Below are 223,687 nucleotides of genomic sequence, written 5' to 3' on the forward strand. Positions count from 1 at the left end.
CAACCAAACCTCGGGGCGGTTCGCACCGAGGGAACAGGTAGGTTGCAAACCGTAATATCCCAACGTTCGGGAATCCTCGCCCTTTAGGGCGGGGAGGATGTCAAACGCTGAACAGGCACAATCCCACGCCCGTTAGGACGCGGATACGCGCCGTCAATAGAGTGGTCCCGTTCGGCACCTCCCTGCGGAGTCCTCGGCTCCCCAGCCGCTGGCCCGAGGGCACTCGAGCGCGACTGTGTTCTTTCGACCGCTAGTAAGGCAGGACTAATATAGGTCGACTACATAGGTTTCGATCGATGGCCGTGGCAGACGAGCGACGTGAAGGGTGTGACGGGTGTGGACGCGTCGTCTCACTCGAGGACCTGACGACGGTCTCCATGCCCGACGGCGACTCGCTGGCGTGTTGTCCAGCCTGTGAGCCACACGCTCGGAAGGCCGCGAAGAAGTTAGCCTCGCTCGAGCGCCACACCGAACCCTGCGACGGCTGTACCGACGAGTTCCCCCAGTCGGAACTCGAGGACGTCGTCCTCACCGACGGGACGGTGATTACGTGCTGTCGGACGTGTTTGCGCGACGTGCCAGGATACAGCGACGGCGAGACCGACACGTCGGTCACCGCATCCTCGAGCGACGACGAGACGACGGAGCTGGCGACGCCGCGGAACCTCTGCAGTCAGTGTCACGAGTGGACCGACGTCGAACTGTTTCACGTGACGACGATCGACGGGCGGACCGAGGAGATGTGTCCCGACTGTAAGGACCTCGCCGAACAGAAGGGTGTCGTCACCGACGTCAAGATGCGCAAGGCCGAAGCCTGGGAGATTCTGGGTCTCGAGGCAGGAGCCGCCGACGCCGAGATCAGGAAGGCGTTTCTCCAGCAGATCAAGCGCGCTCACCCCGACCGCAAGAGCGGCAGTCGCTCGGCGTTCAAACTCGTCAAAGAGGCCTACGACCGACTCAAGTGAGCGGGGCTGTCGTCGCCCGGTGGCCGCTCGAGCGAGCGTCCCGACCACCGGCTGACCTGTCGTAACGATCCGTACGAGCTAGCCGTCTTCTCGGCGGACGAACCCGATCGTCGCCGGGTCGAAGTAGTACGTCGACCGACAGACCTCACAGGCGGCTTCGAGCAGCTGGCCGTGCTGGTGGCGCTTCCACAGCTTCGTCTGGCCCTCCTCGAGTTCGAGCGTCACCGGGTGGCCACAGTCGGGGATCGTACACGGGAAGCGAATGTACCAGTTGGGGACCGAGAGCGCACCCAGCGGGGCGAGCTCCGCCCGCAGGCGACACAGCAGGTTGAACACGGTGAAGACGAGGTTGTCGCGGTCGAGCGTGACGCCCTCGACGTCGCTGATGAACCCACCCCGGAGCGACTCGTGTTCGTACATCGGGAGGACGGGTATGCCCTTCGCGAGCGCGTAGCCGATCTCCTGGTTGATCCAGCGGTTCGACGCCGCCCGTTCGGTCAACACGGCGACGACGACGTCGCTGTTGGCGAGCCTGCCCTCGAGTCGCTTGCGCCTGCGTCCCGACTCGACCTCCTCGAGGGCGATGTGGACGCCGAAGGGGAAGTTCTTGACCGTCGAGAACAGTTCCTGGACGAGTTCGAGGTCCTCGGGTGCGTGTGAGACGAACACCTGTTCTCCGGTCATAAGGGTATCCTACAGAAGCTGAGTGGGTAAATCATAATCAATGTACCTAATGATCTCCCCGATTGCCGCTACCCGGCCGTCGACTGCTCGGCCGACTCGAGCGTCCGGAGGTCGTGGTCGAACACGTCTCAGAGACCCTCGACGAGTCCCTCGAGCGCCGCCCGTGGGTCGTCGGCCTTCGCGACGCCGCTGGCGAGTAAGACTCCCTCAGACCCGAGTTCGCGTGCTGAGCGCACGTCCTCGCCGGTCGAGATGCCGGCACCACAGAGCACGCCGACATCGGGGTCGACTGCGCCTGCAGCGTCGACGGCGTCCTCGACGATGTAGGGATCGGCCTGACTCACGGGCGTCCCGCTACCGATCAGGGCGGGCGGCTCGACGGCGACGGCGTCGGGACCGAGCGCGGCGGCCGCACCCACCTGCGCGGGATTGTTCGCACAGACGATCGTCTCGAGACCGGCACGGGTCGCCGCCTCGAGCGAGCCGTCGATGTCTGCCAGACGCAGGCGTCGCTCGGAGTGGTTGATGAGTGTGCCGACCGCGCCGGCGTCGGCGACGGACTCGGCGAGGGTGTGGCCGGTGTTGCTCCCGTACTCGATCGGGTCGACGTGCTGGGCCCACGTCTCGACGCCGGTTTCGGCGACCGCCTCCAGGTGTACCGCCTGGGCGGCGACGGCGATTCGAGCGTCGGTCTCCTCGTCGACCGCTGCGGCCGCTTCGGCGACCGCGACGGGATCACAGGGGTACGTCTTCAGGTTGACCAGGACGAACATCAGTCGATACGCCCGCACCACGTTTGAAATATGTTTCGAGTCACGTCACCGCTTCCCGGCCGCTTCTGTTCACAACGAAAGATACAGAACGGTCCGAATCGACGTGGTACCAAGTGACAACTGGTGCAGGTCAGCTACATCCACGCGAATCCACGAACGGGTCACGAGTCGTACCTGTTGAAGTTCGCGGACGACGTCTCGGGACAGACGGCCTGCTTCTTGGTCGATTCGGGCGACGGCGTCGACGTCGACGACCTCCTCGGAGAAGACGAGTATCTCGCCGCCGTCTTGCTCACTCACGCTCACCTCGACCACTACCGGACGCTCGGCGCGAACGTCAGAGACGGCGCGCCGGTGTACACCTCACCGGCGACCGCCCGCCTCCTCGAGACCGTCGTCGGCGAGAACGCCGAGCGCTACGACCTCGCCGCCCCCTCGCGCGCGCTCGAGGCGCTCGAACCGATCGACGGCTGGGTCGACGTGGTCCCCGACGTCGAGGTCCGTCCCGTCCCGGCCGGCCACACCCCCGGTGGTGTCGGCTTCGTGATCCGGTTTCAGGACGGCACTGATACCCACCACGTACTCGCGAGCGGCGACATCTCGCTCCACCGGGCGGGGGGCTATCCGGCGTTCACGACGACGCTTCCCTGTACGGTCGACGCGATGTTTCTCAACGTGGCGACGGCCGACGAGTACGTGACCGAACTGACCGACTCCGTCGCGACGATTCTCTCGCGCGCCCACGCTGGCTCGACCGTGCTGGTGACGGTCAGCGGCCTGACCGGTCTCGAGTACACAGAGATCCTCGCTGCACTCGGTGCGGAGTACCCCGACGTCGAACCGATCACGCTGGTCGGCCACGTCGCGAAGCTCTACGACGACCTCGAGTACGACCACGACGCCGTCGAGACGGTTCCGGTGTTCGACGACCCCGCCGAGGTCGTCGACCGCGGCGGCGTCATCCTCGCCGGTCCCGAGGTTCCCGTCGACGGCAGTTCGAAACAGCTGTTCGAACAGCTCCGTGACGACCCGGGTGCGACGCTTGTCCAGGTGACCGGCGGGGCGAGTTCGCCGGTCGACCGGGCGACGTGTACGGTCTATCAGTACGCACCCGTCGACCATCCGACCCGGGCCGAACTCGAGCGCGTCATCGACGAACTCGCACCGATACAGCTCGTCATCGAACACCAACAGCCCGGCAGTACCTCGTTCCGGAGCAACGAGAACAGCTTCGTCTGGGAACACAGCGATCAGGTCGAGTACGTCATCTACGACGGGGACTGGCGACGCCCGCCGTGGATGACCGACGAGGGCGAACGCCTCGTCACCCAGCACAACCCACGGGCCGCCTACGGCCCGCTCACCAGCGGCGAGTACGACGAGGACGCCATGCCCGCCATCGGCCGGACGGCGTCGGCCGACGTCGAAGCCGAAGGAATCTCACTCGAGCGACTCGAAGAGCGTCTCGGGTCGATTTCCGGCGGCGACAGGCCGTCGACACCGGACGAGAGCCAGCCAGAACCCGACACCCCTCCGGTTGCCACTGGTGGAGACGCCGACGACGCCGTCGAGCCAGCCGCGAACGCGACGCTCACGGACGTCTGTGAACGCCTCGAGGCACTCGAGACCCGTCTCGGCGGGCCGACGCTCCGCGCACGGGTCGTCGACGCGGGCGACGGCGTGGCGCTCTTACGCCTCGTCGAACCCGACGCGCTCGAGACCCTGGCGCTCGAGCACGGGGAGACGGTGTCGGTATCGCTTGCCTCCGGGACCGGTGCCGGCCGCTCGACAGCGTCCGATCGTGACGACGAGAACACCGACGACAGCTGACGATCCGCACAACGGGGAGCCGGAACCGACGAGAAGGGCGGTTCGCTCAGTCTTTCCGCTTGACGACGTCGCCGAGCGTGTAACTGCCGGTCGACGCCCCGCCGCTCCACTCGGTGTCCTCTGGATTCCCACCCTCGCCGGTGAGCGAGATGTCGAGGTACCGCTCGAGTTTCGACTGGACACGGTCGCTCGGGAGCGTCTCGCCGCGTTCGAGTTTGCGGATCAGACTCGCCTTCTCGTTGAGTTCGTTCGCCAGTTCCGACTGGCTGAGTCCCTCCTGTTCGCGGGCGCGTCGGATCCGGTCGTCGTAGTCGGTGACGATTTCGTCCATATCGTCGAACATATCCCGACGCCGGGAGCTACTCCCACCCGCCGACGAGCTACTCGCCGTGGGTGTGTTCGAACTCGAGCCACCCGACGACCCGGAACTCGAGGTCGAGTACTTCGTGGACGTGCTCGAACTCGCCGACGGTGATCGTATCTCGGTGCCGAAGTCGGTACAGTTCGAACAGACATCCAACTTCGCGCCCTCGACCTTGATGGTCTTTGGGGACGACGTCTCGGCGCCACACATCTCGCACTGAACCATGCGCGAACGTATAGCGCGGCGCGTGATAAAGGATGCGGCGAGGGCTTCACTCGAGCGCGCGCCAGGCGTAATAAAACCGCTGGAGTGCGGTGAGGTGGCCGACGACGGCGAGGAAGACGAGCAGCCAGCCGACGAGACCGAAGCCGGCGAACTCGCCCCCGACGGGGTAGGCCAGGAAGCCGACGACGCCGATGATCGCCAGGCGGTCGGCACGGCCGACGAGACCGCCGTAGACCCGGTCGAGACCGACCGCCTGCGCCTGTGTGCCGAGGTAGGAGGTCATCACGACGCCGGTGACGGCGGCGAACCCGAGGAGGTAGTGGTCGATGCCGGCGGCGAGACCCGCGATGACGACGATGTCGGCGTAGCGGTCGAGGACGTGGTCGAGGAGGTCGCCGCCGGGTGAGGCGACGCCTTGTTCGCGCGCGAGCGCGCCGTCGACGATGTCGAGCCAGCCGTTCAGGAAGACGAGCGCCGCTGCGGCGACGTACCAGAGTTGGTCCTCGACGCCGCCGAGGTAGAACGCGACGGCGGCCGCGATAGCCATCCCGAACGCGAGGACGCTGACGGCGTTCGGCCCGAGTCCCGCCTTATCGAATCCCTTCACGAACGGGCGGAGGAAGCCCGAGACGTAGGGCCTGAGGGCGTCGAGCGTCACGCCAGGTACCCCACGTAGTCGACGGTTCCCGCGCTCGGGTCGCGTTCGCCCCGACAGATCGCCGCCAGTTCGTCGGCGACGCTCTCGGGCGAGCGCTCGGTCGTCTCGAGTTCGTACACCGACTCGCGGCCGTGGCGCTCGAGCGCCTCGACGAGGATTACGTCGAGCGCCTCGCTCTCTGCGTTCTCGCGCGCTTTCGTCGCCGACTCACCGCGCTCGCGTAGCCGGGACTCGAGCGTCTCCGGCGCACAGCGCAGGACGGCCACCCGGTCGACCGCGAGGTGGTGAGCGAGGTGGGAGTCGAACAGCGCGTCGTCGACCCCCTCGAGTCGGTCGGCGAGCGCGTCGAGGTCGGCGACGACGCTGTCGCGTTCCTCGTCGACGGCGGTGTACAGGTCTTCGTCGGCGATCAGGTCGTTACAGTGGACCACCTCGAGGTCGAACGGGTGGTCGTCGTCGGCCGCGCGGGCGGCGAGGAGGCGCGTCGCGGTGGTCTTTCCCGCACCCGGTGTGCCGGTGACGGCCACGCGCACTACTCGGTCACCTCGCGCGGTGTCCGCCCGTCGGCGGTGTGGTCCTCGAGGACGGCGTTGAGCGTCTCGACGGCGCGTTCGGTCTCGGCGTCGGTGCCGCAGGTGATCCGAATGCACTCGGGGAGACCGAAACTCGTACAGTCTCTGACGATGACGCCGCGTTCTTGCATCTCTTCGGCGACCGCACTCGCCTCGCCGACCTCGAGGAGCACGAAGTTCCCCTCGCTGGGCCAGCCGTGCGCCTCGGCGTGTTCGGTGATGTACTCGCGGGCGGCCGTCGTCGTCTCGACGGTCCGCTCGACGTGTTCGGTGTCCTCGAGTGCGGCCAGACCGGCACGGCAGGTGAGTTCGCCCGCCGCGAACGGGGTGTTCACGCGGGTGTAGGCACTGGCCCACGCGCTCGGGACCACGGCGTAGCCGAGTCGCAAGCCCGCGAGACCGTACGCCTTCGAGAACGTGCGCAACACCGCCACGTCCTCGCGTGGGTCGTCACCCTCGAGCAGCGCCAGCGCGCTGTCGACGCTCGCGAACTCGCCGTAGGCTTCGTCGACGACGACGAGCGTCTCCTCGTCGGTTTTGGCGGCCAGGCGTTCGATCTCGGAGAGCGCCATCGTCGACCCCGAAGGGTTGTGCGGACTGGTCACCCAGACGATTCGCTCGCCGTCGTAGCTCTCGAGGATCGCGTCGGCGTGCTGGGCGAAGTCGTCGCCCTTCGAGAGGTCGTAGGTGGCGACGTCGCCGTGGTGAAAGCGCGCGCTCATCCCGTAGTAGGCGAATCCCGGCGTCGGGACCAGGACACTGTCACCCGGTTCGAGCATCGCCCGGTGGAGGTAATCGATCGCCCCGTCGCCGCCGTTGGCGAGCCAGACCTGGTCGGGGGTTACGTTCCAGCGGTCTGCGAGCGCGTCCGTCAGGTCCGCGTGCGCGGCCTTCGGGTAGGAACTGACTCCGGCGGCCCCCTCGCGGATGGCGACGATAGCGGCGGGTGCCGGGCCGTGGGGATTCTCGTTCGACGCGAGTTTGACGAACTCGTCGGGGTCGCGCTCGAGTTCGCGCGCGACTTCCTCGATTCCCCGACCCGCCTCGTATGCGACGTGGTCGGACAGGTCGCGTGGGTTCATACGCCAACGGTTCTCCCGACGGGTCTTAAGGATACGCACCTCGAGACCGGTGCGCTCGCCCGCACGCGAGGGCGGCCGCCGGCCGACATCGCCTACGGCGCACCGACGCAGCCTTCGCCACACTCGTCAAGAATAGTATGCGAATCTCCATAAAGTTTACACGGGTGGTTCGTGCAGATAGTATATCCGAGGCGGCCGGGTGCGGCCGAGGAGGTTACCATGAGCAACCAGGAACCACTGGAGGCGATCCGAGACGGGCTACGGAGTGACGACATCGAAAAACGGCGCGGGACTCTCCGCGCACTCTACCGAGAGGCGTCGAAAGCCGACGAGTTCGAGGCGTTCGAGCCGTTCGTCGACGACGTAATCGCGTTGCTCGAGGACGACCCCTCGATCCAGCAGGGAGCGATCTACACCCTGCACCGACTCGAGCGGCTCGAACCCGAGCACGTCACCACCTACAGCGAATCGATCGAAGCGAGCGACGAAGACGTCACCCCGGGTGTCATCGACGTCTTCTACGCAATCTCCGAGGACGAGCCAGAACTCGTCGCCCCGGCGACCCCGTCGCTGGTCGACTTTCTGCTCACCGAGCACACGCTGAAGGACGACGAGGTCGAGATCGACGACGACGACGAGCGGGCGGAGACCAAACGCGCCATCGTCGAACACGAGTCCCGGGAGGCGCTGCAGTTTCACTTAGAGCGTCGGTACAAGGCGGTCACGGCACTGAAACACATCTCCGGGACCAGCGGCGACGCCATCCTGCCCGTCGCCGACGACCTCGTCGAGGTCGGCAAACGCGACCTGCGGGTGCGAAACAACGTCCTCGAGATCCTCACCGCCCTCGCGGAAGACTACCCCGACGAGTGTACCGAGGCGATCGACCTCTCGGTCGCCGTGTTAGCGACGACGACCGATCCCAAACTGCGGACGAACGCCGTGTTTCTGCTGGCGATGATCGCCGACGCCCACCTCGAGCGGGTGGCCGACGCGGTCGACCCTCACCACGAGACGCTCTTCGAGATGCTCGACTCCGAGCACAAGCTGGAACAGAACGCAGCGGTCGGTCTCCTCTCGTACGTCGCCGAGTTCGACCCGTCGGCCGTCGAGCCGGCGACCGAGACGCTCATCGATCTCCTCGAGCACCCGCTCGAGAGCATCCGTGGAAACGCTATCTGGACGCTCGAGTACGTCGGTGACGAGGCGGCTGCCGGTCCCATCGAGACGGTGGCCGAAGAGGACCCCGACGAGGGCGTCAGACAGCTCGCGGCGGAGGCGAGCGCGTCGTTCTCGCAGTCGTCCTGACGATTATCTCGCGCGCGTTCACCCATAAAGTTTACACCGCCGCTTCACTCATCTGGTGACACTCAATGAGACGTGAGCACACACTGGAGGGATACCGATGAGCGAGAGTGTATCGTTCGACTCGATCAGAGAGGGACTGCGCAGTGACGACTTCGACGACCAGCAGGAAGCGCTCTACGAGCTGTTCGAGGCGGCGACGGAGGCGGAAGACTGGAGCCAGTTCGAGCCGCTGGTCGAGGACCTCGAGAGCGTCCTCGACGCCGACCCGTACGTACGAGAGGGGGCGATCAACGCGCTGTACCGCCTCGACGTCCTCTCCGTCGACCACGTCCAGCGCCTCGACGAGATCGTCCAGGGCGACGACTCACGGCTCGGCTTTCGCACCGTCGACGTACTCTTCGAGCGTTCGAAACAGGAGCCCGAAGCGGTCGTCCCTATCGCCTCGTCGATGATCGACTTCCTGGTCATCCGCGACTGGCTGGCCGAAGACGCCAGCGACGAGACGCCGGGGTCGGAACTGCGCGAGGAAGACGGCGTCGAGATCGTCGAACACAGTTCGCCGCGCGGGAAGCAACTCCACGCCGCCCGCCGGTTCAAAGCCGACACGCTGCTCTCGACGGTCGCCGAACGCGAGCCAGCCGCACTCGTCCCGAAGATCGACGAGTTCGTCGCTACCGCCGGCCGTGACGACTACGACGACCTCCGGTCGCGCATCCTCGAGACAGCGACACTCGTCGCGGAGACACACGCCGAGGAGTGTGAAGCCGCCATAGAGCCTGCGGCTGACGTCGTCGCCACCACGGAGAACGCGAAGATCCGAACCAAGGCGACCTACCTCCTCGCGATGGTCGCCGAGGCCCACCTCGAGACCGTCGCCGAGACCGTCGAACCCCACCTCGAGACGCTCTTCGAGATGCTCGAGTCGGTCTACTCCGACGAGCAGAACGCCGCGATCAGCCTCCTCTCGTACGTCGCCGAAGTGCGCCCCGAGGAGGTCGACGCCGCCAGAGACCAGATCGTCACCTTACTCGACCACCACATCGAAGGGGTCCGCGGGAGTGCGATCTGGACGCTCGAGTACATCGGTGACGAGTCGGTCGTCGCCGATCTGGATGCCGTCGCCGAGAGCGACCCGAACGAGGACATTCGCGACCTCGCGGCGGAGGCGAGCGCCTCGCTCACTGCCGACTGACCGCCGACTACGAGGCGTCGAACAGGCGCTCGAGACGCTCGAGGCAGTCACTATCTTCCGGATCCTTGTCGCTCCGCACGCCGACGAACCGTGGGAACCTGAGCGCGTATCCGGAGGTGTACGTCGGTGAGACCTGAATCTCTTCGTAGCCGACTTCGAAGACGACCGCCGGCTCGAGCGTCACCGTCTGCCCGTCCTGGGCCCGTACGTGTGGCTCGAGCAGGTCCGTGAGATCGGCGAGCGTCTCGTCTGTGATGCCGGTCGCGACCTTGCCGACCGTCTCGTAGCCGTCGTCGGTGCGCACCGAGAGTTCGAACGTGCCGAGGAACGTCGCCCGCCGCCCTTCGCCCCACTCCGCCCCGGTGACGACGAGGTCGAGCGTCTCGACGTCGGGTTTGTGTTTTCGCCAGTGTCTCCCGCGCCGCCCCGGCGAGTACGTCGAGTTCGGATCTTTCAGCATGATGCCCTCGTGGCCCGCCTCGAGTGCGGCGGCATCGATCGACTCGATTTCGTCGGGGTCGTCGCTCAGGACGAGCGCCGAGACCCCCTCGGGCGGCTGGTCCTCGTGGTCGCGAAGGAGCGACTCGAGTCGTGCGTGGCGCTCGGTGAGCGGCGCTTCGAGGAGGTCCTCGCCGTCGGCGTGCAGACAGTCGAAGAAGACCGGCGAGACGGGGACCGCTGTGCGCGCCGCCTCGACGTCGTGCTTGCGCCGGAACCGACGCAACACCGCCTGGAACGGGAGCGGATCGCCCGCCTCGTCGACGGCGACCACCTCGCCGTCGAGGATCGCCGGCCGCTCGAGGTGTGCCTCGGCGAACTCGACGACTTCGGGGAGGGCAGCCGTCACGTCCTCCATGTTCCGCGAGAACACCCACGCCCGCTCGCCGTCGTAGTGGAGCGCGATTCTGGCCCCGTCGTACTTCCACTCGACGGCCGTACGCTCCCAGTCTGTGAGCGCGTCGGTGACGGTGCCCGTCTGGGCGAGCATCGCCTGTACCGGCCGGCCGACCGAGAGCGTCATCGACTCGAGACCCTCGAGACCCGACTCGCGGGAGACGGCGGCGACGCGCCCGTAGTCGTTCGAGACCTGTAGCGCGCGCTCGACCTCGTCGGTGGGTACGTCGAACGCCTCACCGATGGCGTCTCTGACGGTTCCCTCGCCGACGCCGATGCGCATCTCAGAGAGGACGAGTCGGGCCAGATAGCGCGCCTCGTCGCTCGAACAGCGGTTGAACAGCGAGAACAGCAGGTCGATTTTTCGGTCCTGGCTGCCGTCGCCGTCGGTCTCGGCCAGGTCGGCCAGCGTCTCGGAGACCGCACTGACGGTCAACTCGTCGGGTCCGCCGCCGGTGAACGCGCCGAGTCCCTGCTGGCCGCCGAACTCGTAGCCCGCGGCGACGGCACCGATCTCGCCGACGCTCGCCAGCGTCTCTTCGACGTCGGCCGCGCTCACGTTCTGGCCCGCCGCCCGCGCGATCGCTTCGTAACACGTCCGCGGACCCACGTCGAGCGTGGTCGACTCCCAGGCCGGAAACACCCGCCCCTGGACGAACCGGGCGAGGACTTCGAGGTCGTCGCCGCCCTCGCGAAACAGGTCGGTGACGAGCGCCGTCACCTCGAGGTCTGCGCTCTCGGCTTCGATCTCCTTCGCGCGCGTTGCGAACTCGGCGAACTCCATCGGCCTGGGGTAGGCGGCCGCCGGTGGTTAAGCGTGTGGACTCTCGCCGCTGATGGTCGCCACGTCGTTCTCGATCTCGTCGACGCCGAGGGTCGTGATCCGGTAGTAGGTGATCCGGCCGTCCGCGCCGTCGGGCGTCGGCGCTTTCGCGAGCAGGTTCGCCTCGAGCAGCGCCCGCAGGTGGTGGTGGAGACCGTTCGCGTCGAGACCGGTCGCCGAGACGAGTTGCGTCCGTGGCAGACGCTCGCGTTCGTAGAGGAGGTAGAGAATACTGTAGCGAACCGGGTCCGCGAGCGCTTTCTTCCGCTGGACGTGTGCCTCGAGCGAGTCGACCGTCTCACCGAAGAGCCGTTGGTCGACGTAGCGCTCGAGCGCGCCGTCCTCGGCGTCCGACGGGATCGTGGGTGGGGTTTCTGCGGCCATCTCGAGTCGAGGTTCGCGCGCCAGCCACATTAGCGTAGTGGTTCTTAACTTAATTCGCGTACCACTCACGCGACCAGCGGAACACGTATGTATCGGCTGTGAATCACTGAATACAATGACCGATCGCCGCTTCGGACTCGAGTACAACGGCCGCCCCATCTTCGAGTACGTCGAAGCGAACGCCCCCTCGCCACCCGCGCTGTCGGCGACCGACGACGTTTTCGTCTACGTGATGGGACCGTACACGGCGTTCGACGCGAGTTACGCCTACGAGGATGCCGACGAACTCGACTCGCCCTTTTTCGCCGATCCGTTGTTCGACCCGGACCGGCACGTCACCGAGGATGGCCGGGGTGACTACCGGCTGGCGCTCGAGGAGTTCTGCGCCGACCTCCGGGCGGCACTCGGCGTTCGGGCGTTCGTCGCGACCGACGTCGGGATTCCCACGAAGCGCCAGGTCGACCGGGAGGGACTCGACGAACCGGGGATGACGCCGCTCGACCAGTCCGTCGAGTTCGCGGCGGTCAGCGACGCCGTCCTGTTCGTCTTCACCGCTGCTGGGCTGACCACCGGCGTCGGCAGCGAAGTCGGCGCGGTCCTCGGCGAGTTCAACCTCCGGTGGAACGACCCGGCGGACGAGCGCAAACCGCGCGAACGGCTTCGACTGTTCGTCGGCCCGAGTTTCTCGAGCGCCAGCATCGGTGAGATTACGCCCGCCTACGGCGTCGACTGCATCGAGTTCGACTCCCGCACAGACCTACACAGAAAGAGTCAGCAGTTTCTCGTCAACGTCGAACGCGGGACGCGGCGCCACGGCTGGCCGGTCTACGATCCGCCAGAAGGGTGACTTCCGCTTCAGTTCAGCACCGACGAGAGCAGCAGGTAGGCGACGTAGAGGAGGATCCCGAGGACGAGGACGCCGACGATCATCTGGAGCATCCAGGTGACGATGCCGAAGACGATGGCGACCACCTCGAGGATCACCCAGAGTGCAACGAGTGCGAGCACGGCCAGTCCCCCGAGTCGGACGAGTGAGTCCATACGTCGTCTTGACCTCTCGAGCTATTGAAGGTTTTCCTTCTCCGGTCCTCGCTCGAGACGGCCACCTGCGAGCGGGCGACTCAGTCGCTCGGCATCGCCGGCCGGGCGCTCGAGGCGACGATCCGAGAGACGTAGGGCCGCAACGCGCCGTAGCGCTCGCCGGTGTCGACCAGGTTACGCTCGACGTCGTGAGTGAGCGCACCTGCGTCGGCGAGTTTTGGGATGTGGATGTGGTAGAGCCGACAGTAGGTGTCGACGACGGCGTCGTCTGGTAGTTCGGTGATCGGACGGCCGTGCGCTCGAGTGGCGACGCCTTTGCTCAGATCGTTCAGCGTCATCGGCCGCTCGTCGTCCAGCAGGATCGAGAGGACGAGTCGGCGGTGGTGGTCACGACACAACTCGAACGCGACGGTTTGCAACGACTCCTCGCTCATTGTACTCGTACTGAGGCGCTTCGCCCGCATAGCGCCGGGCCATGTATGTACAGTACTTTATAAGCACCTCGGACATCCGACCGGGTTACGGCCGGCGGTCGTCGGTCTCCGGCGAAGTGACCACGAGTGTGTGCGCGATCAACGAGTGAAAGCCCCGCTGGAGGCGCTGAGAGAGCGACTGCTGGCTAATCCCTAGCTCGGACGCGACGTCCGTCAGCGAGACCGACGGTGAGGTGAAGTACTCGCGTTTCCAGGCGGTGACCAGCGCGTCGTGTTGCTTGGGTGTGAGACCGTACTGGCTCCCCGTCTGCGGCCGTGCGAGTTCGTGAAACTGCGTCAGTCGGAACGGGATGTCGTTGTCCGCACAGTAGGTCCGGAACGCGTCGAAACGCTCGCGGTCGTCGAAGCGCATCTTCAGCTCCCACCAGTCGGACTGGCCGCTCGCCTCGAGAATCGTCGCCCCGACCTCCGCGTAGGCGTAGACGATGGTCTCGATGTTCTCGGTCCAGCTCGCCCGGTAGAGCGTCGCCTGCTCGAAGTCGTCGAGTCGGCGGCAGTCGCTGATCGATGGATCGTCTCTCGCCGCGGTCTCGAACGCTCGCTGGTCTTCCCCCGCAACCCAGAAGTACGGCGTCAACACCTCGTCGGTGGCGACGACGCGCTCGATTTCGACCGTCGTCTCCGGTACCTGTTGGAGCGTCTCGTACAGCGCGAACACCTCCGCTGGTACCTGAAACTCCCCGTAGAGGCTCATGAGGTCCCGAAGCGAGCGGAGGTCAAAAGCGCCGCGGAACACCTGTGACCGTCCGACACACTCCCTCTCTGCCGATCGATGTGGCGGTGGCCCGCGACGGCTACGAGTGTCGGGGGTCTAAGTCCGTCCGCCGGTCACTGGCGGGTAGACAGATGACTGGCGCGGACCTGAGCGACAGAATCGGAGCCGTCCTCGCGGTCGACACCGAGGCGAACAGACGACGCGTCGCCGCCGATGCCGAGATCATCGAGCGCGAACTCGAGTCGGGCACCTTCGACAACCCGCAGGCGATCGTCGGCCTGGAGTACGAGTTCTACGCGGTCGACACCGAGACTGCAGCCCTCCAGCGCGTCCCTCGTCGGCTCCTCGAGTTGATCGGCTTCGAGAAGGAACTCGGCCTGCACAACGCCGAGATGACGACCAGTCCACAGCCGTTGAACGAACACGGCCTGCGTGCCCAGGAGGCGGAGGTCTGTGCCCGCTTGCAGGCGGCGCTCGAGGTCACCCGCATCGAGGGGATGCGCCTCGTCAGCGACGGCGCGTTCACTATCCCACCCGCCGGCGAGACGGCCACGCGCTACCTCACCGACAGCGTCGAGCGAACCGTCCCCGTCGACGGCGACGAGCGCCCGGTCAGGCTCGCGACGAACATGAGCGACGCCGCGCGCTACCACGCGATGGCGAACACCGACACTGGCGTCGGGGCGAGGCTCGAAATCGACGCGCCGAACGTCTCGCTCGCGGCCGACACCGTCATGCCCGAGAGCCTCATCACCTCGATTCAGCCCCACTACCAGGTCCCCCACGCAGAGGACCTCCCCGCCTACTTCACCTACGCGCTACGGGTCGCCGGACCGCTGCTCGCACTCGGCGTCAACGCTCCGTTCTTCCCACCGGACCTCTACGACGAGGGAGTCAGTGCCGACGAGGTCCTGGGGGAGGCGTGGATGGACCACCGAATCAGCATCTTCGAGGGCGTGCTCAACGCCTCCGGCGACGGCGACGGCAAAGTCCGCTTCCCGCGCGACCTCGAGTCGGTGAGCGAGGCAGTCGAGCGTATCGCCACCGACGACGACCTCGTCCCGATGCCCGCCGACTCCGGCGGCCGGTTCGACGACGAGTTCGCTCACTTCCGGCGGAAACACGGCACCTACTGGCGCTGGGTTCGACCGGTCTTCGACGGTGCGACCCGCTCGGCGGCCAACGCCCGGATCGAGTTCCGCCCGCTCTCGGCCCAGCCAACCGTCCGCGATACCGTCGCCTTCCAGGCCGCACTCGCCGGACTCCTCGAGAGTCTGCCTCGCCTCTCACACCCCGTCGCCGACCTCCCGTGGGAGCGCGCCCGCGAGAACTTCTACGCAGCCGCCCGCGACGGTCTCGCGGCCGACCTCGCCTGGATCACGGGCGACGGCGCGGAGACGGACGACACCGACGCGCTCTACGACGACCTCCTCACCCACGCCGCCGAGGGTCTCTCGAGTCGCGGTTTCGGCGACGACGCGGTCGCGCGCTACCTCTACCCGCTCCGGCGACGGGTCAGACAGCGGACCACGCCAGCACGGTGGAAACACGGCCGGGCCACCGCCGCCCTCGACGAGGGGGCGACACTCGCGGACGCGATCACCGAGACCCAGCGCGCCTACGTCTCGCGGCAGGCCGAGACGCTGCTCGAGGGCAGTTTCGCCGACTGGCTCGAGACCGACGAGCCGGTGTGATGGGGCGTCGTCCCGCTGGACCGGCACGACGCGTGACCCGAATAGACCCTGCTACCGCAGGTCGCGCGCCTCGTTCTGGCTGAGATAACAGCCACAGGAGGCTTTAATCGTGAACGGACCGGTGGCGGTCATCCCGACCACCACGCTCTCACAGTGGGGACAGCGCGGCGGATTCCACTCCTCGCCACCCCACTGGCCGACGTCCTCGCTCATCGGTGTTCCTCCAGAGACGTCGCTCGAGTGACGGCGTTACCACTCCGTGAATCGTCGTTTCGCGGGCTGTACAGCGTGTTTGCGAGCCTTTTAAGGTCGCGTGGTTGGTACTGAGTCATGGCTGCTTAACCCTCTCGGGTTGGAAGCCACGCCTCGGGTGCTGGTATCACCCGGGGCACGTTCTTCGAGCGTGCCCCAACCGGTGTGCGGCGGGCGCAGCTTCCACGGGTGAGTTTCACGAAGAGATACATATAATTTCTGGAAATGGGTGCTGGCAATGTGGCCGAACGCGAGTTCGACACGGAACCCGATCGAAAAACCGCCGGGTGCGGAGTTCGAACCGGCTGAACCACGGGTCGACGGTCGACTGGCCACCCCAGTACTCCGCTACGCGGCGGCCGATATCCCGAGGCAGTTCACACGAATGCAAGGAGGAAGCCCACGAGTTCACTCGTGGGAGGAATCCGACTGTTGTTCCCAGCCTGGTCTGGGGGACCCTGGAAGCTCGTCCGTCGAGTCGAGTAACTCCTCCTCAGTTGTCCAGGGATAACACCGGCCGTGGAGTTCGAAGAGGCGAAAGTCGTTCAAGTGAACCCAGCTGTACGACGGAACGTCGATTTGTTGGTCCGCTAGTTCGCTAATCACAGCGTCGACAGTGATATCGATACCAGCGTGTTCTGCACGGTCGACGAGCGCCTCGAGCGCGACAGTTTTCGTCTCCTCGTCGATGTCTGTGGCAGCGATGATCTGTGCTCCTGCAGCGAGCACGTCACGCTCAGTAGTGAGATTCCCCTCTCTCTCCCAGTGGTAGGCACGAGGGAAGGCGTACGCTTTCTCGAAGTACTCAGTTTCACCGAGTTTGCCGAGTTCGTTGACCTCGCCGCCTGCATCCTGTTCGAAGATGGCGGCGACGTAATCACAGAGGGTTGCCATGATGTGGAATTTTACGCGGAATTCGGGGAGGCGCGAAATGTTGATGTCGGCGAGATCGCCGATGAGAAACGCGTACGTTCCATAGCGGCGGTTTAATCGATCGCTGACCGCCCGTACGCGTCGGAGATACGGATCACGATAGCTTCCGAGGACGAGATAGGCAGTCTGGTCGCGGTCGTAGATTGCTGGCGTCTCACTGTTTGCCCACGACAGAATCTGGGTCGCTTCGGTGGATCCGACATCGAGACCGCGTAACGCCCGCTGCACGGTAGCCATGATCTCGCCTGCGTTTGGCGGAACGGATGGGCCACTCATACCGTCGTACACAATTGACCTGGTGATAGGTACTTCCAATTGACTCAGTCAAATAGCGATTTTATTGACCTAGTTAACCCAAACCATTATGCAGCTGAGAAGGCTGTGTTGAACTATGAGCTACACATCTCCGGGGGGATTCGATGATCCGTTTGCAGAGCAGCGAAGAGTGCGTGAGCTGCTTTCGCAGGAGACTAGACATCTCATCATCCAGTTGGTTCTCGGCCATCCGGCTCACCTCGTGTCGCTGGCCGAACTCGACTACATGATCCCGAAGAACGAGGCCGCCATCCTCGACCAGCTCGAGAAGCTACAGGAAGCGGGTGTCCTCGATGTCTACGTTCACGAACCGAATGCGTCGACGCGGAACCTTCCCTCGAAATTCTGGGGACCGACTGAACACGGTATCGAGATCCTCTACGAACACAACTTCCTTCGGGGCGTCCCGATAGCACGCGCAGTCTACGAGGAGACGCAAAAATCTGAGCGAGTGGTGCGCCACGAGGGTGCACCGCGGCCGGACCTTCCTGAGGCCGTCACTGAAGCCCTCGAGTTCGATGAGCCCGAGTCCGAGACCTGACGCTCTGTGACATCCTCCCCGCGCTGACGCGCGAGATTTTGCGCCTATCTTGGCATGGGTCTCGAACCACCGGCGGCCTACCGGCTGCTCGGACCCGGACAGTACGACTTCACGATCACGTACCTCCACGTCGAGCTGTACCCGGAGTACTTCGATACGAACGCCGACATCCCCGGCTACGAGTACGACTTCGTGCCGGGCACCGACGCCCTCGCGAACGCACCCGACTCACTCGAGCGAACCGAGACGACGGCGTCGGTCTACGGCCGCGTCCGTGACGCCCGCTGTCGGCGCTGACGAACTCCCGGCGGTGTTCGACCGAAACCGACAGACGCAGGCCGCAAGTGATTAAGTGCCCCCGGTGAGAGGGTGAAGACATGGTAACGTTTCTCTCCGGAGGCACCGGCACGCCGAAGTTGCTGGACGGTGCCGCCGTCGCGTTCTCACCGGAGGAGACGACGGTCGTCGCGAATACGGGAGACGACGTCGAACTCGGGGGGTTGTTCGTCTCGCCGGACATCGACACGCTCCTCTTTCAGGGTGGGGACGTCCTCGACAGAGAGCGCTGGTGGGGGATCAACAACGACACCCACCGCACGAACGAGGCGCTGATGGACGTCGCCGAGGCGGCCGGACTCGAGACCGGCCCGCAGTACCTCGCGGACGACGCCCAGACGAGCGGCCGGTGGCTCTCGCGCTGGCGGCGCTTCTCTGGCGTCGCCGAGTTCATGACCATCGGCGACCGCGACCGCGCCGTCCACATCACCCGGACGAGCCTCCTCGACGGGGGCGGGACGCTCTCGGAGGTGACCGCGACGCTCGCGCGCGCGTTCGGTCTCGAGTACGAACTCCTCCCGATGAGCGACGACCCGGTCGCGACGCTGGTCCACACCGACGAGGGGGTGATGCACTTCCAGGAGTTCTGGATCGACCGCCGCGCCGAACCCGCCGTCGAGACCGTCGAGTTCCGTGGCTCGACGGGTGCCCAGCCCGCGCCGGGCGTGCTCGAGGCGCTCGAGGACGTGGTCGTCGTCGGTCCCTCGAACCCGGTGACGAGCATCGGCCCGATTCTCTCGCTGCCGGGGGTCGCAGACGCCCTCGCCGAGACGACCGTCGTCGTGGTCTCGCCCTTTATCGGTGACGAGACCTTCTCGGGACCCGCGGCGAAACTCATGGACGTCGTCGGGGCCGAGGCGAGTTCGGCGGGTCTCGTCACCGCGTTCCCCTTCGCCGACGCCTTCGTCATCGACAAGGGAGACGACGTGACGTTCTCCCAGCCGACGGTGCGGACCGACATCACCATCGACTCGCCCGAGGACGCAGAACGGGTCGTCCGCGCCGTCGAGATGGCCATCGAGAAGGTCACCTGATGTTCTCGCCACCGCTCGTCCTCGCGAGTCTCAGCGGCAACTCGGACGCCGCGTGGGCCCGCGCCGGGAGCGCCTCCGCGGGTGGTGCCATCCTCGGGGGCGTCGCCCTCGACGCACCCGCCAGAGACGCCGCCCGTGACCTCGTCGCCCGCGGGCGCGAGGAGTTTCTCCCCGCCGATCCGCTCGCGTTCCTCGAGCGAGAACTCGCCGTACTCGAGGATTGCCCGATCAGCGCGGGCGTCAACGTCCGCTCGAGTACGGTCGGTCCGGTCGTCGAGGCGGCGCGGCTCTGTCGTGACCGGGAGACTCTCCTCGAGATCAACGCCCACTGTCGCCAGCCCGAACTCCGTGCCGTCGGCTGTGGAGAGACGCTGCTGAGCGATGAGGCGCGTCTCTCCGAGTACGTCGAGCGGGCCGCAGCCACCGGCGCGACCGTCGGCGTCAAGGTACGCGCGGAGGTCCCCGGTGTCGACCTCCCGGCGCTCGCGGGCACGCTCGCGGCAGCGGGGGCGACGTACATTCACGTCGACGCGATGGACAGCGAGGCGGTCGTCGGCGAGGTCGCCGCCGCGAGCGATCTGTACCTGATCGCCAACAACGGCGTGCGCGACGAGGCGACGATCCGCGAGTACCTCGATTACGGTGCCGACGCCGTCAGTGTCGGTCGTCCGAGCGAGGACCCGGCGGCACTCGCGCGAATTCGCCGAGCGCTCGAGTCAGTCCTCGACTCCTCGGCCGCTGCCCGCGAACCTCAACGCTAAGGTGTCGGCCGAAGCATCTCGAGACACATGCGAACCCCCGCTCAGAACGCGGAACTGGCGCTCTTACTCGAGGTGTGTGGGACGCCGAAGCCGGGCAACGTCGACAGGGACAGAGACCTCGACGACCTCCGGTTCGAACACTTCCTCGCCGGTGCCGTCGGTGCACAGAACGGTCTCCGGCTGGCTGAGAACGGTGCGGCGGTCGGAACCGCCTTCGAGCGCGCCGTCGCAGGTATGGCTCGCCAGCGCGGCGGAAACACCCAGTTCGGCGCGCTCTTGCTCCTGACGCCGCTGGTCTGTGCCTCGCGGACGGACCTCTCACAGCCGGTCGTCGAGTCGGTCGTCGAAGAGACGACCGTCGCCGACGCCGCCGACTTCTACCGCGCGTTCGACCACGTCGAGGTCTTCGTCTCCGAGCCACCGGCGGACCTCGACGCACTCGACGTCCGCCGGGGCAGCGACGCGATTCCCGCCCTCGAGTCGCGCGGGCTGACGCTACTCGAGGTGCTCGCCGGCGGGGTGCCGGGCGACGACGTGGCCCGCGAGTGGGTCACCGGCTTCGAACGCTCGTTTCGCGCCGCTGAACGGCTCGCTACGAGCGAGGGACCGGTCCAGCGCCGGGCCGCGGAGACGTTCCTCTCGCTGCTGGCGGAACGACCCGACACGCTCGTCGCCAAACGCCACGGCGAAGCCGTCGCCGCCGAGGTGACCGAGCGCGCGGCCGCACTCGAGGACGCGCTCGCCGACGACCCGGCCGCCGTCGACGCCTTCGCCGACGAACTCGTCTCCCAGGGGATCAACCCGGGGACGACGGCGGACGTGACGGCCGCCGGACTCTACATCGCCCTCGAGCGGGAGGCGCTCGAGGTATGAGCGACGGGACGGAGGCGTGGCCCGTCGACCTCTGTGGCGTCACCGAGACGGTGGTGGCGACGCGCGGGCCGACCGGCCGCTGGAACCTCGCGGCGCTGGGGCTGTTCGCCGAGGACGCGGCGGACGAACCGGCGAACGGTCCCGCCGTCACCGCGACGACCTGGGGCCGGACCCGCACCCGGGGGAATTTCGAGCGCGAGGGCGAGGGCTACGTCCAGTTCACCGCCGACCCGCTCGCGTTCGTCGAGACCGCGCTCACGGTCTGGGAACTCGAGTGCGAGACCGACGAACGGCCACTGATCGACTCGGCGACCGCCTGGGTCCGTGTCCGCGCCGAGCGGGCCGACACCGGAACGGACGACGGCACCGAGTGGGTCCGCTGGCGGCTCGCCCCGCTCGAGTCGGGCGTCCTCGAGCGGACGGTGCCGACGCTCACCCGCGCCAGCGGTGCCGTCGTCGAGGCGAGCGTGGCCGCCTCGCGGCTGGGTGTCGCCGGGTTCGACGACCGCGACCTCGAGCGTCGCCTCGAGTGGTGTCGCGAGGTCGTCGAGCGGACGGGCTGTGAACGAGAGCGGGCGGCGCTCGAACGGGTGCTCACAGCAGCGGCGGAGCGGCGGTCGGAGCGGTAGATGCTCGCTGGCTGGTCGGCTGTGGGACGGACGCAGGAGAGCCGGGATCAGACGAATCGGAACAGCCCCGAGAAGACGAGGACGAGAAACAGGACGGGCATCACCCTGAGCGCGACGTTCCGCATCGGGAGCAAGCGCGCTTTGTTCGACCAGTTGACGAACGAACTGCCGACCTGGACCGGGGCGAAGACGTCGCGTCGGCGCAGCGGCGCGGAGGTCTCGACGAGGTGTTCGGCCCACTCGAGAAACGGCTTCAGGTCGGGGTGGTCGACGGTCTCGCGGCGCATCTCGAGACCGAGTTCGACGTTGTACTCGAAGGCGACCTGGGTGATGTTCGCCGAGCCGATGATACACAGCGGCTCGGGACCGTCGCGGAGGTAGAGCTTCGCGTGTAGACCGCGTGGCTGTTTGTAGATGCGGACCTGGTCGCCCGCGTCGAGCGCCCAGAGGTCGTAGGCGATGCGCGAGGAGAACTGATCGGAGGCGGGCCCGACGACGACCCGAAGCTGGTTCTCCGGCGAGCGCTCGAGAAACGAGACGACGTCGTCACGGATCGACCGGTAGCCCTGGTAGGTGAAGTAGCCGCTGACGAGATAGATCGTGCCGTCGCCGGCGAAGAGGTCGGCGAGTGAGTCGAGGACGCGGCGCTCACCGTCGTTCGTACCGAGCAGGTCGACGGTCTGTACCGCCTCGAGATCGGTCATCGTGGCTTCTCTGGTGGGGGAGCTATTGAACGCCCCTGTTCGCTCGTTTGCCACCGTCTCTCACCCGGTCTCGAGGACGATCGGCCGGTGATCTGAGAGCTGTACGTCGAGGACGTCACAGCGCTCGACGGGCAGCTCCGGCGAACAGAAGAAGAGGTCGAGCGTCCGCGAGGAGACGAGCAAGTCGTCGAGCGGCCGTGACGGAATGGTCTCGCCGGGGACCTGGGCCTCGAGACCCGCCGTCTCCGCGAAGCCGCCGACGCCGTCGCTCCCGTCGAAGCTGTTGAAGTCACCGGTGACGATGACCTCCCGTCCGTCGGCACGCGTCTCGACCAGTTCGGCGAGTTCGCGAAGCTGTCGACGCCTGCTCCGGGCACCGAGCGAGAGGTGGACGACGAACAGTACCGTCTCGCTCGTCAACTCGACCTCGAGCACCAGGCGCTTCCGTCCGGCCGAGAGGTAGTGCGTTCGCGTCGTTCGATCCGACCGGTACAACACCGCGTTTCCGAGGTGGCCGAAGAACGGGAGCGAGGGGACGACACCCGCCTCGCCGTACTTGTTGGCGACGCGCCCGCCGTAGGCCAGTCCGCGCTCGGTGAGCCGTTCACGCAGCGTCTCGAACTGGCCGTCGGTGACCGTCCGGTGTGAACCCTGGTCGACCTCGAGCAGCGAGACCACGTCCGGGCGTTCGCGCTCGATGAGGGCACAGAGGCGCTCGAGCGAGCGGCGTTCGACGGCGGTGTCTCCGAGAACGGAGCCGACCGGTGGCGGGACGTATCCCCAGAGCACGTTCTCGTAGCCGAGCAGGTAGCCGGCGTTACAGGTGAGCAGTTTCATGGCAACGGCGGACGCGTCCGCTTCGTTCAGGTGAGCAGGAACTCCCGAGAGATAACGATGTTGCTCGAGACTGTCACCAGTTCACACGGCTCCGTCCCGTCCAGCGTCGTCGCCAGCGAGCGTCGGAGCCTCTCCAGTTCGAGTTCAGTCGGCCGGATCCGGCGTCTCGGGTGTGTGGCCGGCGTCCGACTGTTCCTCGCTGATCGGCTCGTCGTTCTCGGCTTTCGCCATGAGTTCGGAGAACTTCTCGGAGTTCTCCTCGAGCCACGCCATCGTCTCGCTGTCCGGCGTCTCGTCACGCTGTTCGATGAGGAAGGTCGTGACGACGACGGTTTTGACCCACGGTTTGACGACGCCCGTGTGAACGACGGCGACCATGCCGGCGACGAACACCCACGAGATGATCTGGAGCGATCCGGGGAGGAAGTCGATCGCGACGGCGACGGGCGCGAGCATCGAGAGCAGGACGAACGAGAGTACGTACATCCCCAGCACGATCAGGAGGGTCGACCCGAGAACCATCTTCCAGGTCTTCCCGTAGAGCACGAGTCCGTCGCGGGCCGACCGCCAGCGGTTCTCGTTTCGGTCGACGAACATGTACGCCAGGATCGCGTTGTCGAGGTACCGCGCTGCGAGCACGATGGACTTCTGGACGATCGTGATCAACGTCTGCAGCTGCTGGGGGATCGGCAGCGGAATCATCGCCTCGACTCGAGCGACCGAGTTGTTGAACTGCTTGATCACCGCGTCGACGAGCATACTGACCGCCCACAGCCCGGTGGCCGACACGAAGTAGTCTCCGACCTGTTTCATCCCGTACTTGATCTGGTTGTCGGGCACCTCACCCTTGTCGACGATGTGTGCAATCACGGCGATGTGGCCCGTCTTCACCATGTACAGGAAGTGTTGCTGTATCAGTCGCCAGACGTACGCGAAGGAGGCGAGTCCGAAGAGCATCACTCCCGCGACGATGAGCAGTCCGAGTCCTCCACCACCCATGAAGAACGTGATCCCCAGCCACGTGATGAGGCTGAGGTACACGACGCCGATCAGTGCGAACGCGACTCCGATTCCGAACTGCAAGAGCACGTACGGCATCGTCTGCCGGTACACACTCGTCGCCTCTCTGAAGTGTAAGACCATCGTTTCGGATTGCTAACCACTCCTATTTAAATGTGGCTTTTCCAATTCTTATTTTCACCACTAACTCGGTGCAATAGTGGCGGTTCTCCCGTTCGACCGGTCGTGAACCCGACGTGTGGGCGATCTGAGCGGGGACACCGCCGTACTGACGACGACCCATCTCGTCCGGCAGGCCGAACGCCGTGAAGGGGTATTCGATGGGATGTGTCCGAAGCAAGCGGGCTTTCCCGTCCACCGGTGAAAATGGTGTGTTATAAGAGTCTCTAGAAAGAACCCGCCCCTATGGCAATCAAACCCGCCTACGTCAAGAAGACCGGGAACCTCCTGTTAGAGCAGTACCCGGACGCGTTCACGACCGACTTCGAACAGAACAAAGACAGCGTTACGAAGCTGACCAACATCGAGTCGAAGGGCGTCCGCAACCGCATCGCAGGTTACGTCACCCACAAGAAAGGCTCGCAGGTTCCGGCGTAAGACCGATATTTTGCTCTCGGAGCGACCCGCTCGAGCGGTCGCGCCGGCTGACAGCCGTCACCACACCGTCGCAACCCGACTGCCGTCTCCACTTCCCACTTCGCACACCGGCAACCCCGTCGGCGACCTGAACCCATAGAAGGCTCGCCGCGAAGGGATGGGTATGGATACGCGACCACTGGGGACGACCGGCTGGAACGTGACGGAAATCGGTCTCGGCACCTGGAACGTCGGCTCCGACTGGGGCGAGGTGAGCGAGGCAGAGGGCAAGGCCGCGATTCGCGCCGCACTCGAGGCGGGCATCGACTTCCTCGACACGGCCGACGTCTACGGCGACGGCCGGAGCGAGCGTCTGATCGCCGAGGTACTCGCCGAGAGCGAGGCCGACCCGGTCGTCGCGACGAAGGCGGGCCGCCGTCTCGACCCGCACACGACCGCGGGCTACAGCCGGGAGAACCTCGAGCGCTTCGTCGACCGCAGCCGTGAGAACCTCCAGACCGAGACGCTCGACCTCCTCCAGCTCCACTGTCCGCCGACGGACGCCTACTACCGGCCGTCGGTGTTCGAGGCGCTCGAGGGGCTGGTCGACGACGGCAAGATCGCCCACTACGGCGTCAGCGTCGAGCGCGCCGAGGAGGGGCTGAAAGCCATCGAGTATCCCGGCGTCGAGACGGTCCAGATCATCGCCAACCCGTTCCGCCAGCGGCCCACGGAGCTGTTCTTCGAGGAGGCCGCCCGCCGCGATATCGGCGTCATCGTCCGCGTGCCGCTCGCCTCCGGACTCCTGACCGGCGCGCTCGACGCGGAGACGACCTTCCCCGAGGACGACCACCGCAACTACAACCGCGACGGCGACGCCTTCGACGTCGGCGAGACCTTCGCGGGCGTCCCCTTCGAGGTCGGACTCGAGGCGGTCGACGCGCTCGAGCGGGCCGTCCCCGACGAGTGGTCGCTGGCGCAGTTCACCCTCCGGTGGATTCTCGACCACGACGCTGTCTCGACGGTGATCCCCGGCTCGACGAACCCCGAACACGTCGCGGCGAACGTCGAGGCGTCGTCGCTCCGTTCGCTGACCGACCAGGAGCGCGCGGCGGTCCGGGACGTCTACGACGAGTACGTCCGCGAGCACGTCCACCACCGCTGGTGAGGCTCACGCACTCACGCCGTGGCTGAGTCCTGCGTCCTCGCCCGACGTTCGTGTCCCAGAGCGGCCAGCACGTCAAACGTTCCTGATAGACAATGTGAAACAAAACCCAAACGCCTTTGCGCCACCGATGCTGAGTCCTCGCCAATGACTGTACGAGTCGGTATACTCGGTGCGACCGGTGCCGTCGGACAGCGACTGATTCAGCTCCTCGAGCCACACCCGGACTTCGAAATCGCCGCGCTCACGGCGAGCGACGCCAGTGCGGGCGAAGCCTACCGCGACGTCGCGAAGTGGCGCGTCGATACGCCCATCCCGGACGCCGTCGCCGAGATGACCGTCGGCGCGACCGAACCCGACGCGGTTCCGAACGACGTCGATCTGCTCTTCTCCTCGCTGCCCTCGAGCGTCGGCGCGGCGGTCGAACCCGACTTCTGTGAGGCGGGCTACGTCGTCTCTTCGAACTCCTCGAACTCGCGGATGGCCGCTGACGTGCCGCTGATCATCCCCGAAGTGAACGCCGACCACCTCGACGTACTCGAGGTCCAGCGCGACGACCGGGGCTGGGACGGCGCGCTCGTGAAGAACCCGAACTGCTCGACGATCACGTTCGTGCCGACGCTCGCCGCCCTCACCGAGTACGGTCTCGAGCGCGTCCACGTCGCGACGCTCCAGGCCGTCTCCGGGGCGGGCTACGACGGCGTCACCTCGATGGAGATCATCGACAACGCCATCCCCCACATCGGGGGCGAAGAGGACAAACTCGAGACCGAGTCGAAACGCCTCCTCGGGACGTTCGACGGCGCGGAGATCACCCAGCACGAGATGGAGGTCGCAGCCTCCTGTAACCGCATCGCGACGCTCGACGGCCACCTCGAGAACGTCTGGGTCGAGACCGACGAGGACCTCTCACCCGAGGCGGCGAAGGCAGCGATGGCTGACTATCCCGCGCTCGACCTGCGCTCCTCGCCCGACCCGCTCATCCACGTCTTCGACGACCTCGACCGCCCACAGCCGCGTCTCGACCGCACCCTCGGCGACGGCATGGCGGTCTCCGCTGGCGGCCACCGCGAGTCGACGTTCGGTCTCCAGTACAACTGCCTCTCGCACAACACCATCCGTGGCGCGGCGGGCGCGAGCGTCCTCAACGGCGAACTGCTGCTCGAGAACGGCTACCTCTAGACCCTCGAGTACACGGCCGACGGTTTTTCGACGGACATCCCCCGAGAGAGGTCCGCCCTCGAGACCGCAGGCGACGGTCTCCCGACGGGCGGAGCCTGGATGGGATCAGTCGGCCGCGACCGCTTCGGGGCGGTACGACCGGCTAACCACCTTCCAGCGGCCGCTCGAGAACCGGGCGTAGACGACGGCGGCGGGAACGAGCGTCTCGAGGACGAGCGCGACGTAGAGCGCGCCGATTCCGAGGGCGGGAATCGGTCCCACGAGTGGGAGGGTGAGTGCCGTCGTGCCGAGGTAAGCGACCGGGAGCGCGAAGCCGTAGAGGCCGACGACGCGCGCGTAGAACGGCCACCGGGTGTCGCCGCTGGCGTTGAGCGGGCCCGAGGCACCGCCGTTGATCCCGTTGAAGATCACGCTGAGCGTCGCGACCTGGACGAAGACGGTCGTGAGCGCGAGTGCCTCCCCCGGTTCGACGAAGACGCCCGCGATGGGTTCGGCGAAGACGAACACGAAAGCGGCGATCACGAGGTAACACGCCAGCGTGATCCGGAGGACGTCGTCGCCGTAGGCTTCGGCTTCGCGTTCGTCCCCGCGGCCGAGTTCCTGGCCGACGAGGCTGCTCGAGGCGAGGCTGAGCCCCCAGTTGGGAGTGTCCATCATGCCGCGGATCCGCTGGGCGACGACGAAGGCGGCGACGACCTCGGGACCGAAGACGGCGATGACGGCGAGCAGCGGGAACTGGGCGGTCGACCAGGTGAGGTGAGTGAAGACGATGGGGGTCGAAATCTCGAGGAGGTCGCGCGTGAGCCGACGGTCGAGGTAGGGTCCCGAGAGCGAGATCGTGACCGGGAAGCGGCCGACGACGGGGAGGCTGCCACCGAGGAAGCCGTAGGCGAACAGGCCGGTGACGAGAACGTTCGCGAGCACGGAGCCGACCGCCGCGCCGGTGACACCCCAGCCGAGACCGAAGATGAAGACGGCGTTGAAGCCGATGTTGGCGACGGCACCGCTCGCGCGGACGACCATCGCGGTGTAGGAGTCGTCGACGCCGACGAGGGTACGGCTCCCGATCAGGTTGAGACCGATGAAGACCGTCGCGACGCTCATCACCTGGAGGTAGGTCCCCCCGTGGGTGCGCATCTCGGGGTCACTCGTGACGAGACCGATCAGTTCGTGCGGAAAGAGCAAGAAGACGACCGTCAGCGGGAGCGTCACCAGGGTAGTGACCCAGACGCTCTGTTTGATAACGAGGTCGAGTTCGTCGTAGCGCTCAGCACCGAAGCGCTGTGAGACGAGTGCAATCGTCCCGCCGGCGATACCGCCACCGAGCGTGCCCGCGAGCAGCGCGAACGGCGTCGCGATACCGACGCCCGCCACCGCGCCCGAGCCGAGGACCACCCCGACCATCGCCAGGTCCGCGACCTCCTTCGAGTTCGCCGCGATGCCGGTGACGATCCGTGGCCAGGCGAGCCTCGTCGTCCGCTCGGCGCGTCCCGCGTCGACCAGTCCGAGGCGAGCGAGGGCCGACCCGACCAGCCACAGTATCCCTTCGACGGGGTTTTTGAGGAGTCGGGCGAGCGAGCGGCGGGCGTATGGAGGTACTTTCATCGAGGGAGGTCGTCACGTCCGTGAGTACCACTCCACAGCCGCGGCCGCGATAGCTATTTCGATTCGAAACCACATTCGGCTGAAAGAGAACGTCACGCGAGACCGACCGGATCAGGCAGTTTAAGAGGGGTCACTGTGACCCAACGGAGTATGAGCAGCGAACGCGTTGACGTTGCGGTCGTCGGCGGTGGTCCCGCAGGCGCGTGTGCGGCCGAGCAGGCGGCCGCCCACGGCGCAGACGTGGTGTGTTTCGAGCAGGGGGTTCCCCGCGAAGACCGCGACGGTCTCGGGCCGGACTCGACCGACGCGGCGGGGATGCTCGACTACTGGATCGACATCATGGACTTCGAGTACGAGGAGATTCCCGACGAGGTCGTCCTCCAGGAACTCGAGACCGTCGACTTCGTGGGTCCGGAGTCGAAGACCGAACTCACCTCGACCGGAATCGAGGCGCGCTATCCCAAACTCGGCTACACGTTCCACCGCGCGCGCATGGACGACTGGCTCTACGAGCGAGCGCGCGACGCCGGCGCGGAGATCCGCGTCGGCACTAGCGTCCGTGACCTCGAGAGTGACCTCTCCGGATCGGCGCCGACGCACACGCTCTCCCTCTCGAGCGGCGACGAGGTCACCGCCCGCTACGTGATCCTCGCCGACGGGCCACAGCGTCGAGTCACCCTCGACGCGCTCGATCAGTTCATGCCCGCCGGAGAGAGCGTCTCCGAGTACCTCTCGCCGCCGACGGCGAACCACATCGCCTACCAGGAGTACCGCGAGTTCCCCGAGGAACTGTTCGAGACCGACCGGCTCACGTTCTGGTGGGGCTACATGCCCGGCGAGACCGCCTACCCGTGGGTGTTTCCCAACGACGGCACCGTCGCCCGCGTCGGACTCACGATGCCCATCGGGATGACGCTCGAGGACGTCGCCCACCCCGAGTCGTACAAACTGCTCAAGCCGAGCGACGACCGGATTCCCTCCGGTGGCGAGTACATCCGCCGACTGCTCGAACTCGAGTACGGCGACGAGTACGACGTCGAGACGGACTTCCCGCTGGTCGAAGACCGCGGGAAGTCGAGCGGCACCGAGACCTACCCCATCTCGTCGACGCGGCCGATCGAGTCGCCCGTACGCGCCGGGATCGCCGTCGCTGGCGGGGCGATGGGGACGACCTCCGCGTTCCACGAGGGCGGCTACCACGTCGCCGTCCGCACCGGAAAGATCGCTGGCCGACTCGCCGCCACCGACGGTCTCGACCACTACAACGAGGTCTGGAAGCGCGCGATCGGTGACGAGATCCTGCGTAACGTCACCTTCGCCGACTTAGTCGCCGACTACGAACCCGACGACTGGGACCGCGTCTTCGGGACGATCTCGAGTATCACCGGCTCCGGCTCTGCGAGCGCGCTCTTCGGGCAGAAGTACGCCTCCGGACTCAAGGCGACGAAGATCCTCACCGCCTACCAGCGCCGGAAGTTCTCCTACCGCGACGGCCGCTACGTCCAGTTGCGCGAGGACGAGTACGCGATCTGATCGGGGTCGGCGACGAGAAAGCGTTTTGAGGCTCGAGCACCGATTCCGGGTGCGTGCCTTTAGTCCCCGTCCGAGTCTACCCACACGGGTGCGATGACCACACGGCGAACCCGGGCGCGCGACATAAAAGCCGGAGTTCACCCGAACTTCGCAACGCCCGGCACGAGGGTTAGCCGACCGACGCGGCACGCCGCCACGGGATGAGGTCGGACGTTAGTGTTCCGGGTGACAGCGACACATTCTGAGACGCGTCTCGAGTTCGATACCGACGCGGTCGATGAACTCGTCTACTGCTTCCCTGCCACGCGACGGGTCTTCGCGGGTGTCGCCCCCCGCACAGCGTGGTCACTGCGCGACGATCATCCGATACCGCAACACCAGGTAGACGATCACGAGACCGAACACCCCCGCATAGAGCGTCGCCCCGCCGGACAGCGCGTAGGCGAGTGCGAGGACGTTGAAGCCGATGCCGAACAGGTAGACGAAGCGGAGCGGACTCGAGCCTCCGGCTGACTCCGCCTCGCTCACTTCGTCCCCTGCGCGCTCGTCGCTACGCTCGTTCATCCGTGAGTCGCGCCCGGACGGTCGTGGTCGCGGGCCGCGGTAGGCGTACTCGAGGCGGGACGACTGTATCGCACAGACATACTAGCCCTCGCCGGCCGGGGCGAATACGTATTGTGGTTCGCTCGAAGACGCGAGCGTGTCCACGGCGGGGGTTTAGGTCGGTCGCCGTCGTCCGTCCACTCGATGCATCGCCTCTGGAGTGCCCCGCAAACGCCTACTCGAGATGTCTGAGAAAGTCCTGTTCGGGCTGTTGCTCGCCCTCCTCGTCGTCCTGATGTTCCTCACCGGCATCGCGCTCATCGCCACGTGACCGACGCCGGTACCACCACGCGCGTCGCTCGCGTCAGGTGACGGCCGCGTAGGTGAGGACGAATCCGAAGTAGACCACGACGATGACACAGAGCGCGTAGAGTTTGTACCGGCGGAGTGCCTGCGCGTCCGCGGCGACGGCGACCTCGTAAGCTTCCCACTCGCCTGCACCGAGACGCTCGGGGTGTTCGAGTCCGCGGTGGAGCGCCAGATACCGCTCGTCGCTGAACGGACGCCCGCAGTAGCGACAGGTGCAGTTCGCGCGTTCCCGGGTCGTCGAGTAGTCCGTCGTGGATGGCTCGAGCGGGCCGCTCGCGGCTGGCTGTCCACCGTCGGTGCGGTCGGTCGAGGCGGGCCGGTTGCGCTCGCTCATCGGTCCGAATCGGTCGCCTGGAACGCGAGGGCGGTGACGTAGGTGACGGCGAACAGGAGTGCCGCGAGCGTCACGAGGAGTCCGTAGACGACGGCCAGTGCGAAGAGGTCCCAGCCCCAGGGGCGGTCGATGGCGAACCAGAGCGCGAAGAACACCAGGATGGCGAGCGGAACGAGGTTCCCCGAGATGTCGCGTACCGACCGCCGGGAGAGTCCGAGCGAGACCATCGCTCGGAGTCCACCACGGGCGCCGGCATAATGGTATCACGTGGCAGGTCCGCTTCGACGGGCGACCGGACGGCGAGAGGGGTTGCGGCAATCCGTGCAATTGCGGAGATATTATAAAAATATTTATGTGATACAGTGGTGCACACAGGTATGAAACGACGCGCCGTGCTCGCTGCTGTTGGAGCGCTTCCGGTCGCTGTTTCCGGCTGTCTGAGTGGGGACACACCCGAGAACGACTCCTCGAGTGGTGCCGGCGACGAGCCGTCGTCCAGACGCGAATACGACACCTGTGAGGCCGTCGCCGTCGAGTACGACGAACTCCCGGACCCCATCACGGCGGAGGTCGACGCGGCTTTCGACGACGGTTCGTACGAGACCAGCGAGTCACTGCTGTACGAGGAGGCCGTCGACAACGGCATGCCGCTGTGGCGGGAGGGGACGCCGTATCACCATCGCGTCGACCGCGACGGCGAGACGGCCGAACTGTCGTTCACCGAGTGGAGCGCCTACGCCTCGAGCGAGACGCTCGAGTTACACAACGAGGGCGGCGACACGGTGTCTGCGTCGGTGACTGTGACGAACGAAGCCACGGAGACGATCCTCGAGACGGGCGGCATCTCGCTCAGTCCCGGCGATGTACACACCGAACCGGTCACGAGCGAGTTCGGCCGTTACGAGGTCGATATCGCGGCCGAAAACGGTACCGAGGCGAGCGACGTGTGGGTGATCGAACCCGACCCGTCGGGCGCTCGAGAGACGCTCGAGGTGACAATTACGGGTCAAGCGGTCGACTTCGAACTGGTCGAAGAGCCACCGGAGAACGACGCGCCGTCCTGTGCCGAGCAGTGGAATGGCAGCGCCTGAGCCGGGCTGGCAGCTGAAACGGAGGTGACCCGTCGACGGATCGTATCAGAATTTTTGAGTGGGTCACCGCGGATCTGTATCAGTAGGATTTATCCCTTCGTTACCAAATGAGTGCCAATGCGTGAGTACCTGGACCTCGTCGACGCCGTCCTCTCGAGCGGCGTCTACAAGCCCAACCGAACCGGTGTCGACACGATTGCGGCCTTCAGCGAACACTACGAGGTCGACCTCGCGGACGGCTATCCACTGCTGACGACCAAGCGGATGGACGGCTTTCGCTGGAACTCGATGATCCACGAACTGTGCTGGTACCTCTCCGGCGCGGAACACATCCGCGAGTTGCGCGAGGAGACGAAAATCTGGAACGCCTGGGCCGACGAGGAGGGCCACCTCGACACCGCCTACGGCCGGTTCTGGCGGCGCTACCCGGTTCCGACCGCCGAGTCACGGCTACCGGGTGAGTCCTGGCCGGACGCGGATAGCCGGTGGGTGAACGAGGAGGCTGACGGCCGGCTGACGTTCGACCAACTCGAGTACGTGATCGAGACGCTCACCGACGATCCCCACTCGCGTCGCCTCGTCGTCAACGCCTGGCACCCGGCGAACGCCACCTGCTCGACGCTCCCGCCGTGTCACTTCTCGTTCGTCTTCTCCGTCCAGGGCGGGCGTCTCCACTGTCACCTGACCCAGCGATCCGGTGACGTAGCGCTCGGCATTCCGTTCAACATCGCCGCCTACGCGCTGCTCACGACCGTCATCGCTCAGCAGGTCGGTCTCGAGCCAGGACGGTTCGCCCACACCGTCGTCGACGCCCACGTCTACTGCGGGCGCGGCGAGCGCGGCGCGTGGTACGCGGAGCACCTCGAGCCGCTCCAAGAGCGTCTCGCGGCGGTCGAGACGCCCGCGGAGTATCTCGCGGTGCGCGAGTGGCTCGAGACCGAAGCCCCGCCGGAAGCCGAGGGCGAAGACGGGTTCGACCACGTGCCGAACCTCCTCGAGCAGTGTTCGCGCGAGCCACTCGAGCGCCCAACGCTCGCGGTGGCCGACGTCCCCATCGACGAGTTGCGCTACGACGACGTCGAACTGGTGGGCTACGAGTCACACGGCGGCCTGCGCTTCTCGGTGGCCGAATGAGCGCGAGCGACCTCGAGACGACCCTCGAACTGGTCGCCATCGCCGCCGTCGCGCGAAACGGGATCATCGGCGCGGATGGCGAGATGCCCTGGCACATCCCCGCGGACCTGCGTCACTTCATGCGCGAGACGACCGGCCACCCCGTGGTGATAGGACGGATCACCTACGAGAGCATCGTCGCGGGACTCGGCGAACCGCTTCCCGAGCGGACCTCCATCGTGCTCACGGGGCAGGATCCGGCCGCCCTCCCGCAGGCCGACGCGTCGCGCGTCGTCGTCGTATCCGGACTCGAGGACGCGCTCCGGGCGGCCGAGCGCGCCGCAGACGAGCGCCACGACGGCACCGGCCGGGCGTTCGTCGCGGGCGGGGCGACGGTGTACGAGCAGTTCCTGCCAGCCACGGATCGGCTCCTCCTGACGGAAGTCGACGCGACACCCGAGGGCGACACCACCTTTCCGGCCTGGGAGCGCGACGAGTGGCGCGAGGTCAGCCGTGACGACCGCGACGGCTTCGCGTTTCTCGAGTACGTCCGTCGGTGACGGGCCACCCCGGCGGGGCTTTTTATCGCGACGCCCGTAGTGGTTCATATGGAACCTCCAACTCAGCGCAATCGGCTCGCTGACGAGCACAGTCCGTATCTGCGCCAGCACGCCGACAACCCGGTCAACTGGCAGCCGTGGGACGAGGCGGCGCTCGAGACCGCCCGCGAGCGCGACGTGCCCATCTTCCTCTCGATCGGTTACTCGGCGTGTCACTGGTGTCACGTCATGGAAGAAGAGAGCTTCGACGACGAGGAGGTCGCCGCGCTGTTGAACGAGCACTTCGTCCCGATCAAGGTCGACCGCGAGGAGCGCCCCGACGTCGACAGCATCTACATGACCGTCTGTCAGCTCGTCACCGGCGGTGGCGGCTGGCCGCTCTCTGCGTGGCTCACCCCCGAGGGGAAGCCCTTCTACGTCGGCACCTACTTCCCGAAGCGACCGATGCGCGGCGCACCGGGCTTTCTCGACCTGCTCGAGAACATCCGGGACTCCTGGGAGAACGACCGTGAGGAGATGGAAAACCGCGCCGACCAGTGGACGGACGCCGCACGAAGTCAGCTCGAGGAGACACCGGACACCGGCCAACCGATCCGGCTGGAGTCGGGACCTGCGGTCCCGGAGCCGCCGGGCAGCGACCTCGTCGAGTCGGCCGCCAGCTACGCCCTGCGGGGGGCCGACCGCGAGTACGGCGGCTTCGGCTCCGACGGCCCGAAGTTCCCCCAGCCAGCGCGTCTCGACGCACTGTTTCGCGCCTTCGACCGGACCGGCCGGGAGACCTACCTCGAGGTCGCCTGCGAGGCGCTCGACGCGATGGCGGCCGGTGGTCTCTACGACCACGTCGGCGGCGGCTTCCACCGCTACTGCGTCGACCGAAGCTGGACGGTACCACACTTCGAGAAGATGGCCTACGACAACGCCGAGATTCCGCGCGCCTTCCTCGCGGGCTACCAGCTGACTGGCGAGGAGCGCTACGCGACCGTCGTCCGCGAGACGCTCACCTTCCTCGAGCGAGAACTGACGCACCCCGACGGCGGCTTCTACAGCACCCTCGACGCCGAGAGCGAGACCGAGGCTGGCGAGCGCGAAGAGGGGGCGTTCTACACCTGGACGCCCGCGCAGGTCGCAGACGCACTCGCAGACGAGACCGATGCGGACCTCTTCTGTCGGCGCTACGGCGTCACCGAGGCGGGCAACTTCGAGGGAGCGACCGTGTTGACCCTGTGCGAGTCGCTCGAGGACCTCGCCGACGCCGTCGACGAAGAACCCGAGGCGGTCGACGCACGGCTCGAGTCGGCCCGCCAGACGCTCTTTCTCGAGCGCGAGAACCGCCCTCGCCCGCCGCGCGACGAGAAGGTCCTCGCGGGCTGGAACGGCCTGCTGATCGCGACGTTCGCCGAGGCGGGCATCGTCCTCGACGCTCCCGAGTACACCGAGCGCGCCGTCGACGCCCTCGCGTTCGTCCGTGAACAGTGCTGGGACGACGAGACCGAGCGGCTCTCGAGGCGGTACAAAGACGACGAGAGCGGTGAGACCGCGGTCGGCATCGACGGCTACCTCGAGGACTACGCCTTCCTCGCGCGCGGCGCGCTGACCTGCTACGAGGCGACCGGCGACCTCGCTCACCTCGAGTTCGCCCTCGACCTGGCGCGGACCATCGAGACCGAGTTCTGGGACGAGACGCGCGGGACGCTCTACTTCACGCCCGAGAGCGGCGAGTCGCTCGTCACGCGCCCGCAGGAACTCACCGACCGCTCGACGCCCTCCGCTGCGGGCGTCGCCGTCGAGGTGTTGCTCGCGCTCGACCACCTCGCGACGGACGACTTCGAATCGATCGCCGCGACCGTCCTCGAGACGCACGCGAACCGCCTCGAGGCGAACCCGCTCGAGCACGTCACGCTCTGTCTCGCCGCCGACCGCCTGGCGACGGGCGCACTCGAGGTAACCGTCGCCGCAGACGAGGTGCCACCAGCGTGGCTCACACACCTCGGCGAGCGCTACCTCCCGGATCGGCTCATCAGCCGCCGGCCGCCCACCGAGGCTGGTCTCGACGCCTGGCTCGAGCGACTGGACCTCGAGAAAGCGCCAGCGATCTGGGCCGACCGCGAGGCGCGCGACGGCGAGCCGACGGCGTACGTCTGTCGCTCGTTCACCTGTTCACCGCCGGTTCACGACGTCGAGGACGCACTCGAGTGGCTCGCATCGGAGCCGGCGGAGAATCTGTAGAGGGGAAGTCTACTCGAGTTCGCGCTCGAGCTGGTCTGCGAGCCAGACGGCAGGCGGCAGCGCCTCTTTCTCGACGAATCGGGTGACCTCGTCGCCGTCTCGCTCGACGACGATGGTCGGGATGTACTCGATACCGTACTCCTCGACACCGGGTCCCTGTTTCTCCTCGTCCAGTGCGATCTCCTCGATGCGTTCGTCGGGGATGTCGGCGGCCGCGAGCGCCGCGCCGAAGTCGGGTAAGAGCGCGCGACAGTCCTTACACCAGTCGCCTGCCCACACCTTGTAGGTCAGGTCGTCGTGTGCGGCGAGCGTGTCGACGGTGTCCTCGTAGGAGGCTTCGTCCCAGGTCGGCGTCGGCCGCATCGTCTCGAGACTCATAGCCGGGCGTTGGCTCCCGCGTGGCTTAATCGCCTCGTTTGTGCGAGCGATCCGGCACGACCTGCACGCTCCAGTAGGCGTTTACGTTTCGGCTGCCAACACCTCACCAATGAGAGGAAGCATCCTGGAGACGATCGGCTCACCGCTCGTCCAGGTGAACTCGCCGGAGGGTGCGACCGTCGCCGCCAAACTCGAGTCGTTCAACCCCGGCGGCTCGGCGAAGGACCGGCCGGCGCTGGCGATGGTCCTCGCCGCCGAGCGCGAGGGCGTACTCGAGCCTGGCGACCGGATCGTCGAACCGACGAGCGGGAACACGGGGATCGGCCTGGCGCTCGTCTGTGCGGCGCGCGGCTACGACCTGACGGTGGTCATGCCCGCCTCGAAGTCGAGAGAGCGCCGACAGCTGATGGCTGCCTACGGCGCAGAGATCGACCTCGTCGAGGGGAACATGGAGGCGGCGCGCGAGCGCGCCGACGAGATCGAAGCCGAGGGTGGCGTTCAGCTGGGTCAGTTCGAGAACCCGGCGAATCCGGACGCCCACTACCACACCACCGGCGAGGAGATCGTCGAACAGGTCGGCGAGCGAACCGTCGACGCCTTCGTCGCGGGCGTCGGTACCGGCGGGACGCTCACCGGCGTCGGCCGCAGGCTCCGCGAGGAGTTCCCCGACCTCGAGATCGTCGCGGTCGAACCCGCGCGCAATCCGGTGCTCTCGACGGGCGAACCCGGCGAAGACGAGTTCCAGGGGATGGGACCGGGCTTCGTCAGTGACAACCTGGATACTGACCTGATCGACCGCGTCGAGACGGTCAGACTCGAGGACGCAGAGACCGAGTGTCGCCGGCTCGCGCGCGAGGAGGGCGTCCTCGTCGGCCAGTCGAGTGGCGCGACGAGTCTGGTCTCCCAGCAGGTCGCTCGAGCGATCGCAACTCCCGACCGTGAGTGCCCAGAGGTGCCGCCACACGTCACCGGCGCGCTCGGTGGCGGCGACGTCCAGACCGAGACCGACGGCGGAAGCGTCGAGGACTGCCCGCTCGTCGTCACGGTCTTCTGGGACAGCGGCGAGCGCTACCTCTCGACGGGACTGTTCGACTAATCCGCCTCGAGAAACGCGTTGAACACCGACGAGAACCGCTCTGGACACTCCCGCGGCGGCCAGTGGCCGCAGTCGTCGATGATCTCGAGCCGTGCGTTCGCCAGTCGCTCGGCGGCGCGTTCCGACCAGCGAGCCGGGAACAGGCGGTCGTCCCGGCCGTGGACCAGCAGGGTGGGTGTCTCGAGTGCTTCGAGGTCGTCGCTGTAGTCGGTCAGCGCCGAGCCGTCGGCGGCGAGTTCGTTGCGCTGGAACGCCTCGAAGGCGCGACCGGCACCGGGACGGCGGGCGCGTTCGTAGACGTCGTCGACGAAGCTACTCGAGAGTGCGTCGACGTTGGCGACGACGTTCCCGAGACCGATCCGGGTCGCCTCTCGTGAGGTGCCGAGGGTCGCCCAGCCGAGGGCGTTCGCGCCGGGAACGTGTGCGAGCGTCCGCCAGAGCGACCCGGCGGGAATCTCGCTCCCGAGACCGTAGCTGTCGACGAGTGCGAGTTTCGAGACGCGGTCTGGCTGCTCGAGCGCGAAGCCGAGCGCCGCCGCCCCACCCATCGAGATGCCCGCGACCGTGAGTCCATTGGCACGTTCGTTCAACCCGACCGCGTCGAGAAAGCGCTCGAGCGTCCGGACGTGGCTCGCACTCGCGTGGGTGTAGCCGCGGTCGTCGCTGTCGCCGTAGCCGGGCCAGTCGAGCGCGTAGACGCGGTGGTCGTCGGCGAGGTCGGCGAGGACGTAGCGCCAGGAGAGCGTCGCGTCGTCGACACCGCCGCCGTGGAGTAAGACGACGGGCGGGCCGTCGGTTCCGGCGCGTCGGTAGGAGAGCCGTCGGCCATCGACCGTCACCGCACCGGTGCCACCGACGCTCACGGCGAGAACTCACCCGGGGTGAGCCTGACGACGAGCGTCTCCTCGACGTCTCGCAGGTCGTACTCGGGAACCTCGCCGTCGACCCGGCGGACGTAGAGCGGTTCGACGAGTCGCGGCGGTCTCGTGACCGCCGGCGCGGATGCGGGTGGGTCGTCGGAGACCTCGCTCGCGTCGCCGTCGTCTCCAACGGTGGCCGGCGGGGGTCCGTCGTCGTCGCTCGCCGACTCGAGTCCGTAGATTTTGAGGTGCTCGCCGGTGTCTGCGGGTTCACAGTCGCCGTTTCGGAGCGCGGTAGCGAGGTCGCGAGAGAGCCACTCCTCGTCGCTGACGCTCGGCTCCTGGACCAGCGCCTCGTCGACGAACCGGACCAGGTACCACTGGAGGTCGTTGAGAAACGAGACCGCCCCACCGATGCTGACGGTTCTGACCGCCAGCGCGTTCTCGAAGGGACGCTCTAAGTCGTAGGTCGCCAGCGCGTCTCGAGAGGTCTCTCTCGAGAGCAGTTCGTAGCCGAGGTCGACCTCCGGCGACCCGAGGAGACAGACGCGTGTCACTGCCCCTACGTGGGAGCGTCTGTGTAATGTGGGTTTCGCCTCCGTCTCAGGGCTCGACGAGCGTCGCGTTCGCCGCGGCGGTCTCGGCGCGTGCGAAGAGGTCGTCGGGTTCGACCTCGAGGAGACGCTCGAGTTGGCCGTTGGTCTCGGCGCGGTCGGGGGCGACGCGGTTACAGCCTGCGTTGATCGTCGAGTCGGCGTAGGTGCCGATTTCGCGGGCGCGGGCAACGATGTCCTGTTTGTCCCAGGCCAGCAGCGGGCGGTGGATGGGGAGGGTGGTGGCGCGAGAGGTGACGGCGAAGTTCTGGCCGGTCTGGCTCGACTTCTGGCCGATGGCCTCGCCGGTGACGATGCCGGAGGCGCCGGTGTGGGTCGCGATGTGTTCGGCGATCCGATAGAAGAAACGCCGCAGCGAGAGCATCCGCCCTTCCTCCATCGTCTCGGCCAAGAGTGAGACGGTGTCACCGCCGGGAACGCGGTAGACGCGCATGTCTTCGCCGGGGGCGTAGCGCGTCAGCGACGAGACGGTCTCCATCGCGCGCGCCTCGTGGTCGGGACCGCCGTAGTCGCCGAGGTCGACGTAGACGGGGATGACGCGACTGCCCCGGCGCATCAGTTCGTAGGCAGCGACGGGCGAGTCGATGCCGCCGCTGACCAGCGCGACCATCGGAGCCTGAGACGTGAGCGGGAGACCGCCGGGACCCGACTGCGACTCGAGGTAGACGAACGCCTCTTCGGCGTGGACCTCGACGCCGAAGGTGTAGTCCGGGTCGTCCAGGTCGACTGCGGGTTCGAACGACGTCTCGACGGTCTCCCAGATGGCCGTCCCGCCCTCGCGGGCGAGGTCGTGGCTGGTGAACGGGAGTTGTTTGTGCGCCCGGCGGGCGTCGACGGCGAAGGTGCCGCCGTCGTAGTGGGCGCGGGCACTCTCCTCGAGCGCCTCGAGAATCGTCTCGAGCGTCGGGTCGACGGTCAGAGAAGCGCTCGCGGAGACGACGCCGAAGGCGTCTGCGGCGGCGGCCGTCGCGGCGTCGACGTGTTCGGATTCCGTGTGGACGAGCGGCCGGTTCCAGCGTTGCTCGACGCTTCCGGGAATCGATCGGTCCTCGAGGAGGGCTTCGAGGTTCTCACAGAGGATGCCCTCCATGTACCGTTTGACGGTGGGACTCTTCGTGTTCACGTCACCGTGACGGACGAGGACGGTGTCGGCTCCCGGCGGGTGCATGGGGTCGGTAGTCGGTTACTGCTATAAGGGGGTTACGAGCGTGGCGTCGGACCGGGCGGCGAGTGTAACCACTCGCGTATCGGAAACCGAATCGGAAGAAGCCACCTCGAGAACCGGAAGAGACAGACCCACCGGGTCAGAAGACGTACTCGTCGTCGTGGCCCATCAGACCGTCGTCTTCGAACCCCGGCGTGTCGTCCTGCATCGGTCCGCTGGTCTTGTAGGCCTTGATTCCCGTCGAGAGGAGGTCTTCGACCGCCTCCTCGCGGTTGACGAACTCGCCGCGCTCGACCATCTGCGCAATCTGCATCTCGAGGTGCTCGGGGATATTGATCTCTATTTTCGGCATCTGACTCGGGTTTCGGTGAGGGGGTATTTAACTTTGACGGGGATTCTGACGTGATGGAAAAGAAAAGTTACACGTGATGAAAAAGGATTTGTCGAACAGCCGCGGTCGACGCGGCGCTCGCGGCCGCTGGCTCACACCGAGACGGACGTTCACGGCGAGAGCCGTTCGAGAGCCGAGACGGACGGGGTGTCGTCGCGGCGGGCATCGACTGGTTGGCCCGACGCGCTATCGGTTCCCCATGACGCTCTCGAAGGCGTCTTTGATCGTCGTGCCCGGCTGCGTGAACGAATCGAGCTTCTGTCGGATCTTTCGCTGGTTGAAGTAGCTGGCGAACGCGAGGATCGTCGGGGGCCAGAGACCGACGAATAGCCCTCGCTGGCGGTCGCCGCGAACGAAGAAGTAGTACCACGAGAGACCGACCGACGCCGCAGCGGCGAGAAACGCCGGGCCGAGTGCCTGTTCTGTGATCTCTTCTGCGGACTGTCCGGTGAGTTCCCGTTCTTCCATCTGTTGTCTGGTCGCCATGCATTGGGTCGCTCACCGACCGTCCACTTCGTTATACCGGCGGTATCGAGCGGTATCGAACAGTTGGATCCAGACACGCACTGTTTCATACCGTTACGGACGGTTTCTCCCTGCCTCCCGTCCCCCGAATGTCTCGTTTCTCACCCAGCGTTTCACTCGTGGTGATGGTGTGGCGCAGCGGACACTCTCGGGTGCTTTTCTGCGGTCTCCACCGTACCTCGTCGGCGCTCGAGCCACGGTCGCGACGCTCGGTTCGTCGGCTTCGATCGCTTCGAGAGTGAGATAGTTAGGCTGAAGGGGACCGGGACCTGAGTCGGCGTCAATGGACCGAGCGTCGGGTGAGGGGTGGCTGACCGGCGGTGTTTCGCAACGACAGGACGCACTGGTCGGTCGGAGCCGCGAACTCGAGGGGGAAACCGCCGGGGACGTCGACCCGACGCCGGCGTCGCGAACACAGTGGGCCTCTCCCGACGGTCTCGAACTCGTCGGCTACGGCGTCGCAGCCGCGTTCACCGCGAACGGGGTGGGTCGTCTCGCCCGCGTCCGCGACGACGCGACGGCGTACTTCGACGCGCTCGACTACGAGGGACCGGATGACGGGCGGCCACGGGCGATCGGCGGTCTCTCGTTTCACGACGAGTACGAGCCATCGCCACCGTGGGACGGCTTCGCTGGCGCGTCGTTCGTCGTCCCTCGCGTACAGGTCACCCGGACGGACGGCGGGACGTGGCTGACGGCCGTCGGAACGGACGAGACCGATGTCACGGCAACGCTCGAGCACTGGCGTGAGCGGCTGACGAGGGCGACGCCGGTCTCGGCCGACGGACCGCGCCCCGGCGTCCGCCTGACGCAGCAGCCGACGTCGAAGTCGGCGTGGACCGAACAGATCACCACCGCCCTCGAACGTATCGCCGCTGGCCATCTCGAGAAGGTCGTCCTGGCACAGACGCTCGAGGTAGCCCTCGAGACCGACCTCGACGTGGCCGCGACGCTCGCCCGACTCCGCGAGCGGTATCCGAACTGTTATCGCTTCTCGATCGAACGCGGTGACGATCCGTGCGTATTCTTCGGCGCACCGCCGGAGCGACTCGTCTCCGTAGACGGGACCGCCGTCACGACCGAGGCGCTCGCCGGATCGCTGCCCAGAGGCGAGACGGCGGCGGCGGACGACGCGCTGGTCGAGCGGATGCGCGAGAGCGACCGACTCAGCGAAGAACACGGACTCGTCGCCGACGCCATCCTCGAGCGACTCGACTCGCTCGCCGCCTCGATCACCGTCGGTGAGCGCGACGTACGCCGACTGGCGACGATCCAACACCTCGAGACACCGATCTACGCCCGTCTGGACGAAGACCGGCACGTCCTCGAACTCGTCGACGCGTTGCACCCGACGCCGGCGGTCGGTGGTCTGCCGAAACCGGCGGCGAGAGAAACGATCGACGCGCTCGAGCGCTTCGACCGGGGCTGGTACGCCGCGCCGGTCGGCTGGTTCGACGCCAACGGCGACGGGGAGTTCGCCGTCGGTATCCGGTCCGGACTCGTCGACGGGCGGACCGTGACGCTGTTCTCCGGCAACGGCATCGTCGCCGACAGCGACCCGGCCGACGAGTGGGACGAGATTCAGCTCAAGTTCCGGCCGATCCTCGACGAACTGAGGTGAGTCGGATGGCAGAGCCACCCGCCGTTCCGAACCGGAACACCCTGTGGGGGACGGTCCTCGCCGCCGAACTCGCCGCAGGCGGACTCGAGTCCGTCTGTATCGCACCGGGGAGCCGGTCGACGCCGCTGACGGTCGCGTTCGACGCCCACCCCGACGTCACGGTGTTCTCCCACCTCGACGAACGGTCGGCGGCGTACTTCGCGCTCGGGCGTGCGCGTCGCACCGGTGAGCCGACGGCGCTCGTCTGCACGTCGGGAACGGCCGTCGCGAACTTCCACCCGGCCGTCATCGAAGCCGACGAGGCACGCGTCCCGCTGCTCGTGTTGAGCGCCGACCGCCCCGCAGAGTTGCGAGACAGCGGGGCGAACCAGACGGTCGACCAGGTCGACCTCTTCGGCTCGAGCGTTCGCTGGCACGCAGACCTCCCGCTGCCGGAACCCGACGAGCGTACGCTCAGGATGGTACGGACGGCTGCCGCCAGGGCGCTGGCGGCCGCACGTGGCTCGACCGGCGCACCCGGGCCGGTCCACCTCAACTGCCCGTTCAGAAAGCCCCTCGAGCCGGTTCCGGTCCCCGGAGACGTCCCCGACGACCTCCTCGAGACACTCGCCGGACGTGGACGTGATGGCCCGTTCGTCGAGACCCGTCTCGGACGGCGTCGGCTCGAGGAGACGGCGGTGAGCGCGGTGGCGAACGCACTCGCCGACGCCGACCGGCCGCTGCTCGTCGCCGGCCCGGCCACTCCTGGCTGTGTCGACGCCGTGACACTCACCGCGCTCGCGAACACGCTCGCGGCACCGCTCCTCGCCGACCCGCTCTCGGGGCTGCGCTTCGGACCCCACCTCACCGACGCCTCCATTTTTGGTGGCTACGACGCATACCTCGAGGGCGAGGCGTTCGAACCCGACGTGGTACTCCGCGTCGGGGCAGCCCCCACCTCGGCGCGGCTGATCGAGCACCTGCGCGACGCCGACTGCGAGCAGGTGCTCGTCGACCCGGCCGGTGGCTGGCGTGAGGCGACGTTCACCGCGACCGACCTCGTCGTGGCCGATCCCTCCGCGCTGGCCGACGCACTGGTGGCCGAACTCGAGGGACGGACCACCGGGAGCGAGGCGGGGTGGCTCGAGCGCTTCGAGCGTGCCGAAGCCCACCACTGGTCGGTACTCGAGGCGGCACGGACGGACGAGCGCCTCGCGAACGACCCGTTCGAGGGGGCGATGCTCGCCTCGGTGCTCGCCGAGGCTCCCGACCCGGCGGCCGTCTTCGTCTCGAACAGCATGCCGATCCGGGACGCCGACCGCTTCGGGGAGCCACGCGAAGCGGCGCTGACCGTCCTCGCGAACCGGGGGGCGAGCGGTATCGACGGCGTGGTGAGTACCGCCCTCGGCGCGGGCAGCGCGAGCGCGGACCCACTCGTCTTCGTCACCGGTGACCTCGCGTTCTACCACGATTCGAACGGCCTGCTCGCGCTCGAGCGCTGTGGCGTCGACGCGACGGTCGTCCTCCTCGACAACGACGGCGGCGGCATCTTCCACATGCTCCCGATCGAGGACTACGACCCGCCGTTTACGGGACAGTTCAAGACCCCACACGGACTCGACTTCGGGGCGTTCGAGGACCTCTACGACCTCACGTTCGAACGCGTCACACCCGAGACGTTCGACGACGCCTACCGGCGCTCACTCGAGTCCACTGGGACGCAGGTCCTCCACGTCGAATTCGACGCCGCCGCGAGCCACCGACGCCGGGAGGAACTCGAGACCGAGAGTCGCCGCTGGCACTCGGCGTGAGCCGTCGTCGGAGTCTATCGACCGGTTCCGCGTTCGACCGTCAGCGACGCATCGCCGCCCAGAGACCGAGCGCGAACCCGAACGGCACCCAGAAGGCGGCGATTGCGAGCAGGCCGACGAACGAGAGCGGTTCGAGTGTCGTGACTCGAGGGAGCGCCAGCGGGACGAGGAGGCTCCAGGACCCGAAGGCCGCGCTCGCCGCCCGCGGCATCGTCAGCAGGTAGCCGACGAGTACGAGCGTACAGCCTGCTACCACGACGTTGACCGGCAACCAGAACTGTGGCGTGACGCTCGCGTACACTAACACCGGGTAGACGAGCGCCACACAGCAGACCAATACGAGCGCCGACCGCTCGAGCGGGCGAAACGGGGAGCCGACGTCGACCTCGTCGTCCCACTGGTGGACGGCGTAGCGAAACCCGCCGTCGGTCGAGGTGGTCCCACCGTCGCCAGCAGGCTCGCGTTCGCCTCCACCGTCGACGTCCGCCTCGAACCACGACGCCCGCTGCGTCCGGCTCCCCGCCCACGTCGCCCGCTCCCGGCGCTCGCGGTGTCGCGCGTGGTGGCTCGGGCCGCCGTCGGGGTCGCTCGCGGACCGACTGCCGGTCGCCGCCCGACTCCAGGCACCGTCGCTCGAGTCGGTGGCAGCCGTGCCGTCGCTCGAGTCGGTGGACGGCTCGGGTGAATCGTCCGGTGTCGACGACCAGCCGTCGCGCAGCCGGCAGTACGACCGGTGGCCGAGGCGGTCGTAGCGCGCCCGCTCGGTCTCGTCACCGAGGACCGCCTCCGCGCTCGTCACCCGTTTGAACTGCTCTGTAGCGTCCGGGTCGTCGTTCCGGTCGGGGTGGGTCTCGAGGACGCGCTCGCGGTAGGCGGTCGTAATCTCCTCGGGAGTCGCGTCGGTGTCGACGTCGAGGATCTCGTAGTACGTCTCCCCCATCGCTCGAGCGTCGCTACGGCGGGGAGGCTATAAATCGTTCTGGGCGCGTGACTGTCTGTCGAGGCGTCGGACGCGGCTTACTGGTGGAGCGGGCGCTCGGTCATCTCCGCTCTGAGTTCGTCTAAGTGCGCTCGAGAGACGCCCTCTTCGAAGCGCTGGAGGACGGCGAACACCTCCGCTCGCGAAATCTTGACCTCACCCTCGCGGACGACGTCTTCGGGCCGCTCACGGAGTTCGCGGAGCGTCCCGACCGCCAGCAGGTAGGGAATCGCCCACGCCGAGAGGGTGTTCCCCTCGTGTTCGGGGACGACCTCGAGGTAGCGGTGGGCGCCGTCGAGGTAGCCCTCGGCACGTTTGGTGACGCGCTCGATGACGGTCGTCACCCCGTGGTGGTTGTCCTCGTCGGTGACGCTGTCGGCGTCGACGTTCTCCTCTTCGAGCCACTCGGCGGGGAGGTAGACGTTGTTCTCCTCGCGGTAGTCGGTCTGGACGTCCTTCGCGATGTTGACCAGCTGTAACAGCAGGGCGAACGAGCGGGCGTTCGCACGGAGTTCGTCGGCGTGGTCGGGCGAGACACTCCGGGAGACGAGTCCCGTGATGAGCGTGCCGACGGTCCCGGCGGCGTACCAGCAGTACTCCTCGAGTTCTTCGAGCGTCTGGAGTCTGAGACCGCCCTCGTCGGCGTAGCGGTCGGTGAACATCGCCATCCCGCCGACGAGTTCGCGAACCGGCTCGCGCATGATCTCGCGGGGTTCGTCCTCGAGCGACTCGAACGTCCGCATGACGCGCGGCGTCTCGGCGACGACCTGCCAGTCTTCGCTGCGTTCGTCGGCCGGCGGAAGCCAGGGCTCGACGTCGGTGACGAACGCGTCGACGGGGAGGTCGTCGTCGGGGTCGAGCAACCGGTCGTACGTCTCGAGGAGGCGGGTCTGTTCCGCTGGAGGGATGTGGCCGGCGTCCTCGATCGTATCGGCGATACGACAGAGGAGGTAGCCGAGGCAGATGTGTCTCGCCATCGGCTCTTCGAGTCGGTCGATCGTGATCGAGAAGGTCCGCGAAACACCGTGTACAGCCTCGTAGCACCACTCGAGGTCAGCGTCGGTTGTGGGTGTGGAGTGGCCCGTAGTCATCTACTTGTCGTCCCCCTTCGTTGGCATCCCGGAAAAACACCCCGGTCGCGGCGGGGTTCGTCCGTTCGGCCGTGTGCACGATCCGCACGCACCGCCGTGAGAAACAGTGATGGACTGGCGCGTGCGTGTGAGTGCATGGACTTCGAGCCGACACCCGAACAGGAAGGTGTCCGCGAGATGGTCGCCTCGTTCGTCGACAACGAGGTTGTCCCCCTCGCGAGCCAGATCGACGAGACCGACGAGTTCCCCCGCGAACTGGTCGCGGAGATGGCCGACCTCGGACTCATGGGTATGCCGTTTCCGGAGACCGACGGCGGCGCCGGTCTCGACCCGCACGCCTACGTCGTGGCGCTCGAGGAGATCACCCGTGGCTCCGGTGGTCTCGCGACGGTCGTCGCCGCCCACGTCTCACTCGCCGGTGCGATGATCGACGAGTTCGGCGACGAGACGCAGCGAGAGACCTACCTGCGGCCGCTCGCCGAAGGCGAAGACATCGGCGCGTTCGCCCTCTCGGAGGCCGGCGCGGGCAGCGACATCGCCGCGATGGAGACGACGGCGACGCTCGAGGGTGAGACCTACGTCCTCGACGGCGGAAAGCTCTGGACCTCGAACGGGTCGGTCGCCGACACGGTGATCGTCTTCGCGACGACCGACCCGGACGCCGGGCGGCGGGGGCTCTCCTCGTTCGTCGTCAGACCCGGCGAGGACGACGGCTTCGTCGTCGAAGGAACCGAGGAGAAACTCGGCGACAAGGGCTGTCCAACGGCGGAACTACGCTTCGACGACCTCCGAATTCCACGCGACCGCCGCCTCGGCGAGGAGGGCGAGGGCTTCCGACAGGCGCTCGAGACGCTCAACGGCGGCCGGATCACCATCGCCGCCCGTGGGGTCGGCATCGCTCAGGCGGCGTTCGACGCGGCGCGGACCTACGCGAGCGAGCGCGAACAGTTCGGCCGCCCGATCGGCGAGTTCCAGGCGATCACGCACAAACTCGCGGACATGGAGACGAAGATCCAGGCGGCGAGGCTGCTCACCCACCGGGCGGCCGACAAGAAACGTCGCGGCGAGCCGTTCGTCACCGCGGCCGCACAGGCGAAACTCTTCGCGAGCGAGGTCTCTCGAGAGGTCGCCAACGAGGGCATCCAGATCCACGGCGGCTACGGCTACCTAATTCAGCGAGAGAGTCCCGTCGTTTACGGCGTCCTCAGAACGCAAGCGTTCTGATGGGCATCGCAAACCTTCGGTTTGCTCAACGGGCGTGAATCGCGTAAGAATCGTTCCGCAACCGGCGTCAGTTGCCGTCCGGGGTCTCAACGGATGCGAAACCGGCGGCAATCAGTTCTTCATACGCCTCGGACAAATCAAGGTCGTTCGCCTCCGCGTAATCCTTCACGTCTCCATGCGTTCCGTGGGAAATGTCTATTGCTGGTCTCATACGTCTCAGAAGACTTATTTGACGCAAGGACGTATAGATGTTGTGGCGATGAAGCGCACCAACACCTTCGAAGTCGTGCCTCGGTCCGAACAGGACGAGGAGTTACTTCGCCGGCTGTTGGACGCTTCAGCCGCTCTCTGGAACGAAATCAACTACGAGCGCCGCCAACACTACGCCGACCCAGACGGCGATGTCTGGGAGATCAGCGAGTACCGCGGACGATACGGCGGCACACTCGGCGCTTCGACGGTTCAGCAAATCGAACGTAAGAACCGCGAAGCGTGGCGGTCGTTCTTCGCACTCCAAAAGAAGGGCGAAGCCAACGGCACGCCCGGATTCTGGGGCAACGAACGCGAAGGGCGCGACCTTCGGACGTACATCCGAAACACGTCGTATTCGGTCGAATGGGGCGAATACTCACGCCTCGAACTCCTCGTCGGCAGCGACTTGAAAGAGGAGTACGGTCTCGGGGCGCGGGAACGGCTTCGCCTCGAAGTTCGGGGCGACCCGAACTGGAAAGAGTACGACAAACAAGGACGGTTGGAACTGTACTACGACGAGACCGCACAGACGTTCAGGGCCTTTCAGCCAGTCACAATCGACAATTCTCGACTGGCACAACCACTGGCTTCGGAAGAAGCCGCTCTGGACATCGGTGCGAACAACCTCGTCGCGTGCAGTACGACGACCGGCCAGCAGTATCTGTACGAAGGGCGCGGCCTGTTCGACCGCTTCCGCGAAACGACTCGCCGAATCGCCGAACTTCAATCGAAGCTTCGGGACGGCCGGTACAGCAGCAAGCAGATCCGAAGTCTGTACCGACGCCGAACGCGCCGCCGCGACCACGCACAGGACACGCTTTGCCGCGACCTCACCGAGCGCCTGTACGACGAGGGCGTTTCGACGGTGTACGTCGGGGACTTAACCGACGTGCTCGAAACGTCGTGGTCCGTTCGAGCGAACGCGAAAACGCACAACTTCTGGGCGTTCCGGGCGTTCATCAATCGCCTCGCGTGTACCGCCGAGGAGTACGGTATGACGGTCGAAGTTCGGTCGGAAGCGTGGACTTCCCAAGAGTGTCCGAACTGCGGTTCGACCGACCGAACCACGCGCCACCGCGACTCGCTCACCTGCGCGTGCGGCTTCGACGGGCACGCGGACTTAACGGCGAGCGAGACGTTCCTGAGACGGCACAGCAGCGTAGTACGGCCGATGGCACGGCCCGTGCGCCTCAAGTGGGACGACCACGAATGATCAGCGTCACCACACGCTTGTTCCAACGAGGAGCGCACAAACCCGCAAGTTGCCTCCGTGGGATCGGCATAGCCGAGACCCCCAGCGTGAGGAACCCCCGGCGTTCACGCCGGGGAGGATGTCATACGACGGACTTCCCCGCCGAACGCTTCTACCGCGACGCGAAACTCAACGAGATCTACGAGGGAACGAGCGAGGTGCTGCGCAACACCATCGGACACCGGCTGCTCGAGTGATCGGACATCCCCGACTGCTCCGAGCGGCTGGACGACGACGGCCGGAGCCGTCAGTAGCTGCTCGAACCGTGGCACGCCACGCCCCTCCTCGTGCTACCGCATCTCGAATGCACCTGAATGTAAACATATTTTTAGCCCCGGTGAAACCGTCCGACCGCATGCTGAATACGACCCACTTCAGTCGACGTGGAAGTGACACTGCAATCGCCGACGTTGCCCGCGAGCGCGGCCGCTCGCTCGAGGAACTGGTCCTCGACCTGCTCGAAGGGGAGTTCTCGGGCGTGATTCGCTCGCACAGCCGGGGTGAGGTGTATGGAGGACGCTGAGCCGACGGCGCTGCACGCCGACGAGGTTCGCGAAGTCACCGACGAGGAGTACGTCACCGTCACCGACGACACCTTCGTGGGCATGGCCGTCGACCAGTTCCGTGCCTACGCCCCGAAAGACGGCGAGACGACCGTCTACTACCTCTACATCGTCGACGACGAGGACCGACTCGTCGGCGTCATGTCGCTGCGTGAGTTGCTGAACGCTCCCGAGGACACGCTGGTCTCTGAGCACATGGCGACGGACCTCATCACCCTGCGTGCGGGTGCGGACCCGGAGGTCGCCGCCAGCGAGATGAGCGACCTCGACTTCCCGGCGCTCCCCGTCGTCGACGGCGAGGGCCGCCTCGTCGGTATCGTCCGCACCGAGGACATGCTCGACGTCGTCGAGGAGGAGGCGACCGAAGACATCATGAAGAGTGCGGGGTTCACCCTGATGGACGTCGAGGAGTCGCGCAGTTCGACCATCCTCGAGTCCTCGATTCCGCGCATCCTCCGCCTGCGCATGCCGTGGCTGCTCGTCGCGCTCGCGGGCGGTCTCCTCGCCGGGAGCGTCATCGAAGTCTACGAGGACACGCTCGAGGCGGTCGTCGCGCTCGCCTTCTTCGTCCCGGTCATCATGGACATGGGTGGCAACGTCGGGACGCAGGCGTCGACCATCTTCGTCCGTGGTCTCGCCCTCGGGCACATCGACGACAAGAACGCGATGCGCTACTTCGCTCGAGAGGGACTGATCGGCCTGCTCATCGGCTTACTCATCGGTGCCGTCGGTGCGAGCGCGGCCTACCTCTGGCAGCGAAACGAGCCGTACGCGACCGAACTCGCGATGGTCGTCTTCATCGCGCTCGTCTCGGTCTGTGTCGTCGCCTCCGTCTTCGGCTACGTCATCCCGTGGGTGATGCACAAACTCGGCTTCGACCCGGCCGCCGCCTCCGACCCGCTGATCACCACCGTCAAAGACGTCTCGGCGCTGGTGATCTACTTCGGACTGGCTGCCATCCTGTTGGCTGAACTGCTCTAGAACACCCCAGTTTTCGTTTCGCTCACTCCTCGAGTCGGTCGTTCATCCACCTCGCGTGCTCGCGTACGCGCTCTTCACCTGCGTCCGTCAGCGAGTAGACGTCGTAGATTCCCTCCGTACGTTTCTCGACGAACCCGGCGTCGACCAGCGCCGAGAGCGACCCGTAGAACGATTTGGGGTCGATTCGCTCGTCGTAGTGGGTCTCGAGCCGTGACTTCAACTGCTGGCCGTGACACTCACCCATCGCCGCGAGCAGCACACACAGGTCCCGTCGACGGCCGCTCTGGAGCCACTTGGTCATGGTGCGGTGTACGCCCCGCCCGTTCTCGAGCGTTGCGATCGGTGTGCCCGTCACGAATCCCGCAGGACTCGAGCGAGAGCGGCGAGGAGACCGCCACCGGTCGCCAGCGCGAGCAACAGCGGCGCACCGACTTCGATATGTGCGCCGGGACCGTTCGCGTCGAGTTCGTGGCGGAAGAGAAACCAGAAGCTCCCGGGGTCGCCGATGACGACGGTTCCTGCGCCGAAGACGAGGGCGTTGGCCAACAGCGCGAACAGACCGAGCGAGACGGCGACGAGCGTGAGCGCCCCACCGGTGACGAACGCACTCGCGAGACTCGCGAGTGCGGGTCGCCGACGCTCCGCCCGCGACCCGTAGATGGCGAAGCCCGCCTCGCTGCCCGCCGCATCTCTCGCCGGAATCTCACCGACGCGGACGCTCGAGGGGTAGGCGAGGAGGCGGGCGGCCATCCAGCAGTCGCCGACCGATCCGGCGGCGTTCGCCGCGAGGGGAACGATCCACAGCGGCGAGGGGACGAGCGCCATGAGGGCGACGCCGACGGCCGAGATGACGACCAGTGGGGCGAGCAGGACGACGAGCAACTCGTTGCGTGCGTAGTCGGCGTCGCTGCGCGCGTAGGCGTACGGGAGGACGAAGTAACTCACACCGACGCCGTAGCTCGGACGGCCGCCGTAGTGGGCCATCGCGACCCCGTGGAGCAACTCGTGGGGGATCACGACGCAGCCGACTAAGACGAGGAGGACCGCCACGCCGAGAAACGCCTCGAGCGGCGACACAACGGAGAAGGTGATCGGCTCGAGTGGGTCACCGACGATCACGGCGTAGATCAGCCCGAAGAGGTAGGCCGCGAGGAAGAAGCCGACGGTGGAAACGACGACCCAGGCGGCCGCGACCGGTCGCGTGAGCGTGAACACCTCGAGTAGCTCCGCGTGCTCACCCGGGTGGCCGTCGGTTCGCGTCACGACACCCACTCGAGAAGCCGCTCGCTTAGTGATATCGGTCCGTCGGTCGTGTCACGGATCCAACCTGGGCCTCGAATCACTCCCGCTGCGCCGAACCGACACCTTGGCTTTCCTCGCCGCGAAAGGGTCGCCCATGACCGACACCAGCGGGACCGACCGCCGCGAAGCCGACGGGATCACCGCCACCTACGCCGAGACCGACCGCGAGCGCGTCCTCGCGTTCGAGCGTGAGGGGACGGCCGTCGAGGTCGCCCAGAACCGCGACGGCTACGCGATGGTCGCCGTTCGCGACGCCGTCGAGGGCGAACTCGAGCGCTACTACGGGCTCGACATGGCGCTCGACCACGTGGGCGAACTCCTCGGCGTCTCGCCCTCGTCGCTGCCGGTGCCCGACGCCGCGCGCGACATGGGGATGTAACAGTACCCGGACTCGCTGCCCGAACAGTTTTACTGGCGTCCCGGCCCTAGACGAGTATGGACTCTTTCGATGGCTACCGCCGTCCGGACGGCCGCGTCGGCGTCAGGAACACCGTCGCAGTCGTGCCGCTCTCGGTCGCCGTCAGCGCCATCGCGACACAGATCGCACACACGGGACCGGACCGTGTCCACGCGACGCCACACCAGCTCTCGGCGGACGCTCCCGACCGCTCGCTCGAGCAGACGCGGCGGGTGCTCGAGGGCGTCGCGACGAACCCGAACGTCGCGGCGACGCTCGTCGTCGAACTCGGCACCGAGACGCTCGAGACCGACGCGCTCGCCGACGCCGTCGCCGCGACCGGCCGCCCGGTCGAGACGCTCTCGGTTCGCGAAGCCGGTGGCACACGGGCGGCACTCGAGCGCGGTGTCGACCTCGCGACGGACCTCGCAGACGAGACAGCCGACGCCCGCCGGGAGTCGGCCGACGTCGCCGAACTCGTCCTCGGCGTCGAGTGTGGCGGGAGTGACGCGACGAGCGGGCTGGCATCCAATCCGGCGGTGGGCCACGCCTGCGACCGACTCGTCGAGGCGGGCGGGACGGCGAGTTTCAGCGAGACCCCCGAGTTCATCGGGGCCGAACACATTCTCGCCGAGCGCTGTGCCGACGAGGCGGTCAGAGACCGCTTACTCGCCTACGTCGACCGGCGCGAGGCGACGGCCGAACTGATGGGCGCGGACCTCCGTGGGGCTCAGCCGACGCCGGGCAACCAGGAGGGCGGGCTGACCACTATCGAGGAGAAGAGCCTCGGTGCCATCTCGAAAGGCGGCACGACGCCGATCCGCGGCGTCGTCGGCTACGGCGAGCGCCTCCCCGTCGGCGGCGGACTCGTCCTGATGGACACCCCCGGCTACGACGTCGAGAGCGTCACCGGCAAGGTCGCCGGCGGCGCACAGGTGATCGTCTTCACCACCGGCCGTGGCAGCACCACCGGCAACCCCATCTCGCCCGTCGTCAAGGTCTGTGGCAACCCCCAGACCTGGGCGCGCATGGCCGCGAACATGGACGTCAACGCCAGCACCATCGTCGAGGGCGACTCGCTCGAGCGCGTCGGCGACCGGCTGTTCGAGACGATCCTCGAGACGGCGAGCGGCCAGCCAACCGCCGCCGAGATGCGCGGGCTCGAGGAGTTCGCGATCAACGAACTCCAGTCGAACGAACTGGGCTACTTCGAGGGGGAGCTATCGTGACCGACAGGGACGCGGAGCCGGACCCCGGCGAACCCGAGGCGGCGGAGGGGGACGCAGCCACGCGGGCGGCGATCAGCCTCGACCCGACCGACACCGTCGTGACGCTGCTCGAGGACGTGAGCGCTGGCGAGTGGCTCACACTCGAGGACGGCGAGGGCCGGCTCGAACTCCGAGAGGACGTTCCCTTCGGTCACAAGGTCGCTGTCGTCGGCCACGATTCCGGCGACGCGGTTCGGAAGTACGGCGAACCGATCGGTGTCGCGACGGACCCGATTCCGGCGGGCGCGTGGGTGCACACGCACAACTGCGATAGCGTCCGCGGGAAGGCGACCGCGACGGAGGCAGAGGCGGAGGCGGAGGCCGAGGGGGATTCGAAATGAGTCGCCGTAATCCGGACGGGCCGCTCGAGAGCCGAGCGCCGTTCGATCGAGCGGCGACACCCCTCGCGGTTCGAAACCACGTCCTCGTCCTGCCGTCGGTCATCTGCTCGCACGCGGTCGCCGACCGCATCGCCGAAGCGGTCGAGGGCTGTGTCGCGACGCCACACGACCACGGCTGTGCACAGATCGGCCGGGACAACGACCGTACCGAGCGGACGCTCGTCGCGATGGGTGCCCACCCGAACGTCGCTGGCTGCGTCGTCGTCGGTCTCGGCTGTGAACACGTCCAGAGCAGCGCCGTCGCCGCCGCGCTCGAGGGGACCGTCCCGGTTCGCGAGCTCTCGATTCAGGGTGTCGGCGGGACGGACGCCTGTCTCGAGCGCGGCCGCGAGTACGCTGCCGAACTCAGAGCCGCCGCCGACGGGCGCGAGCCAGCCGCTGAGCCATCGCTCGGAGAGCTCACGGTCGGCGTCGTGAGCACCGACCTGACCGAGGCGACGCTCGAGACCGCCGAACCGCTCGTCGGCGCGTTCGTCGAGCGCGTCCTCGACGCCGGTGGCCGGGTCGTCCTCGCCGGAACGGAACGCCTCGCGGCCCACCCCGAGAGCGCCCGCGAGTGGACGGCGAGCGCCGACGGTGGCTCGCTCGACCTCGAGACCGTCCTCGAGCGCGAGCGGAGCGGACCGCCGAGAGCGCCCCGGATTCGCCACCGGGCGGATGGTCTCACCCCCGACGGCCTCGCGACCCTCTGGGGGTCGGCACCGATCGACGAGTTACTCGAGTACGGCACCCAGCCTGCCCCGGCGTCGCGTCTCGCGTTCGTCGACACCGCCTCGCGGTTCGAGGAGGCTACGACGGGTCTCGTCGCCGCTGGCTGTCACCTCGTCGTCCACGTTACCGGCGACGGGATTCCGACCGGCCACCCGCTCGCACCCGTGGTGAAAGTCTGTGCGACCCCGGAGACGCTCGCGGCCGTCTCCGACGACATCGACGTCGACGCGCGGACGGCGACGGCCGACGACCTCACAGCGCGGGTGCTCGCCGTCGCGTCGGGAACACCCTCGCGGGCAGAAGTACACGGTGTGACGTCGTTCGCCATCGAGCGCGCTGGCCCGTCGCTCTGAGGTTACGGCGCGCGAACGTCGTGCTCGAGGACGCCGACACCCTCGACTTCGACCTCGACCGTATCGCCGTCGGCGAGGGGGCCGACGCCTGCCGGGGTGCCGGTCGAGATGAGGTCGCCCGGCTCGAGCGTCATGTAGGTCGTGATCTCCTCGATCAGTTCCTCGAGCGAGAAGATCCACTCGCTACGCGAGGAGGACTGGCGGGTCTCGCCGTTGACGCGGAGTTCCACAGCGGCGTCTGCGGGTACCTCGTCGGGTGTCGCGAGGACGGGACCGACCGGGGCGGCGTTGTCGAAGGCCTTTCCGCGCACCCAGTTCTGCTCGACGCGCTGGTCGTCGCGGTTCGAGATGTCGTTCAGGCAGGTAAAGCCCGCGACGACCGACTCGGCGTTCTCGGCGGCGACGTTTCGACACTGCTCGCCGATGACGATGGCGATCTCGGCTTCGAACTCGACGCGTTCTTTCCCGGCCGGGAGGGTGACGGTGTCGCCGTGGCCCGCCAGCGTGTTCGGTGGCTTCAGAAAGAGCAGCGGGCGGTCTGGGACCTCCATCCCCGACTCCTCGGCGTGGTCTGCGTAGTTCAGGCCGACGCAGACGATCTTACTCGGCTCGGTCGGCGGGAGCACGTCGACCGCGTCGGGGTCGTAGCTCTCTCCGGCGAAGCTGAGTCCGTCGTCGGTCCACTCGCCGTGGCGAACTGTCCCTGCGGGGTCACGGAATCGAACGCGGCGCATACTCGCTCCGTTACCCGCCGCCGTCAAAACGCTTGTCGTTGGGGCAGTCTCGACTTCCACGGCCCTCGAAACCCCACGCCGTTATCCGCCGAGGGGAGCTTTATCCCTCCGCATTCGGTTGTCGTGGTATGGCTCCGACGATCACCCGCATCGAGAGCCGGGAGTTTCGCTACCCGCTCGAGGACGTTGGCACCGACGGTAACGGCTTCAACCTCGTCTACGACCCCGGCGAGACGACCTGGCGGAAGCTGTTCGCCCTCTCGATTCACACCGACGCGGGCGTCACCGGCGAGTACGTCGGCGGCAACTCACCCGCTGCCGCCCAGATCAACACCTTCGCCGACTACCTGGTCGGGACGAACCCACTCGAGCGCGAGCGCCACTGGAGCGAGATCAAACGCGCCCTCAGAAAGTACGACCGCATGGGCATGGGTCCGATCGACATCGCACTCTGGGACCTCGCCGGGAAGTACTACGACGCGCCGATTCACGAACTGCTCGGCACCTACCGGACGGCACTCCCCGCCTACGCCTCTACCTACCACGCCGACGACAACGGCGGTCTCGACTCGCCCGAGGCGTTCGCCGATTTCGCCGAGGCGTGTCTCGACCTGGGCTACCCCGGCTACAAGATCCACGGCTGGGGTGGGAGCGACGCCGCTCGAGACATCGGCCGCGAGGTCGAAACCGCGCGCGCCGTCGGCGAGCGCGTCGGCGACGAGATGGACCTCATGTACGATCCGGCCTGCGAGTACGAGACGTTCGCCGACGCGCTGAAAGTCGGCCGGGAACTCGACGAGCAGGGCTTTCTCTGGTACGAAGACCCCTACCGCGACGGCGGCATCTCCCAGCACGGCCACCGCAGACTCGCCTCGCTGCTCGAGACGCCGATCCTCCAGACCGAACACGTCCGCGGACTCGAGGCGCACGCGGACTTCGTCGCCGCCGAGGCGACCGACTTCGTCCGGGCCGACCCGGAGTACGACGCGGGGATCACCGGCGCGATGAAGATCGCACGGATGGCCGAGGCGTTCGGTCTCGACGTCGAGTTCCACGCACCGGGACCCGCCCAGCGCCACTGTATCGCGGCGACGCGCAACGCGAACTACTACGAACTCGCGCTGGTCCACCCCGACTGCGAGAACACCTCGCCGCCGGTCTACGCGGGTGGCTACTCGGATGCGATCGACGCGGTCGACGCGAACGGCCGTGTGCCCGTCCCCGACGGGCCGGGTCTCGGCGTCGAGTACGACTGGGAGTACATCGAGGCGAACGCGACCGGGTCGCTGCACGTCTACGAGTGAGGTGAACACATGACCTACCGAGCAGGAATCATCGGCACCGGCGGCATCGCAGGCATGGGCATCCTCGGCATGCACGACGAGTCCGAGATCGGACGCTCGAAGATCGAGGCGAGTCACGCGGGCGGCTACCACGCCACCGACGGCATCGAGTTGGTGGCGGTCGCCGACGTCGACGAAGACACACTCGAGCGCTTCGGCGAGGCGTGGGAGATTCCACCGGATCGGCGCTACCTCGGCCACGAGGCGATGCTCGAGACCGAAGACCTGGACGTGGTGTCGGTCTGTACGCCGTCGTTTCTCCACCACGAACACGTGATCGACGCGGCGCGCTCTCCGGCGAGTCCGGACCTCATCTGGTGTGAGAAACCGATCGCCTCGCAGGTCAGCGCCGCGATGGAGATGGTCGCCGTCTGTGAGGAGACCGACACCGAACTGCTGGTCAACCACTCGTTTCGGTTCACCGAGAAGCTCAGACGCCTCCGCACGCTGATCCAGGACGAAGACATCCTCGGGGAGGTCCGCTCGGTGAGCACTCAGTTCCGCATGGAACTCCTGCGCAATTCGACACACCTCCTCGATACGCTGGTCTACCTCCTCGACGCTCGAGCGGCGACCGTCTCCGGCTACATCACCGGCGAGAACGAGGCGGTCGAGACGCTCGAGGCGGGCCAGCAGGTCGACGACGCTGGCGGCGGCGGCTTCGTCGTGATGGACGACGGCACGTTCGTAACCATCGACTGCACCCTCCCGCGAGCCATCTCCTCGATGGCGCTCACCTTCGTCGGGACGAAGGGCAAACTCTACACGAACAACGACGACGGCGAGTGGCGCTACTGGCGACTCGTCGACGGCGAGCACGTCGAAGAACCCCTCCCCGGCATCGAGGGCGCGTGGACCTGGGAGGACGACTACCAGCGGGCGTTCGCCGCCGCCGCGGGCCACGTTGTCGACGTCCTCGAAGGTGAGGCAGAGAACGCCTCGAGCGGACGCGAGGCGACGCGCTCGCTCGAGATCATCGTCGGTCTCTACCTCTCTCACCACACCGGCGGCCAGGTCGAGATTCCGATGGCGCGCCCGCTGCGCGACGTGACAGTGACGTCTTGGTGACGGCGCGGCCGGCGACCGACACCCCACATCGACAGCACTACCAGGTTCTCTCGAGATGGATGGCTCATGTCCTCGACACACCTCCTCCGGATCAGGCGAACGATCGTCGGGCTTCCCGTCATCGCCCTCGTCCTCGGCTTCGTCCTCGCGTTCGCCCTCGACGACAGCAGTGTCGTCTGGCTCGCGTTCTGGGTCGGTATCGCGATTACGGTCCTCGCCGTTCTCTGGCTGTTGGCCTCGATGGTCGACGCGCTCGAGTCCGCTCCCTGAGACCTTACTCGAGCGACCCGCCACCACCCACCTGCCGCGAGCGGTGTGATTATCGCTCCCGACTCCGTGGGTGGCCACATGTCGACCGACACACTCCACGTCGCGCTGGTTCTCGGCGGCCACCCCATCGACGTCCCGGCCACGCTCGAGGCGTTCGATTCGATGGATGGAATCCGTGCGTACCCGCAGGATCTCCCCTCGTTCGTGGCGAACGACGGCGACGCCTGCGAGCGCTACGACGCCGCGGTGTTCTACAACTACCACGGCCACGGCTACTGCGTCGACCTCACCGAGGAGTTCGCACGGAAGGCTCGAGAGACGGTGTGCGAGATCACCGCCGGCGGTCTCGGCATCGTCGCCTTACACCACGGCGTGCTCGCCTTCCCCGAGATGGACGAGTGGACCGCCGTCTGCGGTCTCCCCGGCGACTCGAACAGCGACTACCACTTCGACCAGCGCGTGCGGGTCGACCTGGCGAGTCCGGACCACCCCATCACGGCGGGACTCCCCTCGTTCGAGTACGTCGACGAGACCTACGAGATGGACGAACCCGACGCCGACAGCACGCTCCTGCTCACCACCGACCACGAGCGGAGCGCGGACGCCATCGCGTGGACGCGCCAGTATCGCGACTCACGCGTGTTCTGTTACCAGTCAGGCCACGGCCGGTCGGCGCTCGAGCACGGCCAGGTCCGGACGGTCCTCGCCCGCGGCATCCGCTGGGCCGCCGGGGCCGATGGCGACGCCGTCACTGGAACGTGAGTCTGTTGTTAGCTAGGTGGTCGACGTACCGGACTCGCATCTGGCACCGGACTCGCGTCACGCCACTGTTCTCGCGTCCCCTCGGGCCCACAGATCGGGGGCGTGCCAGCCAGTCGCGCTCAGTCACGAAAACCGAAAGCGGGAACCCTAAGTACGCCCGCTCGAACCCTCACCTAGATACCGTGTCGTCGGAATTTCCGCGTCCGATCCGGACGCAGACGCGCTTTTCAGCGCTGCTGACAGCCACCGCCGTCGGCGTCTACGTGCTGTTGATCGTCGGCGCCACGACCTCACTCACCGACGCCGCCGCGGCGTGCTCGACCTGGCCGACCTGTCACACACCGACGGCGCTCAGCCAGACCGAACTCGCCATCGCCTGGGGCCACCGTCTCGCGGCCGTGGTCGTCGGCGCACTCGTCCTCGTCTCGGCCGCCGCCGCTCTCTTCGGCTCGACGACGCGCCGCGTCCGCCTCGCCCTCCTCGCCTCGCTCGCCCTCTACGCCGTCCAGGTCGCCGTCGGCGCGCTCACCGCCACGGTCGGTCCCGCCGCGCTCGTCCCCGGTCTCCACCTCGCGCTCGGTCTCGTCATCTTCACCGGCGTCGTCGCCGCCCTCGCCTGGGACCTCGAGATTGCGACTGGGAGCGACGACGACCGACTCGAGCGGACGCCGGAACCGCTCTCGGCCGAGGAGTCGCCGGAGCCACGGGTGATTCCAACAGCCCGCCTCGCCAGGGCGCGCCTGACCGCCTTCGCCTACTTCAAGATGATGAAGCCGCGGCTGATGTGGCTGCTCTGTCTCGTCGCCGCCGCCGGGATGGCGCTCGCCGCCGGCTCTGACCTCCGCGCCGAGACCATCGTCGCCACCCTCGGCGGCGGCGTCCTCGCTATCGGTGCCTCCGGAACCTTCAACCACGTCCTCGAGCGCGACGTCGACCAGCGAATGTCTCGCACCGCGGACCGCCCGCTCGCGACGGAGCTGGTCCCCGTCAGGAACGCGCTGATCTTCGGGCTGTTTCTGACCGCCGCCTCGATGACGGCGTTCCTGACGATCAACGCACTCGCCGCCGCGCTCGGTCTCGCGGCGATTCTCTTCTACAGCGTCGTCTACACGCTGTTGCTCAAACCACACACCGTACAGAACACGGTTCTCGGCGGGGCTGCAGGTGCGCTGCCCGCGCTCATCGGCTGGGCGGCCGTCACCAACGAGATCGGTCTCCCCGCGCTCGCACTCGCCGGCGTCATCTTCCTCTGGACGCCCGCCCACTTCTACAACCTCGCACTCGCCTACCAGGACGACTACGCCCGCGGTGGCTTCCCGATGCTTCCGGTGGTGCGCGGGGAGACGGTGACGCGAAAACACATCGTCTACTACATCGGCGCGACGCTCGTCGGCACGATCGGTCTCGCCTGGATCACCGACCTCGGCGCGCTCTACGCCGCGACGGTCGCCCTCTTCGGCGGTCTCTTCCTCTGGGCGGCCGTGACGCTCCACTTCGAGCAGACCGAACGCGCCGCCTTCCGCTCGTTTCACGCCTCGAACGCCTTCCTCGGCGCGATCCTGATCGCCGTCCTGGTCGACGCGCTCGTCCTCTAACGGACCTCTTTGAACGACACTGTTTCACCAGGTCATCGATTCCACACCGACGGGCCGCTCCGACCGGCGCGTGCCAGTGGTTCGAAAGCTGCCCCTGATTCTGCTCGCGATTGTACCCGAGAATCCGCCCCTCGAGTGAACTCCCTCGTTACTCGTCGGGGTGGCGCGCCGCTTCGATGCGGTCGAACTGCTCGTCGCTCAACTCGAGACCGACCGCGCCGACGTTCTCCTCGAGCTGGGCGGGCGTCCGGGCGCCGATAATCGGGATGCAGGTGAACGCCGACTGCTCCATCAGCCAGCGCAGCGAGACCTGCGCGGGCGAGGCGTCGAGTTCGTCGGCGACGGCGTCGACGGCTTCGAGGACTGCCCACTCGCGCTCGCCGACCGACAGGCCGCTCAGGCTGCCCCGGGAGCCATCGGGCGCGATGACCTCACTCGGATCGTTGCCCGCGCGCTCGTACTTGCCGGTGAGGAAGCCACCCTCGAGCGGCGAGTACGGACAGACGGCGAGGTCCTGGTCGGCACAGACTGCCAGATACTCGCTCACCTCCCCATAGTAGGCGGCGTTGACCCGCGGCTGGGTGACATCGAAACGCGCCAGCCCCTCGACGTCGCTGGTCCAGAGCGCCTTGGTGAGCTGCCAGGCGGCCATGCTCGAGGCTCCGAGGTAGTTGACTTTCCCCTCGTCGACGAGACCGGTGAGGGTCTCGAGGGTCTCGCGGATGGGGGTGTCGTCGTCCCAGCGGTGGATGTAGTAGAGGTCGAGGTAGTCGGTGCCGAGGCGCTCTAAGGTGCCCTCGATCTGTGCGCGGATGTGCTTTCGTCCCAGGCCGGAGTCGTTCGGTCCGGGTTCGCCCCAGCCGTCGAAGGGGAAGTAGACCTTCGAGGCGATGACGAAGTCCTCGCGGTCGTAGTCTGCGAGCCACTCGCCGATGTACTCCTCGCTGGTTCCGTCCGGATCGCCGTAGACGTTGGCGGTGTCGATGAAGTTGATGCCGTGGTCCCAGCAGGCATCGAGAATCTCGTGGGCTTCCTCGCGATTCGTCTCGACGACGTCGCCGGTCTGCTTGCCGAATCGCCAGGTTCCGTAACAGAGTCTCGAGACGGTCGTGCCCGTGTTTCCGAGGGTGACGTACTCCATACCACCCGTTCATCGACGGAGCGTAAAAACGAACTGGGAAGCGGCGATTCACCCCCACGAGGGTTCGTCTGAAACTCTAATCGATCTGTTAAATAATGGCGATAATGTCCCGCTTCAACCCCACAAGGGTTCGTCTGAAACACGCGTACGCGTATGTGGGATAGTACCCCGACGGGTGCTTCAACCCCACAAGGGTTCGTCTGAAACTGGAAGCGAGATACTCCGACGGTGTAACAACATGCTTCAACCCCACAAGGGTTCGTCTGAAACGATGTCAACGGCGTTGCCACACTCGTCCTCCTCGATCGGCTTCAACCCCACAAGGGTTCGTCTGAAACTGGCGCACTAAGCGCCGCAACCGGCCGTGAGGATGGCTTCAACCCCACAAGGGTTCGTCTGAAACGTGGACGCTTCGGACGCACGAATCCTACGCCGAGCTTCAACCCCACAAGGGTTCGTCTGAAACCCCGGCCGGATACCAGTCACCGAGAGGCTGGTGGCTTCAACCCCACAAGGGTTCGTCTGAAACAACAGTACGGCGCATCCGACCTTTTACTCGCAGGACTGCTTCAACCCCACAAGGGTTCGTCTGAAACGGTGAACGCGATCCATCGCGTCACCGAACCCGCGGCGGCTTCAACCCCACAAGGGTTCGTCTGAAACCGGCCACGATCCGAAGTCCGTCGCTCCCCTCGTACGGGCTTCAACCCCACAAGGGTTCGTCTGAAACTCCCGATCTGGGTCGTATTCTCCTTCGATCGACGCTTCAACCCCACAAGGGTTCGTCTGAAACGATAACTCCTCCCCAGAGTCGATACCGACCACACAGAGCTTCAACCCCACAAGGGTTCGTCTGAAACTCCCGCATCGAGTGCGTCGTAGACGTCCTGGACGCTTCAACCCCACAAGGGTTCGTCTGAAACGCGAGGCCTACGACTTCTTCGAGGCGAACTCCCAGGCTTCAACCCCACAAGGGTTCGTCTGAAACGCCGAATCATCGGCCACGATTGGTCCAAGAGGGTCGGCTTCAACCCCACAAGGGTTCGTCTGAAACCGCCGTACGGGGTGACGGACTGAGCCGATGGTGCGAGCTTCAACCCCACAAGGGTTCGTCTGAAACGCGGCCGAGTTGGCCGCACACGCCCCGCCCCGGATTCGCTTCAACCCCACAAGGGTTCGTCTGAAACCCTCATGTCGAACCCCGCCCGCAGCGGAGAGACGCAGGCTTCAACCCCACAAGGGTTCGTCTGAAACCTAGAGCCTTGGCACAGCGCGAGGTCCGCGTCCGATGCTTCAACCCCACAAGGGTTCGTCTGAAACAACCAGGCCGCGATGCAGGCAGCGGCTCAGATTTGGCTTCAACCCCACAAGGGTTCGTCTGAAACTCTACCGTGGTGAATCAGACACCAGTACCGTAGAACGCGCTTCAACCCCACAAGGGTTCGTCTGAAACTGTTTGCGACCGAGGACGCATCAGTTAAGTGGTTGGTGCTTCAACCCCACAAGGGTTCGTCTGAAACGATGGACGTTGCTCCGTGGTCGAGTGCATTCCAGCTTCAACCCCACAAGGGTTCGTCTGAAACGGCCGTGATTCCGGGATTCGTCGAACTCGTTGCCCGCTTCAACCCCACAAGGGTTCGTCTGAAACCGGCTGGTGTCATCAAAGCGGCCGTGAAACAGCTCGCTTCAACCCCACAAGGGTTCGTCTGAAACTCTCTTGGACGTGCGCGCCACGTGGTAGAGCTTCGCTTCAACCCCACAAGGGTTCGTCTGAAACCGCTCGGTCTCGGGCTGCGTCATCGAGTTGTGCGCTTCAACCCCACAAGGGTTCGTCTGAAACACGGACCCAACACGCTCGAGTCCCTCGAGCCAGTGGCTTCAACCCCACAAGGGTTCGTCTGAAACTCCATCGAAGCGGGCATACACGTCGTCGTAAACCCGCTTCAACCCCACAAGGGTTCGTCTGAAACGACGCTCGTCGACGACCTCGATCTCGAGGTCTGGCGCTTCAACCCCACAAGGGTTCGTCTGAAACGCTTCGACGGTCGCTAACTCCTGTTGGATTTTGTCTTGGCTTCAACCCCACAAGGGTTCGTCTGAAACCAGGCGAGAGAGCGTGCCCGTGTGGAGATAGAGGTACGCTTCAACCCCACAAGGGTTCGTCTGAAACAGCCGCGCATCCTCGAGACGGGCGAGCGTCGGCGGCTTCAACCCCACAAGGGTTCGTCTGAAACGGTCAGCGGGACCGTATCCGTCCGGGTCCGTGTGGTGCTTCAACCCCACAAGGGTTCGTCTGAAACAGAGCAAAGGCTACCGGACAAGACCGCGCCGAAGAAGCTTCAACCCCACAAGGGTTCGTCTGAAACTAGCATTTCCCGTCTTCGGCTATTGCTCAACAAGTGGCTTCAACCCCACAAGGGTTCGTCTGAAACGAGTCTTAGGCCGTTCCCACCAACCCGGCGAAAGTTGCTTCAACCCCACAAGGGTTCGTCTGAAACGAGAGAGATAGACAAGCCCGTGGATCAACTGACGGGGCTTCAACCCCACAAGGGTTCGTCTGAAACAAGTTGCTATAGCACTCCTATTGAGCTATGGAATGTGCTTCAACCCCACAAGGGTTCGTCTGAAACACTGTTGCTTGTGAGTTTAAACCATGAGCGAGACAGCTTCAACCCCACAAGGGTTCGTCTGAAACTGGAACATAAATCACTTCTCGGCCATCGTTGTCCGCGCTTCAACCCCACAAGGGTTCGTCTGAAACCGGTTTAACGGGCTAATGCTGGCAGCCCTTGACGACGCTTCAACCCCACAAGGGTTCGTCTGAAACGATAGTACCAAGATTGCCGACCGTTTGAGTCACGAGCTTCAACCCCACAAGGGTTCGTCTGAAACAACGGCAAAGGATTACCGATTCCTTGCACACAACCCGCTTCAACCCCACAAGGGTTCGTCTGAAACTAGACTTAGACAGCACCGCTGGACAGTACGCAGACGCTTCAACCCCACAAGGGTTCGTCTGAAACAGCCGCGCATCCTCGAGACGGGCGAGCGTCGGCGGCTTCAACCCCACAAGGGTTCGTCTGAAACCATCATGGATTCGGGGATTGGAGACGAAACAACGCTTCAACCCCACAAGGGTTCGTCTGAAACGATACGCCTTAGCAGAGACAAATGCGTATCAGTTGCTTCAACCCCACAAGGGTTCGTCTGAAACAGATGAGGAGAAACACAATGCACACCGACACTGAACTCGCTTCAACCCCACAAGGGTTCGTCTGAAACGATCGCTCCGGCCACGATCGCGAACGTCAGCACGGGCTTCAACCCCACAAGGGTTCGTCTGAAACGCGCGACGCCCTCCACACGCTTGAGGGGCAACTCGACGCTTCAACCCCACAAGGGTTCGTCTGAAACAAGAACATCCAGGCAGGGATGACCGCGACGATCCCGCTTCAACCCCACAAGGGTTCGTCTGAAACTCGCCTCGAGTGCCTGTGTCTCGAGGGCGTCGCCGCGCTTCAACCCCACAAGGGTTCGTCTGAAACCGTTTCGTCTGGGGTGTCACGGTGTGTTTCCGGCTGCTTCAACCCCACAAGGGTTCGTCTGAAACTCTGCCACGACGCCGTGTAGCCAAGGTCCTCGAGCGTTCGCTTCAACCCCACAAGGGTTCGTCTGAAACGATTTCGAACTCCCACGAGACGGTACTCGCAGGACCGCTTCAACCCCACAAGGGTTCGTCTGAAACCCGAACTACTGGTTCGATCTTGACACCATTCGAGCTTCAACCCCACAAGGGTTCGTCTGAAACGACTACAACGCAACCGCATGAAACTGTTACGACCGGAGCTTCAACCCCACAAGGGTTCGTCTGAAACCCCGAAAAACTCAGTCTATATCTGATTCCATTGGGTTGCTTCAACCCCACAAGGGTTCGTCTGAAACTGCCCCAACGCACAAAAATCCGCCGTCAAACGTACAGCTTCAACCCCACAAGGGTTCGTCTGAAACCCGCCGACCGTCTCGGCGCCCCACTTCGCCGCCTTGCTTCAACCCCACAAGGGTTCGTCTGAAACCGAGGAGGACGTCGAGGAGGTGCGGTGATGTTGACGCTTCAACCCCACAAGGGTTCGTCTGAAACGATTGTGACGTTCATGTTATCTGGTGTCCTCCATTGCGCTTCAACCCCACAAGGGTTCGTCTGAAACTGTAATCACTGGCCTTACCCACTCGGAAATAGTCAGCTTCAACCCCACAAGGGTTCGTCTGAAACGATGTTATAACGGGAAACCCCACTATCACGCAGTAAGGCTTCAACCCCACAAGGGTTCGTCTGAAACGTCGTCGAGAACGTATTCCAGCTCGTCGTTGATGCTTCAACCCCACAAGGGTTCGTCTGAAACTCGATGATCTTCGAATCGTATTGGTACACTGAAGATGCTTCAACCCCACAAGGGTTCGTCTGAAACAACCTCACATCACTGTGAGTAGTTGTCGTATGATTCAGCTTCAACCCCACAAGGGTTCGTCTGAAACGACGTCGAACTCGAGACCAAAGCCGACCTTCGCCAGGCTTCAACCCCACAAGGGTTCGTCTGAAACGGGCAAAACAGCGACTGCACAGGTAACCATGACAGAGAGCTTCAACCCCACAAGGGTTCGTCTGAAACTAGGGGGGTTGTCCATTTATATATATCGTATGCGTAGCTTCAACCCCACAAGGGTTCGTCTGAAACCATCACTATGAGTGAGGTTCGAGCATCGGACGTGATGCTTCAACCCCACAAGGGTTCGTCTGAAACGACGGAGGTCCGTTTCGTGACTCGACCGAAGAACGGCTTCAACCCCACAAGGGTTCGTCTGAAACTCGGAGGGCGATAATGTCCCGGATCAGACTCGCTCAGGCTTCAACCCCACAAGGGTTCGTCTGAAACTCCCCCAGAGGGTCGCCCTGTCGGGTGGCCTTCTGGCTTCAACCCCACAAGGGTTCGTCTGAAACTTGTCGTATTCCTCACCGTTTTCCCACGGATCGCTTCAACCCCACAAGGGTTCGTCTGAAACGGGTTGCCTCGCTGCGTCCCCGGAACTCGATGGCTTCGCTTCAACCCCACAAGGGTTCGTCTGAAACTGGGGAGACGACGACGCTACTTCCATCAGACTCAAACGCTTCAACCCCACAAGGGTTCGTCTGAAACCACGCTCCCCGATTCTCTGACCGCGTAACGGCTCGAGCTTCAACCCCACAAGGGTTCGTCTGAAACACCACTCCCCGGCCGTCGAGCCGTCCGACTTGCCCGCTTCAACCCCACAAGGGTTCGTCTGAAACCGTGCCCGATTCGGGCACCTCGAGCGCTGGTACACACGCTGGGCACAAAACGATTCCGTCGACCGTCAGTAGCCGTTCCACCCCGGGGGGTCGACGGAGGGTTACTCCAGGAGGTCGAGTTCGACGAGTTCGAGCGAGCGCTCGAGGTGGCAGACGTCGTGTGGAGGGTCGCCGAGGATGGCGGCGATGCGGTACTCGCGGTCGAAGGTGACGCCGTCGGGTTCGCAGTACTCGTGGCTGGGACACTCGATGTAGGGGCAGGGTCCCTGGAGGCGGGCTTTGCTCCCGGCGAACGCGCCTTTGGTGGGGACGGCGGCGCGCGCGGAGACGGGTTCGACCTCGACGGCGCGGACGCCCTCGTCGTGCATGGCACACTCGAGCGTCTGGGCGTTCTCGCGGACCTCGGTGACGCGGTAGCGGGTGCCCGTCGTGAGGTTGAGACACTGGCTGCGGTAGGGACAGCCGGCGCAGCCGTCGGCTTCACCGTGGTAGACGAACTCGGTGCCGGGGTCGGCCAGACGCGTGCCGATCAGGGTGACAGTCGACATAGGGGTGGGTGATCGGTGGAACGTACTCCGCGCGGGCGGTTAAGCGTCACGTCCGCGGCCGGTGAGGTCGTCGAGTCGGTCGAGGTAGCGCTCGCGCGGGACCTGGTAGGCGCTGCGGTAGTCGATGTCGCCGGCGTCGAACCGGCGGGCGAGCGAGTGAAACTGCTCGAGGGCGTCCGCTCGCGTCGAAAAGCGGGTGTCTTCGTCCCGGAGGTAGACGTCGGGCTCGAGGTAGAGGGTGACGTACCAGTCGTCGTCGACGGTGCGGTCGTTGGGGTTCGCGCCGGGGGGACGGGAGCGCGTCCCGCTGGTGAGGTAGAGTGTGGGGAGACAGGGGGCGGGAAACTCGTCGGCGTCGAAGACGTCAGGGCGGTAGGTGAGAATGCAGCGGCCGTCGTCTTCGGCGTTCCAGACGGTCCAGGCGTCGGGAATCGACTCGAGGTCGGGGAGCGCTCGGTCGGCGTCGGGGGCGGTCATGGTAGGTCGAACGCGCGCGAGGGCTAAATTCCCGTCGGAGGGGGCGCGCACCCCTCGAGCAGGCGTTTGCAGGGACATTGCTTATATACGGATCGCGTTGTATGCGTGCACGAGTCACGGTACCAGGGGAGGATAATGCCAAATATGGCCTGTAATCTCTTCCTGATAAATATCTTTTGGGGTTATCCTTAAGTAGTTGGATTACGCACTCATTAAACACTATCGGTATCCGTCCGACGGACCGATCCACTCCGCGTCAGTCCCCGACGCGATGTCGTCGCACGCTGTTGACCCGGTCGCTCGTCCAGAGAGTGGTGCTGGTTCACACATGACACGACAACTCATCGCCGCCCGCCGTGATCTGTACTCCCTGGGGCGTCTACTCGCCAGGAGCAACGGCTCTCCGTGCCGGCCGCCCGAGAGTGGGGTCGATTCGATGAACTCGCGTGTCGCGACGACGGACCGACCTGACCGACACCGTTCTCGATCGGCGCTCGATCGGACGACGGCGACGGTGGGGTGCCAGCGGGGGGACCAACAGACAACAACCAAACCATGACCGGTGACATCGAGACGCTCGAGAATCTGAGTAACGCATACCAGGAGTCGATGCCCGCGGACCTGCGGGAGACCAAGTCGTTCGACTGGTACCTCAAAGAGACCTACGAGGACCCGAAGGTCGCCCGCAACGCCCACCAGCGGGTCGCGGACATGTTCGACTACTACGGGACCTCCTACGACGAGACCGAGGGGGTCGTCGAGTACCGTCTCGCCTCCGAGGACCCGCTGGGTGAGGGTGAGAACACCTTCTACGGGAAGGTGATCCACCAGTCGATCCACGAGTTCGTCAACAAGGTGAAGTCGGGCGCCCGCAGGCTGGGTCCCGAACGCCGGATCAAACTCCTCCTCGGGCCGGTCGGCTCCGGGAAGTCTCACTTCGACAAGCAGGTCCGGAAGTACTTCGAGGACTACACGCTCCGCGAGGAGGGACGGATGTACACCTTCCGCTGGATCAACCTCGGTGACGTGATCCACGACCAGGACCCCGCCGACGACACCGTCCGCTCGCCGATGAACCAGGACCCGCTCGTGCTCCTCCCGCTCGAGCAGCGCCAGTCGGTGATCGACGACCTGAACGAGCGTCTCGACGCCCCCTACACGATCCGCAACGAACAGAGCCTCGACCCCGAGAGCGAGTTCTACATGGACCGCTTGCTCGCCCACTACGAGGACGACCTCCAGTCGGTCCTCGAGAACCACGTCGAGGTGATCCGCCTCGTCGCCGACGAGAACAAGCGCCAGTGTCTCGAGACGTTCGAACCCAAGGACAAGAAGAACCAGGACGAGACCGAGCTGACGGGCGACGTCAACTACTCGAAGATCGCCGTCTACGGCGAGAGCGACCCGCGAGCGTTCGACTACTCGGGGGCGTTCTGTAACGCCAACCGGGGCATCTTCAGCGGAGAAGAACTCCTGAAACTCCAGCGGGAGTTCCTCTACGACTTCCTCCACGCCACCCAGGAGATGACGATCAAGCCGAAGAACAACCCGCGGATCGACATCGACCAGGTGATCGTCGGCCGGACGAACATGCCCGAGTACAAGGACAAGAAGGGCGACGAGAAGATGGAGGCGTTCAACGACCGCACGAAGCGCATCGACTTCCCGTACGTCCTCAGCTACGAACAGGAAGCACGCATCTACCAGAAGATGCTCAACAACGCCGACGTGCCCGACATCGACGTCGAGCCGCACACGCTCGAGATGGCCGGACTGTTCGGCGTCCTGACCCGGATCGAAGAGCCGGATACCGAGACGGTCGACTTACTCTCGAAAGCCAAAGCGTACAACGGCGAGATCGACGAGGGCGACGACATCGACGTGAAGAAACTCCGTGAGGAGGCCGCCGCGAAGGCCGTCATCGGCGAGGGGATGGTCGGCGTCTCCCCCCGGTTCATCGGCGACGAAATCGCGGAGGCCATCATGGACAGCAAACACCGCCAGCGTGGCTTCCTCTCGCCGCTGACGGTGTTCAACTTCTTCGAGGAGAACTTAGAGCACCACGGCTCGATCCCCGAGGAGAACTTCGAGCGCTACTACCGCTACTTAGAGACCGTCCGCGAGGAGTACAGAGAGCGCGCCATCGAAGACGTCCGTCACGCCCTCGCCTACGACATCGACGAGATCCAGCGCCAGGGCGAGAAGTACATGGACCACGTGATGGCCTACATCGACGACGGCACCGTCGAAGACGAGCTGACCGGCCGCGAGCAGGAACCCGACGAGACCTTCCTGCGGAGCGTCGAGGAGAAACTCGACGTGCCCGAAGACCGGAAGAACGACTTCCGACAGGAGGTCAGCAACTGGGTCTCCCGACGCGCACGCGAAGGGACCACGTTCAACCCACAGGACAACGAACGTCTCCGTCGCGCCTTAGAGCGGAAACTCTGGGAGGATAAGAAACACAACATCAACTTCTCCGCACTGGTGAGCGCCAACGAGTTCGACGACGACGAGCGCAGTTCCTGGATCGACGCGCTGATCGAACAGGGCTACTCCGAAGACGGCGCGAAGGAAGTGCTCGAGTTCGCCGGCGCGGAGGTCGCGAAAGCAGAGATCGAAGACTAACATGACGAGAGGAACCGAGTACGTCCGCGACGCCGACCGGGAACTCGAGGAGACGTACGAAGAGCCGATGAGCCTCGCGTCGTACGTCGACCGCGTCTTCGAGGCGCCGAACATCGCCTCGCACGCGGCGAAGTACGTCCTCGAGGCGATCGAAGCGGCTGGAACGCGAACCGTCGTCGAGGAGGGCGAGGAGAAACGGCGCTATCGCTTCTTCGACGACCCACACAACGACGGCGAACACGCGGTGCTCGGCAACACGGAGGTACTGAACGGATTCGTCGACGACCTGCGTTCGATCGCTTCGGGACGGGGTAAAGACGAGAAGATCATCTGGTTCGAGGGACCGACGGCGACCGGCAAGTCCGAACTGAAGCGGTGTCTGGTCAACGGTCTGCGCGAGTACTCGAAGACGCCTGCGGGGCGTCGCTACACCGTCGAGTGGAACATCCAGTCGGCGAGCAGCGACGACCGCGGCCTGAGTTACGGTGTCGATCCGACGACGGGTGACGACGAGCACTGGTACGAGAGTCCCGTCCAGGCCCACCCGCTCTCGGTCTTCCCCGAGGAGGTCCGCGAGGACCTCGTCGCGTCGGTCAACGCCGAACTCGACGACCACGTCCCGCTCCGGGTCGACACCCGTCTCGACCCCTTCTCGCGGGAGGCCTACGACTATCTCGAGGAACACTACCGACGCCAGGGCGAGGAGGGACTGTTCTCGGCGATCACCGCCGAGAACCACCTCCGTGTGAAGAACTACGTCGTCGACGTGGGCCAGGGTGTCGGCGTCCTCCACTCCGAAGACGACGGACGGCCGAAAGAGCGTCTGGTGGGTTCGTGGATGCACGGGATGCTCCAGGAACTCGACTCGAGAGGGCGGAAGAATCCCCAGGCGTTCAGCTACGACGGCGTGCTCAGCCAGGGCAACGGCGTGCTCACTATCGTCGAGGACGCCGCCCAGCACGCCGACTTACTCCAGAAGCTGTTGAACGTTCCCGACGAGCAGTCGGTGAAGCTCGATAAGGGGATCGGGATGGACATCGACACCCAGATGCTGATCATCTCGAATCCGGACCTCGAGGCCCAGCTCAACCAGCACGCCGACCGGAACGGGATGGACCCGCTGAAGGCACTCAAGCGCCGCCTCGACAAACACGAGTTCGGCTACCTGACGAACCTCTCGCTCGAGACGGAGCTCATCCGGCGTGAACTCACGGGCGAGACGGCCGTCTGGGAGGCCGACCGCTACGACCAGCTCGCCGAGAAGATCGGCGAGTCCGTACAGGTGACGCTTCGCGACCGGACCGGGCAGACGCGGACACTCGAGTTCGCTCCGCACGCCATCGAGGCGGCGGCGCTGTACGCGGTCGTCACGCGCCTCGACGAGGAGGACCTGCCCGCGGGACTGGACCTGGTCGATAAGGCGTTGATCTTCGACCAGGGCTACTTACAGGAGGGTGACGCCCGCCGGGAGAAAGACGACTTCGACTTCGTCGACGGCGCGCACAACGGCGAACACGGCATTCCGGTGACGTTCACGCGCGACGTCCTCGCGGACCTGCTGCAGGTCGAACGCGACCGCCACCACCCCGACCTCGCCGTCGAGGACGTGATCATGCCCCGGGACGTGTTGAACGCGATGGCCGACGGTCTCGCCGACGCGCCGGTGTTCTCGACGGGCGAGCGTACCGAGTTCGAAAACCGGGTGGTGCCGGTGAAAAACCACGTCTTCGACCAGCAAGAGCGTGACGTCGTCGGCGCGATCATGCACACCAAGCGCGTCGACGAGGAGACGGTCTCGGCGTACGTCGAACAGGTCTACGCCTGGGAGACCGGCGAACCGCTCTACAACGACCGGGGCGAGGAGGTCGATCCCGATCCGCTGAAGATGAAGGTGTTCGAGGTCGAACACCTCGGGCGCTTCTCGGAGGCGGCCTACGAGAACAACCTCCCGCGCGAGAGCGTCCGGAACTTCCGCCGCGAGAAGGTGATCACGGCGCTCAACCGCCACGCCTGGGAACACCGCGACGAGGACTTCACCGTCGACGACGTCGACCTGACGGCGATTCCCGTCATCAAGGCGGTCCTCGAGAGCCACGACTGGGACGACGTCCGCCGGACCTACGAGGACTTCGACCCCCGCCACTGGGAGGACCCGCCGAGCGGGACCGAGACGGCCGCGGTCAAGGAGTCGACGCTCGAGGCGATGACCGATGTCTTCGGCTACTCGCGGGCGTCGGCGGAGCTGACGAGCCGACACGTCATGGGACAGGTGAGCTACCGATGGGACTGAGAGAAGACATCGAACGGTTTCGAGAGGTGGGCGAAGAGCGCCGCGAGGACTTAGCGGAGTTCATCCAGTACGGCGATCTGGGGAGCGGCCGCCCGGACGACATCCAGATTCCGGTCAAGATCGTCTCCCTGCCGGGATTCGAGTACGACCGCCGGGACCAGGGTGGCGTCGGACAGGGCCAGGGTGGCACGCCCGACGTCGGCCAGCCGGTGGGTCGCCCCCAGCCACAGCCGGGTGACGAGGACGGCGACGGCGAGGAAGCCGGTGAGGACGGCGGCGAACACGAGTACTACCAGATGGACCCCGAGGAGTTCGCCCAGGAACTCGACGACGCGCTCGGTCTCGAGCTCGAGCCGAAGGGAAAGCGCGTCATCGAGGAGAAGGAAGGTCCCTACACGGATCTGACCCGGTCGGGTCCGGACAGCACGCTCGACTTCGAGCGGATGTTCAAGGAGGGGCTGAAGCGCAAACTCACGATGGACTTCGACGAGGAGTTCCTGCGCGAACTGTGTAAGGTCGACGGGATCACCGCGCGCGAAGCGTTCGAGTACGCCCGTGGCCAGAACCTCCCGGTCTCGATGGCCTGGATCGAGGAGACCCACCGCGAGGTGGCCGACGAACGCGGCGCGTGGCCCTCGATCGAGGCGGTCGAGGAGAGCGTCGAGCGCGAGACGGTCCAGCAGAAGATCCGTCGCGAGGGACTGAAACACGTCCCGTTCCGCCGCGAGGACGAACGCTACCGCTACCCCGAGATCATCGAAGAGAGAGAGAAGAACGTCGTCGTCGTCAACATCCGCGACGTCTCGGGGTCGATGCGCGAGAAGAAGCGCGAACTCGTCGAGCGGACGTTCACGCCGCTCGACTGGTATCTGACCGGGAAGTACGACAACGCCGAGTTCGTCTACATCGCCCACGACGCCGACGCCTGGCAGGTCGAGCGCGAGGACTTCTTCGGCATCCGCTCGGGCGGCGGCACGAAGATCTCGAGCGCGTACGAACTCGCCGCGGAGTTGCTCGAGGAGTATCCCTGGAGCGACTGGAACCGCTACGTCTTCGCGGCGGGCGACTCCGAGAACTCGAGTAACGACACCGAAGAGCGCGTCATCCCGCTGATGGAGGAGATCGACGCGAACCTCCACGCCTACGTCGAGACCCAGCCGAGCGGGAACGCGATCAACGCGACCCACGCCGAGGAGCTCGAGCGCTACTTCGGGACGGACGCAGACGACGTGGCGATCGCCTACGTCAACAGTGAGGACGATGTGACCGACGCGATCTACGAGATCCTCAGCACAGAAGGTGAGACGAATGAGTGACGATAGACGTCCCGTCTATCGGACGCACGAAACCAGGTGGTTGTCATGAGTGAATCAGACAGGTTCAAAAAGCAGGCGATAGCGGCCGACCTCGAGGAGCCGGTTTCGGAGGCGCGTAACCTCGCGGAGAAACTCGGTCTCGAGCCCTACGCGGTGAACTACTGGATCGTCGACTACGACGAGATGAACGAACTCATCGCCTACGGGGGGTTCCAGAACCGGTACCCACACTGGCGGTGGGGGATGGCCTACGACCGCCAGCAGAAACAGGGCCAGTACAGCGGCGGGAAGGCCTTCGAGATCGTCAACAACGACAACCCCTCACACGCCTTCCTCCAGGAGTCGAACACGGTCGCCGACCAGAAGGCCGTCATCACCCACGTCGAGGCACACGCCGACTTCTTCGCGAACAACGAGTGGTTCGGTCTCTTCACGCAAGGGCGCTCTGACGAGCAGGTCGACGCGGCCGCGATGCTCGAGCGCCACGCTCGTGCCATCGGTGAGTACATGGCGGACCCCGAGATCGACCGCGCCGAGGTCGAGAAGTGGATCGACCACGCGCTGTGTCTCGAGGACAACATCGACCAGCACCGGGTGTTTACGCGCCGGCTCGAGACCGACTCGAGCGACCGCGACCTCGACGAGGACCTCTCGGCGAAACTCGACGAACTCGGTCTCTCCGAAGAGGTCAAAGCCGAGGTGTTCGACGACGAGTGGCTCGAGCAGATGGACGAAGACGACGCGCCCGCGAGTTTCCCCGACGAACCCGAACGCGACCTGCTGGCATTCGTGCGCGAACACGGCAAGCGCTACGACGAGGCGGCGGGGAAGGCCGTCGAGATGGAACCCTGGCAGCGCGACGTCCTCGACATGATGCGCGCGGAGGCGTACTACTTCGCCGCCCAGAAGATGACGAAGGTGATGAACGAGGGCTGGGCGGCCTACTGGGAGTCGGCGATGATGGCCGACGAGGGCTTCGCCGGACGCGACGAGTACCTCGACTACGCAGACCACATGGCGAAGGTGCTCGCCTCGCCCGGTCTCAACCCCTACAGCCTCGGCAAACAGCTCTGGGAGTACATCGAGAACACGGTGAACCGACGCGAGGTCATCGAGCACCTCCTGCGGATCGAGGGTGTCTCCTGGCGCAACCTCACCGATGTCGTCGACTTCGAGGAGGTCCTCGGCCACCTCGAGTCACCTGCAGCGGTCGATGCGATCACCTCGGAGACGCTCGACGCGCTCGAGGAGGTCCCCGAGGAGTGGGTCGATCGCGAGGCGCTCGAGGCGGCCCACGCGGGCGAGGTGGACGTCGACCGCTACCCCTGGAAAGTGCTCACCTACGAGGGGCTGGCGCGTCGTCACTACTCGCTGGCCAAGCGCCAGAATCGCGGGTTCCTCTCGCGGGTGAGCCAGAACGAACTCGAGCGTATCGGCCGCTACCTCTTCGACGACGCGCGCTACTCGTCGATCGAGGAGGCGCTCGCCGACGTCGACTTCACCGCCGGGTGGACGCGGATGTACGACGTGCGCGAGAGTCACAACGACGTGACGTTCCTCGACGGCTTCCTCACCCAGGAGTTCATCACGGAGAACGACTACTTCACCTACGAGTACTCCCAGGCGTCGGGGCAGTTCCACGTCTCGAGCGTCGAGGCAGCGGACGTGAAGAAGAAGCTCTTACTCCAGTTCACCAACTTCGGGAAGCCCACCATCGTCGTCACCGACGGCAACTACGACAACGCCAACGAACTGCTGCTCGCCCACCAGTACAACGGCGTCATGCTGGACCTGCGGAAAGCCGGCGAGACGCTCGAGCGCGTCTTCGAACTCTGGGGGCGGCCGGTGAACCTGTTGACGATCGTCAAGGAACTCGACGAACACGATATCGAGGTCGCCAGACGCCGCAACCGCGAACCGGAACCCGAAGAGCGCGGGAAGCTGATCCGCTACGACGGCGAGGAGCTGACCATCGAAGACGTTCCCTGGGAGGCGGTCGAACACCTCGCCGCCGACGACGTCGACTACGACACGAAACCCGAGGAGTGGCTGGCCTGAGTTTCGCCCGCAGCCGCTGTTCTCTCCCGACTGTCGGTTGCCGCCGGCGATTCTCTACACCCATCACCGACATATATCAACAAATCCGAAATTCTTTTATAATCTATTACGAACCTACGGCACGTATGCGAAGTGGTGCTCCCGGTGAGGGCGATCGTGATAGTGGTCCCTCGAGCGACGAGTTCGACGTTCTCGCCGCGTTGACCGGTCTCGACGCCGACGATGCCGAGACGCGGGCGGAGGCACTCACCGCCGTGAGGGCGGCCGTCGACGACGTGCCGGAGCGCTGTGCCCCGACGGTGCCGAAACTCCGCAGCCTGCTCGAGGATCCGTCGTTCGACGGATCTGCCGACGTGCTCTACTGTCTCGCGGAACTCGCCGTTGCGGTCCCGACCGACGTCGCGCCGTCGACGGATTCGATCGTCGCGTTCACGGCCGCACACCATCCGTCGGCCGGCTCCGCCGACGGCTTCCGGTGTCTCGCGAACGTCGCCAGAGAGCGCCCCGACGCCGTCGCGGGCCACGTCGACGAACTCGTCACCAGCCTCGAGACCGAACTCGACGAGTGGGGACTGACGCTCCTCGCTCGCCTCTCCGCGGAAGAGCCGGCCGCGGTCGCGCCCGCTGCGTCGGTGCTGGTCGACGCACTCGAGGAAACACCGGATCGGTACGCGTCCGACGCCTGTGTCGCGCTCGCAAACCTCTCGCGGGCGGACGATACCGCACTCGAGGACGCCGCTGCACTCGCACGTACGGTCGACACCTCGCGCTGTGTCGACGCCCTCGACGAATCCGATGGAGCGGTACTCCGTCCCGACGCGCTCGAGGGGGTTCCCTCGGTCGTCGAAGAGTCCAGGTGACGCTCACCCGCTACTCGAGTGGCCGGTCAGCGGAGATGCAGTCGACGCCGCGCCAGGTGAGGAGTCTCGCGCCGAGCCGACCGGGAACCGCCCACGCGTGAACCTCGAGACCGACGCGTTTCGCCCGGGGGACGAGTCGGGTGAACAGACACCGGCGCGCGTGCGCGCCGATCACGTCACACTCGAGTTCGACCGCGCGCGTCACCGGCCGGCGTACGTCTCTGCTCACGAGAACGCCCGTCGGCTGATTCCGGTCGAGTTCGCGCACCCGGCGCAGTGCCGTCGGGAGAAACGAGGTGACGACCACGCGGTTCGGCACGTCCTCGAGTGCGCGCAGGACGTCGCCAGCGATTCCCTGGGTCTTGAGTTCGAGGTTGACGTCGACGGCCGGTGGCAGCGCCTCGAGGACGGTCTCGAGCGTCGGGATGCGTTCGTCCGTCCCGAGCACCCGTTCTGACTGGAGTTGCTCGAGTGAGAGGTCAGCGACGGTTCCCGATCCGTCGGTGACCCGGTCGATCGTCTCGTCGTGGATGACGACGAGTTCGCCCGAGCCACACCGGCGAACGTCGAACTCGACGATATCCGCGCGTTCGGCCGCCGCACGGAGCGCACCGACCGTGTTCTCCGGAGCGACCGCGGCGAAGCCACGGTGGGCGATGAGCCGCATTCGTCCGCCTCTTGGGCGACAGCGGCCTTGAACGCACCGGCGACGTAACCTCGTTCCCCAGCCACAGCGTCCGTGACTGGTCTCGTCTCCCGACGGTGAGAAGTAACGTTTTTGCGAGCGCCCGACTGAAGGCGGGTATGGACTGGCCACACGATCCCGACGGCGAGGAGGGCAGCGAGGGGATGCGCAAGTTCGACATGGCGATCATCGCGAAGAAAGTCGACGAGGAGGGCGACTTCCCACTCGAGCGCGACGCCTTCGTCGCCGACCACGGCGACGACCCGATCCGGGTCAACTACGGGAAGGTCGTCGCGATGCGCGAGATCTTCGAGTACGTCGAGGAGGAGTCGTTCGAGACGATACTCGACATGCACAAGGCGGTCGGCCGGGCCATGCGCGCCGGTGGATTCTGGGACTACCACCCCGTCGGCCCGAACCCGGAGAAGAAGTCCGCGTAAACGAACACCCCCTGCCGCGCTGAGGTTCTCTGCCGGCCGAGCGTCGGTGTTCGAGACGCTCGAGTGACCGGTTCGCCGGTCCCCATCACGAATGTGGATTACGTATCGCTTATACGACGGCGCTCGTAACGGTCAGATACTGTGACGAACACGCAGGTTACGCTCGTTCAAATCGACAACTACGGCCCGTGGACGGTCACGCCGGAGCCGCGACGCGAAGCCGATCTGCAGACCCTCCAGTCGAGGCTGTACGCCGACATCTCGCAGTTCGTCGGCGCCCGGGACGGCTACGTCTTCTTCACGCGCTTCGACAACATGATCGCCGTCACGAACGGTCTCGACCGGGCCGCTCACGCGCTCTTACAGGAGTCGATCGGAAACCGCTACCCGGTGACGCTCAGCCTCGGTATCGCCGTCGACGAGTCTCCGATCGATGCGCTCGCGACGGCGACCGCCGTCGTCCAGAACGAAGGCAGCGCACAGGACGAACGGCGCACGGAGGTCCTCGGGGGGAACGTCCTCGAGGAGGCGGACCGAACCGACGAGGACGTCCAGATCGCTCACTTCGACGTCAACGACGCCACCGGCGTCTACACCGACGAACTCAACGCCTTCGACAGCTTCATCGAGATCGAACAGGGCTACGCCGAACTCATGCGCTACATGCGAACCGCCCACGACGGTCTCTCGTTTTTCGTCGGCGGAGACAACATCATCGCCGTCTGTCCCGACCTCGAGCGCGCCGACTACGAGGATGCCATCGACCACGTCGCGACGACCGTCGACGTCGCGCTCAAAGTCGGCGTCGGCCGCGCCGCCGACCCACAGCGGGCCGGGATGGCCGCGAAACACGCACTCGAGGTGTGCCGCGAGGACGGCTCTCACGTCGAGTTCGGCTGGTGAACCGCCAGTGTGCGTGGCTGTGAGCGCCACTCGAGAGACCAGTCAGCTACGCCAGGCGATTTCATAAGTGTACCGGGGGTAGCTTTTAGCCCGTCTGTGCTATACGTTCGCACATGGAATCGGATCTCTCGGTCCGGGATATTCTGACCAACGACTACGTCGCCGTCAGCGAGTCGGACACCGTCCTCGACGCCGTTCGGCTCATGCGTGAAGAGCGGGTCGGGTACGTCCTCGTCGTTCGTGGAGCGGATCCGGTCGGAATACTGACGGAGTGGGACGTGCTCGGTCTCGTCGCCGCAGAGGAGTCACCGAAGACCACGCTGCTCGAGACGGCGATGTCTGCACCCGTCCTCACGGTCGAGGCGAGCCTCCCACTGAGTGATGCCGCGACGAAGATGACGACCGACAACATCCGCCACCTGGTCGTCACCGACGAAGAGGACGTACTCGGCGTGCTCACCCAGCGCGACGTCATCGCAGCGGCCGGGTCGTTCCGGGCGACGACTGTCTCTCCCGGTCTCGTCTCGAACTCGGCCGGACCTGACGAAGAGACCGAACGACCGCTCGTCTCGAACGGTGGCGAGGAGTACACGACGCAGGGCGTCTGTGAGGCGTGTGGGGCGCTCGCTGCGTCGCTCAGGGAGGCGAACGGCCGACTCGTCTGTCTCGACTGTCGGAACATCTAGGTGATCTGGCTCTCCGTTCAGACGCTCTTTTCCGAAGACCTATCCTTCCCACCGGTGAGGGTGCGTGTGTCTACGACGCGTGTTCCTATGATCGACGAAGACAACCGGCCCGACATCCCTGCCACCGAACGCCTCGTCGTCGAACCGGCGACGAACGACGACGTCGACGCACTCGCCGACGCGTGGCTGGACCTCGCTCGCGAGCAACTCGCCTACGGGTCACACGTCGTTCCGGGGGCGAATCACTCGACGATTCGCGACCTGTTTGCGACCCACGTCTTCAACGACGGCCTGCTCGTCGCTCGAATCGACGGCGACGTCGTCGGTTTCGCCAGTTACGCACTCGAACGCGGGACCTTCACACTCGATACGAGACGGGGACTGCTCTCGAACATCTACGTCGTCCCCGAAGCGCGAAACCGCGGCGTCGGAACCGCACTGCTCGAGACCGTCGAGGACGCGCTCGCCGAGCGGGGCGCTACGGTCGTCATGCTCGAGGCGATGGCGAGCAACGAGGGTGCTCGCCGGTTCTACAGACGCCACGGTTACGAGACCTACCGCGTGGGAATGGAGCGGACGCTCACGTCGAAATCGCCAGCCGAAAACGATACACACTCAAAGGAGGACGGTCAATGAGAGACCGCGCCAGGGGAGCATGGGTGGTACATGCACTCGACTTGTAATCGAGAGTTCACGGGTTCAAATCCCGTCCCTGGCTCTGTCTACTTGCTTTTCGATCTGTTCGAAGTGTTCACCGCTCGAGTACCTCGATCAGCGTTCCATCCGGGTCGGTGAAGAACAGAATCGTCGAGCCGCTCTCGGTCGTCTGTGGCTCGCTGATCGTCTCGAGTGACTCCGGCAGGTCGGCGTAGAAGCGCGCGATATCGTCGACGAGAAACCCGAGGTGGGTCGATCCAGGCTGGTTGATCGTCGCACTCGAGCGCGCCGTTCCGGCGGGTTCGTACTCGACGAGTTCGACGAGAGCACCGCCCGCCTCGAGGTGGGCGAACCTCGCGCTCGCGCCGTCGACGCCGACGCCGGTCGCGAAGGCGTCACCGGAGACGCTGAACCGGCTCTCGACCGACAGTCCGAGTACGTCACCGTAGAAGTCGACGGCTCGCTCGAGGTCGCTGACGGTGATTCCGACGTGGTGGGTCCGTAGTGAGACCATACGCGTGACGAATCGGCCGGTTCACAAAACGATTCACACTCGCCTCGGCCACTCACGGGGAGCGTGTACGACGAACCTCGGGCGAAAACCGTGGGATAGCACTCCTTGTACACCTTGCAGTGGGTTCTTGAGAGCTAGATAAGACCGCATTACTGTGTACACAGTGTTCTTGAAATACTATATTTCTCACTAAATTCATAAATTTAGACTTCAATTAGCTGCCAAAATATACACTAGAGGCAGTAATCGTTCATTGAACGACGATGCTGTGCGTATCGACTCCCCCGAGGCCACAGCATTTATAAGTAGGCGAATAATGCATCTGGCTAATGCTCCTATCAGTGGACCGTTCCGACGGGAAACGAAGCCGATCACTGAGCTTCGAGGTGATCGACGCAGTTGCAGAGCGGGAGGGCGTCGACTCGACCGAAATCGAACCACCCGAGTACGAAGCGCTCTACGACGTGCTGAACCCGGAGGCGCTGGATGCGCTCTTCGCGCCGCGACACGACGGCACCGAACGGGCCCCCGGGCGCGTCGAATTCACGTTCTGTGGATACGACATCGTCGTGACCAGCGACGGCGAGGTCACCGTCTCCGAGTAACTGGCTCAGGCGTCGTGTCTCTCCCGGTGGGTAGCGATCCGTTCGCGCCAGTGTTCGGGAATCGATCTCGAGCGACCCCGCTCTCGGTCGACGACGACCTGGACCGTTCGCGCCGTCGCCGCCCTGCGATCGCCGGCGTACACCTCGTACTCCATCGGGAGGCTCGACGAGCCGAGCGGTGCCACCCGTAACCCGACCGTCACGGTGTCCGCCGCGTCGATCGGCTGCTCGTAATCGATCGTCAGGTTCGCCAGGACGGTGTCCGCCTCGACGAGCGACTCGCCGATCACCTCACGGAAGAAGGCCGCTCGAGCCTGCTCTAAGTACGTCGCGTAGACGGCGTTGTTGACGTGGCCCATGAAGTCGATGTCGCGAAGCCGAACGTCGATGGTGACGACGTAGGGGTACTCGTGGTGTTCGTTCACGTCACCGTCATTGCGTGGCCGGCCGCTGTATCTGTCGGTCTCCATCGGGGAACCTGGCGAGTGTTGCTGTCACTCACACCGACGGCCGACATTGTAACGCACACGTTACTTTCCGTCTGTGGCCCCGTTCGGTCACTCCGGCTCTCTCAGACCGTCCCACACACCGACTCGAAGACCTCGCGGTGGAGTCGGTCGGCGACCAGTTCCATCAGCGGCTCTAAGTTCGCCGTGTCCGCCCGGTTGTACTCGATCAGGGTCTCGAGTGCGCCGTCGTCTCCCGCCTCGTACTGGTGCCAGAGTCGCACCGCGTCGAGTCCCGAGATGTCCGGGAGGTCGCGTTCGATCTCGAGGTCGCGTTCGATCTGTTTCAGCCCGCCACTGAGTCCCAGGCTCTGACAGGGATACATGAGGTCGACGTGTGGCAGGCTCACGTCCACGTCGTAGTGCTGCTGGAGGAACGGCACGTCGAAGCGCTGGCCGTTGAACGTCACGAGCAGCGCCGAGCGGTCGAACTCTCGCTGGAGACTCCCAGCGGAGAGGTCCTGGTCTGCGACGAAGGTCTTCGTCTCGCCGCCCCGGTGGACGCTGACGGTCGTCACCTGGTTGCGCGATGGGTCGAGTCCGGTCGTCTCGATGTCGAGGAAACACGCCTCCTCACGGACGTTCTCGTAGAGCCGCCACCGACTCGAGGCGGGCAGTGCGTCGGCGAAAAAGCGCAGGTCGCCCTCCTCGAGACACGTGCGTCCGGTCTCGATGTAGGCGTCGATTCGGTCGGCGAGCGTCGAGCCGACGACGCTCCCGTCGAACTCGTCCCAGTGGGTGATGCCGTGTTCCCAGAGCTTTCGCTCGGTCCGCTCACCGACGCCGCGAACGGGAATGAAGCTGTTCTCGATTCGCACACTCGTCGGAGGGTGTCGAACCGGTAAAAAGCGTGCGGGTTGCGGCCCACGGTCGCAATCGGAGCTCGCGACCGGCACCCTGCCCCCACGACAAATGTTATACAGTGGCGCGGAAAGACCAGTCTGTGACCTACCGTGTTGCAGTCGTCGGCACCGGCACCGAACCCGAGAACCCCAACCGCGACGGCTACGCGATGGCCTACCACCACGCGGATGGCTACGAGCGACTCGACGAGTGCGAACTCGTCGCCTGTGCCGACATCGTCGAGGAGAACGCCGCGGCGTTCGCCGACGCCTACGACATCGACGAGGCGGGCATCTTCACCGACTACGCGACGATGCTCGAGACGGCCGAACCCGACGTCGTCTCGCTGTGCGTGCCACCGTCGGTCCACGCCGCCATCGCCGTCGACTGTATCCGCTCGGGCGTCGTCGAGGCGATCCACTGCGAGAAACCGATGGCCGACACCTACGGCGGCGCTCGGCTGATGGCCCAGGAGGCTCTCCGCCACGACGTCCAGCTGACGTTCAACCACCAGCGCCGGTTCAGCCAGGCGGTCAGAACCGCGAAGTCGCTGCTCGACGACGGTGAGATCGGCCGCCTTGAGCGCGTCGAGTTCCAGGCCTACGCCGGCCTGCTCGACTACGGCAGCCACTCGTTCGACCTCTGTTCGTACTTCGTCGACGAGACACCCGGCTCGTGGGTGCTCGCACAGGTCGACTACGGCGAGGAGAACCGCCTCTTCGGCACCCACAACGAGAACCGGGCGATCGTCTCCTGGGAGTACGAAAACGGCGTCCACGGCATCGGCGTCAGCGACTCGAGCGACGACGGCCGCGTGGGGGCGACCATCGGCTGCCACAACCGTCTCTGTGGCAGTGAGGGAACGATCGAACTGGGCGCGGCCGACGCGGACGCGCCGCTTCGCATCCGCCGCAGCGGCGACGCCGGGTGGGAGACGGTCGACACCGGCGACGGCTTACACGACTGGGAGTACCTCTACCGGGCCATCGCCGAGACCGTCCGCTGTCTCGAGACCGGGACCGAATCCGAACTCGGGGCGAAAAACGCCCTCAACGCGACCGAGTTGATCTTCGGTGCCTACGAGTCCGCCCGCCGCCGCGGCCGCGTCGACCTCCCGCTCGATATCGAGGACAACCCGCTGGTGTCGATGGTCGACAGCGGCGCACTCAGGCCGGAGCCACGGCCCGATACGGAGGACTCCTAGATGCCCCGGACCTCGGTCTGCGTCGAGTTGGTCTACGACGACGAGCCGTTCTCGGCGCGTATCGAACGCGCAGGGACCGCCGGTGCCGACGCGATCGAGTTCTGGAACTGGCGGGAGAAGGACCTCGAGACCATCGAGCGTGCCGCGAGCGAGGCGGGCGTCTCGGTCGCAGGCTTCACTGCCGGTGGCGTGCTCACCGACCCGGCGGTCGCCGACGAGGCGGTCGAGACGATCCGCGAGTCGATCACGGTTGCGACGGGACTCGACGCCGAGGTCCTGATCGTCACGACCGGCCCTGACCAGGCGGGACTCCCTCGAGACGTCCAGTACGACTCGATCGTCGACGTCCTCACTCGCGTTTCCCCGGACGCCGAAGCCGCGGGGGTCTCGCTCGTCCTCGAGCCGTTGAACACGCTCGTCGACCACCCCGGCTACTACCTCACCGCTTCGCGTGAGGGGTTCGCAATCGTCGACGCCGTCGACTCTCCAAACGTGGCGCTCCTCTACGACGTCTACCATCAGCAGGTCACCGAGGGGAACGTCATCGCGACGCTCACCGAACACGTCGATCTCGTCGGTCACGTCCACGTCGCCGACGTCCCCGGCCGCCACGAACCCGGGACCGGTGAGCTGAACTACGAACTCATCCTCGAGCGGCTCGAGGGGGCAGGCTACACCGGGTACGTCGGCTGTGAGTTCGCCCCGCTCGGTGACGCTGACGAGGCGGTCGCTCGCGTCGTCGACTGGCTCTCACCGTAACGAAAAACGAAGCCGCCTCAGGTGCTGTTATCCGAGAGGTAGAGCGTCCGGTCGATGATGTTGATCGTCCCCTCGCCCCACCTCGAGATGGCGTCCCCGCTCGCATCGGGGAGGTCGATGACGATCGTGTTCCCGTCGATGGTCACCTCGCCTTCCGGCGTCGACTCGCGCTCTGCGAAACTGCGCAACTGGTAGTCGAGTAGCCGTCTGGTCGACCCGGTGATCGTGATCGTGTTCGGATCGAACTCGAAGACTACCACCGCCCCTTCCTCGTTGCCCTCCGCCACGATGTCGAAGCCGTGACTCGAGAGGGAGAGTTCCGGCGAATCGTCGTTCATCGCCTCGATAGCCTCCTCGACGGTGAGTTTCTCTACCTGATCTTCGTCCGTCGCGTCCGCGGCTGTCGACTCGCTCGTCTCCTCATCGAACGCGAACTCCGCGCTGGTCTCCGCTCCGTCGTCGTCCACCGCGTCGTCCTCTTCTGCACTCTCACCACCAGCCGCGTCGCCGGCCGTCGTCTCCGCTGGCGCATCGTCGTCACCGGTCGGGGTTTCGATTTCCTCGCCGCCTGCTTGGTCCTCTCCCCCCTCGAGTCCGTCTGCGTCTGCACCGGCCGGTGGCTCGCCGTCATCATCGCCGCCATCATCGCCGTCGTCGTCATCGCCATCATCGCCGTCGTCGTCATCGCCATCATCGCCGTCGTCGTCATCGCCATCATCGCTCTCGTCGCCCTCGTCGCCGTCATCGCCCTCGTCGCCGTCATCGCCCTCGTCGCCGTCGCCATCGTCGGCACCACCAGTGCCGCCGTCATCGTCGTCACCGGCTGGCTCGACCGGTGCACGCTCCTCCTCGTCGTCGATCGCTGGCTCACTCGTCTCGGCTCCCGTCTCCTCGCTTTCCGATCCGGTTTTGTCTCCTTGCGCGGCAGACGGTGCGACTGCAACGATCGGTTCGTCTTCGTCGTCCCCACCGTCTTCGTCGCCGTCGTCGCCATTCTCACCGTCTGTTTCCTCGACGTCCCAGGCCTCGAGTTCGCCAGCGATCGCCGGGCCCGCGGCGATCACGTCGCGGTCGATCGGCGTCAAGTACCACGGCGTCCGGTCGGGAGACGCGATGAACCGGCCACGGTTGTACACCCCTCGAGGGTGTTCGTCCGGTTCGTCGTCCGTCGACGGCTCCTCGTCGGGAGTCTCGGTCGCCGGTTCGTCTCCCGTCTCGTCTGCTGGTGTGTTGGCCGTCGTCTCACCCTCGTGTCCTGTTTCTGCGGGGTCTTCGTCACCGGTCGGTGGGGCGGCGGGTTGTTCGTCAGTCGGTCCCTGCTGGGGCGTCTCACTGCTGGGGGCGTGTGACTCTGGCTGAGCCTGACTACCGTGTTGGGGCTGGTGATCGCCCTGCTGGGGCTGCTGAGGGCCGACCGGACCCGAACTGATCGTTCCGCTGCCGAGGTGTAACTGCGTTCCGCCACCGCCGGGTGCCCGCGAGATGCCGTCCAGGGCGTAGCCGATGTCTTTCAGATCGTCGTCGAGATTGTCCTCGAGTTTGTCGATCTTATCGCCCACGCTTCGGAGCGCGAGCGCGACATCCCAGAGCACGACCACACCGAAGAACATGAGCGCGAGGAACACTGTCACGGCGACTCCAGCGAGAAATTGAATGTCTACTTCGACCATGAATTTCGCTCTTTCGTCTGATAGTTCAGTCGCTATTTATCACTTGTGGCAACATGACAGCACCAGTACCCTCACGCCAGTTGTGGCGAAAACCGACTGCCGAAAAATTAACCGCCGTGTCGGCTGTACGCGTCTACCACGCCCAGTGCTCGGGCTAGAGTGGCAGCCACTCGCTGGATGTGCGCTGATCTCTGAGGTGCCAGCGCTGTTCGTTGGTGCCGCCGTTCGCACGAACCTCGACGATGGCGTCGAACAGCGGCTCGAGTAAGTTCACCGCGTCGTGTTCGAGTGCCACCGGCAGGTGGAAGTGTCCCATGCCGTTTACCTGTCGGACCCACGAGGTTATCACGTGTAAGAGTCGAAAGACGTTCTCTGGCCGGTGGTCGACCAACAGCGGTGCGAGCGAGTCGACGCAGACGCGAAGTTCCGATGGCTCGAGTCCGTCCGCGTCCTCGTCGAAGGCGGTGACGGTGTCGATCACCTCGGAGCCGAGTACGCTGAGCAGTTCGGTGCCGACGACCGACTGTGACACCGCGCTGTCGTTGCCATCCTCGCCGAGTACTGTGTCGTGTTCGTCCGTTTCGTCGGCCGCCCGGACGATCACCCGCGTCATCGTCTCCTCGTGGCCGTGTCCTCCCGAACACGTACAGTCGAAGCCGTGTGAGTTCCGTGGCCGCTCGGTCACGACGAACAGTCGGTACCGGGGGTCGTCACCCGATTCCCCCAGTAACCGGTGACACGCGGCCTTGTGTGCCTGGGTTGCACTCTCACCAACGAGCAGGATGTTACTCCCTTCCTGCTTGAGCGAATCGAGTGCGTGTGCGAAGGTCGCACTGTCTGGGATTGTTCCCCCGAGCTCAGTTCCCATCTTTTATAGAAAAGGATTCCTCCGGCAATAAATATTGTGGCTCACAGAAATCCACCGAACGGTTCAGTAAATTAAATCGTGTACGTTTCGGAGACCGCCGTCTGTAGATGTCACTTCGTATCCACTCACTTTTGGGTCGAGCGCCCGTAGCGGGGCTATGAGCGACTCAGACGACGACCTCGCTGAGACCATCGACGACCTCGCCGAGACGGTCGACGAACTCAAACGCGAACTCCGGTCCCAGCGCCGGCCGCCCCTGCGCCCGCCGACGCCACAGGAGTTACTCCGGGTGACCGACGAACTCGCGATTCCGACACTCATCGCCGTCCTCGAGACCAACCGCCGCGCACTCGAGGCGTTGCAACGGTCGATTCGCCTGCTCAGACGTGAGCGCGAAGTCAGGAGCGCGGGCGACGAGTTGAACGACCGGACCCGCGAGCGCGCCGCCGACCTCAGGCGGACGACGCTCGCCCACCTCGACACCACGCTCACCGAACTCGGGCGCGTCGTCTCCGAGGGTGGCGACCCCCGCGACGAACGCGCGCGCGAACTGCTGGCTGACGCCCGTGCCGTTCGAGACGATATCGACGACCGGTTGCGACGGCTCGCAGAGGCAGACACGGCGGCCGACGAGGTGAGCGAGCAGGCAGGTGACCCGGACGACGGTGCCGACACGAACACCGACGACGACGAAGACCCAGCCGACGACGCAGCCGTCGACGTCGACGCCGAACTCGAGACGCTCCGGGACCGGTACGGATCGAACGAAGACGGGCCGAGCGAAGACAGACCGAACGAAAACGAATCGAACGACGGCGGCGGCGACGAGGAGTCCGGGAGCGGTGACGACGCTCGAGACGACGGCTGACCCTCAGAGTGGCTCGAAGCGGTAGCCGTCCCACGCCTGGCTCTCGGGGACTTTGATCCCTTCGTTCGGGTCGCGAAGCTCCTCGGTGTACACCGGGCGGACCTCGGTGCCGGTTTCGACCTCGTCGGTCGTCACCTGTCCGATGGCGCGTACGGGTTCACTGTCGACGTCAAACTCGACGATTGCGACGGTGTTCGGCTCTCTGACGCCCGGTGGCGTGGCGGTGCTCGTCGTCCAGGTAACGACCGTCGCGGTGTACTCGCTCAGGTCGACCGTCTCGACCGGTTTCGAGCCGTCCGGTCCGAGCGGGTGTCCGGGGTAGCTGATCGAGCCATCCTCGTAGCGGTACGCTTCCATGCGGTCGCTCATGCTGCAGCCTCCATGATCGTAGTGATGACACAGTTTCCAAAGCCACCGACGTTACAGCAGAGCCCGACCTCCGCGTCGACCTGTCGCGGTCCCGCCTCGCCGACCAGTTGCTCGTAGATCTCGACGCCCTGGGCGACGCCGCTCGCACCGAGCGGATGCCCCTTCGACTTCAACCCGCCCGAGGTGTTGATCGGTAACTCGCTCTCGCGGTCGGTCCGGCCCTCCTCGACGTGCATCCACGCCTCGCCCTGGTCGGCGAAGCCCAGCCCCTCCATCTGGAGGAACTCGAGGATGGTGAACATGTCGTGGAGTTCGGCGACGTCGATGTCCTCGGGTCCGTAGCCGCTCATCTCGTAGGCCGCGGCCCCGCTCTCGACGACACCAGCCATGATCGTCGGATCGGGGCGCTCGTGGACGACGTGGGTGTCCGTCGCACCGGCGATACCCGAGACGACGGCGTACTCGTCGGTGTACTCTTTCGCGACCGACTCGGGACAGAACAACAGGGCTGCGCTGCCGTCGGTGATCGGACAGAAGTCGTAGAGCCTGAGCGGGTCGGCGATGACCGGCGACTCGAGCACCGTCTCGAGGTCGACTTCCTTCTGGAACTGCGCGTGGGGGTTGTCGACGCCGTTTTTGTGGTTCTTCACTGCGACCTTCGCGAGGCTCTCTCGCGGTGCATCGAAGCGCTCCAGATAGTGACGCGCCGTCAGCCCCGCGAACGAAGGGAGCGTCAGGCCATGTTTGTACTCACAGGGGTGGGTGATCGAAGCGATGACGTCGGTCGACTCGGCGGTCGTCTTGTGGGTCATCTTCTCACCACCGACGAGCAAGGTCATCTCGCTCGCGCCGCTGGCGACCGACTGCCAGGCGGCGTACATTCCGGCCCCGCCGCTCGAGCTCGTCTGGTCGACGCGCTGGGCGTACGCCGGGAGCAAGTCGAGGTCGTGCGCCAGCGCGTTCATGATCCCCGTCTGGCCTTCGAACTCACCGCTGGCCATGTTCGAGACGTAGAGGTGTTCTATCGCCGCCGGATCGACGCCCCCGTCCTCGAGACAGGCGACTCCCGCCTCGACGAGCAACTCACAGATCCACTCTTCGCGCTGGCCGAACTGGGTCATCGACGCCCCGATGATCGCAACACGTTCCATACGCTCACCCATTCGGATCAACGATTTATAGGATGTGGAAACGACAGCGCCTGCCGACCGGCCGGCTACGCCGACTCGAGGTGTGCCGTCAACTCGCTCGCTCGAGCGCGCGCCTGCTCGATGACTGCGGGACGGGCCTCGAAGGAGACCACCACGTCGTCGTCACCGTACTCGACGGTCTCGACGTGGCCGTTGTCGTGGATCCAGGAGACGAGGCTCATGGTGTCGTCGGTCATCTCGAGCATCAGTCGCTCGTGTTCCCAGGCGGGCAGTTCGGCGTCGATTCGCTCTCTGAGCGCGTCGACGTTCTCACCGCGGGCTGCACTGACGGTGACCGGGTTCGGTGCGAGCGCCGACAGCACCTCGCGCTTCTCGGCTAACTCCTCCTCGCTCACCCGGTCGATCTTGTTCAACACGGTCACGATCGGGGCCTCGTTGCGCTCGTAGAGCGTGTCGTGGCAGGTGACGAGCTTCTCGTGAATCTCCTCGACTGGCTCGCTCACGTCGACGACGAGCAACACCAGGTCCGCCCGGTAGACCGAGTCGAGGGTGGACTTGAACGACTCGACCAGCCAGTGTGGCAGGTTGCTGACGAAGCCGACGGTGTCGGTCACCAACACGTTGCGCGGTTCGATCGCCGCGCGGCGGGTCGTCGTCCCGAGCGTCGTGAACAGCTGATCTCTCGACTCGGCGGTCGCCTCGAGATCCGGGTGTAAGTCCTCGTTCTCGTCGACGTCGAGGTCCGCGGCGAGCCGACGCATCAGCGTCGACTTTCCGGCGTTGGTGTAGCCCGCCAGCGCGACGAGGTCGAATCCCGAGGCGCGCCGTCGCTCGCGGCGCTGTTCCTCGGTTCGCTCGATCTGTGCGAGTTCGTCCGTGATCCGGCTGATCTGGGCTTTGATGTCGCGTTCGCGACTCTCGTCGTACTCCCCGAGACCCATGAATCCGGGGTGTTCGTCGCGCTTGGCGAGGCTCGCCTTCGCCTCCGCCCGCGGCAGTTCGTAGCGCAGTTCGGCGAGTTCGACCTGGAGCTGTGCCTTCCTGGTCTGGGCGCGCTGGCCGAAGATCTCGAGGATCAGCGTGAACCGGTCGATCACTTCGACGCCGTCGGGGAGCAGTCGGCCTAAGTTGTACGTCTGGTAGGGACCGAGGCGGTTGTCGAAGATCACCGTCGACGCGTCGGTGGCGTCGACGACGGCGACGAGTTCGTCTGCCTTCCCCTCACCCAGCTGAAGCGCCGGATCTGCCTTCCGCGACTGGGTCAGCTCGCCGACGACCTCGTAGCCCGCAGCCCTCGCCAGCTCTCGGATCTCGCTCGTATCTACACTCCCGGAGTCGACGCGCTTTGCGATGATTGTCCTCATAACTCTCTCTGCCCTCGTGAACGGCGTGGTCGTCGCGGGCGGCCGACCCGTTCTCGGCGGTCGCTGCCTCCACAGGCCGCTGGCTCGCGCTCGAGTGGCCACCGGCTACCAGAACGGTGCGGTCGCTCGCGGTCGGTCGTCACGGCTCGGTCGACGGCGCTCGCGGGCCGTCGACGGGTACACCACGCGTTCACGATGGGAGGGACGCCGGTCGGTCACCCCCACGGTGTTGGACGCTCATACGCAGGCTACGTCCCGGGCGACCTTCAATCTCGTGGCGTCGGTCGATGTCCGGACACCACAACAGTCTTATCGACTGACGGAAGTCGATGAGACAATGATCGATATCGATCTCAACGCGCTCGGTCTCGAGTTCGGCACGGGTGCCGTCATCGGACTGCTCATGGGATTCGCGGCGAAGAAGGTCGCGAAACTCGTCGCGATCATCGTCGGTGTCCAGCTCGTCATCTTCCGCTACCTCGAGTCGCGCGGGATTCTCATCGTCGACTGGGACGCCCTCAGTGCGGGCCTGATCAGCGCGAGCGAACACGCCGATCCGAGCTACCTCGAGACCGTCATCTCGACGCTCTCGGTTGGTGCCGGGTTCACGGCAGGCTTTCTCATCGGCTTCCGCCGCGGGTGAGGCACCTGGCGGGGCGTGGCCGTTTCCAGCTACCGCGTCCGTAACTCGTCTTTGTCCTTGACGATCTGTGTCTCGGCCTCCCCGCTCGTGTGCTCGTTGACCACGTCGTAGAAGTCGTTCTGTAAGCCGGCCGGGAAGGTGACGACGCCGATCCAGGAGCCGTCGGGCTGCCACTCCTCGCGCTCGAGATCGCCGTACTGGCGGACTTTCGCCTGCGCGCTCCCGGCGTACTCCGCTGGGAGTTGAACCGCGATCGAGACCTCCTCGAACCGGATCGGGATCACGGGCCGGAGTGCGTCGAGCGCCTCGTCGACCTGTTCTTCGACCGGCGTCATCGGATCGACGGTGAAGCCCGCCTCCTCGAGTGCGTTCTCGATTCGTTCCGGCGGATGGGGCGCGTCGTCCATCTGCGGGTTGATGGCGTTGCGCGCGATGGTCGTGATCAGCTGACGACGCTTCTGTTCTTGCATCTCGCGGCGCTGGTCGGCCGTGATCTGGATCTCCCCGCGCTCGATCACCTGCGGGATGATCTCGAGGGGGTCGGTCGTCTCGAAGGCCTTCTCGAGGTCGGTCTCTGCGGGCCGGTCACCCGTCGCGGCGTTGTCGAAGACGTCCTCTGCGGCGATCACGTCCTCGATCTCGCCGTCGAACTCGCCGCGCTTGATCGCGAGCGCTGCGTCCGGGTCGACTAACACTTCGAAGCGCGCGCCGTGTGACTCGAGTCGCGCCGTCACCGCCTCGTCGAGCGATATCATGCCTACCGATAGCAGGGGGCGGGTAAAAGACCTTTCTTGCTGGACGCACGTTCGTGGCGGGTCGCCAGTCCGCGACCGACCTGTCGCTGTCGGGAAGTGGCGTGAAAACGAACCTCCGCATCCGATCCGCTTATTCGGCGTCTTCGTCCTCGCCCTCACCCTCGTCTAGGAGGTCGTTCTCGACGAGGTACTCTTCGATCTGGTCGTAATCGAACTGCTCGAAGGACTCGGTCTCGACGTCGACCGTCGCGAGACCGACCTCGTTGGGCAGCAGCGACCCCTCGTTGACCGACGCCAGCGAGTCGAGCGCGAGCGCGATGCCGCCATCCAGGTCGGCCTCCTCGTCGTAGTTCTCCTCTAAGTAGCCCTGGAGTTCACCGCGCTCTGCGCCGACGGCGAGGGCCTTCCACTCGTAGGGCGTCCCGGAGGGGTCGGTCTCGAACAGGCGCGGCTCGCCGTTCTCGATACCGCCGACGATCAGCGCGACACCGAACGGGCGGGCACCGCCGACCTGGGTGTACTGCTGGATGTGGTCGGTGACGGTCTTCGTCAGCGTCTCGACGCCGATCGGCTCGCCGTAGCGGAGGTGGTTGACCTGCCCCTGGCGGCGGGCGAAGTCGATTAGCTGGCGGGCGTCGGCGACGTGGCCCGCGCTCGCGATGCCGATGTGGTCGTCGGCCTTGTGGATCTTCTCGACGCTCGAGTCCTCGAGCAGTGGCGACGGAATCCGTTTGTCGACGGCGAGGACGACCCCGCCGTTGGTTCGGATCCCGATGCTCGCGGTCCCGCGCTTGACCGCTTCGCGGGCGTACTCCACCTGGTAGAGTCTGCCGTCGGGCGAGAAGATCGTGATGCCGCGGTCGTACGCCTGCTGTTGGGCTTGTCCCTGCATAGTATCACATTAAATCGAGGTCTGTCGCGTTCGACTTCGCCGTCGCGAGTCGAGCGCCTCGAACGCGGCTCCCACACGGGGGGCCGCGCACACGGGTGGCTTCCATCTCCGTGACGGCGACTCGGTCTGCGATCTCGAACACGACGTTTCTCTCTTCCCGAACTTGCCCGTGGCGTCCTAAATACTTTTCTTCCCGCGGTTTCGTGGCCGCTAGGCGAAGGTTCATACGCGGTGACCCCCGCGGGGGACGAGTCGGCCACGGGTCCACCTCGAGACGCCCCCTCCGACCCCGCTCACTCGAGCGCCCGTTCGGGAGTCATCCGCGAGGCCGCACGGATCGTCCCGCTGACGCCACGGACGCAGAGACCGAGCGGCGCGCCGTCGACCTCGTCGATACAGGCCAGGGCGGCCCGCGCGCGCTCGCTCTCGCCGTGGCGGGCGCGAACGATCGCTTCGCCTGCCCCATCCGAGAAGGTGAACCGGACGACGCGCAGGTCGGCGTCGGCGCTGCCGGGGTCACCGAGGAGGTTCTGTCCAGCGTACCACACCTCGCGCTGGAACGACCGACGCTCGATGGCGACACCCGACTGTGACTCGAGGGTGAGCGCCAGGTAGCGCCACCGCGGTCGGATGTGTTTGGGGAGGTGTTTCACTGTCCACCTCGCCCGCGTCGGTGGGCGGTCACGTCTCTCGCCCTCGCTCTCGCTCTGCGACCAGCACGCCGACCTGGTCGTGGACGCGCTCGACCGCAGTCAGCGAGAAGCCCGCGTCGGTCAGTGCGTCGGCGAGGACGCCGACTGTCGCTGGATCGTCGACATCGGGATCGTAGAACGGCTCGTCGGGGTCGGGTTCGCCGAAGAACATCACGTCGCCGAGGACGAACTTCCGTGGCTCGAGTCCGGCGATCATGTCGAACGCCTCGCGTTTCTCCTCGTCGGCGAGGTGGTGGAGTGCGAAGTTCGAGGTGACGAGGTCTACACGAGCGTCATCGCCGTTACCCTCGTACGCTGGCTCGCGGAAGGTCCCGTAGCCGAACTCGACGTTCTCGAGACCGTCGGCCGCCGCCTTCTCGCGTGCTCGCTCGAGCATGCCCTCGCTGATGTCGCGGCCGACGACGCGCTCCGCGTCGGGGGCGAGCGCCAGTGCGATTGCGCCCGTCCCCGTGCCGAGGTCGAGGACGACCTCGTCGGACCCGGGTGCAGCGTGGTCGATCACCAGCGCAGCACACGCACGGTACTCCGTGGAGGCGGACTCGTCGTACGCGGCTGCGAGCGCGTCGAAGCGGGCCGCGTGTTCCTCAATCGTCTTCTTCATACCGTCCCCGTTGGACCCCCGGCTCAATGAAGGAGTCGGACCGGACGGCGCGCGTTCGCTCGGCGATGACGCCCCACTCGCGTAAGCCCGCCTCGAGCGCGTCGGCCGAGAAGCCGATCACCTCGCCGAGGGCACACAGCTCTCGGGGTGCGCGTAGCTCGAAGTGTGAGGTCGGGTCAGCACTGACGACGTACGGCGCGTCGTAGTACGCGACGAGTTCGCGGAGCTTTCGGAGTGACTGAATCGCCCGAACCCGGTGGCCACCGCTCGAGCGCAATACCGGTGCGAGCGAGAACTCGAGGCGGACGCCGTTGTCGGCGGCGGCTTTCACGAGGACGTGGTTGACGTCGCCGTGGTCGGTCATGGGGTGAGCGAGCACGTCGACCTTCTCGTTCTCGACGGCGAAGCGGTTCATCGCGTTGGTGCCGCCGTGGACGGCGACGACGGTGTGTGTCGTCCGGAAGTTGCCGACGGCACCGCCGGCCCGGTGTGGGTCGTCGGCACGGATTTCGACGCCGTCGACGACGTCGATGTCGGCGGCCGCCGCGACGGCCGGGAGGTCAGTGACGGGGCGCGCGTCGGAGTGGTTCCGGACCACCACGCCCTCGAACCCGTAGTCGGCGGCGGTCTCGACCAGCCGTGAGAGATCACTCTCCCCGTCGGGCCGGACGTGCACACTCTCGTACATACGACAGTCGAATCGAAGTGAGAACTTGGGTGTTCCGTCTCTCGAGCCGTCTCAGAACAGTCCGAGAGAGCCGAGGTGGCCCTCGATCCATGCGGTAGTGAGGACCAGGAGCACGAGGTGAGGGACGATCGCACGGACGGCGCGCCCGTCGACGTCGGTGAGGCGCTTGGCGGCGAACCAGACGATGACTGCACCCCAGAGGACGCCGAGCCACGGCCAGATCGTCGCGTTGAACCAGTCCCAGGCGGCGATAGTCGACTCACTCGCCAGCGCTTCCGGCAGCGAGAGGGGGATGCCGATACCGTTGAAGAGGGCGTTCAGGGTCGCGCCGCCCTCCTCGAGCCAGTTCGGGATGACGTGGTTGCCGAGCATGTACATGATGCTGTAGGGGAGGTAGGCGTAGGCGAACATGGTGAACGAGTCGCTCCAGTCGAGCCCGCTCCACCAGGTGCCGACCGCGTTCGCGAGCAGGTACGCGCCGATGGCGGCGGCGATACTCGCGAAGTAGGGGATGACGCTCAGCCACGGGTCGCCGAAGGGGACGAACACTTCGACGTGGTCGCCGAGGACGTGGTCGATGGGGAAGACCGCCCAGAGGATGATGACGAGCAGCGCTTCGTCGGGCAGCGGGATGCGCTGGCGGACGGCGGCGGCACCCGGCCAGCGAGCACGGAGCTGTACGTCACGTTCCGGGTTCTGGGTCGTACACTTCATACACGAGACACACCGACGATCGGTGCTCAGATAGTCGCTCTTGTACTCGAGCGTCGCACACTGGACGCCCGTATCCGCGTTCTGTCTGATCTCGAACGGCGAGAGGCGGGCGGTGACGCTCATCACGCCGGTCGCCGGGCAGACGTACCGGCAGAACGCCTGGCGCTGGTAGACCAGACTGACGCCGACGGCGAGGGCGGTGAAACCGAGGAAGTAGATGCCGATCAGCTGTGGGTCGAAGACGACGCCGAGTTTGTACATCGGCATCCGGCCGAAGACGACGAAGACGGCCGCTGAGATCATGATGACGCTCAGTGAGACGCCGAACAGTTTCAGTTTCGGACCCGTCGAGTACATCGGGAAGTGGCGCTCAAGCCCGAACCGTTGGGTGAATCGAACGATCGCTCCCATCGGGCAGACGTAACACCACACCCGTCCGAAGAGGACGAGGCTCACGAGCATGACGCTCGACCACCAGACGCTGAAGAAGGCGACCGAGGCGAAGTTCTCGTTCGGGTTCGACGTCCCCGTAAACGCCGTCCACAGCGCCCACGCGAACAGCGAGACGCTCACCACGTGCACCGTCGGCTGGACGTACCGGTTCGTGAGCAGGAACTGGAGGAGCCGGTTGCTCGTCAGTGAGAGTTTCCACCGTGTCGAGTCCTGTGTTGCCATACCCAATACGTATAAACGAACGTGTGAAATACGAATTGGTACAATTACCGAATCGCCTACAGATATCGCTACGACCTGCGATCATTTCCAGTAGATGTGGTCGGAAATTTGAGGGTCAGTAGAACTGCGCCACTCGAGCGTCCGCTCACAGGACGGTGTGTTCGAAAGAAGTCTAGGTGTGGCTGCTCAGTTGAGGATCGACTGGGCGACGGTGGCGAGCTGGCCGTTGTCGGCCTCGCGGAGTCGCTCGTCGCCGATCTTCAGGCGCAGGCGCGGCCGGCCGACGTCGATGGGCACTTTCTCGGTGTCGATGAGACCCATGTCCTCGAGTTTGGTCTTCGTGCGGCTGAAGGTCGCCTTGCTGGCGATGCCGACGTCCTCGCCCCACTTGCTGATGTCGTAGAGCAGCGCGTCGTTCTTCGCCGCAACGAGCAGCGAGATGGTGACTTCGTCGAGACCGTCGCCGTCGCCGCGGGCCGTCTCGAGCGAGTCGAGGATGGCGGCGAAGTCGTTCTCGGCGTCGGCGGAGATTTCGGTGGTGAGCGTCTCACGGACGCGCGAGATGGGTGGCGTACGGAGGTTGAACTCGTCGGCGTGCTCCCAGCGGGTCGCGTAGGTGTCGAACGCCGCACCGACGAACTCCTCGTCGTCGGTGACGAGTCCACCGACGCGGTCGCCCGCGTGGACGACGGCGATGACGCGTTCGTCGGTGACGAGCAGAGAGTTCTCGGGTGCCTGGTCGAGCGTTCTGAGCGCGAGGGCATCTGCAGCGATCAGGTCTGCGGCGTTACTCGCGACGATGAAGTCGTCCATCACGTCTTTGAGCGTCCGTTCGTCGGCGAGCATGTGCACGGTCGGGAGCGACTCCTCGAAGCCGGTCGCGACGGTGACGAACTCCTCGATGGCTTCCCACGAGGGGTTGATCATGTATACGTCACCCGAGGCATCTGACAGAACGGTGCTGAGGATATCGTCTATCTGGTGGTTGAGTAAATTTGAGGTCATGCCTATGGACAACTAAAGGAGTGCTAACTACTTAATTTTGATGGCCCCAGGACCACCGTAACTTGTCACCGGCCAATGTAGCGGTAATTTTTGTCGGATTCTCCCTCAATTCGTGAGGGCGTGGCCGGCGTTAATGAGAACATTACCTACCTTAGTAGTGAATCTTCTTCTACCAATCGCTACAGACGCGGGATATATAGTTGCATCGATTCGCTGCCAACTCGATAGTAAGGAATAAATACACAGAATGTGTTCCGTCTAGACGGTATGGGAGAGAAACACATGCACTTGGTGCGGGAGGGGTGGCGTCGAGCGTGGCAGGTACTGTCACTCAGTGCGCCGATCACAGCGGAACCACTCGAGGCGAAACGCATCAGCACTTACGGCGGACCGTAGCTCAGCCTTCCCGTTCGATTTCTGGCCACAGTTCCTGCGACCAGTAGACGTCACCATCGTAGATGACCGGCGTCTCAGAGCCCTGTAAGAACGAGACGAGTTCCGCCGGCTCGAGCATGAAGTTCGACTCCGTTCCACAGAGGAACGCATGATCGTTCGTCTCGACGTGGGGGAAGTAGTACGAGCCGGTGCGCTGGGTCGAGAAACACTCGAGGCTGAGGAAGTATCGGCCATCCTCGAGTCGCTCGACGGTCGCAGTCGTCGGGACCTGGTGGTCGCCCTGGGTGATCGTGTGCGTCCCGTCGCCGACGACGGCGTAGTCTTTCCCCATCATAATTCTATTGCGCGCGAGGGACATCGCCCGCTCGATACTGAAGCCGTGGACGAGCAACTTCGCGAACGTCGAGCCGACCTTGATGGCGTGGTCGTTGAGCACTTGCGAGAACGTGATCGCTCCGGCGACGCTCCCCTTCTCGATCAACGACATCCCTTCGTAGAACGACCCACAGGCGTTGAGGAAGAACGTCTGGGTGTTACACTCCTCGAGCGTCGACATCGAGAGATTTCCGTCGGGACAGCGCAGGCCGCTGGTCTCACAGTGGCCGATGAAGTGGACGAAGTCGTGTTCGCTCTCGAACACTCGCGCGAGCTCCGCCGTGCCGAGTGACTCCTCGACGGTGACGTCGATGGCGAGTTCTTCGGCCCGCTGGCGGTAGATCGCAGCCACGTCCGTGTGTTCGCCGGCCATGTCGCTGTCGTTCAACACGACACAGATCGAGGTGCACTCCCGTTCGCGCTCGACGTACTCGAGCCGGTTGTAGTAGGCTTCGGGTGCCGATTTGAACACGTCGATGGGGACGCCGTCCGCGAGCCAGCCGTGGACCCGCCCGGTCGTGAGTTCGGGCTTGACGATGTCGACGGAAGCGACCTGGCGCGCTCCCCGGTAGAAGTCGTCGAGCGAGCGCTCGACCAGTTCCTTCCCCTCGAGTTCCGAGGTTCGCGGCATGGACACCATGCTGAGGCGGTCGAGCAGGAACGGGAGCGTGTCGACGTTCAACGGCGTTGGCTCGACGTACGTCGTGAGGTGCCAGTCCGGAAGCCGGTGCTCGAGCGCACTGTAGGGGACGTCGAGGTAGCTCTCGAGCCGTGCCTGTGGCGAGGCATCGTACAGCGTCTCGGCGTCGAGACCGAGCGCCTCGAGCATGCTGAGTTCCGAGAGGTTCGCCCGGTACGGCCCGGCGTTGCGCACCAGACAGTCGAGGAAGAACGACTGTCGCAACAGGCGCTCGACGTCGCGCTCGAGACCCGGGAGCGACGCGAGGTCGTGTTCGCGCCCCGAACCGGCGAATCTGATCGCAGGCGTCTCCCTCGCTTCCAGGGCGACCTGTGCCTGGAGGTAGTAGCCGAGCGGGGCGAGGACGAAGAGGTCCTCGAGCGTGGCGTCCTGTGGTGCGAGGAGTTCGATGCCCACGTCTTCGACGTCAGCGGCGATCTCCGGCGGGATGGCGCACTCGGGACCTTCCCGGAGGAGCGGGGGGTGGCCGCGCAACGTCGGGTAGGTTCGGTCGGGACCCGTCGTCTTGTGTGACGACGAGAGGTACGTCAACGCCGTCGCCACCCCGTCCGGCGTGTACGGAATCGTGAGTGTGTCGGCCGGGAACTCGTGTCTGCTCCGCAATCCGAGGGTGGCCGCCTGCTCCTCCGGGAAGCGGACGACGACGTGTTCGTAATCGCTCGTCTTCTCGAGGGCTGCCCGGCCGCTGAAGTGGAGGTAAATTTTGATCTCGGCGTCGATGTCGACGACGTACTCGCCCGCCGGGAGCACGAGCGGCTCTCCCGGTTCGCCCAGTTCGTACTGCTCACCGCCGTCGACGTCGAAGACGTAGACGACAGTGTGCGGAAACGCCAGCCCTGCCGCTGTGACGGCGACCGTCTCGTCGACCGGTCTCGGGATCTCCGGACCGCGACCCTCGACAGTCAACCCCTTCCCCTGGATGGTGACCTCCACGTTGTCGGTGTCGACGACGCGGAGGTGACTGCCCACCACCTCCCACTCGATCATTCGAGTCTGTGAATGTCACTCAGTCGATTTAGTTGTATCGGGAAGAATATCAGCAAAGATTATTGTTATCGGCGCCGTATCGCAGTGGACTCGGTCTCGAGCGCCTCACTCGAGGGTGTGTGTTGTGCCAACGATGCTGCGTCCGGGGCGTATTTTGGGCCAGAAAGGTACACTTATACGTCGCCCAGACGCCACAGAGCACATGGAACACGAGCACGTTCGGGCGGCCGATCCGGCCGTCGCTGACGCTCTCGAGGGCGAAATCGATCGCCAGCGCGAGTCGCTCCAGATGATCGCGAGTGAGAACCACGTGAGCCGTGCGGTCCTCGACGCACAGAGCAGCGTCCTCACCAACAAGTACGCCGAGGGCTACCCCGGATCGCGCTACTACGGTGGCTGTCGGTACGCAGACGACGTCGAACAGCTCGCTATCGACCGCGCGACCGAACTCTTCGGTGCCGAACACGTCAACGTCCAGCCCCACTCCGGGACGCAGGCCAACCAGGCCGTCTACTTCGCCATGCTCGAGCCTGGCGATAAGGTCCTCTCTCTCGACCTCACCCACGGCGGCCACCTCAGCCACGGCCACCCGGCGAACTTCACCGGACAGCTCTACGAGGTCGACCAGTACGAGGTCGACGCCGAGACCGGCCGCCTCGACTACGAGGGTCTCGCCGAGCACGCCGCCGAGTTCGAGCCGGACATCATCGTCTCCGGTTACTCCGCCTACCCGCGCGAGGTCGACTGGGAGCGCATCCAGGCGGCCGCCGACGAGGTCGACGCCCTCCACCTCGCCGACATCGCTCACATCACCGGTCTCGTCGCCGCTGGTGTCCACCCCTCGCCCGTCGGTATCGCCGACTTCGTCACCGGGAGCACCCACAAGACCATCCGCGCCGGCCGCGGTGGCATCGTCATGTGCGACGAGGAGTACGCGAGCGACATCGACGCCGCCGTCTTCCCCGGCGGCCAGGGCGGCCCGCTCATGCACAACGTCGCTGGCAAGGCCGTCGGCTTCGGCGAGGCGCTCACCGACGAGTTCGAGCAGTACTCGAAACAGACGGTCGCCAACGCGAAAGCGCTCGGCGAGGCGCTCGTCGACCAGGGCTTCGAACTGGTCTCCGGCGGCACCGACAACCACCTCGTGCTCGTCGACCTCCGACCTTCCCACCCCGACACGACCGGCGGAGACGCCGAAGTCGCGCTCGAGGAGGCCGGTATCGTTCTCAACGGCAACACCGTTCCCGGCGAGACCCGCTCGGCGTTCGACCCGAGCGGCATCCGCGCCGGGACGCCCGGCCTGACCACGCGCGGCTTCGACGAGGACGACATGGCCGTCGTCGGTGAGTGTATCGCCCGCGTCGTCGACGCCCCCGACGACGAGGACGTGAAAGCAGAGGTCCGGGAGACGGTCGCAGACCTCTGTGCGGCGAACCCGCTCTACGAATAATCCGCGTTCGGTTTTTTTTCGCTCCTGAAGACGCCCGAGCGAATGCGCTGGTCGCCACCACGAGCCACTCGAGGGAATACACATCCGTGTATATCGAGGCTCGGGTGACGCCCGAAGTGAGCACGAATCCGAGCGTTGAAGTGGCTCCCCGTCGCCCTCTCGCGTAATGACGGAGATCATCGACGGGAACGCGGTCGCCGGCCAGATTCGCGCGGAGTTGACGGGTGCGATCGAGACGTTGACCGATGCGGGCTCTCAGCCGGGACTCGCGACGGTGTTGATGGGTGACGACCCGGCGAGTCAGACCTACGTCAACATGAAACAGCGCGACTGTGAGGAAGTCGGTATCGACGGCGTCCACGTCGAAATCGACGGCGGCGCGTCGGCCGAGACGCTCTACGAGACGATCGCCGACCTCAACGACGACCCCGACGTCCACGGCTACCTCGTCCAGTCGCCGGTCCCCGACCACATCGACTACCGCGAGGTGATTCGCCGGATCGACCCCGCGAAGGACGTAGACGGCTTCCACCCCGAGAACGTCGGCCGTCTCGTCGCCGGTGACGCCCGCTTTCGCCCCTGTACCCCACACGGCGTCCAGAAGCTACTCGAGGCGACGGGCGTCGAGACCGAGGGTGCGGACGTGACGGTCGTCGGCCGCTCCGACATCGTCGGCAAGCCGCTGGCGAACTTACTGATCCAGAAGGCCGACGACGGCAACGCGACCGTCACCGTCTGTCACTCACGCACCGAGGACCTCGCGACGAAGACGCGCGCGGCGGACATCGTCGTCGCCGCCTGCGGCGTCCCCGAGTTGATCGACGGCTCGATGATCGGCGAGGGTGCCGTCGTCGTCGACGTCGGCGTCAACCGCGTCGACGCCGACACCGAGAAGGGCTACGAACTGGTCGGCGACGTCGAATTCGAGAGCGCGAAGGAGGTCGCGAGCGCGATTACACCCGTCCCCGGCGGCGTCGGCCCGATGACGCGCGCGATGTTGCTCTACAACACCGTCGCGGCCGCGAGCGCACAGACCGGCGTCGACGTCGACCTCCCCTGATCGGTCCAGACACCGACTAGTGGCGTTCCAAGCCTGAACTGATGAGTCGAATCGGTACCCGACACCTGGTTCGACTCATCAGTCGACGCTTGGAAGGGTACTATAGTAACAACTGCAACGAGTTACACACTGATCGCCGCCCCGTCTGGCGATCAGGTGTGCACTGACTTGCAGTGGCTGCTATAGCTGGCGACCGACGCCGGTTTCCGTTCTTCCATCCACAGTTCGTCGCCTCACACCGAGAGGCGCTCGAGTCGATCACGCGCACGCGAGAGGGCGGGTTCGTCGCCCTCGCTCACCGCCCGGGCGAGGTCTCTCGCCGCCTCGACCAGCGTCCGTGCCGTCTCGGGTGAGACGTCACCCTCGAGCAGCTGGACGCGGGTGACGTGTTCGCCGAGCAGCGCGAGCGTCGAGCGTTCTTCGGGGGTAACTGCCCGTCCCTCGAGCCAGGTTCTGAGCTCCCGCCGGTAGGCGTCGACCGCGTCGGCGTACGCCAGGCCCCGGTCCGCTCGCAGCGTCTTCGGGATGGACGCCTCCGGCGGGTACTCACCCTGGTCAGCCTCGCGCAGCAGGCCGAGGAAGTAGAGCGCTTCGTCCTCGAGCGTCGTCCGCCGTCTGCTGACGGTGTCGGCGACGTACTGGAGTTCCACCGCGGCGAGGTAGGTGTCCTCGAGCGGCTTGAGCGTGCCGCCGCTGATGAAGCCTCGCTTTCGAACGTACGCTTTCGCTTCTTCGCGTGCGCGCGAAGCGAGTTCGCTCGTCGAACACTCGTCGACGGCGGCCCGGACGCCGGTGAGGTCGAACGGCGTCTCGAGGTCTGTGTGTTCGGTCGGTTCGTCGACGCCGACGCTGCGGAGGCTGCCACAGGCGGGACAGCCGACACTGCCGGTCTCGTAGTACGACCAGCGAGTACCACACTCGGTACACGAGCGTTCGCCCCGAATCTTCATACGCCACCTACTCGAGAGGTGCAAAAAGGCTCGTCGGTCTCACGGATCGCCCGACGCGTCCGAGTCGAGTCTGGAATTTCCGTGCCTCAGTGTCTGTATCGATCGTTCGTGACTAATCTCGCTCGAGCGGGAGTCCGACGGCCACACCTGTCACGTTCGATGAAAACCACCGGTACTGAGCCGATACGCGGGGCCTCATGAACGTGCGGCAACTGCAGGCCACACCGCAACCAGTCGAACCGTCTTACGGAGAGATATGTCCCGCCGCCGATTCAGTCGACGGAAGTTCGTGGCCGCAACCGGAACCGCAACCGCCATCGCCCTCGCGGGCTGTGCAGACGAGGGTCCCGGTGAGGAAGAAGAGGAAGAGCCGGCGAACGGTGTCGAAGAGGAAGAAGAAGAGACGATCGTCGAAGAAGACGACGGCGTTGAAGAGGAAGAAGAAGAGGAGGACGTCGAGAACGGCGAGCACACGCTGACAGTCACCGTCGAAGACGAAGACGGCGACCCCATCGAGGGTGCCCACGTCAGACTCGAGGGTGACGACGACATGCTGGACGACGAGGATGACGAGGACGACGATCCGTTGGCCGACGACGAAGACGACGAGATGGACGACGAGGAGGACGACGACCCGCTGGCTGACGACGAAGACGACGAGATGGACGACGAAGACGAGCACGAGGAGGAGACCGACGAGGACGGCGAGGTCGAGTTCACCGAACTCGCCGACGGCGAGTACACCGTTCACGCCGAGGCCGACGGTTACGAAGACGGGGAGGAGGACGTCGAGATCGACGGTGACGACGAGGAGCTGACGATGACGCTCGAAGCGGAGAACGGTGACGACGATGGAGTGACCGACGACAACGGCAACGACGATAACGACGACGGCCTCTAGACCGCCAACCGCTCGAGACAGCTCCGTTCTGCCACCGCACCGTCGTTTCTGCCACGACGGTGTCCCGTACCGGACGCGGTGTGTCCGACCGAGTCGTTTTTCGTCGAACCTGCCCACAGTGGCTACACCGACGCCGTTCGCACAGCCTCGACGACGACCCTCGCCCGGCGCACTCGAGGGTGAGAACGAGACGGGGTGGCCGCCGTCGGCGGGCCGTGTGTTCGGATTCGTATCACGTTTTCGGGCGGTGTCGGTACATTTAAGTTCACCGAGCGAATTTCATCACGTGACGCTTCGCTTTGGAGGGCCGAAGCGTCAGCGGGGACCAATTCAGGGCGGCAAGCAACCGTGCGACATTTTTCCGTCGCGCGGTTTGCTTTCCTGTTCACGACACTGCCCACCGACGGGTAGCGCTCGAGTTCTGTCCGCCGGGCCGACACCGCACGCGAGTCACGGCTACGGCCGTCCGTCGTGGGCTAATTGTGCGAGAGCGAACGCATAGAAGGCTAAACATGAACAACGGGTTATGGAACGAGTGTAGAGTTCTCCTCACTCGTGTTATCCTTCGTTCTATCGGCAAACCTCTTCGAGGCGTAGACTCTCCGGAGTTCGGACGGGATAACCCGGAATATTTATTAAATTCCTACAAGAAGTATGATCGGGACTTACCCAATGTACGACTTGACAGGATTCCAGCGCGACTTACTCTACGTCGTCGCTGGGGAGGACGAACCGCACGGACTGGCGATCAAAGACCAACTGGAACAGTACTACGAGAAGGAGATCCACCACGGGCGACTCTACCCCAACCTCGATACGCTCGTCGATAAGGGTCTGGTCGAGAAGGGCCGACGTGACCGGCGGACGAACTTCTACACGATGACGCGGCGTGGACGCCGAGAACTCGAGGCACGCCGCGACTGGGAAGCCCAGTACGTCGACTTGTAACGGTCCCGAGTGGGAACCGTACCGCGCTGGTCGTCGTCCGTCCCGCCAGCCGTCTACGTGTCGGTCCGGTACGTGATCGTCTCCCGGTTCGTTTATGTGCTCGAGCGGAGAATCGGGGGAAGTGAACGAGGTCGTCCTCCAGCTCGCCGACGCCCCGCTCGAGGAGTCCGTCGTCCGCATCGCGCTGGCCGGTGCGCTGGGAATGTTCCTCGGACTCGAGCGCGAGTGGTCACAGAAGTCGGCGGGCATCCGCACCTTCTCGCTCATCAGCCTCCTCGGCGCCGTCTTCACCGTGTTGGTGCTCGAGGCGAACGTCGGCGAGAGTCTCCTCCTCCTGGGTGGGCTGCTCGTCATCGTACAGGGGGTCCTCCTCGCCGTCCAGGGACTGCTCGGAGACGAGGACGAGGAGACCGGTCTCTCGCTGACGACCTCGGTGTCGATGCTGGTCGCCTACGGCGTCGGCGTCTTAGTCGCCGCAGGCTTCATCATCGAGGGGATCACCGTCGCCGTCCTCTCCTCGCTCTTGCTCGTCCTCAAGCGCGAACTCCACGAGTTCGCCTGGGGTCTCTCACGCAAGGAGATGCGCGCGACCACCGAGTTCGCCATCCTCGCGTTCGTCATCTACCCGATTCTCCCCGCGACCGCGACGCTCGAGTTCGGCGAGACGGCGATCCCGCTCGAGCCACAGGTGATCTGGCTCATGGTCGTCGCCGTCGCGGGCATCGGCATCGTCAACTACGCTATCGTCTCGAGCTACGGCGGCCGGGGCATCGCCGTCACCGGCTTCTTCGGCGGGCTGGCTTCCTCGACGGCCGTCGTCGGAACGATGCTCGACCACGTCCGCCAGCGTCCCGAGGCGGCCTCCTACGCCGTCGCAGCGATTCTCCTCGCCGACGCGGCGATGGCCGCGCGAAACCTCGCCATCGCCGTCGCCTTCACCACCGGCAGCGGCGTCCCGGTACTCGTCCAGGCGGTCGTCCCGCTCGGTGCGGTCATCGTCCTCGCCTTCCTCATCGCCGGCCTGACCGCCGACTGGCGCGAGTCCTCGGCGATGGAACTCGAGAGTCCGTTCTCGATGAAGAATGCCTTAGGCTTCGGCGCGGTGTTCCTCGCCGTGCTCGTCTTCGGATCGCTCGCAGAGACCTGGTTCGGCACCCTCGGCTTCTACGTGACCGCCGTCGCGAGCGGTCTCGTCTCGAGTGCGGGGGCGACCACGTCCGCGGTCGTCCTCTACCGCGGTGGCCAGCTCGGCGGTCCCGAGGCGACGATCGCCATCTTACTCGCGACCGTCTCGAGCATCGTCGTCAAGGCGCTGCTGGCTGCGACCTCGTCGAACACGCAGTTTCGGTACAAGGTCGCGGTCTACAGCGCGGTGTTGCTCGTCGGCGGTGCGCTCGCCTCGGTTGTCGTCGTGCTGTGAGTTCAGCGCGCGACGAACGTTTTAGCCGACGGGTCTCCTACACGACCTATGGACCGCGACACGGCCGAACCGCAGGTAGACCACCTCCCCGGAGAGCGCGCTCGACGCTGGGTCGAGTACCACCACGCGTTCGCCGCCCCGAGCACCTACGTCTACGAGTTCGTCTGGGACCTCCAGGGACCTGCGGTCGGTCCCTTCTGTACCGACGTCGACGGCAACGTCCTCCTCGACTTTACGAGTCACGTCGCCTCAGCCCCGCTCGGCTACAACAATCCCGAGATCAGGGAGCGACTCGCGGCGCTCGACCTCCCCGATCCAACCAAAATCGCTGGCCAGGACTTCTACGTCAGCGGTGGCTGGCCGCCCGACGACCCCGACTTTCCGGGTCCGACACAGCTGATGGACCGGCTGGTCGACCTCACGAGCCACTACGAGATGGATACCGTCTTCCTCTCGAACTCCGGAGCGGAAGCCGTCGAGAACGCCATCAAGATCTGCTACGCCGACGGCGGCCACCGCGCGGTCACCTTCGAAGGGGCGTTCCACGGCCGTACCCTCGGCGCACTCTCGCTCAACCGCTCGAAGGCCGTCCACCGACGGGGCTACCCCGAGGTTCCAGGGGTGATGAGCGTCCCCTACCCCTCGAGCGAGACCGAGTACGAGCAGCGGTGGCTGACGGACGGTCCCGGCGGCAACGTCCTCGCCGACAGACTCGACCCCGACGGGGGCGTCGTCGACCCCGACGAGGTCGCCTACCTCATCCTCGAACCCGTCCAGGGCGAGGGCGGCTACCGGCTGCCCCACCCCGAGTTCGCGCGCGACCTCGAGGCGATCCGTGAGCGCTACGGCGTAAAGATCGTCGCCGACGAGATCCAGTCCGGCCTGGGCCGGACGGGCGAGTGCTGGGGGGTCGACCACCTCGAGCTCACACCGGACGTGATCACCAGCGCGAAGGGGCTGCGCGTCGGCGCGACCATCTCCCGTTCGGACGTCTTCCCCGAGGAGGAGGCGCGTCTCTCCTCGACCTGGGGCGGGGGTGACTTCCTCGCTGCCTTACAGGGCGTGCTCACCATCGACGTGATCTCGGCTCCGGGACTGCTCGAGAACGTCCGCGAGCGCGGCCGGCAGTTCCACGAGTCGTTTACGGCGGCCGACCTCGAGTCGGTCGTCGACGTGCGCGGCCTGGGACTCATGGTCGCCCTCGAGTTCGACACCAAAGCGCGCCGCGACGCCGTGATCGAAGCCGCGTTGCGCCGGGGCGTCCTCACCCTCGGCTGTGGGCGCAAGACGCTGCGCCTGCTCCCGCCACTCGACGTGACCGACCGCGAGGTGGCACTCGGTGCGAGGCTCGTCCTCGATGCCATCGAAGCAGTCGAGTGACTGCGGGAACGCGCGAGCGTCAGAACCGGTAGCGGCGCTCGTCGTCGAGTTTCGGGTAGGTCTGGCCGCCAGCCATCTCCTGGAAAGTCATTCCCGTCAGGTACTCGTCGTAGGTGACGTCGTAGCCCGAGCGCAGGTGAAAGTCGAGTCTGCCGGTCTCGACCGTCGACTGAAAGAGCAGGTGAATCGCCCGACGGACGAGTTCGTCGGTCTCCTCGGGTTCGAGTACCGTCTCCAACATCGCGAGTTCGGTTCGCGTCTCGCGGTCGAGCGAAGTCGTACACGTGTCGCCCAGGTCGCGGTAGGTGGCTTCGACGTCCTCGGTGAGATCCTCGAGACTCATACCGGCCCGTATCCGGGCAGGCACCGAGTTCCTTCCGGTCGAGCGCGGGCAACCAGCAACCCTAAACGACGGCCTTCCCAACGGTCGAGGCGATGAGCGACGCCGACGGCGAGGACTGGACGCTTCCCGAGACGCTCGAGGCGGTGCAGACGGCGCTGGTCGAGTGGTACGAGGCGGACCACCGATCCTATCCGTGGCGCGAGACCGACGACCCCTACGCGATTCTCGTCTGCGAAGTGATGAGCCAGCAGACCCAACTCGAGCGCGTCGAGACCGCGTGGGCGGCCTTCCTCGAGCGGTGGCCGACGACGGCCGACCTGGCGGCGGCAGCACGCGCCGATGTCGTCGGCTTCTGGAGCAGCCACAGCCTCGGCTACAACAACCGTGCGAAGTACCTCCACGAAGCGGCCAGACAGGTCGAAGGCGAGTTCGACGGTGAATTTCCGGAGACGCCCGAGGGGTTACAGGAACTCATGGGCGTCGGTCCCTACACCGCGAACGCGGTCGCGAGTTTCGCGTTCGACAACGGTGACGCGGTCGTCGACACGAACGTCAAACGCGTCTGTTACCGGGCCTTCTCGGTTCCCGACGACGACGGTGCGTTCGAGCGAGCGGCGAACACACTGCTCCCGGCGGGACGCTCGCGCGTCTGGAACAACGCGATCATGGAACTCGGCGGCGTCGTCTGCCGGAAGCGCCCGCGGTGCGACGAGGGGGGCTGTCCGTGGCGCGAGTGGTGTGACGCCTACGAGTCGGGTGATTTCACCGCCCCCGACGTGCCCACACAGTCGGCGTTCGAAGGCAGTCGCCGCCAGTTCCGCGGCCGCGTGATCAGGACGCTCGACGAGTACGACGAACTCACCCTCGACACCCTCGGCCACCGCATCCGCGTCGACTACACGCCGGACGGCGAGTACGGCCGCGACTGGCTCTCCGAGCTCCTCACGGACCTCGCAGACGACGACCTGGTGACGCTCACAGAGCGAGACGGCGACACCGTCGCACGGCTCCGCCGGTGACCCTCTCCACTCGAGTCGCGTTCGACGCGTGACGGTCGCCAGACGACTCATTTTTCACGCGCGCACTCGAGCGAACCGATATGAGCACTGACAATCGAGACGCTGTAACCGAAGACGCCCTCCGCGTCGTCGCAATCTCCGGCAGCCTCCGTGACGGCAGTTACACCACCCTCGCACTCGAGCGCGCACTCGAGGAAGCCGAACGCGGCGGTGCCGAAACCGATCTGATCGACCTCGGCGACCTCGAGTTGCCCGCGTACGACCCGGACGTCGAACGCTCCGCTGCGGGTGACGCAGACGAACTGGTCGAGCGCGTCCTCGCCGCCGACGCCATCCTCCTCGGCTCACCGATGTACCACGGCTCGTTCTCCTCGCCGTTGAAGACCGCCATCGACTACTGTGGCTTCGACGAGTTCGAGGGCAAGACCGTCGGCTTACTCGCCGTCGCGGGTGGCTCGTTCCCGGTGACGACGCTCGAGCACCTGCGCTCTGTGTGTCGCTCGCTGAACGCGTGGGTGATTCCTCACCAGGCGGCGGTATCGAACTCACACGCGGCGTTCGACGACGGCGAGTTCGCCGACGCCGACCTCGAAGAACGGGTCGCGAAACTCGGCCGCCAGGCGGTCCAGTTCGCCCGGATCGAACCCGACTCGTTCTCGTTCGAGAGCGAACAGAACGTCGGCGCGGTCGGCCGCTGAGTCAGCTCTCGAGTGCCCGAGCGATGCGCTGTTGCTGGCCGAGGAACGAGCAGACGCCGTAGCTCGCCAGACCCACGGCTAGACCGCCGATCTCCAGTGCGAGCGTGAGGTCACCGACCGGGACGTAGGCGACGACGAGTCGCCAGTCGAGAAACCAGGTCGCAGCCAGGAGGAGACTCGCCCCGGCGGCGACGACCACACCCGCGGCGACGGTCTTCACGGCGTCAGTGAGCGAGGGCCACCCCCCGCTCGCGCCGTACCACCGGCGCTCGAGCGAGAACTGCAGCGACAGCGTCGACGCCAGGAGCGCGAACGCGACGAGGATACCGTTCTGGCCACCGACCAGTTCGGCAGCCACCAGCCAGGTGAGCCAGCACGTCGCGAGGACGAGTGCGAGAGCGAAGCGAATCGGTTCCGAGGCGTCTCGCGACCGGCGACCCGCGACGGCGTCGAACACGCCGGTCCGGACCAGCGAACCGAACAGCAAGACACCGAGACCGGCCAGCGCGGTGAAGAGCGTTCGCGTCTCGACGACGACCAGCACGAACCAGAGTCCGACCGCGGCCGCCTCGACGGTGGCCGCAGAGAGGGCGCTCGTGACGCCGACGAGACGACGCTGTGTCGCCCGTCCGAGCACGTCCGGTCGCCGAATCACGTCCATCACCCGGGTTTCGAAGTCGGCCGGTTTCGTTATGCAATCCTTTCGGCGCTCGAGCCACCGTCACACTCGCGTCGCATCTCTCTCGCTCACCGCACGTCGTCTACGGTCGGATTGACAACGGCTATAATGTCGGATTTCCCCAGTTCACTCGTGAACGAAGCGGTCGATCGCTCGAGCGGGCCGGCGCAGTTCCTCCCCACTCGTCCCGAGACGGCCGCTCGCCGGACGGCCGAGTCTGGCGCGCACCCCGAGAACGCATGACGAAGTGGATCGAGAACCCCGAAGGCGGCCGCGACCGCGGGCCGAGAGCGATGGCTCGAGCGTGGCTCGAGGTACTGGTCCGTCCGGGTCGCTTCTTCCGGACCGGGGTCGCACCGGGCGATCAGGCACCGGGGCTGACGTTCTTCATGGCCGTCGTCCTGGTCGTCGAGACGACGCGGTATCTCACCGAGCCAGGTGTCTACCCCGCACTCGGGGTCCGGTTCCCGCTCGAGATGCTCTTCTGGCTGGGACTCGTCGTCTTCCTCGTCGCCCCGCTCGGCTTACACGCCGTCGCGGCCCTCCAGACGCTGTGTCTGCTGCTGACGGTGGACGACCGGGCGGGGATCAGCCAGACCGTCCAGGTACTCGCCTACTCGAGTGCGCCGTGTGTCCTCGCCGGGGTAGCAGTTCCCGAACTTCGGCTCCTCTGTGGGATCTACGCGAGCGCGTTGCTCGTCTACGGACTGTCGATCGTCCACGGCACCTCGCTCGCTCGCGCGGCAGTCGCCGGCTCGATTCCCGCGCTCTTCCTCTACGGCTACGGGTTTCGTGCCGTCGCCGCGGCTACCGAGATAGCCGTGTCGCTCCCCCTCGCGGCAGCCACTCCGTGACGTCTTTCGGCGTACGTCTCGGATACGTCATACTTCTGTGACCGGTTTCGTTCGTTCATCGTGTTCAGATCCGCTCGAGCGTGGCGCCGGAGCGTAGTATTGTATTACCGGGACGGCGGCCGGCCGGTACGAACTGCTTACCCGATTTCGAGCGCGGAAAACTGATTGAAACATTGGACAGACCTATTTACAGTGATGTGGTCGAGCGCAATATGGCCGAAAGCCAACAAGAAGAGGCGACCCTGTCGCACCTCGTCGTGAAGGAGGCGGTGAGCAAGGGCATGGACTCCTCGCTCAGAGAGTCGATCGTCGAAGCCGTCGAGGAAGCCGACGGTCCCCGTTCGAGTTCTTCGAAGCAATTCCCGCTCGTCGGCATCCTCGTCGGTCTCGCCGGTGGAATCGGCTACCTGCTGGGATCGAAAGGCGAACTTCCGAGCACCGACGCGCTCGGTCTCGAGGGGGAGACGACACCCACGGGCGAGGACGTTCTCGAGAAGAAAGCAGAGATGACCGAGGCGGTGAGCGAAGAACTCGACGACGACCCGGAAGAAGCGGAGACGGAGGCATCCGGTGGCCGACTCCGCAGGCTCGTTCTCGTCCTGGCAGTCGTCGCCGGGGCGGTAGCGATCCGCCGACGCATGCAGGCGGACGACGAAGACGAGTGGGAACCGATCGAGGAGTTCGAAACGGCCGTGATCTCCGACAGTGACGAGGAGGAAGAGGCAGGTGAGGAGTCCGAAGCAGCCGACTCCGAAACCGACTCGACGGACGAAGAGCGCGCGGACGTCGCCGACGAGGACGAAGAGGAGTAACTCGGTTCGACACACCTCTCGCACTGAAATCACGCTCTTTCCGAGGCGGTGACCGTCGTCGATCAGCGCTCCGGACTCGTCGTCTCCCCTCTCGTCGTGGCCGCAGGTGTCCGTACTCGATCTCACTCGAGTGACGAAGGAGCTAAGGAGCAGACGGCGACACAGAGAAACGATGGAGACGACCCACCGGGTCATCGTCGGCGACTCGCGCGACCTCTCGAGTGTCGCCGACGAGTCGGTCGATCTCGTGGTCACCTCGCCGCCGTACCCGATGATCGAGCTCTGGGACGACCTGTTCGCGTCGCTCGACCCCGCCATCGGCGAGGCGCTCGAAGCGGGCGAAGGCCAGGCGGCGTTCGACGGGATGCACGCACAGCTCGAACGCGTCTGGGACGAACTCGAACGCGTGCTCGTCGACGGCGGTATCGCCTGTATCAACGTCGGTGACGCGACGCGCACGCTCGACGGTAGCTTCCGCGTCTATCCGAACCACGCGCGGATACTCGAGTCGTTCACCGACCGCGGGTTCGACCCGCTGCCTGACGTCCTCTGGCGCAAGCCCGCCAACAGCGCGGCGAAGTTCATGGGCAGCGGGATGATCCCGCCCAACGCCTACGTCACGCTCGAGCACGAGTACGTGCTACTCTTTCGGAAGGGCGCGACGAGTCGCTCGTTTTCGGCCGGAGCCGACTGCCGCTACGAGGCGGCGTACTTCTGGGAGGAGCGAAACCGCTGGTTCTCGGACCTCTGGACGGACGTCCGCGGCGAACTCCAGGCGCTCGAGGGCGACGACGTGCGCGAGCGCTCGGCCGCCTACCCGCTCGAGATTCCGTACCGACTCGTCTGTATGTACTCGACCTACGGCGACACCGTCCTCGACCCGTTCTGGGGGACCGGCACGACCTCGCTCGCGGCGATGTGTGCGGGCCGGCACTCCGTCGGCTGCGAGCTCGAGTCGGCGTTCGTCTCACGCTTCGAGGAGACCGTCGACGAGACGCCCTCGCTCTCGCGAGCGGTCGCTCGAGCGCGTCTCGAGAGCCACCGTTCGTTCGTCGAGGAGCGCACGGCGAGCGGTGACGAACCGGCGTACCGAGCCGAGCACTACGACCTGCCTGTCGTGACGAAGATGGAACGCCACATCCGTTTCTACGCCGTCGACGAGGTCGTGTCCGTCGACGACGGCTACCGACTGCACCACACACCCGTCGAGGACATCCCTCGAGAGGGGACCTGAGACCGGCGTCAGCCTCTCACGCACACGCAAGCCTAACTACCACGCACCGGCGTGGTGTGTGACGTACTGGTTTTCGGCCATGGGCGACAGATCAGCGCGTGAACGCGACAGTGGCACCGGCGACCCCGCCCTCTCGAGGAGCGAAGGGATGGCGTGTGAGACGGGGAGACGAGTAGACAGGCGTTCACGCTCGCTCGTCACCGACGGTGGGTCCGACGCCGAGAGTGAAGAGTCGGCAGCCGACGAGCCAGCGGACGGCTCCGAGAGTGAGGCAGGTGACGACGAGAACGACGTGAGCGACGACGAGACGGACGAAGAAGCCGAGTCCGAATCCGAAGAAATGGACGAATCGGACGACGAGACGGACGACCAAGTCGAGTCCGAGCCGGACGAGACGGACGAGGAGGAGCGACCGACCGAAGACGACGACGCCGTCGGCGTCCACAGCGGCGACGCGGAGGCCGCCTACGAGAGCGACGATACCTCCGGCGTCCTCCACCTCGACCTCGACGGTCTCGCGCTCGACCTCCTCGGACTCGAGGTGAACTTGAACGAGGTCACCCTCGACGTCTCGGCCCGCCCGGGTGAGAACAACCTCCTCGGCAACCTGCTCTCGGGAGTCACCGGCCTACTCGATGGTCTCGCGATGTCGCCGCTCGAGGCGCTCACCGATCGGCTGAGTGGCCTGAAAGACACCATCACGGACGCGCTCCCCGGGTCGCCGCTCGGGTGGGTCCGCTCGAAACTCGGCGGCTTCAGAGAGCGACTCCCCAGCCCGCTCGAGGGGCGGGAGGTAGGAGACGGCGAGGAGTCCGAAGGGGGCTTCATCTCGTCGATTACGAGTTCCGTCCGGGGTGCGCTCGGACGCGTCGTCTCGGCGCTGCCGCTCGAGGACGTCATCGCCGTGGTCGTCCGCGCGGCCGTGCGCGGCCTGGTCCGCGGTGCGAGTGAGGTGACTGAGGAGGAGGAAGCGCAGCCAGAACCGGATGCGGCGCAGTCTGCGGAGGCACAATCATGAGTGACGAGACACTACTCCAGCGAATCGATTACGAGGAAGTCGTCGAGAAAGTCGACGTCGACGAGTTGCTCGAGGGTACCGCGTGGGAAGGAGAGATCGATACCGACGAGAACCTCGGTGCGGCAATCGGTGGTCTCGTCGGCGCGTTCGTCGGTCGGAAGGTCGGCGAAGCGATCGGCAAGTCGATCGGTGAGGCGCTGGTCGAGGAACTGCTCGGTGAGGACGAAGCGGACGAAGACGACGAGGAAGACGAAGAGAGCGAGGCCGAAGACGACGAGGAAGACGACGAGAGCGAGACCGAAGACGAGACGGACGAAGAGACGAGCGACGAGGGCGAGGAAGACGACGCGGAGACGAGCGACGACGGTGAAGAAAGCGATGCTGAGGCGAGCGACGAGAGTGAGGGAGAAGAAGCGGAAGCGAGCGGTGACGAGGAGGAGTCGTCCGAGGACAGTGATTCCGAGTGAGCACGACAGCGTCCTCCCGACCGACCCGAGGTGAGTACCGTGGCTGAAGAGGCTGTCGAGGAACTCTCGAGTCTGGTGCTCGAGGAAGCCACAGACCAGATCGACGCCGAGGCGCTCCTCGACGGCGGGTCGCTCGAGGAGCACATCTCGGCCGAGCGCGTCGGCGCAGCGGTCGGTGCGGAACTCGGCGAGCGAATCGGGCGCGAACTCGGGGAGACCATCGGACGCAGCGTCCACGAGTCGCTCGCGGCGGGTGTCGAACGCGGCGCCTCCATCGGCGAACTGGCGACCGAGGTCAAGGAGGCCGTCGTCGACGCCCTGCGGACGGTGACGGGGACCGACGAGGACGATGGTGACGGTCTCGCCTCGAGCGCTCGCGAGGCCGCCGACGAGGGCCGCGAACGAGTCGAGGACGTTACACCGGACCTGAGCGAGGAGGGAGACGACGACGGTGACGGTCTCGCCTCGAGCGCCCGCGAAGCCGCCGCGGAAGGCCGCGAGCGAGTCGAGGACGTCACGCCTGATCTGAAAGACGGCGAAGCGGAGGAGACGGTGAGCGACGAGGAAGACGAGGAGACGGCGAGCGAGGACGAAGAAGACGCCCCCTCGCTCCCCGACGCCGACGACCTCGGAGAGTTCCGTCGAGAGACCCTCTCGGAGTTTCTCGAACTCCTCTCCTATCGCGACCTGCAGTCGATTGCGAAGGACCTCGACGTTCGTGCAAACCTCACCCGCGAGGAGATGACCGAAGCGATTCTCGAGACGGTAGCCGACGACGCCGGCAGCGGCGACGGAACAGACGGCGAGAGCGCGGCGGCGGAAGAATCCGACGACGAAGCGGGCGCAGACGCCAGCAACGAACACGAAACCGAACGTGGTGAGACGGCGTGAGCGATGAGTGACGACCTCTCGGAACGGCTCACCGACCTCCTCGACGCCGCGGAGGCGGCCCTCGAGTCGGACGACGACGAAGCCCTCCTCGAGACGGCCGAAGAGGCGTCTTCGGTGCTCGAGGATGGACCCACCGAGGAGGTGCTCTCGGCGCTCGGCTTCGAGACGGGTGCCGACGGCCCGGGATCGATCCCCGAAGCCGTCCTGACCGGCGAGCGAGAGTCGGTTTCCGCGCTCAACGCGCTCGTCAAACTCGAGCGGCTGGCGGGCGGCGAAGAGCCGTCTTCGGACGCACGCTCCGCACTCGATGCGGCGCTCGAGGCACGAGCGCCAGCGGGTACTGCCGTCGACGAATCCGACGACGGAGCGAGCGACGAGAGCGAGGAGAGTACGGATGAGGGCGACGAAGAGAGTGCAGACGAGGGCGACGAAGAGAGTGCGGACGAGGGCGACGGAGAGGGTGCAGGTGAAGGCGACGAAGGGAGTGCGGATGACGAGAGCGAAGACGGAGAGCGCCGGGGAGACACGGACGGTGACGAGACGGTGACCGACCGCGTCGGTGAGACGCTCGAGGGTATCACTGAGGGAGTGGACGACGAGTCGCCGCTCGCGGACGCGGTCTCGGAGCGACTCGGTGCGTTCGGTGACGACCTCGAGGGACTTCGCGGGACGCTCGAGGGGGCGCTGGGGGACGACTCGAGCGAGGAACCGGGCGGCGAAGGTGAGACGGACGACGAGGACGACCCGCTGTTCGACTCGTTCGGTTCGTCGGAGTCGGCGAAGGGGACGATGTATTCGACGGTGGCTCCGCCGCCGTCAGAGCGTGCGGACATGCGCACGTCGACGCGTCACTCGACGATGCCGGACCGGAAGTGACGAGTCGGCCCGCAGTGCGGTAGCCGGATCGCTCGAGCCACTGGGCGGCGTTGTGACGACGGTCACGGCTCGCCGACGGCCGATTCGACCAGCAGTGTTTAGCGCCCGCCCGACCAGTGTTGCGTATGGACCAGCAGCGGTTCGTCACGCTCGCACTCCTGGCGTTCGGGCTCGTGGTCGCGAGTTTCGTCCTCCTTGGGACGACTCGCATCGTCGTCGGCTACCGGGAGGCCCAGCTCGTCTCCGCGCCGGTCGGCGTCGTCGGCTTCTCGCTGCTCGTCTCCCTCTCTGTCCGGGCGACGCTCGCGAAAGTCGGTCTCTGGCCGATCGACTCCTCGTGAGCACACTCGAGCGACGACCGGCCGAAGGGAAACCGTTTTTCACCGGCCCTGCGAACGCTCGTCTATGACTATCGACGTGAGGGACCTCGCTGATCTCGGCCCGGCGGACCGCGCGGCACTCTTCGAGCGCGACGCCGGTGTCGAGGCGGTCTCCGAAGACGTTCGCGGGATCGTCGAGCGCGTCCGCGAGGAGGGTGACGTCGCCGTCCGCGAGTTCACGAGCGAGTTCGACGGTGTCGAGGTCGGCAACCTCGAGATCACCGACGACGCCGAGCGCGCGCTCGAGCGGATCGACGACGACGTTCGCGAAGCGATCGAGACGGCCGTGGCGAACGTCCGTGCGTTCCACGAGGCACAGGTGCCGGAAGACTGGCGACGCGAGTTCGCCGACGGCCGAGAACTCGGCCGCCGCTTTCGCCCGCTCGAGCGCGTCGGCGTCTACGTTCCCGGCGGCACGGCGGCCTACCCCTCGAGTGCGATCATGGGTGTCGTTCCGGCGGTCGTCGCGGGCGTCGAACACGTCGTGGTCGTGACGCCGCCAGCCGAGGAGATCAACCCCGTCACGCTCGCGGCGGTTCACCTCGCCGGGGCGGACGCCGTCTACCGCGTCGGCGGCGCACAGGCCATCGGTGCGCTCGCCTACGGCACCGAGTCGCTCCCGCGCGTGCAGAAGATCGTCGGTCCCGGAAACAAGTGGGTCGCCGCGGCCAAAGGTGTGGTCCGCGGCGACGTCGAGATCGACTTCATCGCCGGGCCGAGTGAGATCGTCGTGGTCGCAGACGAGACGGCCGACCCGGCGTTCGTCGCGGCGGACCTGCTCGCACAGGCCGAACACGACCCGAACTCGCCGGTCGTCGCGGTGACCGACGATGCGGACACTGCGGACGCGATCGCGACGGCCGTCGAGTCGGGCCTCGAGTCGTGTTCGCGCGCAGAGATCGCCCGCGAAGCACTCGCGAACGACGCCAGCGGCGTCTTTCTCGCCCGCTCGATGAGCGAGGCGATCCTCTTCACCGAGTCGTTCGCCCCCGAACACCTCACCATCGTCGCCGACGACGACGAGGCGATCCTCGAGCGGATCGACAGCGCTGGAAGCGTCTTCCTGGGACCCCAGACCCCCGTCGCCGCGGGTGATTACGCCTCCGGGACGAACCACGTCCTGCCGACGAACGGCCGCGCACGCGTCACCGGTGGTCTCTCCGTCGAGACCTTCCTCCGGGCGACGACCGTCCAGCGCCTCTCGAGTGAGGGACTCGACTCGCTGGCCGACACCGTCACGACCCTCGCCGAAGCAGAGGGGCTCGACGCCCACGCCGAGAGCGTCCGGGTTCGAACGGAGCGCGAGGAGTGACGCTCGAGCGCTCGGGGAATCGGCGTCACAGTTAACATCGTTGCGACGAAACGAGAGAGTATGAGCACCGACAGCATGGAGGGCGGCGAGACGCGCCCCCGTATCGAGGTCACCGAGGCGGCCGCCGACCAGGCGCTCTCGTTACTCAGAGAGGAGGGTCTCGACACCGGCGAAGCGGGCCTGCGGATGTTCGTCCAGCAGGGTGGCTGTGCGGGTCTCTCCTACGGGATGCGCTTCGACACCGAACCCGAAGCGGACGACACGGTGTACGAACACCACGACCTGCGGGTCTTCGTCGACCCGGCGAGCCTGAAGTACATCGAAGGCAGCGTCCTCGACTACGAGAGCGGTCTCCAGGCCGAGGGCTTCCACGTCGAGAACCCGAACGTCGTCAGCGAGTGCGGCTGTGGCGAGTCGTTCCGGACCTGATACCGACTGTTCTCCGTCTCACGCGCGCTCTCGCGTCGAGACCGCCAGGCCGTTGCCGACCGGCACGAGTACGGTGTGAAAGTCCTCGTCCGCCCGCACGCGCTCGAGGTAGGCCGCGATGCCCTCCGTGTTCGCGTCGTCGGGGAGCGACGCGCCGGAGTCGACGTACGCGAGCAGGTCGGTCATCGAGACCGGGCCGCCCATCACGTTGTCGGCGACGACGACGCCGCCGACGGGGACCTTCTCGCGGACCGCCTCGAACGCGTCGGCGTAGCGGGTCTTCTGGTGGTCGATGAGGACCACGTCGAACGGGCCGTCGTGGCGGTCGATCGCTTCCATCGCGTCGCCGTGTTCGAACGTCGCGCGGTCCGCGAGATCGGCTGACTCGAGGAATCGTCGCCCCTGCTCGAGTTCGTCGCGGTCGAACTCCGTGAGGACGATTTCGGCCCGCTCGCTGCCGGCGAGGAACCAGCTCGCGGAGTAGCCGAAGCCGGAGCCGAACTCGAAGATGCGTTCTGCGCGCGTCGCCGCGGCGAGCGACCGGAGAACGCCGCCCGCACCGGGACCGATGATCGGGAAGTCGTGTTCGGCCGCGAACGCGGCCATCCGTTCCTGTAGCTCGTCGTGGTCGGGTCCGACCGCGCGAACGTAGCGCTCGACCTCCTCGGTAGGTGCCATAGCGGGGAGAGGGAGGCCCGCTACTTGTCTCTCACGACCGGGTCAGTCCGGGTCAGTCCTCGAGTTCGAACGCCACGGTGACCTCGGCCTGGTACTCTCGTTCGTCGACGCTCGCGATTTCGACGCCGAGTTCGTCGACTTCGGCCCAGTAGACGTTCTGGAGGGTCGACTCGGCGCGGTCGATGGCGTCGTCTGCGGCGTCGTCGAAGCTCTCGGTGCTCGTGCCGATCAGGGTAATCTTCTTGAATACCATGTCATCGACTATCACTGTCTGTCACTATAAACGTAGGTCGTCCACTTTCGAGTCAGGGGCGTCTGCCGCGGCGTGAACGTTTTTGAGGATTCACCCTGTGTCACGGGATATGACCGGACCGACGCCGCCGGAGACCGACGAACTCACACCGCCGACGCGGACACTGATGGGACCGGGACCGAGTGACGTGCATCCACGTGTGCTACGCGCGATGGCCACGCCGCTGGTCGGCCACCTCGACCCGTCGTTCATCGAGGTGATGAACGAGGTCCAGGACCTGCTGCGTTACACCTTCCGGACGGACAACGAGTGGACGATTCCCGTTTCAGGTACCGGCTCGGCGGCGATGGAGGCCGCTATCGCCAACGTCCTCGAGCCCGGCGAGACGATGCTCGTTCCGACGAACGGCTACTTCGGCGGACGCATGGCGGAGATGGCCCGTCGCGCTGGCGGCACCGTCGTCACCGTCGACGCACCGTGGGGCGAGCCACTCGAGCCAGCGGCGGTCGAACGCGCCCTCGCCGAACACGACCCCGACGTGTTCGGATTCGTCCACGCGGAGACGAGTACGGGCGTCCTCCAGCCCGACGTGCCTGCGCTCACCGAGGCGGCACACGGTCACGACGCGCTCGTGATCGCCGACACCGTCACCTCCATCGGCGGCGTCGAACTCCGCGTCGACGAGTGGGGGATCGACGTCGCCTACGCCGGTGGACAGAAGTGTCTCTCCTGTCCGCCGGGAGCGAGTCCACTGACGCTCTCGGAGGAGGCGATGGCGAAGGTGCTCGCCCGCGAGGACCCGGTCCGGTCGTGGTACCTCGACCTCTCGTTGCTCGAGGGCTACTGGGGGGAGGAGCGCTCGTATCACCACACGGCACCGGTCACGAACGTCTACGCGCTGCGCGAGGCGCTCAGGCTGGTCGCGAACGAGGGGATCGACGCGCGCTGGGCCCGCCACGAACGGCTGGCTGGCGCGCTGAAAGCCGGCGTCGAGGCGATGGGACTCGAGATGAACACCTCGAGCGAGTACAGGCTGGCGAGTCTGAACGCGGTTCGCGTCCCCGACGGGGTCGACGACGGAGCGGTCTGCGCTGCCCTGCTCGAGCGCTACGACCTCGAGATTGCGGGCGGACTCGGCGACCTCGCCGGTGACATCTTCAGAATTGGGTGTATGGGTCACTCGGCGCGGCCGGAGAACGTGGTGTTCGTGGTGGCTGCGCTGGGTGACGTTCTCGAATCGATGGGTGCCGACGTCGACCCCGACGCGGGTGTCGGGGCGACGCGTGCAGCGTTACGCTGAGGCTTTCGGTCCCGGCGGAGCGCGCTCGACCTGGTAGTCGTCGCCGTCGACGACGATGATCGCCCACTCGTAGTCGGGGTCCTGGTACCGAAGCCGGTCCTCGAGTTCGTCTGCGTCTTCCGGTTGCGCGACGAAACAGTGGAACTCGCCCGACGGGGTGGAGAGTTCCGGTGTCTCGAGCACGGTGCTGACGTGGACTACTTTCCACTCCCGCTCGGCGCGAAAGTCCGGCCCGTTGCCTTCGACGGTGTATCCGAGCTCTGCGAAAATCGACCTGGCCTGCTCGACGAGTCGCATGTTAACAGGACCCATTCAGTAACGTGTACGGTAGCGACTATGATAAGCCTTGTCATCCCACACAGTTCTGCCGCTGCTTACCAGACGTTCGGCCACCGGTTCCGCAGTATGGTAGTCGTCTGTATGCCCTATCCGAGTTCGGGGTGGTGGACGGACACAAACACCCTGGATTGGTTCTCGAGTGGTGATTTTCGACTCACTCGTGGGCTGCGTCCCACTCGGTGGCCTTCCGGAAGTTCCCACACCGGTTGCACTGAATGCGCCCCATCGCGTCCATCGCGTTGTCGAAGCTCTCGCAGTTCGTACAGAACCAGCCGTAGCGGTCCGTCCGCTCGGGGGAGGCGTACGCCGCGAGAAACGGTCCCTTCGAGCCACGGTCGCCCTCCGATCGAGAGACGTAGACCTCCGTGCCGTCCTCGGTCGACTTCGCGTTCATGGGCGTCCGTACTCGTTCTCGCCGTAAATGCGTATCTTCTCGTTCCACCTGGCGCGAGCGGAGAGCGCAGGTCTCGACGAGCCATCTCGCTCGAGCGTTCGCCGGCCGAATCACCGCAGAAACTGAAAGGTTTACCCGCACCCGCCGCGTTCGCTTGCGTGATGACGCTGGTCGTGGTCCCCGTACGCTACCCGCTGACGGAACACTCGCGACGGACCTTAGGGCGTGCGCTCGAGGTCTCTCGCGAACACGATGCCGCCCTGACGGTCTTACACGTGAACCTCTATCAGGACGGGCGGAAGGTGACGCGGACCGACCTCAAACGGGCGGTCGAGCGACGGTTCGGGAGAGTCGAGAACGTTCGTTACGTCGTCCGGACCGGATTTTTAGTCGAGGAGAGTATTCTGGACGAAGTGGCCGCCGAGGAGGCGGACATCGTCGTCATCGGCCACAAACAGGCGAGTCGCTGGCGGCGAATCTTCCGGCGGTTCACCGACAACCCGAACATCGACCGCTACCTCCGGAACCACCTCGACTGTGAAGTGATCACCGTCGAGGGGACCTCGATCTGAACACACGTTGGTGCGTCCTCACTCGTCGCTCGAGTCGACGCGCACGCGTGCCGTGCCGCTCGTCCCGTCGAACACGTGGTGCGTGTGGGGGTAAGCGAATTCGACGTCAGCGTCCGCGAGTCGCGTCCACAGTTCTTCCTGTACTGCAGACCGTGCGCCGAGCAGGCGGTAGGGGTGTTTCACCCAGAAACGCAGCGTGAGGAGGACGCCGCTGTCGCCGTACTCGTCGATGTCACAGGTCGGTGCTGCCGAGTAGCGTGCACTGCCGATGCGGATGTCCGGACCGCCGGTGATGACGTCGTCGGCGGCGCTCGCGGCCCGGACGGCGAGACGACGTGCCTGGTCGATGTCGCTCTCGTAGGTGACCTCGAACTGGATGGGGACTCGCGTCCGCTCGTCCTCCGCCGAGTAGTTGATGACGTCGCGCTCTCTGATCTCCGAGTTCGGGATGACGATGAACGTATTCTCGAGGGTGAAAATCTTCGTATACCGGATCGTGATGTCCTCGACGAAGCCACGGTGGCCCGCGTCCGGGAGTTCGATCATGTCACCGATTTCGTAGGGGCGGTCGGCGAGGACGAACAGGCCGTTGACGAAACTCCCGACCAGGGGTGCGAGGATCACACCGACGACGGCCGAGAAGACCGTCACCGACAACAGGAGTTCGAACCCGTCGAAGAGTATCGTCGCGACGACCAGGAGCGTAACGCCGAGGATGATCGCCCGGATGCCACGCAGAATCGTCCGCGTGACGCTCGGCCGCTCGACCCGCTGGGCGACCGTCCGCGCAGTGAGTCGAACCACGAGTTTCGAGAGGTACCACCCGATAGCGAGGACGACGAGGGCGAGCACCAGCGACCCCACCCCCTCCGGGAGACCGATGCCGACGGTCTCCTCGAGTCTGCCGGTCAGGTTCCCGGTGTCACCCAGTACGTCCTCCTCCATGCGCTGATTCTCATGCGCTCGACGGTTAAGCATTCTGTCCGACGGGACCGACGTCGTCGAACACTACTCGATTTCGAAACAAAGTGTTACTCGGAACACAATAATACGTTTATCGACGGCTCCCGTCGACTCGGCTATGGCGAGAGACGAACTCCGCTCGACCGTCGAACGTGTCGGCGACCGCTTCAACCTCGGCGAGTACGAGATTGACGCGTACCTGGCCGTCTTAGAACACGGCACGCTGACGGCGAGTGAGATCGCAGACAGTACGAGTATCCCCCAGCCACGAGTCTACGACACGGTCCGGAGCCTGAGCGACCGCGGACTCGTCGAACTCCGTGAATCCAGGCCGATGCAGGTCGTCGCCATCGACCCGACCGACGCCTTCGACGACGTCCACGCCGCACTCGAGGAGATGATCGACGAACTCGAGGCGCGGTTCACTGCTCCGGCGCGCGACACCGAGGCGGTCTCGCTCGTGAAATCCCGCTCGACGATCCTCCGGTACATCGAGGAGGTGATCGACGCCGCCGAGTACGAACTCGCGTTGTCGTTGACGCCGGACCTGCTCGAGCGCTTCGAGGACGACCTGATGCGTGCACGCGCGAGCGGTGTCAGTACGGACCTGCTCATCACGCCCGCCGCGGACGCGCCCTCACCGGAGGAGTACGCGTACACGGAGGTCGCGACGGCCGCACGGGCGCGCCGGGGGATTACGACGCCGGTGATCGCCGTCGCCGACGGCACCTACTCGATCTACGCCACCCAGGACGCCTTACGCGACGACCAGGACCGCTACGGCGTCATCTTCAACCGGTCTGCACTCGGCTTTCTGATCTCCGGATTCTTCGGGACCGTCCTCTGGACGACCGCGGAGACCACCCTCGGCGAGGACACGGAGAGCCGACCGTTCCCGCGCCGCTACGCCTCCATCCGCCGCTGCGTCAAAGAACTGATCGACGCCGGCGGCGAGTTCTACGCGACGATCGACGGCCGCGACGTCGAATCCGGCCGCTCGAGAGTCGTCCGCGGGAAAGTCACCGACGTCTCCTTCGAGATGACCGAAGAGGTCGCCGCCCTCTCGCTCGAGACCGACGACGGAATCGTCACCGTCGGCGGCCGGGTCGCCGCACTCGAGGAGATCGAAGCCTACGAGATCCGCGTCGGCCGCCACCGGCCACCGGCCTACGAGGAGTGAGCGTCGGTCGGCCGCCGTCCGTCGCTGTGTGCGGTCACCGGAATGTGAACAGCCGAACCGAACACGACTGACAGACGAGTTTCTCCGCGGGCGTCTTTCCGACCGGCGTCACCTCTCCACAGCAGGTCGACGCCGAGACAACCAGTTCCGCATCACAGAGCGGGCAGTGCTCGAGCAAACTCCGGAGCGGTCGCCCCGCGGCCAGCCGAATCCGCTCGTCGGTGACCGTCTCCTCGAGCGCCCGCATCGCGGCGAGTTCGGCGACGGCGATGGCGTGGGGCAGTAACACGATCGGACCCGCAACGGGGTCGAGAACGACGTAGGACCGCCCCCAGCGCGTCTTCGGATACGCCTCGAGCGTGTCCGGCGTCAGGTCGTCGGCGGCGCGCGCGAGGTCGGCTAGCTCACGCTCGCGCAAGCGGGTCGTCTCCTCGCGCCAGCGCGTTCGAAACGTCGGGTCGAGGTCGAGCGTGTCACCGTCGGCGACGAGGACGCCGGTCTCGAGGAGCGTCTCGAGGACGGCGTCACCGCTCGGTGCGTCCGCCTCCTGGCCCGTTTCACCGGCCGTGTCGGGCGAGGCGTCGCCGGTGTCGGCCAGTGATCCGGGCGCTCGCTCGTGGTCGAACGGATCGCCGGGGAGCACTGAGACCAGTTGCGGAGCGAAGCGAGGCGTGTACGGCACGAGGTAGCCGCGCAGGGCGATCACACAGACGCCGACGAGGAACAACACGCCAGCGAGTGCCGGCTGGCCGAGGAAGACGACGACCGTGACGCCCATCCAGAGGAGGACGACGTTGACGACCGTACACGGCCAGCAGCGGTTCTCGCCGGTGAACGCTGGCTCGCGGACTCGCTCTACGAGAGTGGCCATGGACCCAGTTCTGGAGCCGACGGCTTGAGCGTAGCGACCGTTGTCAGCGCGCGCCACGGTTCGTTCACCGACGGTGCGACGGGAGACGGCTGCGTGGCGGCCGGCGGCCACCGACCGTGTGAGAGCCAGCAACGGCAAGCTCAGGTCCCACCGTTCGGTCCCATTACCGACAGGCAGTGGAGGTATGCAGAGACAAACCGCATACAGGCGGTGTGACGATGGTGTACACGCTCGGCCGATAGATTACTACTACATAAGTAAATCGATCGTGGTAAGATTATCTTTCTGTGAGTGTACGCAGTCTCCGACTTTCTCCTTTTCGACACCTGTTGTATCGCTCGAATCAAATATAAACGCCTGTACACCGGAGTACACTGGTATGCCTGAGAAGGATTCACACGGTGCAAGTGGCAGGGGTGTCTCCAGACGGACCTTCGTGAAGGCCGCCGGCGCTTCCGGTGCGGCCGTGAGCATGGCCGGGTGTATCTACGGGAACGGCGGTCCCGGTGAAGACGCCGTCGTCTTCGGGTTCGACCCCGACTCCGCACAGGAAGTCGGCGACGAGATTATCGACCTCTACTACGAGAACGGTCTCAGCGAGGAGGTCGAACTCGAGTTACAGCCCGGGGCCTCTGACACCGGTGAACGCCGGGACAACTACGAGACGCTGCTCGATACCGGAGAGACCGAACCCGACATCATGCTGATGGACAACGGCTGGGTGAACATCTTCATCCAGCAGGGGCTGATCGCGAACATGAGCGACGTCCTCGACGACGAGGATATCGAGCGCCTCGATACCGAGTACTTCGAGGCGTTCACCGACACGGCCAGAGACCCCGAGACCGACGACATCTACGGCGTGCCACTGTTCCCTGACTTCGGGACGATGCAGTACCGCAAGGACTACGCACGCGAGGCGGGCTACGACGACGACGACTTCGAGGAGTGGGCGACCGAGCCGATGACCTGGGAGGAGTGGTCGCAGATTACCGCCGAGATGGTCGAGACCTCCGACGCGAGTTTCGGTCTCTCGACGCAGTTCGCCATCTACGAGGGGACCTCCTGTTGTTCGTTCAACGAGGTGCTCACCTCCTGGGGTGGCGGCTACTTCGGCGGCGAACCCGACCTGTTCGGTCCCGTCGGCGACCGTGAGGTCACCGTTGACGAGTCCGAGTTCGTCGACGCGCTCGCGATGATGCGGACGTTCGTCGACGGCGACGACCCGAACGCGCTCGATGAGTTCGAGGGCGACCTCGCACCGACGGACATCACCGAGTGGTCGGAAGACGAGTCGTTCCCGCAGATGGAAAACGGCAGCGCCGCGATGCACCGCAACTGGCCGTACGCCATCGCCGCTCTCGGCGAGGAGTTCGGCACCGACAACTACGGGACGATGCCGATTCCGTACGCCGTCTCCGAGGAAGACGCCGCCCAGGAGGGTATGGGCGGCACCGCCTCCGCACTCGGTGGCTGGCACATCGTCCTGAACCCGAACTCCGAACGCCAGGAGGACGCCCTCGAAGTCATCCAGACCTCGATGGTCGACGAGTTCAACCTCGGCCTGCTGGAACTGTGGGGCTGGCTCCCACCGAAGCCCGAACTCTTCGAGTCGGAGGAAGCCGAACAACTCGAGCCCATCGGCGAGTACATGGATACCCTCCGGGTCGCCGGTGAGAACGCCGTCGCCCGGCCGGTGACCGAGGTGTGGCCGACCCAGGCCGAACTGATCGCCCAGGAGGCAAACAGCGCCGTGGCAGGGACGAAATCCCCCGAGGAGGCCGCCGCAGACCTCCAGTCCGGGCTCGAGCAAACGGAGACCTGATCGATGGCCGCAGAGACAGACGAGAGCGGGCCCACGCGTGAGACCCGCCGTTCGGGACCGCTCGTGGCGATCACTCGCTGGATGGAGAACCTCGGGGAGACCGGCTTCGCGTACCTCCTGCTGACGCCGGTGTTCGTCCTCCTCGGGGCGATCGCGCTCTATCCGCTCTTGCGGACGCTCGAGCTCTCACTGTACACCAACATCATCGGTGTTGGTGAGCCCGAGTTCGTCGGTCTCGACCACTACGTCAGCCTGTTCACCGGCGCGTCCGACCCCTGGCTCCCCGGGACGTCGGCGTTCCTCTGGGGTGACGTAACGCTCAGCAGTACGTTCCCGTTCATCCACGTCGAGGGGCTGTTACGGAGCGCCCTCGCGGTGACGCTCATATTCACGCTCGTGAGCGTCTTCTTCGAGACGATCATCGGCTTCGGCCAGGCACTCGTCTTAGACCAGGAGTTCCGGGGCCGGAGCTGGGTCCGCGTCGCCATCATCATCCCGTGGGCGATTCCCATCGTCATCCAGGGGATGATCTTCTACCTGATGTTCCACCCGAGTACCGGCTTCGCGACCGAGTACCTCGGCGCGTGGGGCATCGTCGCCGAGACGAACACGCTCAACGATCCGTTCAGTTCGCTGTTGATCGTCACCGTCGCCGACATCTGGAAGACCTCCGCGTTCATGGCGCTGCTCATCCTCGCGGGTCTCCAGAGCATCGACCGCAGCCTCTACGACGTCGCCCGGGTCGCGGGCGCCTCGCGCTGGCAGCAGTTCAAGCTGATCACCTTCCCGCTCATCCTCCCGACGCTCGGCGTCGCCATCCTCTTCCGGACGATCGACGCCATGCGCGTCTACGGACTGATCGACTCGGTCTCGAGCTGTACCGTCGTCCCCTCGCTCTCGTGTATGGTCGTCGCGACGTTCGGCAGCCAGCGCGGACTGGCGTCGGCTATCGCGTTCGTCACGGCCATCATCATCGGGATCGCCGTCCTCGGCGTCATCTACCAGCAGTACAAGGAGGGGATCTAGATGGCCGCAGAGACGCCGACGGAGACCCAGCCACGGACGGACGAGACGGAGCGTGAAGGACCGCTCGCGCGCTGGACCCAGGGTGTGATTTCGGACCCCGACCGGCGAAAACTGTTGTACCGGGCGTTGTTCTACGTCATCACGCTCTTCTTCCTCGTGACGACGCTGTTTCCGTTCTACTGGCTGCTGGTACTCGCGCTGACGCCGAACAGCCTCATCCTCGCCGGTGACTGGGATCTGCCGTTCCTGCGCCCACAGGGGTTCAACCCCGAGGCGTTCGTCGAGGTGTTCCAGCAGATTCCGTTCCACCTCTACGTGTTCAACAGCTTCGTCCTCGCGACGGCGACGACGATCATCGTCATCGTCATCGCGAGCCTCGCGGGCTACGTCTTCGGCCGGCTCAGCTTCCCCGGCCGGGGCCCGCTGATGCTCGCCATCCTGATGGTCTCGTACTTCCCGCCAGCGGCGTTTCTCATCCCGCTGTTCGAGGCGTTCACTGGCAACGTGATCGTGATTCCCTTCCTCGGGATTCCGCTGTTCGAACCGCCGCGGCTGGTCAACACCCCTGGCTCGATGGTCCTCCCGTTCAGCGCGCTCTTCCTCCCGCTGTCGATTTTCATCCTCACCACCTTCTACGCACAGATCCCGGACGGCTTAGAGGACGCCGCTCGAGTCGAGGGTACCACCCGTCTCGGCGCACTGTTCAGAGTCATCATGCCGCTGTCGGCGCCCGGCGTGGCGACGGCCGCGGTGTTGACGTTCATCGCCGTCTACAACGAGTACTTCTTCAGTTCGATCATGGCGCTCGGCAACGAGCCCCAGCAGTGGTCGCCGCTGGTCGGCGGCCTGTTGCAGTACCAGTCGCTGTACTCGACGGAGTTCAACCTCATGGCCGCGGCGAGTATCGTCGGGGTGCTCCCCGTCGTCATCCTCGTCGTCGTCGCCCAGGAACGCATCGTGAGCGGACTGACCGCTGGCGCACTCAAAGAGTAACAAACCAATGGCACGAGTTACCCTCGAACACATCACGAAACGCTACGAAGACGTCACCGCAGTCGACGACATGAACGTCGAGATCAGAGACGGCGAGTTCGTCTGTCTCGTCGGTCCCTCCGGCTGTGGGAAGTCGACGACGATGGAGATCGTCGCCGGTCTCACCACGCCCACCGAGGGCACGGTCTTCATCGGCGACGCCGACGTGACGAAACTGCCGCCGAAAGACCGCGGCGTCGCGATGGTCTTTCAGAACATCGCGCTCTTTCCCCACATGAACGTCTGGGAGAACATCTCGTTCGGTCTCCGCCTCCGGAAGTTCGACACCGACGAGATCGACCGGCGGGTCGAACACGCCGCCGACATCGTCCAGCTCGAGGGCATGTTAGAGCGGATGCCCGACGAGATGTCCGGCGGCCAGCGCCAGCGCGTCGCCATCGCCCGCGCCATCGTCCGCAACCCGGACGTGTTCCTGATGGACGAACCGCTCGCGAACCTGGACGCGAAACTGCGCGTCCACATGCGCACCGAACTCCAGCGCCTGCACAAAGAACTCGACACGACGATCATCTACGTCACTCACGACCAGGCCGAAGCGATGACGATGTCCGATCGCATCGCCGTCATCAACGCAGGCCGTCTCCAACAGATCGACCCGCCGCTGATCTGCTACAACGAACCGGCGAACCTCTTCGTCGCCGGCTTCATCGGGTCGCCGTCGATGAACTTCGTCGAGGGAGACCTCACCCGTGACGGGCTGGAGACGCCGAACTTCTCAGTCGAGTTCGACCCCTCACAGGTTCCGAACGCGACCGTCGGCGACCGACTGACTCTCGGCATCAGGCCCGAGGACGTCTTCCTCGAGCACCGCGCGGGCAATCTCGAGACGACGACCGACCCCATCGACGCGGTCACCGACGTGCTCGAGCCGATGGGCGACGAAATCTTCGTCTACCTCCTGCTCGACGAGTCGGCCGAACGGTCGATGGAAGACGCCCTCGCGACGCCGAATCAGTTGCTGATGAGCGTCAGCCCCGACACGGAGATTCACGAAGACGAACGGACGAACGTCGTCCTCGACCGCTCGAAGGTCCACCTCTTCGACACCGACACGGGCGAAGCGCTCGTCCACGGTATCGACGACCTCCCCGGTCCCACCGCAGGTGCCGACACCGGTGCGGGGACGGCGGGAACTGAAACCCGTGCCACCGGGTCGGGCACTGACACGGAGCGCTGACCATGCTCGAGTGGGTTGTGCTCTTCTACCTGGTCGGCGTGTTCGTCCTCTTTTTCTTCTGGATCTACGGCATCGTGTCGTTCGCGCTCGATCTGAAGAACAAGATCGTCCCCGGCATCAGACGCTACCGGCGTGGGCGGGCCGCCATCGAGGAGAAACGCGAGCGAGAGGACAGACGGGAGGAAGAAGAACGACAGCTTTACTGATCGGTGCGTGCGTAGGCTGGCTATACTAAGGAGGTAGCCGTTCCATCCACTGGACGCACCGCCGTGCAGCCACCCACTACACTATGTCGACGATAGAGACACCCGCCGACGTCCGAACTGGCATCGTCGGTCTCGGAAACATCGGCCACTTCCACGCCGAACGGCTCGTCGAACACGGCGGGACGCTGGCCGGAGGGATGGACGTTTCCGCCGAGGCACGGCAACACTTCGCCAGGCGCTACGGCGTTCCTGTGTACGACGACTATCAAGGCCTCTACGACGAGGTCGACGCCGTCATCGTCACGACGCCCAACAAGTTCCACGAGCCGTACACCGTCGCCGCCCTCGAGCGTGGTCTCCACGTCCTGCTCGAGAAGCCGCTGGCACACCGCCTGGAGAGCGCAGAACGCATCGCCGAGGCGGCGGCCGTCGCCGACGCACACTGTATGATCGGCTTCAACAACCGGTTCTCGAACGCCGTCTCCATCGTGAAAAACCGGATCGACCGGGACGACCTCGGCGAGGTCACCCACATCGAGGCGAACTACGTCCGGCGGCGGGGCGTCCCCGGCCGTGGCTCGTGGTTCACCCGCGAGTCGATCGCCGGCGGCGGTGCGCTCATCGACCTCGGCGTCCACGCCATCGACCTCTCGTTGTTCCTCCTCGAGTACCCACCGATCGAGGAGGTGACCGGCATCGTCAGATCGGAGTTCGGCTCCCGGGAGGACTACGCCTACCTCGACATGTGGGGAGAAGACGCCGGTTCCTCGGGGTTCGACGTCGACGACTCCGCGAGCGCGTTCATCCGCTGTGAGGGCGAGCGGACCATCTCACTCGAGGTCGCCTGGGCGACGAACCGGCCCGCGAACCACGAGTTCGTCGTCCGCGGCACCGACGCGGCCGCCCGCTTCGACCTCCTCGAGAACGATCTCTCGTTTCACTCGACCGGCGCTGCGGGAACCGCCTACCACGAGGACACCGACATCGAGACGCGACAGAACGATACCCACACGGACGAACAGCAGGCGTTCTTCGACGCCATCGTCACCGGCCGCGGCGTCGACGACAGCGTCGAACACGCCCTCGCCGTCCAGCGGGTGATCGACGCCATCTACCGCTCGAGTGAGGGTGGACAGACGGTCTGTCCGGACGGGTAGCGGACTGGCGGCGCTCACGCGTGCTCTCGCGCTCCACGCACTCATCCTCCTTGGCCACCCCTCACACCCCCGCGCACGCTCTCTGCGCACTCACTCTCCCCGTGCTCGCTCGTACAGCTCGAGGGCTGCCTCGCGTCGCGCGGCGTGGTCGACGATCGGTGCCGGGTACGCGGGGGCGAGACGCTCGCGCTCCTCGTCCGAGAGCGTCGGCCAGCCGTGAATCGCCTCGGCGTCGACGTCCTCGAGTTCGGGGACGTACCGGCGGATGTACTCGGCGTCGGGGTCGTATCGTTCGCCCTGCGTCGTCGGATTGAAGATCCGAAAGTACGGCTGGGCGTCGGTGCCGGTGGAGGCGGCCCACTGCCAGCCGCCGGTGTCGTTCGCCGTGTCGTGGTCGAGGAGGTGCTCGCGGTACCAGTCGTAACCCTCGCGCCAGTCGATCAGGAGGTCTTTGGTGAGAAAGGAGGCGACGATCATCCGGACGCGGTTGTGGACCCACCCCTCCGTCGCGAGCTGACGCATTCCGGCGTCGACGATCGGATACCCCGTCTCGCCCGCCTGCCACGCCGCGAGTTCGTCCGGGTCCTCGCGCCAGTCGATGGCGCGCTCGAACCCCGAGAAGTCCTCGGTGACCACCTCCGGGTTGAACGCGAGGACGTGTGCGTAGAACTCCCGCCAGGCCAGTTGGCGCTGGAACGCCGTGACCGACTCGCGTTCCTCGTCGCCCTCGGCGCGCTCGAGTGCACGCTCGGTCTCCCGGTACACCCGTCTGCTCCCGAGCGTCCCCCACTTGAAGTCCACCGAGAGGTGTGAGGTCGCGTCGGCGGCCGGATAGTCGCGCTCGAGCGCGTAGCGGTAGATGTCCTCGCTACAGAACCCCTCGAGACGCGCCCGTGCGCCTTCGGGTGAGAGGTCCGGCACCGCTGCCGTCGGCGCTTCGAAGCCCAGGTCTGTGAGCGTCGGGAGCGGGTCACCGGACACCTCTGCGAGGGCGCCTGCGGGAACCGGGTCGAGCGGTGGGTCTTTCTCCCGGTCGCGCCACTTCTTCCAGAAGTACGAGAACACCGAGTAGTGCCGTCCCGAGTTCGGCGTGATCGATCCCGGTTCGAACAGGAGTCTGTCCTCGTGTGCCTCCCAGCCGACGCCCGCGTCCTCGAGCGCCGCGATGGTCGCCCGGTCGCGTTCGCCGGCGAGTCCCGAGTAGTCGTCGTTCCAGCCGACACTTTCGACGCCGTACTCCTCGGCGAGGTCGAGGAGTACGTCTCCCGGGTCACCGCGTCCGACGACGAGGTCGCTTCCGCGGTCGCGATAGAACGCCCGGAGACCGGCGAGCGCCTCGAGCAGGGAGGCGACCCGGATCGGCGATCCGTGGGCGAGGACCACCGGATCGAAGACGAAGACCGGTACCACCTCGTGTTCGCCGTTCGCGTGGCTCGCGAGCCCTCGGTTGTCCTCGCCACGGAGGTCCCGCCGGTGCCAGTGGAGGTGCACACTCACAGGGACGTCGCTTCGCGGGGAATACTCTCGCCCTACGTGTGATGGGTCAGCGGTCGGTACTCGAGCGGACCTGTTCGACGTTCCGGCGGAGGAATCCCCTGAGGGTGTCGTCGACGTTCCGGCGGACGTAGGCCCGCCCCAACGAGACGCAGACCGCGGCGAGGAGGGTGCCGACGACCACGTCGCTGAACCAGTGGATACCGAGGTACATCGTCGAGACGACGACGCTGAGGGAGATCACGGCCGAGATGGGGACCCAGAGGGGGTAGATGAAGCGCGTCTGCCAGGCGAGAAAGAGGACGGTCATCGACAGCGAGGTGTGGAGGGACGGAAAGACGTTCGTGGGCTCGTTCACCTCGTGGGTGAGGTAGCCGAACTGCGGGAACGCATCGTAGAGGATCGCCTCGAAACGCTGGGGGTCGTGGTTGCGCGGCCCGTAGGCGATGAAGACGGTGTAGAGTGCCAGTCCGATCGCGTAGTTCGTCGTGTAGGCGACGATGAGCGTCTGTAACTCGTCCATCTTCGAGAGCGCGAAGTAGGCGACGAGTGGGAAGACGAGCAAGAAGACGTAGCCGTAGACGTAGACGAACGCGAAGTACGAGGTGAGCGGCTCCGACTGCACCGACTGGACGACGACGACGGGGTTCGTCTCGAAGACGGTCGCCTCGAGTGCGACGATCGAACTGGTAAAGTGCGTGCCGACGACGCGCTGGGAGAGTTCTCGCAGGAAATCCCGCGTGCTGACCCGGACGAACAACACCAGCGTGAGGATCACCAGCGGTACCGAGATCGCGGCGAGACGCCACCGGAAGTCGCTAAACGCCCGCGAGAGCTGTCGCGGGCCGACGAGCACGAGCGCCGTCACGAGCACCATCGGGATGACGACGAGGGCGAGTTCGGTGACGAGCCCTGTGAGCGCCATTACCCGATATTCGTCTCGGTAGCACTTAATCGAGTGTGGTTCCCCACCCGGCTTCAGGCGACCAGGTCACCGTTGTCGTAGTGGTATCCCGCCTCTTCGAACAGCGCGTGTGCGGCCGCCTCGTCGACTTCGCCGTCAGTGCCGGGGAACTCGAGGAGCGAACCGGCGGCGACCGCCGGCAGGTCCCACGGCGAGTCCGGCCGGAAGCCGAGGAGTTCGCCGACGGTCGTCGGCGTCTGTGCGTAGCCGTCGAAGAACTCGCTGGCGACGAACTCCCGGTCGATGAGCCGTGAGACGACGCGCCGGAACTGCGGCAGCGTCAGTTCCGGGTGACGGAGGTTGTATCCGACCATGTAGAACGCGTCCGACCTCGAGTGGAGCGCCGTCGTTCCGTCGGCCTCCTCGACGCTCTCGAGTTGGTTCGCGGTGAGGTACGAGGCGAGGAAGTCGAACTCGCCATCGCCGAGCGCGTCGATGGCCGAGCCGATGTTCGGCGTCACCCTGAACTCGATGTCTTCGACGAGTTCGATCCCATCGAACACCCCGTCGTGGCCGTCGATGTCGACGTCGTGGAGGACGTGGTCGTCGTACGGCTCGAGTCTGACGTACTCACTCCCCGACTCTGCGAACGCGTAGAGTCCCGAGCCGACCGGTTCGTCGTTGTCCCAGCGGACGGCCTCGGTCGCGTGTGAGTCGATGACGGTCGCTCGCTCTGCCCAGACGTGTTCCGGCAGAATCGGCACCGTCAGCACCCGCTCTGCCGCCGGTCTCGCACACTCGTCGAAGGTGAACCGAACCCGACGGTCGTCGAGGACAGCCACGTCGTCGACGGTCGTGATCCGTTCTCTGTACCGCGGCGCTGGAATCTCGTTCTCCGCCTGACCACGTGCGGTGTCCGCGAGCAACCCGACGGTGAACACGACGTCGGACGCCTCGAGAGCGAGACCGTCGTGCCAGGTCAGTCCCTCACGAAGCGTCACCGTCGCAGCGAGCGTATCCCCCTCGTCCCACTCGACGCGTTCGGCGAGCCACGGGACCGTTCCCGTCTCAGTGCGGCGCACCAGCGGATCGTAGAGCAACCCGACGAGCGACCTGATGTCTCGCACGTCGACGGCGATCGGGTTCAGCCGGTCACCGACCGTCTGGTCGACGAGTACGACACGCAACGTCCTCCCGTTCGGCTCCCCGTTCGCGTCGTTCTCGACGGCGCTCGTGTTCCACCGACTGCCGAGCAGTTCGTAGTACTCGAGGGCAGACCTGGGGGTTCGCGTGAGATCACTCCCCTCGTTCGCTGCCCCGAGGCGGTCGGGAAACGCGACGGTGGTAAACGGCGCGACGCCACCGAGCGCAGAAAAGAGGTTCCCGAACGCCGTACGCCGCCGGCCGCCAGCGCTCTCACACTGTCTCTCGAGTAACTCGTCGACCTCCGCGTCGGAGAAACGAAACGGGTTCTGCCAGCCGCGTTCGTTGATGAACGCCGAGTGGAGCAATCCCCGGAGCGCATCGGGGTCGTCGTAGCCAGGGTGACGGACGACGAACACGTCGAAATCGGCGTTGATGAGCGTCTGTCGGTACAGTTCTGACTCCTCGATCGGCTCGAACCCCGCGTCGATACCCGCCGCCGTGAGCGTCGTCTCGAGGTGGCCAGCGATGGTCGCTGCCATCACGTCGTACTCGGCCGGCAGCGCTTTGATCGTCAACGACACCTGCTCGTGTGGCGAGCGCTCCGCGACGGTCCACAGTCGCTCCGAACAGCCAGCGAGGGTCCCGGCACCGACGCCAGCGACGCCACCGAGGAGGCGGCGACGCGTCACTGACGGGGCGCTCTCGTCCATGAATCTGACGTTGGCCGCCACCCCGTAAAGGAGTTACTCTCTCGACAACAGCGTCACCGAGCGCTCCGCACGCGGCGGTGGGTGGCCGCGGTGGTCGGTGTCGAACGCGCCCGGTTTCGCTCGAGTAGTGCGTGCCTACCCACACCGGTCGGGAACCGGTACGCGCTCCATAACAATGGCTAACGTACACGTTCTCGTGACTGTCGATGCACCCTCGTCGCTCGAGTGAACGCCAGTCTCACGCCGTCCTCGAGTCGGACGAACGGCGGTACGCGTCGGAGACGGCAGACCGTACGCGGACGTACGGTCCCCGATACGCCCACACCGCCCAGCGACGCACGACAGGCTACCCATGAAACTCGCACTCATCGGATTCGGACAGGCAGGTGGAAAGATCGTCGACGACTTCCTCGCCTACGAGCACAGCCTCGGCAGCGACTTCGTCTCCGGAGCCATCGCGGTGAACTCCGCGAGTACGGATCTGCACGGTCTCGAGTGGATACCCGACGAACAGCAAATCCTGATCGGCCAGTCCCGCGTGAAAGGACACGGCGTCGGCGCGGACAACGAACTCGGTGCGGAGATCGCCGAAGCCGACGTCGGTGAGATCCAGCGAGCGATCGACGAGATACCCGTCCACGAAATCGACGCCTTCCTCGTCGTCGCTGGCATGGGCGGCGGGACGGGGTCGGGTGGCGCACCGGTGCTCGCGAAACACCTCAGACACCTCTATACGGTTCCGGTGTACGGTCTCGGCGTCCTGCCGGGAACCGACGAGGGTGGCATCTACACGCTCAACGCCGCCCGCTCGTTCCAGACGTTCGTCCGCGAGGTCGACAACCTCCTCGTCTTCGACAACGACGCCTGGCGCGCCTCCGGTGAGTCAGTTCGGAGCGGCTACGACGGCATCAATGCCGAAATCGTCACCCGCTTCGGTACGCTGTTCGCCGCAGGCGAGGTGACCGACGGGGCGAACGTCGCAGAGAGCGTCGTCGACTCCTCGGAGATCATCAACACGCTCGCCGGCGGCGGCGTCTCGACCGTCGGCTACGCGAGTGAGACCGTCGACACCGAGTCCGGACTGCTCTCTCGAGTCACCGGCCGCGACCCCGGCGTCGACGAGGTTGCCGCGACGACGCGCATGACCAGTCTCGTCCGGAAAGGCACGCTCGGCCGACTCACCCTCCCCTGCGAGGTCGAGAGTGCAGAGCGCGCACTCGTCGTCTCCTCGGGCCCACCGGCACACTTGAACCGGAAGGGAATCGAGCGCGGGCGGAAGTGGCTCGAGGAGGAGACCGGCAGCATGGAGGTTCGCGGCGGTGACTTCCCGCTCCCCGAACGCGAGGAGGTCGGGGTGACGGTCCTCCTCTCGGGGGTGACCAACGTCCCGCGGATCAAACAGCTCCAGCGCGTCGCCATCGAAGCCAGAGACACCGCCGCCGAGGTCAGGGCGGCGAGCCAGGACGGCTTCGAGTCGCTGGTCGACACCCAGGGCGAACTCGACGCACTGTTCTGACCCGCTGCCGTGGGTGCCGGCCGTCACGGTGTTTCGGATTCGATTCGCTGACGCGCTCGACTCTCGAACGTATACGTCACTGGCCGCGCATAGTAGGCCACATGTCTTCGCGTACGCTCTCGCTCCCGGTCGCCTCCCAGCCGAGCATCGACGCGCTCGTCGACCTCGCACGTCTCGGCGAAGCCCGCGGCTACGACCGCGTCTGGGTGCCAGAAACGTGGGGCCGGGACGCCGTCACCGTCCTCGCGACCCTCGCCGCCGAAACCGACGCGATCGGTCTCGGCTCGAGCATCCTCCCGGTCTACTCGCGCTCGCCCGCACTCCTCGGCCAGACGGCCGCCACCCTCCAGGAGACCGCCGACGGCCGCTTTCGTCTCGGTCTCGGCCCGAGCGGTCCCGCGGTGATCGAACACTGGCACGGCGAGGCGTTCGACCGCCCGCTTCGCTACACCCGCGAGACGCTCGAGGTCGTCCGTCGCGTCCTCTCGGGCGAGGTTGTCAGCTACGACGGCCGCTGGCACGAACTCGAGGGGTTTCGCCTGCGCTCTGGGCCACCCGAGACGCCGGTCCCAATCGACCTCGCCGGGATGGGACCGACGGCCGTCGAACTGGCCGGCCGGTACGCCGACGGCTGGCACGCGATCACGTTCACGCCCGAGGGCATGGCCGACCGTCTCCAGGACCTCGAGCGAGGGATCGACCTCGCCGGCCGCGAGCGGACGGACGTTCGGGTCACCCTCTCGGTGACCGCCTGCGCGCTCGCGGACGCCGACCGCGCGCGTCGACTCGGCCGCGAGCACCTCGCCTTCTACATCGGCTCGATGGGGTCGTTCTACCGCGACTCCCTCGCCAGACAGGGCTACGCCGACGCGGCCGACGCCGTCGCGAACGCGTGGCAGGCAGGCGACCGAGACGCCGCGCTCGAGGCACTTCCGGATACGCTCCTCGACGCGGTCACTGCGGTCGGTTCGCCCGACGACGCACGCGAACGGGTCCGTCGCTTCGAGACACTCGACGGCGTCGATAGCGTCTCCGTCTCCCTCCCGCGGGGGGCGACGCCAGCAGAGATCGACGCGACCGTCGAGGCGCTCGCGCCGTCGTGAGGCTCACTCGCTCGAGTCCGGCGGCCTGATGACCCGGTCGACCGCCGAGCGGAAGCCGTCGCTCTCGCGGTACCAGAGCCACGCACCGACACCGGCCGTGAGCAGCGAGGTGACGAGCACGGCGATGGTTGCGTAGAGGTAGGCGCTCGCGCCGTCACCGCCAACTGCGGCGACGTTCGCCGGATTGTCGTTGATCAGGAAGAAGTAGAGGACGAACCACCAGCCAGCGATCGCACTCGCGAAGAGCAACGGCGCGCCGTAGACGTAGTTGCGAAGCCAGACGAGTCCCATCGCCACCGTCGGCCCGAGGTAGCCGACGAGGACGATGAACTCGAGCTGGCCGTCGGTGAACTGTACCGACGCCACGCTGTAGGCGACGGCGAGCATCGCCCCACCGACGAGGTGGGCGACGTACGGCACCGTGACGATGAGACGTTGATCCACGTCTCTCCTTGTCGTGTCGCCCCTCTTAATGATTGTTGCAGCGGCCGTCTACTCGAGTCACCGCCGTCAGTTCTCGCTCGAGTCGCTCGCGTCGGCCGTCGAGGATGGGGAACCGGTCACCGCGGCGACGCTCGAGCCAGGAGAGCAAGCGCTCGGCCCACGCGAGTTTCTTCGCCTTCGTGGGACTCACGGTCGGGTCGTCGACGTCCCAGCCGACGAAGACGAGGTCGCGAGCGCCGAGGTAGTCGGCGAGAAACGCCGCCCGGTCGCCGTCAGTGAACCCCCCGACGTTGACTACGGGACCTGTCGGCGCTGCCTGCGTGGTCGGACAGACGGACGCCGCCGCACAGCGAGGGACGACCCGCTCGAGCGCCGCCCGGTTGTCACCGTGGGCGTGGACGGCCACGGGCGTCCCGCGCTGTGTGAGCGAGACGACCGTCTCCGGGTTCTTATCCAGGTCGGTCACCATACAGTCGACCGGAACGCCCGCCGCCTCGAGCGTGTCGACCGCCGTCGACGCTGCGATTACCACGTCCGCCGTCCGTGCACGCTCGAGTGCGTCCTCGGTCTCGAGTGAGGGACCGGCCCCGGCGATAGCGACGCGCGCCCCGCGAACCGCCGAGAGACGGTCGAAGTCGAACGGCGTCGCTAGCTCCGCTAAGCGGTCTCGGGCCCGCTCGTCGTCGCGTCGCTCGAACTCGAACGCCGCACAGATCGCCTCGTATACCGGCTCCCACTCCTCGAACTCCATCGTCGTCACTGTTCGAGTTCGGTCTCAATAAGTCCGCGTAGTGGGCCAAGCCAGCCTCCAAAGTACCCCTACCCGGGAGGCCGCCCGGCTTCCACTCCCCTCTTCATAAGCGTCCGGCATAAGCTTTCTCTTAGCTGGCCGGCGGCTCGGGACCTGCCCAGACGGCCGATAGCGGCCGATACGCGGCTCGGAGAGATATTTTCCACTGTCGTAGTATCCCGACAAATGGAGTGTGTGTTCTGCTATCGCGTCTCGGGGCCGGGCGCGAGTCGACGGCCGTCGGATCGGTCCGCGGCGAACGCGTGGCCGATCAGCGCCGCGTCTCGCGTTTCGCGCACGTCGTGGGTCCTGATCACGTCCGCACCACGCTCGACCGCCATCGCCGTCGCCGCGAGGCTGACCGGCAAGCGTTCGTCGGTCTCGCGGCCGACGACCTCGCCGAGGAAGTTCTTGCGGTTGATCGAGACCAGCACCGGCCGGCCGAGATCGCGAAACTCCTCGAGCCGTCGGAACGTCTCGCGGTCGTCCGCGAGCGTCTTCGCCTCGCTCCACCCACCGAATGCCGGGTCGACGATCGTCTTCTCGGTGAGACCGTTTTGCTGGAGTGCCTCGTAAACCATGTCGACGTAGTCCGCACTGGCGGCCCACTCCGGCGACTTCCGCGCCGCCCAGTCGGTCTCCTCGACCGCGCCCGGCCGCTCGAGGTCCGGTGGACTCGCCATCTTGACGACGGCGGCGTCGTACTCCGCACAGACTCGCGCCATCGCCGGATCGGCGAAGCCACAGATGTCGTTGACCATGTCGAACCCGCGGGCGAGAGCCGCCTCCGCGACCGCTGCGTAGCGCGTCTCGATCGAGAAGACGGCGTCGCCGGAGACGCTCTCGATGGTCTCGAGGGCGACGTCGAGTCTCGCCAGTTCCGCTTCGGCGCTCAGCACCTCGAAGCGCTTGTTCGCCGACTCGAGACCGACGTCGACGATGTCCGCACCCTCACCGACGAGTTCCTCGTCGACGTACGCAGCAGCGTCCCCCGGGTCGTCGTAGACGCTCGGGTCGTAGGGCGACTCCTCGCTGACGTTCAACACCCCCATGATTCGCGGCGGGTGTCCGCCACCAATCTCGAGTCCGGCCGCGTCGACACTCTCCATGTGCGCACTGACGGAGGGGTGCGGAAAAGGGTCGCGGTTTCGGCGACCGCCGCCTGCATCCGTCGGCGCTCGTCTGACACCCGCCACCGGAGGACACAACAGGCTCTTTTTGTCCGTCGGCGCGAAAGCCCCGCACATGGCCAAGATCAGCATCGGGATGCTCGGCTGGCGCTTCGACGAGGCGGACATCCTCGACGAAGACGGCGAGTTCCTCCCGCTCGAGGAGATGCCACCCGAGGACCGGACCCGGATCGTTCGTCTGGGATCGATCACCAACGCACCCTGCCACGCCTGCTGGCTGATCCACGGCGACGCGAACCTCGACGACTGTAACGCCTCCCAGTACGTCTACGGCGAACCGTTCGCCGAGGTGCTGGTCTGTGAGGAACACGAACCCGACTTCGTCTACTGGTACCGCAGATGCGGTGGCGACGCCTATCGCGGCACCGACGAGTTCCAGGACGCCTTCCACGAGTGGTTCCTCGACGGCGGCCGCGCACCCGAGGGCTACGAGGGCATGGAGTACGTCGAGACCGACCCGCGCGACCTCCCGCCACCGCCGACGGTCGACGACGATGCCCAGGCAGACGATCCCGCCGAAGCGGAGGCGCTCACCGACACGGACATCGTCGACAGCGGCGTCGATTTTGGCTCCGAGTATCCCCGCAGCCGAGACTGATGCCCGACTCACACGCGCCCGCTCGAGACGACACCTCCTCGAGTCCCCTCCCCGCCGTCGCCGTCGTCGACGCGAAGACGCCCGGCAACGTCGGCACCATCGCTCGAGCGATGAAGAACTTCGGGTTCAGCGATCTGTTACTCGTCGACCCGCCAGCACTCGACCCCGACGGCGAGGCCTACGGCTTCGCCGGCCACGCCCGCGAGGACATCCTCCCGAACGCGACCGAGCTGACCTTCGACGACCTCGTCTCCGAGTACCACACCATCGGCTGTACCGCCGTCACCAACGAGACCGACGCGAACCACGTCCGTTTTCCCTTCTCGACGCCCGCCGAACTCGCCGAGCGCCTCCCGACGGTCGCCGGCAAGAGCGCCCTCGTCTTCGGCCGCGAACGTGTCGGTCTCACCAACGAGGAACTCGCCCACATCGACGAAATCTGCTCGATTCCCGCCAGCGCCGACTACCCCGTGCTCAACTTAGGCCAGGCCGCGACGATCACCCTCTACGAACTCCGCACCCTCGCCCTCGACCCCGGCGACACCCAGCACCCCGACCGCGAGCGTACCCGCGCATCCCCGCCCCTGCTCGAGCGTCTCTACGACGGCTGGGCGGACCTGCTCGAGGAGATCAACCACCCCGAAGAGAAACGGGCGAAGACGATGCGGATGATCCGTCGGGTCTACGGCCGGGCCGACCCGACCGAACGCGAGGTCAACACCTTCATCGGAATTCTCCGACGGGCAACCGAACGGCCAGACCGGGATCGGTGACCGACGAGTGGTCGGACCAATCGGTCAGTCGTTCCGTCGGTGATCGCCTTTCCAACCGTATCTCTCGGTCTCGCTCAGACGGGTGCAAATCGAGGGCAATTGGTACGTCGGAGAGTCACTCGAGTTCGCTCTTCGATAGCCACTTGGTGCTACTGCTCTCCATAGCGGAGTTACAACGGACCGGCTACTTTCTCAACGACTGGATTCTACTCTTCCCCACGTGTACCAGAGAATCGCGAGATGATATCTCATTACCAATGGCCACACGACGTCTTTTGACCCCAAGACCCAAAGATTCATTCACTTCACGGTGGTAGACTACGCATGAAAAGACGGAGCTTCATCGGCACTCTCGGAATGAGTGCTGTGCTTCCCGTTTCGGGTTGCACATCAATCGGACGTGACACCTTCTCAGACAGTTCTGGAGCGGACAAATCAACTGACAATTCTGATGATGTTCAATATGCTGATCGAATTCCAGACGAAGCGACATTCGATGTCGAAATTTCAGCGGGTTCGAACGATCACCTGGAAATTCAAAGTGAGGTACCTGATCACAGTATCAAACACTCCGGCGGGGACGTAATAGTAACACTACAAAACCAGGCAGATTCGGAGATACGGCCAGTAGCTGACTACGGGTTTTTCGCCCCGGAACAGCTACTCCGCCGAGGAGAAGGCATTGATCAATTGTATATGTGGATGGAAGATACTCCGACCGGAAATAGGCCTCTCAGCCCGGGAGAAAACGAGTCTGCAAAATATACAGTTGAATTCGCCCACTCGATGTTGGGTGGAACGTTCACTACTAACACTACCATACCATATAATTGGAGAGGAAACATTCTCGAATTTTCGTATTCAATTGCGGTCTCCGCTAGCGTTACCGACCAAGACCAATAATGTGGACTGTTCAATCAATACGACCTATTAAGATCAAAAAGGCAATTTTCCGTAGTTTGTAACCTGAATCTCTGGTTGGACAACTAGTTCTTCTGTCCATCCCTTCATCGGCGTGTTACGCCGGGCGAGCGAACGCCCCGAGCGGCGACGCCGAGGCTGACCGGCCTGACGTCTCCACTGACGGCCACAACCTTCAACGCCGGTGGCCGTGACCCATCCACCGATGGTAGCAACGACGCGACGGCTCGCACTCTGTGCGATCGGCTCCGGACTCGCCTTCCTCGCCGGGTGTGCTGACGCATCGGACGAGCCAGCAGGAGACGACGGCTCGAGCGATGGCTCCGACGACGGTGGACCCGCAGACACCGCTTCGATCCCACTCGGTGACCTCCCACCGTTCGCCACGGCGTTCCCGGCCGCAGTGGAGACGCCCTTCTTCGGCGCGGTCGACCTCGCCTCGATGGCGAACGCGTTCGAGGGACCGGCGGATGGCGAGGAGAGCGAGGGTGTGGAGCCGACAGATCCGCTGTTGCGCAACCCGCTCGTAGGATTGCTCACGGGCTTCTCGTTCCTGCTCGGACTCGGGTTCACCGCCGCCGCGAGCGTACAGGACGCGAACGACGAGACCGAAGACGGCGGCTGGCTGGTCGTCACCGACGAGACGGCCGTCCTCGTCGGCGCGTACGACCTCGCGGGGATCAGCGACGACGCCAGCGCCGCTGGCTTCGACGCGGTTCGTGACGACGCCGACGGCGTGGTGTTCGCCGACGAGAACGGCGGCTACGCCGTCGGCGCGAGCGCGGACCTGTTCGCCATTTCGTTCGCGAACGAGGCTCTGCCGGCACTCGACCCCGTCGCGGCGGTCGAACGCCACGTCGAGGCGGCGACCGGGGAGACGGCCCTGAAACACGAACGCGACGAGGCGTTCGAGCGACTCCTCCGGACGACGGCCGCAGACGGCATCGTCGTCGGTCTCTACGGTGACGGTGACCGACTCGAGGAGACGCCGGTCCCGTCCGGCGACGACCTCGCTATCGACGCCAGCGCGTTCGCGGGCGCGGTCGGCGTGAGCCAACACCTCGAGATGGAGACCGGCGGGAACGGGGCGCTCGCACGGGCGACCGTCCACTACGACCACGAAGAGGCGGTCGACGAACCACGGCTCGAGGCGTCACTCGGGACGCAAGCGCAGTCGACGTCGCTCACGCGAGATGGGACCACGGTTCGCATCGACGCCGAGTACGACGGTGAGACCGTCGACGAGTTCGACGAACTCGAGTAGGCGACGCGTTCAGGCCCGCTTCTGGATCTCTTCGCGGAGCAGTTGGCTGACCAGGTCGCCGTCGGCCTTTCCTCGCAGCGCGCCCATACACTCACCCATCAGCCCCGAGAAGGCCTGCATTCCCTCTTCTTCGACCTGTGGCCCGTTGCGCTCGACGACCTCGAGGACGACCTCGCGCACCTCGTCGTCACCGGCAGCGCCGAGACCCGCCGCCTCCGCGGCGTCGGCTGCAGACTGTGCCGGCTCCCCCGCCAGTACCGTCAGCAGGTCGGTGACGCCCTCGTTCGGGAGGTCACCGTCGGTGACCATGCCGAGCACCTCCTCGAAGTGGCGGTCGGTCAGGTTCTCGACGGGGACGTCGTCGCGACGCAGTTCCGTCACGGTCGACTCGAGCGTACTCGCCGCGAGCGTCGGATTCACACCGTCGGCGACGAGCGACTCGAACAGCGGCATGCGCCTGCCGTAGGCGACCTGCTCGGCGAGTCCGGCGTCGAGGTCGAACTCGGCGGCGTAGCGCTCGACCTTCTCGGTCAGTAGCTCCGGCGTCTCGACCTCGCCCGGGTCGGGTTCGACCGGCGGGACGTCGGTCTCGGGGTACATGCGCGCCGCGCCCGGCAGCGGACGCAGGTAGCGGGTCGTGCCGTCTTCGTTCGCCCCGCGCGTCTCCTCGGGGACGCCGTCGATGGCACCCTGTGCGCGCGCCGCAACCGCTTCGATCGCCGACGCCGCGACCTCGGTCTCGGCGGCGACGATGGCGACGGCGTCCTCGTCGGTCGCCTCGACGGCGCCACGCAGTGCCGCGACCTCCTCCTCGGTGACGCCGTAGGCGGGCAGTTCGTCGGTGTGGAAGATGCCGCCCGCGCCGTGGCGCTTTGCGTGATCGGAGAACTCGGTGCCGAGACGCCGGTCGGGGGCGATCTCCCGGCCGACGAGTCCGTCGAAGCCGACCAGCCGAACCGCCATCACCGACCCGCCAGCCTCGAGCGCGCCGCCGATGACGCCGCTGTCGGTATCTGCGAACGTCTCGGTTACGTCGATCGGCTCAGCGACCGAGCCACCGCGAGACTCGAGTTCGTCGCGAATCGCGACGAGTTCGACCTGGCGGCCGACCTCGTTGCGGACGATGTCGTCGATGTCGTCGAGACTCTGGACGCCCTTGATCTCGACACGCGCACCCTCGGCGATCGAGACGTTCACGTCCTGGCGGATCGTGCCGAGACCGCGTTTGACCTTGCCGGTCGAGCGCAACAACATGCCGATCTGAGCGGCGGCATCTCTGGCCTGCTCGGGCGAGCGGATGTCCGGGCTGGTACCGATTTCGACCAGTGGGATGCCGAGTCGGTCGAGGCTGAACCGGACGCCGTCGTCGGTCTCTGCGACGCGCTGGGCGCTCTCCTCCTCGAGGAGGAGGTCCTCGATGCCGACCGGACCCGCCTCGGTCTCGATCTGCCCGCCGGTCGCCACCAGCGAGGTGCGCTGAAAGCCCGAGGTGTTCGAGCCGTCGACGACGATCTTTCGCATCACCTGGACAAGGTCGACGACGCCCATATCCATCAGCTGGGCGATTTCGAGGGCGGTCTCGAGCGCCTCCTCGTCGAGGCGGTGTGGAGGTTCGTCGTCGGCCTCGACGAGACAGGTGGTGTCGTAGGCGAGGTACTCGAACTCGCGTTCGACCTTGCTCTCCTCGACGGCGGCCTGGTCGAGTTCGCCGAGTTCGCTCCGCGTCGGGTGGAGAAAGCGGGTGAACCGGTGGGTCGACTCTTCGGGGTCGCGAAGCTCGGTCGGGCAGTCACAGAACAGTTTCGTCGCCGTGTCGAGTTGCTGGTGGATTTCCAGACCAGCGACGAGACCGAGGGTCTCGTAGTCGTACTCGGAGTCGCTCATTGGCCACCACTCGGCGGCCCGGGGCTAAAAAACCGTCCAGTTCGCGGTGGGTGACCAGTCCACTGTCGGCGTACACCGCACCCCTGAATACGAGAACGGTCGCAGGCGAGGTGCACGCGAGTCAGCCGACAGTCAGGTGTCGAGACCGTCGACACCGGTGAGCCAGCTATCGGTGTGTTCGTCTCGCTGCCACCGAAGGACTCCGCGCGCCCGCCCGCCGGTGTACCCTGCCTCGCTCGCCCGGAAGAACAACAACAGGCCCGACTCGCACTCGATGTGGTGAACTGGGCGCACCCCGGATTCACCGCCAGTGGAACCAGGGCGGCCGATACTGAATCTGTACCGGAGCGCTTCCGTCGTCGGGTCGAACCCGCTGGTCCGCTCGACTTTGACCGGGACGAGACCCGGGTCGTCCGGATCGACCGGCGACCTGACGTCGATCTCGAGCGACGGTCCCTCTCGAGCAAGCACCGACTGACCCGACGCCGAGAGACCGACGCCAGCGAGTGCGAGCCCGTACAGCAGTCGGCGTCGGCTCGCCATCGAGGTTGGACGACTCGAGTCTCGCAGTTCGTCTGCCTCCGGAGCGTGCGACATCGTTCGTTCGGCGTGATCACGCTCTGGCATATAACCGTACTGGTGGTTCTGGCGGTTCATTGGTCTGTGAGCGCCTCCATCGCCTCGCCGTGTAACGCGTCGAAGAGTTCCTCACCGGCAGGTGTGAACAGCCCCTCCCGGTCGGCCAGTTCCTCGATCAGGTGGCGTAACGACTCCTCTGCTTCCGCCGTCGCCTCCTCGAGCCACGCCCGGTGAGTGTCGTCGATGTCCCGGTCGAGTTCGTCCGCTCGCATCTCGACGAGACCGGTGTAGACGACTGCGGCGTGCAGTGCGCGGTCGGGTTCCCAGAAGCTCTCTCGCCACGGAATCGGAACCTTCTGACTCGCCGCCGCGGAGTACGACGGGTCGAGTACGTCCCGGTGTAAGAGCGTGGCACCGAGTTGCTGGTGGAGCGCCTCGTGGTAGAGGTTCTCTCTGAGGGCGTAGTCTGTGGGTTCGTCTGCGACGCTGTTCGGTGGGATGTGTCGCAGTGCCTTCTCCGTGAGAAACGAACAGTGTGGCACTGCTGGGAACGTCGAAGAGGTGAGGACGGTGGCCGACGTGCCAGGCGCCCGTTCCAGCCAGACGATCAACGAGGTCCACTCCTCGAGCGCTGCCAGCCGGTCGGGTTCGAGCGTCTCCATGCGCTCGAGGGCGTCGAGAGTGTGTTCGATCAGTTCGTCCCGGTTCGTCGCCTGCCGGTGTCCCGCGAGCGGTAGCCGGTCGGTCAACGATCCGATTCCCTCGCCGTCGACCAGGGCGATCGTTCCGTCGCCGTCGGTCCCGTCCGTCCAGTGCAACGCTGGCTGATCCGGTCCAGTGTACGCGTACTCGATTCCCTCTTCGAAGGGATAGGACGCACCCAGAGCGAGGCGCTGACAGAGGTACGGAGGTAACTGCCCGATGATCGGCGCGTACGACTCCGGAGCGTCGTCACGCTCGTCGGCCAGGTCGTGGTAACACTCCACGACGGTCTGCTGAGTGAGTAGCCGATTCATAGGCTCTGGCGTTCACTCCCGTACCGGCTCGAGTCCGGTGCGTTCGTCACCCATCCGCTCTAAAATTTCGACGAAGTCCGGATCGTCGTCGAAACGCTCGCCGACCTCGTTGACGTTCTCGATGAGAACCTCGAGTTTCTCGACCGAACTCAGCCGAGGATTGTCGACCAGGTCGTCGAGTCGGCGCTCGAGTCGGTACAGTTTCTCGACGGCGGGGAGCAAGTGCTCGCGTTGTGGGACGCGCTCCTGATTCACGCGAGCGATCCGCTCGAGTCGTTCGTCGGGAGAGAGCGTCGGGTCGGGAACGTGTTCGATCAACAGACCGCTGAGTTCCTCGAGCTGTCGTGATGCTCGCTCGTTGACGTCGTCGGGGAGCATCTGGTCGGGAACGATGTGGTCGAGTCGCTGCGTCACCTGCATCATCCGATCGCGAGTGTCGTTAGGCATGACCGTTGGATCAATTTCCACCGGCTATACTTCAACGTTCATATTCTATTCTCTATAGCTATTTCCCCCTCGAGGTAGCCTAGTCGTCGGCAGCGATCGCAGCCATATCGAGTTCGCGCCAGATGTCTTGGTAGTCGTAGTCGGTGTCGAGGGCTGTGTTGAGACGGTTGTAGGAGGCGAAGTCGCTCACGAGGTGGGTGAGTTGGACGATGCCTCGGTCACCGAGTCCAACCTCGCGGAGTCGGTCGACGTCCTCGTCGGTGATCGCGTGTGGGTCTTCGTTGACCGCGATGGCGTACTCGACGATCGCCTCGAGTCGCTCGTCTTCGACGACGGCCGTCCCCTGCTCGGCGAACGCCCGGACGTACTCGGTATCGGCGTCGAGACCGAAGTCGAGGATCGTGCAGAACGCGCCGGTGCAGTAGGCACAGCGGTTGGCGGTGGAGACGGCGATACCGACGTGCTGGATCTCCGCCATCGTCAGCTCACCGGCTTCCCACAGGGTCGCCGTCGACCCGAGCTTTGCCTTCATGTACTCGGGGAAGTTCAACTCGAGGTAGAAGTGGTTCGGTACCGATCCTTCCATCTCGGTCACCCACTCGAATAGCTCCTGTACAGTTGGGTCATCCACCCGCTCCGGTTCGATGAGTGGCACTCGTGCCATACGTCTGGGGGACGCCGAATCGGTATTTGAAGCGTCTGATGCGCACGGGGTGCGACCGGCGCACAGGGCTGGTTTCACGCACTGGGTGCGCTGGTCGAACCACGCGTGGCGACACCCAGTGTCGAGGCGGTCAGCGACACACGTCACGTTCACGACGGCCACCTGGCTCGAGCCACCCCCGCTGTGCCGGTCGGCCACGTCGGGCGGCCGAGACCAGTCACGTGGTTGCTGGGCGTTCGCGGCCGATCACGCCATCTCAGGAACGTCGAAGTCGAACAGACCCTCGCGGATGTGCGTCGGCGAGTCGGTCTTTCCCCACTCGAGGAGCGCGCCGACGAGTTCGGGGTTGGAGAAGTCGACGTGGCGTGCCCGTTCGTCGCCCCACGGGTAGACGTGTTTGGGGAGCCACTCGGCGCACTGGAGTTCGTCGAGGATCACCCTCGCGGCTTGCTCGGGTGGAACCTCGCCGGCCGTGTAGGTGTCCAGCGCGTCGCCGATAGTGTGGTACATCGCCGCCTTCTCGGGGACGAACGGGGCCCGGTCGCCGGGAGCGGTCTCCTCGCGGAGCGGGTCGAACTCGTCGGGTCGCCCCGAGGCGACGTACTTGAAGCAGTGACGCTGGATGTACAGGTCGTGAAACAGGATCTGTGCGAGCCACATCTGGGTCCAGGCGTTCCAGACCTCGAAGTCGCCCGTCGCCTTGTAGGCGCTGGCGATGGTGAAGTCGGCGTCCAGAAGCTGTTTGCGGTGCAGTTCGTCGATCCGTGTGAAGCGCTCGGCGGAGAAGTCGCCGTCCTCGAACGCCTCCAGGAGGAGAGACGAAGAGAGGAAGATGGACTCGAACGTGTCGATCAGCCCGTTCGAGTAGAGCGGGTCGACGAACCCGTAGGTGTTGTTCGTCATGTAGTGGCGCTCACCCGACGACCGACGCAGCGCGCGCTGGAGACGGCCCGTGCGGACCCAGGGGCGTACTGCCTCGACCGGCTCGAGGTGGCGTTCGACGTCGGGAAACGCGGAGATAATTCGGTAGAACTCCTCCTCGGCACTCACCGACTCGTCGAGGGGATAGGTGGACCGATCCAGCACCAGGCCGACGCTGGCGTTGGTGGCCTCGGAACGCTCGAAGTTGTCGAAGGGGATGATCCACAGCCAGCCGCCGTCGAACACGTGGTGTAAGGTGCCGTCGTGTAAGCGATTGGACTGGTGTGGGCGGTCTTCGTCCGCGAGCAGGTCGTCGAACGGCTCGAGTCCCTCGACGTGCGTGAAGATCGCCCGCGAGTCGGTCTCGAGTTCCGGCGCGTGCTCGTGGTAGCCGAGGGTCTCGGCGAGGACGGAGTGGCTCCCCGTAGCGTCGACGAAGAAGTCGGCTGTGGCCGTCCCGCGGTCGGTGTCGACCGTGACCTCGTCGTCGGTGATCTCCACGTCGGTGATCGCCGTCTCGTCGAGGTAGGTCACACCGTAGTCGATGGCGGTCCGGACCAGGTAGTGGTCGACGTGTTCGCGCACGAAGTGGCCTTCGCTGTAGAACGGGAGGCTCGGCGGGATCAGCTGGTGTCCGTACTCGCCGCTGAACGGCTGGTTCCGTTCGTGGTAGGTGAACCCCACCGAGTGTTTGATCCCACAGGAGTGGGTGACCTCGTCTATCACCGCGTTCACGTCGCTCAGGTACCCCACTTCTGGAATGTCGAAGTACTCGCCGACGATCCACATCCACATCGAACTCTGGGGCAGTAACGCCTCGCCGATGGTAAACCGTGGATGGGTGCCTGCCTCGAGTAGCAACACGTCGAGACCGTCGTTCGCCAGAATCGTCGCGGTCGTCGAGCCGGCCATCCCCGAGCCGCCGACGACGACATCGTAGGTATCGTTCATACTCATGCTGATAGTTTGGGTTGCGAATTCGCCGAAGACGGTCGGCCACTCACCCAGCGCACCGTTCGGATCGGGCCGTACAGCGCGGGTCTCCGTCTTCGACGGTTCCCCTGCCACCCGTTATCCACATCCGATAGATAAAGTAGCTGATGCGCACCGTACGGGTTCGACGCACGGCGTGCACATCGCTCGAAAAGTTGTTAATATAAATCCTCAACTGTGGTATACTACTCGAGACCACCGTTCACTGACACGCACCATCGTATCGGACCACAGCCGGGTTCGGAGACCGTACACGCGCCGTTCACAAAATTCACTACGGGGTCGGACGATAGACGACTATGACGATCACGTCCGCGGACGCACTCGCGTCTACGGTAGTCGACCGTGCAGATTTTCTCGAGGTGGTCGCAGACCGCTCACCGATCGCTGTCAGCGACCTCGCAGACGAACTCGGAACCTCCGTCTCGACGGTCAACCGCGTCGTTAGCTCGTTCTCGAGGGAGCAACTCGTCGAGCGGACCGACGGGGCTGTCTCGATCACGCCGTGTGGTGAGGTCGTTCTCGACGCGGTCGACCAGCTCGTGGAGACGATCGAAATCACCCGCACGCTCCATCCGGTGATGCTGTCGCTGGCGGACGCGCCGATCGAGTACGACCGCGAGTGGTTCCTCGAGGCGACCGTCACGACGTCGACGCCGAAACACCCCTACGCGCCGCTCGATCGGTACAGCGAGCTGTTCGCGAACGCCAGCCACAAGCGACTGGTCGGCGACCAGTTCGTCGTCCCGGAGTACGGCATCGACACGGCGTTACGGGCGATGGAAAGTGGCGTGATGTGTTCGTGCGTCTGGAGTGAGGACGCGCTGGCGCGGATGGCCGACGAGTATCCCGAGGTGATCGACTGGTCGGCCGACCAGGACAACCTCGAGGCGGTGACCTCCGAGGCGGTCCCGTTCGATCTCGCGATCTTAGACGAGCACCTCCTCGTCTACGGCTTCGACGAGAACGGCATCATGTCCGTCCTGGTGGATACGGACGACCCGGCGGCCGTCGAGTGGGGAATCGCCGTCTTCGAGGCGTGTTTCGACTCGGGCGAACTCGTCGAACTGGAGCCGACGTAGTCGGTGGTCCGAGGGGCCGCCTCGAGTGAGCTGAGAGAACTGCCGACGGCGTCGGCTCGAGAGTCGCTAGTGCTTTGGCAGACCTGGACGCCACTGGATCCGCTCGAACACCCCGAGCGGAGCGGGGCGATCTCGAACGCTTACAGGCGTTCGAAGAGCGCGACCACGTCGTTGAAGCCGACGCTCCCGTTCCCACTGAAGTCGAAGTACTGGACGTTGTTCTGGACGACGTCGCCGTTGTGCTCCTCGAAGAAGGTCACGACGTCGTTGAAGCCGAGGTTGCCGTCGCCCGTCACGTCCTCGTAGCGGCCGTCGCCGGTGAGGTCCTGTGCGGGGTTGCCGTCGCCGTTGACGTCGAGGATACTGTCACCGTCGTCGCCGTCGTCGATGACGACCGTGACGCCCGTCGAGTCCGGCTCGTCGACGGAGACGGTCTCGGTGACCGTCTCGTCGCCGACGGTGACGGTGACCTCGTGCTCGCCGAGGAAGGCATCGGTGGTGAACGTGCCGCTTGCGTCGGTGGTTCCCGACTCGTCGGTCCACCACTCGTCGAAGACCAGGTCCATCCAGACGTCGTAGCTGGGTTTCGGCGTCCAGTCTTCGTAGAACAGCGGCGGCTGCGGGTCCCAGTACGGGTCGTCGACGTCCCAGAAGCCCCACATCACGAAGTCGGTGACCGAGGGGTGACTGAAGATCATCTTGAGGAATTCGTAGAAGAACTCCGCGCGGTCTTCCTCCGACCAGCCGTCGCCGTCGAAGTCGAACTCGGTGATCCGCAGCTCGACGCCGTGTTGAGCGTAGCGCTCGAGACCCTCCCAGATCTCGCTGGGGGTGAGCTGTTCGTTCTGGTGGAAGTGACACTGGAGACCGGCACCGTCGAGACCGGTGTCCTCCCCGACGAGGAACTCGATCTGGCGCTCGTAGGGACCGCGGGCGTACTCGTAGGCCCCGGCGAGGGTGTTGTAGTCGTTGACGTCGGTGGCGACGCCGTCGGGGGCGACCGCGTCTGCGTGTTCGTACCACTCCGCGAGCACCGGCGCTTCGACGGCTTCGACGCCGTCACCGTCGATCACCTCGATCATGTCCGTCTCGTGGAAGGCCTCGTTGACGACGTCCCACTGGTCGACGACGCTGCCGTAGTGGACGCCGTCGTACTCGAAGTCGGCGTAGTGTTCGATGATCGTCTCGATGTGCTCCATCGAGCGCTCGTAGACGTGATCGGGATCGAGCTGGGGATTGCCAGCGCCGCTCTCGTGGCTGACGTCCATCGCATCGACGACGTCGCCCGGGACGGCCCAGGCCTCGACGTTCCCCCACACACAGGTGTGCCCGCGCATGCGCAGGCCCTGCTCGGCGACCCAGGCGGTCGCCTCGTCGGCGATGTGCTGTTCGTCCTCGAAGAAGCGCCACTTGTGGTAGTTGCCGAAGACGGCGGTGTTGAACAGCTCCGGGACGACCTCGAGGTACTGCTCGCGGTCTGCGTCCGAGATGTCGTTGTCGTCGCCGGTGACGATGGGGGCCGTGAGCGCCGTCCCCCAGCCGAAGGCGTGCTCTCGCATCTCGACGGAGACGTCGGCATCCGAGACGGGGTTGCCCGCCTCGTCGACGACCGCCACCTCGAGCTCGCTCTGTCGGTGGTCGGCGATCCGCTGGTCGGCGTCGGCCTCCCAGTTGGCGTCCGCAGCCGCAGTGCCGGTCGCCGGTCCCGCGATTCCACCGACGGCACCGAGGACGCCGGCGATCCCCACCGACCGCAGATAGTCGCGCCGATCCATCGTGGCCGACGCGTTCGAGTCCACTGACTGGTCGATACGTTCGTCGTCGTCTCGAGGAGCCGGCTCCTCGGTTCGGGCGTCGTTGTCGCTCGTCGAGTCGTGGCCTGACATGACCTGTTCTGGTACTTGATTTCTCCCAATACTCCATAAAATCATCGACCAGGTAGTGGATGGTCGAGTGAAGTCGTGGGAGTTATAGACCGGTCCTCTGAGGTGCGTATGTGCACTCACACAGGTTGCTCTCACGACAGACCGTCGGACTGGTCCTCGGCCCGGGGGTGTGCGTTCTGCTCTTGCTCGGTACGCCGTTCGGTCTCTCATCCGCAGCGACGGCCGTCCTCGCGAGCACCGCGTGGGTGGTCATCTGGTGGGTGAGCGAGGCGGTCCCGATTCCGGTCACGTCGCTGTTGCCGGTCGTCCTCTTTCCGCTGACTGGCGTCACGACGGTCGGCGGGGCAACCGCACCGTACGCCGATCCGATCGTCTTCTTGCTCCTCGGTGGCTTTCTCATCGCACTGGCGATCGAACGGTGGAACCTCCACCACCGGCTGTCGCTCGTCATCCTCGATGCGGTCGGCACCAGTGGAAAAGCGCTCGTCCTCGGCTTCATGGCCGCCACCGCGTTCCTCTCGATGTGGATCTCGAACACGGCAACGGCGATGATGATGGTCCCGATCGGTGCCGCGGTGATCGTCGAGCTGACGGCCGTCGGCGGTCGCCGGACGCCACCGCTCGAGCGCGACGACATCGAAGCACCGAACGATCCGCTCGAGGTCGAGGGCGAACTCTTCCACCAGCTCGAGGAGGAGCCGGAGGACCTCCCGAACACCTCGTTCGGGCTGGCACTGATGCTCGGCATCGCCTACGGGGCGTCGATCGGTGGGGCGGCGACCCTGATCGGGAGTCCGCCGAACGCGGTGTTGGCGGGCGTCGCCGAGTCGAACCTCGGCGTCGAGATTGGCTTTCTCGAGTGGATGCTCGTCGGCGTCCCCCTCGGTGTCGTCTTCTTGCTCGTCACGTGGCTCTTGCTGGTCGTCGTCCTCCGCCCGACGGTCGAGCCAGGGCCGGAGCGAGCGGACGTCGTCGAGCGACAGCTGCGTGAACTCGGCGCGATGACGACGGGTGAACGCCGCGTCCTGGCGGTGTTCGGTCTCGTCGCGGGTGCGTGGATCCTTCGGCCGTTCGTCATCGAACCCATCGCACCGACGGTCACCGACGCGATGATCGCCATCGCTGGTGCCATCCTCGTCTTTCTGGTGCCGGTCGACGGTGAGCGGCTGCTCGACTGGGAGTACACCTCGAGAGTCCCGTGGGGCGTCCTCCTCTTGCTCGGTGCTGGGTTCTCGATCGCTCGAGGCTTCCAGGTGAGCGGTCTCGACGTCGTCGTGGCGGACGCAATCGTCGGTCTCGGTGTGACGGAGCTGGCGGGGATGGTCCTCCTGCTCACGGCCGTCGTCTGTCTGCTGACGAACGTCACCTCGAACACCGCCACCGCGTCGCTGTTCATGCCGATCACGTTGAGCATCGGCCTGGCGACCGGCGTCGCACCGCTGACCCTGATGGCGGCCGCCGCCTTCGCCGCCTCCTTCGCGTTCGTGCTCCCGGTCGCGACCGCGCCGAACGCCATCGTCTTCGCCAGCGGCTACCTGACGATCCCCGAGATGGCGAAAGTCGGACTCGTCGTCACGGTCCCGGCGATCCTCGCCATCGCCATCTTCACCATCTGGTGGCTCCCACTGGTCTGGTCCTGACGTCCCCTCGCCCGTCCCGAAACACCGATGAGACGGCGGTGGACATACACGGAACGATGACCGACGAACTGACCATCGAGGTCGACGCCGACGAACCACCGGAGTCGACGCTGATCGTCGCACTCCCCGGACCCGGCATGGCTGGCATCTCCGCGACACAGTACCTCATCGAGCAACTCGCACTCGAGGAGACCGGACACATCCAGACCAGCGGGCTTCCGGCGATCACCCCGTACACCGACGGCCAGCCGTACCACCACACCAGGCTCTTCTCGAGTCCGGAACTCGAGTGTACGTTCCTGACCAGCGAGTTGCCAGTCCCGCTGCAGCTCTCCGAGCCGTTCGGCCGGACCCTCGTGGAGTGGATCGACGAGCGAGCGATCGAGGAGGTGACGCTGCTGACCTCGATCCCGTGGCTCGAGCCGGTCGACGAGCTGTGTTACGTCGCCTCCGAGGACTATCTCGAGAGCCGTCTCGCCGACAGTTCGATCGGGCCGCTTCACGGCGGGTTCCTGACCGGGAGCAACGCGAGTCTGCTCTCCCGAGCGATGGATACGACGCTCCGGGTGGGTGTGATCGCGAGTGCTGTCGATCCGCGACTCCCACTCGACGCGAGCGCTGCGTTACGCCTCGCGGAAGGTCTCGACGGGCTCTACGGGCTGGACGTGGATACGACCGACCTCCGCGAGTTCGCCGACCGGACACACCAACACTACGAGGCGCTGGCAGCGCAGTTCGAGGCCCAGCAGGAAGACGACCGGATCCGGCCGCGGGTGACCGACGACTACGGCTTCATGTAGCCTGCTGGGAGGATTCTCGGCGTGAGCGCCGCCGCCGGTAGAGCAGCCAGCCGACGGCGGCGAGTACCAGCGCGACGAGTAGCGATGCCGTCATCGCGTCGAGGCTCGCGAGCGTTTCGGCTCCCGGGAGGCGTCGCCAGCGCGAGCGGTCGAGACCGGCGACGAGTCCGAGCGTCGTGACGACGACTAAGACGAGCGGGACGACGTACTTCACCAGCGGGAGGACGATGGAGTCGCCGAGCTGTTCTCGCAGGACCGCCTGATCTTGGACCCACGCGAAGACGACGATGAGCGCGAGCGCACCGAGCGGCAGTCCGAGCGTTCCGACGGTCGAATCCAGCACGTCGAGGAACGGACGGCCGAGCACCGAGAGTTCGACGGCGCTGTAACTCAGAGCCGACGGGAGACCCACGAGCAATACCACGCCGGTCACGACGGCGCTCGCGCGTCGGCGCGACCAGTCGGTCGTCCGCATCGCCCCCGCGACACCGACCTCGAGCATGGCCACGGACGGGGCGATCGCGGCGACGAACAGCAGCCCGAAGAAACAGACGGCGAGGACCGAGCCGAAGGGCATCGCCTCGAAGGCGGCTGGCAGCGTCGAGAAGGCGAGTTCCGTCCCTGCTGCGGGTTCGCCGCCGACGGTGAAGACGATCCCGAAGATGACGATCCCCGCGAGGATGGCGACCGTGAGGTCGGCGAGTGCGATGATCACGGACGAACGCGGGACGTTCGCGTCCGCGCCGAGGTAGCTCCCGTAGGTGAGCAAGACCCCCATCCCCACCGAGAAGGTGAAAAACACCTGGCCGAACGCCGCACTCCAGATCAGTGGGTCGGAGAGGACCGAGACGTCGGGCGTGAGGAAAAATCGCAGTCCGTCCGTGAAGCCCGGGAGGGTCGCGACGTAGCCCGCCAGCCCGAGGAGGACGACGAACGTCAGTGGGATCAACACGCTCGCCATGCGTTCGATCCCCCCTTGAATGCCGAGGGAGACGATCGTCCCGACGGCGAGCGTCGAGACGACGAAGAAGACGATCGGCTGGTAGGTGCCGGTGAACTCGCCGAAGGCGGGTGTCGATCCGAGAAGCGAGAAGAGCGCGAACGCGAGGACCCACCCCGTGATGACCAGGTAGTAACTCAACACCGCGAGCACCGACCCGCCGATGAGCCAGCCGACGATCTCGAACTCGGACCGGATCCGGCGACAGGCCGTCACGACGTCGGCTTTGAGCGACCGACCGACCGAAATCTCGAGAATCATCAACGGGATCGCGAAGGCGAACGCCGCGATCAGGTAGGGGACGAGGTAGGCTCCACCGCCGTTTTGCCCGACGACGGCGGGGAACCGCCAGATGTTGCCCAGACCGACGGCAGCACCGATGGCCGCGAAGACGAAGCCGATCCGCGAGGACCACTGTTCCATGTGTCGAGCGAATTCGGCGGGGAAATAAGCGTGGCGGTACTGGCGAGTGTCCTCGCTTCCTGCGTGACACTCCTGGGGTTTCAGCGCGCGTTAGCGGACCGTTCCGGAGAGCACCTTCGCGGCGACGAGGACGGGGTCCCACGTGGTGTTGAACGGCGGCGCGTACGCGAGGTCGTAGTTCTCGAGGTCGGAGACGGTCGCTGCCTCCGTCAGTGCCGCGACGATCGCGTGGCTGCGGTGGACGGCGCCCTCACCGTACTCGCTGACCAGGCTCGCACCGAGGATACGCCCCGTCTCACGGTCGGCGGTCAAGGTGACCGTCACCGTCCCACCCTCGGGATAGTAGCCCGCACGGGAGTTCGCCGTGACGGTTTCGCTCACCGGATCGAAGCCCGCCGCTCGAGCCGCTTCGTGGTCGAGGATACCGGTCCGTGCCGCCTCGATGTCGAACGCCTTGACGGCTGCCGTCCCGGCGACCGCCCCTCCTTCGGTCGGCTTCCCGGTGACCGTCTGGCCGACCGCCCGGCCGTGACGGTTGGCCGTCAGTGCGAGCGGGACGTACACCGGTTCGCCCGTGACGACGTGCGCCGATTCGGCGCAGTCGCCCGCCGCGTAGACGTCGGAAACGTTCGTCTCCCGATACGCGTCGGTCTCGATCGCACCGGTCTCCCCGAGTGCGATGCCCGCGTCCTCGGCGAGCGCCGTCCGCGGTCTGACACCCGTTCCGAGCAGGACCATCTCGACGTCGATCCGTTCGTCGACCGTGACGACGGTCTCGACACGGTCACCGCCCGTGAGGGTCTGTACGTCGGTCCCGAGGTGAACGACGACGTCTCGCTCTCGGAGGTGGTCGGCGACCGCCTCACTCGTCGCGTCGCTGAACCCCGTCAGCACGCGCTCGCCACGCTGGAACAGGTTGACCTCGAACCCGTTCGCTGCCAGCGCCTCGGCCATTTCGACGCCGATGTAGCCGCCACCGACGATACCGACGGGACCGGCACAGTCCTCGAGATACCGACAGGCCGGTCCCCTGTCGGGCTGCTGGAGTGTGTCTCCGTCTCGAGCCCTCGCGACGTACTCACGGAGTTCTTTGCCGTCGCTCATCGACCCGAGCGTGTAGACGCCCTCGAGTTCCGTCCCGTCGATCGGTGGCACTACCGACTCCGACCCCGTCGCGAGCAACAGCCGGTCGTACGGCTGGACCGTCTCGCCTCCTTCGTGTTCGGCCGTGACCGTTCTGTCGTCGGGGTCGATCGCGACGACCTCGTGGCCCGTCCGCAGATCGATGTCGCGTTCCTCCCGGAACGCTTCCGGCGTCACCGAGACGAGGTGCTCGAGCGACTGAATCTCGCCTTTGACGTAGTACGGCAGGCCACAGGCACCGTAGGAGACCCACTCACCTCTCTCGAAGACGACGACATCCAGTTCGGGGTCGTCGCGTTTCGCTTTACTCGCGGCGGACATGCCGGCGGCGTCTCCACCGACGACGACGAAGGTAGTCACAGGCCGATATCGACGCCTGGGGTCAAAAGCCCGCGTCGGCTGTGCGTAGAAGGCGCACCGCCGAACGTGCTACCTAAAACAGCGAGAGAGTCCCGCCGTTCACGGCGTCCTCAGAACGCAAGCGTTCTGATGGGCATCGCAAACCTTCGGTTTGCTCAGCGGGCGTGAATCGCGTCACTCGTCGACGCGAACCATCGGTCACTCCCCGGCCGGAGTCTCCAAGTCGTCAGCGGCGTGGATCAACATCCCGCGCCACGTCAGACCGTGTTCGTTCTTCACGCGCTTGATGCGTTCGTACTGTTCGTCGTCAGGCACTTCGATGTTAACGTGGTTCGACACAGTGTCTACGAGAATCCGTAGGTCTATGTTAGTTGCGCTCGTACACAGAAGTAGCGATGAAGCGCACCAACGAGTTCGAAGTGGTTCCGAAGTCCGACGAGGACGAGGAGTTACTTCGCCGACTGTTGGACGCTTCAGCCGCTCTCTGGAACGAGATCAATTACCAGCGCCGAACCAACTTCGACGACCCGGACGGCGACGTGTGGGAAATCGACGAGTACCGCGGTCGGTACGGCGGGACGCTCGGCGCGTCAACCGTTCAGCAGATCGAGCGCAAGAACCGCAACGCGTGGCGGTCGTTCTTCGCACTCCGAGAGAAGGGCGAAGCCAACGGCACGCCCGGCTTCTGGGGTCTTGGAGAGCAAAGCTCTCCAATGGTCAGCGAATCGTAGATTCGCTTCGACAACCAAGACGAGGGCCGCGAACTGCGGACGTACATCCGAAACACGTCGTACTCGGTCGAGTGGGGTGAATACTCTCGCCTCGAGATACTCGTCGGCCAAGACCTGAAAGAAGAGTACGGACTTGGCCGCCAAGAACGACTCCGACTCGAAGTTCGCGGCGAACCCAACTGGAACGAGTACGACAAGCAGGGTCGGTTAGAACTGTATTACGACGATGTGAGCGAGACGTTCAGGGCCTTTCAGCCAGTCACTATCGACAATTCTCGACTGGCACAACCACTGGCGGACGAATCCGCCGCTCTGGATATCGGCGCGAACAACATCGTCGCCTGTACGGTTTCGACCGGCGAGCAGTACCTGTACGAAGGTCGCGACCTGTTCGAACGGTTCCGCGAGACCACGCAACGGATCGCCGAACTTCAGTCGAAACTTCGGGAAGGTCGGTACAGTTCGAAGCAGATCGACTCGCTGTACCGACGCCGGACCCGACGACGCGACCATGCACAGGACGCGCTTTGTCGAGACCTGATCGAACGACTGTACGACGAGGGCGTTTCGACGGTGTACGTCGGCGACTTAACCGACGTGCTCGAGACACTGGTCGGTTCGGACGAACGCCAAACTGCACAACTTCTGGGCGTTCCGGCGGTTCGTCGGACGGCTCGCCGACACCGCCGAGGAGTTCGGTATCTGCGTCGAAGTCCGCACGGAAGCGTGGACCTCGCAGACGTGTCCGAACTGCGGTTCGACGGACCGGACCACACGGCACCAAGACACGCTCACGTGTGCCTGCGGTTTCGAAGGTCACGCGGACCTTGCAGCAAGCGAGACGTTCCTGAGGCGTCATCAGAACTCAAAGAGTTCTGATTGGCGAACGAGACACGAAGTGTCTCGTCAACGGCACGAAACAGACGTAGTACGGCCGATGGCACGGCCCGTGTGCCTCAAGTGGGACAGCCACGACTGGCTGGAGTCACCACGCTCTTCCCGTCCCAACGAGGAGCACACGAACCCGAAAGTTGCCTCCGTGGACTCGGCATAGCCGAGACTCCCAGCGTGAGGAAACCCCGGCGTTCACGCCGGGGAGGATGTCATACTTCTTCGTGTTGTCCCTCCTTCGCTCACACGGCGCGAGTCCACTACCGGTTCCCCGTCCCCTCGTCGGCACGACGTCGGTGACGTCCTCTCCGGTGAACGTCGGGCAGGATGTCGTGCCGTGGCTCCGAGCGGAGTAGCAGGGATGGCCTCACTCGAGCGACCCACGGTCCTCGGTGTCGCTCGAGCGCTCGTCGTCCCGTTCGTCCTGTGTCGCTTCGTCCCGCATCGGCTCGTCCGACCAGTCGCGTGTCGCCAGTCGGTCGAGCACGCGCTGGTGTTTGCGCTGGCGCAGTTGTTCCTGTAAGCGCTCGTTGAGCGTCCGCTGGACCTCGAGTGCGCGGCCGTGGTCGATGTCGTAGGCAGTCCCGGCCCGGCCGAAGAAGGCGGCGGAACTCGCGGTGTCGGCGGTGACACTCGCCAGCCGACGGCGCCGCTGAAAGATCGTCTGGTTGTAGACGACCGACTGGACGCGGTAGTGGGGGACGATCTTCGTCGTCCGTCGCCAGAAGCCGGTGCGCGCGAAGAAGTAGGTGTCTCCGAGGTGAAAGCCGCGGTTAGTCCACTTGAGGTGGGCGGCGACCGGCACGAGTACGAGCAGTACGAGGGTGACGTACCAGTCGACGACGACGTCGGTGGTGGTCGCCAGGGCGTAGCTGCCGGCGACGAGGGCGGCGACGACGAGGAAGTACCGCACGCCGTAGCGCTCGCGTGCTCGACGTGGCGAGCGCTCGAGGTCGGGTACCTCGACGGGTTCGACCGACCGGGCGAGTTCGCGGACGCGGCCCGCTTCGGCGAGCGGCACGGCGGACTCGGCTCCCCGGGAGCCGGACTGGCCGGGGGCGTAGCCCGCCGTTTCGACGGCGAGTGAGCCGTAGCCGAACCAGCGAAACGGCACCGATTCCTTGATCGTGAGCGTCTGGACCTTCTCGAGCGGAATCGTCCCGCTGTAGCGCTGGAGGAGACCGCGTTCGTAGCGCAGTTCACCGTTCGTCCGGGTGAGCCGAAAGCCGTAGTAGCGGGTGAAGGTGAGCGCGGCACTCAACACCCAGGCGGCGACGGCGAAGATGAGAACCGCCCAGGCGATGGCGACCAGGCCGGTTCCGGGGAGGTCGGTCTCGATGAAGTCGAGTGGAATCAGCGTCGCGGGGTCGAACCCGCTCGCGAACGAGAGGGCGATGGTCGCGAGCACGCTCGCACCGGGGTCGATGGTGAAGGCGCTCAAGATGGCGAGTTCGTTCGGCTGAATCTCGAAGAGGAGTTCCTCGTCTTCTTCGTCCGCCTCGTCCTCGGGGAATTCACCGTTCTCCGTCCGCTCCCGTGGCCCGTCTCTGAGGCGGCGCTGGAGCCGTCTGGCTTCGGTCTCGTCGACGTACTGCAGCGTCACCTCGGTCGCGCCCCCACCGGCGGTTTCGACGTGGACGGCGGCGATGCCGAGCGCACGCTGGAGGACGTTCTGGCGAACGTCGACGTTCTGGATGCGCCTGAGTGGCACCTCGCGGTCGCGTCTCGAGACGACGCCGGAAGCCACGTCGAAGGTGTCGTTCGTGAGCCGATAGCGAAAGCGCTGGTAGTAGGCGAACTCGTAGGCGATGCCCACGAGGATCCCGACGACGACCATCGCGCCGATGAGAACCAGGTTCGCCCCCGCACCGCCCGGCGAGGCGACGATGCCGATGAAGAAGAACAGCGACCCGGTGCTCACACTCCGCGAGAGCGAGCGGTAGGGGACGGACGCCGGGTGTAACTGCTGTTCTTTCGGACCCGCCGACACGGCTCCCGGCGGGGTCTCGGGTTCGTCGTTCGGTGGCGCTGGCCCGTCGTTCGCCCCAGATGCGGGAGCGTCGTCTCTCGTCGCCCCCTCACTCGGTTCCGGTGTGGAGGTCCGGTCCGACGGCCGAACCCCTTCGTCGCCGCTCGAGTGCGGCGAGTCTCCGGACCCCGTTTCGCGCTCCGTGTCGTGGTCCTCGGTCATACCGCGTCTTCACCTTCGCTCTCGATCGCCAGGCGTCTGAGTTCCTCGCGAAGTTCCTCGGCGCGCTCGGGGTCGAGTCCCGGAATCGCTACGTCGGCGCTACGAGAGCCGGCCGTGTAGATGACGACGGTCGCTAGCCCGACCGAGCGCTCGACCGGCCCGCGCTGGGTGTCGACGTGCTGGAGGCGGACGTAGGGGACGACGGTCTTGATCCGTGTGAAGACGCCGCGTTCGATGTAGAGCGAGTCCTCGCGCACGTCGAAGCGCCAGACGCGGTAGCGCTGCCAGGCGACGGCGACGCGAAAGACGAGGACGAAGGCCGCGACGGCGACCGCAGCCCAGATCAGGCGGACGTCGCCGCCCGTCCAGTCGGTCGACTCCGTGACGATCGCTGCCCCGCCGACGAGAAACCCGCCAGCGAACCCGGCCCGAATCACCGCAATCGTGAGCCAGACGGGCCGCACCCGGGGGTCGAGCCGTTCCATAGCTCCCGACACGATTCGACCGGGAATAAAAGATGGGTTTTCCACGTCGGTCCCGATTCTCCGCTCACCGGCCGCGTCGGAACTCGAGACACACGTTCTCGGTTCGTCCTCAGTGTCGTGCTACTCTGACGTCGGGTACGTTGAACAGGTCCTCTTTCAATCCCTCGCCGTCACACTCCTCGTTCGGGCACGAATAGTGCCAGCCGTCCTGGGTCGCGTCACGCTCGCGAAACCGGTCGCCACAGACCTGACAGAATAATTGTCCTTTCTTGCACGAGTCCCGGTGAAGCTCGAGCGCAAGTTCAGTCTGGAACGACTGGTTGCAGTTGCGACAGGTGTGCATGTTTCGTCTGACGACGACATCACTAAAAACTGCTTGGGTTCTTTTATTCCATATCGATTCCGTTCGATCCAGGCTCTATGTCCCGATTTACGGCCGATCAGTCGGTAAGAAAGAGTGCCAGTATGCGGATAGTACTCACACTCGAGTAACCTTCGATCAGTCACACCGGTCGGGGAGACACCACCCCGGCGAGCACTATATAGACCGTGAGGAATAGTATGTAAGATACGAGAGTGTTCCGGGTAGTACTACTCGTCTCGGCCGAGGATTCCACGCCGGGTCATCGCCCGCGGATCGAGCACTTCGTCGGCTTCCTCCTCGGTAATGTATCCTTTCTCGAGCGCGACTTCGCGAACGGTCTTGCCCTCTTTCATCGCCGTCTTCGCCACCTCGCTCGCCTTGTCGTAGCCGATGTGGACGTTCAGCGGCGTCGCGAGCGCCATGCTCTGTTCGACCGCCGTCGCACAGTGCTCGCGGTTGGCCTCGAGCGGGCGGACGAACCGTGCTGCGAACACCTCACTCGAGTTGGCGAGCAGTTCCGCCGACTGGAGGAAGTTGTACGCGAGCAGCGGTTTGTAGAGGTTGAGGTCGAGCTGGCCCTCGGCGGCCCCGGCGGCGACGGCGGCGTCGTTGCCGACGACCTGCTTGTGGACCTGGTTGACCGCCTCGGCGACGACCGGGTTCACCTTGCCGGGCATGATCGACGAGCCTGGCTGGTTCTCGGGCTGCTCGAGTTCACAGAGCCCGTTTCGCGGTCCCGAGGCGAGCAGTCGGAGGTCGTTGGCGATCTTGTTGAGCGAGCCTGCGACGACGCGCAGCGCACCGTGGGCCTCGCTCATCGCGTCGTGGGCGGCCTGGGCCTCGAAGTGGTCGTCGGCCTCGCGGAAGTGGACGCCGGTCTCTTTCGTGATGTACTCGGCGGCGCGGCCGGGGAACTCGGGGTGGGTGTTGAGACCGGTGCCGGTCGCCGTCCCGCCGAGGGCGAGTTCGGCGAGGTGTTCTCGCGCTTTGTCGACGCGCGCCAGGCCCTTCTCGACCTGAGTCCGGTAGCCGCCGAACTCCTGGCCGAGGGTGACCGGCGTCGCGTCCTGGAGGTGCGTCCGCCCGGTCTTGACGACGTCGTCGAACTCCTCCTCTTTCGCCTCGAGCGCCTCCCGGAGCGTATCGAGCGCCGGGATGACGTCTTTCTCGACGGCCTCGAGACTGGCGACGTGCATCGCCGTCGGGATCACGTCGTTGCTCGACTGGCCGTAGTTGACGTGGTCGTTCGGGTGGACCGCGCGGTCGCCGATCTCGCGTCCCATGAGTTCGGCCGCGCGGTTGGCGATCACCTCGTTGGCGTTCATGTTCGAGGAGGTCCCGGAGCCGGTCTGGAAGACATCCACGGGGAACTGGTCGTCGAGTTCGCCCGCGATGACCTCGTCTGCGGCCTCGACGATGGCGTCTGCGACCTCCGCCTCGAGCAGACCGAGGTCGCGGTTGGCCTGGGCGGCCCCCTTCTTGACGACGCCCAGCGCCCGGATGAACCGGCGGCCGAAGGTCAGCCCCGAGATGGGGAAGTTCTCGACTGCGCGCTGGGTCTGTGCCCCCCAGTAGGCCTCTGCGGGTACCTGCATCTCACCGATGCTGTCCGTCTCAGTGCGGAACTCGTCTGCCATAGCTGTGCGGTTCGCCCCGGTGAGGTAAAAGCCACCGAAACGCACCGGCGTGGCTCACTCGAGCAGTTATTTTCACACTCGGTTTGCGAACGTCAACTGTCGGCGTTCGAGAGGTCCAGAACCGGACCGCTCACTCGCCCTCGAGTTCGGCGTACTCTTCGGGCGTGTACGTCGAGAGTTCGAGCGCGTGGATGTCGGTCGTCATGTGCTCGCCGAGGGCGTCGTAGACCTGCTGGTGCTGGGCGACCAGTGGGGTGTCCTCGAACGTCGGCGAGACGACCGTCGCCGCGAGGTGGTCGTCGTCGTGTTCTCCGCGTGCGCGCGTGACGGTCGCTTCCGCACCCTCGAGTCCGTCTTCGATGAGGCGTTCGACGTCTGCTGGGTCCATAGCGGGAGGTCGACCGGTCGCCTCAAAAGCGCCGCGGTCTCGCGTTCGATCACCGGGTTTATGCGACCGGCCGTCGCGCTCGCTCGTATGTCACTCGCCGCCGAGACGAGACGGGCGCTCGAGCGCCACCCGTTTCTCGTCGCCGCACTCCGCGCAGAGGTCGTCAACTACACCGCCGCCGCCCGCTTTCTCGACGTCGACGGCGAACTCGAGGCGGTCGCGACGGCGCTCCGGCGCTACGCGGAGGACCTCCCCGACTACGAGACCGACGCGCGCGACGCGCGCGTAACCATGCAGAGTGGACTCGGCCCGGTGGAGACGCTCGAGGAGGCACTGATCGTCGTCGGTGCGGGCGCCCTCGGCGTCCCGGAGACGGGTGCGACCGGCGGCGACCGGACCGCCATCCTCGCGAACGGTGCGGTCGACGCGAGTGCGCTCTCGAGCGTGCTCGAGCGACTGGCGCTCGCCGAGATCGAGGTCGAGTCAGCAGCCGTCGCCGACGGAACGCTGGCCGTCGTGGTGGGCCGACGCGACGGCGTGAACGCCGTCCGTCTCGTCGAAGGGGCGCTCGAGTCGGTTCCCTCCTGAGCGGTGAAAGCGCACCAGACGCTTTAACTTCGGCCACCGGATATGGTGAGACAATGACCCTGTACGTGACGAACACGTTGACGGGCGAGAAGGAGCCGTTCGAGCCACAGGACCCCGAAAACGTCTCCCTCTACTACTGTGGCCTGACGGTCTCCGACCCGCCCCACCTCGGCCACGCCCGCTCGTGGGTCCACGTCGACGTGATGCACCGCTGGCTCGAGCACCTCGGCTACGAGGTCCGTCACGTCGAGAACTTCACGGACGTCAACGAAAAGATCGTCGCCCGCGTCGGCGAGGACGACCTCGGTGAGAGCGAGGAGGAGGTGGCGCGAACCTACGTCGCCGAGGCGATCACGGCGATGCGGTCGCTCAACCTGCTGCGTGCGGAGGTGTATCCGCGTGTCACCGAGCACATCCCCCAGATCGTCGAGCTGATCGAGACGCTGATCGAACGCGAGTACGCCTACGAGTCGAACGGGTCGGTCTACTTCGACGTCACCGCCTTCGAGGAGTACGGCAAACTCTCGAACCAGCAGGTCGACGAGATCGAAGCCCAGGGAGACGAGCGCGAGCGCTCGGAGAAACGCCATCCGGCGGACTTCGCCCTCTGGAAGGGCGGCGGCGTCGACCCGGACGCCGTCTGTGAACACCGACACGAGGGCGTCGAGGGTGAGCCAACCGAGGGCCTGACCTGGGACTCGCCGTGGGGCGAGGGCCGCCCAGGCTGGCACATCGAGTGTTCGGCGATGAGTATGGCCCACCTCGGTGAGACCCTCGACATTCACGTCGGTGGGCGCGACCTCGTCTTCCCCCACCACGAGAACGAGATCGCCCAGAGCGAGGCCGCGACCGGCCAGGAGTTCGCGACCTACTGGCTCCACTGTGAACTGTTCCGGATGGGCGACGAGAAGATGTCCTCGAGTCTCGGCAACTTCGTCACCGTCGGCGAGGGCATCGAGAAGTGGGGGACCAACGCCCTGCGAACGTTCCTCACTGCCGGCTCGTACAACAGCCAGCAGCTCTACAGCGACGAGACGATCAGCGAGGCACTCGAGCGCTGGGAGCGACTCGAGCGCGCCTACGAGCGGGCGACCGGTGCGCTCGACTCCCCGGAGGCCTCCTCGGTCACCGAAGACGAGGCGCTCCGCTCGAGCGTCGACGCGGTGCGCGAGGCGTTTACGGCCGCGATGAACGACGACTTCAACACACGCGAGGCACAGTCGGCGTTGCTCGAACTCGCCGGAGCGATCAACCGTCACGTCGACGAACCGCCGCACGATTATCGCGGTCTCAAGCGAGCCGTCGAGACGCTCGAGGAACTCGGCGGCGTGCTGGGTCTCTCGTTCACCGGCGAGACGACCGGCGAGGTCGACCTCGCGGCGGACGTGGTCGAACTCGTCCTCGACGTGAGAGAACAGGAGCGGGCGGCGGGCGACTACGAGCGCGCCGACGAACTCAGAGCGGAACTCGAGGCACTCGGCGTCGAGGTGCAAGACACCGACGACGGCCCGACCTACCGGCTCGATTCGTAGGACGTGACACCAGCGGAGCCATATTCCTCAAGTACGTGGCTGGCGTCCGTTCCGACATGTCCGATCCGGGGCCGCTGGTCGCCGCTGCATTCGACGTCCTGCCGTCGACTGCCGCGATACTCGATTCTACAGGCGACATCGTCAGAACCAACGAGACGTGGCGGTGGTTCGGCCGCGAGAACGATGGTCCGACCGACGTCGTCTGTGGTCACGGGAACTATCTCGAGGTGTGTGACGCGAGTGACGACCCGGTCGCGGCCGAGGCGGCGGCCGGGATTCGCGCCCTGCTCGAGGGCGACGAATCGACCGTCTCGTTCGAGTATCCCTGCCACTCGCCGGGAACGAAACGGTGGTTTACGATGCAGGCGACGGCGTTCGAGCACGGTGGCGAACGGTACGTCCTGGTTGTCCACGCTGACATCACGGAACGGCGCCTGGCCGAAGAACGGGTCGCAGCGCAGGCAGAACGGATGGAGTCGTTCGCAGGAATGCTCTCACACGACCTCAGGAACCCCCTGTCGGTTGCCCTCGCCGAAGTCTCTCACCTCGCAGACGTCACCGACGGGAGCGCTCACGAGTCGCTCCACTCTTCGCTCGAGCGTATGTCGACGATCATCGACGACGCGCTCGTCCTCGCGAGCGCCGACGACGTCGATGAGACACGCGCCTGCTCGCTCGAGACGCTCACACGGGCGGCCTGGTCACACGTCGAAACGAGTGGGTCGGCGCTCGAGGTTCGCGGCTCGGAGACGGTCGACGTCGATCCCGACCTCGTCGGCCACCTCTTCGAGAACCTCTTTCGCAACGCCATCGAACACGGGACCCGGCCAGGAACCGAGCGCGAGAGCGACGAACCCGGCGTGACCGTTCGCGTCGGCACGCTCGAGGACGGCTTCTACGTCGAGGACGACGGTCCCGGCATTCCGCCGGAGACACGCGACCACGTCTTCGAGTCGGGCTACTCGACGGTCGAGGAGGGTTCCGGCTACGGTCTCCACATCGTCGACCGGGTGGCGCGTGCACACGGCTGGAGCGTCTCGGTCGGTGCGAGCGAGGACGGCGGCGCTCGCTTCGAGATCACCGGAGCGACACACGAACGAACAGACGCCGACGCATCGGCGACCGCTCCCTGACCCTGACGGTCGTCGGTGGAGTAACGACTCGCCAGCAAAATTGTCCTCGCACGGTGAGAGACGGTGGCGGTGTTTATCGTCCTTCTCGAGGTCGAGAGCGTATGCACCGCCGCCGAGCACTCGCTGGTCTCGCTGCGTGTGGCTGTGTGATGACTGCAGGCTGTCTCGACACGCTGGTCGGGAGGCTGACGACGCACACCGCGACGCCCGTCGAGGTCCGCGAGGCGGTGGCGACTGAACAGGGCTACGAACACCAGGGGACCGACGAGGACGTTCGCGAAGAGACGGTCGCCAGACAGCGCGTCGAGGTGACCAGCTACGCCGCCCAGTACGAGCGACGGAGCACCGTCCCCGGTCTCGGTGAGGTCCGAACCAGCGTCTTCGGCGCGGCCTCGACCCCGCAGGTATCGCTCCTCGGCACCCAGCACAACCCGATTGCCGATCTGAGCACGCGCGAACTCGTCGACGAGGCCCAGGAGACGTACACACCGCTCTCGGTGGGCGACGCAATCGACTCGAGGACCGTCCCGATCCTCGGACACGACACCGAGGTCGAGACGTTCGAGGGCGAGGCGCTGCTAACCGACGGTCTCGAGGTCGAGGTCAGAATCGACATCGCGCGCTTCGACAACGCCGACGATCACCTGGTCGCCGTCGGCGTCTATCCGGAACTGCTCTCGAGTGAGCGCGAGCGGATCGACGCCCTACTCGAGGGACTCGAGCACGGCTGATTCAGAAGCCGAGCGCCGTCGCGAGCGAGACGCCGCTGGCGAGTGCGCCGAGTACGTAGCCGGTGATCGCGCCGCCGTTGAGTAAGGGTAGTCCCGCGTGGGCGCGCCCCTGTAACACCATGTAGAGCAGGACGACCAGGCCAACGAGCGTGCCGACCATCGCACCCAGCGCAGAGAGGTTGAGCGCGATGAGGGGGACCTCGAGTGTACCCTCCTCGATGAAGTAGGCGGCGCTGGCGACCAGGATGGTCGGGATGATGGCGTCGCCGAGACCGATGAACAGCGCGTCGCGCTCGAACTGGTCGTCGGAATCGGTGCCGTCGTCGCCGGCATCGTCACCGTCCGTCGTACTCGAGCCGTCGGCGTCTCCGCCGTTGGCAGCAGAGCCATCCGCCGTCCCCGTCGGCGCCGACTCGTCGCCCTCGATGACGCCGGCGGTGCTGTCGGTCGCGAGGTAGGAGTACGACAGTGTGGTGGGGACGACGAGGACGACGGGAATTTTCAGGTCCATGACGCCCTCGGCGAGCGAGAGCATGTGTTTCGTCTTGTAGACGCTGATAGCGTCGTAGATGGCGAGTGCCGCGAGCAACAGCAGTGCGGGAAGCAGGCCGAAACTGATGCCGAACAGCCCGGCCGCGCCCGCACCCATCACGACTCCGGCGGCGTCGATGACGTACCACTCGGGGTAGGCCAGCAAGCCGACGCCGACGGCGAGTGCGCCGAGGAGGGCGAGTGCGTGCAGGTCGTAGACCACCACGAACGGCGGGACGACCTCCGCGAAGACGAACCAGGCGAGCATCGCGCTCACGCCGACGACGATGGCGCGGATCACCCACTGGGCGTCGTACTTGAACGCCGCGAGCATGAAGCCCGTCATCAGGAGGATCACGAGGAAGTAGAGCAGGCTGATCACCGGATCGTCCGGGTCTTCGACGACCTGGTGCTCTGCGTCGTGGAAGGGTTCGACCAGTGCCAGCGCACCGAGTTGTACGGCGAGAAACAGCGCCACCACCGCGAGAACCGCAGCGAGGACCCCGGTCCGATCGTTCATGTCGCCCGGTTTGCGTGCCGCTCGTATTGGTGTTGCGCTCTTCTCGTCAGAAACGTGGACGAGGCTGCGGGCCCGACCACACCCTCACACGGTCGTCTACGCCCGCGCGTAGAGCGTCGACCCGACCAATCCGGGCGCGTGGACGCTCGGGTTCGGCGTGACGGCGACGTAGGGCCGGGAGACGGGTCCGAAGACGTCGACGACGCGGCCGACTTTCTCGAGTGAGTCGTCGAGGACCATGGTTCCGATCTCCGTCTCGTCACCTTCACCCTCCGCACGGAGGACGAGCAGGCCCTGGGCAGTGCGAACGACCGACCCGACGCGATACATCGCCACGGTTAGGTGCGCATCGCGACGACGTACGCCGCGACGGCCTGGACGAGATCGTTCTTCGTCGAGTCGTCGGCACCGCGGACGACGACGCGTCCCCGCCTGGCCCAGGGTTCGCGCGAGTAGGCTTTCTCGCGCTCGACGGCGGCGTCGTAGCCGATCTGCTGGACGGCCTTTGCGATCTCCTCGACCGTCGGTTCGTCGACGGCGAGGTCCTGTGGGACGCGTCGTCCATCGGACCGCGAGAGGGAGGCGTCGAGATACGCGGGCCAGATGACGTTTTCGACCATACGGATACGTCTGACGGGGGGTGAGTAAACGCTTTTCAAAACGTGACGGTCAGCGGATCGGGTCAGCGCCGGCGGCGGGCGAACAGTCCCGTCCCGACGAGCACCGCGACGACGGCCGCAGGCAGCGTGAAGCCGGGGATCGACTCGGCGCTGTCGTCGCCCTCGTCTGTACTGCCGCTCGCTTCGTCGTCAGCCTCGTCCGCACCCGCGCCAGTGTCGTCTGCGTCCGCCCCCTCGCCGTCAGCGTCTGCCTCCTCGTCACCGCCCGCCGAATCGAGGTCGGTCTCGAGTCCCAACTCTGCCTGTGCTTCGGCGTACGCCTCGGGGTGGACCGCTTCGACGATGTCCTCGATGGCGTAGACGACGTGCGGTGCGGGCTGGTTCACCTGGTTCGAGGAGACCGCGACCAGGTTGTCTTCCTCGTACGCCGTCGTCGCCATCGCCCCCTCGCTCAGCTCGGGCGACTCGCCGTCGCTCTCGACGCCGTAGACGATCCACTCGGGGTCGGCGTCGACGATCTGTTCGTCGCTGATCTCCATCCAGCCCTCGATGCCGACCGCCGAGGCGAGGTTCTCGACGCCCGCCGTCTCGAGAATCTCCTCCTGGAACGTCCCTTCACCGGCCGTCCAGCCGAAGCCGAGCGACCAGTAGGCGAGCGGACGCTCTTCGCCTTCGAGTGCGTCCTCGAGCGCCTCGAGTCGGTCGTCCATCCAGCCGATACGCTCGAGTGCACCGCCACACTCACCGGTGAGGAGTCCGGTCTCGAAGACGCTCTCGCGGATGTCCGAAATAGCGGCCGCAGTCTCGAACTGATAGACCGTCAGCCCCGCGTTTCGAAGCTGTTCGACGTCGTCATCGACGGTGACGGCGGCGGCGAGGACCAGATCAGGCTCGAGGTCGATCACGGCTTCGATGTCGACGGATTCCTCCCCCGCAACGTCGATGTTCGTCCGGTCACCGGGGTCGTGGGCGTCGGTGTACTGATTGATCGGCATTCCGACGAGCGTCTCTTCGGCACCGATTTCGTACACCAACTGGACGTCACTCGGCTGGAGCGCCACGACGCGCTCGGGTGGCTCTTCGAGCGTGAACGTCTCACCGCCCGCGTCCTCGAACTCGAGCGGGTACTCACAGGTCGCCTCGTTTACCCCGCCCGACGCGCCGCCGGCGACGACCGCCGGAGCGAACGCGCCCGCGAGGACTACCACTGTCACCAGTACTGCGAGGAGTCGCTTCATCGCTCCCACCTCGAACACACTCCAACAAATATTTGCCTAAAGCAAGCGAGGTTGTGTACAGTGACCCGACCGAGCCGTATCTTCGCCTGGTCGCTCTGCCTGACGGCGCTACTCGCGGGTGTCGTCGTCGCGAGCGCCGCCCTCGGCTCGGTCAGTATCGACCCCGTGACCGTCGCGATGGCGATTCTGAACGCGGTGGTCGTCCCCGTCGGACTCGAGCGCACCGGGTGGGCCGTGCCCATCGTGGGCTGGACGGTGCCGGTGGTTGCACTCGAGTTCGCGCCGCTGTTCGCGTTCGACGTTCCGTCGGCCCACCAGACCATCGTCGCCGACATTCGCCTGCCGCGAATCGCACTCGCGGCGACGGTGGGGTTCGGTCTCGCCGCGGCGGGAACGGTCATGCAGGGTTTCTTCCGCAACCCGCTGGCCGACCCGTCGATCATCGGCGTCTCCTCGGGGGCGGCCGTCGGCGCGGTCGCCGTGATCGCCTTTCCGGTGCTGGTTCCGGTCGGCCTGCGCCCGGCGGCGTTCACGACGGCCGTCGTCACGGCGTTTCTCGTCTACGCCATCGCGACCGAGGGTGGGCGGACGCCGGTCGCGACCCTGTTGCTCGCGGGCGTCGCGATACAGGCGTTTCTCGGTGCGGTCATCTCCTACATGCTCTTACACAGCGGTGAGAGCCTCCGCGAGGCCGTCGTCTGGCTGATGGGCCACCTCTCGAACAGCACCTGGAACGACGTCGCTCTCTCGCTGCCGTTCGTCCTCGCCGGCGTCGTGATCCTCGGGGCGTACACGCGCGAGATGAACGTCTTGCTCCTCGGCGAGGAGGACGCCCACCACCTCGGCGTCGAGGTCGAGCGGACCAAACTGCTGTTGCTCGCCCTCGCGAGCGTGATCACCGCGGCGGGCGTTGCCGTTGCAGGCGTCATCGGTTTCGTCGGTCTCGTCGTCCCGCACATGATGCGGCTCATCGTCGGTCCCGACCACCGGATCCTCCTCCCGACGAGCGCACTCGCCGGTGCCTCGTTTCTCGTCGCCACTGATACCATCGCCAGGGCCGGACCCGCCGAGGTCCCCGTCGGCATCGTCACCGCCGCACTCGGCGCGCCCTTCTTCCTCTACTTGCTGGTCCGCAGGGAGGTGCACGCACTGTGACGCCTGACGGGCGACGGCCGGACCCCGTCCCCACCCCCGACGAGTACCCGATGGTCGATATCTCCGACCTCTCGCTCTCACTCGGCGGCCAGCAGATCCTCAGCGACGTCTCGCTGTCGGTCGAGCGCGGCGAGGTCGTCGGTCTCATCGGCCCGAACGGGGCGGGGAAGACCACCCTCCTGCGTGCGCTCACCGGCGTCCTCACCCCCGACGCTGGTACGGTCGTCGTCGACGGCGAGACCGTCCACGCACTCTCGTCTCGAGCGACCAGCCGACTCCTCTCGGTCGTCCCCCAGGAGACGACGGTCTCGTTCGCCTTCGACGTCCGATCGATCGTCGAGATGGGCAGGACGCCGTACCGCTCGCGCTTTTCACCCCCGACGGCTGACGACCGAAAACTGATCGAGGACGCACTCGAGCGAACCGCCACCGACTCGCTCGCCGAGCGCTCGATCGGGACCGTCAGCGGCGGTGAACGCCAGCGCGTGCTGCTCGCGCGCACGCTCGCACAGGACACACCCGTGATCGTCCTCGACGAACCGACGGCCAGTCTCGACATCGCCCACCAGGTCGAGACGCTCGAACTCGTCTGTGACCTCGCCGCCGAGGGGAAGACCGTGATCGCCGCGATCCACGACCTGGACCTCGCCGCCCGCTACTGTGACTCGCTCGTCTTACTCGCCGACGGCACCGTCCTCGAGCGTGGCCCGCCGGAGACCGTCCTGACGAGCGCCCACCTCGAGCGGGCGTTCGACGCCACGGCGGCGATCACGAAGCACCCGGTGACCGGATCGACGAACGTGACGACGCTCCCGAGCGATTCGGTCGCGTTCGACACCCGAGAGGGGGGTCCGCCACGTGTTCACGTCGTCGGCTCCGGGGGGACCGCCGCCGGTGTACTCGCTCGACTCGCTGCCGCCGGCGTCGACGCCTCACTCGGACCGGTGACGGCCACCGACGTGGCCGCGGAGACGGCCGCCCAGCTCGGCGTCGACACACTCACGGTCGATCCGTTCTCGCCGCTCGAGCGAACGACCGTCGACGCACTCGAACGGGAACTCGCCGCCGCCGACGTGACGATACTCGCGGACCTCCGGGTCAGCGTCGGCAACCAACTCCTGCTCGAGTCGCTCGCCGACGCTCCCGCGCCGGTGTTCCTCGAGACGACGCCCTTCACGGAGCGAAACGCGGCCGGTGGTGGCGCTCGGGAACGCTACGAGCGACTCCGCGACCGGGCGCGAGCGGTGAGTGACGACTCGGACTCACTCGTCCGAACCGTTCGTCGCGTACTCGAGACGCGGCCGCCGTCCCCACCGGCCGACGGCTCGCGTGAGTCCACACACGCGTCGCTCGACTCGATCGACGCGACCGACTGAGGGACCGTACCGTGTACACCCTCGGCGTGTGCCCCTTCCTGCACACTTTTGTGCTTCCCTCCCGCCACCTCTTCCATGTTCGACGGGATCGGTTCGATGGCCGACGGCTACAGGGTACAGAGTCCGAACGACATCCGCTACGGCGCCGGCGTCACGGCCGAACTCGAGGGATACCTCACCGACCGGGGCGTCGACTCCGCGCTCGTCGTCACCGACGGCGACATTCTCGAGGCGGGGGCGGCAGAACCGGTGTTCGACGCACTCGAGGCAGCGGGCGTCGCGGTCTCGACGTTCGACGGCGTCGCCCCCGAACCCAAACTCGGGATGGCCGAGCGGGCGGCGGGTGAACTCGAGCGGGCCGACGCAGATGTGGTGGTCGGCGTCGGCGGTGGGAGCAGTCTCGACACCGCGAAACTCGCCGCCGTCCTCCCCGAGTACGACGTCGACGTTCGCGACCTCCTCGGAATGGGGAACGTTCCCGGCCGCGGCCGTCCCACCGTCCTCGTGCCGACGACGGCCGGTACCGGGAGCGAAGTCACCCACATCGGCGTCTTCGCCGACGAGGACGACGAAAACAACAAGAAGGTCGTCTACTCCGAGCACCTCTTCTGTGATCTCGCGCTGGTCGACCCCGACCTCACCCGGTCGCTCCCGCCAGGCGTCGCCGCCGCCACCGGGATGGACGCGTTGAGCCACGCCATCGAGGCCTACGTCTCGACGCTCAGGACGCCGTACACGGACATGCTGGCACGGCGGGCGATCGAACTGGTCGGTGAGAGCCTCCGCGAGGCGGTCCACCAGGGCGAACACAACGACGAGGCCCGCTACCGGATGAGTCTCGCCGCCACCCTCGGCGGCCAGGCGTTCGTCAACGCCGGTCTCGGTGCTGTCCACGCGCTCACCTACCCGCTCGGCGTCGAGTACGGCATCGGCCACGGCCGGGCGAACGCCGTCCTCCTCCCCCACGTGGTGCGCTACAACGCCCCCGCCGAACCCGACCGCCTGGCCGACGTCGCGAGCCTGCTCGGCGTCGACCGCCGCGACGGTGAGACCGCCCTCGAGCACGCCCGCCGCGGGGCGGACGCCATCGCGGCGCTCAACGACGACATCGGCATTCCGAACCGGATGCACGAACTCGGCGACGTGAGGGGGACGACCGCGGAGTTCGAGGCGTTCGCCGACGTCGCGTTCGAACACTCACTGCACAACATCGAACGGAACCCCCGCCGCCTCGAGCGCGCCGACGTGGTCCGCATCTTCGAGAACGCCTACTGATTCTCGTCTCACACCACCTGATTCTCGAGGTCGTCGTACTCGCCGGTCTCCGACACGCGCTCGAGGTTTCGAACCAGGATCGCCGCGACTCGTTCCCAGTAGTGTGGCGTGTGCCCAGAGTTGTGTGGGGTGATGAAGACGTTCTCGAGCGTCCACAGCGGGTGGTCCTCGGGGAGCGGTTCCGGGTCGGTCACGTCGAGCGCTGCGGCGTGGAGTTTGTTCGACCGGAGCGCCGAGACGAGCGCGTCGGTGTCGACGATCGGCCCGCGGCCGACGTTCACCAGGACTGCATCCGGCGGGAGCGTCGCCAGTTCGTCCTCGCCGATGAGTCCGCGCGTCGTCTCCGTGAGCGGGCAGGCGATCACGAGGTAGTCGACACCGACGAGTGCGCGTTCGATCTCGTCGAAGCCGTAGACCTCGTCGGTCGGCCCACCCTTCTCCGGGCTGTAGCGGACGCCGACCGTCTCGACGCCGAAGCCCTCGAGTCGGGTACAGATCGCCTGGCCGATCGCCCCGAGTCCGACCACGCAGACGCGCGACCCGTACAGTTCGCCGAACGCCTGGAAGTGGTTCCACTCCCGACGTGCCTGCCGCCGCAGCCCCTCGTCGAGCCGTCGGGCGACCAGCAGCAGCCAGCCGACGACGTGCTCGGCGATGTTCGGCCCGTGCACGCCCGAGGCGTTGGTGACGGCGACGCCACGTTCGCGAAGCGCCTCGAGGTCGACGTGGCCAACCCCCGCGGAGGAACAGGCGAACAACTGCAGGTCGTCTGCCGCCTCGAGCACCGCCGGCCTGACGTTGCCGCCGACGATCACGTCCGCATCACCGACGAGGTCGACCTCGTCTGCGGGTGACGCGGCGAGTCGGACCTCGTATCGGTCTTCTTCGAGTCGGTCGCGAAGGGCGTCCGCACACGCACTCGAGGGAATTCCGTGAGCGCTCCCGTTCAACACGACGATCACTGTCATACTGCTGCTGTCGGGAGAGATCCGGAATAACGTTCGGGACTCCCACGCGGGTTGCCCACTCGCGGAGTCGGCACGTTCACCGGCATCACCCCTCTACTCTCGTCCGCACCGCTCGTGAACTCGCCCGCTATTCGGTATAGCGCCATACGATTTATACGTCTGGTTTCGACCGAGTCAATTAAACAATAATACCAATTTACCGTCATTCGTGTGCCAAATTTCGGCGAATCGGCCAGCCGTCGTCCGACGGTGATCGGCCGTCGGCCGGCGGCACGAGCGCTCTCACAACCGCACCGAGCCGGCCCGAGCGCCCCACACTGCCGTGGCAGAAACTGATCCCTGGCTGGCGTGGGGTCTCCGTCGAAAAAATCCCGCGTTGGTCCACTACTGGCCGGTGTACGGGTCGAAGGCGCCGGTCAGCGCTCGAGCAGCGAGTAGATGTTCCGTTCGTAGACCGATCGAACCTGGTCGCCCCAGTTGTGGGTGTAGGTGTCGATCACGTCGCTCGCGACGTCGCCGCGGAGGTACTTGACGACCCCGCGGTCACCCGTCCGATCTCGCAGGTGGGTCGTGAAGAAGTGACGGAAGTAGTGGGGCGTGACGTTCTCGCTCGCGCCGCCGCCGGTTCGATACCAGCCGTGAGCGCGGGCGTGGCGTTCGACGACGTAGCGGACGTCGGCGGGCGTCACTCGCTGTCCCCAGCTCTCGCCCGTGTCGAGAAAGAGCGGCTCGGCCGGTGAGACCGGGTCGGGCCTGATCGCGAGCCACTCGCGCAGCACACCCTCGAGTTCAGAATCGACCGGGACCACCGTCGAGCGCTTTCGCTTGTTCGACGCCGTCCGCTGCTCGCCGTTGACCACCGCGCCGCGGGCCGGTTCGTCGTCGACGTACAGCGACGCGGGCCGAGCGTCGATTTCGACACGCGGCGTCCACTCGAGTGAGAGACCGTCGGCGGCGACGTTGAGGTCACGCAGGTCCAGGTTGCAACACTCACCGACACGCATCCCGGTCTTGAGCAGGGTGACGACGAGAGCCCGCTCGAGCGGATGGGTGATCGATCCGACGAACCCCCGCATCTGTGCGACCGATAGCTCACGTCTGGTCGGGTTCGTGTCGATCGATTCGGGCATCTCCGCGAGGACGAGCACCATCGGATTCGACTCGAGGACGCCCACCTGCGTCATGTAGTCGTAGAAACGGTGGACGTAGGAGGCGTAGGTCGCGACGGTGCTGTCCTCGAGTGTCGCCCGCAGCGAGTGTACCCAGGCCATACACTGGCGTCGGTCGGCCGTCGCCGGCGTGACGGCGCCTTCCGCCGCTGACTCTACGAACCGCTCGAAACGACGCAACACTCGTTCGTAGGCCTCGACCGTCCGTTCGCTCTTCCCGTGGTAGCGCTGGTCGTCGAGGAAGTACTCGATCGGATCCGTGACGTCCGCTTCGCTCGCCGCCTCACTGGCCATCGCCACCACCGACGAGGATGTACCCGCCGTCGCGACCGCTGTAGTGAATTCGGTTCGCGTTCTGCAACTCGTCGAGCGTCTCCTCGAGCCGCGTCTCGATCTCTTCGCTCACCGCCTCGAGCAGTTCGTCCCACGAGAACGTGTCGGATTCGAGTAACTCGAGCACCTGTGTTTCGAGCGCGTTACCCCTAGGGGTTGCGTCGCTAGAAGCGGGTTCCTCGTGGGCCGGTTCGAACCCCTTCCGGCCGGCCTGTACCATCGTTCTGACGAACTCACTCTGGTTCATCTCGAGGGCGTCCGCGTGGGCTTTCCACCGTTCTTTCTGGTACGCTGGGAGATACGCCTTGATAGACGTTCGAGAGGTATCGGCGTGGTCGTCCATAGACGGGCCATCACACCCCGCCACCTTGAATGTTCCCTTCAGTGAAGATAAAGGCCCTTATCTCAGTTCACAGAGTTAGAATGGGGCGTCAACAAGGGATGTGAATCGAGATATCCGATGTCGTTGGTGACACCATTCTAGATGCTACTCGTCGCGGAGTGGGTATGCGAGTCCAGATATGATCCCTTCCCGTCCGGCGAGCGATTGTCCCTCGTTCGACAGAACCGCGGTAGCCGACTCGTCCTCTCGGATCGAGTACACACGTGCTTCGTGTCGCGGCGGCCACGAAAGTCGCCGTGGACTCCTCGGCGAGGTGGGCGGGGTCCTGTCGATGGCGCGGCCCGTGTCGTCCCCGTCGGGAGGGCAGGGACGAACGCACGCATTCGGACGGCCACCCCTCCTGGAACCGGGCGAGTGGGTGGGAATCGAGACACAACCGGGGGTCCACCACGGACTGGCGTCACCGTGTACACTGCCCCAGGGTCGCTCACGGCCAGGTACTCCCATCGGGAGAAGGTGCCTTCGGGAGACAGCGCGACCCGACACCTCGCGACGGATTCCTCGCACCTGAAGCGCCGGGGGGTATCGACACCAGATCAGTAGACGTACTCTCCAGCGCCGTGGTGACTGGCCGGGTTTACACCCGAGCGAGAAGTCGGACGGTCAGATGGCGGAATCTCTCGAGTACGTCGCAGGTAGTCCGTACGAGAGATACCAGCACCCTCGTACCTGATTGGCGGTGTGTCTCGAGAGGGTCGGCCGAACCGTGTACCGATGTGGCCGAGTACCCACTCCCGACGACAGAGCCGCTCGACCGAGGGTGGGTGCCGTCGTATTCGTGGTGTTCGACGTCCAGTCAGAGTGAACGTCCGGAAAGTCATAGATCTCTGCGCGTCGTGCCGGCCGCTCGAGGAGCGTCGACCCTCGTTGGCTACGGCTCACCGGTGTCCGAATGACGCGTGTTCCGTCCCCCGTGGGTAGGCACTCGCTCCCGGGTAGCGGCCCGTACGGCACAGACCGCTGTGTGTATACTGACGCTGTTCGGACACACGGCCGGTGGGTCCGACAGTTCGTTTGCATCCTCAGGGATGCAGAGGTGCTGGTGGGGAGAGACTACCCAGCGTGACGGTCTCGCGGCGAGCAGTCGTCGTTCACACCGAGTTCGGTCTCGAGAGCAGCGCTGGTGGGTATCCGACCAGTCTCACCAGCAGCGTCGTAGCCGTCACCGCTGTCCGGGCGAGGCGACTCACGAGCCACCGACGCCGGTTCTCGAGGCGAGTGTCGGTACTCGAGAAGTCGCTCCAGACGCACTCGAGGAGATGGCTGTGGTCTCACGGCCCGAGTGCCCCGTCTGTCCCCGCCGAACGTATCGCACTCTACGGTGTATGGATGGCCCGTCCGAGCGACGACAGGGACCGTTAGAGAGCCACTGCCGTCACGATGGCTGAGAATAGATACACCAGCGCTACATCGATGGGACCACTGGCACGCAGAAGCCGGTGGTCCAGTCGCTCGGGAGTCGGCCACAGCCCTCCGTTCTTCGTGGGACGTATCCGTGCCAGTCTCTCGTCGTGGCCGTATCGGCGGTTCTGACGAGCCGCAGCTGGCACTCGCCGGTGTCCGTTCCACCGAGGCGTGTTGTGGACGATATCGAACTCAGCGTCCGTAAGGATACTACCATTGTAGTAAATTCTATCGTCCTGTACACAACACATAAATCGTATGTTGCTATATCTATTCTGGGTGCCGGGTGACCGGTCGGTCACGTGAGTGTGGGGCGGTAGTCGTCCGAAACGCTCTGGAGAGTCGTTCAGCACGATACCGGGTAGGCGGCGCGTACCGGAGTGTCAGACGACGAAACGACTGGATAACAATACACGACCGCAGGCAATTCAGGGGTGATGACCGCTCCGAGCGACTCCGCCATCTGTTACGTTGGCTGCACTGCACCTGCCCACGACGTCCTCGAGACACTTCTCGAGCGTGGACTGCCCATCACGGAAATCGTCACCATCGACCGTGAGATGGCTCGAGCGAACCACGTCTCGGGCTACGCGTCGTTCGCCGACCTCGCCGAAGCGTACGACGTTCCCCTCTACTATCCCGCGACGTACTCGATGAACGAGCGCACCGACATCGAGCACTTCGAGTCGCTCGAGGCGGACCTCCTCGTCGTCAACGGCTGGCAACGGCTGATTCCCGCAGCGATCCTCGAGACGGCAACGTACGGCGGACTCGGCAACCACGGCAGTGCGTACGGTCTGCCGAAGGGGCGCGGGCGCTCGCCGCTGAACTGGTCGCTCATTGAGGACCGCGACCGGTTCCTCCTCTCGGTGATCACGCTCGACCCGGACGCCGACGCGGGCGACGTCGTCGCCACCCGCAAGTTCGACATCACCGAGTTCGACACCATCCGGACGCTGTACTACAAGGTGACGATGGCCCTCCAGGAGATGCTCCTCGAGGTGATCGACCCGATCCTCAGCGGCGAGCGTCCCCTCGAGACCCAGTCGGGTGAGGCGACCTACTATCCGAAACGCAACCCCGAGGACGGCGAGATCAACTGGGAAGATGGAACGCAGGACGTGTACAACCTCGTGCGGGCGGTCGCCGACCCGTACCCCGGTGCGTTCACGTTCGTCGAGGGTGAGTCGCCCGCCGCTCGCGAGAAGGTGATGATCTGGGAGGCGAGACCGTTCTCCGCAGACCTGGGAGCGACCGCGGACGCGGGGACGATACTCGAGGTGTTCTGGAGCGGTGACTTCGTCGTCGCGACCGCCGACGGCACCGTTCTGGTCACCGAGTACGAGACCGACGGCTGGGAGCCACGCGTCGGCGAGACGTTCGTCTCGCGTGGATCGAACCGTCGCGTCGACAGCGTCGACCACCGACACAATCTCACCAGCGGGGCGTCAGCCGGGGAGTGATGGGCGAACTCTTCGCACTCGAGCGACTCACCTATCGCTTCGAGAACTACGAGCGCCTCCTCGAGTCCTTACTCGCCGACGGGTTCACCTTCACCGACTACTCCGGACTCGAACGCGATCAGATCGTTCTCAGACACGACGTCGACCTCTCCCCGGCGGCGGCACTCGAGATGGCGCAACTGGAGGCACGGCTCGGCGTCCAGTCGACCTACTGCTTTCTGTTGACGACGCCAGTATACAATCTGCTCGAGACCGAGCACGTCCGAACACTTCGGGACATCGAAGCGCTCGGCCACGACGTCGCCCTCCACTTCAACACCCACCACTACTGGGACGACCGGCCGTCGGCCGACGACCTGACGGCGCAGGTGTGCGCCGAGTGTGACGTCTTCGCCCAGCTCCTCGGCCACCCCGTCGACACCGTCTCGTTCCACCGGCCGCCGGAGTGGGTCCTGGGCGTCGACTTCGACGAGTTCGTCAACACCTACAGTCCCGAGTTCTTCACCCGGACCCGGTACACGTCGGACTCGAACCAGAAGTGGCGACTCGAGCCTCCGTTCCCCGGCGGTCGCCCCGACCACCTCCAGTTGCTCGTCCATCCCGGACTGTGGGGTGAGGACGAACGGCCGCTCGAGGAGATCGTCGACGAACTCGCGAGCGACTGTCGCGACCACGTCGAGCGGTACGTCGAGGCGCTCGGCGTCTGACTCAGACGAGGAGTGCGGTCTCTTCGTCGGCGTCGACGACGGTCGAGACGAGTGCCTTGACGGCGTCGACCGCGGGCGTCACCTCCGCCTGGTTCTCCATCAGGACGGTCTCGCTCGGGAAGAGTCTGTCTCCGAGGACGAGTCCGTGTTCGCGCGCGGTCGACCCCGTCACCGTCAGGTAGACGCCGAGACCGGCGTCTGCGATCGCCGCCTCCTCGTCGATGCCCGACGGCGGATACTCGAAGCTGATTCCGGCGAGCGCGTCCGTTCCGAGAACGGCCTGGACGAGGCGTTCGTACCGGGGTGCGATACACAGTGGGCCGTCGTACGCGGCGAGAAACGAGCGGTCGACGCCGTCGGTTCTCGGGGCGACGTCGGGCGTCGCCATTAGCGTGTGGTACACCGTATCCCCGAGTCCGGTAACCACGCGTACGTCGGTGTCGGTGGGATCGATCCGTGCGTTGATGTCGGCGATGCGCTCGAGCGGGTCGGCCCGGAGTTCGACGACCTCCTCTAAGACGAGGTCTGCACTGTCGAACCCGAGCGCGAAGTCGTGCGTTCTGAGCGCACGAAACGGCTCTTCGCGCCCAACGAGCTGGAGTTTCGTCCCCGCGGGAACGTCGAGGACGCCGTCGAGTGCAACCGTCAGGCTGTCGAAGACGATCCGGCGTGGCATACCGGCCCGGTCGTCGCGAACGAGGGTGTACTCGGGCTGTGTCGGGTCGTCGACGTCACTGTAGGTCGCGAGGCGATGGTACACGTCGTCGCTCGTCGGCTCGAGATGGCCTTTCGTTACGGCCTTCTCGTGGCGCAGCGTCGAAATCACGTCGTCTGCGAGGTTGGTCAGCTCCAGTCGGCGGGCCAATCGCTCGAGTACCGACTCGAGCGGCCTGCCTTTCCGAGGTACGGCGACGGCAATCGTCTCGCCCATCGAACAGTGCTGTGTCGCGGACTGCTAAACGAGTTCCGTTTTACCGACGCGAGAAGCGAGTGCTCACCCGGAGAACATCGATCCAAGTTCGGCGCGCCACTCGGTGATCTCGGTGACGTCCGCGCGGACGTCTTCGAGACGCTCGTCTAACTCGTCGACCGACGACTCGACGCGCTCGAGACCGGACTCGAGTTCGTCGGCGCGCTCGTCGGTCCGCTCGAGACGGTCGTCGATCTCGCCAACGTCCGCTTCGAGCGTCTCCGTTCGTTCCGTCGCGTCCGCGAGATCCTCGGAGAGGTCGCCCACGCTCCCGGTCGCCTCGTCGACCCGGTCACGTAGCGTCTCTAAGTCAGCACCGAACGACTCGAGTTCGGTTCTGAACTCGCCGATGAGTTCCTCGCCGCGTCCGTTCTCGTCGATGAACGCCTCGAGTGCGTTCGCGTAGGCACCGATCTCTTCGACCCTGGTGACGAGGTGGTCGATGCGGGCACGTTCGCTGGCGGTCATCCCGCTCTCGGCACCCTCGCCGTCGAGTTCGAGCTCGCGACGGAGGACTTCGACGTCGGTCTCCTCGAGCGTTCCCGCACGGAGTTCGGCGGCGAGGCGTGCCCCGACCGGTTCGTCACCCGCGGTGGCTGGCGCCGGGTCGGTGTCAGCAGGCGGTGCAGCGACCACCTCGTCCTCGTCTGTCCCCTCGGTTACCCACTCGGCCGGTTCGGCGTCGGCGGTGGCGTCCGCCGTGTCTCCGTCGGATTCGTCGTCGGCAGGTTCGGCGTCGGCGGTGGCGTCCGCCGTGTCCCCGTCGGATTCGTCGTCCGCAGCCTCGCCGATGTCGAGGGTGATCTCGGGTTCCTCCTCGTCGTCGACCGTCTGCTCGCCGGGTCCGTCCTCCTCCTCGCTCGGTTCGGCATCGGCGGCCGCTCGCTCGAGGTCGAGGGTGATCTCGGGTTCCTCCTCGCCGTCATCGCCCTGGTCGTCGAGTCCGGGAACGCCGCCGGTGCCTGCGAGCATGTCTTTGACGACCTGGTTGCGGTCGCTCGCGAGAATGTCGTCGATCGTCGTGTCGTCGACCTCTTCGGCATCACGCTCGTCGTCGTCGGTGTCTTCGGTCGTCGTGGGTGCGATGGCCGGTTCGGTCAGGAACTCGGCGGGTTCGGTCTCTTCGTCGAGACGAATCCCGTAGACGGTCACGAGCGGTTCGTCCGGTTCGACGGTACCCGAAAACTCGACGTGGTTGTCCTGGAACGCCGTCCAGTTCTCACTGTGATACTCCGGGTGGAACCCGACGCCGTCCATCGGGAACGACTCGGGGATGCGCTCGACGAGGCGAAACGAGACTGCCTCGTCGCCGGCCGTCTCGATCTCGAAGCGGATCGCCGGAACCGGAAACTCGTCCGCAGTAAACGATTTCTCGACGGTCAGCCCCCCCTCGCTAACTTCCACCACCTCGTCCGCGTCAGCGGTACTACTCATGGGAAGAACGTTACGCCAGCACTACTATAAATGAAACGGGCACTCCGCGGAACGGACGTCTGCCCTGCTCGCGGTCACAACTCGACGCGGTCACCGATCTCGACGAGTTCGAGGCGCTCCGGGTACGGGAAGCTCTTCGTGTGGTGGTGGAGCACTTTCGGGTCGGAGGTGAGTCCACGCCACATGTCCCAGTGACTCGGGAGCAGCCGATCGAGCTGGAGGTCGTGTGCACACTCGACGATCTGGTTCTCGTCGTTGTACCAGACCGTCCGCTGACCCTCGCCGGTCTCCTTGTCGGCGATCAGACCGACCGTCCCGAACGCGAGGACGCCCAGGTCGATGTCGTACTCCTCGCCGATGCGGGCGAACGCGTCCGATGGCTTCGTGTCGCCGCCGTGGAAGAACGTCCCGGCGTCGTGTTCGATGACGTAGCTCACGGGGTGGGTCGCGTCGGGGTCGTGAGCCTCCTCGACGTGGAGGGTGAACTCACCGATCTCGAGGGTGTCGCCCTCGGTCACCTCTTCGAACTGCTCGTCGGTGACGTCCCAGCCGTCGGTCCAGGCTTCCTCCTCGCGCGCGACGGCGAGGCTGTCGTCGGGTGCGTAGAGAGTCGCTCCGGTCGACTCGAGGATCGGTGCCTGGGAGGGACCGTGGACGTGGTCGAGGTGTTCGTGGGTCGCGAGCACCGCGTCCGCCTCCGTGACGTCTTCGGGATCGAAGGGCACGGGGATCATGCGGACGGTTCGCGGTGGGCGGCCGATGCCGAGGTAGGGATCGATGAAGAGCGTCGTTCCCTCGCTGCCTTTGAGCGCGAAGCCGTTACAGCCGAGATACCAGATGGCGACGCCGTCGGGTTCGGCGTCGGCGATCGCGTTCGGAAGCCAGTCGCCCCAGTCGCTCGTTGGCGTGGACATACCGCAACCTGCACCGATGAGGGGCCTAAGTGTTGTCGTTTCCGACCACTACCAGGTGCCGTGGAAGGTGTCGAACGAGAGGTTCTCGAGTGGCTCGTTGCCGACGGCGATCTCGTACTCGCCGGGGGTGAGCATCGGTTTGTGAAAGCGTGGGCCGTCGTCGGTCGTGATCCGCGGACAGCCGGTGTTGACGAAGGCGTCCATGTCGAAGTTGCGCAGGCGGTCGGGGGTTACCTCGTCCATCGTGATGAGGTAGGTGTTCTCGTTGTCCGCCAGAATGTCCTGGGCGATCTCCCAGCGTCCCTGGCCGATCTTGGTACAGAAGATGACGCCCCAGCGCCGGGCGTCCATCGCGCGGTGGACGGCGCCGAAGCGCTGTTTCATGAACTTCTCGGTGTCGGCGACGGTGACGACGTTGTTGACGGGGTCGGCGATGACGACGTGTTTCTCCGGGTGTTCCATCGCCAGTCCGAGCGGGTGGAACTTCCCGCCGCCGACGTAGAGCACCTGGTCTGCGGGCACGTCCGCGCTCGCGTAGTTGCAGCCGAGCACCTGCCCCTCGTGGGTGAGCCGGTCGTCACCGCGGCGGGTCTGTACCTCGTAGCCAGCCTCTTCGAGGAACGCAGCCATCTCCTCGAAACGGTTCATGTGCTGGGCGGTGGTGACGAGACCGATCTCGGGGGTCTCGTCGGGCGACTCGAGCGTCTCGAGTGCCTCCTCGATGATCGGCGTCACCTCGACGTTCGAGAAGAGCGGGACGTAGATCACCTTGTTCGACTCCTTCATCGGCGAGTGGCCGAAGTGGACGAAGACGTCGGTGCGCTTCATCAGGTAAGTATCGAGATCACACGCGCCGTAACACGGCTGGCCCGAGAGCATGAAGGTCACCCCGTCGCCGACCAGTTCGCGCAGGTCGTCCGCGACCGACGGACCGCGGCGTTTCAACCCCTCGGGAAACTGCAGGCCGACTTTCGTCGCGTCGCGCTCTTCGATGGCGTCGACGATCCGCTCGAGTTCGTAGTCCCACTCGCGGTCGTGTTTGAGCGCCATCCCCGTGTTTCGGAGGTCTCCCTCGCTGTACTCCGACTCCTGGCTCATTGCGGGTCGTAACGGGCGCGTACGTAAAACGACGGCGCTTCTCGAGCGTTCAGAGCCAGGCGACGCGCCTGAGTCGCGCCCCGCCGGCGAAGTCGGGGGTCTCGAACGCCGCCCGGAAGTCCTCGGCGTCGAAGTGTCGGCGGAGGTCGTCGACCTCGCGGCGGAGACACTCGAGGCGTTCACAGAGCGTCTCGTACTCGCTATCGCGCTCGACGTCGGCGGGTGTGGTCTCGAGTTCGGCCCGTCGTTCGGCGAGACTCGCACACTCGGCGAGTTTCTCGTCGTACCGTGCCCAGCGCCGGAGCCGCGAGACCGACTCGCGGAGGGCCGACTCGTCGATCGGTTCGTCGAGAAACGCCTCCCGACAGATCGAAACGGTGCGTTCGGTCGGGTCCAGGCCGTCGACGATCGCAGCGAAACACGCCCCCGCTCGACACTGACTCTCGAGGACGAGCTGGTCGCCAGCGGGTATCGGCAGCGACCGCTCGAAGAGGACGACCTCGGAGCGGCCGAACTCGTCTGCGTGATCGAAGACGTCCTCGTCGGGTCCGACCCGGGTCACCGTGTACGTCGTCGCGAGCGCTCGCTCGACCCTATCGAGCGTCTCACACTCGTCGGCGACGACGAGCACCGGATACTCCCCCATCACGATCGCCTCCGTTTCCGTCGAGGCGAACCGTTCCCTGCCGGCCGTGGTGTCTGCACCATCTTTCAATCCCCTCTGTGAGAGAGCACACAGACGGCGATTGTATAACTTTCGGCTATGTCTAACGGAGATCGTACCGTACCATCGCCGTCGCAGACTCTCGGTTCGAGGCTCGAAACGTTGAAAGTCGACCCGGCCGAAAGACGCCTATGAGCATTCAGACGAGCGAGGTCGAAGCGCTCGGCAGTGAACTCGGTGAAGCGATCGCCGACCTCCCGGCGTACGAGGAGTTCGAGTCCGCGAAAGCCGCCGTCGAGGCGTGCGAACAGACCCAGGCGAAGATCGACGAGTTCGAGCGCATCCGCCAGGAGTTCATGATCGCTCGCCAGACCGGCACCGCCACCCAGGACGACCTCGAGAAACTCCAGTCGACCCAGGAGGAACTCCACTCGATGGCGACGATGGAGGCGTTTCTCGAGGCGAAGGCGGCTCTCAGCGGCGAACTCGAGGCGGTCAACGACGCCATCTCGGCCCCGATCGCGGTCGACTTCAGCGGCGAGACCGGCGGTTGCTGTAACGACTGAGACCGCCGTCGAGCCGAACGCGTATAATGACGACCGCGTGATTTTTTCCCGTCCCAAAAGTCATAGTACTGGAGAGTAAAGGGGCGCTAATGGCAGCGGAACAGCCGACAGAAGGGTACCTGTTCGACCTCTATCGCCAGTACATCGGTGAACCCGACGGTCGAACCGACGTCTACCTCGGATTTGGATTGTTTATCGGTGGGATCGGACTGGCGGTCGTCGCGCTCGTCCTGTTCCTCTACAGTAGTACGCTCGAGGCTCGTTCTGATACGTACTTCCAGTGGGTACAGCCGGCGTACGCGCTCGGCATGCTCGCGCTCCCGGTGACGATGCTCGGCATCACCGTCTTGCTTCCGACGGAACGGCGCGTGCTGTACGCCTCGGTCGTGGGTGCCGCCGTCGCAGTGACAGCGGTCGGTGGCTTCGTCGCCCTCTATCCATCCGACTGGAACTACTACGAGAGCGGTACCGCCACGTTCGGGACGGTCCACGTCGTCGCCGCCTACGCGATCGGTCTGGCTGCGATCACCGCCTCGACCGGTGCCGCGCTCATCGCACACTACCTCGACATGGCCCGGGCGGTCGAGGAGATTCGAGACGACTCCGAGGAGGACGACGAGGAGTACTACTCCGACGAGGAGATCAGAGGCGACATCGACGACGCGATGGACGGCGTCGAACTCTCCTGGGGTGGCGTCGAGAAGACCGAACACAAACGGCTCAGTTTCACCGATCACGAGTTCGACGGGGCGTCGCTCGAACTCGGCACGAAGACGACTCGCTCGAGCGGCGTCGACGACCAGGTCGCCGGCCTGAAGGGGCTGAAAGGCGGGCAGACGAAGACGACCACCTCGAGTGCGACCGTCGACGACCAGACGGCGAAACTCAGGGAGTTACGCGAGCAGCGGGAACGAGAGCAGGCCGCCGCCGACGCCGAGCGCACTCGAGGCGACGCCATCGTGGCTCCGTTCGCACGGGTGAAAGCCTGGCTCGTCGGCTCTGAGCGCTCGGATGGCGTCCTCGGTGCGTTGCGCAATCGCGTCAGAAGGAATTAACTATTCGACAAGTCTATAAATATAGAATTTATTCACGATCGACTTCGGTGCACACAATGCACATAGATTTATAATCCGTCAGACGCCTTTGCCAATTATGGCTAAGGGCCTAGACGTTGGTACGATGAACATCCTGTCTGCACAGCAGGATGGAAACGACACGGTGTTCGTGCAGCAGCGAAACTCCTTCGTAGAGATCGAATACTCGGACATGGCCGAGCAGATGCTCTCGCGGAGCGAAGTGTTACACATCCGGAAAGACGACAAAGTTTATGTCGTCGGTGACGACGCACTCAATTTCGCGAACATCTTCAATAAAGAGACCCGCCGGCCGATGAAACACGGCATTCTCTCCTCCGACGAGAAGAGTGCGATTCCGATGATGAAACTCATCATCGAACAGGTCGTCGGCGAACCGAACTACCCCGACGAGAAACTGTACTTCTCGACCCCCGCAGACCCAATCGACTCCGATCTCTCGACGCTGTACCACCAGAAGACGATCGAGTCGTTCCTCAACGACGTCGGCTACGACGCAGAGCCGATCAACGAGGGGATGTCCGTCATCTACTCCGAACTCGCGGACAACAACTTCACCGGTCTCGGCATCAGCTTCGGTGCGGGCATGACGAACGTCTGTCTCGCCTACTACGCCGTCCCCGTCATGAAGTTCTCCGTCGCACGCGGTGGCGACTGGGTCGACGAACAGGCCGCCCGCGCGACCGGCACTCCCGTCGACAAGGTCACCTCGATCAAAGAGGACGACTTCGAACTCGACTTCACGACCGACGTCGGCGGCGTCGAGGGTGCGCTGTCGATCTACTACGAGAACCTCCTCGACTACGTCATCGAGAACATCGTCCGCGAGGTCGACGAGGGTGACGTCGAGGAAGGTCTCGACATCCCCGTCGTCGTCACCGGTGGGACCTCGAGTCCGAAGGGCTTCGAGAAACTGTTCCGTGACCACCTGGAAGACGCGAACATCCCGTTCTCGGTCAGCGGCGTCACCCACGCCGACGAACCGCTCTACAGCGTCGCACGCGGTGGACTCGTCGCCGCCCGCTCCGACGAGGACGTCGTCTACGACGAAGACGAGGCGGAAGCCCCCGCCGCGAACGAGTAGCGCCCCCACGCTACCTTTTGGGTGCTGGTGTCGAGACGCACGAGCGACCGCGTCGGCCCCGCTCGAGGCAGTACTGGTGCCTGGAAACCGACGCTTCTCGAGTGCGGTGGCGTCGCTCGAGTGAACTCACCGACCCCCCGTGGCGGCGGTCACGAGTCGTAGAACCGGTTGAACGCGTCCCGCCAGGATTCGATCTCTACCGGTTTGCTCTCGTGGTCGACCGGAACGTCGGCGAACCCACACCGGCCACACGCGATGGTCGTGACCTCGCCCAGCGAGAGACGCTCGAGGGGCGACTGACACCGTGGGCATTCGTCCATACGTTCTCCTCGCATGGCCAGTCCTTAACTCTTAGTGTTTCTGTCACGTTATCTGACCATCCGTGTGGTGAAAGGCGGCGTCGAACCGGTCAGGTCCCCATCCGGGTCGCATCTAAACGTTTTACTGTCGCGTCGGTGTACCCACTCGAGTGCGCGCCCAAGTGTTCGGTCTCGAGCGATCGATCGGCGAGCCGACGGCCGACAGTACCCCCGCAGGCGGTCTCGAGCGATGACCAGCCGTCGAACCATCGAGCGGAGGCTCGAGCGCGTCCGTGACTTCGACGCGCCGGACGTCGCGCTCGAACAGTATCGCACGCCGCCAGCGCTCGCGGCCCACCTCTGTCACCTCGCTGCGCTGCAGGGCGACCTCGCTGAGCGTCCGGTAGTCGACCTCGGAACCGGAACGGGGATGCTCGCGATCGGGTGTGCGCTCGCGGGTGGAACTCGGATCGTCGGACTCGAGCGCGATCCGTCGGCACTCGCTCGCGCGCGCGACAACGAGGTACGGATTCTCGGTACCGATCCGATCGAGTGGGTGGTCGGCGACGGCCGCCGCCACCCGCTCGCACTCTCCGACGCGACCGTGGTGTCGAACCCGCCGTTCGGCGCACAGCGGGGCAACCGCCACGCGGACCGGGCCTTTCTCGAGTCCGCTCGAGACCTCGGCGCGGTCTCGTACACCATCCACAACGCCGGCAGCCAGTCGTTCGTCGAAGCGTTCGCCGCCGACGGAGGTGGGGTGGTCACGCACGCCTTCGCCGCGGCGTTCCCGGTCGACCGCCGCTTCGAGTTCCACACCGACGAACGGCGTGAACTCGAGGTCGAGGTGTTTCGTATCGAGTGGCCCGGCAGGTGACCTACCGGCTGTACCGTTCCTGGCGTGCGACCTGTACGCGCGTGTCGTCGACTTCGGCGTAGACCGTCCGTCCGTCGCGTTCGAACGTGACCTCACCCGCCGAAAACCGCGCGTCCTGGTTCGGTATCAACGCGGCCGCAGGCTCGCTCTCACCGTCTGCGACGACGAGGAAGAACGCACCCTCGTGGGGGACGACGGTGACGTTCTGTCCGGCGAGGACGACGTCGGCCTGGGCTGGTTCAGAGGTGAACACGTGCTGGTACGGGTCGTCACCGGCACGCAGCCACACCTGGTAGGCGGTGTCCCCACCCGTGGCCGACCAGCCCTGTCGGACCGCAGTCACGGGTTCACGCCAGCCGAGACCGCCGAGCTGTATCTGTGACGAGCCCGAGTGAGCCAGCCGTTGCTCGGAGATCGCGTCCATCCAGATGTTTCGCTCCTCGCTCCAGACGATGACGCCGCCGGTCTCGACGGTCGTATCCTGGCCGAACGCTTCGATATCGACCACGGAGATGAGTTCGTTCTCGACCCCCTCGGCGTAGGTGACCGAGTAGTCGCCGACCGTGATCGCCTCCTCACCCGGACTCGACTCGCCGTCGAGAACGAACATGTTGACCGGTATCGAGGGACCGACCAGGAGCGCGAGCACGACGGTGACGGCGAGCAACACGACACCCCGACGGCTCGTCGTCGCGAGCGAGGTAGTGACCGACGAGCGCGACCGGGACCCGTCCCAGCGTTTCGCTCCCGTCGCGACGCTCCCACTCGCGCTGCCGACGACCATGTCGTAGATCCGCTCGTGAGTCCGGCGGCGCTCGCCCTCGAAGGGGAGACCCAACTCGAGGCTGCGACGCGTCGAGGCGGGGACGTTCCGGTGGAGGAGACGCCGTCTGATCGAACGCGGGACGAGTGGGCGGTTCGAACTCACGACGGCGAGCGTGAGCACCAGCGCGAGGGCGACGACGATGGCAACGCCGGGTCCCTGAAAGAGAATGTACTCGTCGCCGCCACCGAACCAGTAGATCGCCCAGAGCGACTTCGCGAACGCGAACAGGACGATCGCGACCCAGAGTCTGAGCGGATCCTGGCGGAGTCCACGCCGGTGAAAAATCGCGATGGCACACACGAAGCCGATGAAGAAGCCGAGCGCGTGACCCTGAATCGCGATGGTCGCCCACGACGGGGCGGAGGGCGGGCGCGCCTGTGCGGTCTGGGTGAGAATCGGCTCACCGAGCGCCCGGTAGATCGTACTCAGCGCCCCCTGCGCCGTCGTCGTCGCGACGAGCGTCGTGATCGGATAGCGGACGATGGCGAACCCGGCGAAGGCGTAGACGACGCTCGAGAATCCGATCACGGGACCGAGTGCGAACACGGAGGTCAAGAGCCCGATACAGACGACCGCGGCCGGGAAGACGACGAGTGCGCGGACCCACGGCCGGTGGTAGAATCGAGACGGTGCGTGACGGTCGCGCTCGCGCGGGTAGTGACCCCAGGCGTACTCGGCGATCGGTGCGGCCATCGCCGTCCCGATCAGGTTCCCCGTCAGGTGGCCCGCACTGTCGTGTGCGAACGATCCGGTGAGTATCCCGAGCGGGTAGAAGTACGACCACGCCCGGAACGGAATCGTCACCGGTCGAGACCAGTCGGTCAGCCCATCCTGTACCAGCAGGTAAAACGAGAGGACGAACCCGATGACGACGAGCGTCCCCCAGGGCACCCCCATCACCAGTCGGTCACTGGCGATATCGGGCCAGCGCCTCGAGTGACCCAGCGTCAGGTACCGTATCGCACCGACCGACAGCACGAGCGTCACGACGACCAGCCCCGCGAGAACCGCAGACGAAGAGAGCATATATCCGACGTTCGGAGGGAAGCGTATAGTCGTTTCTGCCCCGTTCGCCGCGCCGTCTACGACTCGTCGCGGCCGGCCCGTGGCCGTCGTGCGCTGGGCGTCCCCCGTCCGTTCGCTCGGATAGCGTGGGTCAGTGGCCGAGCAAACGCAACACGATACCGAGAACGACGCCCGAGAGACCGACGAGTATCCCGGCACCGGGGAGCACCGGAATCGGGAGCAGGCCGATACCGAGCACGATGGCGAGGACGATGACGACCGTCGAGAGACGAACCATACGTCACCAACACCACGCCGGAGTGTAGCGATTGGGCTTGCAACGGATCGAGACGCGGCCGGCGGGTGTCGGCGTCGCGGCTATCACAATCTTTTCGTCCCCCTGATGCGTTGCTCTCGAGTGTGATCCCCAGGACGAACGCTCGAGGAATCCTCGCACTCGCGCTGGTGACAGGCATCGTCCACGCCGTCGCGGCGCTCTGGCTATCGGGCGTCGTCCGTGGTCGCCCGGTCGGTGCACTCACCCCGGCGACCTCGGAGGAACTCGCGTTCTTCGCGGTGACCGTCGGCGGACTCGTCGCGCTCGGAGCCACACCGGTCGTCCTGCGCGCTCGGTTCGGTCTCGTCACGCCAGCGCTCGCGCTGGTGACGCTCTTCGTCGCCGCGTTTCTTACGAGTTGGCGCCGCTTCGAGACCGCTCGAGCCGCCGGCGCGTCGTCGATCGATCTCTCCGCCGACTCGCTGTTCGGCCCGCTCTGGGTCGTCCCGCTGGTGATCGTGCTCGTCGTCGGCGGTCTCGAGTTCGTCGTCCGCCGGCGCGTCCGTTCCACAGCCGCCTGAGATATAGTAACAACTGCAACGATTCACACACTGATCGCCGACCCGTCTGGCGATCGGGAGTGCACTGACTTGCAGTGGCGACTATACCAGCCGCTTCGAAAGGTACAAGCGAGCGAACACCACAGAGTGGTGTATGGAGCTACGGGTCACCGAGAGCAGCGAGAACGAGCTGTCGATCGAGATCGGCGGCGAGGACCACACGTTCATGAACGTGTTGAAGGGCGCACTCCTCGAGCACGACGACGTGAGCGCCGCAACCTACGACATGAACCCAGAACAGTCCGGCGGCCAGACGGACCCGATCCTGACGGTCAAGACCATCGACGGCGTCGACCCGCTCGACGCGCTCGAGGCTGGCGCGGCGACGGTTCGTGAGAAGACGAGCGCGCTCCGCGAGGCGTTCGAGGCGGCCTAGCGTCCGTCGGGTTCAGCAGACGAGGTAGTAGACGAAGACCGTCCCGTCGGGTTCAGCAGACGAGGTAGTAGACGAAGACCGTCCCGTCGGGTTCAGCAGACGAGGTAGTAGACGAAGACCGTCCCGTCGGGACCGACGTGGACGTCGAGGGCTTCGGTGCGTGCGTCGGTCACCGACGCGGGCGTCGAACCGGCGAGCGACTCCGTGATTTCTGTGGCGAGTGCCGCTTCGTTCTCGAAGGCAGTGATCGACTCCGAGAGCGGGCCGAGCTGGCCGCCGACGATCGTCGAGCGCGAACACGAGAGGTCGAACTCGCGCGTACTCGGGTCGCTCGGGCGCTCGTCGCCGTAGTGTTCGACGACGTCCTGGTGGTTCGCGTAGGCCGCCAGATCACCGAGTCCGCCTCCGTAGCTTCTCTCGGCGTCACTCCCCCGTTCGGTCTCGAGTCGCTCGTGGACTTCCTCTCCGACGAGCACCAGGTCGATGCCCGCCGACACGTCGCCGTCACCGGGGACGTCGGAGACGGTGGGTGTCCCGATGCCGGGGATGACCGACGGGGAGACGACGCCGGTGACGAAGAGACCGACGACGAGCGCGAAGACGAGGATGATCGGCGCGTAGGGTCTCGCCACCTCGAGCCAGCTCGGAGCGGCGAGGTCGCTCTCGATGTCCTCGTAGCTCTGTTCGACCTTCTCCAGGTCGTGTTCGCCACAGCGCGAACAGGGCGGGTTGTTCTTGACGTGCTGGCGGCCGCAGTTCGAGCACACCCACATGTACTGGGTGCCGGTGTCGACCGTCTCGAACTCCTGTTCGCGGACGACCGCCTCCTCGAAGGTGCCGTGGCCGCAGCTATCGCAGGGCGGGTCGTTCGATTCGTGTGGTTTTCCACACCAGGTACACCGCCACTTCACGCCTGAACACTCGGCTGACGGAAGAAAAGCCTAGCGAAACCCCCACTCAGAACCGGACCGGAACGTCTCGCTCGTCGAGGTAGGACTTCACGTCGGCGATGGAGTACTCGTCGAAGTGAAAGATCGAGGCCGCGAGTCCGGCGTCGGCGTTCGCCTCGGTGAACACCTCGTGCATGTGCTCGGGACCGCCACAGCCGGAGGAGGCGATCACGGGCGTGTCGACGACGTCACAGACGGCACTCGTCAACGGAATGTCGTAGCCGTCTTTCGTTCCGTCCTTGTCGATGGAGTTGACGAACAACTCACCCGCACCGCGGGACTCCGCCTCGGCGGCCCACTCGAGGACGTCGATGCCCGTCCCTTCGCGTCCGCCCTTCTTGGTACACTCGAACCAGCAGGACTCGCCGTCGACCTGCGTGTAGTGTTCGCCGTCCTCGTCGAAGCGCCGTCGGGCGTCGACGCTGATGACGATACACTGACTGCCGAAGGCGCGCGCCCCTTCGTTGACGAGTTCGGGACGCTCGAGTGCGCCGGTGGTGATCGAGACCTTGTCCGCGCCCGCGCGCAGCGTCTCCTTGATGTCCTCGGTCGTCCGGATGCCGCCGCCAACGGTCAACGGAATGAACACCTCGTCTGCGACCTGTGAGACCACGTCGAGCATCGTCTCCCGGCCGTCTGCGGATGCGGTGATGTCGAGGAAGACGAACTCGTCGGCACCCGCCTCGTTGTACGCTCGAGCCATCTCGACCGGATCGCCGGTGTACTTCAGATCCTCGAAGTGGACGCCGGTGTAGACCGCCGGATTCCCGTCGTCGTCTAGGTCGACGTCGATACAGGGGATGATTCGCTTCGTGAGCATTTCCTACCCGTCGGTTGGTGCGAGGGGTGTTTCACCGTTTCGACCGGGACCATCCACCCGGAACGGAGGGCATCGGCGCAGTCTCGAGTACTGACCGGCCGACGTGGTAGCGGGAAAGTGGTCAGCCACGACGTACTCTCCGTCTCTCGGTACGTTTATCAGGCGATGCACTGACTACCCGATATGAGCGTCAGGCGTGAGTTCTGGTCCATCTATCGGGAGGCGCTACCGATCCTGCTGGTCGCCCTCGGCGGTGGACTCTTCGCCGGGTTGGTACTCGAGTCGATCATCGAGAGCGTCCAGCGGTTTCCCGGTATCCTCGTGATGGTTCCCGTCTTCCTCGCGACGCGGGGGAACGTCTACGGCGCGCTCGGCGGCCGGATCGCGAGCGGTCTCCACCAGGGGTTGATCCCACCGGAGTTCGAACGAAACGACCGCCTCGTCAACGCGGTCGTCGCCTCGTTCATCAACGGCATCGGCATCTCGATCGTGATCGGCGTCATCACCTGGATCGCCCTCCTTGCACTGGGCCGTGAGGCGGCCGCACTCTACGAACTCGTCGGCATCATGCTGATCGCTGGCGTACTGACCTCGGTCGTCATGATCGTCGGTTTACTCGCGCTGGTCTTCACCGGCTACAAGCGTGGCTACGACCCCGACAACCTCATCGGACCGATCGTCACCACCTTGGGCGACATCTTCGGCATGCTGTTCATGCTGTTCGCCATCCTGCTCGTCGGGGTGATCGTCCCATGATAACCCCACAGGACTCGCTCGGTAGCTGGGACACCAGGCGCATCGTCAGGAACATGTTCCCCCTGCTGGTCGTCCTCTCGGCGATCGTGCTCGTGGCAGGGATCACGCTCGAGGAGGCCGAAGAGATGCTCGACCGCTACGGTCTCCTCGCGGTCATGGTCCCGACGATGGTCGACATGGGTGGCAACCTCGGTGCCATCCTGAGTTCCCGGCTCTCGACGCGATTCCACCTCGGGACGACCGACCTGGACCCGCGAGACCGTGCGCTGTGGATCGACATTGCGGCGGTCATCGCCCTCGCAGCGACTATCTTCACCGCGCTCGCCATCGGTGCCTACGCGATCGGCGTGGTACTCGGCTCTGATCTCACCCTGTCGACGTTGCTGGTCATCTCACTGGTCAGCGGCATGTCTGTCGCCGTCATCGCCGTCGTGTTCAGCTTCGCCGCCACCTACGCCTCCTACCGTCTGGGAGTCGACCCCGACGACACCACGATTCCGATCGTCACGAACGTCGTCGACGTCTGTGGAATGCTCATCTTCATCGGCGTCTCGGCGGCCGTCTTGGGCTTCTGAGCGGCGCTCGGCACCGACCCGTCTAGCAGCGCTTAAGTGACCGCCAGCGATACGCTCGAGTATGGCAGACCCTGTAGACGAACCCGAAGACGCCCACGGGGACGAAGAGATCGATCCCGTCCACGACCAGGACTCGGCGGCGACCGTCGGCCACGATATCGACGAGGGACGAACCACGGCACCGATGAGCGAGTTCACTACTCGAGCGGCCGGTCTCGGTGCGCTCGTGCTCGCGGTCGGTCTCGTCGTCGCCTTCGCGATTCCGGTCCTCGCTACCTTCTGAAAGAAGTACGGTCGATCCGCGAACTACGTGGTCCTCACTGCTCGCCGCGAAGTTCGTTCACGTGATCGATGCGCTGCTGGACGAGGTCGGCTTTCCCGATGTCGTGGCGCATGTGCAGTCCCTCCTCACCGGCGACCGAGAGTGCGTCTTCGGCGATCTCTTCGGCCTCGGCGATGGTGTCGGCCACGCCGACGACGGCGAACGACCGCGAGGTCGTCGTGTAGATGCCGTCGTCGCGCTCGTCGACGCTGGCGTAGTACAGCAGGGCGTCGCCGGCGCTCTCCTCGTCGACCTCGACGCGCGCCCCGGCGTTCGGGTCGTCCGGGTAGCCCTCGGGAACGGCGTACTTACAGACCGTCGCCTGGTCTGTGAACGCGAGCGCTGGTGGGGCGTCTCCGTCGCGTGCGGCGACGAGCACGTCGAGGAACTCGGTCTCGAGCGTCGGTAGGGTGTTCATCGCTTCGGGGTCACCGAAGCGGGCGTTGTACTCGATGACCTTCGGTCCCTCGGCGGTGAGCATGAACTGGCCGTAGAGGATGCCCTTGTAGCCCTCGAGCGCGTCGACGGTCGCCTCGATGATCGAGACGGCCTCCTCGTAGTCGGTCTCGGTCATGAAGGGCAGTTCGCGAGTCGCGTCGGTGTAGCTCCCCATGCCGCCGGTGTTCGGCCCGACGTCGCCCTCGTAGGCGCGCTTGTGGTCCTGTACGGCAGGTGCGGTCTCGAACGCGCCGTTGGCGACGAACGCCTGGACGGTGAACTCCTCGCCGATCAGACGTTCCTCTAAGACGATGGTCTCGTAGTCGGACTCGCGAATGTAGGCTTTGCCCTCCTCCGGGGTGACCTGCTCGCCGATGACCTTGACGCCCTTCCCACCCGTGAGTCCGGCGGGCTTGATGACGAGGTCGCCGTCGTAGGCGTCGATGTAGTCACACGCCGCCTCCGGGTCGTCGAAGGTCTCGTAGTCCGGACAGCCCGGAACCCCGTGTTCGGTCATGAACCGTCGCTGGAAGGCCTTGTCCGTCTCGATCCGCGCGAGGTCCTTCTCGGGTCCAAACGCGTAGACTCCCGCCTGCTCGAGGGCGTCGACGACACCGGCGGCCAGCGGCGCTTCGGGACCGACGACCGCGATGGTCGCGTCGATCCGCTGGGCGTACTCGACGACCGCCTCCGGGTCGGTCGTCTCGAGCGTCTCGAACTCGGTGACCAGGCCCGCGATACCGGGGTTCTTGTTCTCCGCGCAGGCGTACAGATCGACGTCGCTGTCGGCGAGTGCGCGCGCGATCGCGTGTTCGCGCCCGCCGCCGCCGAGTAGTAGCACGATCTCTCGCATGGTCGAAACCGGTACGTACGGACGGGTAAACGTTCCTTTTTTGCGCCCGGTCGACGCGTGTGACTCGACCGGCCTCGCGACGAGACGCCCGCTGTCGACGCGAACGAGCGGGCTCGAGCGGCAATTCGTGTAAGTGTAGAGGTAGATTTACGGTGTGGGTATACAAAGGAGGCGACATGAGACGTCGAACGGCAGTGGCCGCTCTCGTCTGTATCGTGCTAGTCCTCCAGGCGTTCACACCGCTCGCACTCGCCGCAGAACCGACGGCGCTCGAGCAGTCCGGGGCGAGCGCCCCACCCGCATTCGACGACGAGGCGGCGAGTGCGTTCGACGCCCTCGTCGAGGAAGCGATGGCTGACTACGAGATCGCCGGTGCGAGCGCGTCGGTGGTCGAGGGCGGCGAACTCGTCCACGCGGCGGGCTACGGCTACGCGGACGCCGACACGGGTGAGGCGGTCGACCCCGACGAGACGCTCTTTCGCGTCGGCTCGGTGGCGAAACTGCCCATCTGGACCGCGATCGTCCAGGGTACCGAGGACGGGACGCTCTCGCTCGAGGACGAGGTCGGCGACCACGTCGACGGCTTCGAGGCGGAGGGCGTCACGCTCGAGCACCTCGGCACGCACAGCGCGGGCTACGAGGACCGTCTCGAGGGCCTGTTCGTCAGGGAGTACGAGGAGGCGGCCGACTGGGAGGCGAAACTCGAGCGCGAGATGCCGCGGCAGGTCCGCCCAGCGGGTGAGACCATCGCCTACTCGAACCACGGGAGCGCGCTCGCCGGATTAGTCGTCCAGGAAGCCAACGGCGAACCCTACGAGCGCTACCTCGAACGGGAGGTGTTCGAGCCGCTCGAGATGACACACACGACGTTCGACCAGCCGGTTCCGGACGAGGTTGGGACGGTCTCGAAAGGGCACGTTCCCCTCGGCGACGGCTACCACACCGACGAGTACGTGGTCGTCGGCGTCCCACCCGCCGGCTCGATGAGCGCGAGTGCGACGGATATGGCCAACTTCATGAGCGCCACACTCGAGGGTGGTGCGTTCGGCGACGAGCGGATCCTCGAGTCCGCGTCGGTCGACGCGATGCTCGAGGAACGGGCGAGCCACCACCCCTCGCTCAACGGTGTCGGCTACGGCTACATGCAGATGGACCGCGGCGGCGAGCGCATCGTCGGCCACACCGGCGGGACGGAGTACTTCCACACGCTGCTGGCGCTCTTCCCGGAGCACGACACCGGCGTCTTCGTGAGCTTCAACTCACCCGGCGGGACCGCAGCGCTCGTCGACGTGCTCGACGGCTTCGTCGAGGACCACCTCGGTGGGTCGGTTGGACCCGACGAGACGCTCGAGACCCACCCCGGCTTCGAGGAGCGTGCCGACGCCTACGAGGGCGAGTACCGGACGACCCGCTTCGTCACCACCCACGAGAAACTCGCCGGTCTCGGCGAGACGATCACCGTCTCGGCGACCGACGACGGTCTCCTCGAGACCTCGTTTCTCGGCGGCGGTGCCGTCACCTGGGTGGAGATCGAACCCGGCGTCTTCGCCCCCGGTCCCGACAACGACCTGTTCGTCTCGGGGCTGGTGATCGAGGACGACCGCCTCTACCTCGACGCACCCTCGCCGCCGTACGAACGCCTCTCGTGGTACGAGCGGACGAGCGTCCAGGGTGGCCTGTTCGCGCTGGCGCTGCTGGCCATCGTCTCGCCGCTGTTCGTCTGGCCGGTCAACGCCTACCGGACGCGCGGCGACGGCCGGCTACGTGACTTCTTCACCCGCGCGAGAGTCGCCGTACTCGCCTGTAGCCTGCTCGCCGTCGTCTACCTCGGCGCCGTCGTCGGGACGCTGCTCGTCGACCCGCTCCAGTTTATCTACGGACTGACCCTCCCGCTTCGGATCGCCCTCGGTCTCGCACTCGTCCTCACGGTCGCGACGGTCGTCGCCGCCGTGACGACGGCGCTCGAGTTGACCGGGAGCCACACGGCCAGCCGCCACTCACGGCTCGCGCGCGTCTACCTCGTCGTCGTCCTCCTCGCGTTCGCCACCTTGCTGTGGCAACTCGAGTACTGGAACGTCCTGCGCGCGGCGCTCTGAGCGGACGCCACCGGGTTGTGGACCACAGCACTCGACAACCACCCGACCGTTATTTTTCGCTCGCCGGTGTGTGTGCTCGCGTGAGCCACCTCGAGTCACCCTCGGTCGACCGCGTCCACGGAGCGCTCGCCGTCGGCTCGTTCCTCCTCGTCGGGGTGTTCAACCTCGTCCTGCTCCTCCTCTGGGGCGCTGACTTCCTCTGGGGGTTCGTCGTGCTCGTCCCCGTCGCGTTCATGTGCGCGCTCGCCTGGGTCGCGTTCGGAGCGGGAACCGACTAGTGCGTCGGCAAGCCCGAACGGATGGAGAGAGCCGAGTGCGGTCGCCCGATTTTCACTCACCAGCTGACGTGGAAGGGGACTAGTCCTCGAGCGCTGGCGCCTCGGTCACGCCGCGTTCGTCGGCGTGCTCGTCGAGCCACTCGTCGTAGGTGTCCCGGTCGACGACGGTCACGTTCGCCCGCATGTGGGCGTGGCGCGCACCGCAGAACTCGGTACAGAACGCGTCGTACTCACCGGTGGTGTGGACGTTGGTCCTGATCGCCGACTCCTGGCCCGGGAAGACGTCCTGTTTGACCCCCAGCTCGGGGATGGCGAGTGAGTGTATCACGTCGTTCGAGGTCATCGACAGCGTGACGTCCTCGTCGGCGGGGAGGACGAGTTCGTTCTGGGTCGTCAGATTCGCCTCGTCGTAGACGAACTGCCACTCCCACTGGTAGGCGACGACCTCGACGAGTTCGTCGTCCTCGGGGACCTCGACCGGGTTCGTCCCGGTTCCCGCGAGTTCCCCGTCGGTCTGGACGCCCGGCGAGAGGTACGGACTCGCGAGCACCGCGTAGGAGGAGACGCCGACGAACAGCAGGATGATCGCCGTCGCCGCCGTCCAGGTGATCTCGAGTGGCGGATCTTCGGCCGTCGGCTGTGGGTCGTCGTTGTCCCGAAAGCGCACGACCGAGTAGGCGAGGATGACCAGCACGAACAGCGTCAGCGGGAGCGCCACGTAGAGCAACTGGAGGTAGAGACTGTCGATCAGGTCGCGGTTGACCGACTGGGCGGCGACCGGCGTCGTCGCGAGTACGAAGGCGGCGAGCGTACAGAGGGCGAGCGAGGCACGACGGGCGTCCATCGAACCGTCTCACCACGCCGAGCGGCAAATAGCCCCCGTGAGTACTCGAGAACTACCACAGCCGGTGTCACTCGGGTTTCATACCACCGTCCGTCGTAGGAGTTCGCTCGATGACGGGCCAGCGACCCACTCGAGTCACAGCCAGGCGACCGGGCGGCCGCCGCCCCTCAGAGGAGGGGTGTCCGTGAGCGTCGATCCGACACTGTTGCGCGTCGGCCTGTTCGTCGCGATTCTGGGAGGGTGTCTGGCGGTCGCCGCTCGAGCGCGCGAGCACGACGCCAGCGTCCGACCCGATGGCGGCGCACACGCCCGCAGAGACCTCTCACTCGAGGTCGCCTCGCTGAAGCGGGGGGTGAAACGCTGGCTGACGACGACGAACCACCGCGACATCGGCTTGCTCTACATCGCCTTCGGGACGACGGCCGCGCTGTGGGGCGGCATCGACGGGATGATGATCCGCACCGAGTTGCTGGTGCCCGCGGCGTCGGTCTGGAACGAACCAACCTACAACGAGCTGTTCACCGCCCACGGCATCACGATGCTCTTCTTCTTCGTCACACCGGTGTTCTTCGGCATCGGCAACTACTTCTTACCCTTACTGATTGGCGCGGACGACATGGCGTTCCCCCGCCTGAACGCCATCGGCTTCTGGCTGTTGCCGCCGTCGCTGTTGCTCGCTCGAGCGGGCCTGCTCTCTGAGGTGACGGCGAAGACGCTGGGCTTTTTCGTCGGCGAGAACCCGGTGGTTCGCTTCTTCGGGGCACTGAGCGAACCGGCGCTGGGGTGGACGCTCTACGTGCCGCTGTCGACACAGATGGCGAACCCACAGATCGACCTGCTCTTGCTCGGGCTGCACCTGAGCGGCATCGCGACGACGCTCGCAGCGATCAACTTCGTCGTCACGGTCGTCTACGAGCGTGGCGAGGGCGTCACCTGGGCGAACCTCGACATCTTCTCGTGGACGATGCTCACCACGAGCGGTCTCGTGATCTTCGCGTTTCCGATCCTCGGCAGCGCCATCGTGATGTTGCTCTTGGATCGGAACGTCGGGACGACCTTCTACGCGGCCGAAGGTGGTGGCCCGCTGCTCTGGCAGCACCTGTTCTGGTTCTTCGGCCATCCCGAGGTCTACATCATCTTCCTGCCAGCGGCGGGGCTGATGAGTCTCATCCTCCCGAAGTTCTGCGGCCGGAAACTCTTCGGCTACCAGTTCGTCGTCTACTCGACGCTCGCCATCGGCGTCCTCAGCTTCGGCGTCTGGGTCCACCACATGTTCATGACCGGCATCGACCCGCGCATCCGCGCCGGGTTCATGGTCACCACCATCGCGGTCGCGATTCCGAGCGCCATCAAGGTGTTCAACTGGATGACCACCATCTGGGACGGCTCAGTCCGCCTCACTGCGCCGATGATCCTCTGTGTGAGTGCCATCGCCACGTTCGTCATCGCCGGCGTCACCGGCATCTTTCTCGCGTCGATTCCGATCAACATCCAGTACAACGGGACCTACTACGTCGTCGGCCACTTCCACCTGATCGTGATGGGGATCATCCCCTTCATGATGGTCGCCGCGAGCTACTACTGGTATCCGATCATCACCGGCCGGCTGTTCGACCGGCGGCTCGCACGCTTCCAGGCGACGCTGCTCGTCGTCGGCTCGACGATCACGTTCACGACGCTCGTGATCCTCGGCCTGTTCGAACTGCCGCGGCGCATCGCGGCCTACCCCGCAGTCTACGCCCCGCTCCAGCAGGTCGCGACGATCGGTGCCTACCTCGTCGGCATCAGCGTCCTCCTCTGGCTGTACAACATGCTCTGGTCGTACTGGGCCGGTCCACCCGTCGAAGATGCTGACGTCTGGAACCTCAAAGCAACCGAGCAGTTCACCCGCGAGTGGCAGTGGTTCGAAGCCAGACTCGAGCGGGAGTACGGCATCGAGCCGACCGAGCCAGCGACGGTGCGCCCCTCCTCGACGGCCGTCCCCGGCGAGGGGAGTCCCGCGATCTCGACGCAGTTTCGCCCCATCGTGAGCAAGGTGGCCGAGAACACGCTCGTCGGCGCGCTCGGCGGGCTGGTCGGCACCCTCCTCATGACCGGCGTCCTCTCGAGCGGGGCAGTCATCGGCGTCTTCGACGTCGCCGCCTTCGCAGACCTGGCGGGACTGATCGGATTGCCCCAGGACCCACTCGTCGGCTACCTCGTCTTCCTGGCCGGCGGCATGACGCTCTGGCCGTTGCTGTTCGTGACCATCGCCAGATACATTCCCGGGCGGACGCAGATCACGCGCGGACTCTGGTTCGCGACCATCGTCGTCGCCGGCTTCCTCCTCGCGTTCTACACCGGCCAGACCGGGCTCGAACTCGTCGGCTACGTCGCCTTCTCGATCCTGGGCCACTGGGCGTACGGACTGGGGCTGGGTCTCACCCTCCAGTACGCCATCTACAACTGGGACGTGGAGGTGTGATCGCGTGAGCGACCGAACGGAACGACCGGCGACCGGACCGAACCGGGAGCGAGACGGGCGACCGACGAGACGGACGGACGCCTCGAGCGACGGCGAGGAGCCACCGATCGGTTCACGGCTGTTCACCTACGTCGTTCCGTTCGTCGCCGCACTCTTTCTCGCGCTCGGCATCGCCGGTGCCGTCACCGGGTCGTGGGCGCTCGTCCAGCCAGCGATCGACGGCTGTGACCGGCCGGCCATCGGCGTCGACACGGTCGAGGAGACCGACGAGCGCCTCGCCACCTCGACACCCGCCCTCGAGACGCTCACCCTCGACGACCTCACCGACGCCGAGCAGCGGGCGTTCGAGGAGGCGCTCGAGGACGTCCACCGCGAGGGAACGGTCGACGGTGAGACGGCGAACCTGGCGGCGTTCGAGCGTGGGGTGCTCGTGAGCGACGGCGAGGACGAGCGCTACGTGACGCTCGTCTCTGCGAGTCGCTGTCTCAGCGTCGACCCGCTCGTGTTACCGCTCGGCGTCGTCTCGCTGCTCGTCGGTCTCGGCGGCTTCGTCGTCGTCGCGTTCCTCAACTACCCCGAGAGCTTCTCGCCACGGCTCCGGTGGCCGCCGCGGTGAAGCGACGCGCTCGCGGCGTACTCAGAACGTGATCGCCGCGCCGACGTAGAGCACCGCGACGAGGAAGAGCCACACCGCGTCGACGAAGTGCCAGTAGAGACCGACGGTCGCGACCGAGGTGTCACGCTCCGGGCCGTACGCACCGCGCACTCCTCTGACGAAGACGATACCGATGAGCACGACCCCGAGTGCGACGTGCAGGCCGTGCAGCCCCGTCAGGCCGAAGAACGCGCTCTCGAAGACGCCGCCGGTGACCGCGACGCCCTCGAGGACGACGAACTCGTAGTACTCGAGGACCTGCCCGGCGAGGAAGACGAGACCCAACAGCAGCGTCACGCCCACCCACGCGAGAAACCGCCGGCGTTCGCCACGCTCGAGGGCGTTGTGGCCGGCGTGGAAGGTGAGGCTGCTCGCGACGAGCACGAGCGTGTTGAGCAGGATGAGCGAGCCGATCAGCGGCGGCAGTTCCGCAGGTGGCCAGGTGCCGGCCCGGATGAAGCCGTAGTAGACGAACAGCGCGCCGAAGGTTCCCAGGTCCGTCGCGAGAAAGAGCACCATCGTCGTCACGTGAATGCGGCGCGTCTCGGCGTCGGCCGGTCCGGTGGCGACGCGGGAGAGAAACGCCTCTGAGAGCCAGCCGAATAAGGCGACGGCGGTGAGGATCCCACCGCCGACGGCGACCGCGACGCCGAGTACCGGCGGAACCGTTCCCGCCGCGGAGGCGACGAGCACGAGCGCGACCCCCGCGTAGAGGGTCGCAGCGCCTGCTGCACCGACGACCGGCCAGCTGCTTCGGTGGTGGTCGGTGGCGTCGGGAGGTGAGTCGACGGCGGGTCCGTGGTCGCTAGCAGGTGGTGACGTGATAGGGAACACCTCGGAGTGGCTCACTCGAGTGGCGAGTCGTCTACTGGCTCACCTGCAGGTGCAAAGTAGCTGTCACTGGCGGTCGCTGGGGGATGGAGTCACCAGGACTGGCTGGCTCTGGGGGTAGTTGCAACAGGAGAAAAACGGGCGTCGTGTGCTCGCCCGCTCAGGCGAACGTCTTCGAAATCTGTTCGTCCTCGCTCTCGGCGCTGACCTTCTCCCAGGCGTCGAGGAAGTCGGCCATCCTGATCTCGGTCCGCTCGTCGCGGATGGCGAACATCCCGGCTTCGGTACAGATCGCTTTCACGTCCGCACCGGAGGCGTCGACGGCCTCGGCGGCGAGTTCGGCGAAGTCGACGTCGTCGGCGACGTTCATGTTCCGGGTGTGGATCTGGAAGATGATCTCGCGACCCTCCTCGTTCGGCTTCGGCACCTCGATGAGGCGGTCGAAGCGACCCGGACGGAGGATGGCCCGGTCGAGCATGTCGAAACGGTTGGTGGCGGCGATGATCCGGATCTCACCGCGGTCTTCGAAGCCGTCCATCTCCGAGAGTAGTTGCATCATCGTCCGCTGGACCTCGGCGTCGCCGGAGGTCTTCGACTCCGTCCGCCGGGAGGCGATGGCGTCGATCTCGTCGATGAAGATGACGGCGGGTTCGTGGTCTCTGGCGACCTGGAAGAGATCGCGGACGAGTTTCGCCCCCTCACCGATGAACTTGTGGACCAGTTCCGAGCCAGCCATCTTGATGAAGGTGGCGTCGGTCTGGTTGGCGACGGCCTTCGCGAGCATCGTCTTCCCGGTGCCGGGCGGCCCGTAGAGGAGGACGCCACTCGGCGGGTCGATGCCCACGTCCCGGAACATCTCCGGCTTCTTCAGCGGCATCTCGACGGTCTCTCTGACCTCCTGCATCTGCTCTTCGAGACCGCCGATGTCCTCGTAGCTGACGTCCGGACTCTCGGTGACTTCCATCACGCGAGCGCGAACGTCCGTCTCGTTCGAGAGCGTCTTGACGATGGATAGAGAGTTGTTGACCGCGACGCGCGTATCGGGCACGATATCTGCGCGCATCTCCTCTGTCACCTCCGTCAGCGCCTCCTGGTTGTTGCCGTGTTGTTTGATGATGACGCCTTCGTCGGTCATCTCCTGGACGGTGGCAACGAACAGCGGCGACTGCTTGAGCTTCTTGTTCTCGTGAGTCAGTCGCTCGAGTTTCTGCTGGTACTTGTTGTTCTCTGCGTTCGCGTCGAGGAGTTTGTCCCGCATCTCCTCGTTCTGTGACTCGAGGATGTCCAGGCGATCCTCGAGCGCCCGTATTTTCTCCTGTTGGGACGTCTCCTCGTCGTCGTACGGGAGGTCGACGTCGTCCACAGTGTCGCTCATCATCCCTCCGTAGGTGGTTGCTTCATAAGAGGTTTCGGGTAAGGCAACTCCTAATTTCCCGCCGCCGGTATATTACCACTATGCATAGGTCTAAACAGCAAATATTATTACCCCGTATGGAGTATCCCGTAGCAACGATGAGCGCATCAGAGACGCTACGACAGGACGCCGGGGCGAGGGGTACGTGGGACGACGTCAAGGATCTCCCGCCGAGTGCGAAACTGGTCGCGAAGGTACTCGAGTACAACGATACGATGACCCAACAGGAGATCGCAGAGGAAACCCTCCTCCCGGCGCGGACGGTTCGCTACGCGCTGAACCGTCTCGACGAGGAGAACGTGATCGACTCGCGGTTCTCGTTCTCCGACGCCAGAAAGCGACTCTACTCGCTCGAGATCGAGTCGTAGGTCTCGACTCCGAGATACACTGACGACAGTCACCGCCTTCGCGTTCGGCCGCTCTTCTCACGCGACGCTCGCGGAACCCATTTAGTGACCGGCGGGCAAGGGTCGGGTAGATGACACGGGTGATTCACACCGGCGACACCCACATCGGGTACCAGCAGTACAACGCCCCCGAGCGTCGCCGCGACTTTCTGGACGCGTTTCGCCAGGTCGCGAGCGACGCCGTCGCCGACGACGTCGACGCGGTCGTCCACGCGGGTGACCTCTTCCACGACCGCCGCCCCGGTCTCCTCGACCTCCAGGGGACCGTCGAGGTACTCACGACGCTCGCGAACGCGGGCGTGCCGTTTCTGGCGATCGTCGGCAACCACGAATCGAAACGCGACACCCAGTGGCTCGACCTCTTCGAGGCGCTCGGTCTCGCGACCCGACTCGGCGCCTCCCCGACGGTGGTCGGCGACGTCGCCTTCTACGGACTCGACTTCGTCCCCCGCTCGCGGCGCGAGGACCTCGGCTACGAGTTCGAGAGCGTCCCCGAGACGGCCGACCACGCCGTCCTCGTCGGCCACGGCCTGTTCGAACCGTTCGCCCACGCCGACTGGGATACCGAGACCGTCCTCGAGCGCTCGAGCGTCGAGTTCGACGCCGTCCTCTTAGGTGACAACCACGCACCCGACACCGCAGAGGTCGCCGAGACGTGGGTGACCTACTGTGGATCGACCGAGCGCGCGAGCGCGAGCGAGCGCGACGACCGCGGCTACAACCTCGTCACGTTCGACGAGGAGATCACCATCGCACGACGCGGTCTCGAGACCCGGCCGTTCGTCTTCGTCGACGTCGACCTCGGCACAGCGGAGGGACTCGAACGGATCAGAGAGCGCATCCGCGAGTACGACGTCGAGGACGCGGTCGTGATCGTCACCGTCGACGGCGAAGGCGAGCCGATCACGCAGGCGGCCGTCGAGGAGTTCGCCATCGACCGCGGCGCGCTGATCGCCCGCGTCAACGACCACCGCGAGGTCGACGAGGAGGCGGACCTCTCGGTGAGTTTCGCCGACCCCGACGACGCCGTCCGCGAGCGTCTGGGCGAACTCGGCCTGAGCCAGGCGGCACGGGAGATCGACGAGACGGTCAGAGACCCCACCGTCGCCGACGCAAACGTCCGCGAGACGGTCGAACGCCGGGTCCGCGAGGCGCTCGAGTCGGACGAGGGACGCTTCTCACGCACGCCGGAGCGCGAGACACCGGTGCGGACGGTCGCCGACGAACTCGGCGACGCCGAGTCGGCGTCGGATGAACACGCGAACGCCGAACCCCCCTCGAGCGCTGGCGACGCGTCGACGGCCGACTCGAGCGAACCCGACGTCGACTCGGAGACGGCCACCGACGAGCCGCCGGCCGATCCGGCGGACGACGGCCAGGTCTCGATGGGTGATTTCTCGTGAGAGTCTCCCGCGTCCGCCTCGAGAACTTCAAGTGCTACGGCGAGAGCGACCTCCGACTGCGCGACGGTGTGACGGTCGTCTACGGCGTCAACGGCAGCGGGAAGTCGTCGCTGCTCGAGGCGGTCTTCTTCGCGCTCTACGGTTCGAAGGCGCTCGACGACCGGACGCTCGACGACGTGATCACGACCGGCGAGGAGGAGACCGGCGTCGAACTCTGGTTCAGCCACGACGGCCGTGAGTACCACGTCGAGCGGCGGCTGAAACTGCGCGGCGAGCGCGCGACGACCACGAAGTGCGTCCTCGAGAGCGGTGACGAGACCATCGAAGGCGCGCGAGACGTCCGCCGGGAGATCACCGAGTTGCTGCGCATGGACGCCGACGCGTTCGTCAACTGCGCCTACGTCCGCCAGGGCGAGGTGAACAAACTGATCCACGCCTCCCCGCGCGAGCGCCAGGACATGATCGACGACCTGCTCCAGCTCGGCGCACTCGAGGAGTACCGCGAGCGGGCGAGCGACGCCAGACTCGGGGTGAGAGAGGTTCTCAACGGCCAGCAAGAACTCGTAGACGACGTTCGCTCACAGGTCGAAGCGAAAGAGGAGAGGAATCTCCACGAGCGGCTGAACGCCCGCGAGAGCGAGCGGGCGAAACTGGACGAGAAAATCGACCACTACGAGTCCCAGCGCCGGGAAGCGGAGCGAACCGCCGAAGCGGCGACGACGGTCCTCGAGCGCCACGAGCAGACGCAGGAGGAACTCGCGACGCTCGAGGACGACATCGAGTCGCTCCGAGAGACCATCGGCGAGACCGAGCGCGAACGCGAAACCCTCGAAGAGCGACTCCGAACCCGGCGAGAGCGCCGAGACGAACTCGAGGACGACCGCGACGAGGCGCGCTCGAGCGTCGACCTCGACGGAGCGAGCGTCGAAGAACGCCTCGACGAACTCGAAGCGGAGGACGAAACCCTGCGCGAGCGCCTCGAGGAGTGTCGCCTCGAGATCGAAACCAGCTCACAGTCGCTCGAGCGCCTGCGCGAACGTGCGGACGAACTCGAACGAGAGGGAGCGCAGGCACGCGAAGAGGCGGCCGACCTGGCCGAGACACTCGAAGCCGACGAGGAGACGATCGAACAGCGAGAAGCGACGCTCGCGGAGCTGGACGGCGAGATCGAGCGCGCACGGGCGACGTTCGAGGAGGCACCGGTCGAGTACGGCGAGGCATCGGCGCACCGCGAGACGGTCGATGCGAAGCGAACGGAGGTGGGGTCTACACTGGAGGAGCTGCGAATAGAGATCGAGAAGACGAGTGCGTCGATCGAGGAGGGGGAAACCCTGCTCGCGGCCGGAAAGTGCCCCGAGTGTGGCCAGCCGGTCGAGGACTCGCCGCACGTCGACGTGCTCGAGGAGCGACGTGCCGAACTCGAGACGCTCGAAACGGAGCGAGACGAACGGACGGCGGAACTCGAGGCGGTCGAGGAGCGCCTCGAGCGGGCGGAGGAATTAGTCGAGATCGAGCGCGAGGTCGAGCAACTCGAGACGAACCGGGAGAACGTCGCCCAGTTGCTCGCGGAGAAACGCGAGGCGCTCACAGAGCGGGCGGGCCAGCGCGAGACACTGCTCGAGCGCGCCGACGAACTCGAGGGCGACGCCGAGGAGAAACGCGAGGAGGCGAGCGAACTCGAAGAGACCGTCGCCGAACACAGAGCCGACCTCGGAGCGGTGAACCGCGAGCGCAAAGAACTGAGCGAGAGGCGCGCTGCGCTCGAGCGCGTCCAGGACCTCGAGACGGAGATCGAGACGCTCGACGGTGAGATCGAAGCGATACGCACCCAGCGGGCGAGCAAGGCCGAACTGAACGAGGAGCGACGGACCCGCCTGTCGGAGAAACGGACGCGGGTACGTGACCTCGAAGCCGAGTTCGACGCCGAGCGCATCGAGGAGGCGCGCAACGAGAAGGAGAACGCCGAGAGCTACCTCGAGCGCGTCGGCGCGGAACTCGAGACGCTCGGTGAGCGCCGCGACGAGGTGCAGAACGCCATCGGGGCGATCGAGCGCGAACTCGAGGAACTCGAGGAGCTTCGCGGCCGCCTCGAGCACCTGGGGGCGCGCTGTCAGCGCCTCGAGTCGCTCTACGAGGAGGCCGAGACCCTCCAGGCGACCTACGGCGACCTGCGCGCGGAGTTACGCCGGAAGAACGTCGACACGCTCGAGCGGTTGCTCAACGAGACGTTCGACCTGGTCTACCAGAACGACTCCTACGCCGCGATCGAACTCGACGGCGAGTACCGGCTGACGGTGTATCAGAAAGACGGCGAGGCGCTCGAGCCAGAACAGCTCTCGGGTGGCGAGCGGGCGCTGTTCAACCTGAGCCTGCGGTGTGCGATCTACCGCCTGCTGGCGGAGGGTGTCGAGGGGAGCGCGCCGATGCCGCCGCTGATCCTCGACGAACCGACCGTGTTCCTCGACTCGGGGCACGTGACGCAACTGGTCTCGCTCGTCGAGTCGATGCGCTCCATTGGCGTCGAACAGATCGTCGTCGTCAGCCACGATCAGGAACTGGTCGGTGCGGCCGATCGCCTGGTGAGCGTCGAGAAGGACTCGACGTCGAACCGCTCGCGACTCGCACACGGCGAGCCACCCGAGGCGGCGCTGCTCTCGGCCGAGTGAGTTACGGCGGCCCGTCCGCCGGGTCCCCGCTCTCGTCCGTGTACGCGGGCCGGAGAATCGAGAGGGCGTCCACGAGATCATCGCTGGCCCGGTAGCCGCGCTCGCCAGCGACGGTCGCCTCCTCGAGCAACCCCGCGAGTCGGTACTCGAGCAGGCGGCCGTGGAGGTCGCTCTCACAGTAGTCGTAGCGCTCGAGCAGCGTCCGCGCCGCCAGCGGTCCCCGGTCGGTGAGTTCGATCAGGAGTCCGAGTCCGTCGTCGTCGTGTACCGCCCGCAAGAGCGCTCTGACGGCGGGATCGACTCCGCTGGCTGCGACCTCGAGTGCACTCTCGCCGTCGAGTTCCTCGAGGTCGTCGTTCGGGAGGTAGCGGCGCTCGCCCGTGGCCGGGTCGCGAACGAGTGTGGCGTCGCTCGAGCGTTTACAGACGAAATAGCGGGTGCCGTCGGCGTCGGTGACGAGTCTCATGGCTCGTCGGCGGGACCGTCCGGGTCGCCCGTCTCGGCCGGGCCGTCGGTGTCCTCCCCGTTTCCGGCTTCGCCGGCCGGCTCGGATGGCTCTCCGTCGTCGGTCTCCTCGTCCAGTTGCTCGAGCGAGGCGCTGAACACCCTGATCCGGTACAGCGCGAGTGCGAAGAAGGCGGCGCCGGCGACGACGAGCGCGAGTCCGATGGACTGGTCGTAGCCAGCCGCGAGCAGCACCGCGCCGACGCCGCCGGCCATCACCCCACCCTTGATGCCGAGGACGGCCAACCAGAAGGGGCGCTGGACCTCGGCGGGGACGTCCTCGAGGTCGGCGTCGACCTGCGGGACCGTGAGCGAGTCGGTCTTCGGGTCGTAGAGGTCCTCTTCGGGGTCGTACTCGTCGGGTTCGTGTTCGGTTCGCTCGAACAGCACGTCTACCCGAACGTGGAGTTCGTAGAAAAGGGTTCTCACACGGTGCCTGTGCTCAGGCGAAATCCTCTAACGCGTAGGTCTGGCTGGTCTCCATCCACGCGAGTGGATTCTCCGCGTCGTAGAAGACGACCCCATCTTTCGTCTCGTAGGACTCGATCGTCGCGATGCTCGCAGGTTCGCCGCGTCGAACACTGTCACCCCTCCGGCTATCGTCAGCACGAGTGGACACTTCTATCACCTACCTATGTGCTATGTGTTACCACATTAAATGTCTTATTGCCGGAGGTGTAACAGGTAGCTGACCGGGAAATACGTCATTACCTGCCCGACTGATCGGCGATTGCACGGTGTTTTTAAGCGGCGCACACGAACCCCGACAGCATGACTGACGAGGGGCAACTGGGACTCGAGCGCTTCGCCTCGGGCGGGTCCGACAGCGAGCAACGGCCCGCCGAGGAGGCGGCCGCCGTCGCCGGAAACGGCGGGTCGGCGAGTGGGGACGTCGTCGACGTACTCGAGGAGACCTTACCCGACGCCCAGGGCGAACTCGAGATCGCGGTGATGCAGGTCGATTACACCATCACCGGCCGGGGTGACGACGAACGGCCGATTATTCACGTCTTCGGGCGTACCCCAGACGGGACGCTCGAGCACGTGCAAGTGATCGACTTCAGACCCTACTTCTACGCCCCGACGGCGACGCTCGACGTGAGTGCGCTCGAGCGCGACGACCGGATCACGGGGTGGGAAGAAGCGGGCGCGAACGGCGGCGCTCACGAGAGTATCCGCGGGGAAGCGCTGACGAAGATCTACGGGCGAACACCGCGCGACGTCGGCCAGATCCGAGACGAGTTCGACCACTACGAGGCGGACATCCTCTTTCCGAACCGGTTTCTGATCGACAAAGACGTTCGGAGCGGTATCCGCGTCCCCGACCGGCGTGCCGACGACGGCACCGTGCTCGTCTCCCACGAGGAGGTCGAAGCCGCCCCCGTCGAGGCGGTCCCGCGCGTACTCACCTTCGACATCGAAGTCGAGGACCGCCACGGCTTCCCCGAAGACGGCGAGGAACCGATCGTCTGTCTCACCAGCCACGACTCCGTGCGCGACGAGTACGTCATGTGGCTCTACGAGGCTCCCGAGGGCGACGGCGAGATCCCCGAGGCGATCACCGACTACGAGCCGATTTCCGGCGAGATCTCCGCCGACGTTCGCGCCTTCGCCGACGAGGACGCGATGCTCGAGGCGTTTCTCACCTACATCGAAGAGACCGACCCCGACGTCCTGACTGGCTGGAACTTCGAGGACTTCGACGCGCCGTACTTCCTCGACCGGCTCGAGCGACGCGACGGTCCCCACCACGACTACGACCTGCGGGTCGAGCGCCTCTCGCGCGTCGGCGAGGTCTGGCGCAGTGGCTGGGGCGGACCCGACATCAAAGGCCGGGTCGTCTTCGACCTGCTCTACGCCTACAAGCGGACGGTGTTCAGCGAACTCGACTCCTACCGACTGGACGCCGTCGGCGAGGTCGAACTCGGCGTCGGCAAGGAACGCTACGCGGGCACCATCGGCGACCTCTGGGAGGAGAACCCGACGCGACTGCTCGAGTACAACCTGCGCGACGTCGAACTCTGTGTCGAACTCGACCGCAAACAGGAGATCATCCCCTTCTGGCGCGAGGTGGCGACGTTCGTCGGCTGTAAACTCGAGGACGCGCCGACGCCGGGTGACGCCGTCGACATGTACGTCCTCCACGAGGCTCACGGCCGCTTCGCGCTGCCCTCGAAGGGCCAACAGGAGAGCGGCGAGGAGTACGAGGGCGGGGCGGTGTTCGACCCGATCACGGGCGTCAGAGAGAACGTCACCGTCCTCGACCTGAAGAGTCTGTACCCGATGTGTATGGTGACGGTCAACGCCTCGCCGGAGACGAAAGTCGACCCCGACGACTACGGCGGCGAGACGTTCGTCGCACCGACGGAACCCGAACCCACCCACTTCCGGAAGGAACCGGACGGGGTCATGCGCGAGATGATCACGGAACTGCTCGCCGAACGTGAGGAGAAGAAGACACTTCGAAATCAGCACGAACCCGGCACACCGGAGTACGATCAGTACGACCGTCAGCAAGGAAGTGTCAAAGTAATTATGAATTCTTTATATGGGGTGTCGGGTTGGGATCGCTTCCGCCTCTACGACAAAGAGGCCGCGGCGGCCATCACGGCGACCGGCCGCGAGGTGATCCGCTTTACCGAGCGAGCGGCAACGGAAATCGACTACGAGGTCGCCTACGGCGACACCGACTCGGTCATGCTCGAACTCGGTGGCGAGGTGTCGAAAGCGGAGGCACTCGAGCAGTCGTTCGAGATCGAGGAGTACATCAACGGCCGCTACGGCGACTTCGCAGCCGACGACCTGAACGCCGAGGACCACCGCTTCCAGATCGAGTTCGAGAAGCTCTACCGGCGGTTCTTCCAGGCCGGAACCAAGAAGCGTTACGCCGGTCACATCGTCTGGAAGGAGGGCAAAGACGTCGACGACATCGACATCACCGGCTTCGAGTACAAACGCTCTGACATCGCGCCGATCACCAAAGAGGTCCAACACCGCGTCATCGAGATGATCGTCCGCGAGGGTGACATCGAGGAAGTGAAAACCTACCTCGGCGAGGTCATCGAGAACTTCCAGAACGGCGCGGTGAGTCTCGAGGAGATCGCCATCCCCGGCGGCATCGGCAAACGCCTCGACAACTACGACACCGACACCGCCCACGTGCGCGGGGCGAAGTACGCTAACCGCTTCCTCGGGACGAACTTCGACCGCGGGAGCAAGCCGAAACGCCTCTACCTCGAGCGGGTCGACCCCGGATTCTTCGTCGAACTCGAGGACGAGCAGGGTCTCGACGCCCGCCGAGATCCCGTCTACGGCGCGTTCAAGCGCGACCCGGACGTCATCTGCTTCGAGTACGAAGACCAGATCCCCGAGGCGTTCGCGATCGACTACGAGGTCATGCTCGAGAAGACCCTCCAGGGACCGATCTCGCGGATTCTCGAGGCACTCGGCATCTCCTGGGAGGAGATCAAATCCGGCCAGGAACAGACCGGTCTCGACAGTTTCATGTGAGGTGGCTCTCGAGCCGCTGCATCGGCCGTGGACCGACGGCACTGTGCCGGATGTGACGTGAGCCGGAGAGTGTGAGCCGAGCCACGGTGTCGGTGAGAATCGTTGATGAATAGAAAAAATATTTTTCGTAAACAACACCGTATCCAGTCAGATACGAAACCGTTATCAGGGGGACGACCCTCGTCGTAGACGAGAGAGGTATCCGTACCAATGGCACGTCTACAACTCAAGAATCTACACGCCAGAGTGGCAGAGGACGGTGGTGAGGAGATCCTGCGCGGTGTCGACCTGACAGTCGAGTCGGGCGAGATCCACGCGCTGATGGGACCGAACGGCAGCGGGAAGTCGACGACGGCGAAGATCGTCGCCGGCCACCCCGCCTACGAGGTCACCGAGGGCGAGGTCTTACTCCACCTCGAGGCAGACGAGTTCGGCGACGAACTCGAGATCCCCGAGGACAAACGCACCTGGAACGTCCTCGACCTGGAGCCGAACGAGCGCGCCGCGCTCGGCATCTTCCTCGCGTTCCAGTACCCTGCCGAGATCGACGGGGTGACGATGACGAACTTCCTGCGGACGGCGCTCAACGCCAAGATCGACGAGCGAGAGGAACTGCTCGGCGAGGACGAGGACGACGATGCAGACGCCGACGAGGACGAAGAGACCGCCACACCGTCGCCGATGGAAGGTCCCGTCGACGAGGGCGAGGTCGGTATCGCCGAGTTCCAGCAGCTGCTCACCGAGAAGATGGAGGCGCTCGACATGGACGAGAAGTTCGCCCACCGCTACCTCAACGCGGGCTTCTCCGGCGGGGAGAAGAAACAGAACGAGGTGCTCCAGGCGGCGATCCTCGAGCCATCGATCGCCGTCCTCGACGAGATCGATTCCGGACTCGACATCGACCGATTACAGGACGTCTCGACCGGCATCAACACGCTGCGTGACACCCAGGGCACTGGCATCCTCCAGATCACCCACTACCAGCGCATCCTCGACTACGTCGAACCCGACCACGTCCACATCATGCTCGACGGACAGATCGTCAAGAGCGGCGACGCGAGCCTCGCCGCGGAACTCGAGGACAAGGGCTACGACTGGGTCCGCGAAGAGGTCTACGAGACCGCGTAACCGGATCTAGCTAGGAGAACGGTAATAACGCTACAGCCGTAAACATAACCACATACAAACTCATGAGTTCCGAACAAGATCACCTCAAAGAGACCGACACCGAAGCCCGCTTCGACTTCCACAAAGAACAGCGTGCGGCGGTCAAGTCGGAGAAAGGTCTGACCGAGGAGGTCATCCGTATGATCTCCGAGGACAAGGACGAACCCGAGTGGATGCTCGAGCGCCGCCTCCGTGCGCTCAAGCAGTATCACGCGATGCCGATGCCGGTCGACTGGCCGGGCCAACCGGACCTCTCCGAACTCGACGTCGAAGAGATCGTCCCCTACATCCGCCCGGACGTCGACAAGCGCGAAGGCGTCGACGACTGGGACGAACTGCCGGACGACATCAAAGACACCTTCGAGAAACTCGGCATTCCGGAGGCCGAGCGGAAGGCGCTCTCGGGCGTCGGCGCGCAGTACGAGTCCGAGATCGTCTACCAGAACATGCAAGAACAGTGGGAGGAGAAGGGCGTCGTCTTCATGAACGTCGATCAGGCGGTCAAAGAACACCCCGACCTGATCCAGGAGTACTTCATGACGACCTGTGTCCCCCCGAGCGACAACAAGTTCGCCGCACTCCACGGGGCGGTCTGGTCCGGTGGGAGTTTCGTCTACGTCCCCGAGGACGTCACCGTCGAGATGCCCGTCCAGGCGTACTTCCGGATGAACTCCGAGGGGATGGGCCAGTTCGAGCACACGCTCATCATCGCCGAGCGCGGCTCCGAGGTCCACTACATCGAGGGCTGTTCCGCGCCGAAGTACGGCAAGCACAACCTCCACAGCGGCTGTGTCGAGGTCTTCGTCAAAGAGGACGCCCACGTCCAGTACTCGACGGTGCAGAACTGGTCGAAAAACACCTACAACCTCAACACCAAGCGCGCCATCGTCGACGCGAACGGCACGATGGAGTGGGTGTCTGGCAGCATGGGCTCGAAAGCCACCATGCTCTACCCGTGTACGATCCTCAAGGGTCGCGGGGCGACCGACACCCACATCACTATCGCCTTCGCGGGCGAAGGCCAGGACATCGACACCGGGGCGAAAGTCTACCACAACGCACCCGAGACGAAGTCGACCATCGAGTCGAAGTCGATCGCGAAAGACGGCGGCCGCACCAACTACCGCGGACTCGTCCACATCGCTGACGGTGCCGAGAACTCCTCCACTGCGGTCGAGTGCGACGCGCTGATGTTCGACAACGAGTCGACCTCGGACACCATGCCCTACATGGAGATCGAAGAGTCGAAAGTCGACGTCGCCCACGAGGCAACCGTGGGTAAGATCGGCGACGAAGACATCTTCTACCTCCAGAGCCGCGGTCTCGACGACGACGACGCCAAGAAGATGATCGTCGCCGGCTTCATCGAACCGATCACCGAAGAACTGCCGATCGAGTACGCAGTCGAACTCAACCGGCTGATCGAACTCGAGATGGAGGGAAGCCTCGGGTAACCCCCGAGAACATACATGAGTACGCAGGTACACGCAAACCTAACCGACGAACAGGTCCGACAGATCAGCGACGACCTCGGCGAACCCGAGTGGCTGCTCGAGACCCGTCTCGAGGCGCTCGAGGCGCTCGACGATCTCGACATGCCGGACGTGATCCGGACGCCGGGTCGGGACTGGACCAGCCTCCACGAACTCGACTTCGAGTCGTTCGTCGACCCGCTGAACTGGGCCGAGGAGAAAGACCAGGTCGGTCCCGACGACGTCGAGGTGCTCTCCTGGACGGCGGCACTCGAGAGCCACGAGGAACTCGTCCGTGAGCACTTCGGCTCGATCGTCCCGACACAGGAGAACTACCTGACGGCGCTCTCGACGGCGCTGTTCTCGACGGGAACGGTCGTCTACGTCCCCGAGGGTGTCGACGCCGAAGACGTGACGATCCGGACGGAGATGAACTCCCAGTCGCTGTTCAACTACACGCTCGTCGTCACCGAGGAGTCGTCGTCGGTGACGATCTTAGAGCGCCAGTCGACGGGAAACGCGGAACACAGTTCCGCGGAAAGTCGAGCGGCGGAGCCGCGAGACAGCGAGACGGATGTCGACGGTGAACGCTACTACAGCGGCATCGTCGAGATCGTCGCTGGTGAGAACTCGAACGTCCAGTACGGCTCGCTGCAGAACCTCTCTGAGGACTCGTACAACTTCACGTGTAAGCGCGCCGACGCGGGCACCTACGCGACGGTCAACTGGATCGAGGGCAACATCGGCTCGCAGCTGACGAAGACCGAGACCTCGACCGAACTCACCGGTGACGGCTCTGAGACACAGATCGTCGGGGCCTTCTTCGGTCACAACGACCAGCACTTCGACCTCGACGTCAAAGTCTGGCACCGCGCCGAACACACCACCGCCGACCTCGTCACCCGCGGTGTCACCGACGACGTCGCGCGCTCGGTCTACGAGGGTGTCCAGGACGTCGGCCGCGACGCCTGGGATACGAGTTCCTACCAGCGCGAGAACACCCTGATGCTGAGCGACGAATCCGAGGCCGACGCCTCCCCGAAGCTCATCATCAACAACCACGACACGGAAGCGAGTCACTCGGCGACCGTCGGGCAGATCGACGAGGAGGACCTGCTCTACATGACCTCGCGCGGCGTCTCACCACGACTCGCGCGAAACATGCTCGTGGAGGGCTTCTTCGTGCCCGTCATGGAAGAGATCGCCGTCGAAGAGTTCCGCGAGGACCTCGAGGAGCTAGTCCGGGCTCGTCTCCACTAGCCGCGAGAGCACCCCCACTCCGGAGCTGTTTTTCTGCCAACTGTCCGCTCTCGTACCTGCCTGCGGGACGACTCCGCTGGTCCAGGCACCGACTATCGACTGGTCCCGCGCGATACGTCAGGAGAGCGGATAGTGGGTGCACCGCTCACGAGCCGAGACCGTCCGTCTCCGAGAGAGTCTCCCGATCGACCGCGTACGTCGGTTCGTCCGGACGCTCGTCGTGCGACTGGCGACGAACGACCAGTACCGGTCCGTGAAACCGCTCGGCGACCTCCGCTGCGGTCTCGCCAAAGACGAACGTCGTGACGCTCGGGTCAGACTCGCCCATGACGACCGCGTCGTACTCCGACGCGGTGTTGACGATCGTCCGCACCGGTGTGAGGGAGGTATCGACGCGCGTCTCGATAAGGTCGGGATCGACGCCACGGGCCTCGAGGAGTTCCCGAGCGCGCTCGAGGACGCGGCCGCTCGTCTCCTCGTCCTCGCGCTCGAGGCGATAGAGCGTCACCCCGACGTCGAGACCGGCCAGCAGGTCCCCGGTGAGACCGGCGACCCGCTCGAGCGACCGTTCACTCCGGAGCGGGACGAGCACGTCCTCGAGACGCATCGCCGGGTTGGGGATCACCGTCCCGACGCACCCCGTCTCCTCGGCGACGCGGTTCAGGGACTGCTCGCGGTTGTGGGTAAACACCAGGCGGGTTTCGACGGTCGCTCCTGCCACCTCGAGTTCGCCCGCGACGTCTGCGAGCCGTTCTGTCGCCCGGTCTTCGAACTGGAAACGGGCCTGGCCCGGTGGCGTCTGGTCGGGCACCTCGTGGTACCCGAGTAAGAGGACGCGCGCCCGTGATAGCAACGTCGCGACGCCCGGTTCGACCGACTGGCCCTCGAGGACGCGAACGGGAACCAGGATCGGTCCCGGCCCGCTCGTGTCGGTGTCGGTGTCGGTGGCGGTCTCGTGGCCCGTCGACTGGTCCTCGCGGGCGTCGTTGGACTGGTCGGTGTCGGTGGGTTGGTCGCTCATTGTTAGAGTTTTCCTTTGAGTTCGACGTCGTCCGTATAGTAGAGGTACCACGCGAAGGTAACGGCAATGACCCCGACGCCGACGACGATCGACGCGAGGTCCATGAACGCGATCAGACCGAAGCTCGCGAGCGCACCCGCCGCCG

Annotated in this window: 221 protein-coding genes, 1 tRNA gene, 5 pseudogenes and 1 CRISPR repeat array (1 of these 228 cut by a window edge); of the genes and pseudogenes, 119 read left to right on the top strand and 108 right to left on the bottom strand. The window is 65.6% G+C overall.

What is annotated here, in order from left to right:
- Positions 1–296 precede the first annotated feature (296 nt).
- Entirely contained in the window at positions 297–965 is a 669-nt protein-coding gene (locus N0B15_RS05645; RefSeq protein ID WP_263018553.1) for a J domain-containing protein, read from the top strand.
- A 78-nt stretch (positions 966–1,043) separates the two neighbouring features.
- Here N0B15_RS05645 and N0B15_RS05650 read toward each other — a convergent pair whose 3' ends face one another.
- Together N0B15_RS05650 and tpiA are read right to left on the bottom strand one after the other, a co-directional pair.
- Positions 1,044–1,649, bottom strand: a complete 606-nt coding sequence (locus N0B15_RS05650) for a toll/interleukin-1 receptor domain-containing protein (protein WP_263018554.1) — start codon at positions 1,647–1,649, stop codon at positions 1,044–1,046.
- 128 nt (positions 1,650–1,777) lie between these two features.
- Positions 1,778–2,422 carry a triose-phosphate isomerase gene (tpiA, locus tag N0B15_RS05655; protein WP_263018556.1) on the bottom strand — a complete coding sequence of 215 codons (645 nt, stop codon included), beginning with the start codon at positions 2,420–2,422 and terminating at the stop codon, positions 1,778–1,780.
- A 123-nt stretch (positions 2,423–2,545) separates the two neighbouring features.
- Between tpiA and N0B15_RS05660 the strand changes: the two genes are divergently transcribed.
- Positions 2,546–4,252 (top strand): MBL fold metallo-hydrolase, encoded by a 1,707-nt coding sequence (locus N0B15_RS05660; RefSeq protein ID WP_263018558.1) that lies wholly within the window; start codon positions 2,546–2,548, stop codon positions 4,250–4,252.
- Between the two features lie 46 nt (positions 4,253–4,298).
- Here N0B15_RS05660 and N0B15_RS05665 read toward each other — a convergent pair whose 3' ends face one another.
- From N0B15_RS05665 to hisC, 4 genes are read right to left on the bottom strand one after another with little or no spacing between them, the layout of a single operon-like run.
- Positions 4,299–4,841 carry a multiprotein bridging factor aMBF1 gene (locus tag N0B15_RS05665; RefSeq protein ID WP_317618590.1) on the bottom strand — a complete coding sequence of 181 codons (543 nt, stop codon included), beginning with the start codon at positions 4,839–4,841 and terminating at the stop codon, positions 4,299–4,301.
- A gap of 46 nt (positions 4,842–4,887) precedes the next feature.
- The gene (locus N0B15_RS05670; protein WP_263018560.1) at positions 4,888–5,499 is read right to left on the bottom strand and encodes a CDP-alcohol phosphatidyltransferase family protein; all 612 of its coding nucleotides are present in this window, start codon (positions 5,497–5,499) and stop codon (positions 4,888–4,890) included.
- Positions 5,496–6,032 carry an adenylate kinase family protein gene (locus N0B15_RS05675; protein WP_263018561.1) on the bottom strand — a complete coding sequence of 179 codons (537 nt, stop codon included), beginning with the start codon at positions 6,030–6,032 and terminating at the stop codon, positions 5,496–5,498. Before N0B15_RS05675 ends, N0B15_RS05670 begins: the two co-directional genes overlap by 4 nt.
- Positions 6,032–7,153 (bottom strand): histidinol-phosphate transaminase, encoded by a 1,122-nt coding sequence (gene hisC, locus N0B15_RS05680; RefSeq protein WP_263018563.1) that lies wholly within the window; start codon positions 7,151–7,153, stop codon positions 6,032–6,034. Before hisC ends, N0B15_RS05675 begins: the two co-directional genes overlap by 1 nt.
- A gap of 219 nt (positions 7,154–7,372) precedes the next feature.
- Between hisC and N0B15_RS05685 the strand changes: the two genes are divergently transcribed.
- A complete protein-coding gene (locus N0B15_RS05685) occupies positions 7,373–8,461 on the top strand; it encodes a HEAT repeat domain-containing protein (protein WP_263018564.1) in 1,089 nt (362 codons plus the stop codon).
- Positions 8,462–8,558: 97 nt separating this feature from the next.
- On the top strand, positions 8,559–9,653 hold the full coding sequence (locus N0B15_RS05690; protein WP_263018565.1) for a HEAT repeat domain-containing protein: 1,095 nt from the start codon (positions 8,559–8,561) through the stop codon (positions 9,651–9,653).
- Positions 9,654–9,660: 7 nt separating this feature from the next.
- On the opposite strand, the gene ligA is transcribed toward N0B15_RS05690, so the two are convergent.
- Both ligA and N0B15_RS05700 read right to left on the bottom strand, forming a co-directional pair.
- On the bottom strand, positions 9,661–11,331 hold the full coding sequence (gene ligA / locus N0B15_RS05695; protein ID WP_263018566.1) for an ATP-dependent DNA ligase LigA: 1,671 nt from the start codon (positions 11,329–11,331) through the stop codon (positions 9,661–9,663).
- A 27-nt stretch (positions 11,332–11,358) separates the two neighbouring features.
- Entirely contained in the window at positions 11,359–11,754 is a 396-nt protein-coding gene (locus N0B15_RS05700) for an ArsR/SmtB family transcription factor (protein WP_263018568.1), read from the bottom strand.
- A 115-nt stretch (positions 11,755–11,869) separates the two neighbouring features.
- On the opposite strand from N0B15_RS05700, the gene N0B15_RS05705 reads away from it, so the two are divergent.
- Positions 11,870–12,601 (top strand): DUF7509 family protein, encoded by a 732-nt coding sequence (locus N0B15_RS05705; protein WP_263018569.1) that lies wholly within the window; start codon positions 11,870–11,872, stop codon positions 12,599–12,601.
- An 8-nt stretch (positions 12,602–12,609) separates the two neighbouring features.
- Here the strand turns inward: N0B15_RS05705 and N0B15_RS05710 are convergent, their stop codons facing one another.
- The 3 genes from N0B15_RS05710 to N0B15_RS05720 all read right to left on the bottom strand — a co-directional run bounded on the left by N0B15_RS05710 (position 12,610) and on the right by N0B15_RS05720 (position 13,983).
- On the bottom strand, positions 12,610–12,795 hold the full coding sequence (locus N0B15_RS05710) for a hypothetical protein (protein ID WP_263018571.1): 186 nt from the start codon (positions 12,793–12,795) through the stop codon (positions 12,610–12,612).
- A gap of 80 nt (positions 12,796–12,875) precedes the next feature.
- Complete coding sequence (locus N0B15_RS05715; RefSeq protein WP_263018573.1) at positions 12,876–13,229, bottom strand: DUF7344 domain-containing protein; 354 nt, start codon at positions 13,227–13,229, stop codon at positions 12,876–12,878.
- An 85-nt stretch (positions 13,230–13,314) separates the two neighbouring features.
- Entirely contained in the window at positions 13,315–13,983 is a 669-nt protein-coding gene (locus N0B15_RS05720; protein ID WP_263018574.1) for a bacterio-opsin activator domain-containing protein, read from the bottom strand.
- A 152-nt stretch (positions 13,984–14,135) separates the two neighbouring features.
- Between N0B15_RS05720 and N0B15_RS05725 the strand changes: the two genes are divergently transcribed.
- Positions 14,136–15,698, top strand: a complete 1,563-nt coding sequence (locus N0B15_RS05725; RefSeq protein ID WP_263018576.1) for a glutamate-cysteine ligase family protein — start codon at positions 14,136–14,138, stop codon at positions 15,696–15,698.
- A 51-nt stretch (positions 15,699–15,749) separates the two neighbouring features.
- On the opposite strand, the gene N0B15_RS05730 is transcribed toward N0B15_RS05725, so the two are convergent.
- Both N0B15_RS05730 and N0B15_RS05735 read right to left on the bottom strand, forming a co-directional pair.
- Positions 15,750–15,911, bottom strand: a complete 162-nt coding sequence (locus N0B15_RS05730) for a hypothetical protein (protein WP_263018578.1) — start codon at positions 15,909–15,911, stop codon at positions 15,750–15,752.
- Positions 15,912–16,358: 447 nt separating this feature from the next.
- Positions 16,359–17,159: a DUF8170 family protein gene (locus tag N0B15_RS05735; RefSeq protein WP_263018579.1), complete on the bottom strand. Its 801-nt coding sequence runs from the start codon at positions 17,157–17,159 to the stop codon at positions 16,359–16,361.
- 115 nt (positions 17,160–17,274) lie between these two features.
- Between N0B15_RS05735 and N0B15_RS05740 the strand changes: the two genes are divergently transcribed.
- The 6 genes from N0B15_RS05740 (at position 17,275) to N0B15_RS05765 (ending at position 21,372) form a co-directional block, all read left to right on the top strand.
- On the top strand, positions 17,275–17,739 hold the full coding sequence (locus tag N0B15_RS05740) for an ArsR family transcriptional regulator (protein WP_263018580.1): 465 nt from the start codon (positions 17,275–17,277) through the stop codon (positions 17,737–17,739).
- Between the two features lie 54 nt (positions 17,740–17,793).
- The gene (locus N0B15_RS05745) at positions 17,794–18,036 is read left to right on the top strand and encodes a DUF7958 family protein (protein ID WP_263018581.1); all 243 of its coding nucleotides are present in this window, start codon (positions 17,794–17,796) and stop codon (positions 18,034–18,036) included.
- 80 nt (positions 18,037–18,116) lie between these two features.
- Positions 18,117–19,109 carry a 2-phospho-L-lactate transferase gene (gene cofD, locus N0B15_RS05750; RefSeq protein WP_263018583.1) on the top strand — a complete coding sequence of 331 codons (993 nt, stop codon included), beginning with the start codon at positions 18,117–18,119 and terminating at the stop codon, positions 19,107–19,109.
- Complete coding sequence (locus tag N0B15_RS05755; protein WP_263018584.1) at positions 19,109–19,870, top strand: beta/alpha barrel domain-containing protein; 762 nt, start codon at positions 19,109–19,111, stop codon at positions 19,868–19,870. Before cofD ends, N0B15_RS05755 begins: the two co-directional genes overlap by 1 nt.
- A gap of 27 nt (positions 19,871–19,897) precedes the next feature.
- A complete protein-coding gene (locus N0B15_RS05760) occupies positions 19,898–20,743 on the top strand; it encodes a triphosphoribosyl-dephospho-CoA synthase (RefSeq protein ID WP_263018585.1) in 846 nt (281 codons plus the stop codon).
- A complete protein-coding gene (locus tag N0B15_RS05765; protein ID WP_263018586.1) occupies positions 20,740–21,372 on the top strand; it encodes a DUF447 domain-containing protein in 633 nt (210 codons plus the stop codon). Before N0B15_RS05760 ends, N0B15_RS05765 begins: the two co-directional genes overlap by 4 nt.
- A gap of 47 nt (positions 21,373–21,419) precedes the next feature.
- On the opposite strand, the gene N0B15_RS05770 is transcribed toward N0B15_RS05765, so the two are convergent.
- From N0B15_RS05770 to N0B15_RS05780, 3 genes are all read right to left on the bottom strand, one after another.
- Positions 21,420–22,076 (bottom strand): phospholipase D family protein, encoded by a 657-nt coding sequence (locus tag N0B15_RS05770; RefSeq protein WP_263018588.1) that lies wholly within the window; start codon positions 22,074–22,076, stop codon positions 21,420–21,422.
- Between the two features lie 60 nt (positions 22,077–22,136).
- Positions 22,137–22,913 (bottom strand): endonuclease/exonuclease/phosphatase family protein, encoded by a 777-nt coding sequence (locus N0B15_RS05775; RefSeq protein ID WP_263018589.1) that lies wholly within the window; start codon positions 22,911–22,913, stop codon positions 22,137–22,139.
- Positions 22,914–23,057: 144 nt separating this feature from the next.
- Positions 23,058–24,056: a hypothetical protein gene (locus N0B15_RS05780; RefSeq protein ID WP_263018591.1), complete on the bottom strand. Its 999-nt coding sequence runs from the start codon at positions 24,054–24,056 to the stop codon at positions 23,058–23,060.
- A gap of 282 nt (positions 24,057–24,338) precedes the next feature.
- On the opposite strand from N0B15_RS05780, the gene N0B15_RS05785 reads away from it, so the two are divergent.
- The 3 genes from N0B15_RS05785 (at position 24,339) to asd (ending at position 26,856) form a co-directional block, all read left to right on the top strand.
- Positions 24,339–24,530: a 30S ribosomal protein S17e gene (locus N0B15_RS05785; protein WP_263018592.1), complete on the top strand. Its 192-nt coding sequence runs from the start codon at positions 24,339–24,341 to the stop codon at positions 24,528–24,530.
- Between the two features lie 163 nt (positions 24,531–24,693).
- The gene (locus tag N0B15_RS05790; protein ID WP_263018593.1) at positions 24,694–25,677 is read left to right on the top strand and encodes an aldo/keto reductase; all 984 of its coding nucleotides are present in this window, start codon (positions 24,694–24,696) and stop codon (positions 25,675–25,677) included.
- 144 nt (positions 25,678–25,821) lie between these two features.
- Positions 25,822–26,856: an aspartate-semialdehyde dehydrogenase gene (asd, locus tag N0B15_RS05795; protein WP_263018595.1), complete on the top strand. Its 1,035-nt coding sequence runs from the start codon at positions 25,822–25,824 to the stop codon at positions 26,854–26,856.
- Positions 26,857–26,961: 105 nt separating this feature from the next.
- Here asd and N0B15_RS05800 read toward each other — a convergent pair whose 3' ends face one another.
- A complete protein-coding gene (locus tag N0B15_RS05800) occupies positions 26,962–28,461 on the bottom strand; it encodes an MATE family efflux transporter (RefSeq protein WP_263018596.1) in 1,500 nt (499 codons plus the stop codon).
- 150 nt (positions 28,462–28,611) lie between these two features.
- Here N0B15_RS05800 and N0B15_RS05805 point away from each other — a divergent pair, with 150 nt between their 5' ends.
- Positions 28,612–29,994 (top strand): NAD(P)/FAD-dependent oxidoreductase, encoded by a 1,383-nt coding sequence (locus N0B15_RS05805; protein WP_263018598.1) that lies wholly within the window; start codon positions 28,612–28,614, stop codon positions 29,992–29,994.
- 345 nt (positions 29,995–30,339) lie between these two features.
- On the opposite strand, the gene N0B15_RS05810 is transcribed toward N0B15_RS05805, so the two are convergent.
- From N0B15_RS05810 to N0B15_RS05820, 3 genes are all read right to left on the bottom strand, one after another.
- Positions 30,340–30,558 (bottom strand): hypothetical protein, encoded by a 219-nt coding sequence (locus N0B15_RS05810; protein WP_263019221.1) that lies wholly within the window; start codon positions 30,556–30,558, stop codon positions 30,340–30,342.
- A gap of 343 nt (positions 30,559–30,901) precedes the next feature.
- Positions 30,902–31,240 (bottom strand): DUF7410 domain-containing protein, encoded by a 339-nt coding sequence (locus tag N0B15_RS05815; RefSeq protein WP_263018599.1) that lies wholly within the window; start codon positions 31,238–31,240, stop codon positions 30,902–30,904.
- Positions 31,237–31,467, bottom strand: a complete 231-nt coding sequence (locus tag N0B15_RS05820) for a DUF6684 family protein (protein ID WP_263018600.1) — start codon at positions 31,465–31,467, stop codon at positions 31,237–31,239. The genes N0B15_RS05815 and N0B15_RS05820 overlap by 4 nt, the downstream gene beginning before the upstream one ends.
- A gap of 150 nt (positions 31,468–31,617) precedes the next feature.
- On the opposite strand from N0B15_RS05820, the gene N0B15_RS05825 reads away from it, so the two are divergent.
- The 4 genes from N0B15_RS05825 (at position 31,618) to N0B15_RS05840 (ending at position 36,230) form a co-directional block, all read left to right on the top strand.
- Complete coding sequence (locus N0B15_RS05825; protein ID WP_263018602.1) at positions 31,618–32,331, top strand: hypothetical protein; 714 nt, start codon at positions 31,618–31,620, stop codon at positions 32,329–32,331.
- A 117-nt stretch (positions 32,332–32,448) separates the two neighbouring features.
- Positions 32,449–33,465: a thymidylate synthase gene (gene thyA, locus N0B15_RS05830; protein WP_263018603.1), complete on the top strand. Its 1,017-nt coding sequence runs from the start codon at positions 32,449–32,451 to the stop codon at positions 33,463–33,465.
- Positions 33,462–34,004 carry a dihydrofolate reductase gene (locus N0B15_RS05835; RefSeq protein WP_263018605.1) on the top strand — a complete coding sequence of 181 codons (543 nt, stop codon included), beginning with the start codon at positions 33,462–33,464 and terminating at the stop codon, positions 34,002–34,004. The genes thyA and N0B15_RS05835 overlap by 4 nt, the downstream gene beginning before the upstream one ends.
- A 48-nt stretch (positions 34,005–34,052) precedes the next feature.
- Positions 34,053–36,230: a thioredoxin domain-containing protein gene (locus tag N0B15_RS05840; protein ID WP_263018607.1), complete on the top strand. Its 2,178-nt coding sequence runs from the start codon at positions 34,053–34,055 to the stop codon at positions 36,228–36,230.
- A 9-nt stretch (positions 36,231–36,239) separates the two neighbouring features.
- Here N0B15_RS05840 and N0B15_RS05845 read toward each other — a convergent pair whose 3' ends face one another.
- Positions 36,240–36,608, bottom strand: coding sequence for a thioredoxin family protein (locus N0B15_RS05845; protein WP_263018608.1), 369 nt, complete (start codon positions 36,606–36,608; stop codon positions 36,240–36,242).
- A 109-nt stretch (positions 36,609–36,717) separates the two neighbouring features.
- Between N0B15_RS05845 and N0B15_RS05850 the strand changes: the two genes are divergently transcribed.
- Entirely contained in the window at positions 36,718–37,704 is a 987-nt protein-coding gene (locus N0B15_RS05850) for a PLP-dependent cysteine synthase family protein (protein WP_263018609.1), read from the top strand.
- Here the strand turns inward: N0B15_RS05850 and N0B15_RS05855 are convergent.
- From N0B15_RS05855 to N0B15_RS05875, 5 genes are all read right to left on the bottom strand, one after another.
- A complete protein-coding gene (locus N0B15_RS05855; protein ID WP_263018610.1) occupies positions 37,701–38,567 on the bottom strand; it encodes an alpha/beta fold hydrolase in 867 nt (288 codons plus the stop codon). The two genes, N0B15_RS05850 and N0B15_RS05855, sit on opposite strands and share 4 nt — an antisense overlap.
- Complete coding sequence (locus tag N0B15_RS05860; protein ID WP_263018611.1) at positions 38,564–39,121, bottom strand: DUF5804 family protein; 558 nt, start codon at positions 39,119–39,121, stop codon at positions 38,564–38,566. Before N0B15_RS05860 ends, N0B15_RS05855 begins: the two co-directional genes overlap by 4 nt.
- A 46-nt stretch (positions 39,122–39,167) precedes the next feature.
- Entirely contained in the window at positions 39,168–40,346 is a 1,179-nt protein-coding gene (locus N0B15_RS05865; RefSeq protein ID WP_263018612.1) for a tRNA sulfurtransferase, read from the bottom strand.
- 136 nt (positions 40,347–40,482) lie between these two features.
- On the bottom strand, positions 40,483–40,695 hold the full coding sequence (locus N0B15_RS05870) for a ribbon-helix-helix domain-containing protein (RefSeq protein ID WP_263018613.1): 213 nt from the start codon (positions 40,693–40,695) through the stop codon (positions 40,483–40,485).
- Positions 40,696–40,920: 225 nt separating this feature from the next.
- Entirely contained in the window at positions 40,921–41,220 is a 300-nt protein-coding gene (locus N0B15_RS05875) for a hypothetical protein (RefSeq protein ID WP_263018614.1), read from the bottom strand.
- Between the two features lie 322 nt (positions 41,221–41,542).
- Here N0B15_RS05875 and N0B15_RS05880 point away from each other — a divergent pair, with 322 nt between their 5' ends.
- Positions 41,543–42,880: an isochorismate synthase gene (locus N0B15_RS05880; RefSeq protein ID WP_263018615.1), complete on the top strand. Its 1,338-nt coding sequence runs from the start codon at positions 41,543–41,545 to the stop codon at positions 42,878–42,880.
- Positions 42,881–42,885: 5 nt separating this feature from the next.
- Positions 42,886–44,670 (top strand): 2-succinyl-5-enolpyruvyl-6-hydroxy-3-cyclohexene-1-carboxylic-acid synthase, encoded by a 1,785-nt coding sequence (gene menD, locus N0B15_RS05885; protein WP_263018616.1) that lies wholly within the window; start codon positions 42,886–42,888, stop codon positions 44,668–44,670.
- 40 nt (positions 44,671–44,710) lie between these two features.
- On the opposite strand, the gene N0B15_RS05890 is transcribed toward menD, so the two are convergent.
- Together N0B15_RS05890 and N0B15_RS05895 are read right to left on the bottom strand one after the other, a co-directional pair.
- Entirely contained in the window at positions 44,711–45,610 is a 900-nt protein-coding gene (locus N0B15_RS05890) for a J domain-containing protein (RefSeq protein ID WP_263018617.1), read from the bottom strand.
- A gap of 77 nt (positions 45,611–45,687) precedes the next feature.
- Positions 45,688–46,740: a phytoene/squalene synthase family protein gene (locus tag N0B15_RS05895; RefSeq protein ID WP_263018618.1), complete on the bottom strand. Its 1,053-nt coding sequence runs from the start codon at positions 46,738–46,740 to the stop codon at positions 45,688–45,690.
- Positions 46,741–46,875: 135 nt separating this feature from the next.
- On the opposite strand from N0B15_RS05895, the gene N0B15_RS05900 reads away from it, so the two are divergent.
- Positions 46,876–47,964 (top strand): acyl-CoA dehydrogenase family protein, encoded by a 1,089-nt coding sequence (locus N0B15_RS05900; RefSeq protein ID WP_263018619.1) that lies wholly within the window; start codon positions 46,876–46,878, stop codon positions 47,962–47,964.
- Positions 47,965–48,031: 67 nt separating this feature from the next.
- Here the strand turns inward: N0B15_RS05900 and N0B15_RS05905 are convergent, their stop codons facing one another.
- Entirely contained in the window at positions 48,032–48,175 is a 144-nt protein-coding gene (locus N0B15_RS05905) for a hypothetical protein (protein WP_263018620.1), read from the bottom strand.
- A gap of 48 nt (positions 48,176–48,223) precedes the next feature.
- Here N0B15_RS05905 and N0B15_RS05910 point away from each other — a divergent pair.
- The 4 genes and pseudogenes from N0B15_RS05910 (at position 48,224) to mgtE (ending at position 51,012) form a co-directional block, all read left to right on the top strand.
- A pseudogene (locus N0B15_RS05910) lies at positions 48,224–49,501 on the top strand (RNA-guided endonuclease InsQ/TnpB family protein).
- A 50-nt stretch (positions 49,502–49,551) separates the two neighbouring features.
- Positions 49,552–49,665 (top strand): annotated as a pseudogene (locus N0B15_RS05915) (acyl-CoA dehydrogenase family protein); the annotation flags it as partial.
- 158 nt (positions 49,666–49,823) lie between these two features.
- A complete protein-coding gene (locus N0B15_RS05920; protein WP_263018623.1) occupies positions 49,824–49,991 on the top strand; it encodes a hypothetical protein in 168 nt (55 codons plus the stop codon).
- A complete protein-coding gene (gene mgtE / locus N0B15_RS05925) occupies positions 49,978–51,012 on the top strand; it encodes a magnesium transporter (RefSeq protein ID WP_263018625.1) in 1,035 nt (344 codons plus the stop codon). Before N0B15_RS05920 ends, mgtE begins: the two co-directional genes overlap by 14 nt.
- Before the next feature lie 22 nt (positions 51,013–51,034).
- Here mgtE and N0B15_RS05930 read toward each other — a convergent pair whose 3' ends face one another.
- Together N0B15_RS05930 and N0B15_RS05935 are read right to left on the bottom strand one after the other, a co-directional pair.
- Complete coding sequence (locus N0B15_RS05930) at positions 51,035–51,313, bottom strand: PadR family transcriptional regulator (protein WP_263018627.1); 279 nt, start codon at positions 51,311–51,313, stop codon at positions 51,035–51,037.
- 50 nt (positions 51,314–51,363) lie between these two features.
- Positions 51,364–52,275, bottom strand: coding sequence for a DUF3267 domain-containing protein (locus N0B15_RS05935; RefSeq protein ID WP_263018628.1), 912 nt, complete (start codon positions 52,273–52,275; stop codon positions 51,364–51,366).
- 133 nt (positions 52,276–52,408) lie between these two features.
- Between N0B15_RS05935 and N0B15_RS05940 the strand changes: the two genes are divergently transcribed.
- Genes N0B15_RS05940 through N0B15_RS05955 form a run of 4 tightly spaced genes read left to right on the top strand, consistent with a single transcriptional unit; the run spans position 52,409 to position 55,444 of the window.
- The gene (locus N0B15_RS05940) at positions 52,409–52,693 is read left to right on the top strand and encodes a DUF7111 family protein (protein WP_263018630.1); all 285 of its coding nucleotides are present in this window, start codon (positions 52,409–52,411) and stop codon (positions 52,691–52,693) included.
- 56 nt (positions 52,694–52,749) lie between these two features.
- The gene (locus tag N0B15_RS05945) at positions 52,750–53,940 is read left to right on the top strand and encodes a UxaA family hydrolase (RefSeq protein WP_263018631.1); all 1,191 of its coding nucleotides are present in this window, start codon (positions 52,750–52,752) and stop codon (positions 53,938–53,940) included.
- Positions 53,937–54,320 (top strand): UxaA family hydrolase, encoded by a 384-nt coding sequence (locus N0B15_RS05950; RefSeq protein ID WP_263018633.1) that lies wholly within the window; start codon positions 53,937–53,939, stop codon positions 54,318–54,320. The genes N0B15_RS05945 and N0B15_RS05950 overlap by 4 nt, the downstream gene beginning before the upstream one ends.
- Complete coding sequence (locus N0B15_RS05955; RefSeq protein ID WP_263018634.1) at positions 54,317–55,444, top strand: UxaA family hydrolase; 1,128 nt, start codon at positions 54,317–54,319, stop codon at positions 55,442–55,444. Before N0B15_RS05950 ends, N0B15_RS05955 begins: the two co-directional genes overlap by 4 nt.
- Positions 55,445–55,446: 2 nt before the next feature.
- Here N0B15_RS05955 and N0B15_RS05960 read toward each other — a convergent pair whose 3' ends face one another.
- Complete coding sequence (locus tag N0B15_RS05960; RefSeq protein ID WP_263018636.1) at positions 55,447–56,178, bottom strand: fumarylacetoacetate hydrolase family protein; 732 nt, start codon at positions 56,176–56,178, stop codon at positions 55,447–55,449.
- Between the two features lie 128 nt (positions 56,179–56,306).
- Here N0B15_RS05960 and N0B15_RS05965 point away from each other — a divergent pair, with 128 nt between their 5' ends.
- The 5 genes from N0B15_RS05965 to N0B15_RS05985 all read left to right on the top strand — a co-directional run bounded on the left by N0B15_RS05965 (position 56,307) and on the right by N0B15_RS05985 (position 61,216).
- Positions 56,307–57,482, top strand: coding sequence for a mandelate racemase family protein (locus tag N0B15_RS05965; RefSeq protein ID WP_263018637.1), 1,176 nt, complete (start codon positions 56,307–56,309; stop codon positions 57,480–57,482).
- A gap of 9 nt (positions 57,483–57,491) precedes the next feature.
- Positions 57,492–58,589 (top strand): Gfo/Idh/MocA family protein, encoded by a 1,098-nt coding sequence (locus N0B15_RS05970; RefSeq protein ID WP_263018639.1) that lies wholly within the window; start codon positions 57,492–57,494, stop codon positions 58,587–58,589.
- A gap of 66 nt (positions 58,590–58,655) precedes the next feature.
- On the top strand, positions 58,656–58,859 hold the full coding sequence (locus tag N0B15_RS05975) for a hypothetical protein (RefSeq protein WP_263018641.1): 204 nt from the start codon (positions 58,656–58,658) through the stop codon (positions 58,857–58,859).
- A 78-nt stretch (positions 58,860–58,937) separates the two neighbouring features.
- Entirely contained in the window at positions 58,938–59,621 is a 684-nt protein-coding gene (locus tag N0B15_RS05980; protein WP_263018642.1) for a ThuA domain-containing protein, read from the top strand.
- Between the two features lie 182 nt (positions 59,622–59,803).
- A complete protein-coding gene (locus N0B15_RS05985) occupies positions 59,804–61,216 on the top strand; it encodes a heme o synthase (protein ID WP_263018643.1) in 1,413 nt (470 codons plus the stop codon).
- Positions 61,217–61,364: 148 nt separating this feature from the next.
- On the opposite strand, the gene N0B15_RS05990 is transcribed toward N0B15_RS05985, so the two are convergent.
- The 3 genes from N0B15_RS05990 to N0B15_RS06000 all read right to left on the bottom strand — a co-directional run bounded on the left by N0B15_RS05990 (position 61,365) and on the right by N0B15_RS06000 (position 68,705).
- Positions 61,365–62,357, bottom strand: a complete 993-nt coding sequence (locus N0B15_RS05990; RefSeq protein ID WP_263018645.1) for an aldo/keto reductase — start codon at positions 62,355–62,357, stop codon at positions 61,365–61,367.
- 45 nt (positions 62,358–62,402) lie between these two features.
- A CRISPR array of direct repeats spans positions 62,403–67,680; the repeat unit is 30 nt; unit sequence GCTTCAACCCCACAAGGGTTCGTCTGAAAC.
- A gap of 101 nt (positions 67,681–67,781) precedes the next feature.
- A complete protein-coding gene (locus N0B15_RS05995; RefSeq protein WP_263018646.1) occupies positions 67,782–68,228 on the bottom strand; it encodes a UPF0179 family protein in 447 nt (148 codons plus the stop codon).
- 39 nt (positions 68,229–68,267) lie between these two features.
- Positions 68,268–68,705 carry a DUF5820 family protein gene (locus N0B15_RS06000; protein ID WP_263018648.1) on the bottom strand — a complete coding sequence of 146 codons (438 nt, stop codon included), beginning with the start codon at positions 68,703–68,705 and terminating at the stop codon, positions 68,268–68,270.
- 555 nt (positions 68,706–69,260) lie between these two features.
- On the opposite strand from N0B15_RS06000, the gene N0B15_RS06005 reads away from it, so the two are divergent.
- The 5 genes from N0B15_RS06005 (at position 69,261) to N0B15_RS06025 (ending at position 77,857) form a co-directional block, all read left to right on the top strand.
- A complete protein-coding gene (locus N0B15_RS06005) occupies positions 69,261–71,333 on the top strand; it encodes a PrkA family serine protein kinase (RefSeq protein ID WP_263018649.1) in 2,073 nt (690 codons plus the stop codon).
- A 1-nt stretch (position 71,334) separates the two neighbouring features.
- The gene (locus tag N0B15_RS06010; RefSeq protein WP_263018650.1) at positions 71,335–73,623 is read left to right on the top strand and encodes a PrkA family serine protein kinase; all 2,289 of its coding nucleotides are present in this window, start codon (positions 71,335–71,337) and stop codon (positions 73,621–73,623) included.
- Positions 73,614–74,939 (top strand): YeaH/YhbH family protein, encoded by a 1,326-nt coding sequence (locus N0B15_RS06015; protein ID WP_263018652.1) that lies wholly within the window; start codon positions 73,614–73,616, stop codon positions 74,937–74,939. Before N0B15_RS06010 ends, N0B15_RS06015 begins: the two co-directional genes overlap by 10 nt.
- Positions 74,940–74,984: 45 nt before the next feature.
- Complete coding sequence (locus tag N0B15_RS06020) at positions 74,985–76,997, top strand: SpoVR family protein (RefSeq protein WP_263018654.1); 2,013 nt, start codon at positions 74,985–74,987, stop codon at positions 76,995–76,997.
- A gap of 125 nt (positions 76,998–77,122) precedes the next feature.
- Positions 77,123–77,857 (top strand): hypothetical protein, encoded by a 735-nt coding sequence (locus N0B15_RS06025; RefSeq protein ID WP_263018655.1) that lies wholly within the window; start codon positions 77,123–77,125, stop codon positions 77,855–77,857.
- Between the two features lie 10 nt (positions 77,858–77,867).
- On the opposite strand, the gene N0B15_RS06030 is transcribed toward N0B15_RS06025, so the two are convergent.
- Entirely contained in the window at positions 77,868–78,524 is a 657-nt protein-coding gene (locus N0B15_RS06030; RefSeq protein ID WP_263018657.1) for a glycerophosphodiester phosphodiesterase, read from the bottom strand.
- A gap of 137 nt (positions 78,525–78,661) precedes the next feature.
- Between N0B15_RS06030 and N0B15_RS06035 the strand changes: the two genes are divergently transcribed.
- The 5 genes from N0B15_RS06035 (at position 78,662) to N0B15_RS06055 (ending at position 81,289) form a co-directional block, all read left to right on the top strand.
- Complete coding sequence (locus N0B15_RS06035; protein WP_263018659.1) at positions 78,662–78,982, top strand: DUF5785 family protein; 321 nt, start codon at positions 78,662–78,664, stop codon at positions 78,980–78,982.
- Between the two features lie 141 nt (positions 78,983–79,123).
- A complete protein-coding gene (locus N0B15_RS06040; RefSeq protein WP_263018660.1) occupies positions 79,124–79,885 on the top strand; it encodes a GTP cyclohydrolase III in 762 nt (253 codons plus the stop codon).
- A 113-nt stretch (positions 79,886–79,998) separates the two neighbouring features.
- The gene (locus N0B15_RS06045) at positions 79,999–80,571 is read left to right on the top strand and encodes a CBS domain-containing protein (RefSeq protein WP_263018662.1); all 573 of its coding nucleotides are present in this window, start codon (positions 79,999–80,001) and stop codon (positions 80,569–80,571) included.
- 87 nt (positions 80,572–80,658) lie between these two features.
- On the top strand, positions 80,659–81,207 hold the full coding sequence (locus N0B15_RS06050) for a GNAT family N-acetyltransferase (RefSeq protein ID WP_263018664.1): 549 nt from the start codon (positions 80,659–80,661) through the stop codon (positions 81,205–81,207).
- An 8-nt stretch (positions 81,208–81,215) separates the two neighbouring features.
- Positions 81,216–81,289: transfer RNA gene (locus tag N0B15_RS06055), tRNA-Thr, on the top strand.
- Positions 81,290–81,322: 33 nt separating this feature from the next.
- Here N0B15_RS06055 and N0B15_RS06060 read toward each other — a convergent pair.
- Positions 81,323–81,742, bottom strand: coding sequence for a VOC family protein (locus N0B15_RS06060; protein WP_263018666.1), 420 nt, complete (start codon positions 81,740–81,742; stop codon positions 81,323–81,325).
- Between the two features lie 329 nt (positions 81,743–82,071).
- Between N0B15_RS06060 and ddfA the strand changes: the two genes are divergently transcribed.
- On the top strand, positions 82,072–82,347 hold the full coding sequence (gene ddfA, locus N0B15_RS06065) for a DdfA family disk-determining factor (RefSeq protein ID WP_263018667.1): 276 nt from the start codon (positions 82,072–82,074) through the stop codon (positions 82,345–82,347).
- A 5-nt stretch (positions 82,348–82,352) separates the two neighbouring features.
- Here ddfA and N0B15_RS06070 read toward each other — a convergent pair whose 3' ends face one another.
- Positions 82,353–82,817, bottom strand: a complete 465-nt coding sequence (locus N0B15_RS06070; protein WP_263018668.1) for an acyl-CoA thioesterase — start codon at positions 82,815–82,817, stop codon at positions 82,353–82,355.
- A gap of 101 nt (positions 82,818–82,918) precedes the next feature.
- Positions 82,919–83,671 (bottom strand): ribonuclease H-like domain-containing protein, encoded by a 753-nt coding sequence (locus N0B15_RS06075; protein ID WP_263018669.1) that lies wholly within the window; start codon positions 83,669–83,671, stop codon positions 82,919–82,921.
- Positions 83,672–83,796: 125 nt separating this feature from the next.
- On the opposite strand from N0B15_RS06075, the gene N0B15_RS06080 reads away from it, so the two are divergent.
- Positions 83,797–84,900: a Gfo/Idh/MocA family protein gene (locus tag N0B15_RS06080; protein WP_263018670.1), complete on the top strand. Its 1,104-nt coding sequence runs from the start codon at positions 83,797–83,799 to the stop codon at positions 84,898–84,900.
- Positions 84,901–85,659 carry a hydroxypyruvate isomerase family protein gene (locus N0B15_RS06085; protein WP_263018671.1) on the top strand — a complete coding sequence of 253 codons (759 nt, stop codon included), beginning with the start codon at positions 84,901–84,903 and terminating at the stop codon, positions 85,657–85,659.
- Between the two features lie 17 nt (positions 85,660–85,676).
- Here N0B15_RS06085 and N0B15_RS06090 read toward each other — a convergent pair whose 3' ends face one another.
- Together N0B15_RS06090 and N0B15_RS06095 are read right to left on the bottom strand one after the other, a co-directional pair.
- A complete protein-coding gene (locus tag N0B15_RS06090) occupies positions 85,677–87,290 on the bottom strand; it encodes a hypothetical protein (RefSeq protein WP_263018672.1) in 1,614 nt (537 codons plus the stop codon).
- A 193-nt stretch (positions 87,291–87,483) separates the two neighbouring features.
- A complete protein-coding gene (locus N0B15_RS06095; protein ID WP_263018673.1) occupies positions 87,484–88,197 on the bottom strand; it encodes a DUF7504 family protein in 714 nt (237 codons plus the stop codon).
- Between the two features lie 157 nt (positions 88,198–88,354).
- Between N0B15_RS06095 and N0B15_RS06100 the strand changes: the two genes are divergently transcribed.
- Complete coding sequence (locus N0B15_RS06100) at positions 88,355–89,065, top strand: DUF7547 family protein (protein WP_263018674.1); 711 nt, start codon at positions 88,355–88,357, stop codon at positions 89,063–89,065.
- A 3-nt stretch (positions 89,066–89,068) separates the two neighbouring features.
- On the opposite strand, the gene N0B15_RS06105 is transcribed toward N0B15_RS06100, so the two are convergent.
- From N0B15_RS06105 to hflX, 3 genes are all read right to left on the bottom strand, one after another.
- Positions 89,069–89,434 (bottom strand): OB-fold domain-containing protein, encoded by a 366-nt coding sequence (locus N0B15_RS06105; protein ID WP_263018675.1) that lies wholly within the window; start codon positions 89,432–89,434, stop codon positions 89,069–89,071.
- Positions 89,431–90,585, bottom strand: coding sequence for a thiolase family protein (locus N0B15_RS06110; RefSeq protein ID WP_263018676.1), 1,155 nt, complete (start codon positions 90,583–90,585; stop codon positions 89,431–89,433). Before N0B15_RS06110 ends, N0B15_RS06105 begins: the two co-directional genes overlap by 4 nt.
- A gap of 65 nt (positions 90,586–90,650) precedes the next feature.
- Positions 90,651–91,949, bottom strand: coding sequence for a GTPase HflX (gene hflX / locus N0B15_RS06115; RefSeq protein WP_263018678.1), 1,299 nt, complete (start codon positions 91,947–91,949; stop codon positions 90,651–90,653).
- Between the two features lie 337 nt (positions 91,950–92,286).
- On the opposite strand from hflX, the gene N0B15_RS06120 reads away from it, so the two are divergent.
- On the top strand, positions 92,287–92,592 hold the full coding sequence (locus N0B15_RS06120) for an FUN14 domain-containing protein (RefSeq protein ID WP_263018679.1): 306 nt from the start codon (positions 92,287–92,289) through the stop codon (positions 92,590–92,592).
- A gap of 29 nt (positions 92,593–92,621) precedes the next feature.
- On the opposite strand, the gene N0B15_RS06125 is transcribed toward N0B15_RS06120, so the two are convergent.
- From N0B15_RS06125 to N0B15_RS06160, 8 genes and pseudogenes are all read right to left on the bottom strand, one after another.
- The gene (locus N0B15_RS06125; RefSeq protein WP_263018680.1) at positions 92,622–93,347 is read right to left on the bottom strand and encodes a ribosome assembly factor SBDS; all 726 of its coding nucleotides are present in this window, start codon (positions 93,345–93,347) and stop codon (positions 92,622–92,624) included.
- A gap of 130 nt (positions 93,348–93,477) precedes the next feature.
- Positions 93,478–94,239: an archaeal proteasome endopeptidase complex subunit alpha gene (psmA, locus tag N0B15_RS06130; RefSeq protein ID WP_263018681.1), complete on the bottom strand. Its 762-nt coding sequence runs from the start codon at positions 94,237–94,239 to the stop codon at positions 93,478–93,480.
- Between the two features lie 326 nt (positions 94,240–94,565).
- Positions 94,566–94,892: pseudogene (locus N0B15_RS06135) on the bottom strand (Rpp14/Pop5 family protein); the annotation flags it as partial.
- Positions 94,893–94,920: 28 nt separating this feature from the next.
- The gene (locus N0B15_RS06140) at positions 94,921–95,553 is read right to left on the bottom strand and encodes a class I SAM-dependent methyltransferase (protein WP_263018683.1); all 633 of its coding nucleotides are present in this window, start codon (positions 95,551–95,553) and stop codon (positions 94,921–94,923) included.
- Entirely contained in the window at positions 95,537–96,241 is a 705-nt protein-coding gene (locus N0B15_RS06145; RefSeq protein ID WP_263018685.1) for an RNase P subunit p30 family protein, read from the bottom strand. Before N0B15_RS06145 ends, N0B15_RS06140 begins: the two co-directional genes overlap by 17 nt.
- Positions 96,242–96,292: 51 nt before the next feature.
- Positions 96,293–97,630: a 4Fe-4S binding protein gene (locus tag N0B15_RS06150; protein ID WP_263018686.1), complete on the bottom strand. Its 1,338-nt coding sequence runs from the start codon at positions 97,628–97,630 to the stop codon at positions 96,293–96,295.
- Between the two features lie 186 nt (positions 97,631–97,816).
- Positions 97,817–98,635: a transcriptional regulator TbsP gene (tbsP, locus tag N0B15_RS06155; RefSeq protein WP_263018688.1), complete on the bottom strand. Its 819-nt coding sequence runs from the start codon at positions 98,633–98,635 to the stop codon at positions 97,817–97,819.
- Positions 98,636–99,032: 397 nt separating this feature from the next.
- Positions 99,033–101,093: a hypothetical protein gene (locus N0B15_RS06160; protein ID WP_263018689.1), complete on the bottom strand. Its 2,061-nt coding sequence runs from the start codon at positions 101,091–101,093 to the stop codon at positions 99,033–99,035.
- 202 nt (positions 101,094–101,295) lie between these two features.
- Here N0B15_RS06160 and glyA point away from each other — a divergent pair, with 202 nt between their 5' ends.
- Together glyA and N0B15_RS06170 are read left to right on the top strand one after the other, a co-directional pair.
- A complete protein-coding gene (gene glyA / locus N0B15_RS06165; RefSeq protein WP_263018690.1) occupies positions 101,296–102,543 on the top strand; it encodes a serine hydroxymethyltransferase in 1,248 nt (415 codons plus the stop codon).
- Between the two features lie 166 nt (positions 102,544–102,709).
- Positions 102,710–103,603, top strand: a complete 894-nt coding sequence (locus tag N0B15_RS06170) for a bifunctional methylenetetrahydrofolate dehydrogenase/methenyltetrahydrofolate cyclohydrolase (protein ID WP_263018691.1) — start codon at positions 102,710–102,712, stop codon at positions 103,601–103,603.
- A gap of 233 nt (positions 103,604–103,836) precedes the next feature.
- On the opposite strand, the gene N0B15_RS06175 is transcribed toward N0B15_RS06170, so the two are convergent.
- Positions 103,837–104,553 (bottom strand): DUF7117 family protein, encoded by a 717-nt coding sequence (locus N0B15_RS06175; protein ID WP_263018693.1) that lies wholly within the window; start codon positions 104,551–104,553, stop codon positions 103,837–103,839.
- A gap of 256 nt (positions 104,554–104,809) precedes the next feature.
- Between N0B15_RS06175 and N0B15_RS06180 the strand changes: the two genes are divergently transcribed.
- From N0B15_RS06180 to N0B15_RS06195, 4 genes are all read left to right on the top strand, one after another.
- Positions 104,810–105,454 carry a carboxypeptidase regulatory-like domain-containing protein gene (locus tag N0B15_RS06180; protein ID WP_263018695.1) on the top strand — a complete coding sequence of 215 codons (645 nt, stop codon included), beginning with the start codon at positions 104,810–104,812 and terminating at the stop codon, positions 105,452–105,454.
- Positions 105,455–106,126: 672 nt separating this feature from the next.
- A complete protein-coding gene (locus tag N0B15_RS06185; protein WP_263018696.1) occupies positions 106,127–106,402 on the top strand; it encodes a PadR family transcriptional regulator in 276 nt (91 codons plus the stop codon).
- A gap of 121 nt (positions 106,403–106,523) precedes the next feature.
- Positions 106,524–107,822 (top strand): MgtC/SapB family protein, encoded by a 1,299-nt coding sequence (locus N0B15_RS06190; protein WP_263018698.1) that lies wholly within the window; start codon positions 106,524–106,526, stop codon positions 107,820–107,822.
- A gap of 48 nt (positions 107,823–107,870) precedes the next feature.
- Positions 107,871–109,202 (top strand): aminotransferase class III-fold pyridoxal phosphate-dependent enzyme, encoded by a 1,332-nt coding sequence (locus N0B15_RS06195; RefSeq protein WP_263018699.1) that lies wholly within the window; start codon positions 107,871–107,873, stop codon positions 109,200–109,202.
- A 19-nt stretch (positions 109,203–109,221) separates the two neighbouring features.
- On the opposite strand, the gene N0B15_RS06200 is transcribed toward N0B15_RS06195, so the two are convergent.
- Entirely contained in the window at positions 109,222–109,545 is a 324-nt protein-coding gene (locus tag N0B15_RS06200; protein WP_263018700.1) for a ribbon-helix-helix protein, read from the bottom strand.
- 92 nt (positions 109,546–109,637) lie between these two features.
- Between N0B15_RS06200 and N0B15_RS06205 the strand changes: the two genes are divergently transcribed.
- The gene (locus tag N0B15_RS06205) at positions 109,638–110,564 is read left to right on the top strand and encodes an HhH-GPD family protein (protein ID WP_263018701.1); all 927 of its coding nucleotides are present in this window, start codon (positions 109,638–109,640) and stop codon (positions 110,562–110,564) included.
- 80 nt (positions 110,565–110,644) lie between these two features.
- The gene (locus N0B15_RS06210) at positions 110,645–111,262 is read left to right on the top strand and encodes an NADPH-dependent FMN reductase (RefSeq protein WP_263018702.1); all 618 of its coding nucleotides are present in this window, start codon (positions 110,645–110,647) and stop codon (positions 111,260–111,262) included.
- 1 nt (position 111,263) lies between these two features.
- Here N0B15_RS06210 and N0B15_RS06215 read toward each other — a convergent pair whose 3' ends face one another.
- Entirely contained in the window at positions 111,264–111,917 is a 654-nt protein-coding gene (locus N0B15_RS06215) for a hypothetical protein (protein ID WP_425494213.1), read from the bottom strand.
- A gap of 263 nt (positions 111,918–112,180) precedes the next feature.
- Here N0B15_RS06215 and N0B15_RS06220 point away from each other — a divergent pair, with 263 nt between their 5' ends.
- From N0B15_RS06220 to N0B15_RS06265, 10 genes are all read left to right on the top strand, one after another.
- Complete coding sequence (locus tag N0B15_RS06220; RefSeq protein WP_263018705.1) at positions 112,181–112,795, top strand: YIP1 family protein; 615 nt, start codon at positions 112,181–112,183, stop codon at positions 112,793–112,795.
- Positions 112,796–113,007: 212 nt separating this feature from the next.
- A complete protein-coding gene (locus N0B15_RS06225) occupies positions 113,008–113,607 on the top strand; it encodes a hypothetical protein (protein ID WP_263018707.1) in 600 nt (199 codons plus the stop codon).
- A gap of 172 nt (positions 113,608–113,779) precedes the next feature.
- Complete coding sequence (locus N0B15_RS06230; protein WP_263018708.1) at positions 113,780–114,841, top strand: DNA-methyltransferase; 1,062 nt, start codon at positions 113,780–113,782, stop codon at positions 114,839–114,841.
- A 79-nt stretch (positions 114,842–114,920) separates the two neighbouring features.
- Positions 114,921–115,859, top strand: coding sequence for a hypothetical protein (locus N0B15_RS06235; RefSeq protein WP_263018709.1), 939 nt, complete (start codon positions 114,921–114,923; stop codon positions 115,857–115,859).
- Positions 115,856–116,326: a hypothetical protein gene (locus N0B15_RS06240; RefSeq protein ID WP_263018710.1), complete on the top strand. Its 471-nt coding sequence runs from the start codon at positions 115,856–115,858 to the stop codon at positions 116,324–116,326. The genes N0B15_RS06235 and N0B15_RS06240 overlap by 4 nt, the downstream gene beginning before the upstream one ends.
- Positions 116,327–116,365: 39 nt before the next feature.
- Positions 116,366–117,217 (top strand): putative sodium/potassium/calcium exchanger, encoded by an 852-nt coding sequence (locus N0B15_RS06245; protein ID WP_263018711.1) that lies wholly within the window; start codon positions 116,366–116,368, stop codon positions 117,215–117,217.
- Positions 117,218–117,220: 3 nt separating this feature from the next.
- Complete coding sequence (locus N0B15_RS06250) at positions 117,221–118,093, top strand: DNA polymerase V family protein (RefSeq protein WP_263018712.1); 873 nt, start codon at positions 117,221–117,223, stop codon at positions 118,091–118,093.
- Positions 118,094–118,218: 125 nt separating this feature from the next.
- Positions 118,219–118,434, top strand: coding sequence for a hypothetical protein (locus N0B15_RS06255; RefSeq protein WP_263018713.1), 216 nt, complete (start codon positions 118,219–118,221; stop codon positions 118,432–118,434).
- A 64-nt stretch (positions 118,435–118,498) separates the two neighbouring features.
- On the top strand, positions 118,499–119,785 hold the full coding sequence (gene hisD / locus N0B15_RS06260; protein WP_263018714.1) for a histidinol dehydrogenase: 1,287 nt from the start codon (positions 118,499–118,501) through the stop codon (positions 119,783–119,785).
- A gap of 60 nt (positions 119,786–119,845) precedes the next feature.
- Positions 119,846–120,214 (top strand): HesB/IscA family protein, encoded by a 369-nt coding sequence (locus N0B15_RS06265; RefSeq protein ID WP_263018715.1) that lies wholly within the window; start codon positions 119,846–119,848, stop codon positions 120,212–120,214.
- Positions 120,215–120,232: 18 nt separating this feature from the next.
- On the opposite strand, the gene N0B15_RS06270 is transcribed toward N0B15_RS06265, so the two are convergent.
- Positions 120,233–120,892: an O-methyltransferase gene (locus tag N0B15_RS06270; protein ID WP_263018716.1), complete on the bottom strand. Its 660-nt coding sequence runs from the start codon at positions 120,890–120,892 to the stop codon at positions 120,233–120,235.
- 52 nt (positions 120,893–120,944) lie between these two features.
- Complete coding sequence (locus N0B15_RS06275; RefSeq protein WP_263018717.1) at positions 120,945–121,145, bottom strand: dodecin; 201 nt, start codon at positions 121,143–121,145, stop codon at positions 120,945–120,947.
- A gap of 109 nt (positions 121,146–121,254) precedes the next feature.
- On the opposite strand from N0B15_RS06275, the gene N0B15_RS06280 reads away from it, so the two are divergent.
- Entirely contained in the window at positions 121,255–122,445 is a 1,191-nt protein-coding gene (locus N0B15_RS06280; RefSeq protein ID WP_263018719.1) for a pyridoxal-phosphate-dependent aminotransferase family protein, read from the top strand.
- Here the strand turns inward: N0B15_RS06280 and N0B15_RS06285 are convergent.
- Positions 122,437–122,742 (bottom strand): DUF7116 family protein, encoded by a 306-nt coding sequence (locus N0B15_RS06285; protein WP_263019212.1) that lies wholly within the window; start codon positions 122,740–122,742, stop codon positions 122,437–122,439. The genes N0B15_RS06280 and N0B15_RS06285 overlap by 9 nt on opposite strands.
- Before the next feature lie 196 nt (positions 122,743–122,938).
- Positions 122,939–123,178, bottom strand: a complete 240-nt coding sequence (locus tag N0B15_RS06290; protein WP_263018720.1) for a DUF5816 domain-containing protein — start codon at positions 123,176–123,178, stop codon at positions 122,939–122,941.
- A 161-nt stretch (positions 123,179–123,339) separates the two neighbouring features.
- On the opposite strand from N0B15_RS06290, the gene N0B15_RS06295 reads away from it, so the two are divergent.
- On the top strand, positions 123,340–123,750 hold the full coding sequence (locus tag N0B15_RS06295; RefSeq protein ID WP_263018722.1) for a universal stress protein: 411 nt from the start codon (positions 123,340–123,342) through the stop codon (positions 123,748–123,750).
- 18 nt (positions 123,751–123,768) lie between these two features.
- Here N0B15_RS06295 and N0B15_RS06300 read toward each other — a convergent pair whose 3' ends face one another.
- The gene (locus N0B15_RS06300; protein WP_263018723.1) at positions 123,769–124,695 is read right to left on the bottom strand and encodes a mechanosensitive ion channel family protein; all 927 of its coding nucleotides are present in this window, start codon (positions 124,693–124,695) and stop codon (positions 123,769–123,771) included.
- A 136-nt stretch (positions 124,696–124,831) separates the two neighbouring features.
- Here N0B15_RS06300 and trmB point away from each other — a divergent pair, with 136 nt between their 5' ends.
- On the top strand, positions 124,832–125,893 hold the full coding sequence (gene trmB, locus N0B15_RS06305) for an HTH-type sugar sensing transcriptional regulator TrmB (protein ID WP_263018725.1): 1,062 nt from the start codon (positions 124,832–124,834) through the stop codon (positions 125,891–125,893).
- A gap of 34 nt (positions 125,894–125,927) precedes the next feature.
- Here trmB and N0B15_RS06310 read toward each other — a convergent pair whose 3' ends face one another.
- Positions 125,928–126,764, bottom strand: coding sequence for a DUF8054 domain-containing protein (locus N0B15_RS06310; protein ID WP_263018727.1), 837 nt, complete (start codon positions 126,762–126,764; stop codon positions 125,928–125,930).
- Positions 126,765–127,143: 379 nt separating this feature from the next.
- On the opposite strand from N0B15_RS06310, the gene N0B15_RS06315 reads away from it, so the two are divergent.
- The 6 genes from N0B15_RS06315 (at position 127,144) to N0B15_RS06340 (ending at position 133,208) form a co-directional block, all read left to right on the top strand.
- On the top strand, positions 127,144–128,589 hold the full coding sequence (locus N0B15_RS06315; RefSeq protein ID WP_263018728.1) for an extracellular solute-binding protein: 1,446 nt from the start codon (positions 127,144–127,146) through the stop codon (positions 128,587–128,589).
- A 3-nt stretch (positions 128,590–128,592) separates the two neighbouring features.
- Positions 128,593–129,615 carry a carbohydrate ABC transporter permease gene (locus tag N0B15_RS06320; RefSeq protein WP_263018729.1) on the top strand — a complete coding sequence of 341 codons (1,023 nt, stop codon included), beginning with the start codon at positions 128,593–128,595 and terminating at the stop codon, positions 129,613–129,615.
- Positions 129,616–130,608, top strand: a complete 993-nt coding sequence (locus tag N0B15_RS06325) for a carbohydrate ABC transporter permease (protein WP_263018730.1) — start codon at positions 129,616–129,618, stop codon at positions 130,606–130,608.
- 7 nt (positions 130,609–130,615) lie between these two features.
- Positions 130,616–131,845, top strand: coding sequence for an ABC transporter ATP-binding protein (locus N0B15_RS06330; protein ID WP_263018731.1), 1,230 nt, complete (start codon positions 130,616–130,618; stop codon positions 131,843–131,845).
- A gap of 2 nt (positions 131,846–131,847) precedes the next feature.
- Positions 131,848–132,051: a DUF8005 family protein gene (locus tag N0B15_RS06335; RefSeq protein ID WP_263018732.1), complete on the top strand. Its 204-nt coding sequence runs from the start codon at positions 131,848–131,850 to the stop codon at positions 132,049–132,051.
- Between the two features lie 83 nt (positions 132,052–132,134).
- Complete coding sequence (locus N0B15_RS06340; protein ID WP_263018733.1) at positions 132,135–133,208, top strand: Gfo/Idh/MocA family protein; 1,074 nt, start codon at positions 132,135–132,137, stop codon at positions 133,206–133,208.
- 90 nt (positions 133,209–133,298) lie between these two features.
- Here the strand turns inward: N0B15_RS06340 and N0B15_RS06345 are convergent, their stop codons facing one another.
- From N0B15_RS06345 to N0B15_RS06355, 3 genes are read right to left on the bottom strand one after another with little or no spacing between them, the layout of a single operon-like run.
- Complete coding sequence (locus N0B15_RS06345) at positions 133,299–134,699, bottom strand: cryptochrome/photolyase family protein (protein ID WP_263018735.1); 1,401 nt, start codon at positions 134,697–134,699, stop codon at positions 133,299–133,301.
- Between the two features lie 52 nt (positions 134,700–134,751).
- Positions 134,752–135,627, bottom strand: a complete 876-nt coding sequence (locus tag N0B15_RS06350; RefSeq protein ID WP_263018736.1) for a phosphatase PAP2 family protein — start codon at positions 135,625–135,627, stop codon at positions 134,752–134,754.
- A gap of 53 nt (positions 135,628–135,680) precedes the next feature.
- On the bottom strand, positions 135,681–137,462 hold the full coding sequence (locus N0B15_RS06355; RefSeq protein ID WP_263018737.1) for an ABC transporter substrate-binding protein: 1,782 nt from the start codon (positions 137,460–137,462) through the stop codon (positions 135,681–135,683).
- A 206-nt stretch (positions 137,463–137,668) separates the two neighbouring features.
- Here N0B15_RS06355 and N0B15_RS06360 point away from each other — a divergent pair, with 206 nt between their 5' ends.
- From N0B15_RS06360 to N0B15_RS06370, 3 genes are all read left to right on the top strand, one after another.
- On the top strand, positions 137,669–137,818 hold the full coding sequence (locus N0B15_RS06360) for a hypothetical protein (RefSeq protein WP_263018738.1): 150 nt from the start codon (positions 137,669–137,671) through the stop codon (positions 137,816–137,818).
- Positions 137,815–138,978: a tubulin/FtsZ family protein gene (locus N0B15_RS06365; protein WP_263018739.1), complete on the top strand. Its 1,164-nt coding sequence runs from the start codon at positions 137,815–137,817 to the stop codon at positions 138,976–138,978. Before N0B15_RS06360 ends, N0B15_RS06365 begins: the two co-directional genes overlap by 4 nt.
- A gap of 101 nt (positions 138,979–139,079) precedes the next feature.
- Entirely contained in the window at positions 139,080–140,081 is a 1,002-nt protein-coding gene (locus N0B15_RS06370; RefSeq protein WP_263018740.1) for a TIGR04024 family LLM class F420-dependent oxidoreductase, read from the top strand.
- Positions 140,082–140,084: 3 nt separating this feature from the next.
- Here N0B15_RS06370 and N0B15_RS06375 read toward each other — a convergent pair whose 3' ends face one another.
- The 3 genes and pseudogenes from N0B15_RS06375 to folP form a co-directional block, all read right to left on the bottom strand.
- Entirely contained in the window at positions 140,085–140,525 is a 441-nt protein-coding gene (locus tag N0B15_RS06375; RefSeq protein ID WP_263018741.1) for a hypothetical protein, read from the bottom strand.
- Between the two features lie 25 nt (positions 140,526–140,550).
- Positions 140,551–141,276 carry a 6-hydroxymethylpterin diphosphokinase MptE-like protein gene (locus N0B15_RS06380; RefSeq protein ID WP_263018744.1) on the bottom strand — a complete coding sequence of 242 codons (726 nt, stop codon included), beginning with the start codon at positions 141,274–141,276 and terminating at the stop codon, positions 140,551–140,553.
- A 296-nt stretch (positions 141,277–141,572) separates the two neighbouring features.
- A pseudogene (folP, locus tag N0B15_RS06385) lies at positions 141,573–142,424 on the bottom strand (dihydropteroate synthase); the annotation flags it as partial.
- Between the two features lie 136 nt (positions 142,425–142,560).
- On the opposite strand from folP, the gene N0B15_RS06390 reads away from it, so the two are divergent.
- The 4 genes from N0B15_RS06390 to N0B15_RS06405 all read left to right on the top strand — a co-directional run bounded on the left by N0B15_RS06390 (position 142,561) and on the right by N0B15_RS06405 (position 146,061).
- Positions 142,561–143,103 carry a DUF8114 family protein gene (locus N0B15_RS06390; RefSeq protein WP_263018745.1) on the top strand — a complete coding sequence of 181 codons (543 nt, stop codon included), beginning with the start codon at positions 142,561–142,563 and terminating at the stop codon, positions 143,101–143,103.
- Positions 143,103–143,876, top strand: a complete 774-nt coding sequence (locus N0B15_RS06395) for an RNA methyltransferase (RefSeq protein WP_263018746.1) — start codon at positions 143,103–143,105, stop codon at positions 143,874–143,876. Before N0B15_RS06390 ends, N0B15_RS06395 begins: the two co-directional genes overlap by 1 nt.
- A 324-nt stretch (positions 143,877–144,200) precedes the next feature.
- Positions 144,201–144,779: a hypothetical protein gene (locus N0B15_RS06400; protein ID WP_263018751.1), complete on the top strand. Its 579-nt coding sequence runs from the start codon at positions 144,201–144,203 to the stop codon at positions 144,777–144,779.
- Between the two features lie 223 nt (positions 144,780–145,002).
- Positions 145,003–146,061, top strand: a complete 1,059-nt coding sequence (locus N0B15_RS06405) for a hypothetical protein (RefSeq protein WP_263018753.1) — start codon at positions 145,003–145,005, stop codon at positions 146,059–146,061.
- A gap of 9 nt (positions 146,062–146,070) precedes the next feature.
- Here the strand turns inward: N0B15_RS06405 and gatE are convergent, their stop codons facing one another.
- The 6 genes from gatE to N0B15_RS06435 all read right to left on the bottom strand — a co-directional run bounded on the left by gatE (position 146,071) and on the right by N0B15_RS06435 (position 152,529).
- Positions 146,071–147,945 (bottom strand): Glu-tRNA(Gln) amidotransferase subunit GatE, encoded by a 1,875-nt coding sequence (gene gatE, locus N0B15_RS06410; protein ID WP_263018754.1) that lies wholly within the window; start codon positions 147,943–147,945, stop codon positions 146,071–146,073.
- Positions 147,946–148,077: 132 nt separating this feature from the next.
- Entirely contained in the window at positions 148,078–148,542 is a 465-nt protein-coding gene (locus N0B15_RS06415) for a DcrB/PsbP domain-containing protein (protein WP_263018755.1), read from the bottom strand.
- A 56-nt stretch (positions 148,543–148,598) separates the two neighbouring features.
- Positions 148,599–149,540 (bottom strand): aKG-HExxH-type peptide beta-hydroxylase, encoded by a 942-nt coding sequence (locus tag N0B15_RS06420; protein ID WP_263018756.1) that lies wholly within the window; start codon positions 149,538–149,540, stop codon positions 148,599–148,601.
- A 12-nt stretch (positions 149,541–149,552) separates the two neighbouring features.
- Positions 149,553–149,987 (bottom strand): hypothetical protein, encoded by a 435-nt coding sequence (locus tag N0B15_RS06425; RefSeq protein WP_263018757.1) that lies wholly within the window; start codon positions 149,985–149,987, stop codon positions 149,553–149,555.
- A gap of 79 nt (positions 149,988–150,066) precedes the next feature.
- Positions 150,067–150,651, bottom strand: a complete 585-nt coding sequence (locus N0B15_RS06430; protein WP_263018758.1) for a carboxymuconolactone decarboxylase family protein — start codon at positions 150,649–150,651, stop codon at positions 150,067–150,069.
- 246 nt (positions 150,652–150,897) lie between these two features.
- Complete coding sequence (locus N0B15_RS06435) at positions 150,898–152,529, bottom strand: NAD(P)/FAD-dependent oxidoreductase (protein ID WP_263018760.1); 1,632 nt, start codon at positions 152,527–152,529, stop codon at positions 150,898–150,900.
- A gap of 335 nt (positions 152,530–152,864) precedes the next feature.
- Between N0B15_RS06435 and N0B15_RS06440 the strand changes: the two genes are divergently transcribed.
- A complete protein-coding gene (locus N0B15_RS06440; protein WP_263018762.1) occupies positions 152,865–153,647 on the top strand; it encodes a helix-turn-helix transcriptional regulator in 783 nt (260 codons plus the stop codon).
- Between the two features lie 140 nt (positions 153,648–153,787).
- Here the strand turns inward: N0B15_RS06440 and N0B15_RS06445 are convergent, their stop codons facing one another.
- On the bottom strand, positions 153,788–155,533 hold the full coding sequence (locus N0B15_RS06445; RefSeq protein WP_263018764.1) for an endo-1,4-beta-xylanase: 1,746 nt from the start codon (positions 155,531–155,533) through the stop codon (positions 153,788–153,790).
- Positions 155,534–155,643: 110 nt separating this feature from the next.
- On the opposite strand from N0B15_RS06445, the gene N0B15_RS06450 reads away from it, so the two are divergent.
- Both N0B15_RS06450 and N0B15_RS06455 read left to right on the top strand, forming a co-directional pair.
- A complete protein-coding gene (locus tag N0B15_RS06450) occupies positions 155,644–157,173 on the top strand; it encodes an SLC13 family permease (protein ID WP_263018765.1) in 1,530 nt (509 codons plus the stop codon).
- Positions 157,174–157,229: 56 nt separating this feature from the next.
- Positions 157,230–157,973: a proteasome assembly chaperone family protein gene (locus tag N0B15_RS06455; protein WP_263018766.1), complete on the top strand. Its 744-nt coding sequence runs from the start codon at positions 157,230–157,232 to the stop codon at positions 157,971–157,973.
- Here N0B15_RS06455 and N0B15_RS06460 read toward each other — a convergent pair.
- From N0B15_RS06460 to N0B15_RS06470, 3 genes are all read right to left on the bottom strand, one after another.
- On the bottom strand, positions 157,966–159,396 hold the full coding sequence (locus N0B15_RS06460) for a sodium-dependent transporter (protein WP_263018767.1): 1,431 nt from the start codon (positions 159,394–159,396) through the stop codon (positions 157,966–157,968). The genes N0B15_RS06455 and N0B15_RS06460 overlap by 8 nt on opposite strands.
- 90 nt (positions 159,397–159,486) lie before the next feature.
- Entirely contained in the window at positions 159,487–160,899 is a 1,413-nt protein-coding gene (locus N0B15_RS06465) for an FAD-dependent oxidoreductase (protein ID WP_263018768.1), read from the bottom strand.
- Between the two features lie 198 nt (positions 160,900–161,097).
- Complete coding sequence (locus tag N0B15_RS06470) at positions 161,098–161,238, bottom strand: hypothetical protein (RefSeq protein ID WP_021780798.1); 141 nt, start codon at positions 161,236–161,238, stop codon at positions 161,098–161,100.
- Positions 161,239–161,294: 56 nt separating this feature from the next.
- Here N0B15_RS06470 and N0B15_RS06475 point away from each other — a divergent pair.
- Positions 161,295–162,684, top strand: a pseudogene (locus N0B15_RS06475) (RNA-guided endonuclease InsQ/TnpB family protein).
- Positions 162,685–162,888: 204 nt separating this feature from the next.
- Here the strand turns inward: N0B15_RS06475 and N0B15_RS06480 are convergent.
- From N0B15_RS06480 to N0B15_RS06500, 5 genes are all read right to left on the bottom strand, one after another.
- Positions 162,889–164,712, bottom strand: a complete 1,824-nt coding sequence (locus N0B15_RS06480) for a PH domain-containing protein (protein ID WP_263018769.1) — start codon at positions 164,710–164,712, stop codon at positions 162,889–162,891.
- A complete protein-coding gene (locus N0B15_RS06485) occupies positions 164,709–165,197 on the bottom strand; it encodes a PH domain-containing protein (protein ID WP_263018770.1) in 489 nt (162 codons plus the stop codon). Before N0B15_RS06485 ends, N0B15_RS06480 begins: the two co-directional genes overlap by 4 nt.
- A gap of 109 nt (positions 165,198–165,306) precedes the next feature.
- A complete protein-coding gene (locus N0B15_RS06490; protein WP_263018771.1) occupies positions 165,307–165,540 on the bottom strand; it encodes an HVO_2901 family zinc finger protein in 234 nt (77 codons plus the stop codon).
- A 248-nt stretch (positions 165,541–165,788) separates the two neighbouring features.
- A complete protein-coding gene (locus N0B15_RS06495; protein ID WP_263018772.1) occupies positions 165,789–167,198 on the bottom strand; it encodes a class II fumarate hydratase in 1,410 nt (469 codons plus the stop codon).
- 130 nt (positions 167,199–167,328) lie between these two features.
- Positions 167,329–167,586: a BolA family protein gene (locus tag N0B15_RS06500; protein WP_263018773.1), complete on the bottom strand. Its 258-nt coding sequence runs from the start codon at positions 167,584–167,586 to the stop codon at positions 167,329–167,331.
- Positions 167,587–167,673: 87 nt separating this feature from the next.
- Between N0B15_RS06500 and N0B15_RS06505 the strand changes: the two genes are divergently transcribed.
- From N0B15_RS06505 to N0B15_RS06520, 4 genes are all read left to right on the top strand, one after another.
- Complete coding sequence (locus N0B15_RS06505; protein WP_263018774.1) at positions 167,674–168,174, top strand: DUF7523 family protein; 501 nt, start codon at positions 167,674–167,676, stop codon at positions 168,172–168,174.
- A gap of 53 nt (positions 168,175–168,227) precedes the next feature.
- Positions 168,228–169,706, top strand: coding sequence for a cysteine--tRNA ligase (gene cysS, locus N0B15_RS06510; RefSeq protein ID WP_263018775.1), 1,479 nt, complete (start codon positions 168,228–168,230; stop codon positions 169,704–169,706).
- A 56-nt stretch (positions 169,707–169,762) separates the two neighbouring features.
- Positions 169,763–170,839, top strand: a complete 1,077-nt coding sequence (locus tag N0B15_RS06515; protein WP_263018777.1) for a PAS domain-containing sensor histidine kinase — start codon at positions 169,763–169,765, stop codon at positions 170,837–170,839.
- A 101-nt stretch (positions 170,840–170,940) separates the two neighbouring features.
- Positions 170,941–171,570 carry a DUF6517 family protein gene (locus tag N0B15_RS06520; protein WP_263018778.1) on the top strand — a complete coding sequence of 210 codons (630 nt, stop codon included), beginning with the start codon at positions 170,941–170,943 and terminating at the stop codon, positions 171,568–171,570.
- Position 171,571: 1 nt separating this feature from the next.
- Here N0B15_RS06520 and N0B15_RS06525 read toward each other — a convergent pair whose 3' ends face one another.
- The 4 genes from N0B15_RS06525 to N0B15_RS06540 form a co-directional block, all read right to left on the bottom strand.
- Entirely contained in the window at positions 171,572–172,621 is a 1,050-nt protein-coding gene (locus N0B15_RS06525) for a presenilin family intramembrane aspartyl protease PSH (RefSeq protein WP_263018779.1), read from the bottom strand.
- A gap of 96 nt (positions 172,622–172,717) precedes the next feature.
- Positions 172,718–172,951, bottom strand: coding sequence for an H/ACA ribonucleoprotein complex subunit GAR1 (locus N0B15_RS06530; RefSeq protein WP_263018780.1), 234 nt, complete (start codon positions 172,949–172,951; stop codon positions 172,718–172,720).
- Positions 172,952–172,959: 8 nt separating this feature from the next.
- Positions 172,960–173,241 carry a signal recognition particle subunit SRP19 gene (gene srp19, locus N0B15_RS06535; RefSeq protein WP_263018781.1) on the bottom strand — a complete coding sequence of 94 codons (282 nt, stop codon included), beginning with the start codon at positions 173,239–173,241 and terminating at the stop codon, positions 172,960–172,962.
- A 62-nt stretch (positions 173,242–173,303) separates the two neighbouring features.
- Positions 173,304–174,479, bottom strand: a complete 1,176-nt coding sequence (locus tag N0B15_RS06540) for a PGF-CTERM-anchored ABC transporter substrate-binding protein (protein WP_263018782.1) — start codon at positions 174,477–174,479, stop codon at positions 173,304–173,306.
- Positions 174,480–174,539: 60 nt separating this feature from the next.
- Between N0B15_RS06540 and btuC the strand changes: the two genes are divergently transcribed.
- From btuC to N0B15_RS06555, 3 genes are all read left to right on the top strand, one after another.
- Complete coding sequence (gene btuC, locus N0B15_RS06545; RefSeq protein WP_263018784.1) at positions 174,540–175,634, top strand: vitamin B12 ABC transporter permease BtuC; 1,095 nt, start codon at positions 174,540–174,542, stop codon at positions 175,632–175,634.
- On the top strand, positions 175,631–177,010 hold the full coding sequence (locus N0B15_RS06550) for a heme ABC transporter ATP-binding protein (RefSeq protein WP_263018785.1): 1,380 nt from the start codon (positions 175,631–175,633) through the stop codon (positions 177,008–177,010). Before btuC ends, N0B15_RS06550 begins: the two co-directional genes overlap by 4 nt.
- A 75-nt stretch (positions 177,011–177,085) precedes the next feature.
- Positions 177,086–178,285, top strand: coding sequence for an iron-containing alcohol dehydrogenase (locus N0B15_RS06555; RefSeq protein ID WP_263018786.1), 1,200 nt, complete (start codon positions 177,086–177,088; stop codon positions 178,283–178,285).
- Between the two features lie 8 nt (positions 178,286–178,293).
- Here N0B15_RS06555 and N0B15_RS06560 read toward each other — a convergent pair whose 3' ends face one another.
- The 3 genes from N0B15_RS06560 to N0B15_RS06570 all read right to left on the bottom strand — a co-directional run bounded on the left by N0B15_RS06560 (position 178,294) and on the right by N0B15_RS06570 (position 181,098).
- Complete coding sequence (locus N0B15_RS06560; protein ID WP_263018788.1) at positions 178,294–179,253, bottom strand: D-2-hydroxyacid dehydrogenase; 960 nt, start codon at positions 179,251–179,253, stop codon at positions 178,294–178,296.
- A 416-nt stretch (positions 179,254–179,669) separates the two neighbouring features.
- The gene (locus N0B15_RS06565; RefSeq protein ID WP_263018789.1) at positions 179,670–180,716 is read right to left on the bottom strand and encodes a tyrosine-type recombinase/integrase; all 1,047 of its coding nucleotides are present in this window, start codon (positions 180,714–180,716) and stop codon (positions 179,670–179,672) included.
- Positions 180,706–181,098 (bottom strand): DUF5805 domain-containing protein, encoded by a 393-nt coding sequence (locus N0B15_RS06570; RefSeq protein WP_263018790.1) that lies wholly within the window; start codon positions 181,096–181,098, stop codon positions 180,706–180,708. The genes N0B15_RS06565 and N0B15_RS06570 overlap by 11 nt, the downstream gene beginning before the upstream one ends.
- Before the next feature lie 1,901 nt (positions 181,099–182,999).
- Here N0B15_RS06570 and N0B15_RS06575 point away from each other — a divergent pair.
- Positions 183,000–184,025, top strand: coding sequence for a methionyl-tRNA formyltransferase (locus N0B15_RS06575; protein ID WP_263018791.1), 1,026 nt, complete (start codon positions 183,000–183,002; stop codon positions 184,023–184,025).
- Positions 184,025–184,732 carry a polysaccharide deacetylase family protein gene (locus tag N0B15_RS06580; protein ID WP_263018793.1) on the top strand — a complete coding sequence of 236 codons (708 nt, stop codon included), beginning with the start codon at positions 184,025–184,027 and terminating at the stop codon, positions 184,730–184,732. Before N0B15_RS06575 ends, N0B15_RS06580 begins: the two co-directional genes overlap by 1 nt.
- 1 nt (position 184,733) lies before the next feature.
- Here N0B15_RS06580 and N0B15_RS06585 read toward each other — a convergent pair whose 3' ends face one another.
- From N0B15_RS06585 to N0B15_RS06605, 5 genes are all read right to left on the bottom strand, one after another.
- Positions 184,734–185,663: a phosphoribosyltransferase HisG-related protein gene (locus tag N0B15_RS06585; RefSeq protein WP_263018794.1), complete on the bottom strand. Its 930-nt coding sequence runs from the start codon at positions 185,661–185,663 to the stop codon at positions 184,734–184,736.
- Positions 185,664–185,726: 63 nt separating this feature from the next.
- The gene (locus N0B15_RS06590; protein WP_263018795.1) at positions 185,727–187,136 is read right to left on the bottom strand and encodes an AAA family ATPase; all 1,410 of its coding nucleotides are present in this window, start codon (positions 187,134–187,136) and stop codon (positions 185,727–185,729) included.
- A 74-nt stretch (positions 187,137–187,210) separates the two neighbouring features.
- On the bottom strand, positions 187,211–188,050 hold the full coding sequence (locus tag N0B15_RS06595) for an MBL fold metallo-hydrolase (RefSeq protein WP_263018796.1): 840 nt from the start codon (positions 188,048–188,050) through the stop codon (positions 187,211–187,213).
- Between the two features lie 48 nt (positions 188,051–188,098).
- Positions 188,099–189,148 (bottom strand): diphthamide biosynthesis enzyme Dph2, encoded by a 1,050-nt coding sequence (gene dph2, locus N0B15_RS06600; protein ID WP_263018797.1) that lies wholly within the window; start codon positions 189,146–189,148, stop codon positions 188,099–188,101.
- A gap of 49 nt (positions 189,149–189,197) precedes the next feature.
- Positions 189,198–189,794: a HalX domain-containing protein gene (locus tag N0B15_RS06605; protein ID WP_263018798.1), complete on the bottom strand. Its 597-nt coding sequence runs from the start codon at positions 189,792–189,794 to the stop codon at positions 189,198–189,200.
- Positions 189,795–190,003: 209 nt separating this feature from the next.
- On the opposite strand from N0B15_RS06605, the gene N0B15_RS06610 reads away from it, so the two are divergent.
- The 3 genes from N0B15_RS06610 (at position 190,004) to N0B15_RS06620 (ending at position 192,556) form a co-directional block, all read left to right on the top strand.
- The gene (locus tag N0B15_RS06610) at positions 190,004–190,378 is read left to right on the top strand and encodes a YlbF/YmcA family competence regulator (RefSeq protein WP_263018799.1); all 375 of its coding nucleotides are present in this window, start codon (positions 190,004–190,006) and stop codon (positions 190,376–190,378) included.
- Positions 190,379–190,467: 89 nt separating this feature from the next.
- Entirely contained in the window at positions 190,468–191,433 is a 966-nt protein-coding gene (locus N0B15_RS06615) for a cell division protein CdpA domain-containing protein (RefSeq protein WP_263018800.1), read from the top strand.
- A 97-nt stretch (positions 191,434–191,530) separates the two neighbouring features.
- On the top strand, positions 191,531–192,556 hold the full coding sequence (locus N0B15_RS06620) for a disk-shape morphogenesis protein volactin (RefSeq protein ID WP_263018801.1): 1,026 nt from the start codon (positions 191,531–191,533) through the stop codon (positions 192,554–192,556).
- Between the two features lie 149 nt (positions 192,557–192,705).
- Here the strand turns inward: N0B15_RS06620 and N0B15_RS06625 are convergent, their stop codons facing one another.
- Complete coding sequence (locus tag N0B15_RS06625) at positions 192,706–192,876, bottom strand: hypothetical protein (RefSeq protein ID WP_263018802.1); 171 nt, start codon at positions 192,874–192,876, stop codon at positions 192,706–192,708.
- A gap of 229 nt (positions 192,877–193,105) precedes the next feature.
- Here N0B15_RS06625 and N0B15_RS06630 point away from each other — a divergent pair, with 229 nt between their 5' ends.
- Positions 193,106–193,732, top strand: coding sequence for an METTL5 family protein (locus tag N0B15_RS06630; RefSeq protein ID WP_263018803.1), 627 nt, complete (start codon positions 193,106–193,108; stop codon positions 193,730–193,732).
- 1 nt (position 193,733) lies between these two features.
- Here the strand turns inward: N0B15_RS06630 and N0B15_RS06635 are convergent, their stop codons facing one another.
- Positions 193,734–195,584 (bottom strand): rhomboid family intramembrane serine protease, encoded by a 1,851-nt coding sequence (locus N0B15_RS06635; protein ID WP_263018804.1) that lies wholly within the window; start codon positions 195,582–195,584, stop codon positions 193,734–193,736.
- Between the two features lie 130 nt (positions 195,585–195,714).
- Positions 195,715–195,861, bottom strand: coding sequence for a hypothetical protein (locus tag N0B15_RS06640; RefSeq protein WP_263018805.1), 147 nt, complete (start codon positions 195,859–195,861; stop codon positions 195,715–195,717).
- Between the two features lie 122 nt (positions 195,862–195,983).
- On the opposite strand from N0B15_RS06640, the gene N0B15_RS06645 reads away from it, so the two are divergent.
- Positions 195,984–196,421, top strand: a complete 438-nt coding sequence (locus tag N0B15_RS06645; protein WP_263018806.1) for a hypothetical protein — start codon at positions 195,984–195,986, stop codon at positions 196,419–196,421.
- Positions 196,422–196,554: 133 nt separating this feature from the next.
- Positions 196,555–196,836, top strand: coding sequence for a DNA-directed RNA polymerase subunit L (locus N0B15_RS06650; protein WP_263018807.1), 282 nt, complete (start codon positions 196,555–196,557; stop codon positions 196,834–196,836).
- A gap of 92 nt (positions 196,837–196,928) precedes the next feature.
- On the opposite strand, the gene N0B15_RS06655 is transcribed toward N0B15_RS06650, so the two are convergent.
- A complete protein-coding gene (locus N0B15_RS06655; protein ID WP_263018808.1) occupies positions 196,929–197,747 on the bottom strand; it encodes a hypothetical protein in 819 nt (272 codons plus the stop codon).
- 46 nt (positions 197,748–197,793) lie between these two features.
- Positions 197,794–198,606 carry an imidazole glycerol phosphate synthase subunit HisF gene (gene hisF / locus N0B15_RS06660; RefSeq protein ID WP_263018809.1) on the bottom strand — a complete coding sequence of 271 codons (813 nt, stop codon included), beginning with the start codon at positions 198,604–198,606 and terminating at the stop codon, positions 197,794–197,796.
- 183 nt (positions 198,607–198,789) lie between these two features.
- Here hisF and N0B15_RS06665 point away from each other — a divergent pair, with 183 nt between their 5' ends.
- The 3 genes from N0B15_RS06665 (at position 198,790) to N0B15_RS06675 (ending at position 200,220) form a co-directional block, all read left to right on the top strand.
- Positions 198,790–199,362, top strand: a complete 573-nt coding sequence (locus N0B15_RS06665) for a magnesium transporter (RefSeq protein WP_263018810.1) — start codon at positions 198,790–198,792, stop codon at positions 199,360–199,362.
- Positions 199,359–199,937: a magnesium transporter gene (locus N0B15_RS06670; RefSeq protein ID WP_263018811.1), complete on the top strand. Its 579-nt coding sequence runs from the start codon at positions 199,359–199,361 to the stop codon at positions 199,935–199,937. The genes N0B15_RS06665 and N0B15_RS06670 overlap by 4 nt, the downstream gene beginning before the upstream one ends.
- Positions 199,938–199,998: 61 nt before the next feature.
- Positions 199,999–200,220, top strand: coding sequence for a DUF7550 family protein (locus N0B15_RS06675; RefSeq protein WP_263018813.1), 222 nt, complete (start codon positions 199,999–200,001; stop codon positions 200,218–200,220).
- Between the two features lie 34 nt (positions 200,221–200,254).
- Here the strand turns inward: N0B15_RS06675 and purD are convergent, their stop codons facing one another.
- Positions 200,255–201,550, bottom strand: a complete 1,296-nt coding sequence (purD, locus tag N0B15_RS06680) for a phosphoribosylamine--glycine ligase (RefSeq protein WP_263018814.1) — start codon at positions 201,548–201,550, stop codon at positions 200,255–200,257.
- A gap of 176 nt (positions 201,551–201,726) precedes the next feature.
- Here purD and N0B15_RS06685 point away from each other — a divergent pair, with 176 nt between their 5' ends.
- Both N0B15_RS06685 and N0B15_RS06690 read left to right on the top strand, forming a co-directional pair.
- Positions 201,727–203,646, top strand: a complete 1,920-nt coding sequence (locus N0B15_RS06685) for a serine hydrolase domain-containing protein (protein ID WP_263018815.1) — start codon at positions 201,727–201,729, stop codon at positions 203,644–203,646.
- 80 nt (positions 203,647–203,726) lie between these two features.
- Positions 203,727–203,924 (top strand): DUF8142 family protein, encoded by a 198-nt coding sequence (locus N0B15_RS06690; RefSeq protein ID WP_263018816.1) that lies wholly within the window; start codon positions 203,727–203,729, stop codon positions 203,922–203,924.
- A gap of 79 nt (positions 203,925–204,003) precedes the next feature.
- On the opposite strand, the gene coxB is transcribed toward N0B15_RS06690, so the two are convergent.
- Positions 204,004–204,768, bottom strand: coding sequence for a cytochrome c oxidase subunit II (coxB, locus tag N0B15_RS06695; RefSeq protein WP_263018817.1), 765 nt, complete (start codon positions 204,766–204,768; stop codon positions 204,004–204,006).
- 184 nt (positions 204,769–204,952) lie between these two features.
- Between coxB and N0B15_RS06700 the strand changes: the two genes are divergently transcribed.
- Positions 204,953–207,232 (top strand): DUF6789 family protein, encoded by a 2,280-nt coding sequence (locus tag N0B15_RS06700; RefSeq protein WP_263018819.1) that lies wholly within the window; start codon positions 204,953–204,955, stop codon positions 207,230–207,232.
- 4 nt (positions 207,233–207,236) lie between these two features.
- Entirely contained in the window at positions 207,237–207,848 is a 612-nt protein-coding gene (locus tag N0B15_RS06705) for a DUF7979 domain-containing protein (RefSeq protein ID WP_263018820.1), read from the top strand.
- A 21-nt stretch (positions 207,849–207,869) separates the two neighbouring features.
- On the opposite strand, the gene N0B15_RS06710 is transcribed toward N0B15_RS06705, so the two are convergent.
- Positions 207,870–208,721, bottom strand: a complete 852-nt coding sequence (locus N0B15_RS06710) for a cytochrome c oxidase subunit 3 (protein WP_263018821.1) — start codon at positions 208,719–208,721, stop codon at positions 207,870–207,872.
- Positions 208,722–208,878: 157 nt separating this feature from the next.
- Positions 208,879–210,093, bottom strand: coding sequence for a proteasome-activating nucleotidase Pan1 (pan1, locus tag N0B15_RS06715; RefSeq protein ID WP_263018822.1), 1,215 nt, complete (start codon positions 210,091–210,093; stop codon positions 208,879–208,881).
- A gap of 137 nt (positions 210,094–210,230) precedes the next feature.
- On the opposite strand from pan1, the gene N0B15_RS06720 reads away from it, so the two are divergent.
- The 3 genes from N0B15_RS06720 to rad50 all read left to right on the top strand — a co-directional run bounded on the left by N0B15_RS06720 (position 210,231) and on the right by rad50 (position 214,608).
- Positions 210,231–210,500 (top strand): MarR family transcriptional regulator, encoded by a 270-nt coding sequence (locus N0B15_RS06720; RefSeq protein WP_263018823.1) that lies wholly within the window; start codon positions 210,231–210,233, stop codon positions 210,498–210,500.
- Between the two features lie 110 nt (positions 210,501–210,610).
- Positions 210,611–211,942: a DNA double-strand break repair protein Mre11 gene (mre11, locus tag N0B15_RS06725; RefSeq protein WP_263018825.1), complete on the top strand. Its 1,332-nt coding sequence runs from the start codon at positions 210,611–210,613 to the stop codon at positions 211,940–211,942.
- Positions 211,939–214,608 (top strand): DNA double-strand break repair ATPase Rad50, encoded by a 2,670-nt coding sequence (gene rad50 / locus N0B15_RS06730; RefSeq protein WP_263018827.1) that lies wholly within the window; start codon positions 211,939–211,941, stop codon positions 214,606–214,608. Before mre11 ends, rad50 begins: the two co-directional genes overlap by 4 nt.
- Position 214,609: 1 nt before the next feature.
- Here the strand turns inward: rad50 and N0B15_RS06735 are convergent, their stop codons facing one another.
- From N0B15_RS06735 to N0B15_RS06745, 3 genes are read right to left on the bottom strand one after another with little or no spacing between them, the layout of a single operon-like run.
- Positions 214,610–215,074, bottom strand: coding sequence for a DUF7346 family protein (locus N0B15_RS06735; RefSeq protein ID WP_263018828.1), 465 nt, complete (start codon positions 215,072–215,074; stop codon positions 214,610–214,612).
- Complete coding sequence (locus tag N0B15_RS06740; protein ID WP_263018830.1) at positions 215,071–215,502, bottom strand: DUF7322 domain-containing protein; 432 nt, start codon at positions 215,500–215,502, stop codon at positions 215,071–215,073. The genes N0B15_RS06735 and N0B15_RS06740 overlap by 4 nt, the downstream gene beginning before the upstream one ends.
- Before the next feature lie 52 nt (positions 215,503–215,554).
- Positions 215,555–215,740, bottom strand: coding sequence for a DUF7331 family protein (locus N0B15_RS06745; RefSeq protein ID WP_263018832.1), 186 nt, complete (start codon positions 215,738–215,740; stop codon positions 215,555–215,557).
- A gap of 143 nt (positions 215,741–215,883) precedes the next feature.
- On the opposite strand from N0B15_RS06745, the gene N0B15_RS06750 reads away from it, so the two are divergent.
- From N0B15_RS06750 to sufD, 4 genes are all read left to right on the top strand, one after another.
- Positions 215,884–218,622 carry a DNA-directed DNA polymerase gene (locus N0B15_RS06750; protein ID WP_263018833.1) on the top strand — a complete coding sequence of 913 codons (2,739 nt, stop codon included), beginning with the start codon at positions 215,884–215,886 and terminating at the stop codon, positions 218,620–218,622.
- Positions 218,623–218,832: 210 nt separating this feature from the next.
- Positions 218,833–219,750, top strand: coding sequence for an ABC transporter ATP-binding protein (locus N0B15_RS06755; protein WP_263018834.1), 918 nt, complete (start codon positions 218,833–218,835; stop codon positions 219,748–219,750).
- Between the two features lie 62 nt (positions 219,751–219,812).
- Positions 219,813–221,243, top strand: coding sequence for a Fe-S cluster assembly protein SufB (sufB, locus tag N0B15_RS06760; protein ID WP_263018835.1), 1,431 nt, complete (start codon positions 219,813–219,815; stop codon positions 221,241–221,243).
- Between the two features lie 15 nt (positions 221,244–221,258).
- Positions 221,259–222,521, top strand: a complete 1,263-nt coding sequence (sufD, locus tag N0B15_RS06765) for a Fe-S cluster assembly protein SufD (protein WP_263018836.1) — start codon at positions 221,259–221,261, stop codon at positions 222,519–222,521.
- A 145-nt stretch (positions 222,522–222,666) separates the two neighbouring features.
- Here sufD and N0B15_RS06770 read toward each other — a convergent pair whose 3' ends face one another.
- Both N0B15_RS06770 and N0B15_RS06775 read right to left on the bottom strand, forming a co-directional pair.
- A complete protein-coding gene (locus tag N0B15_RS06770) occupies positions 222,667–223,542 on the bottom strand; it encodes a universal stress protein (RefSeq protein WP_263018837.1) in 876 nt (291 codons plus the stop codon).
- A gap of 2 nt (positions 223,543–223,544) precedes the next feature.
- Positions 223,545–223,687: the end of an APC family permease gene (locus N0B15_RS06775; RefSeq protein WP_263018840.1), read on the bottom strand. The gene runs 1,297 nt beyond the window's last position; the window shows 143 of its 1,440 coding nt (coding positions 1,298–1,440); the start codon falls outside the window, past its right edge; it ends in the stop codon at positions 223,545–223,547.

Origin of the sequence: Natronobiforma cellulositropha (assembly GCF_025629245.1) — an archaeon.
Lineage (GTDB): Archaea > Halobacteriota > Halobacteria > Halobacteriales > Natrialbaceae > Natronobiforma > Natronobiforma cellulositropha.

What these genes read in the sequence shown, in the direction of transcription:
- N0B15_RS05645 (WP_263018553.1), top strand. Translation starts at nt 297, where the DNA reads ATGGCCGTGGCAGACGAGCGACGTGAAGGGTGTGACGGGTGTGGACGC.
- N0B15_RS05650 (WP_263018554.1), bottom strand. Translation starts at nt 1,649, where the DNA reads ATGACCGGAGAACAGGTGTTCGTCTCACACGCACCCGAGGACCTCGAA.
- tpiA (WP_263018556.1), bottom strand. Translation starts at nt 2,422, where the DNA reads ATGTTCGTCCTGGTCAACCTGAAGACGTACCCCTGTGATCCCGTCGCG.
- N0B15_RS05665 (WP_317618590.1), bottom strand. Translation starts at nt 4,841, where the DNA reads ATGGTTCAGTGCGAGATGTGTGGCGCCGAGACGTCGTCCCCAAAGACC.
- hisC (WP_263018563.1), bottom strand. Translation starts at nt 7,153, where the DNA reads ATGAACCCACGCGACCTGTCCGACCACGTCGCATACGAGGCGGGTCGG.
- N0B15_RS05685 (WP_263018564.1), top strand. Translation starts at nt 7,373, where the DNA reads ATGAGCAACCAGGAACCACTGGAGGCGATCCGAGACGGGCTACGGAGT.
- N0B15_RS05690 (WP_263018565.1), top strand. Translation starts at nt 8,559, where the DNA reads ATGAGCGAGAGTGTATCGTTCGACTCGATCAGAGAGGGACTGCGCAGT.
- ligA (WP_263018566.1), bottom strand. Translation starts at nt 11,331, where the DNA reads ATGGAGTTCGCCGAGTTCGCAACGCGCGCGAAGGAGATCGAAGCCGAG.
- N0B15_RS05700 (WP_263018568.1), bottom strand. Translation starts at nt 11,754, where the DNA reads ATGGCCGCAGAAACCCCACCCACGATCCCGTCGGACGCCGAGGACGGC.
- N0B15_RS05705 (WP_263018569.1), top strand. Translation starts at nt 11,870, where the DNA reads ATGACCGATCGCCGCTTCGGACTCGAGTACAACGGCCGCCCCATCTTC.
- N0B15_RS05710 (WP_263018571.1), bottom strand. Translation starts at nt 12,795, where the DNA reads ATGGACTCACTCGTCCGACTCGGGGGACTGGCCGTGCTCGCACTCGTT.
- N0B15_RS05715 (WP_263018573.1), bottom strand. Translation starts at nt 13,229, where the DNA reads ATGAGCGAGGAGTCGTTGCAAACCGTCGCGTTCGAGTTGTGTCGTGAC.
- N0B15_RS05720 (WP_263018574.1), bottom strand. Translation starts at nt 13,983, where the DNA reads ATGAGCCTCTACGGGGAGTTTCAGGTACCAGCGGAGGTGTTCGCGCTG.
- N0B15_RS05725 (WP_263018576.1), top strand. Translation starts at nt 14,136, where the DNA reads ATGACTGGCGCGGACCTGAGCGACAGAATCGGAGCCGTCCTCGCGGTC.
- N0B15_RS05730 (WP_263018578.1), bottom strand. Translation starts at nt 15,911, where the DNA reads ATGAGCGAGGACGTCGGCCAGTGGGGTGGCGAGGAGTGGAATCCGCCG.
- N0B15_RS05735 (WP_263018579.1), bottom strand. Translation starts at nt 17,159, where the DNA reads ATGAGTGGCCCATCCGTTCCGCCAAACGCAGGCGAGATCATGGCTACC.
- N0B15_RS05740 (WP_263018580.1), top strand. Translation starts at nt 17,275, where the DNA reads ATGAGCTACACATCTCCGGGGGGATTCGATGATCCGTTTGCAGAGCAG.
- N0B15_RS05745 (WP_263018581.1), top strand. Translation starts at nt 17,794, where the DNA reads ATGGGTCTCGAACCACCGGCGGCCTACCGGCTGCTCGGACCCGGACAG.
- cofD (WP_263018583.1), top strand. Translation starts at nt 18,117, where the DNA reads ATGGTAACGTTTCTCTCCGGAGGCACCGGCACGCCGAAGTTGCTGGAC.
- N0B15_RS05755 (WP_263018584.1), top strand. Translation starts at nt 19,109, where the DNA reads ATGTTCTCGCCACCGCTCGTCCTCGCGAGTCTCAGCGGCAACTCGGAC.
- N0B15_RS05760 (WP_263018585.1), top strand. Translation starts at nt 19,898, where the DNA reads ATGCGAACCCCCGCTCAGAACGCGGAACTGGCGCTCTTACTCGAGGTG.
- N0B15_RS05765 (WP_263018586.1), top strand. Translation starts at nt 20,740, where the DNA reads ATGAGCGACGGGACGGAGGCGTGGCCCGTCGACCTCTGTGGCGTCACC.
- N0B15_RS05770 (WP_263018588.1), bottom strand. Translation starts at nt 22,076, where the DNA reads ATGACCGATCTCGAGGCGGTACAGACCGTCGACCTGCTCGGTACGAAC.
- N0B15_RS05775 (WP_263018589.1), bottom strand. Translation starts at nt 22,913, where the DNA reads ATGAAACTGCTCACCTGTAACGCCGGCTACCTGCTCGGCTACGAGAAC.
- N0B15_RS05780 (WP_263018591.1), bottom strand. Translation starts at nt 24,056, where the DNA reads ATGGTCTTACACTTCAGAGAGGCGACGAGTGTGTACCGGCAGACGATG.
- N0B15_RS05785 (WP_263018592.1), top strand. Translation starts at nt 24,339, where the DNA reads ATGGCAATCAAACCCGCCTACGTCAAGAAGACCGGGAACCTCCTGTTA.
- N0B15_RS05790 (WP_263018593.1), top strand. Translation starts at nt 24,694, where the DNA reads ATGGATACGCGACCACTGGGGACGACCGGCTGGAACGTGACGGAAATC.
- asd (WP_263018595.1), top strand. Translation starts at nt 25,822, where the DNA reads ATGACTGTACGAGTCGGTATACTCGGTGCGACCGGTGCCGTCGGACAG.
- N0B15_RS05800 (WP_263018596.1), bottom strand. Translation starts at nt 28,461, where the DNA reads ATGAAAGTACCTCCATACGCCCGCCGCTCGCTCGCCCGACTCCTCAAA.
- N0B15_RS05805 (WP_263018598.1), top strand. Translation starts at nt 28,612, where the DNA reads ATGAGCAGCGAACGCGTTGACGTTGCGGTCGTCGGCGGTGGTCCCGCA.
- N0B15_RS05810 (WP_263019221.1), bottom strand. Translation starts at nt 30,558, where the DNA reads ATGAACGAGCGTAGCGACGAGCGCGCAGGGGACGAAGTGAGCGAGGCG.
- N0B15_RS05815 (WP_263018599.1), bottom strand. Translation starts at nt 31,240, where the DNA reads ATGAGCGAGCGCAACCGGCCCGCCTCGACCGACCGCACCGACGGTGGA.
- N0B15_RS05820 (WP_263018600.1), bottom strand. Translation starts at nt 31,467, where the DNA reads ATGGTCTCGCTCGGACTCTCCCGGCGGTCGGTACGCGACATCTCGGGG.
- N0B15_RS05825 (WP_263018602.1), top strand. Translation starts at nt 31,618, where the DNA reads ATGAAACGACGCGCCGTGCTCGCTGCTGTTGGAGCGCTTCCGGTCGCT.
- thyA (WP_263018603.1), top strand. Translation starts at nt 32,449, where the DNA reads ATGCGTGAGTACCTGGACCTCGTCGACGCCGTCCTCTCGAGCGGCGTC.
- N0B15_RS05835 (WP_263018605.1), top strand. Translation starts at nt 33,462, where the DNA reads ATGAGCGCGAGCGACCTCGAGACGACCCTCGAACTGGTCGCCATCGCC.
- N0B15_RS05840 (WP_263018607.1), top strand. Translation starts at nt 34,053, where the DNA reads ATGGAACCTCCAACTCAGCGCAATCGGCTCGCTGACGAGCACAGTCCG.
- N0B15_RS05845 (WP_263018608.1), bottom strand. Translation starts at nt 36,608, where the DNA reads ATGAGTCTCGAGACGATGCGGCCGACGCCGACCTGGGACGAAGCCTCC.
- N0B15_RS05850 (WP_263018609.1), top strand. Translation starts at nt 36,718, where the DNA reads ATGAGAGGAAGCATCCTGGAGACGATCGGCTCACCGCTCGTCCAGGTG.
- N0B15_RS05865 (WP_263018612.1), bottom strand. Translation starts at nt 40,346, where the DNA reads ATGCACCCGCCGGGAGCCGACACCGTCCTCGTCCGTCACGGTGACGTG.
- N0B15_RS05870 (WP_263018613.1), bottom strand. Translation starts at nt 40,695, where the DNA reads ATGCCGAAAATAGAGATCAATATCCCCGAGCACCTCGAGATGCAGATT.
- N0B15_RS05875 (WP_263018614.1), bottom strand. Translation starts at nt 41,220, where the DNA reads ATGGCGACCAGACAACAGATGGAAGAACGGGAACTCACCGGACAGTCC.
- N0B15_RS05880 (WP_263018615.1), top strand. Translation starts at nt 41,543, where the DNA reads ATGGACCGAGCGTCGGGTGAGGGGTGGCTGACCGGCGGTGTTTCGCAA.
- menD (WP_263018616.1), top strand. Translation starts at nt 42,886, where the DNA reads ATGGCAGAGCCACCCGCCGTTCCGAACCGGAACACCCTGTGGGGGACG.
- N0B15_RS05890 (WP_263018617.1), bottom strand. Translation starts at nt 45,610, where the DNA reads ATGGGGGAGACGTACTACGAGATCCTCGACGTCGACACCGACGCGACT.
- N0B15_RS05895 (WP_263018618.1), bottom strand. Translation starts at nt 46,740, where the DNA reads ATGACTACGGGCCACTCCACACCCACAACCGACGCTGACCTCGAGTGG.
- N0B15_RS05900 (WP_263018619.1), top strand. Translation starts at nt 46,876, where the DNA reads ATGGACTTCGAGCCGACACCCGAACAGGAAGGTGTCCGCGAGATGGTC.
- N0B15_RS05905 (WP_263018620.1), bottom strand. Translation starts at nt 48,175, where the DNA reads ATGAGACCAGCAATAGACATTTCCCACGGAACGCATGGAGACGTGAAG.
- N0B15_RS05920 (WP_263018623.1), top strand. Translation starts at nt 49,824, where the DNA reads ATGCTGAATACGACCCACTTCAGTCGACGTGGAAGTGACACTGCAATC.
- mgtE (WP_263018625.1), top strand. Translation starts at nt 49,978, where the DNA reads ATGGAGGACGCTGAGCCGACGGCGCTGCACGCCGACGAGGTTCGCGAA.
- N0B15_RS05930 (WP_263018627.1), bottom strand. Translation starts at nt 51,313, where the DNA reads ATGACCAAGTGGCTCCAGAGCGGCCGTCGACGGGACCTGTGTGTGCTG.
- N0B15_RS05940 (WP_263018630.1), top strand. Translation starts at nt 52,409, where the DNA reads ATGACCGACACCAGCGGGACCGACCGCCGCGAAGCCGACGGGATCACC.
- N0B15_RS05945 (WP_263018631.1), top strand. Translation starts at nt 52,750, where the DNA reads ATGGACTCTTTCGATGGCTACCGCCGTCCGGACGGCCGCGTCGGCGTC.
- N0B15_RS05955 (WP_263018634.1), top strand. Translation starts at nt 54,317, where the DNA reads ATGAGTCGCCGTAATCCGGACGGGCCGCTCGAGAGCCGAGCGCCGTTC.
- N0B15_RS05960 (WP_263018636.1), bottom strand. Translation starts at nt 56,178, where the DNA reads ATGCGCCGCGTTCGATTCCGTGACCCCGCAGGGACAGTTCGCCACGGC.
- N0B15_RS05965 (WP_263018637.1), top strand. Translation starts at nt 56,307, where the DNA reads ATGGCTCCGACGATCACCCGCATCGAGAGCCGGGAGTTTCGCTACCCG.
- N0B15_RS05970 (WP_263018639.1), top strand. Translation starts at nt 57,492, where the DNA reads ATGACCTACCGAGCAGGAATCATCGGCACCGGCGGCATCGCAGGCATG.
- N0B15_RS05975 (WP_263018641.1), top strand. Translation starts at nt 58,656, where the DNA reads ATGTCCTCGACACACCTCCTCCGGATCAGGCGAACGATCGTCGGGCTT.
- N0B15_RS05980 (WP_263018642.1), top strand. Translation starts at nt 58,938, where the DNA reads ATGTCGACCGACACACTCCACGTCGCGCTGGTTCTCGGCGGCCACCCC.
- N0B15_RS05990 (WP_263018645.1), bottom strand. Translation starts at nt 62,357, where the DNA reads ATGGAGTACGTCACCCTCGGAAACACGGGCACGACCGTCTCGAGACTC.
- N0B15_RS05995 (WP_263018646.1), bottom strand. Translation starts at nt 68,228, where the DNA reads ATGTCGACTGTCACCCTGATCGGCACGCGTCTGGCCGACCCCGGCACC.
- N0B15_RS06000 (WP_263018648.1), bottom strand. Translation starts at nt 68,705, where the DNA reads ATGACCGCCCCCGACGCCGACCGAGCGCTCCCCGACCTCGAGTCGATT.
- N0B15_RS06005 (WP_263018649.1), top strand. Translation starts at nt 69,261, where the DNA reads ATGACCGGTGACATCGAGACGCTCGAGAATCTGAGTAACGCATACCAG.
- N0B15_RS06010 (WP_263018650.1), top strand. Translation starts at nt 71,335, where the DNA reads ATGACGAGAGGAACCGAGTACGTCCGCGACGCCGACCGGGAACTCGAG.
- N0B15_RS06015 (WP_263018652.1), top strand. Translation starts at nt 73,614, where the DNA reads ATGGGACTGAGAGAAGACATCGAACGGTTTCGAGAGGTGGGCGAAGAG.
- N0B15_RS06020 (WP_263018654.1), top strand. Translation starts at nt 74,985, where the DNA reads ATGAGTGAATCAGACAGGTTCAAAAAGCAGGCGATAGCGGCCGACCTC.
- N0B15_RS06025 (WP_263018655.1), top strand. Translation starts at nt 77,123, where the DNA reads ATGCGAAGTGGTGCTCCCGGTGAGGGCGATCGTGATAGTGGTCCCTCG.
- N0B15_RS06030 (WP_263018657.1), bottom strand. Translation starts at nt 78,524, where the DNA reads ATGCGGCTCATCGCCCACCGTGGCTTCGCCGCGGTCGCTCCGGAGAAC.
- N0B15_RS06035 (WP_263018659.1), top strand. Translation starts at nt 78,662, where the DNA reads ATGGACTGGCCACACGATCCCGACGGCGAGGAGGGCAGCGAGGGGATG.
- N0B15_RS06045 (WP_263018662.1), top strand. Translation starts at nt 79,999, where the DNA reads ATGGAATCGGATCTCTCGGTCCGGGATATTCTGACCAACGACTACGTC.
- N0B15_RS06050 (WP_263018664.1), top strand. Translation starts at nt 80,659, where the DNA reads ATGATCGACGAAGACAACCGGCCCGACATCCCTGCCACCGAACGCCTC.
- N0B15_RS06060 (WP_263018666.1), bottom strand. Translation starts at nt 81,742, where the DNA reads ATGGTCTCACTACGGACCCACCACGTCGGAATCACCGTCAGCGACCTC.
- ddfA (WP_263018667.1), top strand. Translation starts at nt 82,072, where the DNA reads ATGCTCCTATCAGTGGACCGTTCCGACGGGAAACGAAGCCGATCACTG.
- N0B15_RS06070 (WP_263018668.1), bottom strand. Translation starts at nt 82,817, where the DNA reads ATGGAGACCGACAGATACAGCGGCCGGCCACGCAATGACGGTGACGTG.
- N0B15_RS06085 (WP_263018671.1), top strand. Translation starts at nt 84,901, where the DNA reads ATGCCCCGGACCTCGGTCTGCGTCGAGTTGGTCTACGACGACGAGCCG.
- N0B15_RS06095 (WP_263018673.1), bottom strand. Translation starts at nt 88,197, where the DNA reads ATGGGAACTGAGCTCGGGGGAACAATCCCAGACAGTGCGACCTTCGCA.
- N0B15_RS06100 (WP_263018674.1), top strand. Translation starts at nt 88,355, where the DNA reads ATGAGCGACTCAGACGACGACCTCGCTGAGACCATCGACGACCTCGCC.
- N0B15_RS06105 (WP_263018675.1), bottom strand. Translation starts at nt 89,434, where the DNA reads ATGAGCGACCGCATGGAAGCGTACCGCTACGAGGATGGCTCGATCAGC.
- N0B15_RS06110 (WP_263018676.1), bottom strand. Translation starts at nt 90,585, where the DNA reads ATGGAACGTGTTGCGATCATCGGGGCGTCGATGACCCAGTTCGGCCAG.
- hflX (WP_263018678.1), bottom strand. Translation starts at nt 91,949, where the DNA reads ATGAGGACAATCATCGCAAAGCGCGTCGACTCCGGGAGTGTAGATACG.
- N0B15_RS06120 (WP_263018679.1), top strand. Translation starts at nt 92,287, where the DNA reads ATGATCGATATCGATCTCAACGCGCTCGGTCTCGAGTTCGGCACGGGT.
- N0B15_RS06125 (WP_263018680.1), bottom strand. Translation starts at nt 93,347, where the DNA reads ATGATATCGCTCGACGAGGCGGTGACGGCGCGACTCGAGTCACACGGC.
- psmA (WP_263018681.1), bottom strand. Translation starts at nt 94,239, where the DNA reads ATGCAGGGACAAGCCCAACAGCAGGCGTACGACCGCGGCATCACGATC.
- N0B15_RS06140 (WP_263018683.1), bottom strand. Translation starts at nt 95,553, where the DNA reads ATGAAGAAGACGATTGAGGAACACGCGGCCCGCTTCGACGCGCTCGCA.
- N0B15_RS06145 (WP_263018685.1), bottom strand. Translation starts at nt 96,241, where the DNA reads ATGTACGAGAGTGTGCACGTCCGGCCCGACGGGGAGAGTGATCTCTCA.
- N0B15_RS06150 (WP_263018686.1), bottom strand. Translation starts at nt 97,630, where the DNA reads ATGGCAACACAGGACTCGACACGGTGGAAACTCTCACTGACGAGCAAC.
- tbsP (WP_263018688.1), bottom strand. Translation starts at nt 98,635, where the DNA reads ATGACCTCAAATTTACTCAACCACCAGATAGACGATATCCTCAGCACC.
- N0B15_RS06160 (WP_263018689.1), bottom strand. Translation starts at nt 101,093, where the DNA reads ATGATCGAGTGGGAGGTGGTGGGCAGTCACCTCCGCGTCGTCGACACC.
- glyA (WP_263018690.1), top strand. Translation starts at nt 101,296, where the DNA reads ATGGAACACGAGCACGTTCGGGCGGCCGATCCGGCCGTCGCTGACGCT.
- N0B15_RS06170 (WP_263018691.1), top strand. Translation starts at nt 102,710, where the DNA reads ATGACGGAGATCATCGACGGGAACGCGGTCGCCGGCCAGATTCGCGCG.
- N0B15_RS06175 (WP_263018693.1), bottom strand. Translation starts at nt 104,553, where the DNA reads ATGAAGATTCGGGGCGAACGCTCGTGTACCGAGTGTGGTACTCGCTGG.
- N0B15_RS06180 (WP_263018695.1), top strand. Translation starts at nt 104,810, where the DNA reads ATGTCCCGCCGCCGATTCAGTCGACGGAAGTTCGTGGCCGCAACCGGA.
- N0B15_RS06185 (WP_263018696.1), top strand. Translation starts at nt 106,127, where the DNA reads ATGTACGACTTGACAGGATTCCAGCGCGACTTACTCTACGTCGTCGCT.
- N0B15_RS06195 (WP_263018699.1), top strand. Translation starts at nt 107,871, where the DNA reads ATGGACCGCGACACGGCCGAACCGCAGGTAGACCACCTCCCCGGAGAG.
- N0B15_RS06200 (WP_263018700.1), bottom strand. Translation starts at nt 109,545, where the DNA reads ATGAGTCTCGAGGATCTCACCGAGGACGTCGAAGCCACCTACCGCGAC.
- N0B15_RS06205 (WP_263018701.1), top strand. Translation starts at nt 109,638, where the DNA reads ATGAGCGACGCCGACGGCGAGGACTGGACGCTTCCCGAGACGCTCGAG.
- N0B15_RS06210 (WP_263018702.1), top strand. Translation starts at nt 110,645, where the DNA reads ATGAGCACTGACAATCGAGACGCTGTAACCGAAGACGCCCTCCGCGTC.
- N0B15_RS06220 (WP_263018705.1), top strand. Translation starts at nt 112,181, where the DNA reads ATGACGAAGTGGATCGAGAACCCCGAAGGCGGCCGCGACCGCGGGCCG.
- N0B15_RS06225 (WP_263018707.1), top strand. Translation starts at nt 113,008, where the DNA reads ATGGCCGAAAGCCAACAAGAAGAGGCGACCCTGTCGCACCTCGTCGTG.
- N0B15_RS06230 (WP_263018708.1), top strand. Translation starts at nt 113,780, where the DNA reads ATGGAGACGACCCACCGGGTCATCGTCGGCGACTCGCGCGACCTCTCG.
- N0B15_RS06235 (WP_263018709.1), top strand. Translation starts at nt 114,921, where the DNA reads ATGGGCGACAGATCAGCGCGTGAACGCGACAGTGGCACCGGCGACCCC.
- N0B15_RS06240 (WP_263018710.1), top strand. Translation starts at nt 115,856, where the DNA reads ATGAGTGACGAGACACTACTCCAGCGAATCGATTACGAGGAAGTCGTC.
- N0B15_RS06250 (WP_263018712.1), top strand. Translation starts at nt 117,221, where the DNA reads ATGAGTGACGACCTCTCGGAACGGCTCACCGACCTCCTCGACGCCGCG.
- N0B15_RS06255 (WP_263018713.1), top strand. Translation starts at nt 118,219, where the DNA reads ATGGACCAGCAGCGGTTCGTCACGCTCGCACTCCTGGCGTTCGGGCTC.
- hisD (WP_263018714.1), top strand. Translation starts at nt 118,499, where the DNA reads ATGACTATCGACGTGAGGGACCTCGCTGATCTCGGCCCGGCGGACCGC.
- N0B15_RS06265 (WP_263018715.1), top strand. Translation starts at nt 119,846, where the DNA reads ATGAGCACCGACAGCATGGAGGGCGGCGAGACGCGCCCCCGTATCGAG.
- N0B15_RS06270 (WP_263018716.1), bottom strand. Translation starts at nt 120,892, where the DNA reads ATGGCACCTACCGAGGAGGTCGAGCGCTACGTTCGCGCGGTCGGACCC.
- N0B15_RS06275 (WP_263018717.1), bottom strand. Translation starts at nt 121,145, where the DNA reads ATGGTATTCAAGAAGATTACCCTGATCGGCACGAGCACCGAGAGCTTC.
- N0B15_RS06280 (WP_263018719.1), top strand. Translation starts at nt 121,255, where the DNA reads ATGACCGGACCGACGCCGCCGGAGACCGACGAACTCACACCGCCGACG.
- N0B15_RS06285 (WP_263019212.1), bottom strand. Translation starts at nt 122,742, where the DNA reads ATGCGACTCGTCGAGCAGGCCAGGTCGATTTTCGCAGAGCTCGGATAC.
- N0B15_RS06290 (WP_263018720.1), bottom strand. Translation starts at nt 123,178, where the DNA reads ATGAACGCGAAGTCGACCGAGGACGGCACGGAGGTCTACGTCTCTCGA.
- N0B15_RS06295 (WP_263018722.1), top strand. Translation starts at nt 123,340, where the DNA reads ATGACGCTGGTCGTGGTCCCCGTACGCTACCCGCTGACGGAACACTCG.
- N0B15_RS06300 (WP_263018723.1), bottom strand. Translation starts at nt 124,695, where the DNA reads ATGGAGGAGGACGTACTGGGTGACACCGGGAACCTGACCGGCAGACTC.
- trmB (WP_263018725.1), top strand. Translation starts at nt 124,832, where the DNA reads ATGGCGAGAGACGAACTCCGCTCGACCGTCGAACGTGTCGGCGACCGC.
- N0B15_RS06310 (WP_263018727.1), bottom strand. Translation starts at nt 126,764, where the DNA reads ATGGCCACTCTCGTAGAGCGAGTCCGCGAGCCAGCGTTCACCGGCGAG.
- N0B15_RS06315 (WP_263018728.1), top strand. Translation starts at nt 127,144, where the DNA reads ATGCCTGAGAAGGATTCACACGGTGCAAGTGGCAGGGGTGTCTCCAGA.
- N0B15_RS06320 (WP_263018729.1), top strand. Translation starts at nt 128,593, where the DNA reads ATGGCCGCAGAGACAGACGAGAGCGGGCCCACGCGTGAGACCCGCCGT.
- N0B15_RS06325 (WP_263018730.1), top strand. Translation starts at nt 129,616, where the DNA reads ATGGCCGCAGAGACGCCGACGGAGACCCAGCCACGGACGGACGAGACG.
- N0B15_RS06330 (WP_263018731.1), top strand. Translation starts at nt 130,616, where the DNA reads ATGGCACGAGTTACCCTCGAACACATCACGAAACGCTACGAAGACGTC.
- N0B15_RS06335 (WP_263018732.1), top strand. Translation starts at nt 131,848, where the DNA reads ATGCTCGAGTGGGTTGTGCTCTTCTACCTGGTCGGCGTGTTCGTCCTC.
- N0B15_RS06340 (WP_263018733.1), top strand. Translation starts at nt 132,135, where the DNA reads ATGTCGACGATAGAGACACCCGCCGACGTCCGAACTGGCATCGTCGGT.
- N0B15_RS06350 (WP_263018736.1), bottom strand. Translation starts at nt 135,627, where the DNA reads ATGGCGCTCACAGGGCTCGTCACCGAACTCGCCCTCGTCGTCATCCCG.
- N0B15_RS06355 (WP_263018737.1), bottom strand. Translation starts at nt 137,462, where the DNA reads ATGGACGAGAGCGCCCCGTCAGTGACGCGTCGCCGCCTCCTCGGTGGC.
- N0B15_RS06360 (WP_263018738.1), top strand. Translation starts at nt 137,669, where the DNA reads ATGCACCCTCGTCGCTCGAGTGAACGCCAGTCTCACGCCGTCCTCGAG.
- N0B15_RS06365 (WP_263018739.1), top strand. Translation starts at nt 137,815, where the DNA reads ATGAAACTCGCACTCATCGGATTCGGACAGGCAGGTGGAAAGATCGTC.
- N0B15_RS06370 (WP_263018740.1), top strand. Translation starts at nt 139,080, where the DNA reads ATGTCTTCGCGTACGCTCTCGCTCCCGGTCGCCTCCCAGCCGAGCATC.
- N0B15_RS06380 (WP_263018744.1), bottom strand. Translation starts at nt 141,276, where the DNA reads ATGGAGTTCGAGGAGTGGGAGCCGGTATACGAGGCGATCTGTGCGGCG.
- N0B15_RS06390 (WP_263018745.1), top strand. Translation starts at nt 142,561, where the DNA reads ATGGCCAAGATCAGCATCGGGATGCTCGGCTGGCGCTTCGACGAGGCG.
- N0B15_RS06395 (WP_263018746.1), top strand. Translation starts at nt 143,103, where the DNA reads ATGCCCGACTCACACGCGCCCGCTCGAGACGACACCTCCTCGAGTCCC.
- N0B15_RS06400 (WP_263018751.1), top strand. Translation starts at nt 144,201, where the DNA reads ATGAAAAGACGGAGCTTCATCGGCACTCTCGGAATGAGTGCTGTGCTT.
- N0B15_RS06405 (WP_263018753.1), top strand. Translation starts at nt 145,003, where the DNA reads ATGGTAGCAACGACGCGACGGCTCGCACTCTGTGCGATCGGCTCCGGA.
- gatE (WP_263018754.1), bottom strand. Translation starts at nt 147,945, where the DNA reads ATGAGCGACTCCGAGTACGACTACGAGACCCTCGGTCTCGTCGCTGGT.
- N0B15_RS06415 (WP_263018755.1), bottom strand. Translation starts at nt 148,542, where the DNA reads ATGTCGCACGCTCCGGAGGCAGACGAACTGCGAGACTCGAGTCGTCCA.
- N0B15_RS06420 (WP_263018756.1), bottom strand. Translation starts at nt 149,540, where the DNA reads ATGAATCGGCTACTCACTCAGCAGACCGTCGTGGAGTGTTACCACGAC.
- N0B15_RS06425 (WP_263018757.1), bottom strand. Translation starts at nt 149,987, where the DNA reads ATGCCTAACGACACTCGCGATCGGATGATGCAGGTGACGCAGCGACTC.
- N0B15_RS06430 (WP_263018758.1), bottom strand. Translation starts at nt 150,651, where the DNA reads ATGGCACGAGTGCCACTCATCGAACCGGAGCGGGTGGATGACCCAACT.
- N0B15_RS06435 (WP_263018760.1), bottom strand. Translation starts at nt 152,529, where the DNA reads ATGAGTATGAACGATACCTACGATGTCGTCGTCGGCGGCTCGGGGATG.
- N0B15_RS06440 (WP_263018762.1), top strand. Translation starts at nt 152,865, where the DNA reads ATGACGATCACGTCCGCGGACGCACTCGCGTCTACGGTAGTCGACCGT.
- N0B15_RS06445 (WP_263018764.1), bottom strand. Translation starts at nt 155,533, where the DNA reads ATGTCAGGCCACGACTCGACGAGCGACAACGACGCCCGAACCGAGGAG.
- N0B15_RS06455 (WP_263018766.1), top strand. Translation starts at nt 157,230, where the DNA reads ATGACCGACGAACTGACCATCGAGGTCGACGCCGACGAACCACCGGAG.
- N0B15_RS06460 (WP_263018767.1), bottom strand. Translation starts at nt 159,396, where the DNA reads ATGGAACAGTGGTCCTCGCGGATCGGCTTCGTCTTCGCGGCCATCGGT.
- N0B15_RS06480 (WP_263018769.1), bottom strand. Translation starts at nt 164,712, where the DNA reads ATGACCGAGGACCACGACACGGAGCGCGAAACGGGGTCCGGAGACTCG.
- N0B15_RS06485 (WP_263018770.1), bottom strand. Translation starts at nt 165,197, where the DNA reads ATGGAACGGCTCGACCCCCGGGTGCGGCCCGTCTGGCTCACGATTGCG.
- N0B15_RS06490 (WP_263018771.1), bottom strand. Translation starts at nt 165,540, where the DNA reads ATGCACACCTGTCGCAACTGCAACCAGTCGTTCCAGACTGAACTTGCG.
- N0B15_RS06495 (WP_263018772.1), bottom strand. Translation starts at nt 167,198, where the DNA reads ATGGCAGACGAGTTCCGCACTGAGACGGACAGCATCGGTGAGATGCAG.
- N0B15_RS06500 (WP_263018773.1), bottom strand. Translation starts at nt 167,586, where the DNA reads ATGGACCCAGCAGACGTCGAACGCCTCATCGAAGACGGACTCGAGGGT.
- N0B15_RS06505 (WP_263018774.1), top strand. Translation starts at nt 167,674, where the DNA reads ATGTCACTCGCCGCCGAGACGAGACGGGCGCTCGAGCGCCACCCGTTT.
- cysS (WP_263018775.1), top strand. Translation starts at nt 168,228, where the DNA reads ATGACCCTGTACGTGACGAACACGTTGACGGGCGAGAAGGAGCCGTTC.
- N0B15_RS06515 (WP_263018777.1), top strand. Translation starts at nt 169,763, where the DNA reads ATGTCCGATCCGGGGCCGCTGGTCGCCGCTGCATTCGACGTCCTGCCG.
- N0B15_RS06520 (WP_263018778.1), top strand. Translation starts at nt 170,941, where the DNA reads ATGCACCGCCGCCGAGCACTCGCTGGTCTCGCTGCGTGTGGCTGTGTG.
- N0B15_RS06525 (WP_263018779.1), bottom strand. Translation starts at nt 172,621, where the DNA reads ATGAACGATCGGACCGGGGTCCTCGCTGCGGTTCTCGCGGTGGTGGCG.
- N0B15_RS06530 (WP_263018780.1), bottom strand. Translation starts at nt 172,951, where the DNA reads ATGTATCGCGTCGGGTCGGTCGTTCGCACTGCCCAGGGCCTGCTCGTC.
- srp19 (WP_263018781.1), bottom strand. Translation starts at nt 173,241, where the DNA reads ATGGTCGAAAACGTCATCTGGCCCGCGTATCTCGACGCCTCCCTCTCG.
- N0B15_RS06540 (WP_263018782.1), bottom strand. Translation starts at nt 174,479, where the DNA reads ATGAAGCGACTCCTCGCAGTACTGGTGACAGTGGTAGTCCTCGCGGGC.
- N0B15_RS06555 (WP_263018786.1), top strand. Translation starts at nt 177,086, where the DNA reads ATGTTCGACGGGATCGGTTCGATGGCCGACGGCTACAGGGTACAGAGT.
- N0B15_RS06560 (WP_263018788.1), bottom strand. Translation starts at nt 179,253, where the DNA reads ATGACAGTGATCGTCGTGTTGAACGGGAGCGCTCACGGAATTCCCTCG.
- N0B15_RS06565 (WP_263018789.1), bottom strand. Translation starts at nt 180,716, where the DNA reads ATGGCCAGTGAGGCGGCGAGCGAAGCGGACGTCACGGATCCGATCGAG.
- N0B15_RS06570 (WP_263018790.1), bottom strand. Translation starts at nt 181,098, where the DNA reads ATGGACGACCACGCCGATACCTCTCGAACGTCTATCAAGGCGTATCTC.
- N0B15_RS06575 (WP_263018791.1), top strand. Translation starts at nt 183,000, where the DNA reads ATGACCGCTCCGAGCGACTCCGCCATCTGTTACGTTGGCTGCACTGCA.
- N0B15_RS06580 (WP_263018793.1), top strand. Translation starts at nt 184,025, where the DNA reads ATGGGCGAACTCTTCGCACTCGAGCGACTCACCTATCGCTTCGAGAAC.
- N0B15_RS06585 (WP_263018794.1), bottom strand. Translation starts at nt 185,663, where the DNA reads ATGGGCGAGACGATTGCCGTCGCCGTACCTCGGAAAGGCAGGCCGCTC.
- N0B15_RS06590 (WP_263018795.1), bottom strand. Translation starts at nt 187,136, where the DNA reads ATGAGTAGTACCGCTGACGCGGACGAGGTGGTGGAAGTTAGCGAGGGG.
- N0B15_RS06595 (WP_263018796.1), bottom strand. Translation starts at nt 188,050, where the DNA reads ATGTCCACGCCAACGAGCGACTGGGGCGACTGGCTTCCGAACGCGATC.
- dph2 (WP_263018797.1), bottom strand. Translation starts at nt 189,148, where the DNA reads ATGAGCCAGGAGTCGGAGTACAGCGAGGGAGACCTCCGAAACACGGGG.
- N0B15_RS06605 (WP_263018798.1), bottom strand. Translation starts at nt 189,794, where the DNA reads ATGGGGGAGTATCCGGTGCTCGTCGTCGCCGACGAGTGTGAGACGCTC.
- N0B15_RS06610 (WP_263018799.1), top strand. Translation starts at nt 190,004, where the DNA reads ATGAGCATTCAGACGAGCGAGGTCGAAGCGCTCGGCAGTGAACTCGGT.
- N0B15_RS06615 (WP_263018800.1), top strand. Translation starts at nt 190,468, where the DNA reads ATGGCAGCGGAACAGCCGACAGAAGGGTACCTGTTCGACCTCTATCGC.
- N0B15_RS06620 (WP_263018801.1), top strand. Translation starts at nt 191,531, where the DNA reads ATGGCTAAGGGCCTAGACGTTGGTACGATGAACATCCTGTCTGCACAG.
- N0B15_RS06625 (WP_263018802.1), bottom strand. Translation starts at nt 192,876, where the DNA reads ATGGACGAATGCCCACGGTGTCAGTCGCCCCTCGAGCGTCTCTCGCTG.
- N0B15_RS06630 (WP_263018803.1), top strand. Translation starts at nt 193,106, where the DNA reads ATGACCAGCCGTCGAACCATCGAGCGGAGGCTCGAGCGCGTCCGTGAC.
- N0B15_RS06635 (WP_263018804.1), bottom strand. Translation starts at nt 195,584, where the DNA reads ATGCTCTCTTCGTCTGCGGTTCTCGCGGGGCTGGTCGTCGTGACGCTC.
- N0B15_RS06640 (WP_263018805.1), bottom strand. Translation starts at nt 195,861, where the DNA reads ATGGTTCGTCTCTCGACGGTCGTCATCGTCCTCGCCATCGTGCTCGGT.
- N0B15_RS06650 (WP_263018807.1), top strand. Translation starts at nt 196,555, where the DNA reads ATGGAGCTACGGGTCACCGAGAGCAGCGAGAACGAGCTGTCGATCGAG.
- hisF (WP_263018809.1), bottom strand. Translation starts at nt 198,606, where the DNA reads ATGCTCACGAAGCGAATCATCCCCTGTATCGACGTCGACCTAGACGAC.
- N0B15_RS06665 (WP_263018810.1), top strand. Translation starts at nt 198,790, where the DNA reads ATGAGCGTCAGGCGTGAGTTCTGGTCCATCTATCGGGAGGCGCTACCG.
- N0B15_RS06670 (WP_263018811.1), top strand. Translation starts at nt 199,359, where the DNA reads ATGATAACCCCACAGGACTCGCTCGGTAGCTGGGACACCAGGCGCATC.
- N0B15_RS06675 (WP_263018813.1), top strand. Translation starts at nt 199,999, where the DNA reads ATGGCAGACCCTGTAGACGAACCCGAAGACGCCCACGGGGACGAAGAG.
- purD (WP_263018814.1), bottom strand. Translation starts at nt 201,550, where the DNA reads ATGCGAGAGATCGTGCTACTACTCGGCGGCGGCGGGCGCGAACACGCG.
- N0B15_RS06685 (WP_263018815.1), top strand. Translation starts at nt 201,727, where the DNA reads ATGAGACGTCGAACGGCAGTGGCCGCTCTCGTCTGTATCGTGCTAGTC.
- coxB (WP_263018817.1), bottom strand. Translation starts at nt 204,768, where the DNA reads ATGGACGCCCGTCGTGCCTCGCTCGCCCTCTGTACGCTCGCCGCCTTC.
- pan1 (WP_263018822.1), bottom strand. Translation starts at nt 210,093, where the DNA reads ATGAGCGACACTGTGGACGACGTCGACCTCCCGTACGACGACGAGGAG.
- N0B15_RS06720 (WP_263018823.1), top strand. Translation starts at nt 210,231, where the DNA reads ATGAGCGCATCAGAGACGCTACGACAGGACGCCGGGGCGAGGGGTACG.
- mre11 (WP_263018825.1), top strand. Translation starts at nt 210,611, where the DNA reads ATGACACGGGTGATTCACACCGGCGACACCCACATCGGGTACCAGCAG.
- N0B15_RS06735 (WP_263018828.1), bottom strand. Translation starts at nt 215,074, where the DNA reads ATGAGACTCGTCACCGACGCCGACGGCACCCGCTATTTCGTCTGTAAA.
- N0B15_RS06750 (WP_263018833.1), top strand. Translation starts at nt 215,884, where the DNA reads ATGACTGACGAGGGGCAACTGGGACTCGAGCGCTTCGCCTCGGGCGGG.
- N0B15_RS06755 (WP_263018834.1), top strand. Translation starts at nt 218,833, where the DNA reads ATGGCACGTCTACAACTCAAGAATCTACACGCCAGAGTGGCAGAGGAC.
- sufB (WP_263018835.1), top strand. Translation starts at nt 219,813, where the DNA reads ATGAGTTCCGAACAAGATCACCTCAAAGAGACCGACACCGAAGCCCGC.
- sufD (WP_263018836.1), top strand. Translation starts at nt 221,259, where the DNA reads ATGAGTACGCAGGTACACGCAAACCTAACCGACGAACAGGTCCGACAG.
- N0B15_RS06770 (WP_263018837.1), bottom strand. Translation starts at nt 223,542, where the DNA reads ATGAGCGACCAACCCACCGACACCGACCAGTCCAACGACGCCCGCGAG.